Annotated in this window: 190 protein-coding genes and 1 tRNA gene (2 of these 191 only partly in view); 97 read left to right on the top strand and 94 right to left on the bottom strand. The window is 45.3% G+C overall.

The window, feature by feature from the left end; translation table 11 throughout:
* Together K7R10_RS09980 and K7R10_RS09975 are read left to right on the top strand one after the other, a co-directional pair.
* A protein-coding gene (locus tag K7R10_RS09980; RefSeq protein ID WP_224484564.1) for a glycosyltransferase family 4 protein crosses the window boundary here: on the top strand, positions 1 to 717 show its 3' portion. 372 nt of this gene lie to the left of the window's left edge; only the last 717 of its 1,089 coding nucleotides appear in the window; its start codon lies beyond the left edge, outside the window; its stop codon occupies positions 715 to 717.
* 127 nt (positions 718 to 844) lie between these two features.
* A complete protein-coding gene (locus K7R10_RS09975; protein ID WP_255610491.1) occupies positions 845 to 1,648 on the top strand; it encodes a glycosyltransferase family 2 protein in 804 nt (267 codons plus the stop codon).
* Here K7R10_RS09975 and K7R10_RS09970 read toward each other — a convergent pair.
* Together K7R10_RS09970 and K7R10_RS09965 are read right to left on the bottom strand one after the other, a co-directional pair.
* Positions 1,645 to 2,727, bottom strand: coding sequence for a glycosyltransferase family 4 protein (locus K7R10_RS09970; protein WP_224484563.1), 1,083 nt, complete (start codon positions 2,725 to 2,727; stop codon positions 1,645 to 1,647). The two genes, K7R10_RS09975 and K7R10_RS09970, sit on opposite strands and share 4 nt — an antisense overlap.
* An 11-nt stretch (positions 2,728 to 2,738) precedes the next feature.
* A complete protein-coding gene (locus K7R10_RS09965) occupies positions 2,739 to 3,803 on the bottom strand; it encodes a glycosyltransferase family 9 protein (protein WP_224484562.1) in 1,065 nt (354 codons plus the stop codon).
* A gap of 98 nt (positions 3,804 to 3,901) precedes the next feature.
* Between K7R10_RS09965 and K7R10_RS09960 the strand changes: the two genes are divergently transcribed.
* Positions 3,902 to 4,843: an NAD-dependent epimerase/dehydratase family protein gene (locus K7R10_RS09960; protein ID WP_224484561.1), complete on the top strand. Its 942-nt coding sequence runs from the start codon at positions 3,902 to 3,904 to the stop codon at positions 4,841 to 4,843.
* 9 nt (positions 4,844 to 4,852) lie between these two features.
* On the opposite strand, the gene K7R10_RS09955 is transcribed toward K7R10_RS09960, so the two are convergent.
* Together K7R10_RS09955 and K7R10_RS09950 are read right to left on the bottom strand one after the other, a co-directional pair.
* The gene (locus tag K7R10_RS09955) at positions 4,853 to 5,617 is read right to left on the bottom strand and encodes a glycosyltransferase family 2 protein (RefSeq protein ID WP_224484560.1); all 765 of its coding nucleotides are present in this window, start codon (positions 5,615 to 5,617) and stop codon (positions 4,853 to 4,855) included.
* Positions 5,618 to 5,672: 55 nt separating this feature from the next.
* On the bottom strand, positions 5,673 to 6,488 hold the full coding sequence (locus K7R10_RS09950; protein ID WP_224484559.1) for a 2,3,4,5-tetrahydropyridine-2,6-dicarboxylate N-succinyltransferase: 816 nt from the start codon (positions 6,486 to 6,488) through the stop codon (positions 5,673 to 5,675).
* A gap of 100 nt (positions 6,489 to 6,588) precedes the next feature.
* On the opposite strand from K7R10_RS09950, the gene ruvX reads away from it, so the two are divergent.
* From ruvX to K7R10_RS09895, 11 genes are all read left to right on the top strand, one after another.
* Positions 6,589 to 7,002 carry a Holliday junction resolvase RuvX gene (gene ruvX, locus K7R10_RS09945; protein ID WP_224484558.1) on the top strand — a complete coding sequence of 138 codons (414 nt, stop codon included), beginning with the start codon at positions 6,589 to 6,591 and terminating at the stop codon, positions 7,000 to 7,002.
* 274 nt (positions 7,003 to 7,276) lie between these two features.
* Positions 7,277 to 7,558 carry a T9SS type A sorting domain-containing protein gene (locus K7R10_RS09940; RefSeq protein ID WP_224484557.1) on the top strand — a complete coding sequence of 94 codons (282 nt, stop codon included), beginning with the start codon at positions 7,277 to 7,279 and terminating at the stop codon, positions 7,556 to 7,558.
* A gap of 90 nt (positions 7,559 to 7,648) precedes the next feature.
* Positions 7,649 to 8,239 carry a peptide deformylase gene (def, locus tag K7R10_RS09935; protein ID WP_224484556.1) on the top strand — a complete coding sequence of 197 codons (591 nt, stop codon included), beginning with the start codon at positions 7,649 to 7,651 and terminating at the stop codon, positions 8,237 to 8,239.
* A gap of 55 nt (positions 8,240 to 8,294) precedes the next feature.
* Positions 8,295 to 8,744, top strand: coding sequence for a DUF5606 family protein (locus tag K7R10_RS09930; protein WP_224484555.1), 450 nt, complete (start codon positions 8,295 to 8,297; stop codon positions 8,742 to 8,744).
* Positions 8,745 to 8,861: 117 nt separating this feature from the next.
* Complete coding sequence (locus K7R10_RS09925) at positions 8,862 to 9,368, top strand: DinB family protein (protein WP_224484554.1); 507 nt, start codon at positions 8,862 to 8,864, stop codon at positions 9,366 to 9,368.
* Positions 9,356 to 10,027: an NRDE family protein gene (locus K7R10_RS09920; protein WP_224484553.1), complete on the top strand. Its 672-nt coding sequence runs from the start codon at positions 9,356 to 9,358 to the stop codon at positions 10,025 to 10,027. Before K7R10_RS09925 ends, K7R10_RS09920 begins: the two co-directional genes overlap by 13 nt.
* 12 nt (positions 10,028 to 10,039) lie before the next feature.
* The gene (locus K7R10_RS09915) at positions 10,040 to 11,095 is read left to right on the top strand and encodes an ATP-grasp domain-containing protein (protein ID WP_224484552.1); all 1,056 of its coding nucleotides are present in this window, start codon (positions 10,040 to 10,042) and stop codon (positions 11,093 to 11,095) included.
* Between the two features lie 4 nt (positions 11,096 to 11,099).
* The gene (gene mazG, locus K7R10_RS09910; protein ID WP_224484551.1) at positions 11,100 to 11,876 is read left to right on the top strand and encodes a nucleoside triphosphate pyrophosphohydrolase; all 777 of its coding nucleotides are present in this window, start codon (positions 11,100 to 11,102) and stop codon (positions 11,874 to 11,876) included.
* 35 nt (positions 11,877 to 11,911) lie between these two features.
* Complete coding sequence (locus K7R10_RS09905; RefSeq protein ID WP_224484550.1) at positions 11,912 to 13,291, top strand: MATE family efflux transporter; 1,380 nt, start codon at positions 11,912 to 11,914, stop codon at positions 13,289 to 13,291.
* Positions 13,292 to 13,317: 26 nt separating this feature from the next.
* The gene (locus tag K7R10_RS09900) at positions 13,318 to 13,545 is read left to right on the top strand and encodes a DUF8828 family protein (RefSeq protein WP_224484549.1); all 228 of its coding nucleotides are present in this window, start codon (positions 13,318 to 13,320) and stop codon (positions 13,543 to 13,545) included.
* Positions 13,546 to 13,554: 9 nt separating this feature from the next.
* Positions 13,555 to 14,136: a phosphatase PAP2 family protein gene (locus K7R10_RS09895; protein ID WP_224484548.1), complete on the top strand. Its 582-nt coding sequence runs from the start codon at positions 13,555 to 13,557 to the stop codon at positions 14,134 to 14,136.
* On the opposite strand, the gene meaB is transcribed toward K7R10_RS09895, so the two are convergent.
* Complete coding sequence (meaB, locus tag K7R10_RS09890) at positions 14,112 to 15,218, bottom strand: methylmalonyl Co-A mutase-associated GTPase MeaB (RefSeq protein WP_224484547.1); 1,107 nt, start codon at positions 15,216 to 15,218, stop codon at positions 14,112 to 14,114. The two genes, K7R10_RS09895 and meaB, sit on opposite strands and share 25 nt — an antisense overlap.
* A gap of 89 nt (positions 15,219 to 15,307) precedes the next feature.
* Between meaB and K7R10_RS09885 the strand changes: the two genes are divergently transcribed.
* Positions 15,308 to 15,730 (top strand): organic hydroperoxide resistance protein, encoded by a 423-nt coding sequence (locus tag K7R10_RS09885; RefSeq protein WP_224484546.1) that lies wholly within the window; start codon positions 15,308 to 15,310, stop codon positions 15,728 to 15,730.
* A 56-nt stretch (positions 15,731 to 15,786) separates the two neighbouring features.
* Here the strand turns inward: K7R10_RS09885 and K7R10_RS09880 are convergent, their stop codons facing one another.
* Positions 15,787 to 16,731: an aldose epimerase family protein gene (locus K7R10_RS09880; RefSeq protein ID WP_224484545.1), complete on the bottom strand. Its 945-nt coding sequence runs from the start codon at positions 16,729 to 16,731 to the stop codon at positions 15,787 to 15,789.
* Between the two features lie 99 nt (positions 16,732 to 16,830).
* Between K7R10_RS09880 and K7R10_RS09875 the strand changes: the two genes are divergently transcribed.
* From K7R10_RS09875 to K7R10_RS09865, 3 genes are read left to right on the top strand one after another with little or no spacing between them, the layout of a single operon-like run.
* Positions 16,831 to 17,376 carry an RNA polymerase sigma factor gene (locus tag K7R10_RS09875; protein ID WP_224484544.1) on the top strand — a complete coding sequence of 182 codons (546 nt, stop codon included), beginning with the start codon at positions 16,831 to 16,833 and terminating at the stop codon, positions 17,374 to 17,376.
* A complete protein-coding gene (locus K7R10_RS09870) occupies positions 17,360 to 17,956 on the top strand; it encodes a hypothetical protein (RefSeq protein ID WP_224484543.1) in 597 nt (198 codons plus the stop codon). The genes K7R10_RS09875 and K7R10_RS09870 overlap by 17 nt, the downstream gene beginning before the upstream one ends.
* Positions 17,928 to 19,424, top strand: a complete 1,497-nt coding sequence (locus K7R10_RS09865) for a hypothetical protein (protein WP_224484542.1) — start codon at positions 17,928 to 17,930, stop codon at positions 19,422 to 19,424. Before K7R10_RS09870 ends, K7R10_RS09865 begins: the two co-directional genes overlap by 29 nt.
* A gap of 7 nt (positions 19,425 to 19,431) precedes the next feature.
* Here K7R10_RS09865 and msrA read toward each other — a convergent pair whose 3' ends face one another.
* A complete protein-coding gene (msrA, locus tag K7R10_RS09860) occupies positions 19,432 to 20,115 on the bottom strand; it encodes a peptide-methionine (S)-S-oxide reductase MsrA (RefSeq protein WP_224484541.1) in 684 nt (227 codons plus the stop codon).
* 151 nt (positions 20,116 to 20,266) lie between these two features.
* Entirely contained in the window at positions 20,267 to 20,608 is a 342-nt protein-coding gene (locus K7R10_RS09855; protein WP_224484540.1) for a DUF6249 domain-containing protein, read from the bottom strand.
* Between the two features lie 127 nt (positions 20,609 to 20,735).
* On the opposite strand from K7R10_RS09855, the gene K7R10_RS09850 reads away from it, so the two are divergent.
* Both K7R10_RS09850 and K7R10_RS09845 read left to right on the top strand, forming a co-directional pair.
* Positions 20,736 to 21,305: an RNA polymerase sigma factor gene (locus K7R10_RS09850; protein WP_224484539.1), complete on the top strand. Its 570-nt coding sequence runs from the start codon at positions 20,736 to 20,738 to the stop codon at positions 21,303 to 21,305.
* A 1-nt stretch (position 21,306) separates the two neighbouring features.
* Positions 21,307 to 21,693: a hypothetical protein gene (locus tag K7R10_RS09845; RefSeq protein ID WP_224484538.1), complete on the top strand. Its 387-nt coding sequence runs from the start codon at positions 21,307 to 21,309 to the stop codon at positions 21,691 to 21,693.
* Positions 21,694 to 21,747: 54 nt separating this feature from the next.
* On the opposite strand, the gene K7R10_RS09840 is transcribed toward K7R10_RS09845, so the two are convergent.
* From K7R10_RS09840 to lnt, 9 genes are all read right to left on the bottom strand, one after another.
* Entirely contained in the window at positions 21,748 to 24,267 is a 2,520-nt protein-coding gene (locus tag K7R10_RS09840; RefSeq protein WP_224484537.1) for a M14 family zinc carboxypeptidase, read from the bottom strand.
* Positions 24,268 to 24,343: 76 nt separating this feature from the next.
* A complete protein-coding gene (locus K7R10_RS09835) occupies positions 24,344 to 25,609 on the bottom strand; it encodes a sterol desaturase family protein (RefSeq protein ID WP_224484536.1) in 1,266 nt (421 codons plus the stop codon).
* A 50-nt stretch (positions 25,610 to 25,659) separates the two neighbouring features.
* Positions 25,660 to 26,865, bottom strand: a complete 1,206-nt coding sequence (locus K7R10_RS09830) for a sensor histidine kinase (RefSeq protein ID WP_224484535.1) — start codon at positions 26,863 to 26,865, stop codon at positions 25,660 to 25,662.
* Between the two features lie 221 nt (positions 26,866 to 27,086).
* Positions 27,087 to 30,452, bottom strand: coding sequence for a preprotein translocase subunit SecA (secA, locus tag K7R10_RS09825; protein ID WP_224484534.1), 3,366 nt, complete (start codon positions 30,450 to 30,452; stop codon positions 27,087 to 27,089).
* Positions 30,453 to 30,539: 87 nt separating this feature from the next.
* Entirely contained in the window at positions 30,540 to 30,761 is a 222-nt protein-coding gene (locus K7R10_RS09820) for a DUF2795 domain-containing protein (protein ID WP_008612884.1), read from the bottom strand.
* Between the two features lie 153 nt (positions 30,762 to 30,914).
* The gene (locus K7R10_RS09815) at positions 30,915 to 31,490 is read right to left on the bottom strand and encodes a cob(I)yrinic acid a,c-diamide adenosyltransferase (protein ID WP_224484533.1); all 576 of its coding nucleotides are present in this window, start codon (positions 31,488 to 31,490) and stop codon (positions 30,915 to 30,917) included.
* Positions 31,491 to 31,566: 76 nt separating this feature from the next.
* Positions 31,567 to 32,097 carry a hypothetical protein gene (locus K7R10_RS09810; RefSeq protein ID WP_224484532.1) on the bottom strand — a complete coding sequence of 177 codons (531 nt, stop codon included), beginning with the start codon at positions 32,095 to 32,097 and terminating at the stop codon, positions 31,567 to 31,569.
* A 2-nt stretch (positions 32,098 to 32,099) separates the two neighbouring features.
* Positions 32,100 to 33,962 (bottom strand): ABC-F family ATP-binding cassette domain-containing protein, encoded by a 1,863-nt coding sequence (locus tag K7R10_RS09805; protein WP_224484531.1) that lies wholly within the window; start codon positions 33,960 to 33,962, stop codon positions 32,100 to 32,102.
* Positions 33,963 to 34,010: 48 nt separating this feature from the next.
* Entirely contained in the window at positions 34,011 to 35,597 is a 1,587-nt protein-coding gene (gene lnt / locus K7R10_RS09800) for an apolipoprotein N-acyltransferase (protein WP_224484530.1), read from the bottom strand.
* A 140-nt stretch (positions 35,598 to 35,737) separates the two neighbouring features.
* Here lnt and K7R10_RS09795 point away from each other — a divergent pair, with 140 nt between their 5' ends.
* The gene (locus tag K7R10_RS09795; RefSeq protein ID WP_224484529.1) at positions 35,738 to 36,496 is read left to right on the top strand and encodes a CDP-alcohol phosphatidyltransferase family protein; all 759 of its coding nucleotides are present in this window, start codon (positions 35,738 to 35,740) and stop codon (positions 36,494 to 36,496) included.
* Here the strand turns inward: K7R10_RS09795 and lptB are convergent.
* The 4 genes from lptB to K7R10_RS09775 all read right to left on the bottom strand — a co-directional run bounded on the left by lptB (position 36,493) and on the right by K7R10_RS09775 (position 39,477).
* A complete protein-coding gene (gene lptB / locus K7R10_RS09790; protein ID WP_224484528.1) occupies positions 36,493 to 37,233 on the bottom strand; it encodes an LPS export ABC transporter ATP-binding protein in 741 nt (246 codons plus the stop codon). The two genes, K7R10_RS09795 and lptB, sit on opposite strands and share 4 nt — an antisense overlap.
* Before the next feature lie 99 nt (positions 37,234 to 37,332).
* Positions 37,333 to 37,689, bottom strand: a complete 357-nt coding sequence (locus K7R10_RS09785) for a carboxymuconolactone decarboxylase family protein (protein ID WP_224484527.1) — start codon at positions 37,687 to 37,689, stop codon at positions 37,333 to 37,335.
* Positions 37,682 to 38,512: a twin-arginine translocase subunit TatC gene (tatC, locus tag K7R10_RS09780; protein ID WP_224484526.1), complete on the bottom strand. Its 831-nt coding sequence runs from the start codon at positions 38,510 to 38,512 to the stop codon at positions 37,682 to 37,684. The genes K7R10_RS09785 and tatC overlap by 8 nt, the downstream gene beginning before the upstream one ends.
* The gene (locus K7R10_RS09775; RefSeq protein ID WP_224484525.1) at positions 38,512 to 39,477 is read right to left on the bottom strand and encodes a KpsF/GutQ family sugar-phosphate isomerase; all 966 of its coding nucleotides are present in this window, start codon (positions 39,475 to 39,477) and stop codon (positions 38,512 to 38,514) included. Before K7R10_RS09775 ends, tatC begins: the two co-directional genes overlap by 1 nt.
* 87 nt (positions 39,478 to 39,564) lie before the next feature.
* On the opposite strand from K7R10_RS09775, the gene recQ reads away from it, so the two are divergent.
* Positions 39,565 to 41,766, top strand: coding sequence for a DNA helicase RecQ (recQ, locus tag K7R10_RS09770; RefSeq protein WP_224484524.1), 2,202 nt, complete (start codon positions 39,565 to 39,567; stop codon positions 41,764 to 41,766).
* A gap of 50 nt (positions 41,767 to 41,816) precedes the next feature.
* On the opposite strand, the gene K7R10_RS09765 is transcribed toward recQ, so the two are convergent.
* The 5 genes from K7R10_RS09765 to K7R10_RS09745 all read right to left on the bottom strand — a co-directional run bounded on the left by K7R10_RS09765 (position 41,817) and on the right by K7R10_RS09745 (position 45,923).
* Positions 41,817 to 42,281: a GNAT family N-acetyltransferase gene (locus K7R10_RS09765; protein ID WP_224484523.1), complete on the bottom strand. Its 465-nt coding sequence runs from the start codon at positions 42,279 to 42,281 to the stop codon at positions 41,817 to 41,819.
* Positions 42,282 to 42,287: 6 nt separating this feature from the next.
* Entirely contained in the window at positions 42,288 to 43,406 is a 1,119-nt protein-coding gene (locus tag K7R10_RS09760; protein WP_224484522.1) for a pyridoxal phosphate-dependent aminotransferase, read from the bottom strand.
* A 66-nt stretch (positions 43,407 to 43,472) separates the two neighbouring features.
* Entirely contained in the window at positions 43,473 to 44,273 is an 801-nt protein-coding gene (locus tag K7R10_RS09755) for a Dabb family protein (protein ID WP_224484521.1), read from the bottom strand.
* A gap of 53 nt (positions 44,274 to 44,326) precedes the next feature.
* Positions 44,327 to 44,827: a GNAT family N-acetyltransferase gene (locus K7R10_RS09750; RefSeq protein ID WP_224484520.1), complete on the bottom strand. Its 501-nt coding sequence runs from the start codon at positions 44,825 to 44,827 to the stop codon at positions 44,327 to 44,329.
* 37 nt (positions 44,828 to 44,864) lie between these two features.
* On the bottom strand, positions 44,865 to 45,923 hold the full coding sequence (locus K7R10_RS09745) for a S66 peptidase family protein (protein ID WP_224484519.1): 1,059 nt from the start codon (positions 45,921 to 45,923) through the stop codon (positions 44,865 to 44,867).
* 271 nt (positions 45,924 to 46,194) lie between these two features.
* Here K7R10_RS09745 and K7R10_RS09740 point away from each other — a divergent pair, with 271 nt between their 5' ends.
* The 4 genes from K7R10_RS09740 to K7R10_RS09725 are packed head-to-tail and all read left to right on the top strand — an operon-like array spanning position 46,195 to position 49,020.
* The gene (locus tag K7R10_RS09740; protein WP_224484518.1) at positions 46,195 to 47,553 is read left to right on the top strand and encodes a 2TM domain-containing protein; all 1,359 of its coding nucleotides are present in this window, start codon (positions 46,195 to 46,197) and stop codon (positions 47,551 to 47,553) included.
* A 19-nt stretch (positions 47,554 to 47,572) separates the two neighbouring features.
* Positions 47,573 to 47,884 (top strand): 2TM domain-containing protein, encoded by a 312-nt coding sequence (locus K7R10_RS09735; RefSeq protein ID WP_224484517.1) that lies wholly within the window; start codon positions 47,573 to 47,575, stop codon positions 47,882 to 47,884.
* A 32-nt stretch (positions 47,885 to 47,916) separates the two neighbouring features.
* Positions 47,917 to 48,252 carry a 2TM domain-containing protein gene (locus K7R10_RS09730; RefSeq protein WP_224484516.1) on the top strand — a complete coding sequence of 112 codons (336 nt, stop codon included), beginning with the start codon at positions 47,917 to 47,919 and terminating at the stop codon, positions 48,250 to 48,252.
* Between the two features lie 12 nt (positions 48,253 to 48,264).
* Positions 48,265 to 49,020 carry a LytR/AlgR family response regulator transcription factor gene (locus K7R10_RS09725; protein WP_224484515.1) on the top strand — a complete coding sequence of 252 codons (756 nt, stop codon included), beginning with the start codon at positions 48,265 to 48,267 and terminating at the stop codon, positions 49,018 to 49,020.
* Here the strand turns inward: K7R10_RS09725 and K7R10_RS09720 are convergent, their stop codons facing one another.
* From K7R10_RS09720 to K7R10_RS09705, 4 genes are all read right to left on the bottom strand, one after another.
* Entirely contained in the window at positions 49,021 to 50,217 is a 1,197-nt protein-coding gene (locus K7R10_RS09720) for an LETM1-related biofilm-associated protein (protein WP_224484514.1), read from the bottom strand. It lies immediately after the preceding gene.
* A 137-nt stretch (positions 50,218 to 50,354) separates the two neighbouring features.
* Complete coding sequence (locus tag K7R10_RS09715) at positions 50,355 to 50,708, bottom strand: zinc ribbon domain-containing protein YjdM (RefSeq protein ID WP_224484513.1); 354 nt, start codon at positions 50,706 to 50,708, stop codon at positions 50,355 to 50,357.
* 234 nt (positions 50,709 to 50,942) lie between these two features.
* A complete protein-coding gene (locus tag K7R10_RS09710) occupies positions 50,943 to 52,610 on the bottom strand; it encodes a serine hydrolase domain-containing protein (RefSeq protein WP_224484512.1) in 1,668 nt (555 codons plus the stop codon).
* A gap of 81 nt (positions 52,611 to 52,691) precedes the next feature.
* Positions 52,692 to 54,368 (bottom strand): serine hydrolase domain-containing protein, encoded by a 1,677-nt coding sequence (locus K7R10_RS09705; protein WP_224484511.1) that lies wholly within the window; start codon positions 54,366 to 54,368, stop codon positions 52,692 to 52,694.
* Positions 54,369 to 54,714: 346 nt separating this feature from the next.
* On the opposite strand from K7R10_RS09705, the gene K7R10_RS09700 reads away from it, so the two are divergent.
* From K7R10_RS09700 to K7R10_RS09690, 3 genes are read left to right on the top strand one after another with little or no spacing between them, the layout of a single operon-like run.
* On the top strand, positions 54,715 to 59,430 hold the full coding sequence (locus K7R10_RS09700) for a hypothetical protein (RefSeq protein WP_224484510.1): 4,716 nt from the start codon (positions 54,715 to 54,717) through the stop codon (positions 59,428 to 59,430).
* Positions 59,430 to 61,475 (top strand): fibronectin type III domain-containing protein, encoded by a 2,046-nt coding sequence (locus K7R10_RS09695; protein WP_224484509.1) that lies wholly within the window; start codon positions 59,430 to 59,432, stop codon positions 61,473 to 61,475. Before K7R10_RS09700 ends, K7R10_RS09695 begins: the two co-directional genes overlap by 1 nt.
* Positions 61,476 to 61,478: 3 nt before the next feature.
* Positions 61,479 to 66,350: a T9SS type A sorting domain-containing protein gene (locus K7R10_RS09690; protein ID WP_224484508.1), complete on the top strand. Its 4,872-nt coding sequence runs from the start codon at positions 61,479 to 61,481 to the stop codon at positions 66,348 to 66,350.
* Between the two features lies 1 nt (position 66,351).
* Here K7R10_RS09690 and K7R10_RS09685 read toward each other — a convergent pair whose 3' ends face one another.
* From K7R10_RS09685 to K7R10_RS09610, 16 genes are all read right to left on the bottom strand, one after another.
* Complete coding sequence (locus K7R10_RS09685; RefSeq protein ID WP_224484507.1) at positions 66,352 to 68,427, bottom strand: tetratricopeptide repeat-containing sensor histidine kinase; 2,076 nt, start codon at positions 68,425 to 68,427, stop codon at positions 66,352 to 66,354.
* A 125-nt stretch (positions 68,428 to 68,552) separates the two neighbouring features.
* A complete protein-coding gene (locus K7R10_RS09680) occupies positions 68,553 to 70,568 on the bottom strand; it encodes a DUF349 domain-containing protein (protein WP_224484506.1) in 2,016 nt (671 codons plus the stop codon).
* 114 nt (positions 70,569 to 70,682) lie between these two features.
* A complete protein-coding gene (locus K7R10_RS09675; RefSeq protein ID WP_224484505.1) occupies positions 70,683 to 71,438 on the bottom strand; it encodes a shikimate dehydrogenase family protein in 756 nt (251 codons plus the stop codon).
* Entirely contained in the window at positions 71,410 to 72,432 is a 1,023-nt protein-coding gene (locus K7R10_RS09670; RefSeq protein WP_224484504.1) for a DUF368 domain-containing protein, read from the bottom strand. The genes K7R10_RS09675 and K7R10_RS09670 overlap by 29 nt, the downstream gene beginning before the upstream one ends.
* 1 nt (position 72,433) lies before the next feature.
* Positions 72,434 to 73,351: a polyprenyl-phosphate transporter gene (locus tag K7R10_RS09665; RefSeq protein WP_224484503.1), complete on the bottom strand. Its 918-nt coding sequence runs from the start codon at positions 73,349 to 73,351 to the stop codon at positions 72,434 to 72,436.
* Between the two features lie 37 nt (positions 73,352 to 73,388).
* Positions 73,389 to 74,786 (bottom strand): tetratricopeptide repeat protein, encoded by a 1,398-nt coding sequence (locus tag K7R10_RS09660; RefSeq protein ID WP_224484502.1) that lies wholly within the window; start codon positions 74,784 to 74,786, stop codon positions 73,389 to 73,391.
* A 99-nt stretch (positions 74,787 to 74,885) separates the two neighbouring features.
* Positions 74,886 to 76,067 carry an aspartate aminotransferase family protein gene (locus K7R10_RS09655; RefSeq protein WP_224484501.1) on the bottom strand — a complete coding sequence of 394 codons (1,182 nt, stop codon included), beginning with the start codon at positions 76,065 to 76,067 and terminating at the stop codon, positions 74,886 to 74,888.
* Positions 76,064 to 77,839: an OstA-like protein gene (locus K7R10_RS09650; protein WP_370631310.1), complete on the bottom strand. Its 1,776-nt coding sequence runs from the start codon at positions 77,837 to 77,839 to the stop codon at positions 76,064 to 76,066. The genes K7R10_RS09655 and K7R10_RS09650 overlap by 4 nt, the downstream gene beginning before the upstream one ends.
* 107 nt (positions 77,840 to 77,946) lie before the next feature.
* Complete coding sequence (locus K7R10_RS09645; RefSeq protein ID WP_224484499.1) at positions 77,947 to 79,218, bottom strand: adenylosuccinate synthase; 1,272 nt, start codon at positions 79,216 to 79,218, stop codon at positions 77,947 to 77,949.
* A gap of 15 nt (positions 79,219 to 79,233) precedes the next feature.
* Entirely contained in the window at positions 79,234 to 79,680 is a 447-nt protein-coding gene (locus tag K7R10_RS09640; RefSeq protein WP_224484498.1) for a Fur family transcriptional regulator, read from the bottom strand.
* A gap of 45 nt (positions 79,681 to 79,725) precedes the next feature.
* Positions 79,726 to 81,930, bottom strand: a complete 2,205-nt coding sequence (locus K7R10_RS09635; protein WP_224484497.1) for a RelA/SpoT family protein — start codon at positions 81,928 to 81,930, stop codon at positions 79,726 to 79,728.
* 41 nt (positions 81,931 to 81,971) lie between these two features.
* On the bottom strand, positions 81,972 to 83,204 hold the full coding sequence (locus K7R10_RS09630; protein WP_224484496.1) for a M48 family metallopeptidase: 1,233 nt from the start codon (positions 83,202 to 83,204) through the stop codon (positions 81,972 to 81,974).
* A 33-nt stretch (positions 83,205 to 83,237) separates the two neighbouring features.
* Entirely contained in the window at positions 83,238 to 84,038 is an 801-nt protein-coding gene (locus K7R10_RS09625) for a TrmH family RNA methyltransferase (protein WP_224484495.1), read from the bottom strand.
* Positions 84,039 to 84,131: 93 nt separating this feature from the next.
* Positions 84,132 to 85,439 carry an amidohydrolase family protein gene (locus K7R10_RS09620; RefSeq protein ID WP_224484494.1) on the bottom strand — a complete coding sequence of 436 codons (1,308 nt, stop codon included), beginning with the start codon at positions 85,437 to 85,439 and terminating at the stop codon, positions 84,132 to 84,134.
* A gap of 5 nt (positions 85,440 to 85,444) precedes the next feature.
* Complete coding sequence (locus K7R10_RS09615) at positions 85,445 to 88,447, bottom strand: amidohydrolase family protein (protein WP_441295793.1); 3,003 nt, start codon at positions 88,445 to 88,447, stop codon at positions 85,445 to 85,447.
* An 85-nt stretch (positions 88,448 to 88,532) separates the two neighbouring features.
* Positions 88,533 to 89,636, bottom strand: a complete 1,104-nt coding sequence (locus K7R10_RS09610; RefSeq protein ID WP_224484492.1) for a DUF3810 domain-containing protein — start codon at positions 89,634 to 89,636, stop codon at positions 88,533 to 88,535.
* Positions 89,637 to 89,670: 34 nt separating this feature from the next.
* On the opposite strand from K7R10_RS09610, the gene K7R10_RS09605 reads away from it, so the two are divergent.
* The gene (locus K7R10_RS09605; protein WP_224484491.1) at positions 89,671 to 91,137 is read left to right on the top strand and encodes an aminoacyl-histidine dipeptidase; all 1,467 of its coding nucleotides are present in this window, start codon (positions 89,671 to 89,673) and stop codon (positions 91,135 to 91,137) included.
* A 49-nt stretch (positions 91,138 to 91,186) separates the two neighbouring features.
* Here K7R10_RS09605 and K7R10_RS09600 read toward each other — a convergent pair whose 3' ends face one another.
* The 4 genes from K7R10_RS09600 to K7R10_RS09585 are packed head-to-tail and all read right to left on the bottom strand — an operon-like array spanning position 91,187 to position 95,145.
* The gene (locus K7R10_RS09600) at positions 91,187 to 92,338 is read right to left on the bottom strand and encodes an alpha/beta hydrolase (protein ID WP_224484490.1); all 1,152 of its coding nucleotides are present in this window, start codon (positions 92,336 to 92,338) and stop codon (positions 91,187 to 91,189) included.
* Positions 92,339 to 92,367: 29 nt separating this feature from the next.
* Complete coding sequence (locus tag K7R10_RS09595; RefSeq protein WP_224484489.1) at positions 92,368 to 93,543, bottom strand: peptidylprolyl isomerase; 1,176 nt, start codon at positions 93,541 to 93,543, stop codon at positions 92,368 to 92,370.
* A 19-nt stretch (positions 93,544 to 93,562) separates the two neighbouring features.
* Entirely contained in the window at positions 93,563 to 94,132 is a 570-nt protein-coding gene (gldI, locus tag K7R10_RS09590) for a gliding motility-associated peptidyl-prolyl isomerase GldI (RefSeq protein ID WP_224484488.1), read from the bottom strand.
* Positions 94,129 to 95,145 carry a DHH family phosphoesterase gene (locus K7R10_RS09585; protein WP_224484487.1) on the bottom strand — a complete coding sequence of 339 codons (1,017 nt, stop codon included), beginning with the start codon at positions 95,143 to 95,145 and terminating at the stop codon, positions 94,129 to 94,131. Before K7R10_RS09585 ends, gldI begins: the two co-directional genes overlap by 4 nt.
* Before the next feature lie 73 nt (positions 95,146 to 95,218).
* Between K7R10_RS09585 and K7R10_RS09580 the strand changes: the two genes are divergently transcribed.
* Both K7R10_RS09580 and K7R10_RS09575 read left to right on the top strand, forming a co-directional pair.
* Positions 95,219 to 96,250 (top strand): alkaline phosphatase D family protein, encoded by a 1,032-nt coding sequence (locus K7R10_RS09580; RefSeq protein ID WP_224484486.1) that lies wholly within the window; start codon positions 95,219 to 95,221, stop codon positions 96,248 to 96,250.
* Between the two features lie 55 nt (positions 96,251 to 96,305).
* Entirely contained in the window at positions 96,306 to 96,725 is a 420-nt protein-coding gene (locus tag K7R10_RS09575) for a nucleoside-diphosphate kinase (protein WP_224484485.1), read from the top strand.
* Between the two features lie 51 nt (positions 96,726 to 96,776).
* Here K7R10_RS09575 and K7R10_RS09570 read toward each other — a convergent pair whose 3' ends face one another.
* The 3 genes from K7R10_RS09570 to recF are packed head-to-tail and all read right to left on the bottom strand — an operon-like array spanning position 96,777 to position 98,592.
* Positions 96,777 to 97,073 (bottom strand): DciA family protein, encoded by a 297-nt coding sequence (locus K7R10_RS09570; RefSeq protein ID WP_224484484.1) that lies wholly within the window; start codon positions 97,071 to 97,073, stop codon positions 96,777 to 96,779.
* Complete coding sequence (locus K7R10_RS09565) at positions 97,074 to 97,490, bottom strand: lipocalin family protein (RefSeq protein WP_224484483.1); 417 nt, start codon at positions 97,488 to 97,490, stop codon at positions 97,074 to 97,076.
* A complete protein-coding gene (gene recF / locus K7R10_RS09560; RefSeq protein WP_224484482.1) occupies positions 97,483 to 98,592 on the bottom strand; it encodes a DNA replication/repair protein RecF in 1,110 nt (369 codons plus the stop codon). Before recF ends, K7R10_RS09565 begins: the two co-directional genes overlap by 8 nt.
* 125 nt (positions 98,593 to 98,717) lie before the next feature.
* Here recF and K7R10_RS09555 point away from each other — a divergent pair, with 125 nt between their 5' ends.
* From K7R10_RS09555 to K7R10_RS09525, 7 genes are all read left to right on the top strand, one after another.
* Positions 98,718 to 99,482 carry a tetratricopeptide repeat protein gene (locus tag K7R10_RS09555; RefSeq protein ID WP_224484481.1) on the top strand — a complete coding sequence of 255 codons (765 nt, stop codon included), beginning with the start codon at positions 98,718 to 98,720 and terminating at the stop codon, positions 99,480 to 99,482.
* A complete protein-coding gene (gene ribH, locus K7R10_RS09550) occupies positions 99,482 to 99,970 on the top strand; it encodes a 6,7-dimethyl-8-ribityllumazine synthase (protein ID WP_224484480.1) in 489 nt (162 codons plus the stop codon). Before K7R10_RS09555 ends, ribH begins: the two co-directional genes overlap by 1 nt.
* Positions 99,971 to 100,116: 146 nt before the next feature.
* Positions 100,117 to 100,410: a hypothetical protein gene (locus K7R10_RS09545; RefSeq protein WP_224484479.1), complete on the top strand. Its 294-nt coding sequence runs from the start codon at positions 100,117 to 100,119 to the stop codon at positions 100,408 to 100,410.
* Entirely contained in the window at positions 100,411 to 102,261 is a 1,851-nt protein-coding gene (mutL, locus tag K7R10_RS09540) for a DNA mismatch repair endonuclease MutL (RefSeq protein ID WP_224484478.1), read from the top strand.
* Entirely contained in the window at positions 102,262 to 103,005 is a 744-nt protein-coding gene (locus tag K7R10_RS09535; RefSeq protein WP_224484477.1) for a rhomboid family intramembrane serine protease, read from the top strand.
* A gap of 2 nt (positions 103,006 to 103,007) precedes the next feature.
* Positions 103,008 to 103,877: a rhomboid family protein gene (locus K7R10_RS09530; RefSeq protein WP_224484476.1), complete on the top strand. Its 870-nt coding sequence runs from the start codon at positions 103,008 to 103,010 to the stop codon at positions 103,875 to 103,877.
* A 5-nt stretch (positions 103,878 to 103,882) separates the two neighbouring features.
* Positions 103,883 to 104,905 carry an endonuclease/exonuclease/phosphatase family protein gene (locus K7R10_RS09525; protein ID WP_224484475.1) on the top strand — a complete coding sequence of 341 codons (1,023 nt, stop codon included), beginning with the start codon at positions 103,883 to 103,885 and terminating at the stop codon, positions 104,903 to 104,905.
* On the opposite strand, the gene K7R10_RS09520 is transcribed toward K7R10_RS09525, so the two are convergent.
* The 18 genes from K7R10_RS09520 to K7R10_RS09435 form a co-directional block, all read right to left on the bottom strand.
* Positions 104,885 to 105,208, bottom strand: coding sequence for a DUF6122 family protein (locus tag K7R10_RS09520; protein ID WP_224484474.1), 324 nt, complete (start codon positions 105,206 to 105,208; stop codon positions 104,885 to 104,887). The genes K7R10_RS09525 and K7R10_RS09520 overlap by 21 nt on opposite strands.
* Positions 105,205 to 105,840 (bottom strand): WbqC family protein, encoded by a 636-nt coding sequence (locus tag K7R10_RS09515; protein ID WP_224484473.1) that lies wholly within the window; start codon positions 105,838 to 105,840, stop codon positions 105,205 to 105,207. The genes K7R10_RS09520 and K7R10_RS09515 overlap by 4 nt, the downstream gene beginning before the upstream one ends.
* Positions 105,841 to 105,850: 10 nt before the next feature.
* Positions 105,851 to 107,554, bottom strand: a complete 1,704-nt coding sequence (gene lepB, locus K7R10_RS09510; RefSeq protein ID WP_224484472.1) for a signal peptidase I — start codon at positions 107,552 to 107,554, stop codon at positions 105,851 to 105,853.
* Between the two features lie 112 nt (positions 107,555 to 107,666).
* Positions 107,667 to 108,368: a 4-hydroxy-tetrahydrodipicolinate reductase gene (gene dapB, locus K7R10_RS09505; protein WP_224484471.1), complete on the bottom strand. Its 702-nt coding sequence runs from the start codon at positions 108,366 to 108,368 to the stop codon at positions 107,667 to 107,669.
* A 26-nt stretch (positions 108,369 to 108,394) separates the two neighbouring features.
* Positions 108,395 to 109,141, bottom strand: a complete 747-nt coding sequence (locus tag K7R10_RS09500) for a DUF5683 domain-containing protein (RefSeq protein WP_224484470.1) — start codon at positions 109,139 to 109,141, stop codon at positions 108,395 to 108,397.
* Positions 109,141 to 110,043 (bottom strand): ParB/RepB/Spo0J family partition protein, encoded by a 903-nt coding sequence (locus K7R10_RS09495; protein ID WP_224484469.1) that lies wholly within the window; start codon positions 110,041 to 110,043, stop codon positions 109,141 to 109,143. The genes K7R10_RS09500 and K7R10_RS09495 overlap by 1 nt, the downstream gene beginning before the upstream one ends.
* A 2-nt stretch (positions 110,044 to 110,045) precedes the next feature.
* Positions 110,046 to 110,819, bottom strand: a complete 774-nt coding sequence (locus K7R10_RS09490) for a ParA family protein (protein ID WP_224484468.1) — start codon at positions 110,817 to 110,819, stop codon at positions 110,046 to 110,048.
* A gap of 196 nt (positions 110,820 to 111,015) precedes the next feature.
* Positions 111,016 to 111,897 carry an SDR family oxidoreductase gene (locus tag K7R10_RS09485; RefSeq protein ID WP_224484467.1) on the bottom strand — a complete coding sequence of 294 codons (882 nt, stop codon included), beginning with the start codon at positions 111,895 to 111,897 and terminating at the stop codon, positions 111,016 to 111,018.
* An 18-nt stretch (positions 111,898 to 111,915) separates the two neighbouring features.
* Complete coding sequence (scpA, locus tag K7R10_RS09480) at positions 111,916 to 114,048, bottom strand: methylmalonyl-CoA mutase (RefSeq protein ID WP_224484466.1); 2,133 nt, start codon at positions 114,046 to 114,048, stop codon at positions 111,916 to 111,918.
* Between the two features lie 3 nt (positions 114,049 to 114,051).
* The gene (locus K7R10_RS09475; protein WP_224484465.1) at positions 114,052 to 115,449 is read right to left on the bottom strand and encodes a methylmalonyl-CoA mutase subunit beta; all 1,398 of its coding nucleotides are present in this window, start codon (positions 115,447 to 115,449) and stop codon (positions 114,052 to 114,054) included.
* 23 nt (positions 115,450 to 115,472) lie between these two features.
* Positions 115,473 to 115,799: an FtsB family cell division protein gene (locus K7R10_RS09470; protein WP_224484464.1), complete on the bottom strand. Its 327-nt coding sequence runs from the start codon at positions 115,797 to 115,799 to the stop codon at positions 115,473 to 115,475.
* A complete protein-coding gene (udk, locus tag K7R10_RS09465; protein WP_224484463.1) occupies positions 115,796 to 116,404 on the bottom strand; it encodes a uridine kinase in 609 nt (202 codons plus the stop codon). The genes K7R10_RS09470 and udk overlap by 4 nt, the downstream gene beginning before the upstream one ends.
* Before the next feature lie 235 nt (positions 116,405 to 116,639).
* The gene (locus K7R10_RS09460) at positions 116,640 to 118,253 is read right to left on the bottom strand and encodes a glycoside hydrolase family 3 protein (RefSeq protein ID WP_224484462.1); all 1,614 of its coding nucleotides are present in this window, start codon (positions 118,251 to 118,253) and stop codon (positions 116,640 to 116,642) included.
* Positions 118,219 to 119,535, bottom strand: coding sequence for an MFS transporter (locus tag K7R10_RS09455; RefSeq protein WP_224484461.1), 1,317 nt, complete (start codon positions 119,533 to 119,535; stop codon positions 118,219 to 118,221). Before K7R10_RS09455 ends, K7R10_RS09460 begins: the two co-directional genes overlap by 35 nt.
* Positions 119,480 to 119,992 (bottom strand): GNAT family N-acetyltransferase, encoded by a 513-nt coding sequence (locus K7R10_RS09450; protein WP_224484460.1) that lies wholly within the window; start codon positions 119,990 to 119,992, stop codon positions 119,480 to 119,482. Before K7R10_RS09450 ends, K7R10_RS09455 begins: the two co-directional genes overlap by 56 nt.
* A 17-nt stretch (positions 119,993 to 120,009) precedes the next feature.
* On the bottom strand, positions 120,010 to 121,518 hold the full coding sequence (locus tag K7R10_RS09445) for a glycoside hydrolase family 10-like protein (RefSeq protein ID WP_224484459.1): 1,509 nt from the start codon (positions 121,516 to 121,518) through the stop codon (positions 120,010 to 120,012).
* 70 nt (positions 121,519 to 121,588) lie between these two features.
* Positions 121,589 to 122,881, bottom strand: a complete 1,293-nt coding sequence (locus tag K7R10_RS09440) for a RagB/SusD family nutrient uptake outer membrane protein (protein ID WP_224484458.1) — start codon at positions 122,879 to 122,881, stop codon at positions 121,589 to 121,591.
* A gap of 11 nt (positions 122,882 to 122,892) precedes the next feature.
* A complete protein-coding gene (locus tag K7R10_RS09435; RefSeq protein ID WP_224484457.1) occupies positions 122,893 to 126,072 on the bottom strand; it encodes a SusC/RagA family TonB-linked outer membrane protein in 3,180 nt (1,059 codons plus the stop codon).
* Between the two features lie 349 nt (positions 126,073 to 126,421).
* Between K7R10_RS09435 and K7R10_RS09430 the strand changes: the two genes are divergently transcribed.
* Together K7R10_RS09430 and murQ are read left to right on the top strand one after the other, a co-directional pair.
* Complete coding sequence (locus tag K7R10_RS09430) at positions 126,422 to 127,171, top strand: DeoR/GlpR family DNA-binding transcription regulator (RefSeq protein ID WP_224484456.1); 750 nt, start codon at positions 126,422 to 126,424, stop codon at positions 127,169 to 127,171.
* 3 nt (positions 127,172 to 127,174) lie between these two features.
* On the top strand, positions 127,175 to 128,002 hold the full coding sequence (gene murQ / locus K7R10_RS09425) for an N-acetylmuramic acid 6-phosphate etherase (protein ID WP_224484455.1): 828 nt from the start codon (positions 127,175 to 127,177) through the stop codon (positions 128,000 to 128,002).
* Positions 128,003 to 128,081: 79 nt separating this feature from the next.
* Here murQ and K7R10_RS09420 read toward each other — a convergent pair whose 3' ends face one another.
* The 6 genes from K7R10_RS09420 to K7R10_RS09395 all read right to left on the bottom strand — a co-directional run bounded on the left by K7R10_RS09420 (position 128,082) and on the right by K7R10_RS09395 (position 133,208).
* Positions 128,082 to 129,251 carry a PQQ-dependent sugar dehydrogenase gene (locus K7R10_RS09420; RefSeq protein WP_370631309.1) on the bottom strand — a complete coding sequence of 390 codons (1,170 nt, stop codon included), beginning with the start codon at positions 129,249 to 129,251 and terminating at the stop codon, positions 128,082 to 128,084.
* A gap of 89 nt (positions 129,252 to 129,340) precedes the next feature.
* Entirely contained in the window at positions 129,341 to 131,035 is a 1,695-nt protein-coding gene (locus K7R10_RS09415; protein ID WP_224484454.1) for a tetratricopeptide repeat protein, read from the bottom strand.
* Positions 131,032 to 131,712, bottom strand: coding sequence for a GNAT family protein (locus K7R10_RS09410; protein WP_224484453.1), 681 nt, complete (start codon positions 131,710 to 131,712; stop codon positions 131,032 to 131,034). Before K7R10_RS09410 ends, K7R10_RS09415 begins: the two co-directional genes overlap by 4 nt.
* Positions 131,705 to 131,953 carry a HypC/HybG/HupF family hydrogenase formation chaperone gene (locus K7R10_RS09405; protein ID WP_224484452.1) on the bottom strand — a complete coding sequence of 83 codons (249 nt, stop codon included), beginning with the start codon at positions 131,951 to 131,953 and terminating at the stop codon, positions 131,705 to 131,707. The genes K7R10_RS09410 and K7R10_RS09405 overlap by 8 nt, the downstream gene beginning before the upstream one ends.
* A complete protein-coding gene (gene hypB / locus K7R10_RS09400) occupies positions 131,953 to 132,855 on the bottom strand; it encodes a hydrogenase nickel incorporation protein HypB (protein WP_224484451.1) in 903 nt (300 codons plus the stop codon). The genes K7R10_RS09405 and hypB overlap by 1 nt, the downstream gene beginning before the upstream one ends.
* Before the next feature lie 11 nt (positions 132,856 to 132,866).
* Positions 132,867 to 133,208: a hydrogenase maturation nickel metallochaperone HypA/HybF gene (locus K7R10_RS09395; RefSeq protein WP_224484450.1), complete on the bottom strand. Its 342-nt coding sequence runs from the start codon at positions 133,206 to 133,208 to the stop codon at positions 132,867 to 132,869.
* 159 nt (positions 133,209 to 133,367) lie between these two features.
* Between K7R10_RS09395 and K7R10_RS09390 the strand changes: the two genes are divergently transcribed.
* Genes K7R10_RS09390 through hypE form a run of 7 tightly spaced genes read left to right on the top strand, consistent with a single transcriptional unit; the run spans position 133,368 to position 141,950 of the window.
* Positions 133,368 to 134,489, top strand: coding sequence for a hydrogenase small subunit (locus K7R10_RS09390; RefSeq protein ID WP_224484449.1), 1,122 nt, complete (start codon positions 133,368 to 133,370; stop codon positions 134,487 to 134,489).
* Between the two features lie 12 nt (positions 134,490 to 134,501).
* Positions 134,502 to 136,235 carry a nickel-dependent hydrogenase large subunit gene (locus K7R10_RS09385; protein WP_224484448.1) on the top strand — a complete coding sequence of 578 codons (1,734 nt, stop codon included), beginning with the start codon at positions 134,502 to 134,504 and terminating at the stop codon, positions 136,233 to 136,235.
* 13 nt (positions 136,236 to 136,248) lie between these two features.
* Positions 136,249 to 137,025 carry a Ni/Fe-hydrogenase, b-type cytochrome subunit gene (gene cybH, locus K7R10_RS09380; protein WP_224484447.1) on the top strand — a complete coding sequence of 259 codons (777 nt, stop codon included), beginning with the start codon at positions 136,249 to 136,251 and terminating at the stop codon, positions 137,023 to 137,025.
* A gap of 2 nt (positions 137,026 to 137,027) precedes the next feature.
* On the top strand, positions 137,028 to 137,561 hold the full coding sequence (locus K7R10_RS09375; protein ID WP_224484446.1) for a hydrogenase maturation protease: 534 nt from the start codon (positions 137,028 to 137,030) through the stop codon (positions 137,559 to 137,561).
* 10 nt (positions 137,562 to 137,571) lie between these two features.
* A complete protein-coding gene (gene hypF, locus K7R10_RS09370) occupies positions 137,572 to 139,842 on the top strand; it encodes a carbamoyltransferase HypF (protein ID WP_224484445.1) in 2,271 nt (756 codons plus the stop codon).
* Complete coding sequence (hypD, locus tag K7R10_RS09365; RefSeq protein WP_224484444.1) at positions 139,839 to 140,933, top strand: hydrogenase formation protein HypD; 1,095 nt, start codon at positions 139,839 to 139,841, stop codon at positions 140,931 to 140,933. The genes hypF and hypD overlap by 4 nt, the downstream gene beginning before the upstream one ends.
* A gap of 3 nt (positions 140,934 to 140,936) precedes the next feature.
* Positions 140,937 to 141,950, top strand: a complete 1,014-nt coding sequence (gene hypE / locus K7R10_RS09360) for a hydrogenase expression/formation protein HypE (RefSeq protein WP_224484443.1) — start codon at positions 140,937 to 140,939, stop codon at positions 141,948 to 141,950.
* On the opposite strand, the gene K7R10_RS09355 is transcribed toward hypE, so the two are convergent.
* Positions 141,947 to 142,597, bottom strand: coding sequence for an urease accessory protein UreH domain-containing protein (locus K7R10_RS09355; RefSeq protein WP_224484442.1), 651 nt, complete (start codon positions 142,595 to 142,597; stop codon positions 141,947 to 141,949). The two genes, hypE and K7R10_RS09355, sit on opposite strands and share 4 nt — an antisense overlap.
* Positions 142,598 to 143,024: 427 nt before the next feature.
* On the opposite strand from K7R10_RS09355, the gene K7R10_RS09350 reads away from it, so the two are divergent.
* Entirely contained in the window at positions 143,025 to 143,696 is a 672-nt protein-coding gene (locus K7R10_RS09350) for a type 1 glutamine amidotransferase domain-containing protein (RefSeq protein ID WP_224484441.1), read from the top strand.
* A 62-nt stretch (positions 143,697 to 143,758) separates the two neighbouring features.
* Here K7R10_RS09350 and K7R10_RS09345 read toward each other — a convergent pair whose 3' ends face one another.
* A complete protein-coding gene (locus tag K7R10_RS09345) occupies positions 143,759 to 146,602 on the bottom strand; it encodes an immunoglobulin-like domain-containing protein (RefSeq protein WP_224484440.1) in 2,844 nt (947 codons plus the stop codon).
* 168 nt (positions 146,603 to 146,770) lie between these two features.
* Entirely contained in the window at positions 146,771 to 147,073 is a 303-nt protein-coding gene (locus tag K7R10_RS09340; RefSeq protein WP_224484439.1) for a hypothetical protein, read from the bottom strand.
* Positions 147,074 to 147,259: 186 nt separating this feature from the next.
* Between K7R10_RS09340 and K7R10_RS09335 the strand changes: the two genes are divergently transcribed.
* Entirely contained in the window at positions 147,260 to 148,933 is a 1,674-nt protein-coding gene (locus tag K7R10_RS09335) for a formate--tetrahydrofolate ligase (protein WP_224484438.1), read from the top strand.
* Between the two features lie 54 nt (positions 148,934 to 148,987).
* On the opposite strand, the gene K7R10_RS09330 is transcribed toward K7R10_RS09335, so the two are convergent.
* From K7R10_RS09330 to K7R10_RS09315, 4 genes are all read right to left on the bottom strand, one after another.
* The gene (locus K7R10_RS09330; RefSeq protein WP_224484437.1) at positions 148,988 to 149,458 is read right to left on the bottom strand and encodes a YybH family protein; all 471 of its coding nucleotides are present in this window, start codon (positions 149,456 to 149,458) and stop codon (positions 148,988 to 148,990) included.
* Positions 149,459 to 149,601: 143 nt separating this feature from the next.
* Entirely contained in the window at positions 149,602 to 150,783 is a 1,182-nt protein-coding gene (locus K7R10_RS09325) for an acyloxyacyl hydrolase (RefSeq protein ID WP_224484436.1), read from the bottom strand.
* 290 nt (positions 150,784 to 151,073) lie between these two features.
* Complete coding sequence (locus K7R10_RS09320; RefSeq protein WP_224484435.1) at positions 151,074 to 152,246, bottom strand: acyloxyacyl hydrolase; 1,173 nt, start codon at positions 152,244 to 152,246, stop codon at positions 151,074 to 151,076.
* A 591-nt stretch (positions 152,247 to 152,837) separates the two neighbouring features.
* Complete coding sequence (locus K7R10_RS09315) at positions 152,838 to 153,170, bottom strand: hypothetical protein (protein ID WP_224484434.1); 333 nt, start codon at positions 153,168 to 153,170, stop codon at positions 152,838 to 152,840.
* 551 nt (positions 153,171 to 153,721) lie between these two features.
* Here K7R10_RS09315 and K7R10_RS09310 point away from each other — a divergent pair.
* Together K7R10_RS09310 and ppsA are read left to right on the top strand one after the other, a co-directional pair.
* The gene (locus K7R10_RS09310; RefSeq protein ID WP_224484433.1) at positions 153,722 to 154,564 is read left to right on the top strand and encodes a hypothetical protein; all 843 of its coding nucleotides are present in this window, start codon (positions 153,722 to 153,724) and stop codon (positions 154,562 to 154,564) included.
* A gap of 260 nt (positions 154,565 to 154,824) precedes the next feature.
* Complete coding sequence (ppsA, locus tag K7R10_RS09305; protein ID WP_224484432.1) at positions 154,825 to 157,275, top strand: phosphoenolpyruvate synthase; 2,451 nt, start codon at positions 154,825 to 154,827, stop codon at positions 157,273 to 157,275.
* A gap of 121 nt (positions 157,276 to 157,396) precedes the next feature.
* Here ppsA and K7R10_RS09300 read toward each other — a convergent pair whose 3' ends face one another.
* Positions 157,397 to 158,209 (bottom strand): sugar phosphate isomerase/epimerase family protein, encoded by an 813-nt coding sequence (locus tag K7R10_RS09300; protein WP_224484431.1) that lies wholly within the window; start codon positions 158,207 to 158,209, stop codon positions 157,397 to 157,399.
* 375 nt (positions 158,210 to 158,584) lie between these two features.
* On the opposite strand from K7R10_RS09300, the gene K7R10_RS09295 reads away from it, so the two are divergent.
* The 18 genes from K7R10_RS09295 (at position 158,585) to K7R10_RS09210 (ending at position 182,885) form a co-directional block, all read left to right on the top strand.
* Positions 158,585 to 159,400 (top strand): hypothetical protein, encoded by an 816-nt coding sequence (locus K7R10_RS09295; protein ID WP_224484430.1) that lies wholly within the window; start codon positions 158,585 to 158,587, stop codon positions 159,398 to 159,400.
* Positions 159,401 to 159,836: 436 nt separating this feature from the next.
* Positions 159,837 to 160,709 (top strand): amidohydrolase family protein, encoded by an 873-nt coding sequence (locus K7R10_RS09290; RefSeq protein ID WP_224484429.1) that lies wholly within the window; start codon positions 159,837 to 159,839, stop codon positions 160,707 to 160,709.
* A 27-nt stretch (positions 160,710 to 160,736) separates the two neighbouring features.
* Positions 160,737 to 161,168 (top strand): amidohydrolase family protein, encoded by a 432-nt coding sequence (locus K7R10_RS09285; protein WP_224484428.1) that lies wholly within the window; start codon positions 160,737 to 160,739, stop codon positions 161,166 to 161,168.
* Positions 161,169 to 161,192: 24 nt separating this feature from the next.
* Positions 161,193 to 162,524 carry a metal-dependent hydrolase family protein gene (locus K7R10_RS09280; protein ID WP_224484427.1) on the top strand — a complete coding sequence of 444 codons (1,332 nt, stop codon included), beginning with the start codon at positions 161,193 to 161,195 and terminating at the stop codon, positions 162,522 to 162,524.
* A 26-nt stretch (positions 162,525 to 162,550) separates the two neighbouring features.
* Positions 162,551 to 163,891 carry a metal-dependent hydrolase family protein gene (locus K7R10_RS09275; protein WP_224484426.1) on the top strand — a complete coding sequence of 447 codons (1,341 nt, stop codon included), beginning with the start codon at positions 162,551 to 162,553 and terminating at the stop codon, positions 163,889 to 163,891.
* Between the two features lies 1 nt (position 163,892).
* On the top strand, positions 163,893 to 165,461 hold the full coding sequence (locus K7R10_RS09270; protein WP_224484425.1) for a M20 family peptidase: 1,569 nt from the start codon (positions 163,893 to 163,895) through the stop codon (positions 165,459 to 165,461).
* 21 nt (positions 165,462 to 165,482) lie between these two features.
* Positions 165,483 to 166,415 (top strand): 3-hydroxyacyl-CoA dehydrogenase NAD-binding domain-containing protein, encoded by a 933-nt coding sequence (locus K7R10_RS09265; protein WP_224484424.1) that lies wholly within the window; start codon positions 165,483 to 165,485, stop codon positions 166,413 to 166,415.
* A 28-nt stretch (positions 166,416 to 166,443) separates the two neighbouring features.
* Positions 166,444 to 166,833 (top strand): cupin domain-containing protein, encoded by a 390-nt coding sequence (locus K7R10_RS09260; RefSeq protein ID WP_224484423.1) that lies wholly within the window; start codon positions 166,444 to 166,446, stop codon positions 166,831 to 166,833.
* Between the two features lie 323 nt (positions 166,834 to 167,156).
* Positions 167,157 to 168,035: a class A beta-lactamase gene (bla, locus tag K7R10_RS09255; protein WP_224484422.1), complete on the top strand. Its 879-nt coding sequence runs from the start codon at positions 167,157 to 167,159 to the stop codon at positions 168,033 to 168,035.
* A gap of 46 nt (positions 168,036 to 168,081) precedes the next feature.
* The gene (locus K7R10_RS09250) at positions 168,082 to 169,710 is read left to right on the top strand and encodes an amidohydrolase family protein (RefSeq protein ID WP_224484421.1); all 1,629 of its coding nucleotides are present in this window, start codon (positions 168,082 to 168,084) and stop codon (positions 169,708 to 169,710) included.
* Between the two features lie 26 nt (positions 169,711 to 169,736).
* Positions 169,737 to 171,368: an amidohydrolase family protein gene (locus K7R10_RS09245; RefSeq protein WP_224484420.1), complete on the top strand. Its 1,632-nt coding sequence runs from the start codon at positions 169,737 to 169,739 to the stop codon at positions 171,366 to 171,368.
* Between the two features lie 87 nt (positions 171,369 to 171,455).
* Complete coding sequence (locus K7R10_RS09240; RefSeq protein ID WP_224484419.1) at positions 171,456 to 173,024, top strand: amidohydrolase family protein; 1,569 nt, start codon at positions 171,456 to 171,458, stop codon at positions 173,022 to 173,024.
* A gap of 387 nt (positions 173,025 to 173,411) precedes the next feature.
* Positions 173,412 to 174,677, top strand: coding sequence for a DcaP family trimeric outer membrane transporter (locus K7R10_RS09235; RefSeq protein WP_224484418.1), 1,266 nt, complete (start codon positions 173,412 to 173,414; stop codon positions 174,675 to 174,677).
* A gap of 44 nt (positions 174,678 to 174,721) precedes the next feature.
* Positions 174,722 to 175,657, top strand: a complete 936-nt coding sequence (locus tag K7R10_RS09230; protein WP_224484417.1) for a hypothetical protein — start codon at positions 174,722 to 174,724, stop codon at positions 175,655 to 175,657.
* A gap of 286 nt (positions 175,658 to 175,943) precedes the next feature.
* Positions 175,944 to 177,074 (top strand): DcaP family trimeric outer membrane transporter, encoded by a 1,131-nt coding sequence (locus K7R10_RS09225; protein ID WP_224484416.1) that lies wholly within the window; start codon positions 175,944 to 175,946, stop codon positions 177,072 to 177,074.
* A 236-nt stretch (positions 177,075 to 177,310) separates the two neighbouring features.
* Positions 177,311 to 178,585, top strand: coding sequence for a DcaP family trimeric outer membrane transporter (locus K7R10_RS09220; RefSeq protein WP_224484415.1), 1,275 nt, complete (start codon positions 177,311 to 177,313; stop codon positions 178,583 to 178,585).
* 1,198 nt (positions 178,586 to 179,783) lie between these two features.
* Entirely contained in the window at positions 179,784 to 181,019 is a 1,236-nt protein-coding gene (locus K7R10_RS09215; protein ID WP_224484414.1) for a BamA/TamA family outer membrane protein, read from the top strand.
* A gap of 1,407 nt (positions 181,020 to 182,426) precedes the next feature.
* Positions 182,427 to 182,885, top strand: coding sequence for a DoxX family membrane protein (locus K7R10_RS09210; protein ID WP_224484413.1), 459 nt, complete (start codon positions 182,427 to 182,429; stop codon positions 182,883 to 182,885).
* Between the two features lie 249 nt (positions 182,886 to 183,134).
* Here K7R10_RS09210 and K7R10_RS09205 read toward each other — a convergent pair whose 3' ends face one another.
* The 4 genes from K7R10_RS09205 to K7R10_RS09190 all read right to left on the bottom strand — a co-directional run bounded on the left by K7R10_RS09205 (position 183,135) and on the right by K7R10_RS09190 (position 188,003).
* Positions 183,135 to 183,851: a hypothetical protein gene (locus K7R10_RS09205; RefSeq protein ID WP_224484412.1), complete on the bottom strand. Its 717-nt coding sequence runs from the start codon at positions 183,849 to 183,851 to the stop codon at positions 183,135 to 183,137.
* A gap of 161 nt (positions 183,852 to 184,012) precedes the next feature.
* The gene (locus K7R10_RS09200) at positions 184,013 to 186,424 is read right to left on the bottom strand and encodes a TonB-dependent receptor (protein ID WP_224484411.1); all 2,412 of its coding nucleotides are present in this window, start codon (positions 186,422 to 186,424) and stop codon (positions 184,013 to 184,015) included.
* A gap of 94 nt (positions 186,425 to 186,518) precedes the next feature.
* Positions 186,519 to 187,433, bottom strand: a complete 915-nt coding sequence (locus K7R10_RS09195) for a FecR family protein (RefSeq protein WP_224484410.1) — start codon at positions 187,431 to 187,433, stop codon at positions 186,519 to 186,521.
* Between the two features lie 72 nt (positions 187,434 to 187,505).
* On the bottom strand, positions 187,506 to 188,003 hold the full coding sequence (locus K7R10_RS09190; RefSeq protein WP_224484409.1) for an RNA polymerase sigma factor: 498 nt from the start codon (positions 188,001 to 188,003) through the stop codon (positions 187,506 to 187,508).
* A 229-nt stretch (positions 188,004 to 188,232) separates the two neighbouring features.
* Here K7R10_RS09190 and K7R10_RS09185 point away from each other — a divergent pair, with 229 nt between their 5' ends.
* The 3 genes from K7R10_RS09185 (at position 188,233) to K7R10_RS09175 (ending at position 190,183) form a co-directional block, all read left to right on the top strand.
* Positions 188,233 to 188,865, top strand: coding sequence for a porin family protein (locus K7R10_RS09185; protein ID WP_224484408.1), 633 nt, complete (start codon positions 188,233 to 188,235; stop codon positions 188,863 to 188,865).
* Positions 188,866 to 188,949: 84 nt separating this feature from the next.
* Positions 188,950 to 189,735, top strand: a complete 786-nt coding sequence (locus K7R10_RS09180) for a hypothetical protein (protein WP_224484407.1) — start codon at positions 188,950 to 188,952, stop codon at positions 189,733 to 189,735.
* A gap of 37 nt (positions 189,736 to 189,772) precedes the next feature.
* Entirely contained in the window at positions 189,773 to 190,183 is a 411-nt protein-coding gene (locus tag K7R10_RS09175; protein ID WP_224484406.1) for a hypothetical protein, read from the top strand.
* A 931-nt stretch (positions 190,184 to 191,114) separates the two neighbouring features.
* On the opposite strand, the gene K7R10_RS09170 is transcribed toward K7R10_RS09175, so the two are convergent.
* Positions 191,115 to 191,191: transfer RNA gene (locus tag K7R10_RS09170), tRNA-Pro, on the bottom strand.
* 184 nt (positions 191,192 to 191,375) lie between these two features.
* Positions 191,376 to 192,227 (bottom strand): hypothetical protein, encoded by an 852-nt coding sequence (locus K7R10_RS09165; RefSeq protein WP_224484405.1) that lies wholly within the window; start codon positions 192,225 to 192,227, stop codon positions 191,376 to 191,378.
* 225 nt (positions 192,228 to 192,452) lie between these two features.
* On the opposite strand from K7R10_RS09165, the gene K7R10_RS09160 reads away from it, so the two are divergent.
* The 3 genes from K7R10_RS09160 to K7R10_RS09150 all read left to right on the top strand — a co-directional run bounded on the left by K7R10_RS09160 (position 192,453) and on the right by K7R10_RS09150 (position 194,016).
* Positions 192,453 to 192,893: an alkyl hydroperoxide reductase gene (locus tag K7R10_RS09160; RefSeq protein ID WP_224484404.1), complete on the top strand. Its 441-nt coding sequence runs from the start codon at positions 192,453 to 192,455 to the stop codon at positions 192,891 to 192,893.
* Entirely contained in the window at positions 192,890 to 193,324 is a 435-nt protein-coding gene (locus K7R10_RS09155) for a hypothetical protein (RefSeq protein WP_224484403.1), read from the top strand. Before K7R10_RS09160 ends, K7R10_RS09155 begins: the two co-directional genes overlap by 4 nt.
* 128 nt (positions 193,325 to 193,452) lie before the next feature.
* Positions 193,453 to 194,016, top strand: coding sequence for a M48 family metalloprotease (locus K7R10_RS09150; protein ID WP_224484402.1), 564 nt, complete (start codon positions 193,453 to 193,455; stop codon positions 194,014 to 194,016).
* Here the strand turns inward: K7R10_RS09150 and K7R10_RS09145 are convergent, their stop codons facing one another.
* On the bottom strand, positions 194,017 to 195,540 hold the full coding sequence (locus K7R10_RS09145; RefSeq protein WP_224484401.1) for a GH3 family acyl-acid amido synthetase: 1,524 nt from the start codon (positions 195,538 to 195,540) through the stop codon (positions 194,017 to 194,019).
* A gap of 151 nt (positions 195,541 to 195,691) precedes the next feature.
* Here K7R10_RS09145 and K7R10_RS09140 point away from each other — a divergent pair, with 151 nt between their 5' ends.
* The 19 genes from K7R10_RS09140 to K7R10_RS09050 all read left to right on the top strand — a co-directional run bounded on the left by K7R10_RS09140 (position 195,692) and on the right by K7R10_RS09050 (position 228,467).
* Positions 195,692 to 196,105, top strand: a complete 414-nt coding sequence (locus tag K7R10_RS09140) for an HYC_CC_PP family protein (RefSeq protein ID WP_224484400.1) — start codon at positions 195,692 to 195,694, stop codon at positions 196,103 to 196,105.
* Between the two features lie 88 nt (positions 196,106 to 196,193).
* A complete protein-coding gene (locus K7R10_RS09135; protein ID WP_224484399.1) occupies positions 196,194 to 199,979 on the top strand; it encodes an efflux RND transporter permease subunit in 3,786 nt (1,261 codons plus the stop codon).
* Positions 199,966 to 201,216 carry a TolC family protein gene (locus K7R10_RS09130; protein WP_224484398.1) on the top strand — a complete coding sequence of 417 codons (1,251 nt, stop codon included), beginning with the start codon at positions 199,966 to 199,968 and terminating at the stop codon, positions 201,214 to 201,216. The genes K7R10_RS09135 and K7R10_RS09130 overlap by 14 nt, the downstream gene beginning before the upstream one ends.
* A 19-nt stretch (positions 201,217 to 201,235) precedes the next feature.
* Positions 201,236 to 201,868 (top strand): DUF3347 domain-containing protein, encoded by a 633-nt coding sequence (locus K7R10_RS09125; RefSeq protein WP_224484397.1) that lies wholly within the window; start codon positions 201,236 to 201,238, stop codon positions 201,866 to 201,868.
* Between the two features lie 6 nt (positions 201,869 to 201,874).
* Positions 201,875 to 203,098 carry a permease gene (locus tag K7R10_RS09120; protein ID WP_224484396.1) on the top strand — a complete coding sequence of 408 codons (1,224 nt, stop codon included), beginning with the start codon at positions 201,875 to 201,877 and terminating at the stop codon, positions 203,096 to 203,098.
* A 12-nt stretch (positions 203,099 to 203,110) separates the two neighbouring features.
* Positions 203,111 to 205,609 (top strand): heavy metal translocating P-type ATPase, encoded by a 2,499-nt coding sequence (locus K7R10_RS09115; RefSeq protein ID WP_224484395.1) that lies wholly within the window; start codon positions 203,111 to 203,113, stop codon positions 205,607 to 205,609.
* A 6-nt stretch (positions 205,610 to 205,615) separates the two neighbouring features.
* On the top strand, positions 205,616 to 206,320 hold the full coding sequence (locus tag K7R10_RS09110; RefSeq protein WP_224484394.1) for a PepSY domain-containing protein: 705 nt from the start codon (positions 205,616 to 205,618) through the stop codon (positions 206,318 to 206,320).
* Complete coding sequence (locus tag K7R10_RS09105; RefSeq protein ID WP_224484393.1) at positions 206,317 to 208,056, top strand: efflux RND transporter periplasmic adaptor subunit; 1,740 nt, start codon at positions 206,317 to 206,319, stop codon at positions 208,054 to 208,056. The genes K7R10_RS09110 and K7R10_RS09105 overlap by 4 nt, the downstream gene beginning before the upstream one ends.
* A 284-nt stretch (positions 208,057 to 208,340) precedes the next feature.
* The gene (locus tag K7R10_RS09100) at positions 208,341 to 219,575 is read left to right on the top strand and encodes a PKD domain-containing protein (protein ID WP_224484392.1); all 11,235 of its coding nucleotides are present in this window, start codon (positions 208,341 to 208,343) and stop codon (positions 219,573 to 219,575) included.
* A gap of 106 nt (positions 219,576 to 219,681) precedes the next feature.
* A complete protein-coding gene (locus tag K7R10_RS09095; RefSeq protein WP_224484391.1) occupies positions 219,682 to 220,314 on the top strand; it encodes a Crp/Fnr family transcriptional regulator in 633 nt (210 codons plus the stop codon).
* 68 nt (positions 220,315 to 220,382) lie between these two features.
* Entirely contained in the window at positions 220,383 to 221,183 is an 801-nt protein-coding gene (locus K7R10_RS09090; RefSeq protein ID WP_224484390.1) for a sulfite exporter TauE/SafE family protein, read from the top strand.
* Between the two features lie 146 nt (positions 221,184 to 221,329).
* On the top strand, positions 221,330 to 222,745 hold the full coding sequence (locus K7R10_RS09085) for an MBL fold metallo-hydrolase (protein WP_224484389.1): 1,416 nt from the start codon (positions 221,330 to 221,332) through the stop codon (positions 222,743 to 222,745).
* Positions 222,746 to 222,879: 134 nt separating this feature from the next.
* Positions 222,880 to 224,289: an MBL fold metallo-hydrolase gene (locus K7R10_RS09080; protein WP_224484388.1), complete on the top strand. Its 1,410-nt coding sequence runs from the start codon at positions 222,880 to 222,882 to the stop codon at positions 224,287 to 224,289.
* Between the two features lie 185 nt (positions 224,290 to 224,474).
* Entirely contained in the window at positions 224,475 to 224,813 is a 339-nt protein-coding gene (locus K7R10_RS09075; protein WP_224484387.1) for a rhodanese-like domain-containing protein, read from the top strand.
* Positions 224,814 to 224,822: 9 nt separating this feature from the next.
* Positions 224,823 to 225,065 (top strand): heavy-metal-associated domain-containing protein, encoded by a 243-nt coding sequence (locus K7R10_RS09070; RefSeq protein WP_224484386.1) that lies wholly within the window; start codon positions 224,823 to 224,825, stop codon positions 225,063 to 225,065.
* 141 nt (positions 225,066 to 225,206) lie between these two features.
* Positions 225,207 to 226,469 carry an NAD(P)/FAD-dependent oxidoreductase gene (locus K7R10_RS09065; protein WP_224484385.1) on the top strand — a complete coding sequence of 421 codons (1,263 nt, stop codon included), beginning with the start codon at positions 225,207 to 225,209 and terminating at the stop codon, positions 226,467 to 226,469.
* A 67-nt stretch (positions 226,470 to 226,536) separates the two neighbouring features.
* Positions 226,537 to 226,992, top strand: a complete 456-nt coding sequence (locus K7R10_RS09060) for a methyltransferase family protein (protein WP_224484384.1) — start codon at positions 226,537 to 226,539, stop codon at positions 226,990 to 226,992.
* A gap of 101 nt (positions 226,993 to 227,093) precedes the next feature.
* Positions 227,094 to 227,507, top strand: coding sequence for a hypothetical protein (locus K7R10_RS09055; RefSeq protein ID WP_224484383.1), 414 nt, complete (start codon positions 227,094 to 227,096; stop codon positions 227,505 to 227,507).
* A 33-nt stretch (positions 227,508 to 227,540) separates the two neighbouring features.
* Positions 227,541 to 228,467: a hypothetical protein gene (locus K7R10_RS09050; RefSeq protein WP_224484382.1), complete on the top strand. Its 927-nt coding sequence runs from the start codon at positions 227,541 to 227,543 to the stop codon at positions 228,465 to 228,467.
* A 44-nt stretch (positions 228,468 to 228,511) separates the two neighbouring features.
* Here K7R10_RS09050 and K7R10_RS09045 read toward each other — a convergent pair whose 3' ends face one another.
* Positions 228,512 to 228,961: a hypothetical protein gene (locus K7R10_RS09045; protein WP_224484381.1), complete on the bottom strand. Its 450-nt coding sequence runs from the start codon at positions 228,959 to 228,961 to the stop codon at positions 228,512 to 228,514.
* A gap of 215 nt (positions 228,962 to 229,176) precedes the next feature.
* Between K7R10_RS09045 and trxB the strand changes: the two genes are divergently transcribed.
* Together trxB and K7R10_RS09035 are read left to right on the top strand one after the other, a co-directional pair.
* On the top strand, positions 229,177 to 230,145 hold the full coding sequence (gene trxB, locus K7R10_RS09040; protein WP_224484380.1) for a thioredoxin-disulfide reductase: 969 nt from the start codon (positions 229,177 to 229,179) through the stop codon (positions 230,143 to 230,145).
* Between the two features lie 124 nt (positions 230,146 to 230,269).
* Positions 230,270 to 230,569 (top strand): hypothetical protein, encoded by a 300-nt coding sequence (locus K7R10_RS09035; RefSeq protein ID WP_224484379.1) that lies wholly within the window; start codon positions 230,270 to 230,272, stop codon positions 230,567 to 230,569.
* A gap of 58 nt (positions 230,570 to 230,627) precedes the next feature.
* On the opposite strand, the gene K7R10_RS09030 is transcribed toward K7R10_RS09035, so the two are convergent.
* On the bottom strand, positions 230,628 to 230,686 hold the 3' portion of the coding sequence (locus K7R10_RS09030) for a head GIN domain-containing protein (RefSeq protein WP_224484378.1). 670 nt of this gene lie beyond the right edge of the window; 59 of the gene's 729 nt are visible here — the last part of the coding sequence; its start codon lies off the right edge, out of view; its stop codon occupies positions 230,628 to 230,630.

Here is a 230,686-nt window from a genome sequence, read left to right as displayed (position 1 = left end):
AAATATAATTACAAAGGGGTCGCTGCTTATATCTGTGTTTCAGAGGCTGTGCGTAAATCTTTTCAGCCTGGACTTAATTCAATTCGCAAAAAGCTGGTGTCGGTGATCTATGACGGCATTCCTGTTTCAATCGGAAATAACGCCAATGAGAAACCTGTGAAGAAAGAGTCATCAGTAAAAATTATCGGGTCGGTGGCAAATCACACCGATGCCAAAGACCTTCCTACACTGATTCGAAGTATCGGTTATTTGGTGCACCAACTTGGCAGAACAGATGTTGAGCTGCATCAGTACGGACTGGAGAGTGGCCTGACACCCCAACTGCGACAAATGGTGAGCGATTTGAAACTGGAGAATCATGTTAAATTCATGGGATACAGGGAAGAGATAGCTTCAGCCTTTGACTCTTTTGATATTTCGCTGATCAGCTCGCAAAGAGAAGGAGGTCCGGTATTTCTGTTGGAATCCTTTAAGTTCAGGATTCCCGTGGTAACCACTTCCGTGGGTATCGTACCCGAATTGCTGGAGGCTGATCATCATGCCATCATAGCCGAAACCGGAGATTATGAGGCGTTGGCCAGAGGTGTTCAATACCTTTTGAATAACCCTCAAAAGGCTGGGAATATGGCAACTGCTGCCAGATCGCTACTGGAAAGGAAGTTGACGATAGAGCATACCATTTCACAAACCCTCGACCTTTATAAGGGGTTGTTTTAGCAGTGGCGAAATTTGATTCCCGGGTCTGAGATCGTTTCTTCAGTTCCGCATGCTTTTCGTTTTCGTGAATTATATTATATTTGCACCGCCCAACCGGCTGAAACATAATGTTTTAGATAGCCTGCTTATGAAACGAATTACTGTTGCCCTGGTTATTTCAACCTATAACTGGTCAGAAGCACTTGAACTGGTGCTTCGCAGTGTGCTCAAACAATCCGTGCTTCCCGATGAGATACTTATAGCCGATGACGGTTCTGACTGCAAGACAAGGGAGCTTATAGCTTCTTACCAGGGGAAATTCGAAACCGGGATTCAACATATATGGCATGAAGATAAAGGGTTTAGAAAGTCCATTATACTGAACAGGGCCATTGCTTCAGCCGAATCTGACTATATCATTCAGGTCGATGGTGACTGTTTTTTACATTCCAGATTTATTGAAGATCATCTCGACAGTGCCAAAGAGCGTATGTATCTTTATGGTACCAGAGTGCGTATAAAAGAAGAAAAGGTTCCGGAAATCATCGGAAAAAAGGAGCTGAATATTCATTTCTTTAAATCCGGACTTAAAAAACGACCCCGTAATATCAGGGTGCCGGTCATATCTGAACTATTCAGGCCTCAGGAAACCATTTCACCTAAATTTCGCGGATGTAATACTTCCTTCTGGAGGAAAGACTTTCTTGCAGTTAATGGCTATAACGAAGATCTTGAGGGCTGGGGAAGAGAAGATTCCGAGCTGATGATACGCATGCATAACCGGGGTGTTTTAGGAAAGCGCCTGAAGTTTAATGGTATCGTTTACCATCTCGACCACCGTGAAGAGTCAAAGGAGCGCTTTGACATCAATGATTCCATTCAGCGTGAGACCCTGGAAAATAAAAAAGACTACTGTGAGAACGGGGTTAATAAATACCTGAAGGTGGATTAAGATTTTGGATATTTAAAGCTTTGCAAGTAATCACGATAGAGCTGCAGGTACTCACCGGTCATTTTTTCGGCGCTGAATCCCAGTGCTTTTTTCTTTAAAGAGTCTGCTGAAATGGTATATTTTCCATCGATCACCTCCAGAACCTTATCGGCAAGATCACGGCTGTTCTTATTTTTAAACAGCAACCCGTCTTTTCCGTGTTCTATTAGCTCTGCATTGTTCACCAGATCGCTCGCAATGACTATCTTTCCGCAAGCCATGGCCTCCTTGATCACCCCATTGGAGCCTTCGCCCCAGACCGATGGCACGATCACTATATCACTTTCAAAGAGGTAAGGAGCAGGCTCGTCGGTTCTCGGATAGAAGCGAATATGGTCATGCAGGGACCTTTCTTCAGACAGATTACGAAACCCCTGAAGCAGCACTCCATCTCCCACCATATGAAGCATGAGATTGCTTTCTTTCCTGAGTACCATGGGTAAGGCTTCGAAAAGTATATCGATACCTTTCATTTCAGTGAACGATCCGGCATACAGCAGGTTGACCTTTTTTTTATCCTGCAGCACTTCTGGCCCTTGAACCTTCTGAAACCTCGACAGGTCTATACTGCTTCTTATCAGATGAACCCTTTCAAGTCCGCATGATCTCAGGTAGTCACAAATGCTTTGACTCACAGCAGTATGAACATGGATCTTTGAGTATTTGAGGCTGATGCTGGAGGGCTTAATGGGGAATGAAACCCTTCTGGTCTCAAAGGTTAAAAAGTGATTGAGGTGAATACCATAGAGCATGGATGCGGGTTCGTGAAAATGAAGAATATCAGGTCTGATCTTTTTAACCAGGTTTTTGATCTTCGGATAAGCGAGTAACCTTGAGAAAAATTCGGGCTTAAGGGTTGGCAGTTCCAGGCCGTATACATTTTTCACTTCCAGCTCCTTGCAGTACTGGTATAACAACCCCTTGCTGTCTGTGACGAGAAAACTATCTGTATGCTGTTTTAAGAGGTTTTTGTGTAGTAATAAGGCCTGCCGCTGTCCTCCTCTGAATATGCGGGCCAGATCAAAATGCAGGATCCTCATTTTTATGTGTCTTACAAGCTTTCCAGGTAGGTCTTTAAACGAGGCCAGATAAGGTCAGGGCTGAATCTTCTGTATAAATCTATACTTTTTTTGCGTAAATGCCTCACCGTCTGATGAGAAAAGAACTGTTCATGGAAATCTTTCAAATGCACACTCTGATGTTTTTCTCCCTCGAAAAGGCCCCAGCCTTCCCGTGGTATCCAGGGTGAAAAAATAGCAAATGTGGGAATGTCCAGAGCCTTTGCCATGTTGACGGCTCCCCCTTCGTTACCAATCAGGGCATCGCACTCTGACAGAATACCCATAAAGCCTCTCAGGGAAGGGGCAAAAGCATCCAGCCTGATATGGTTTCTGGTTTCCGGGAGACATAATTCATAAATGGCCTGCACTTCTGTTTGCTGCGAGGGAATATAGTTGAAGAGCAGGGTGGGAGATTGATGGCTGACCAATTTATCCAGCAGCCGGGCCATATAGGCATATGGATAGGTCTTATTCGAACCACTGCCCAGTACCGATATCATGAAGATCTTATTCTGCCGGTCGATGTTGTGTTTCTTTAAGAAGTCAGCTGCTTCCTTTTTTTCTTCATCAGACAGATAGATACGAGGTTGATGGCGCAGATCATCCGGTGAGATCTCAGGGAGGACCGGTTGAAGCAGTCGCAGCCGGTCTTCGATCGCCAGGGGTAGCCCGTGTTGTGAACTCCCGCTTCTTTTAACCGGGTGAGTATACAGAAAATTGCTGTACCACTTGTAATACCCGATCTTTTGAGAAGCCGACATTCTGGCAACTATCAGATTGGTTTCCAATTTACCGTATACATCGATGATGACATCAAAATCATTCTTGTCGATTGTACGTATAAATTGGAATAAACTTTTATAATTCTCGCGATATTCAGCTCGGAAAGGGATGATCTCATCTATATAAGGGTTGTTTAAAAGCACCGGAAGCGTGCCTTCATGAGCCATGAAGTATACCGAAGCGTCTTCGGCGAAGCGTTTGATGTTTTCACAGAGAATCGTACTGGTGAGTACATCACCGATCATTTTTTGTTGAATGATGAGGATTTTCAAGAGGCCGGGTTTTTCGGGATGCAATTTATTAAAGTCCTGAAATTACCCATTAATAATTTAAATCCTATTTTTACCATAGGATAAAACAAAAGCAGTATATGAAAATCCTCATCACAGGGGCGGCCGGATTCATCGGTTCGCATACGGCAGAATATTTTGCGCAACAGGGCCATGAAGTATATGGCCTTGATAATTTTTCAGGATATTACAGTCCGGAACTGAAGAAACTCAACCGCGATGACATTCAGGCATCAGGGGTTCAGTTCATCGAATGCGACCTGTTGGATGATCTTGGTTCAAGAACCCCTGCAGAATTCGATTATATCTATCATTTCGCTGCCCAGCCGGGTATTTCGGCCACGACTTCTCTGGAGCAATATGTGAGGAACAATATTTACGCCACCCAGAACCTGCTCAGCTGGGCAAGGGATTTTAATCCCAAGCTGAAAATGTTTGTCAATATTGCAACATCATCTATTTACGGGAAAGAGGCCACTCTGCCTGAAACCGCGGTTCCCACACCCATTTCGTTTTACGGGACTACCAAACTGGCGGCTGAACAGCTCGCTCTGGGAGAGCAGCGGGTGGGTAAGCTGCCGGTTTGCTCTTTGCGTCTGTATTCGGTATATGGCCCCCGTGAAAGACCGGAAAAACTTTATACCAAACTGATAGAAGCGATCTACAAGGATGAGGAATTTCCCCTTTTCAAGGGAAGTGAAAAGCACAGCAGGAGCTTCACCTATGTAGGAGATATAGTCAAAGGAATGGCTGCCATCCCCGGTCGTGAAGGCCAGGTCAATGGTGAGATCATCAACATAGGTTCAGATGAGGAATTTACTACCGGAGAAGGAATCGCCATGATCGAAAAGATCATAGGTAAGAAAGCAAAAATCAAGGAAACCACACCGAGACCGGGCGACCAGCTGCGAACAACCGCTGTGATCGATAAAGCCAGGAAACTACTGGATTATGAGCCTGAAACAGACTTTGAGGAAGGTCTTCGTAATCAGGTCGAGTGGTACCGACAGAAGTTCCTGTGAACCGGTTCCTTACTGACGTTTCTTTAGCTTCTTCAATTCCCGGTATCTTTCAAAAACACCAAGTGCATTCAGGTAAGAGATGGTAGCGCCTTTGCTGCCATCCAGAAATCCCATTCGCAAAAAGAAATGATTGAAAAATTTCCAGGTGGGTCTCAGATACTGGTGAAATATGGTCCATGACTTACCCTGCCTGTGAGCCTCAACCGCCTTCAGTCTTCCGTAATGCAGCATTTTAGACCTGTAGTCATCGAAATCCTTGTAAGAGTAATGGATCAATTTTTCTTTCAGGTAGCCCTCTGTACCGTTCACTTCGAGAGTCTCATGCACGATGCGTTTGTCGGTAAAACGACATTTTTCCCTTTTGAACAAACGATAGACTTTATCGGTCTGCCAACCGCTGAAGTACAGTCTCTTGTTTTGAAACATAAAACTACGGTAATTCCAGTAGGCATCATGGCTATCGGTGAGAGCGATGACCTCAGAGATCTCTTCTTTTAAGGCAGGGGTCACTCTTTCATCGGCATCGAGAAAATAAACCCATTTTCCTGTAGCTTGGGCGAGAGCAAAATTCTTTTGTTCGGTAAAATTTCGAAAGGGGTGTTGTACGGCGGTAATTTGGGGGTGGCTCTTCAGCCACTCCCAGGTACCGTCTGAACTGTATGAATCTACTGCGATGATCTCGTCAGCAAAATCGATACTTGCTATGCATTCCTTGATGTGATCGATCTCATTGAAGGTGATGATCACTGCGCTAAGGACAGGATTTGTGTTCAAAAGGTCAGGATTTAGGTTTGCAAATATAATGAAAGCCGTTCACCTGACCATCTGTTTATACCGCTACATCGTATTCTCTGAGCGCCTCATTAAGCGATGTTTTTTTGTTGGTGCTCTCTTTGCGTTTGCCTATGATCAGGGCACAAGGCACCTGATATTCACCGGCGGGAAATCGCTTGGTGTAACTACCGGGGATGACAACCGACCGGGCGGGGACCCTGCCCTTGTACTCAGTTGCTTCGCTACCGGTGACATCTATGATTTTGGTAGAAGCGGTCAGCACCACATTGGCACCCAGTACAGCTTCTTTTTCAACTTTAACTCCTTCAACTACTATAGAACGTGACCCGAGAAAAGCATTGTCTTCGATAATGACGGGTGCAGCCTGCAGTGGTTCCAGAACCCCACCTATACCCACGCCTCCGCTCAGGTGAACGTTCTTGCCGATCTGGGCGCAACTTCCAACGGTAGCCCAGGTGTCGACCATGGTACCTTCATCCACATATGCACCTATATTGACATAACTGGGCATAAGAATGGTGCCCTTGGAAATGAAGGCTCCGTGCCTTGCCACCGCATGGGGTACTACCCTGATACCTTTTTCTGCGTATCCTCTTTTCAGAGGTATCTTGTCATGAAATTCCAGCGGGCCTGCCTCAAGGGTTTCCATCTTTTGAATAGGAAAATAAAGCACTACCGCCTTCTTTACCCATTCGTTTACCTGCCAACCGTTACCGGTAGGGGTGGCAACCCGTAATTCACCTGTGTCAAGCAGGTCGATTACCTTTCTGATCGTATCTATAGTGGTTTTGCTTTTTAACAGCTCCCGGTTGTCCCAGGCATTCTCAATGATATTTCGAATTTCTTCCATCAGTGTTGATTTTCCCGCAAAGATACATGCTAAAGAATAACCTGCAGAGTGGTTTTACAGCTGTAACAGAATAAGCCGTATTTTTGTTAAAATTTATCATATGGCACGATTGATGGGTATTGATTATGGGGAAAAACGAACCGGAATCGCGGTGACCGATGAAATGCAGCTGATCGCCTCAGCTCTGACGACGAAGCCTACCGCTGAATTACTGGATTTTCTGGAAGGATATTTGTTGAAGGAAAAAGTAGACACCGTGGTTGTGGGAGCGCCCAAACGAATGAATAACCAGGAATCAGAGGTGGAGGAGAAGATCAGGAAATTCCTGGACAAACTGAAAGCTCGCTTTCCTGACCTGAAAGTGGTCAGGTACGATGAGCGATTCACCTCAAAAATGGCCTTTCAATCGATGATCGACGGAGGAGTGAAAAAAAAGAAAAGGAGAGACAAAGCCTTGTTGGATCAGGTGAGCGCTACTCTTATTTTACAGTCATATATGGAAGCAAATCCATAAAGATATCGTGAAAATTGTATTAATTTTCAGTAAAAATCACGCCGGTATTGAAAAATTTTTAACTTTGTATATTGACTATTAGTCATTTAATGATTTACCCCAAATCAAATGTTTAACCTTTTAATGCCAATGAATGAATCAAAAAACTACTCTTTTTTTATGTTTTATCTTCTTTCAGCTAAGCTTCTCTTTTAACGGAGATCCTGTAAGGTTATTGCCTGGCGAAGGGGATAAAAATCATGTTATTGATTCAGCGAACCTACCGCTGTGGTCTATGGAATACCGCCTGTTGCTTCAAAACCCGACTCAGGGTAGCAGCGACCTTGTAAAGGTTTATCCCAATCCTGTTAACCGTAAAGACAACTTAAACATCGCACTTTCGGGAACGGGTAAAAAGGAAATCGCTTTTTATGACATCACAGGAAAAATGGTCAAACGCCTTTCCACAGAGAAAAACAGTATGACCATGAACGTCTCTGACCTGGGTGCCGGTGTCTACATTCTGAATGTCAAATCAGACAGTATTCAGATCACCAAAAAGGTTATAATTCGCTAAGAAATCAGCCTGATATTCACAAAGAAATCTTGATCCTATTAGGATTAAGTTCGTATTTTTGCGCCTTTGTGGAATAAATGTGTTGAGTTCATGATTTTACCTATTGTTGCCTACGGCGATCCTGTTTTAAGAGTCAAAGGAGAAGAGATAGAAGCGTCTTACAAAGACCTGCAAACCCTGATCGACAATATGTTCGATACCATGTATAATGCTTATGGTGTAGGACTGGCAGCTCCGCAGATCGGTTTACCGATACGACTCTTCATCGTTGATGCCTCTCCTTTTTCTGAAGACGAAGACCTCGATGAGAAAGATCGTGAGCAATTGTCAGAATTCAAACAGGTTTTTATCAACCCGAAGATCACAAAGGAAGAGGGTGATGAATGGTCTTTTAACGAAGGCTGCCTGAGTATTCCTGATATTCGGGAAGATGTGCGTCGTAAGCCAAAGATCACCATCTCGTATTACGACCGGGAATTCAATCATCATGAAGAGACCTACGAAGGGCTCGCGGCCAGGGTCATTCAACACGAATACGATCATATTGAAGGGGTGCTTTTCACCGACAAGCTTTCGAGCCTGAAAAAGAGATTGCTTAAAGGCAAGCTTGCCAATATCTCGAAAGGTAAGATCAAAGTGGATTACAAAATGCGCTTTCCCCTTGCCAAAAAAGGAAGGTAATCCTTTTGATAATCGCATCAAAGCATAGATATTTGTCGACCTAAAAAAGAAGCATATGGAGTTTGATAAAATTTTGGCTATTTCAGGAAAGCCCGGCTTATATAACCTGGTAGCCCAAACCAGAACGGGATTTGTAGCTGAATCCCTTGCAGACGGGAAACGAATGACTGTTGGGCTCAGGAATAATGTGAGCCTTCTTTCAGAGATTGCGATCTACACGCTTACCGAAGAGGTTCCCCTGAAGGAGGTCTTTGCAAAGATCAAGGAGAAGGAAAATGGTGAGAAAACGTCTGTTTCACATAAGGAGTCCAAGATCAAACTGGAGGAGTATTTTTTTGAAGTACTGCCCGATTATGATGAAGACAGGGTTTATGCCAGTGATATCAAGAAAGTAATTCAGTGGTATAATATTCTTGTAGATAAGGGTATAACCGATTTCGAAGATACTTCAGAAGAAAAGGCTTCGGAGGAAAAAGCTTCTCAAGAAGAGGAAAAAGAGTCTTAAATATTATTTACCGATAATTTTATCAAAAGCCTTCCCGGAAACGGGGAAGGCTTTTTTGTTTATCTTTAATCGGTATGAGTGGAGTTGGTCGGCGAACACCTAAGAATAATCTCTCTAATGATAAAACAAACCACCATCGCTAAGCTTGAACAACTCATTGGGTTGTTGGAAACGATCAAAGCTGAAGACTTTAAACAGAGACACGAGGTGCTAAGCAATGCCAGCATAGGGATGCACTTGAGACACGTGATCGAGTTCTACCAATGTCTTATAAAGGGTATCGGAAACGGCTCGGTAAATTACGACAGTCGAAGCCGGGAACCTGAGCTGGAGCTGAACCCTGCTCTGTGCCGGGATCGTATCAGGCAATTGATAGGGGAGCTGAAAGCAACCGATTTTTCAGGACCATTGATGCTCTCGATGAATCTGTCAAATGGTGATGATAACACCGAGACTGTATCGACTACCTTTAACAGAGAGTTACTCTATAATCTGGAACACCTGGTGCATCATGAGGCACTTATCAGAATAGGGATTCGGGAAATGACAAACGGGTTCACGCTTCCAGAAGAATTTGGGGTGGCGGTATCAACTATCAGAAACAGAAATTCATGTGCACAGTAAGTTATATTCCTGTAGGGAACGGTTATATCTTTACCTCCAACCGAGATGAAGCGCCAGGGCGGAAAACGCTCGAACCCCGATACAGAAAATTAGACAACGGTCATTCCTTCTATGGTCCGGTTGACGGTGAAAAGATGGGTAGCTGGATCGCCAAAGACGACCGGGGTCGCCTGGTTTGTCTGCTCAACGGAGGCTTTGAGTTCCATAAACACGATCCGCCTTACCGGCGAAGTCGCGGGTTGATACTGACCGATGCTCTTTCTCATGAAGATTTTGTAAGCTTTATACAAGAGGTGGAACTTCAGGGCGTTGAGCCCTTTACGCTGATTCTCCTTGATGAACTCTTACAGGTATTGGTTTGGGATGGGGAAAACCGGCATCACATTTTTCTGGATAAGAACAGGCCTCATTTGTGGTCGTCAGCTACGCTTTATTCCTCTGCCGAACACCAGAAGAAACTGAGTCGTTTTGAGCGGTTCCTTGAATCTGAAGATATCACTGCAGAAACTGTTCTCGATCTGCATGGTCTGAACCAGGTCAATAACTTCATTCTTGATCTGGGTTTTGTGAAAACCGTGAGTATCACACAGGTTATTCATGACGGAAGGGAACTGTCTTTACATTACTACCAAAACATTCCGGAACGAATGAGCCTTTAACAGAAAGAAATCTTGTACAGTACAGATCTGAAATCATGGTATATAAAGGCTACCTCAAGAGAACACTGGCCTTCCTGGGTACTGTATCTCCCCGTGATAGTGCAACACTTCTGGTTATCGATCCGGGCAGGGAGTCTTTTCTGGTTCCTGCAGGTCAACCCGGGCTTTGAGCGCGGTTTTCTCCTCAGTGACTCTAAGTTAAAGATATACGGCAGACTTCCCTCTCACCAGGTACCCGAAACCATCCTGATCAGAAAAGGAGAAGCTTGTTCGAATGTACTGCAGGAAATAAAGCGCAGAGGACTTGCTTTTCCGCTTATTCTCAAACCTGATATCGGGTTTAGGGGGCTGGGCGTACATTTTGTGAGAACGGAACCCCAACTGGAAGATCTGTTGAAAGATCAGAAGATCGACCTGTTGTTGCAGGAATTCGTAAACCATAAGCTAGAGGTAGGGGTATTCTATGCTCGTATCCCGGGGCATCGAAACGGGAATATACTATCGCTGACTCTGAAAGAATTTCTGACTGTCACCGGGAATGGAAAAGATACCCTGTCTTTCATTATAAGAAATGATCCCCGAGCCTGTTTGCAATGGAGAAGATTAAAAGATGAGCTGGGAGACCGATGGCAGCAGGTCCCTCAAAAGGGGGAGCGTATTCTCCTGGAGACTATCGGTAACCATAACAGAGGCTGTAAGTTCGTAAATGGTCATGACCTGATCGATGATAAGTTGTGTGCCCGATTCGACCAGATCAGCGATCAGATAGAGGGCTTCTGGTATGGTCGCTTTGATATCAAGGTGCCATCGATCGATCACCTGCGTTCAGGCGATAATATCAAGATATTAGAGCTCAACGGTATCGGCGCGGAGCCCACCCATGTTTATGACCCCGAAACCGGAGTTTTTCAGGCATGGAAAGATATGCTTTTCACCTGGAGAAAAGCCTTCGAAATTGCGATGGCTCATCGGGAGAAAGGGGTTCGTTTTCCTGTATATTCTGAAGCAAAAGACCGTTATTTGCAATACCGTAAGTATAAAAGCATCGCTTTCAACCATAAATCATAAAGCTATGAACAGCAGAGAAGCACAATTGAAATCACTTGACCGCTTACTGACCATTATGGAAGAGCTGAGGGAGCAATGTCCGTGGGACAGAAAGCAGACCCTGCAATCACTCAGGCATCTCACCATAGAGGAGGTGTATGAACTGGGAGACGCCATACTGGACAATGACCTGGATGAGATCAAAAAGGAATTGGGAGATGTGCTGTTGCATATCGTATTCTATTCCAGGATCGGAAGTGAAAAGGGTGCTTTTGATATAGGAGATGTAGCCGAAGCTATTTGCGATAAGCTGGTCGACAGACACCCTCATATATATGGCGACGTAACGGTGAAAGATGAAGAAGAGGTAAAGAGGAACTGGGAAAACCTGAAGCTCAAAGAAGGGAAGAAAAGCGTTCTGGAAGGAGTTCCTAAAAGTCTTCCTGCCCTGGTGAAGGCCAGCCGTATTCAGGATAAAGTCGCGGGTGTGGGTTTTGACTGGGAAGAACCATCACAGGTTTGGGATAAACTGAATGAAGAATTGAATGAGTTTCGGGAAGAAGTTGAAAAAGGCGATCCCGATAAGATAGAGGCAGAGTTCGGCGATGTATTATTCTCTATGATCAATTATGCCCGTTTTCTGAATATCAATCCTGAAAATGCGTTGGAACGCACCAATAAGAAATTCATCAAGCGTTTTCTCTACCTGGAGCAAAAGGCGGCTGAACAGGGAAAATCATTAAAGGAGATGAGCCTTAAAGAAATGGATGTTTTTTGGGAGGAAGCAAAGCTAATCCCATAGCATGGCTTATCTTTGCCAGCCTTTAAAGAAAACCCATGTATCTCAGACAGTACACCCGCGAATTCGCTTATAACTTTAAACTGGCCTACCCTGTTATTTTAGGTATGCTTGGCCATACCTTCGTCGCATTTGCAGATAATGTGATGGTTGGTCAGCTGGGTACGGCAGAGCTCGCAGCGGTATCGCTTGGGAATAGCTTTGTTTTTATCGCTATGTCGCTCGGAATAGGTTTTTCGACAGCCATCACCCCGCTGGTGGCGGAAGCAGAAGGAGCTGGTAATATTGCCGACGGGCGCTCGGCCCTTAAACACGGGATGGTGCTCAGTACTATTCTTGCCGTCTTGCTTTTTCTGGTCATTCTGCTGGCAAAACCCCTGATGTATGCCATGGATCAGCCCGAAGAGGTGGTCACCCTGGCATTGCCATATCTTGATATTGTCGCTTTCTCGCTGATACCTCTTGTAATGTTTCAGGCTTTAAAGCAGTTCTCAGACGGGCTTTCACAAACAAAGTACCCTATGTACGCCACGGTATTGGCCAATGTGATCAATATCTTACTCAATTATGTGCTCATATTCGGGAAATGGGGGTTCCCTGAAATGGGGATCATCGGTGCTGCCATAGGAACTTTCGTTTCCAGGGCCATTATGGTTCTTTTTCTCTGGTTATTGCTGAAGAAGCGGAGGGGAACACAGGATTATCTCTTTGGCATCAGGTTTCACCTGATAGAAAAAAAGGAGGTCAGAAAGATGCTGAAACTCGGCTTTCCCTCGGCTTTGCAAATGTTCTTCGAGGTAGCTATTTTCACCGCGGCGGTATGGTTGAGCGGAGTACTAGGTAAAAATCCGCAGGCGGCCAATCAGATAGCCCTGAACCTTTCCAGCATGACCTATATGGTCGGGGTCGGTCTTAGTGTGGCCGCCATGGTCAGGGTAGGTAATCAAAAGGGATTGCAGAATTTTACCGAATTGCGGCGTATCGCTATATCGGTTTTTATGCTGACATTTCTCCTGGAAGTGCTTTTTGCCGTTTTATTCGTTGTATTCAGGCACTGGCTGCCAACATTGTATCTCGATCAGCACGATCTGCTCAACATGGCCGATAATACCGAGGTGATCACCATAGCCAGCCAGCTGTTACTGGTGGCTGCCTTTTTCCAAATATCCGATGGGTTCCAGGTAGTTTTTCTGGGGGCGCTCAGAGGGTTGCAGGACGTGAAGGTACCAACCCTCATTACATTCGTCGCCTACTGGATTATTGGTTTTCCTGTTTCCTGGTACCTGGGACTACATACCGAATTAAGTAATATGGGCATCTGGATCGGACTTTTACTGGGCCTGACAACTGCCGCTTTGTTTTTGTATTTTAGATTTAATTTATTAACCAAACGTATGATCACGGCCACGAAGGCATAACAGGCCGAATCAGAAAACAGTACAAAATGGAATTACCTAAGTTTTTACTAGGCGATAATACCGACTTCCCGGACGCCGTATATATCGTTCATACCGAATACCCCCGTTTTATTATCGACCTTTCGACCGATGAGGTCGAATGGCTGGAAGATTTCAGTCCTGAAGACGAAAGAGAGCTTAGTTCTGAAGCAGAATCACTGATCGAAGCCGCCACATCGTTCTACGACAGGGAAGTCGATCGTTACCAGGAATAATACCGGGCTATGGAACAGCTTATCGAACTTGACCGCGAACTATTTATCTTTTTGAACTCCATGGGCAATGAGACCTGGGATGGTTTCTGGCTGTTTATGACCAATAAGTGGAGTTCAATCCCTCTTTATGCGCTTTTACTGCTGCTTTCGGTAAAAGAACTTGGGAAAAAGCGTCTGCTGGTGATGCTTATTCTGGTGGCATTGCTGATCACAGCCACCGACCAGCTGGCCAATCTGTTTAAATATGGCGTGGAGCGCCTGCGGCCTTGTCATGATATTGCCCTGGAAGCTCAGATGAGATTGGTCAAGTCCTATTGCGGAGGCATGTACGGATATTTTTCGGCCCATGCCGCCAATTCATTTGCTGTTGCAACCTTCTTTTCACTGCTTTTGAGAAGATCGGCAGCCTGGTTACCGGGTTTATTGCTGGTGTGGGCATTGATCGTGGCTTACAGTCGCATCTATATAGGTGTTCACTTTCCCCTGGATGTAATTACCGGGATGAGTATAGGAATGTTACTGGGGTGGCTGTTTTACCGACTATTTAGGTTGATTTCAGTTCGTTTTCAGATATCTGAAGAGGTATCCTGATGTTTCCGGTACTTATCTAAAAGTTCCCTGGCAGCCATAAACGGACTGGTTTCGTTGTTTTCGACCGCTTCCAGTTTCTCCTTAAGATCTTCCTTTATGTTCGGATGTTCATAAAACGAACTCTTTAATTGTTCATCTATGGTTTGCAGTAACCATTGCCTGTTCTGTGATTTGCGATTGGCTGTGAAGTACCCGTTCCCTTGAACCAGTTCCAGGTATCTTGAGATCATTTCCCAAATATCCGCGATCCCTTCATTATTTAAGGCTGAAGCGGTGCGTACTTCCGGTGCCCAGTTACTGGCCTTAGGCGGATAGAGATGCAGTGCCCGCTGGAATTCTGTTTTGGCCTGAGCCGCCTTTTTTTTGTTGTCACCATCTGCCTTATTGATCACGATTCCGTCTGCCATCTCCATAATGCCTCTTTTGATCCCCTGAAGCTCGTCACCAGCGCCTGAGAGTTTTAACAGGAGAAAGAAATCAACCATTCCATGAACCGCGGTTTCACTTTGACCAACCCCGACCGTTTCCACGATCACGGTGTCAAAACCACATGCTTCGCAAAGAATGATGGTCTCACGTGTCTTTCGGGCTACTCCCCCCAGCGAACTTCCAGCCGGTGAGGGCCTGATGAAAGCATTGGGATCTTTGACCAGTTCTTCCATGCGGGTCTTATCTCCCAAAATACTTCCGTGTGATACGCTGCTGCTGGGATCTACCGCAAGTACGGCTACCTTCCTGTCTTTTCCGGTCAGAAAACTTCCAAAAGATTCGATAAAGGTACTTTTTCCCACACCGGGCACCCCTGTGATCCCCAGGCGTACCGACCTGTTGGCATATGGCAGGCATGAGGAGACAATCCTGGCTGCGATTTCCCGGTGTTGTTGCCGGGTACTTTCGATCAGAGTAATGGCCTGGCTCAGCGCAATGGTGTCACCCTCCGTGATCTTTCGGGTGAGTTCTTCGGCAGAGGGTATTCTTTTCCTCAATTCGCGTATGCGTTTAACCGCACCGGGATTCTGATGCTCACCTTTGGCCTGCTGTCCCTTTTTATTCTCCGCGCTGTTGCTGTTTTCAGATCGCAATAGTGTGAATTTTAAAACAAATTTAATAATTCAATCATTGTTATCACCCCGATATAAGCTATCTTACTGTAAACTCTAAATAATAAATTATGAAGACACTCTATAAGGCAGTCGCAACCACAACCGGTGGACGTGGCGGACATGTGAAAAGCGAAGACGGATTATTGGACTTCAACCTCGAATTACCCAAGGCACTTGGCGGTAAAGGAGGTGAACATACCAACCCGGAACAGCTTTTTGCAGCGGGTTATTCAGCCTGTTTCGGCAGTGCAGTCGAAGCTGTGGCTAAAAAGAAAAAGGTTGATATCGGTGATTTTGAGGTGAAAGCAACTATCGGCATAGGCGAACACCCTGATGCAGATGGATTTCTGCTCAATGCAGTTCTCGATGTCTACCTGCCCGGAGTTGATACTGAAACCGGAGAGGAGATCGTAAACGCTGCTCACGAGCTTTGCCCGTATTCGCGAGCTACCCGTGACAATATAGATGTCACTTTAAATCTTCTGGTATAAATAAACCATAAAATTTAAAAAAGCCCGGAGTTACTGCTCCGGGCTTTTTTTATGTCTTAATGGCTGAACCTGAACCGGGTTGCCTGCCGGTAAACCTGTCCGGGTTGCAAGCTGATATCGGGAAAGTGGTCATAAGCAGGAGCGTTGGGGTGAACCTGGGTTTCAAAACAGATAGCCGGCATGTTTGCCAGGTTAGGGTTTTCAAAATCATACCCCTGCATGTTTTGAGGGGTGAAAATAACTATTCCGGGCTGGTCTGTGTGTACCTCCATCCTGATCCCGGTTCTTTGAGATTTTAATACAGCGGCGGCCTGCCGGTCTGGCACCAGCAACAGAAAATCATCGATACCATTAAAATCTTCCTTCGTTCTGATAACCCTGTTTTTGCTGAAATCAAAGGGTGTATCAGCCACGGGTACTAATTCACCTGTGGCCAGCATTGACTTATCTTTTTCCAGGAAGTGGGAAGCGTGAAGCTGCAGTTCATGATCCAGGATACTGCCCCCACCATTCAGGTTGAAATAGCTATGGTTGGTGAGGTTGACAAGGGTAGGGCGGTCGGTTTGTGCCTCGTAAGTGATGACCAGGTCTGAACCCTGTAGTTCGTAGGTAACCGTTGTTTCCAGTCTTCCCGGAAAACCTTCATCCATATGCTCGCTGATCAGGGCATAGGTCACGCGGGTCTTTGACCGATCAATGATTTCCCAGGTTTTAAAGGAAAATCCTTCTTTTCCTCCATGAAGCACCGCTGAGGCTTTGGTATCAAAGGTGAACCTTTCGTTATTCAGATTAAAACCTTTGGCGTCCAGTCGGCCGGCAACCCTTCCGCAGGTGGCACCGGTGTAATAGATATTTCTGCGGTATCCTTCCGGATATTTCATTCCGATAACCACATTGACCCTTTTGCCATCTGAATCAGGCACCCATAGCCTGGTAAGGGTGGCGCCATAGTCGAGTGTTTCTATCGCAAGCTGCTCGTTTTCTAGGTATATTGTGTTCAATAAAGAAGTTTTTCTGAAATTATAAATAATTTTTGCAACGCTGTCAAAAAGCAGACGTCTTTATAATGAATAACAATTGTAATCACCAAAAGAACCGGCATGTTTCAGGTTGATCTGATCGAAAAATGCAAAGATAACGATCGCAGGGCGCAGATGCAGCTTTATGATCAGTACTGCGATGGTATGTTCTGCGTGGCCATGCGATTCATGGAAAACGCAGATGATGCCAAAGATGCCACCCAGGAAGCTTTTATAAAGGCTTTCCAGAAGATCCATCAGTACCGGGCTGAGGTGACTTTCGGGGCGTGGCTTAAACGGATCGTGATCAATAAATGCATCGATCATCTGAAAAGCAGGAAACAATATCTGATATCGCTTGATGAGGGCTATCTGCAGGTAGCTGACGAAACCGACGATTGGAATGTCGAAAGCGATATCAGTCTGGAAGAGGTGAAACAGGCTATAGCCGATTTACCTGAAAAATACCGGTATGTGGTTATGCTATACCTGATCGAAGGCTATGACCACGACGAGATCTCAGAGATATTGAACATTACCAATGTCTCATCAAGAACGCAGTTAATGCGTGGACGCATGAAGCTTAAAGAACTTTTAAAGAATAAACGTAATGGCACAAGACCTTAGAGACCTGTTTAAAGACGAAGATCACAAAGAGCGTTTTACCATGCCCGAAGGGCACAGGGAAGAATTTGAATCCAGATTGGAACAGGCGTTTCCTGATCGCAACCGCTCCTCCTTGTTCATGTTTTTAAAAGTGGCTGCCATTCTTGTGGTCATATTTGGAGCTGGTTTTCTGATCTACCAGGCGGGATATCGTTCATCAGGAGGGCAGCAGCAGGTGGTCGGTAATGACCAGGAAGCAGCACCTTTGAAAGAAACGCGTATCACCCTGGGTGATCTGTCACCCGATCTGAATAAGATCGAAAACTATTATGTTGCCAGCATCAATATGGAACTGTCTCAGATCGAAGTGAACGCAGACACCAGGAAGCTTCTTGATGGGTATATGAACCGGCTCACCGAACTCAATGATGAGTATGAGCGACTTACTCAGGAATTGAATGATATCGGTCCGAATGACCAGACCATCAATGCTCTGATCGAAAATCTGCAGATGCGGTTACAATTGTTATATCGATTAAAAGAAAAAATGAACGAATTCAAAACATCAAAAAATGAACAGTTTAGTCAACAAACGATCTAAAATCGCTGTATTTCTTTTACTGGCGGTTGTATTTTACGGTATGGCCCAGGAAAAGAAGAGCAAGAATTATTCTGAGCGGTTTAAGGTGAATGAAGATGTCAGTATAGATATCAATACAGCCTATACCGATATAGTGCTCGAAACATGGAACCGGGATGAGGTGGTGGTGGAAGCTACCATCACGGTGGAGAATGTTTCTGAGGAAAAGGCAAAAGATGTATTCGAGAAATGGAACTTTTCTGCCACGGGTAACAGCGGAAAGGTGACCATCAATGCAAATAGTCCTATGAGCTGGTATGGTGCTCCCAATGTCTATATACACGGGGAAAAGAATGGAGATTACAATTTCGTATTTGAAGACATGGATATGGAGATCGCAATTCCGGAGCTGCCACCCATGCCACCCATGCCTGAGATCGCAGTCATGCCGGCGCCACCCATGCCTCCCATCGCCTTCGACTTCGGAGAGCTTACCTTCGATTATGAAGCCTATAAAAAAGACGGAGAAGCGTACATGAAAGAATGGAAGGAGAAGTTCAAAGAAAATTTTGACGAAGATTTCCAGAAGAATATGGAAGAATGGAAAAAGCGCTATGAAGAGCAGATGAAGGCGCAGGAAGAATTGTTTAAGCTGCATGAAGAAGATCGGGAAAGAATGCAGGAAGAGCGTGAGATCATTATTGAGGAGCAACAAAAATTACGTGAAGAACAACAAAAAATGCGTGAAGAGCAGCGTAAAGCCATGGAAGAGGCCAGGGCAGAAGTGCAGAAGCTCAGAACCAAATATATTGTAAAGCGTGACAGCACAGACGGGAACACCCGGATATTCTTTATCAAGGGTGAAAAAGGGAAAGAGAACCTCAGGATCAAGAGAACCATAAGGATCAAAGCGCCTAAGGGAGCTAAGCTCAATATGAATGTTCGCCACGGTGAGGTCAAGCTGGCCGAACAATTTGAACAGATCGATGCTGACCTTTCCTATACGAGTCTCATTGCTTCCCGTATAGACGGGGAGGGCTCTGTAATAAGGGCAAACTATTCACCGGTTACTGTCGGATCCTGGAACAAGGGGAGACTGATGGTTAACTACGGGAAGAAGATCAATCTTACCGAGGTGCAAAGTGTGAAACTCACATCAAAATCTTCAAATGTCATCATCGGTACTATTACCGGTGATGCCATTATCGAAGGTAGTTTTGGTGACCTGGTCATCAACGACCTGGGAAAGAACTTCCGGTCGGTAGATATCTCTCTTGACAATTCAGATGCACGTATCGACCTGCCTGATGATGTGGCCTTTGATTTTTACTGTACGGCTTCCGATTCTGAAGTGAAGCTGCCGTCTTACCTGGTACTCGATGTGTCAGACCGGTATAACAGCAAACTGGCCAAAGGTTATAACAAGCAAAAAAACAGTACCCGCTCCATCAACCTGATGGCTGAACTAAGCGAGGTCAATGTGCAGTGATACCCGATCAGTGGGCGTCTTCCTTCAGTAGTTCCGGATACAATTCCTTAAACCGGTTCAAACGGGGTACAGACACATTTCTTATATAACTGTTATTCGGATTTCGCCGTTCATAATCCTGGTGATAGTCTTCAGCTTTCCAAAATTTTTGCAGTGGTTTTACTTCGGTGACGATTGGATCTGAGAAGATATTCTTCTCCTCCAGTTGTTCCATATAATCAAGAATAATGTCCCGCTCCTGCTCGTTCTGATAAAAGGCGATAGACCGGTACTGGGCTCCTTTATCAGGACCTTGGCGGTTCAGGGTTGTAGGGTCATGAGAACCAAAGAACACCCTGACAAGGGTAGCGAACGACACCTCCTGAGGGTCGTAGTACACTTTAACGGCTTCAGCATGAGAGGTGCGACCATAGCTTACTTCTTCATAGGTGGGATTCTTTTCCTTGCCTCCCGCATAGCCTGAAACAGCTTCTTTCACACCTTTAACACTTTCAAAGATAGCTTCCACACACCAGAAGCATCCGCTGGCGAAGTAAGCCGTCTCATACTCTGACAAATCCTGAGTGTTCGGTGTCCAGGCTTCAGCCGTTTCCTTTGGAGCCGGCTCATTTTGTTTCTTATCGGTCTTAGACTTGCAGGAAGAAAAGCTTAACAGACCTACCGTCAAAAGTATCAGTGATATATTTTTCATAGGATGGATTTTTTCTTTCTGTCTGAAGGAATTTACTTTCCTTACAAACACCTATGAAGATAAGGAATCTGTACCTCAGAAAGACTTAAAGAAAACAAAAAAAACCTGCCTTGATGAGGGGCAGGTTTTTTTAGTACGTTTCGTTTTTTGATCAATCGAGCTTCTGCGACATCTTGAATCCTGCGAACAGGCCGATTCCCGCAAGGGTAAAGATCGTACCCGGATAAGCGATCTCGTCGTTGACACCCAGGGTATAGTGCAGAATTCCTGCTATAAATATTCCCAGTCCGATACCTACGAGTATCATGGAAAGATTCAATACCAGAACCTTCCATACCGGAGAGGTCTTGCGATCGTTGCTGTAAAAAATAGATGCGTCGGTACCTTTTTCGATCAGTGCCAGGCGTTCTTTATGCCGTGAAGAGATGAACAGGTAGAATACTCCGAAGATAACTCCGAAAATTACTGGAAGAATGATTACTTCAGATCCCATAAGAAAGTGTTTTATTGATTAATTTCACAAGTATGACGGCAGGGATCGAATGACGGTTACAAAAAAACTGATTTTTTTTCTGAGGAAGCTTGTAACCAGATACCTGATAGGGTCGTCATACCAGGGAATGACTAACCAAAACGAACAGCTATTGATATCGAAGGTGCTGGCGGGTGATACCCGCGCCTTCGGGGAGTTGGTGGAGAAATACCAGCAAATGGCCTATACCCTGGCCGTTCGTATTATGAAAGATCCGGCCGATGCCGAAGATGTGGTACAGGAAGCGTTTATAAAGAGTTATGAGGTACTGAACACCTTCAGGGGTGATTCCAAGTTCTCAACCTGGCTGTATCGCATCGTTTATCATAAGGCCCTTGATCGTATAAAAAGTCAAAAACGCAGGTATGCTGAGAGTTTTGACGACGTTAAGGAATCACAGATACGGGCGGATAAAGTGGAAGATGCCTATGATCTTCTGACCAAAAAAGAACAAAAGCAGTTGGTACTTGAGGCTATATCAAAACTTCCGGAAGAAGAACAAACCTTACTGATGCTATACTATTTTGAAGAGGAGTCTATTAAGGAGATCGCCCTGATACTTGATATCAGTATGGACAATGTGAAAGTAAAACTTTTTCGTTGCCGGAAGAAGTTATATGAATTATTAAAGGGACAGTCCCATAATTTAGCGGTGTAATATGAATAATCAGGAAGAAAAGAAACTGGATAGTTTCATCAGGAAAGCAGTTAAGGATACAGGCCTTGAAACGCCTTCACCGGCTTTGAAAATGAATATAATGGCTGCGATTCAGCGCCAGGCTGCCAGTATAAAATATCGTGCCCTGATCCCGAAGTGGGCATGGCTTACGACGGCGCTTATCCTGCTTTTTTTAGGGGTGCTTGCGATCGCGAACCCCATGGGGCTCACCGGTCTTCCGGTTGATCTCTTTCCATGGGAATTATCCTGGAGCTGGGGCGAGTTTTCACCGTTGGCGGTATATGGTACTGCTGTTTTTGTCGTAATGGCTGTGATACAGATCGTCTTTCTGAAAAGGAAGATCGATCAAAGATTCTATAATAACTGATCAAAAAAAAAAGGCCCTGCAAAGGGCCTTTTTTTGTATAATGTGTATTCAAAATCAGTCCGGGATTCTTACCTGGGAACCAAAGAATAAAGCATTGAAGAACATTTTATTGGTGCCGTACCACGCCCCTCTGAAATTCGGGTTGTCTGCAAATAATAGTACCCGGCCGCTGCCGAGTTTACTGGCTACCACAGAAGCGGCAGGCTTCAGGTAGTTGTTCAGATTCTTTTCTGTAATATATCCGTCGATATGCGGGTCATCGGTATACTTAGCGATGGTTGAAAAGGCATTCTTACTGGGGGCTAACCATACTGAGTTGTTCTTGTATACCGGCAGTTCCGGCTCTGTATATCCAAATGCAACAGGATGGGTGAGGTCGAGGTTCACTTCGAAAATAGCTCCTCCGACTTCCTCACGGCCCAGATACTCCGGAGCATCGATATACGGCTTTCTTACGGGTATAACCGTATCTTTTTCCTCTTCGATAAGTTCTTCTTTGATCATATCATTTTCGATAAGCCAGGATACCGCATCGCCGATGGCAATGAGCGTATTCCCTTCAGATACCCAGTTTTTTATCCGGTTGCGATCCGTGCTGTCAAGGTTGTTATAACGTCCGGATACCATGACCATGGTATTATATTTTTCGATTTCCGACCGGGAGAAATCTCTCATCGGGATTTTGGTGATCGGCATGTGCACCCTTTGGTCGAGCAGGTGCCAGACCTCACCGGCCTCATACGACCTCACACCTTCACCTACCAGCATAAAAGGTTTGGGTGGTTTGATGGTTTCAACGTAACGGCTACCCAGGTCGATGCCTGCGCCCTGGTGATACCCGGTGCCAACTGATGAAACCGGGACTCCGAAACGTTCCACCCCCGACTTGATAACATCATAAAGCGCATCTTCGCTCATATCCTGTTTGCTAACGGGAACCACCAGGGTGCCGGCCGGAAAAGTGGTGGTTTCACCATTTACTGCGGTGGTGAACGGTTTGAAAGCCGCCTGAACACGCACCTTTTTTTCCTGCAGATAATGCAGAAAAGCAGCCCCGTTGTAGTCCCGCCAGTCACCCAGATAAGCATAGGAGGCAGGTTGTACCTGCGGGCTTTCGATCATAATATCTTCTTCGGTGATTTTGTTTTCAGGTCTGATGCGACCGCTTACCGGTTTATAATTCACATTATAGAAGTTGGCTAAAGACCAGGCAGAAGCATCGTAATATACACTATCACGGTATTCATCGTAGGTTTCGAAAACTGTCTGTACCATGCGGTACTGTTCCTGAGCTGTGGGAACGAGGTATGAACCATCATCTTCCCGATATACATCAATGCGATGAATCAGCAGCTTATCGAGAAACGCCTTGAGTCTGTTTCGGTCGTTATCAACGGTAAAGCGGTAGGCATTAATGTCGCTTTTCCGGGCATTTTCGATGGCAGAATCGAAGAACCTCCTCAGGTAATCCTGGAGGTATTCCCGGTTTTCAACTGAGGCTTTCACTGTTGTCATGCTCGATACAAACTGGTTTCTGATCGTAAAAGGAAAACTGATCTCACCCATTTCGGTTTTTTGAAGATGACCCCGTGAGCTGGCCTGTTCAAAAAGCAGTCCTAAACCACCCTGAAGGTCAGGATACGAAGAACCATACCCCGGGTAGGTGCCATCGAATACCTCTCCGGTAAAATACAGCGAACCGATCGAATCGAGGGAAGAGGCAAAATAAGTGCCGAATAATTCGTTCAGGTCTTCATAATTTTCAGCCGGCATAATCGGGTCTTTCGAACCGATGGCTTTCATGGGCTCGAAGAAATAGGTGCTTTCTGTTCCCATCTCATGGAAATCTGTCACCACGTTGGGATACCAGTGGTGGTACCAATTGAGTTTTCCACGGCTTTCGGGGTGAACTGCCAGTAACCAGTCACGGTTCAGGTCAAACCAATAGTGATTGGTGCGTCCACCTGGCCAGGCTTCGTTATGTTCGATATCCTGAGGGTCATCTACCAGCGGATCTCCTTTGAAACTGTTTGCCCAGTGGGTGTGTCTGTCTCTTCCGTCGGGATTGATGGTCGGATCGATGAATACGACCGCATGCTCCCTGTAATTAGCCACAGAACTGTTTTCCGAGGCTACCAGGGTGTAGGCGGCCAGAAGCGCTGCCTCTGAACTCGATGGTTCATTCCCGTGTACGTTGTATCCAAGATTGATAAATACCGGTTGTTCAGCGGAAGGGGATGCTTCTCCATTTTTGATTTGCAAATGGGTGTCCCTAAGTGCATCAATTCGATTCAGGTTCTGTGGGCTGCTTACCCGTAAGATCAACAGGGGACGGCCCTCATAGGTTTTACCGTATTCTTCGATCTCAGCGCGGTCTGATCGTTCAGCCAACAGCCTGAGATAGGCCACGATCATATCATGGCGGGTGTGCTGTTCACCAATACCATATCCCAGGAAAGCTTCCGGTGATGGAATATTTTCATCAAAGGGTTGGTATTTTTCAAGAAAGTAATCCTGTGCCATGCCGGTCTCGCCAAGGAAACACAGCAGGAATGCAATAATTATTTTTTTCATATAGTTGAGCAGGTATGTTTTGTCTTACAAGATAACCAAAACGCAGGGAGAGAAAAAATTCTGATCAAAAGTGAATTCAGGCCAGGGTGCCAAATCGATCCTTTTGTTCAAGGAATCCGAAATATACCGTGCCAAGCATGGTGATAACAAAATACATGACTACGATCGTATTTCCTGCAGGAAGGTGGTTTTCAATACCGAACCAACTTCCCGTGTAGCCCAGGTAAAGCAGGGCTGCGACCGATCGTATCATCTCGATATAAGGAGCGAATCGTTTCCCGTCCATCAGACTTGAATATCCGAAAATACCGGTGAAAACAAACAGGCCGAAAAGCAATAAGCCTTCGAAGCCGATCCCGGTATAGTTGTAGAACATGAACAGCATCAGGGCGGTGTTGCTCAGTAACTGAAAGATAGCATAGCTTTTTAGGCCATTACTGACTTCCGGATCGTATTTGTCAAAACGGTATACATCGCTGATGGTGGTGAGAGGGTATTTTTCTTTGACGTCTTCAGGTCTCCACCCTGTGGGCATGAACCAGATACGCAATTTATCGAACCAATTGCGGGTACGCCATGCATCCTGTGTAAGTCTCCAGAAGTGCTGGAAATTTATGATAACGGGATTCCAGGTGGCCGCCGGTTTTAATACCCCGTAAACAGGGGGAACTTCCTCCAGTTCCTCCTGAAAGGTGCCGAACATTCGGTCCCATACACAAAAGATCTGCCCCAGGTTCTTGTCGATATATTCCGGGTTGATGGCGTGGTGCACCCGGTGCTGTGATGGGGTTACGATGATATACTCCAGCCAACCCATTTTACCGATATGCCGGGTATGGTACCAGAACTGTAAAAACAGCTGTATCGGTGCCAGGATGGCGATCACTTTTGCGGGCACGCCTAAAATCGCTGCCGGCAGCAGTAACAGGGGAAAGTAACCGATCACATTCGAGATGGATTGACGCAGGGCACAAGCAAGATTGAATTCTTCACTGCTGTGATGTATCACATGCTGGTTCCAGAAAATATTGACCTTATGGCTTAAGCGGTGATTCCAGTATCCGGCGAAATCGATCGCAACAAAACCTATGGCATAGACCGCCCAGGTCGATGGGATATCGAAAACAGCCAGGTGGTCGACCATGAAAGGATAGGATATCAACACCACTGCCAGTCCGAGGGAATCCTTAATAATATTGGTAAGGCCTGAACTCAGACTCGACACAGTATCCATAACGGTGTGGGTCTGATTCTTTACAAAATGCCCGTACAGGATCTCCAGTAATACCAAGCCTATAAAAAAAGGAATGGCATATAATAAAGCGGTCGCATAGGTTTCCATTTCTGTTTTGTTGGATTGATGCCTCTCAAATGTACTACATCATCGGCTAATTAGAAAGTCTCTCCTGCCTGCTTTGTTTGAGATCTGGTTTCGGTAAAAACAATCTGGTAGGTGACCCCTCGTTCCTTTTCTGGGTAAGAGATCTTCCCGTTCAGCTGCCGCACCAGGCTGTCGATAAGTTTCAGCCCGAGCGATCTGCGTGACACATTCAGATTTTCGCGATCAAAACCTTTACCGTCATCTGTCAGTTCAAGGAGATATGCCCCGTTATCCAGTTTGTCCAGGCAAATACAGATCTCCCCGGCTTGTTCTTCTTCAAACCCATGTTTGAGGGTGTTTGTTATAAACTCGTTGATCAGCAGTCCGAGGGGAATGGCAGTATCGATGTTCAGCCGTACATCGGGGATCTCGATCCTGAGGTTGATGTTGTGCTGATAGCCTTTGTAGGATCGCACCAGGTATTCGGCCAGCTGGGTGACATAATCACCGTAATGTATCCTGGAAATATCGTCATAAGCATACAGCATTTCATGGATCATGGCCATAGATATGACCCGGTTTTTCGAATTTTGAAGAATGTTACGGGCATCGCCGTGCTCAGTACCTCTTGATTGCAGGCTGAGCAGGCTTGAAACGGTCTGTAGGTTGTTTTTTACCCTGTGGTGTATCTCTTTCAGCAGTACTTCTTTCTGAAGGCTTTGTTTTTCCAGCTCTTTCTTGGATTCGTACAGGTTATGATAGCTGCCCAGCATAACCTTCCCGAAAATTCCGCCTAAAATGTATACTGAGAACAGTATGCTGATCAGGCTGAAAATGCTTCGGTATCTTTCGGGTACCGCATTTTCAAAATGTATGTCAAAAAAGGTGAGCAGGTATGTCAGGATGATAAGAAGCGTGATAAGGTAAAAATGAATGACCCCATAGGCTCTTGTGGCCATATAGCCGGCGAAAACGATCAGGGCCAGTACAAATATGAACGGACTGTTGATACCGCCGCTGTAAAGGGTAACCACCAGCGAGCCGATCAATGCACTCACGGTTGTGATTATATATGTCATTGTCAGGTTCCGGTGACGGTAGAAGAACAGGGTATTGACCAGTATCACAATGCCGTAAAGAGAAAAACAAACGGGTATTACAGCCTGAAAATCAAGAAGGTAATAGCATACAGGTGCGAGGATCAGCATTAAAATGGCAGAAAAGTAATTAGCCCTGAGAATCAGGGTAGTCTTACTGTTCCTCGAATTCATTTCCATAGGTTCGCTTTGGTCGTTTAGGGATCGTTTATCTTCGAATCATGTTTTCCTATGGCTAAGTTCGGATGCCTGCGATCAGGATGGGGCTCCCTGTTTTGCGTTGTTCACGTGGCCGGCATCTGGTGATAAATATATTTATTTTAAACTAAAAAAGCGATAACAATGGGAAATTGCTACCGCTTTTTTTAATGGCTTTCTATAAAGGTCTAAGCCCCTGACAGTTATTGCTCGTCTTCGATCAATACCCAGTCTCCCTTATCTATTAAAGGCTCGGCCTGTTTATATTTGAGGGTCTTATTTTCACCTGTCATAACGTTCTTGATGGTAACCCTTTCGTTTCTTCCGATTTTGGGTTTTTCACGAACGATGGTTTCTGTTACCTGTGGTCTCTGACCTCCGGTCTGCTGACCTGCAGCCCTGTTCTGAGCCGCCAGCTCATCGCTGTTAGGAATTTCTTCCTTACTGGTGCGGTAGTCCTCTTTTTTCTTTACCTCACGGGCCTCCTGGATGTTGTTGGTATCCTGGGTAGGCAGTTCACCTTTGAAGAGGAAGGAAATCACGTCCCTGTTTACCTTGTCGATCATCTCTTTAAAAAGTTCAAAAGCTTCGAACTTATAGATCAGTAACGGGTCTTTCTGTTCGTGAACGGCCAGCTGAACGGATTGTTTCAGCTCGTCCATCTTTCTAAGGTGATTCTTCCAGGCTTCATCGATGATGGCCAGGGTGATATTCTTTTCAAAGTCGCTGATGAGTTTTTCACCCTCAGATTCGTAAGCATCTTTCAGGTTGGTCACCACTTTCAGGGTTTTAACCCCATCGGTGAACGGTACCACGATACGTTCGAACTTGTCTCCCTGGTTCTCGTATACATTCTTGATCACAGGGTATGCCGTCAAGGCACTTCGCTTCATCTTCTGCTGGTAGTGAGCGTAGACCTCCTTATAAACCTTTGAGGCGATCTCGAGTTCATTCATCTTTTTGAACTCTTCTTCTGTAACCGGAGAGGTGATGGCAAAGTACTTGATCAGCTCGAACTCGAAGTTCTTGTAGTCATTGGCCGATTTATTGGTCTCAGCAATGGCTTCACAGGTGTCGAAGATCATATTGGCGATATCGACCTTCAGCCTTTCCCCTTGCAGGGCGTGACGGCGTCTCTTGTAGACCACCTCACGCTGGGCGTTCATCACATCATCGTATTCGAGCAGTCGCTTACGAATACCAAAGTTGTTTTCCTCTACCTTTTTCTGGGCTCTTTCAATAGACTTGGTCATCATCGAATGCTGAATGACCTCACCTTCTTCCAGTCCCATTTTATCCATCATTTTGGCTACCCGGTCAGAACCGAACAGTCGCATCAGGTTATCTTCAAGAGATACGTAGAACTGTGAAGATCCCGGATCTCCCTGACGTCCTGAACGTCCGCGAAGCTGTCTGTCGACCCTTCTGGAATCGTGTCTTTCTGTACCGATAATCGCTAAACCACCTGCATCTTTCACTTCTTTCGAGAGCTTGATATCGGTACCCCTACCTGCCATATTGGTAGCGATGGTAACGATTCCTGCCTTTCCGGCCTCAGCAACGATATCGGCCTCTTTTTTATGCAGTTTCGCGTTCAGTACATTATGGTTGATCTTTCTTATCGATAACATTTTTGAAAGCAGCTCAGAGATCTCAACCGAGGTGGTACCGACCAGAACAGGTCTTCCCTGGTTAACGAGCTTAACGATATCTTCGATCACCGCGTTGTATTTCTCGCGCTTGGTCTTATAGATAAGATCTTCTTTGTCATCCCTGGCGATCGGCCTGTTGGTAGGGATCTCCATCACATCGAGTTCATAGATCTCCCAGAACTCACCCGCTTCGGTAATGGCCGTACCGGTCATACCCGAAAGCTTGCGGTACATTCTGAAATAATTCTGGAGGGTGATGGTGGCAAAGGTTTGGGTGGCCGCCTCGATCTTCACGTTCTCCTTGGCTTCGATGGCCTGATGGAGACCGTCTGAATAACGACGCCCTTCCATGATACGTCCGGTCTGTTCATCTACGATCATGACCTTATTTTCCATTACCACGTACTCGGTGTCTTTCTCAAATAGGGTATAGGCCTTGAGAAGCTGGTTCATGGTGTGGATGCGTTCGCTCTTTACGGCGAAATCTTTGAATAGTTCTTCCTTTAGTGCAGCTTCTTCTTCAACCGGCAGTTCTTTATTTTCGATAGAGGCGATCTCAGTACCGATATCAGGCATCACAAAGAAATCAGGATCACCGTCTCCTGAAAGGTGTTCGATCCCTTTATCTGTGAGCTCAATGGAATTGCTTTTTTCATCGATGACAAACCAGAGGGCTTCATCAACTTTGGGCATTTCCCGGTTGTTATCCTGCATATAGAAGTTTTCTGTCTTCTGCAGCAGTTGTTTCACTCCTTCTTCACTCAGGAATTTGATAAGAGCTTTATTTTTGGGAAGTCCGCGATGAACGCGTAATAACTGGAATCCACCTTCTTTGGTGTCGCCCGCGGCGATCAGTTTTTTTGCTTCCGCCAGTACCCCGGTCAGGTATTGACGCTGCAGCTTGACCAAATCGGCCACTTTTGGCTTCAGTTCATTGAATTCATGACGATCTCCCTGAGGTACAGGTCCTGAAATGATCAGGGGTGTTCTGGCGTCATCGATCAGAACCGAGTCAACCTCATCGACGATGGCATAATTATGCGGTCGTTGTACCAGGTCATTCGGACTGTGAGCCATATTATCTCTCAGGTAATCGAAACCGAATTCATTATTGGTTCCGTAAGTGATATCAGATGCATAGGCCTTTCTTCTTCCGGCCGAGTTAGGCGGGTGATTGTCGATACAGTCGACTGTAAGTCCGTGGAATTCGAAAATGGGTGCCATCCACGCACTGTCCCTTCGTGCCAGGTAATCGTTCACGGTAACCAGGTGCACTCCTTTCCCGGTAAGAGCATTGAGATATACAGGAAGGGTGGCCACAAGGGTTTTACCTTCTCCTGTCTGCATCTCTGCGATCTTACCCTGGTGCATGGCGATACCACCGATGAGCTGAACATCGTAGTGAATCATATCCCAGGTCACTTCTTTTCCGGCGGCATCCCATGAATTCTGCCAGATGGCCTTATCGTCTTCAAGGCTCACATAGTCTTTCTCTCCTGAAAGTTCACGATCGAAAGCGGAGGCTGTAACCCTGAGGGTCTCATTCTCGGTGAAGCGGCGTGCGGTTTCCTTAACCACAGCGAAAGCCTCAGGAAGAATTTCGCTCAGCGTGTTCTCGGTCGCCTCATAAGCCTGATCTTCCAGACCGTCGATCTCGGTATAAATGGCTTCCTTTCGGTCGATATCAGTATCTTCAGCCTCTTTTTTAAGGGCTTCGATCTGCTTGTCGAAATCAGCCCGGGCTTGTTGTATCTGTTCTTTGAATTGTGCTGTTTTAGCTCGAAGTTCATCGTTGGAAAGCGAAGCGATCGATTTTTCGAAAGATTTTATCTTATCGACGATCGGCTGCAGTTCTTTTACGTCTTTTTTCGCTTTATCACCAACGAATATCTTGATTACTGAATTTAAAAAACTCATGCTTAGGTCTAAAAATTAAAAGTCAAAATTAAGCAAAAAAAAAGCCTCTTAAGAGACTTTTCCGCTTTTATAATGTTAATGTCGTTGTTAATATTCGTCCTCGTTCCAGAGGTAATCTTCCTCTGTAGGATAATCAGGCCAGATCTCTTCGATCGATTCATACATATCTCCCTCGTCTTCCATAGCCTGCAGGTTTTCTACAACCTCTAATGGGGCGCCTGTTCTAATAGCATAGTCGATCAACTCGTCTTTTGTGGCTGGCCAGGGCGCATCATCCAGATAAGATGCTAATTCTAAAGTCCAATACATCTGCTATTTGATTTTTAAGTTTGTGCAAAAATAAATTTTAATTGGAAAAAGTCAAGTAAATTCTATATTAAATGCAAATTATTTGTAAGAACGTCATTTTCAGCGAAATAAAACAGAATTTATGAACTTCCAGTCCTCATAACTTACGAAAAATTATCTTGACTTTTTAGGAATCCACCGTATTTCTTCCGCCTTTAAATCGTAGGTCAATTTTCGTGCCAGTACAAAAAGGTAGTCAGATAAGCGATTGAGATAGGTGATCAGGATCTCTTCAACCGGTTCATTTTCATTGAGATGCGTTACCCGTCGCTCGGCTCTTCGGCATACGGTTCTTGCTATGTGACAATATGACACGGTTTGATGTCCTCCGGGTAATACGAAATGTGTCATTTCGGGTAACTCACTGTCCATCTTATCGATCGCCTCTTCAAGCATTTCGATATGATGCTCTTCTATTCGTTGAATGTCCAGCCGCTTCTTGCCGCTCTTCAGTTCTTCCTTAGAAGGAGGTGTTGCCAGTATGGCTCCCATTACAAAGAGGTGATCCTGAATATCGGTAAGAAAGGTGCTGAGTTCCCCGTCGATATCCTGGTCTCTTAAAAGCCCTACCCAGGAGTTCAGCTCATCGACGGTACCGTAACTTTCGATCCTTATGTGATGTTTGGGAACGCGCTCGCCTCCGAACAGTGCGGTTTGTCCTTTATCTCCGGTCTTAGTGTATATCTTCATAGCTATTCTTTAGGTCTGAATTTTAGTGTATTATAGACAAATTCTTCTTTTCTTCAAAAATCTGCTCGTTATTACTTCAAAAGCGAACGGCAAAATACTCATCTGCCTGCCTTTCTCTTTTAAAGAAAACCGCTGCATGCCAGGTGTCAAGTATAACACCTTTTGGTAAGCTGTCACAGAACTTCTTCCAGTTTTTGGCAGATGAGGGGTTCTCATAAGGCGATCCGAATACCAGGCTGCTGTTCAGTCCCAGGTTCTTCTTGAGGAAATAAAGTTCATCGGTCTTCAATTCTGACAGTAGTGCAGGGGAGAGGTAGAAAACACGATTGATCTCTGTGATCGTCTCCAGGTTTTCCTTCGAGAGGCAGAGCAGGGGTATGGCTGGATCCAGGTGGGTTATTACAGCATTGATGGCCAGGCGCCTGTGAAGAGGCCACTGTGAGGCTGTTTGGGTTAAAGCAGGGTGCAGGGGAAGCTCTGAGGCCTTGTTCAAATGATTATCGACCAGCTCAAACATGAATGGGGAGTGCACCCCGTGTTCATCTCCGGCTTTTAAGAGAAATCGCAGGCGACTGCCTAAACGGTAGCAGCGGGTACTGATGGTCATTTTCAGGATTCCATTTTTAAGGAGAGCTCGAACCAACGTTCTGTTTTCTGATCGATCTGGTCGATGATCTCCTGCAGGCTGATGGCGGTTTCATCGATATCGCCTCCTTCCAGTTCTCCGGTGGCAAAACGGGCTTCGACCGATTTCTTCTCCTCTTCCAGCTTTTTGATCTCCCGCTCCAGTTTTTTGAACTCCCTTTGTTCCTGGTAATTCAGGGCAGAATTGGCATCTTTTTTCCAGTTCTTCTTTTCCTTGCTTTCAGCCGTTGAAGTACTTTCCTCTTCTTTACTGCTGTCATAGATGCGGTAGTCGGAATAATTTCCGGGGAAATCTTCGATCTTACCCTCGCCTCTGAATACAAAGAGGTGATCTACGATCTTGTCCATAAAGTACCGGTCGTGCGAAACCACCACCAGGCATCCCGGGTAGTCGAGCAAAAAGTTTTCCAGTACGTTCAGGGTAACGATGTCAAGGTCGTTGGTAGGCTCATCAAGTATGAGAAAGTTCGGGTTCTGAATCAGCACCGTGCACAGATAAAGCCGTTTAAGCTCACCACCACTAAGTTTTTCAACAAAATCGTATTGTTTTTTACGGTCGAACAGAAAGCGTTCCAGCAACTGTGAGGCGGAGATCTGCCGCCCTTTGGTCAGGGGGATGTATTCTCCGAATTCCTTGATGACCTCGATCACTTTCTGCTCCTTTTTGATCGGCAGTCCTTTTTGGGTATAATAGCCGAACTTGACAGTGTCACCGGTCACCACTTTTCCTCCATCGGGCTCCAGGCTTCCGGTAAGGATGTTCAGGAAGGTGGATTTTCCGGTACCGTTCTTCCCGATGATCCCGACTCTTTCCCCTTTTTTAAAGGTATAATCGAAGTGGTCAAGCATGGTCTTGTCACCGAACGATTTTGAAACATTGTGAAACTCGACGATCTTGCTTCCCAGGCGCTCCATATTGATCTCCAGTTGTACCCGGTGTTCTTTTCGCCTCTGATGCGCCTTTTCCTTGATGGTGTAGAAGTCATCGATGCGGGATTTGGATTTGGTCGTTCGGGCCTTTGGCTGGCGTCGCATCCATTCCAGTTCCTTGTTGTAAAGGTTCTTTGCCTTTTCGGTCGAAGCCTGCTCGGCTGCCACCCGGGCATCTTTCTTTTCGAGGTAATACGAATAGTTTCCCTTGTACTGGTAGATCTGCTTGTTCTCCAGTTCGATGATCTCGTTACAGACCCGTTCGAGAAAATAGCGGTCGTGGGTGACCATGAAAAGTGTCAGGTTCTCGCGTGCAAAGAAATCTTCCAGCCATTCGATCATTTCCAGATCGAGGTGGTTGGTAGGTTCATCCAGTATGAGCAGGTCAGGATTGTTGAGCAGCGTGGCGGCCAGGGCCAGTCGCTTTTTCTGTCCTCCTGAAAGTTTTGATACCTTCTGGTCGAGTTGTTCCAGTTTCAGCTGAAACAGGATCTGTTTATAGCGGGTTTCAAAATCCCAGGCATTGGTGGCCTCCATTTTCTCAAAGGCTTTCTGGTAGTTCTCTGTGTCTTCCGGGTGAAGCAAGGCCTGTTCGTATTCCCTGATGATCTTCAGCACCTCGTTGTCAGAGGCGAAAATGGTCTGTTCCACGGTAAGGGTCGGGTCCAGGTCCGGTTCCTGCGGAAGATAGGCAAGGTTGATGCCCTTACGGGTCACCACTTGTCCCTCGTCAGGCATATCCCTGCCGGTGAGGATGTCGAGCATCGAAGTTTTTCCGGTACCGTTCTTGGCAATAAAGGCTACTTTTTGCCCCTGGTTGATACCGAATGAGATGTCGCTGAACAACACTCGTTCGCCATACGATTTGGCAATATTTTCAACAGATAATAGGTTCAAGGCGTCTTTTTTGCAAAATAACGCATAATCTCAGAGATACGCGTGACCCTACTGCTTTTTTCTGGCGATGGCAAAAAGCAGCACCATGCCTGCGATCAGAACGGATAAGCGGGCGATATAATCACCATATCTTACATAGAAGGTCCGGTCGTTGTTGATGGTGATATCTCCCTTCAGAATACCTTGTTTTTCATAGCCCAGGGTTTTGATGAGCTGCCCTCTTTCGTCGATCAGGGCAGAGATCCCTGTATTGGCAGACCGTACCACGCTACGGCGATTCTCTATGGCTCGAAGCCGGGCATAGCTGAGGTGTTGCTGGTGCCCCTGGGTGTCAGACCACCAGGCGTCATTGGTGATGATAGCCAGGAAGTTTGCTCCCTTACTCACGTATTCAGTGACATATTCTCCATAGACCGATTCGTAACAGATAATGGGGGCTGCGGCATAGTTTTGGTCTTTTGATTGAAACACCGAGCGTTCAGGCTGTACCGCCCTGCTGGCTACCGTTCCTCCCAGGTTCAGCATAATATCTCCCAGTAGTGGTTCGAGTGCAGATTTAAAGGGGAAGTTCTCTACGCCGACCACCAGTTTTGATTTGATGTATTTCGGGCTCACCGTTGATCCGTCGATCTGAACGGCTGCATTGTATACATCGTACCACCGGCCATCTTGAAAGGCATTGGCGGTAGAAGTGGGTTTGTTGATGGAATTATAGAAACGGTGAAAATCGGCACCCAGTATGAGGTGCAGCCCGGGGTAGGGTGCGATGACCGACTGCAGGATCTTTTTCTCCCTGCTCGAATCAAAGAGGTCGATCGAACTGTTTTGGGCGAGTACGGTTTCAGGAGCCACGATATAATCGGTTTCTTCGTCGATGGCATCACGGGTCATTTCATCGATCAGCCGTGCGTATTCGACATTGGAGCGGTCGTATTTTTCGGTGTAAGGATCGATATTGGGTTGAACCACGATCACCTCGGCTTTTTCTTCGGAAGGCTGATAATTATAGAAAAGAAACATCGATAATATGATGGGAATGGCGATGCCCATGACATTTCGCGCCACGCCTATGGTCAAGACTCTTCTGTTCTTATTTTCACGTGCCTTGACCACGGTTCGGAAGATCCCGATGTTGATGATCCAAATCCAGAGAGCCCCCCCGAAGGTTCCCGTGTACTCGTACCACTGTATCCAGCTGATATACTCTGAAAATACATTGCCCAGGTTGAGCCAGGGCCAGGAAAAATCCCAGTTCAGGTGAAATTTCTCAAAAGCGATCCAGATCGCAGGTAAGAATACCAGGTGTATCTTCTGCGGAAGCCTGCGCGCCACAAAGTGATATAACATGAAGATGAAGGTCATCAGCAAGGTGTTGACCAGCAGGGCGAAGAACATCCCGAAGGGGGTGGAATACCAGATCCACCAGGTGGTCACACTGTTCCAGATCAGGAGTCCGAGATAGGTGCTAAGAAAGACCTTGAAGCCTCTGCGATGCAGGTTTGATGTTCTGATTCGACGTTCTGCCAGTAGCAGGGGAACGAACCCGATAAATGCGAATAAAGGGATGCCGTAGGTAGGCCATGAAACGGCCAGCAGGCAGCCTGAAAGCAACGCCAGCAAATAATTGTTCTTCATGAGACAAAAATAACGGCTAATATTAATAATCCTCAATATTGTGCATGTTTTCGTCGAAATGAGGTGTGTTATTTCGGAATTTAATGGGCAATAATGCGGGAAATGTAGGGAAGTGTTTATTTTTACGTAAAGTTTATTTCATGAGAAAGCATATACCCAATTTTGTAACCCTGCTAAATCTTTTCAGTGGCTCGGTGGCAGTTGTTCTGGCGGTACAGGATGAACTGGAACTGGCAGCGATCTTTGTTTTTCTCGGTATCATCTTCGATTTTTTTGACGGTTTCGCAGCACGAATTCTACGGGTTCCAAGCGAGATGGGCTTGCAGCTTGATTCGCTGGCCGATATGGTAACAAGCGGACTGGTGCCCGGTATCGTGATGTTTCAGCTATTCAACAGGGCCTTGGGTACTCAGACCTTTACCTGGGCACTGGAAGGTTCAGCTGAACAGTCGGCCATTGACAGCGGCGCTTCCCTTTTACCTTTCGTGGGCTTTGCCATTACGATGGGCTCGGCCTGGAGACTTGCGCGCTTTAACATCGACGAAGACCAGGTAGACTCTTTTGTGGGCTTACCCACTCCGGCCAATGCCTTGTTTATCTTGTCACTTCCTCTGATTCTGACCTATCAGCCCAGTGTGTGGGCCGAAAACCTGATACTCAATAAATGGTTCCTGATTGCGATAACCATAGCCAGCACGTGGATGCTGAATGCCCCGGTACGGCTTTTTGCTTTGAAGTTCAAGCATTTTCAACTGAAAGGGAACCGGTTGCGCATATTTTTTCTCCTGCTGAGCCTGGTATTGCTGCTGGGTCTGCGTTTTACGGCTATCCCGTTAATTATAGTATTGTATGTGATATTGTCACTGGCAGGAAATACCCGTGAAGGGCAGGTGGTTTAGAATTCCAGCTTCCTTTTTCGCAATTCGAAGTTCTGACCCAGATAGACCTTACGTACCATCTCATCGGCAGCCAGGTCTTCGGGGATACCTGATTTCAGGATGCTGCCCTCGAACATAAGGTACGAACGTTCTGTAATGGCCAGGGTCTCCTGTACATTGTGATCGGTGATAAGAATCCCGATGTCTTTCTTTTTAAGCTGAGCCACGATACGCTGAATGTCTTCGACCGCTACGGGGTCTACACCTGCGAAGGGTTCGTCAAGCAGAATGAAACTGGGGTCGGTGGCCAGGGCACGGGCGATCTCGGTTCGGCGGCGTTCCCCTCCTGAGAGCAGGTCTCCGCGGTTCTTCCTGATATGACCGATGTTGAACTCGTCCAGTAGGGATTCCAGCTTCTCCTGCTGCTCCTCCTTGCTGAGGTCGGTGAGCTGTAAAACGCTCAGAATATTGTCTTCCACACTGAGTTTTCGAAATACCGATGCCTCCTGGGCCAGGTAGCCAATCCCGTTCTGAGCCCTTTTATACATGGGGTAGGAGGTGATTTCTTTCTGATCGAGGAAGATCTTTCCCCCGTTGGGTTTGATCAGTCCCACGATCATGTAGAAAGAGGTGGTCTTACCGGCCCCATTGGGTCCGAGCAGTCCCACGATCTCTCCCTTGTTCACTTCCAGGGAAATACCTTTCACTACTTTTCGTCCTTTATAGGACTTCATGATGTTTTCAGCGCGTAGTTTCAAAAGCGTTCGTTTTTACCGGTAAGAATCTGACCGGGACAGGTTCAAAAGTAACCAATTCCCGGCGATTAGCTAAGATTTTATAAAAACATTAGAAGTCGCCTATTTGGCCGAACCTCTTTCTTCAAGGGTTTCCCAATATTCGTAAGCCCTTCTCAGATGAGGGATCACGATGGTGCCACCGATAAGCTGTGCGATACTCAGCGCCTCAACCACCTGTTCCTTGGTGAGACCTGATTCATAACAGCTTCCCAGGTGATAGCGCACGCAGTCGTCACATCTGAGCACCATTGAGGCGGTGAGCCCGAGGAGTTCCTTGGTCTTTTTGTCCAGCGCCCCCTCTGCGAAGGCATTGGTGTCAAGGTTGAAGATACGCTTGATGACCTTGTTGTTATCTTTGAGTATCTTATCGTTCATCCTGGAACGATATTCGTTGAATTCAGTTACCTGATCAGCCATTTTTCATCTTTTTAAGTTGTCTTTCTTCTTTTTTCAATACGGCTTTCGAAATAAATATGCTTATTTCATAAAGTATCAGTACCGGTATGGCCACCACGATCTGGCTGGCCACGTCGGGCGGAGTGATGATCGCCGAAAGTATCAGCACCAAAACGAGGGCGATCTTTCTGTATTTACGCAATATTTCGGGTGTTACCAGGCCTACCTTGGTCAGGAAATAAATAATGATGGGCAGCTCGAAGATCAGTCCGCAGGCGATCACCGAAGCCCTGACCGTTCCGATGTAGGAGGCCAGGTCAATATCGTTGAATACCTCTTCACTCACCTGGTAATTGGCCAGGAAGTTGATCGAAAGTGGTGATATGATATAATACCCGAACAATACCCCGGAAAAGAACAACAGGGAAGCGATAAAGATGAACCCGCGCGCATTCTTTCGTTCGTTCTCATAAAGCCCGGGACTTATGAACTTCCACATTTCGTAGAGCACATAGGGGAAGGCCAGGATAAAACCGGCCCAGATCGAAGTCCAGATGTGTGCACTGAACTGACCGGCCATTTGTCGTGACTGAATTCGAAACTGGGGTCCTTCACAGAAAGACTCGTCCAGCCCCAGGGTTTGTGATACCGAACAGAAGAAGCGGTAGGTGGGGAACTCAGCCCTTTTAGGACCAAACAGTATGGTGTCGAAAATGAAATCTTTGGCTATAAAGGCCAAAATACCGATGATGACCACCGCAAGCGTGGCGCGTATCAGGTGCCACCGCAATTCTTCGAGGTGGTCCAGAAATGACATTTCCTGGGTAGTCGATTGATCTGCCATTAAATAATACCTTCTTTGATTAAGTCATGAATGTGAATGACCCCGTCATATGCTCCTTTGCGATCGACCAGCAGCTGAGAGATATTGTTGGCTTCCATCAGGTCAAGTGCATCGACGGCCAGCATATTATGCGGGGCGGTCTTAGGGCCGGTAGTCATAATGTCCCTGGCGGTAAGGCCGGAAATGTTATCGTGTTTTTTAAGCATGCGCCTGATATCTCCATCGGTGATGATCCCGATTAGAGAGCCGTTCTCAACCACTGCGGTAACCCCCAGCATCTTTTCAGAGATCTCGACGATCACATCTTTAATATCTGAGTCAGGGTTCACCTGTGGCTTCATATTAACCGAAGAGATATCTTCAACTCTCAGGTAGAGCTTTTTACCCAGGGAGCCTCCCGGGTGGTACTTGGCAAAATCTTTTGAACTGAAGCCCCTGAGATTTAACAGGCAAACCGCCAGCGCGTCACCGATGACCAGCTGTGCGGTGGTACTGGTGGTTGGCGCCAGGTTATTCGGGCAGGCTTCTTTTTCGATAAAGGAATTCAATACAAAGTGGGCCTGTTTCCCCAGGAAGGAATCCCTGTTCCCCGTAATGGCGATCAGCTTGTTCGGACCGCTTTTGATCAGAGGTACCAATACCTTGATCTCGGGGGTGTTCCCGCTTTTGGAGATACAGATCACTACATCATCGTGAAGTATGGTTCCCAGGTCTCCATGAATGGCATCTGCGGCATGCATGAAAATCGCAGGGGTACCCGTAGAGTTCAGCGTGGCTACAATCTTGGTGGCAATGATGGCGCTTTTTCCGATACCGGTAATAATGACCCGGCCCTTCGATCGGTAGATGCAATCGACGGCTTCGGCAAATTCGTCATCGATCAGGCTCGCCAGGTGATTAATGGCTTCTCCTTCATTTTTTATCGTAGCGATGGCATCGTTTAAGATCGCATGTTTTTTGGTCAATTTTAAAAATTTAAGAAGTTTGTATTACCAAAAGGTTTGTTTTATCTTTAAATAGTGCAAATGTATATAAAATTGTAAAACGATAGGATGAGTACGGCTGAAATTGACCTGCACGCTGCGCTGAAGAAGTATTTCGGATTCAGTCAGTTTAAAGGGCTGCAAGAGGGAGTTATCAGGAATGTTATTGAAGATCAAAATACATTTGTTATCATGCCCACAGGCGGGGGTAAATCGTTATGTTACCAGCTGCCCGCCCTGGTAAAAGATGGGACCGCCATCGTAATCTCACCACTGATCGCCCTGATGAAAAATCAGGTAGACGCTATCAGGGGTATTTCAGATAATCAGGGTATCGCCCATGTTTTGAATTCTTCGCTGACCAAAGCCGAAGTGAACCAGGTAATGAGTGACATTAAAAGCGGTGTTACCAAACTGCTGTACGTGGCGCCGGAATCCCTGACCAAAGAAGAATACGTAGATTTTCTGCGAACGATCAGGATCTCGTTCGTTGCCGTAGACGAGGCTCACTGTATCTCTGAGTGGGGGCATGACTTCAGACCTGAATACCGAAACATCAGAACCATCATAGAACGCCTGGGAGATGATATTCCCATCGTGGCACTTACAGCCACCGCAACGCCCAAGGTACAGGAAGATATACTCAAGAACCTGGGGATGAGCGGAGCCGAGGTGTTTAAGGCGTCGTTCAACCGGCCTAACCTTTATTACGAGGTACGGCCCAAGACCAAGAACGTGGAAGCCGATATTATCCGGTTCGTGAAACAGAACCAGGGAAAATCGGGTATTATCTACTGTCTGAGCCGGAAAAAGGTGGAAGAGCTCGCACAAACCCTGCAGGTAAACGGGATCAATGCGTTGCCTTATCATGCCGGACTGGACGCTAAAACCCGTGCCAGGCACCAGGATATGTTCCTGATGGAAGAGGTCGATGTGATCGTGGCGACCATTGCCTTCGGTATGGGAATCGATAAGCCCGATGTACGCTTTGTGATCCACCACGATATTCCCAAGAGTATTGAAAGCTATTACCAGGAAACCGGTCGTGCGGGTCGCGACGGGGGCGAAGGTCATTGCCTGGCCTTCTATTCATATAAGGATATAGAGAAGCTGGAAAAATTTATGAGTGGAAAACCGGTAGCCGAACAGGAGATCGGTCACGCTTTGCTGCAGGATATGGTAGCCTATGCTGAGACATCCATGTCACGCAGAAAGTTCATCCTGCATTACTTCGGTGAAGAATTCGATGAGGAGTTCGGGGAGGGTGCAGAACTGGATGACAACGTTCGTCACCCCAAAAAGAAGCATGAGGCAAAAGACGATGTGCAGAAGATCCTGCAGGTGATCAAAAAGACCAAAGAAAAATTCAAGGCCAAAGAGATCGTCAATACCCTGATCGGAAAGTCGAACGCCCTGATCAATGCCCATAGGGTCGAAGAGACCGGGGTTTTCGGGATAGGGGAGGAAAAGAGCAACAAATACTGGATGGCGCTCTTGCGGCAGATCATGGTTGCCGGATTGGTTCGAAAGGAAATAGAGAAGTACGGGGTGATGCATATTACGGCAGCGGGTAAGGAGTACCTGAAAAATCCGCAGTCTTTTATGATGACCGAAGATCACAGCTACGAGGCCGAAAACGATGATAAGGTGATCACGGCACAAAAGGGAGGCGGCAATGTGGCCGATGAAGCACTTCTTAAAATGCTGAAAGACCTGCGTAAGTCAGAGGCTAAGAAACTCGAAGTACCCCCCTTTGTGATCTTTCAGGACCCTTCCCTGGAAGATATGGCACTGAAATATCCTGTCGATATTGAAGAGCTGAAGAATATTCACGGAGTGGGAGAAGGTAAGGCCCGTAAATACGGGAAACCCTTCCTGGACCTGATCGCCAAATACGTTGAAGAAAACAATATCGAACGGCCTGATGACCTGGTCGTGAAATCAACAGGGGCGAATTCGGCCCTGAAACTCTACGTTATTCAAAACATCGACCGGAAATTACCTCTTGATGACATCGCTTCCTCCAAGGGTCTCACCATGGAAGACCTTATCAAGGAGATGGAGCAGATCGTCTATATGGGTACCAAACTGAATATCGATTACTGGATCGATGAAGTTTTCGATGAAGACCAGCAGGAAGAACTGCACGATTATTTCCTTGAGGCCGATACCGATAAGATCTCAGATGCCATGGAAGAGTTCGACGGTGATTACGAAGATGAAGAGTTGCGGTTGTACCGCATCAAGTTTATCAGTGATGTGGCCAATTAAATCGTTCTTTCCTGTTAGAGTTGGGTACCATTATCTTCACCTTCGAAGAATCAGGCAGACCGGTGTTTTTGCCTGCGTTTGATGTTCTTCCAGATCAGCCATTGATCGTTCAGGACCTTGGCTCCAAAGCTGCTGTAAAGATCACGTATTCGGTAATTGTCGGGTTCCACATTCACACAGACCGATTTGACGCCCTGGTTAACAAACCAGTTTCTCATTAAAGTGAACAGTTTTTCGGTAGTGAAAGTTCGGTTCAACGCTGAGTGGCAAAAGAACCATTGCAATTCTCCGTCGCATTCCCATCGCGAGGTCAGGTGTCCTGCTATAAATCCAACAGGTTTTCCTTTTTCAACCGCTACATACACGATGCGCTTGTTCCTGGCGAATTGTGTATTTCCTTCGAGGTTCAGATAGCCGTCAAGGCGCTGGATCCAGTAATGGTAGTTGCCAAGCTCAGAGGCACAGATCCGGGCCAGGTCTTCCAGGTGTTCAGGGTGGCAGGTGGTAAAGTGCATCGGGTCCTAACTGTAAACTTCCATCATGGCATTGTTAAACAGGGCAACCTCTTCCAGGGTGCCGGTACTTATTCGGCACCATTCGAAGAAGGGAGGAAAGGGTCTTCCGACCCGTACGCCCTTATCGAGCATGGCCTGGTGTAATTTCGATATGTGTTGTCCTGACTTAAAGAAAATGAAGTTCGTATGTGAGGGAACATAAGGCAGTTCCAGACTGTCAAGGGTATCACAGATCATTTTTTTAGCTTCCCTGTTCTTTTGTAAACTGAATTCATAGAACTCATTATCTTCAAGGGCTGCCTTAGCCGCCTGAACAGCGGGTACATTAGTGAACGCCACCACATTCTTCCTGATCTTCTCGGCGATCTCGGGTTTGGCGATAAGGTAGCCTATGCGGAGTCCGGCCATTCCGTAGACCTTAGAAAAGGTTCGGGAAACAATAACGTTCTTATCTTTTTTAACCAGCTCGACCATCGAAGGGTAATCGGGCAGTTCGATATAATCGTAATAGGCTTCATCGCTGAACAGCATGGTCTCATCACTGATCGCTTCGGCATATTTCATCAGGTCTCCCTTGGGAAGCACCGTAGAGGTGGGATTGTTCGGATTACACAGGAAAACCAGTTTGGTCTTAGGATTGATCGCTTCGTAGACACCTTTCAGGTCGTAACTCATATCTTCCTTTACGGGCACCCATTTTACGTTTCCACCCCACTGTTTGGCATAACTCATCATGGCCAGGAAAGTGGGCTGCCCGGCAATGATCTCACCCCCGTTTGCAGCATAGGTGATACCGGTGATCTTCAGTCCTTCGGTAGATCCGCCGGTGATGATGATATGGTCGGGAGTAACGCCTTCTTTCTCGGCCAGAATAACGGCCAGCTCATCCATATAAGCATAGGGATAACGGCAGGCTTCATTAAAAGAATCTGTGATGGCTTTTCTCACCTTTTCCGAAGGTCCGTACGGATTCTCGTTAGAACTCAGTCTTATCGGTCCTTCAAAAGGACGTGGATGATATTTACGAATTTCTTCCTTGGTTAGTGCCAGGGCAGGGTTTAAGCCGCCCATAAGGGCAAAACCACCGCTGAGGGCTGCCGATCGGAGCCAGTCACGTCTTTCCATGATGCTAGTTTTTTGGTTGTGGTCCTTAAATGTACAAATTATTATTAATCAGACGCTAAGCTTTTTTCAGGGTCTTATCGCATCATAGATCTGAATGCGATCGATCATATTTTTGGTCGTTTCTCTGAAGTGGTCATGCGCTTCCTCTTCCTGGTATTGCTGATGGGCCTCTTCAGACTCGAAGGTTACGATCAAGGCGTAGTCGTAAGAGTTGTCGACCACCTCGCGTTCCGTACCGGCAGGGGTTCCTATGAAGACGGAAGAGATATATTGAGACTGACCGATAAAATCATCCAGAGCTTTTTTGAATTCTGTTCTCAGGGCTTCATCATCGTCTGTTAACCAGATATAGACAGAATGGCTGAAGTTGCCGTCTATCATGGCTGTTCCCTCCATTCCTTCAGGAGCATTGCTGTTGTAGGTATACCTGAAGATTTTCAGGTCACCCTCCTGGTTCTTTTTCAGGATCATCTGTCCTTTAACATTAAATTCACCTGACGCTCCCGATTCAGGATCGCTCCAGGAACCGATGTTATCGGTTTCCACGATGAGGTATTCTCCCGATTTGATGATCTCCTGAACCTTGAAATCTTCGTTGAAATCGAGGTCTTCGATCTGTCTGAAATGCTCGATGATCGCTTCCCGCCCTCTGATGGGGTTGGTTCCCTCAGCGAGCAGCACGGCATCGTCATGAAAAATATCGGCCACGTTCTCGGCCGATTTACTGCCCAGGGCTTCCCGGTATTCATTGAGCAGGTTTACAGTGTCGAGTTCGGCATCCTGTTCCGGCTGGCAACCGGTCAGGGTGAACAGCAGAAGTGCCGGTACAGCGAATAATAACTTCAGAAGTGAGTTGGGTGATAACATGTGTCGGGTTGTTTTTAAGGGTTTATGGTTAGACTGACATCTGATGCTTTGAATTAGTTGGATAATTTGTAATAGCGATCGATGCAGTTGTCTTCTTCGTTATAGAATTCCTTGATGAATTTGAAGGTAGAGTCCAGTATTCTTACAGAAGAGACATTTTCCTTATCGACATAGGCGACGATCTCCCTGATCTTCATAACCTCGAAGGCATATTTGATCAGCCCGTTGGTCACTTCCTTTCCGTACCCCTTACCCCAGTATTGTTTCAGCAGGCGGTATCCTATCTCTTCTTCTTTTTTCTTGTTGCTTACGATGGCACAGGTACCGACAAAGTCATCGGTTTCTTTTTCAACCACGGCCCAGACCCAGAAATCGTTTTTGGGTTTGTTATAGAATCCGATAAGATTTTCAAGGTCTTTAATGTTCTCTTCCAGAGAGAAGGTCTTACCTCCCACATATTTCATTACCTGCTGGTCATTTTGCATGCGATGATAGCGCGCCAGGTCACTCTTGAGCAGTTTACGGGTATATAGCCTTTCGGTACTGAAAATCATACATTAAAGGTACACAAAATATGGCAACGCAGTGTCTCTAATTCGTTGACACGCAGCTTTCTTCCAGTACGATGTTCCAGCTGCCGGTATCGATCGTGGCACGACATCCCACCGGAAGGGTCAGGTTATCATCGATATGACCGATCGAGTACCCATAGGCCGCCGGAACATTGAGTTGCCCGAGGCGGTCGGTGAGCACATCTTTTAAGGAAAATGATAACGGATTGTCGGGTGTGTCACAGCCTGCGAAGATACCCAGGGCCAGCCCGGCACACTTGCTGAAGGTAGGCGATTGCAGGAGTTGTGTGAGCATACGGTCGATGCGATAGGGATCTTCTTCGATCTCTTCGATGAATACGATCTTACCGGTATAATCGGGTTCGTAGGGTGTTCCGGTCATGGCAGCCAGCAGCGAGAGATTCCCCCCGCAGAGTGCTCCCGATGCCTTTCCTTCAGAGATCACATATCGTTCATAGGCGGGATCTTCTTCTTTATTTTCCGCGGAAAGCAATGCGGGAAGCAATTCCTGTCGTGTTTCGGGCGTGCCCAGTACCTGTTCGAAATATTGCCGGCTGTAGGCACTCTCAAGGGTGGTTCCCACCGGGCCGTGAAAGGTGATAAGCCCTGTTCTGTCGGTGATCGCATTGGTCAGGGCGGTGATGTCGCTGAAGCCTGTGAATACTTTCGGATGCTGACGTATGAGCTCGTAATCGATCATATCGAGTATACGGGTCGATCCGTAACCTCCCCGCGCGCAGAGGATCCCGTCGATGTTGGGGTCTTCGAACATCTGGTGAATATCGGCTACCCTGGCCTCATCTGTATTGCTGAGGTATCCGTGCTGCCCTCTGATGCGATCGGTATAGACCGGTTCAAAGCCGAGGGCTTTCAGGTTGTCAAGGGTCTTTTGGAATTGCTGGTCTGAAAGCGCATATCCCGGGGCGACCAGTCCGATCCGGTCTCCCAATGAAAGAGCAGGTGGGAGTATCTTTTCGGGGGTATGACTTTGGTGACGGCGGGCAGCCATTAATGAAGGTGCTGCCACGGCAGAAAGACCGGTAATGGCTGAAAGGCGAATGAAATTTCTTCTGATCATGATCGGGTTAAATTGATATTTTCCGGGGGTTCAGAGGTGAAAATACTAAACTTCCTACAATTCATCCCCCTGAAATGACAATTCGGTAGATCAGATTTCGCCCCGGGGCTTTTACCTGCCATCTTTGTTCCTGTAAATCAATAATTATGGCAGCTTTAGCATTACAATTAGCAGAATTCATACAGTACCTGGTCACGGTCTTGCTGTAAGTGATACGGAAAGCCTCGAAGGCTGTGCTGAAAATTAATACCTTTAATTTAAGTTTTAAGACATGAACATATATATCAAACATTTTATAAGAGCCTTTCTGATCGGGTTCGCGATCTTTATCCTTTTTACCGGGATCGAGTTTTACATAAACGGATCGTTAGATGCAGCACATATCCTGCGTTCCTTTATCGTAGATGAGATCTTTTCGATCACCCTGTATTTTGCCAACTGGGCCGCTATACGAAGGGTGATGCCTGAAGAGGAGAGTGCCCAATACAGCTGGCGCACATGGTTACGGGCTGTTGGTGTCTCTTCGGTGGTAACCCTTAGTTGTATTTTCGTGCTTCGCGGTATCTATTCGCTTACACTGAAGAGCAAAAGCCTGGATGAATTTCTCAGCTCAGAACACCCTATCAATTATTGGATGCCTTTCCTGGTATCTGTGGTGATCGTGAGCCTTTTCTTTCTCTTCTACTATTACAAGCATAAAAAAGATTCACAGGTAGAACAGCAGAAAATGATCGCCGGAACCGCTACGGCCCAGTTCGACGCACTGAAGAACCAGCTGGATCCGCATTTTCTCTTTAACAGCCTGAACGTACTGAGCAGCCTGATCGAAGAGAATCCCGATGCCGCCCAGGATTTCACCACCGGACTCTCTAAGGTCTACCGCTATGTTTTGGAACAGAAGAACAAAGAGCTGGTACCCCTTGACGAAGAACTGCGTTTTGCGCGTTCCTATATGGCACTGGTAAAAATGCGCTTTGAAAAGGGAGTCAGTTGTGAGATCCCTGTCCGTGCCAGCGATCCTGATCTCAAAGTGGTGCCGCTCAGCCTGCAATTGCTGCTGGAGAATGCAGTGAAACATAACCGGGTTTCCCCGGCTCTGCCACTGCATATAAAGATCGAGGAAAAAGATGACTATCTCATGGTTTCCAATAACCTGCAAACCAGGGAGGTCATAGGCGGGGGCAACGGGATCGGGTTGCAGAATATCAAACAACGTTACCAGCTGCTCACCCGAAGGAAGGTACAGGTTGAAAAAGACCGTCAGGAGTTCAGAGTGTATCTTCCACTGCTTTCAAAACAGGTCAAGGCCAGCGATGTACAGCGAATAAGTATTGATCAGAAGCGCTTTGAACGGGCGAAGAAGAGGGTAGAAACTCTGAAGAAGTTCTACAGTAATCTTGCTTCTTACCTGGTCATCATACCTTTTCTTGCCTGGTTGAACTACAAAACTTCTAATTTCCCCTGGGTCATCTTTCCCGTCCTGGGATGGGGTTTTGGGGTGATCACACACGGGCTCGAGGCATACGGCTACAACCCGCTCTGGGGCAAGCGATGGGAAGAACGAAAGATAAGGCAACTGATGGAGGAGTCTTATAGCGGAAAAGAGACGGGAATAAACAAAAACAAATAACCAAAAAATAATTAAAATCATGGAAAAATTCAGCGAAGAAGACCGGTATTTAAGAGCCAAGCAAAAGGTGGAACAGATCAAAGGTTTTTATGGGAATCTTACTTCCTATATCGTAGTGATCACCTTTCTGGCGATTTTGAACTATTATACCAACGAATGGCGCTACCCCTGGTTCCTGTGGGCCGCCGGAGGGTGGGGCTTGGGCGTGTTCTTTCACGCCGCACGAACCTTTAACTGGAATCCTTTCTTTAATAAGGACTGGGAGCAGCGAAAGATTCAGGAATTCATGAACGAAGAAGAAAAAGGAGCAGAAGGCACCCGTTGGGAATAAAATGACAAACCTGTAAAAAAGAGACTTCAATTATGGATAAACATGATACATACTCTGAAAACCTTCGCTATGAACAGGCGAAAAAACGTGTGGAAGAGTTAAAGGGATATTACTGGCACCTGGGTGTCTTTATCGTAGTGCAAAGTTTCCTGTTCGTCAATACTTTTATTCTGGAACTTTACGAAATGCACGTGGGTAACTGGATCTTTTTCGGTTCCTTCTTCGGCTGGGGAGTAGCTATCCTGATCCACACCTGGCAAATTTTCGGGCTGCAGCTCCTGTTCGGAAAAGACTGGGAAGAACGCAAAATCAAGGAGATCATGAAGCGTGAGGAAGAACAGGGTTTCGCAAATTCAGGAACAGAATAATAAACTTTTACTATGAACGTAATAATTATCGAAGATGAGGCGCCTGCTGCCCGCCGGCTGAAGCGCCTGCTCGAAGGTTTCGAAGTCCAGGTGTCTGCCGAACTGCATTCGGTGGCAGAAGCCCTGGAATGGTTTAACAATCATCAAGATCCAGACCTGATCTTCCTCGATATTCAACTCAGCGACGGCCTCTCGTTCGAGATCTTTGAACAGGTAGATGTCAAAAGTTCGATCATCTTTACCACGGCCTACGACGAGTATGCCTTAAAGGCCTTTAAGCTCAATAGTATCGATTACCTGCTGAAGCCCATCGACAAGGAAGAGCTGGAGGCGGCTGTGGAAAAGTACCGCGGACTGGCCGGAAAACAGCAGCAGCTCACCCTGGAGTTCGAAGACATCAAAAAACTGCTGGTGAACCCGGTGGTGCGGGATTACAAAAAGCGCTTCACCGTGAAGATCGGGCAACACATCAAGCTGATCGGTACCGATGAGATCGAGTGTTTTTACAGCCAGGATAAGGGTACCTATGCCTATACCGAAGAGTCGCGCAACTACCTGCTGGAAGATACGCTCGAAACCCTCGAAGATGAACTGCCGCCAGACCGGTTCTTCAGGGTAAGTCGCAAGCATATCGTCAATGTAGATGCCATCAAGGATATCGTCGCCTATACGAATTCAAGGCTGGAGCTGAAATTGCGAAATTTCGACGAGCACCAGGTGATTGTGAGTCGTGATAGGGTCAGGGACTTCAAGGAATGGCTCAGCTGATCAGAGCTCTTTTTCGATGCGATTGTCGTCAAAAGCAGATGGGAGCAAACTCGGTATCAGTTTGACAAAGATCGGCAGCAGGATGGCCCCGCCGGGAAGCGCGAAGATCGCGAGCGAAGGAATGGTCTTAAAGATATCGAGTAACTGGTTTTTCATGCGTTTTTTCTCTTCCGGGCTCAGTTCCTGCTGGGCAGACTTACTGATCAGGTAAAGCAATTCACGGCTGTTCGAGATCTCCTTGATCAGCCTTTTTTTATTGCGGTTGATCAGTTTGCGAACCAGCTGGGTCGAATTGTCATAGAACTGCTGAATTGGATGGGCGTTGTTAAAGATCAGGGCACGATCGCGGTAGCGCGAGTAGAAGGTCTCCATATTCTCAAGTGAATCATGGGCAGCATTGAGGTCAAGCCGCATCAGGGAGGCGACTTTTGAAACAAATCGCCGGGTCTCCTCGGGAGAAACCGTATCGGTCCATGAGGCCATGGCGGCCAGGTCGAGCAGGTATTTCTTTTCAAGGGTATTGAATCCCGAATTCAGGTCCCGCAGGTATTGTGCCGTATCGGTAGGCTGAAAGTCGACCTGATAATACACAGAGGCTTCGAAGAGTCTCAGCAGTTTTGCATCATAGGCGGTCTGATGCTTCTTTCTTCTCAGGGTACGGTAGGTCAGGGTCATAATGACCCGCTCCATTCGGGCGGTATTCTCTGTAGGGCTGCCATTGCCTCTCAGGTAGCGGTCAAAGCCCAGCACATCGATAAAAAGCAACGAGTTGGTCAGGGCAGGGTTAAAGCTGCGGGTGAAAAGATTGTCATCGATCTCTACCCTGCGGTGTATGAGGCGCTCCAGCTTATGGGAGATCTTCTTTTCGGGTATCAGCCGGTCGAAGAAGGTCTGGTGGCTGGTGTTCACCTCGTTGTAAAAATCGAGAAGTGCCTCTAAAAATCGAGAAGTATCGGCTGAATTCTGGTGGTACCTGAAGCTCACGAACAGGGCCGTTACCAGGTTGATCTTGGCCAGCTCATCGGCTGTCAGGTCTGCCGGGGTATCGATCAGGGAAGGGGCCGCTATATTACTTCCGTAGATAAAGCCCAGGGACCGGAGTTCCGGGTAGAAACCCTCCAGGTCAATATTCTCGATGGGCTTATCGGTTAGGGTGCGCCCCAGTTTGTCGATCCAGCCTTGTGCTGATGGATTCATGATATGAGCAAAAAAAGGATTGTAATATACAATAAATCCGGGAAGGGAAAATACCTGTTAAGAAAAGCCCGGTGTTTTATCCGCAGGGAAGGGGCTGTACGGGCAGCAAAGATGAAATAGACCGATGGTTTGGGCGGTCAGGCCTTCCTGACGAACTCAGATTTCAGACCCATGGCACCGAAACCTTCGATCCTGCAGCTGATATCGTGGTCGCCTTCGACCAGGCGAATGTTCTTTACCTTGGTACCCGCCTTGACGGGATTGGGGGCTCCTTTCACGGGCAGGTCTTTGATCACGATAACCGAATCGCCATCCTGCAAAGGGTTTCCGTTTACATCGGTTACCTGTAACTGTTCTTCCTGAGCCTGTTTCTCGGCTTCGGCTTCGGGATCCCATTCATGGCCGCATTCAGGACAGGCATAGAGATTCATGGTCTTGAAGTAACCATAGGGTGACTCGCACTGCGGACAAGCTTTCATTTCATCAGACATGACGGGATCGTTTTAAGAGGCCGGAGTATTTGATGGTACCGGCAGGATTAGGCTGCGAAAGTAGTGAAAAATACCGCATGCTACAGTTGTTCAGTAGTGCTGATTTCTTAGCGTGCTTAGATGTTATGGCGAGGGAGGGGCTTAGTGCAGACTGCAGAAAGCCAAATCAACTTTGAGAAGCTCCGTGTATTTATCAAATTCTTTTCGATACGTTAAGGTCAGCGTACGCTTTGTCTATCGGCTTTTCTCAAATTTCAGATTCTTAACCCTGCCGGTATCGAACTTAAATCCTTTTATCTTACCCCTTCTCCTGTAAAATTGTATCGTGCCCAAATTACCTTTTATCACGAATAAATCAGTATCGGTAGCAATCAGACCTCTGGGCTGATCTTTCAGCGCCTGAATTTTCAGGCCATCATTATCGTGGGTGATGCTGAAAGTACTTTGTATTTCATCATTATAAAAGTTGCCGGGGTAATCGTCGGGATCGAATTCGACCGCTTTGATTTCTGTTTTTCTGGGGTATTCGTAAAACTTTCCACCGGCCTCAATGGTAAGTAATTGTGTCTTGTCGTTTTGCAGATCTGAAAACTCAAAGAATCGGTTGAAATCCTTCAGGCTATGGTAAATATTATCTCTGATATTTTTAAGATGGTATCTTTTCTTATCCCAGGGCTGATAAACCTCCAGCTTCCCGTCACTGATCCCGATCTCAACAGAGCTGCCCGGCCCAACGGAATAATTCCCTTTGATCTGTTCAAGGGAGAAAATGACCGGTACATCTTCATTTGTTTCGGTTATGATCTTTTCCTCTAATCTGTCATGTAGCATGAAATCTGCCACCTGGTAGGCCTTACGGGAGGGATCTGAATCAGATCGATTAGAGAGAATGATAACAGAAAACCGTTCCTCCGGGAACCGGAGCAAATTAGCGCGATAACCGGCCAAAGAGCCGCTGTGACTAACGGTTTTTAAACCTTTATGATCACCATTCACCAATCCGAAAGCATAACCACTGCTCTTACCGTTATTTAACAGGCCTTCCTCGTGCATTCTCTCAATGATTGCCTGTGTGCCCTTACCAAGTTTGTTTTGATAAAAATTCTGCTCCCAGAGGAAAAGGTCTTCGACAGTGGAGTACACTCCTCCTGACCCAACAAGGTCAAATCGCATGATCGTATTCGCATATCCCTTTCCAGGACCCTGGAACCGGTAACTGAAAACCCGGTTCTTTATCAGCTTTGTATTGTCGTCATAAAATTGGGTGTTCTTCATTCCCAGAGGTTTGAAGACATGTTTGTCGGCAAACTCTCTTATCGGTTCCCCTGAGACCTTTTCCACTACCATCGCCAGCATAAAATAGCAGGAATTGCTGTACAGGTATTTTTCTCCGGGAGTGAAGTTCAGTTCTTTTTGGCGTTTGATCAATTCATACACCTCCTCTTCATCGACTTCATCGAGGTAACTTTTGCCTTGCAGATTCATTAAGGTCAGGTAGTCCCGCACCCCGCTGGTGTGGTGGATAAAATGGCGTAAGGTCAACTCAGCATCGTATTCAGGAAAATCGGGAAGGTAACGCTGAATGGGCACATCGAGATCCAGTTTGCCCTGCTCTTCCAGGAGGAGAATACAAAATGTCACAAATTGTTTGGAAACCGAACCGATATAAAAAACAGAGGAGGACGTTATTTTCACATCATGCTCCAGGTCTGCCATACCATAACCTTTGGCAAAGATCAGCTCACCGTTCTGAACGATACCTACAGCTCCTCCCGGGGTATCTGTATGGTTCCATTCGTCGAATATGGGATCGATGGCTGAGAGTTTTCCTGATTGACCGGCGGCAGTCGCAAAAGTGAGTAAGAGACTAATGATTATGAAAATGTTGAATGATGGTTTCATGATATGATTCAATGGGATGGTTACTTTCTTTTTTGGATTTATGACCGTTCTAAAGGTAGTTCATAATACCGTTTTTACGACCTACATACCATTCTGAGGTCGATCACTGTTTACCCTGGTGAATCTGAAATTCTTGGCCCTGGGATAGCTAAGGAAAAAGGTGTCCGGCTTTTTAGGATCAGAGGAAAAATCAAGGTTCAGTCCGGCAAAACCGAATTGATGAGGTTTTGTGGGAATCAGCATCAGCGCTTCTTTATTCGGTCGTTGAAGGTAGAGTGTCCCGTTTTTTACAAACAGACGAACCTTCGACTCTAGTTCCTCGCTGTAAAAATAGCCCTCGAACCTTTTCAATTCCTGGCCTGTTAGGGTGACCGGAGCTATGCGGGTTAAAGTTATTTTCCATCCACCCTGATTATAGTACACTTTTTGGGCTTCACCCTCTTCCGGCGAGGAGAAGCTATAGGAGATGGGTGTTTCATTTTCAATAGAAAAGGATTTATCCTCTTCTGCCTTCATCGTGTAATTCTCTCCTGTCCACAGGTCTTTTGCCGTTAAGAGGTCATCTTGCAGGAAAACCGACAGGATAACGCCTGGCAAAGCTTCATAGTACCCGGTGATCTGGCTGGGATCTGTTATGAAGTCGGAAGGGGTTAAGCCGGCCGACGGATCTTTCTTTGCTACATCGATTTTGAATTGATCACTCAACAGGATATCGGCCACCTGATAGGCTTTAGTGGTTGGATCTGCATCCCTTCGGTTGGAAAAAATGGCAATACCTGTTTCTTGTTCAGGGAATCGCAGGAACTCAGCCCTGTACCCTACAAAAGCACCCCCGTGACTGATGGTTTTTAACCCCCGGTATTCGTCAATGAAAAGACCGCCGGCATAATCGAGGGTATCACCATTGGTCAGTATGCCTCGTTGGGTCATTTTCTCCCAGAAGGAGGAGGTGAGCACATCAGAATCGTAATAGGCATTGTTCCATTTTGTAAAATCCTGCACGGTAGAATAGATTCCGCCATCACCGATCATATCGAGCGTGGTCATGTCGATCTTAAAAGAATCTGCAGTGACGGGAGCATAGCCATCGGCGCGGTTTTTGACGATATGCGTATGGTCATTATGGAAATGGGTGTTCTTCATTCCCAAAGGGTCAAAGATCTTTTCTTTGGCATATTCGGCCATATTCTTTCCGCTGACCTTTTCCACGATCATGCCCAAAAGCCAGTAACCGGAATTGCTGTATTCAAATTTTGTTCCGGGTTCAAAGCCCAGCCCCTGCTGCCGTATAAGCCATTGCATGATGTGATCATCGGTATAATGATCGAATGAAGATTTGCCCATTAAATCGGCAAGCGTCAGGTAATCCCTGATCCCGCTGGTATGATGCAACAGGTTTTTAAGGGTAATCTGGTCGGCATATGCGGGAAAGTCCGGGAAGTATTTGGAAAGAGGATCATCAAGATTCAGTTTTCCTTCTTCCGACAGCAGGATGATACAGGCAGCCGTGAACTGTTTGGAGGTAGACCCGATTCGAAAGACGGTGTTCCTGTCGATGGGGATATCGTATTCCAGGTTCGCCATTCCATAACCTTTGGCATAGATCAGTTCTCCGTTCTGATAAATTCCGAGGGCGGCGCCCGGGGTATGGGAATGGGCCCATTCGGCAAAGACCGAGTCAATGGCTTGATTTTGTGAATGGATTATTTGAGTGAATAATAAAACAAGTAGCGTAAAACAGGCTGTACGGTTTATCATAGGTGTTTCAGGTTGTTGCTGATCAGTAAAAAAGGGGATCAGCGATGGTTAAAGAATATGAAGTAGGAGAGGAAGGAGCGTATTATAAATACAAAATAAGAAAATTCTTGAATATCATAAAACAACGAATAATCTACTATTAAAGAAATTCGACTGAATAAGTGCGGTTGGTAGCTATTTTACTTTCGGAAAAGCTCAGATGTTCAGGTGAATATGAAACACATTTTAAAAATAATTTGAAGAAAATAATTCTTTAATATAGAATATTTACTATATTAGAATCCCTCATTCCCTGAGAGAGTTAAAACTAACAGGAGGCTGTAATCAAACAAAGTTTAGATTTGTTATGCGTAGATGTGTGTTTTATTTGTTACTGTTTATCCAGGTATATGTCTACGGATCTACTGTTAGTCATGTCAGGTCTTCCGGCAATGATCCTTATCGTTCGAATTTTGTTAAAGATGTAAATTTTAAGGTAAACAATAACATTAAGACCGGTAAAAGTTTTGAAATCGACTATGGAACAGAACCTGAATTTTCGCATGATTATATCAGTGAATTTTTTAAAACCTCCCCTCAAACTGATAGCCTTTTAAAGCTGGCTGACGAATTATTCAGGGAAATTGAGAGGCATCGAAGATTTATTGACAAGTTGACCGGGAATGAGTTGGTAGAATTTCCTGTAGGGATTAGAAAGGAGCTGACACCTAATTCCCGTCTCACCCTTGGAGTTTTAAATGCTCGTATGTATCCCGAATATGCCGAGGTCGATATTTTTGCAAAGCTGGATTTAGGAGAATTGGGCACTGATCTTCTTTTCGGGGCAAGCGGGATTCATTTGTCTCATAAAGGTGGCCTGGTCGGGGAAATTAGGCTATATCTACTTCAGGATGTACCTCTGATTCAGAATGGCGGACAATGGTTGCTTACTTTTTTGGGAGGTATTCGCCGAAATGGATTACCAGATCAACAGACTTATATCACCCTCGATTGTGAAGGAAAAATACAAGAAATATCTCTGGCTACTGATATCAGAATTTCCCGGAATATAGCTCTTCCATTAAATCAAAAGGGCGAGCTGAAGTTTCCTGGAAAAACCCAGCCCCGGTCGGGAGAATCTCCTTTGGGAAACAATGCTTACGTGGGGCTGCAAAGCCGTATTCAGGCAAGTTCTTTCTCTGATCTGATTTTAGAAGTGGATCTCCCGCATTTTGAACTCACTGCATTACCAGGTTGGGGGATTCTGGTGAAAGAGGCGGTTATCGATTTGAGTGACAAACGCAACTCAGAGAATATCCGGTTTCCCGATTTGTACCGGGAATTGAATTTACTCCCGGAAAATAATGAATTGTGGCGGGGCTTTTTTGTCAGAAAACTTCAGGTAATGCTTCCTCCCGAATTCAAATTGAAGAAGACCGATCAGAGGGTTTTAATAGGCGCAGAGAATCTCATCTTAGACGAATTCGGTGTTTCAGGTTCTTTCTTTGCTGAACAGGTGATTAGCCTGCAGGAAGGTATTGCATCAGGATGGCAATTTTCGGTAGATCGCCTATCAGCTCAACTTGCTGCAAATCGTTTTCTGGGAGCCTCTTTTGCCGGCAGGATCATATTGCCTGTAAGCGCCGAAAGCCAGAAGGAAAACCCAGGCATGAATTATGAGGGGATCATCGGAATTGATAAAAATTATTCCATGCGTATTGCAGTGAATAATGATATTGATTTTGATGTTTTCAAGGCCCGGGCGCGTCTGTATCCGGAATCATATATCACTCTCGCTGTTGAAGATGGCAACTTTGTGCCCGAAGCCAACCTGAGTGGTGTAATGAGCCTTAATACCTCAATAGGCAATAAAATCAATAATGAAGTTGCTAAAGATAACGATCTCCCTGATGAAGAAAATTTGGAGATTTCAGGTATTGCCTTTCAGGAACTCCGGATCAAGACTGTTCCTGAGACCGTTTTAAGTGTTGGTTACCTGGGGTTCAAAGATTCAGTTCAGACTCCGCAGTTATATGGTTTTAAGGCAGGTATTTATGATATCGATTTTTCCAGTGCCGGGGATAGGATCTCATTGGGGTTCAATTCTTATATAATGCTCGATGAAACCGGTATAAAAGGTGATTGTCGCTTCGAGGTACTGGGGAAGCTTAGAGAAGATGAATACGTACGCTGGACTTACGACCAGTTTAAAATCAATCAGGTTCTTTTAGATGTGACAAGGAATAATTTTTCCTTCAAGGGTCAATTGTCATTTTTCGAAAGTGATCCGGATTATGGAAAGGGTATTGCAGGGGATTTAGAGCTGTATTCCGAAAGTTTGGGAATGAGGTTACAGGGTCGTGGTCTATTCGGACGTATGGATGATTTCAATTACTGGTATGTCGATGCAGCAGGTCAACCCATTGAAAATGATAATAGCAATTTTACATTCAATGACTTTGGAGGAGGGGTTTATCATCACATGCGAAAGGCGTCTTATAAGCCCGGAACGAATGCGCCTTCCGGAATCCTTTATGAGCCCGATCAGCGGGTATCTTTAGGATTCAAGGCACTGGCAGCATTTGAGGTGAAACAATCAGCTGTCTTTAACGGACTTCTCGGAATAGAAATGAGTTTTAACAATAAAGAGCATGGCGGCGGTGTCAGCAGGGTAGGGTTTTACGGAGCTGCTGCTTTGATGGCTTCTGAAACAAAAACAGCATTCTCAGTTTCCCCCTTCGGCAGCCCGGCCGAACTTCAGCAGGAAATATTGAATAAGGAAGAGGCTCTGTCAGCGTTCGGTCAGATTTCCATTGACAGGATGGGGGTGAAGTATTTTGCTAACAATGTATTTCCTGACGTTCTTTCGGGAAAGGAGATTTTTGCCGCTCAGGTCGCCTTTGATCTGGATTTTACCAACCAGATATATTGGGGTATGTTCGATACTTTTCTCAACCTCGGACAGATAAAAGGAGATGGTGAAAAGAATCGGTTAGGCTATCTTGAATTTTACAGTGCTCCGGATGATTGGTATATCCATGTCGGAACTCCTGATAGAAGGTTTGGAGTAAGAGATATTCCGTTTGGTCCCCTGATGGCCAGAATGAATATCTATTTTATGACAGGAACGATTCTTCCATCTCCTTCTTCCCCTCCCGCCATCGTCAGAGAAACACTTGATTTCGGAGATCGGGAGCTTTTGATGAACAGAGGGTTTTCTTCTGATCTGGCAGCTGGGAGAGGCTATGCTTTTGGTGCCGAATTCGGATTGGGTGTTGGATTTGATTGGGGTGTCATGTATGCTTCAGTTCAGGCAGGTATAGGTTTTGACCTGATGATGCGGGACTTTGGAGACACCAGCTGTCGAAATTACGACCAACCCCTCGGAATGAATGGTTGGTATGCGAATGGTCAGTTATATGCCTTTTTGCAAGGCGATTTTGGTGCCCGTATAAATGTATTCGGCATGAACACTGATATTCCTATACTTACTGCCGGGGTAGCATTACTGGCTCGAGGCGAATTGCCAAATCCATGGTATGTGGAAGGATATGCAGGGATCAATGTCAGGCTTCTCGGCACTGTAAAGATCAAGACCCGCTTAAAGGTAGTGCTGGGTGAACCCTGCGAAATGATCGATCGAAAAGGCTTGGAAGACCTTCGTGTGATAGCCGATTTCAACCCCGGAGATAACCTGAAAGAAGTTGATGTATTTACCTCTGTACAGGTAGCTTTCAATTTTCCTGTGGATAAACCGATTAAAGTTCCTAAGGCTGAAGGCTCGGTTATTTATAAAATTTCTCTTGAGGAGGCAGAATTGTTTCACGGAAAAAAGAAAGTCAGATCTGAATTATCCTGGAATGAACAAAAGGACCTTTTAACCCTTAGCCCAGAAGATCTATTGCCATCTGAGAGTGAATTGCTGATGAAAGTAAAAGTCAGTTTTCAACGTTATAATTCGGGCGAATGGGAAATTGTGACCAGGGAGGGTGTACCAATTACTGAGGAAGAACGAATCAGCTTTTCGACCGGAAAGGCTCCTCAGGTCATACCTTTCCATAACATTTCTGAGATGTATCCTGTGATCTCTCAGAGGTATTTATTGAAAGACGAATCTGATGACGGTTTTATTCAATTAAAAAAGGGACAGGACTACCTTTTTGGAGGAAATTACATCGATGAGGTCGAAATTGTAGATGCTTTAACTGGCGAACGTCAGATTTCCGAACTGCGCTATGATAAAACCAATAACAGGATTCGTTTTGATCTGCCCGATTTTAATCTTTCTTCAGAATATTTTTTGCTCATTACCACCAGAATAACCGACAGTGATAAGAAATCAGAACCAATAGAAAGCTGGGAAGAAGTTGGTAATGGTCTCAGTATTTCCTCTCAAAAAATCGGGTCTGATTTATATACCGATAACCGGTTGATCAGAATCGAATTTCCCTTTAGGACCAGTCGGTACGCAACCTTTCGCGAAAAACTTAAGTCAATAAGGGTTTTACAGTTTTACAATTTTATAGACGGGGCTTCAGATGTAGCAGCCTTAGGCATCGGTATCTCAGATGGGGAGCCTTTCGATTTACATGAAACAGAAGGTACTCAGTTTACAGGTTTTAAGCCTCTTATATTTGGAGAAGCCCTTGGAAGAGATGAATACTATGAATCAGACATCCATCCGCTCATTTATGAGGAGTACCCTCTGAACGGGTCTATAACTCTCAAAAGAGATCTCACTGTGTTTGGGAATCCCCCATTAAAGGCTTTAGAGGTATCCGGCAGCTATAGGTTTTATCTGAAGTATGCACCTGACCATATTTTTCTGAATCAGAACTTCCCTTTTGTGTGGAGATTACCACGGTATTTCAAACAGGATTTTCTCGATCTTCAGTCACAATTGGCAGCCAGAATATTCAGCTTTAATAGTATTGACCAAAGGTTACTCAACCGATATAAATATTTGATCAATGGAGTCTTCCCCTATATCCGTCAGGAAACCTATCGTGTGGACTTCAACTATGTTTTACCCGGTAAGAGCTCCGGTAAAAGAGTTCGTTTTAATTTCGAAAATACATTCTGATGAGACGTCTCTTCCCTTCGCTATATTTTTTGATTCTCCTATTTTCTCCTATTTCGGCACAGACTTCCGATGACCCCTCATCAGACGCTCCTTCTCTATATCTGAAGATTCGTAATTATGGGGATTCCATAGCACTCCGATGGGTCCCCCGTGATTACACAACCTGGCAGGAAGGGAATAGGCTTGGGTATATTGTCGAAAGGATTTCTATAGACAGCTCAGGAAATAATAATACTGCAGAAGATGTAAAGAAAACAGAAAGGCTAATACGACCCAGAATTAAGGAAGAATGGAAGGAGCTTGCTGGCAGGAACCCAATGGGTGCAATTGTAGCTCAGGCATTATATGGTGAAAATTTCGTCACCGGACAAATGCAAGCCGCTAACATCTCCAATCTCATGGAATCTTTTGAGGAAGCACAAAGGAGGTTTGCCTTTGCAGCATATGCGTCAGACAGAGATTACCAGGTTGCAATGTATGCCGGACTTGGCTTTATCGACCATGATGTTCATTCGGAAGGGAGTTATATTTTTTCCGTACGGTTGGCCAACAGTGAAAACCGACATCTCGTGTCTGCCGGACGTTCTCAAAATTACCCCCGCCCTCCTAAGCCGGCATTAGTGGTGCATCGGGGTCTTTTCCTGTTGAATTGGAATTATGAGGATTACTTACCCTTCTATTTTGGGTATGATATAGAAATAAGCTATGACGGCAGTCATTTTAGCAAGCTTAATAAGGTGCCCGTAACACGCCTTGATTCCACAAAGGAAGAAAGTATAACCTATTCAACTCCCATAGAAAAATTTGGAATACCCGTGTGGTTCAGAATAAGGGGTATGGGATATTTTGGTGAATACAGCCAGCCTTCTCAAGAGATCATGATTACTCCTGAATTACCTCTTGAAGCCAACCCGGTGATAACTGAAACAAAGTTAGACGTACAAAATTCGCTTACGGTCAGCTGGGAATTTCCTGATTCGCTGAATATCAGGGTTCAGGAATTTCGACTTATGCGTGCCAACTCTCCGGTTGAAGAATTCAAACAATTCGGTCTCAGTATGACAACAAGCCAAAGGACGGCCAGTTTCAGGGATCTGGAACCTGTAAACTATTTTAAAATACAAGCTGTTTCTAGCACTGGAAATTTTACAGAATCAGAAAAATTTATGATTCAGCTGAAAGATACCATCCCCCCGGATATCCCCAGAGGGTTGAAAGGTGAAGTCGATTCTCTGGGTAATGTCTTGATAAGCTGGGAAAGAAATACCGAGAATGACCTCAAAGGGTACCATTTGTTAAGATCTGAAGATAGTATCACTTATATGAGGATTAACCGGAGTATACTAACCGATGAAAAAGCTTCTGATCATGTAAGCATGAAATCTTTCAAACCTGAGGTTTACTATAAGCTGGTAGCCGTTGATCAACGTTATAATGAGTCTGTTGCTTCTCCTCCCCTGATCTTGAGGGTGCCTGATAAAATACCGCCTTCTTCCGCGGCAATTATTTCATACAGGCAAATTGGTGAGAAGGGCATAGAGCTGAATATTCAGGGAAGTAGTTCAGGTGATGCTGTTCAGGTGTTGATCCATCGAAATACAGGAAAGAACTGGGAGGTGATCGGAAAATCCGGTTTAAAAGGAGCTTTTCGATTTATTGATTCGCTGGTCCCGCCTGATACCGATCTGGAATATTCTCTCACGGTTGCAGACGAAAGCGGAAATATCAGTACCCGCTCCCCGATATTACGACTTCGTTCACTTCCGAAATTTCGCAGTGAGGGGAATGAAGAATTTTATGCTGAAACAGACCGGGATGTCCGTCTGATTAAACTGAAATGGAAGCTCGTAAAGACACCGGCAGAAATAAGGCTTTATCGGAAGGTCAATGCTCAAGACTTATCGTTATACAGGAAATGGAATCAATGGGTGGAACTTTTTGAAGATGAACTTATATATCCGAATTCAGAACTTACTTATCGACTTGATATTCTATATGCAGATGGCTCCAAAAACACACCGCAAAGTATCACCTTAAAATATTAATAGATGAAAGCTGTATTATCTCTATTCGCCTGGCTTTTATGTCTTCAGCTCTGTTTGTCTCAGGATAATGTACTTGTCGATCTTACCATTAACTATCAATACAATGTATTCGATACTTTTTTGGATGGTACAGGTACCTGTCACAGCTGTTACACCAAAGCAAACAGGTATGCATATTACGGCTTGGAACAGGGAAATGATGTTTCGGTGATAGACAACGCTTTAATAACCTCAGCAAATTCGTTAAATATTTACTTCTACGAGACTCGTGATAAGCTGATTAATAACGGAAGAGAACAGGAAAATTTTTGTCATCAACAGGTAACACTGAGAGATGAATTCAGCAGGAAACAGGTAAACTATTGCGAGGCAAGAACCAATAAAAAATCTGCAACTCTTAATTTGTGGCAGTCATACGAATATGGAAATGACAGATCAATAAAACTAGATGACCCTGAGTACAGGAATCCATTGAGTTACTCCCGTGTATGGTTGCTTCCAAATCCTACTTCTCTGGAGTATAGTGCAACTCCCGGTTATTGTGATCAATTATTCAGAGGAACCCCGGGTCAGGTAGAGGGAGGGCACTGGGAGTATTTGACCGGTGAGAATTCCAGCTGGAAAACGATTCCCGATGCCTCCTATGCAACTTCTTACCCTTTAAATATTACAGTTGAAGAATTAGATCAGATAATAGAGGAAGACCTGAAAAAGGAAGAATATTTGAAATTACGATTCATTTTAAATGCAAACGGATCGGGTTCCTATAACGGTTGGAATAGCAAGGAAGGCATTTCCGGGCAATCCAATAAAGGGGAATCACGTAAAGTATTACATACATGGCTTTTTCGGCTTATTCCCTGTTCCATAGAACTGGACTATGCCTTAGCACCTAACCCGATGCCTGTAAATACAAGTTGTTATAATACCTTCGACGGTGGCTTTAAAGTAGTTTTTGAACGGGAACTAAAGGATACCGAGAAGATCAATCTTAATGTAGTGGGAGAAAATGAGGAAAGATATGCTGAAGAAATTACAGCAGCCGACCTTGTTAACAAAGAATATGAGTGGAAAGGAACCCTTATGCCAGGGAATTATTACCTCGAATGGATAACGCTTGACAGAGAGTTTGCCAATATTCCTGATGCTCCCAGAAGAAGCCCGGTTTTTACTGTGACCTCGCCCGATATAATTTCGTTGAATACAATAGTCACACCAGTAACCTGTGAGATAAACGGAAGTGTAAAGTTCGAGCCGACCGGAGGTACTCCTCCTTTCAGGTTCAGTATTGACGGCGGACTGAGTTTTCACGATCGATCAGAATTTACAATAGAGGAGGCAAAGAGTTTGGATATTATCATTATCGACAGTCAGGGCTGCCAGATTTCAGATAAAGCAGTTGTTAATGATCTTAGGGAGAATCCTGTCGTTACTCCTGTGATAATTCTCGAGCCAACTACATACGATGGAGAAGATGGCAGTATTTCAGTATATATTTCAGGAGGCACCGAACCATATCAGTACCACTGGAGTAAGAATGGACAATATTATGATGATGGTTCAGGTCTTATTGATATAGGTGCCGGAACTTATGAGCTTCTGGTAACCGATGCGAAAGGCTGTGTAAGTGAAGTCTTTTCAACTTTTATCGCTCAACCCGACCCATTGTCCGTAGCCTTCAGTACTTATCCTGAAGAGTTAAAATGCAGCTATCAATTATCAAATATAACTGCCATTGCGAGCGGAGGTGTAACTGATTCAGGTAATGGCTATATATACAGATGGGATAACGGACAGACAGGACCTAATCTTTATAATATGGGAACCGGTAACTATGGTGTCACCGTGTATGATAAAAATGGGAACAGTCACTATGAAGTGATCGAAATAAGATCTCCTTCTAACATCGAGGTGGTGTTCGACAGTAAGGCTCCTACCTGTTATGATGAGCGTGATGGTGAAATATATTTAGAAATCACGGGAGGCACGTCGCCATATAGCATTGAATGGTATTCAAAGAATATGGAGGTAATTAATGGTATTGGAAATTGGATTGATCAACTTGGTGCGGGCAGCTATCATTACCGGATCACGGATGCAAATGGATGCATACTCGAAAATTTCTCCGACCCTATTATCCTGGAAGCCCCTGAGCCTTTAGTCATTCAGGAGAAACACGATAAACATATTGAAAACAGCTATTTCGGAGCAGAAGAAGGATCCTTTGAAATTCAAATTAACAAAGAGGTCGATGAGATTGTATGGTATAAGGACGATGAGATATTTTCTGCCGGATATGGTAAAACGGCTTTGAACATGTTGGCAGCAGGAAAATATGTTGCCAAGGTAATAGAAATTACCGGCTGTAAGGAAGTGTTCTCTGATCCGATACATATTACCGAGCCTGCTGAATTTATCATCAATCAGTTCAGGGTTTCAGATATATTGTGTCCCGGAAGTGATACAGGAGCGGTTGAGGCCATGGTTTCGGGAGGGGTAAAGCCTTATAATTATAAATGGTTCAGCAGTTCGGGAGATCTTTTAGGTGATGCTTCAATCATCGATGGCCTTTACGCAGGCAGCTACCGTTTTGTTGTGACAGACAACTCCGGTTCCGGGATTAGGGTCGAGAAGAATTTTGAAATTAGTGAAGGAGAGCCACTTCAGGTATCTTCTATCGTTGTTAATAACTTTTGTTACGGAGCCCGGAATGGTGAAATAACACTGAAAACAGATGGTAGAGAGGCGGCAGTCAATTTTATCTGGGAAGACGGTTTTACCGGAAGTTATCGCAATAATTTGGCATCAGGCTGGTATGAAATCACAGCAGTAGATGGTAATGGTTGTGATCTTCAGCTTTCAGTTGAGGTGAAACAGCCTGAAACAGCCTTAAGTATTGTTCAAATAGAAACAACAGATGTTTCAACTTTCGGTGGAAATGACGGAAAAATTCAAATTGGTATTGATGGTGGTAACCAACCCTATGAAGTTGAATGGAGACATGAGGGAGTTACGATCGGTACCGGAGAAAGTATAGAAGGACTAACTGCGGGTGTCTATCAATTGTTGGTGACCGATTCGCCCCTGGATTTGGGCGCACACTCTTGCCTGGTCAGCGAGCAGATCGAAATAAATGAACCTTTACCTTTATCGGTAAAGGTCACGCAGTGGGATGATATTTTATGTCATGGAGATCAAAGCGCAGAATTGATAGCTGAAGTCACCGGCGGGGTAGAGCCCTATTACTACAAATGGTTTTCCTTCGATGGTGTCAAAAAGGAACTCATTCATGAAGGTTCTGAATATTATATGGGTCAATTAGCCCCCGGAATATATGTTTCGGAAGTTTCTGATATTAATGGTAACACCGTTTTGTCACCTGAAATAGCTATCACTCAACCGGAACTATTGAGAGTTGATGTTATCCATTTAAAGCATAATTCTTGTTTTTTGAAAAATGAAGGTGAACTTCTTGTGGAAATCGTTGGAGGAGTTCCACCCTATACCTGGTTCTGGAACAGCGGAGATGACGCTTTAAATTTGAAAAACCTTAAGTCAGGGGAATACGTACTGGAGGTTTTTGATGCGAACAACTGTTATACCAGATTCCAATCTAAGATTTCAAATCTTCATGAAGAATTGGTTGTAACCAAGCTTGAAGTGGCAGATGTTTCCCGGTGGAACGGGAAAGACGGAAGAATTGAAATCGAAGTTGGAGGAGGAGCCTGGCCTTATTCCGTCAATTGGTTCGATCATGAAGGGAACAGGGTTGGTAACGGCTTTATGATCGATCAGATAGAGGCTGGCAGATATCAGTATGAAATAACAGACAACAGTGGTTGTGTTTTGGTTGACATGGTTGAGGTACGTCAACCAGATCTGATAACCTACGATATTACACATCCGACCTGCCTGAACATATGTGATGGAAGTATTTCTGTTACTGTAAACTCAGACAGGGGTGTTGACTCCATTCTATGGAGTAACGGCTCGAATGGCAATGTTATTTACAACCTATGCAGCGGCGTTTACAAGGTTACCATACAAGATTTTGATGGGGTGGTCATTCAGGAAGAATTTACGCTGGAGAGCCCCGAAGCTATGGAGGGGAGCCTGGAGCCTGAGTATTATTTATGTAAAGGCGAATCCCTGCTCCTGGATTCCGGGTTAAATGATACGGATCATGAATTAGAATGGATTCTAAATGGAGAGATTTTATCAAAAGAGCAGACTTTTCTACTTGCTGAAGCTGGGAATTATACGCTCAGAATCTATAATTCGAACAGCTGTTACCAGGAAACTTCTTTTAAAGTTGTCGAAATTAATTCTGATGTTGACACTGAGTTTCTAATGACCAGTCAGGCTGGAGCTAATGAAATAATAAACCTTGTAGATGTCAGCCTGCCGGCACCGGGTAACATTAGCTGGGAGTTTCCGGAGGAATCAGTTGTAATCTACAAGGATAATGATTTTGCAGAGATTTACTTCCAACAGGAGGGGTTTTACGAAATAGGAATGACGGCCGACTATGGTCATTGTCAAAATACTGTATATAAGAAAGTGCAAATATTGGAAAAGGCGGGGGATGGAGGCAAAGCCATGGCTACATCGCCGGGAACCGGAGTGAAAAAGTTCAGTGTTTATCCCAACCCTACCGACGGGATTTTTAATATTGAGGTAGTCCTGGAGAAATCAGAAAACATATCGGTAAAGATTTTTCAATTAGCCAATAACGCGCTGATATATGAAAATTTTGCTGAAGGTTCTGAAACCTACAATTTCAAGCCAGACGCTAGTGGTGTAAATCCGGGAATGTACGCTGTCGTTTTACAGACAGAATCGGCATATTCCGTACAGAAGCTGATAATGCGATAAATTATCCCGCCTTTGCGATATCATCGCTGAACTTCGGCAGGCTGAAGAAGAAGCTGCTGCCTTTGCCGGGAGTGGAAGTGACCCAGAATTTTCCTTTGTTCGCCCGCACCATTTCTTTACAGACATTTACCCCGATACCGGTACCCTTTTCATTCTCGGTACCATAGGTAGAGTCGATAAAGCTTTCTTTCGACATGATGCGATCGACCTTTTCCTTCGGCATACCCACCCCGGTATCTTTGACCTCTACCTGCCAGCCGCCGTCTTTTTCGATGGCGTTCAGCACGATCTTACCACCCTTAGGGGTGAACTTGATGGCATTGCTCAAAAGGTTTCTGAACAGAATGGTGATCTGCTGGGTGTCGCCGTTGATGAAGGCATCGTCAGGAATGTTGTTGATGATCTGCAGATCTTTTTTGGCCGCATAGTCACGCAGCAGGTCAGTACTTTCGTTAGAGAGCACAAAGAGATTGTTCTTGCTGGGTTTGGTACGGGTGCCGTTGAATTGCTGCTGAGACCACTTCAAAAGATTGTTGAGGGTAAAGTTCACATTCTTTACCTGTTCGCTCAACTGAGGGGCATGCTCCAGAAATTCCTGGGTGTCGATCTGCTTGTCCTTAAAGAGGTCGATCATCCCGTTCAGGGAGGCGATAGGGGCTCTCAGGTCATGACTGATGATCGAAAAGAGCTTGTCTTTGGTCTGGTTCGAGCGCTGCAACTGCATTTCCCGCAACTGTAATACGCTGTTCTTCTTTGCCAGCAGGCTGTTGAGCTTTCGCTCCAGTTTCCGGTTACGCTGGGTAAGAAAGAGAATGGTCAGTAAGATCAAAACCCCTCCCGAGGAAAGGTAGATGAGCATATTCTTTTCGTTGATCTCCTGCTCGTTCTCGAATTTTATTTCTTTCTGCTTCTCCTGGAATTCCATTTCAGCCTGCATGGCTGCCAGGCTTTTGCTGTTTTCATGGTTGAAGATGCTGTCTGTGTACTGCTTATGGATCTCCAGGTACTCCAGCGCCTTTTCATCATTTCCCAGTTCCTTGTGAAGGTCGTAGAGGGTTTCAGAAGCATTCTTGATGCCTTCAGCCGATGAAATGCCATAGGCGGTCGAAAGGGAGGTGTTAGCCAGATCGAGAGAACTCTCGAGATTGCCGGCCTTTTTTTCTGCCTTCGACATCCCGTTATAAAGAAACATGAGTTCCCTGAGATCTCTCACCTTGGATTCATGCAGGTTTCTGGCTTTGGCATAGGCCGCTTTGGACGAATCGATCATTTTCTGTTCCAGGAAAAGGTCTCCCTTGATGCGCCAGGCGAAGGCCAGCCAGTCATTATGGTATGCGCTTGATCTGAAGAATTCGATCGCTTCATCCAGCTTTTGGGCTGAAGACCTGTATTCGCCCAGGTATAAAAGAGTTTCGGCGGCATTGCTCTGTGACATGGCCATTCCCGTTTGATCAGAGATCTGCTCATGCAGGCTTATCGCTTTCTCGTATTCTTCAAGAGCGCGCTTGTATTGTTTTAAGATAAAGAAATTGGCAGCGAGGTTATCATGGCTTATAGCCAGAAGCCCCCTGATGTCGTCATCGGGGTTTTCAAAATTCTCGGCCATCCTGATCGCCTGGAGGCAATGTGTGACCGCCGATTTGATGTCTCCTGATTCACTGTAAATACGGGCCAGCTCATAATTGGCGCAAATGATGTACTCATCGTCACCCTGCCGCTCAGCCTTGGTAAGGGCCTTTTTTAACAGCCTCACGGCTTCCCCTATATTTCCGCTTTCCTGGTAATAGGTAGATAATCCCATCAAACCATAAAGGCTTCCCCTGAAGTACCCCGTGATCTCACTGGTACTGATCATCTTCTCGGCATACTTCTTCACCGTGTCTTTGTCGACATAGATATGAAGCGCCATGTATTTCCCCAGAAGGTTGATGTAGTTGGTGTCTCGAATAACGCGGCTGCTGGACTTTCTTTGATACTGTTCTATCTCGTATAGCAGGCTGTCGCGCACTTCGGCCTGCCCATAGGCAACCGGTGTCAGGGAAAGAAGTAGTGCGATATAGATGTAGAAAAGCTTCATTCGGGATTCAAGGCCTGCTCAAATTTAACAAAAAATTAAATCTTTCCTAATTCTCAAGGGTATTTTTCGACTATGGGTGTCGAAAAATCTTACTTTTTGTATTTTAAGGCTTAAATTCCTTACTGTCAGTCTGTTTTGTTCATGTTTTTCAGCTTTTTCAGCTTGGCTTTCCATATCTCGAGGTCTTCCCGGTATTTGTCGATGTTGGCCTTGACATCTTTAACGATCGGGTTACTATCGTCTGCGTTTATGAATTGCAGGTTATTCTCAAGCTGACGGATCTCTGCCTTCACTTCATCGATCTTTCTTCTTATGAAAACACGTTCGTTCCTGATCAGGTTTTCATTGTCGGCATCGGCCAATTCCTGCAGCTTATTACCGTACTTGATCATTTCGGCCTTTTCCTTGTCAAGATCCATCTTCCTGAACAGTGCATCGAGTATCTTATTGAATTTCCCTTCAATATTCCGTTTGTTGAAAGGAACCTTCCCGATCTCTTTCCATTGAGCGATATAGGTTTTCAGCTCTTTCAGGTCTTTTTCCTTGTCACCGCTGAGTTCGAATTCCTTCAGTGAGTCCAGTAGCTTCTTTTTCTCATCAAAGGCTTCCATCTCGACCTTAAAGTCTTTATTGCGCCGTGCGTGCAGCCTGTCGAAGTAGTAATTACAGGCGGCCTTGAATTCTTTCCAAACCCGGTCAGAATGTTTGCGGGGTACATGCCCGATCTTTTTCCAGTCAGACTGTATCTTTTTCATGACCGGGGTGGTGTTCTCCCAGTCTTCACTGTCTTTCAGCGACTCGGCCAGTTCAACCAGCTCTGTCTTTTTCTCCAGGTTCGCCTGCTGTTCCTTTTTCAGGTTCTTGTAGTAGGCGTTCTTGTTGCGGTTGAAGCTTCGTACTGCCTCCTTGAAGGCCGCCCATGTGGCTTCGTTGACCTTATAGGGCACGCGACCGGCCTTAAAGAACGCTTCCCTGAGGGCTTCGATCTCTTTTATCTGTTTCTGCCAGAGGTTATGTGAGTTCACTGGATTTCGGGCGATCTCAGCGATCTTGGCGATGATCTCCTGTTTCACCTTCAGGTTGGCCTCATGTATCTTATCCTGGTTCTTGAAATATTCCTGTCTTTTGCGGTGTATCACACGGGTCGCCGCGCTGAACCTGTTCCAGATGTCTTCCCTGTGTTCGCGGTCAACGGGACCGATGTCTTCTTTCCAGATCTTATGCAGTACCTGTAGCTCACGAAAGGCCTTCATCACATCGCCTTCTTCTGCGAGGGCTTCTGCTTTTACGATGATCTTTTGCTTTTCTTCAAGGTTATGCTTGAAGTCCAGGTCCCTGAGGTCACGGTTCAGGTCCAGGAAATCATAGAAGATCTCTACATGGTGGTGGTACGTACGCCATACGTCGTTATAGCTTACCCGCGGTACCGGCCCGGCATTACGCCAGCGGTCCTGCAGGTCTTTGAAGTGCTTATAGGTCTCATTGATATTTTCCTCCACGTTTATCAGGCCCTTGAGCTCTTCGATGATCTCCAGCCTTTTTTCAAGATTGGTCTTTAAGCGGTCTTCGAGGTTGCGGTAATAGGTGTTACGTTTTTCCTTGTAAGCTGAATAGATATCGTTAAATCGCTTTTTGACCGGAGACGAGAAATGGAAATCGATCTCGTTGCCCCCTTCATTGAGGTAGTCTTCCTTCTTTTGCTCGAGCAACTCTGAGAACTTCATGTCGAATTCAGATTTGATCTGATCGACATGCTGCTTGATGGCCTGTACCTTTTCGTTCTTTACGAGCTTTTCCAGTTCATCGGCCAGCTCTTCCATGCTCATCGCATGGTAATCTTTCATGGGGATATTATGGCGGTCCTGATGCCCCTCATCTTCGGCATCTTCGGCATTTGATTCGTCGATCTCGCTCTGCGGATCATCATCGTCATCGCTGTCTGCCTGTGCTTCCGGTTGGGAGGCAGGTTTTTCATTTTCCGGTGACTCCTTCGCTACTTCGGCAGAAGCGGCACTTTCCTGTTCCTTAGATTCATCGGTGGCGGTTTCTGCCGCCGGTTTGTCGTTGTTCGGTGATACCTCTGCGGGCTGTTGCTTTCCGTCTGCATCTTCATGCAGGTTATCCTTTTGTTGCTCTGACATTTCAGAAAATGTTTAAGTTCATCATTGCTTTCAAAGTTGAAAGATACTAACAAGTATGATAACGAACAAGTCCGGGTTTTGTTGGCCGGCAGGCCTTTTGCAAGGGGTTTATTTTCAGGAGTTCCAGATCTCCCAGGCCTTTTCTGCCTGGGCCACCAGCATTTCATAGCCGTTGATGGCTTTGGCGTTACGCCTGAGACCTTCTTTCATAAAGGCGGTCTCTTCGGGATTGTAGATCAGGTCGAAAAGAAGATGCTCTCTGCCAATGCCCTGGTAGGGGATCAGAGGCTTGTTTTCAATGTCGGGATGAGTGCCCAGGGGGGTGGTGTTGATGATCAGTTTATAACGTTCTGTTATTTGCGAAGTCAGCTCCTCGTAGGTAAGATGGTCTCCTGTCGCTGTTCGGGAAACGAACCGGTAGGGAATGCTTCTTTTTTCAAGGGCGTAGGCCACCGCTTTGGAAGCTCCTCCTGTACCCAGGATCAGGGCCTCTTTATGGGCAGGGGTAAGATGTGGCTGCAGCGCCTTGTCGAAACCATAGTGGTCGGTATTGTGCCCGACCCAACTGTCTCCTTCCGGTTTTAGGGTGTTTACGGCTCCGATTGCCAGGGCTTCGTGATCGATTTCATCCAGTAGGGGCATGATGCTCTGCTTATAGGGAATGGTCACATTAAGCCCTTGTATGTCTTCTTTGCTGTTCAGGACCTGAGAAGCTTCTCCGATCTCCTGCAGATCGAAATTCTCATAGCTGTGGTCATCCAGCCCCAGTTCCCTGAACTTTTTGCTGAAGTAGCTGCGTGAAAAGGAATAATCGATGTTCTTGCCTATAAGTCCGTAACGCTTACCCATTTTTGTTGTTTCTTTTTCCATACCAGTCAAGCCAAAGCAGGATGCTGATCCCGAGCAATATATACAGTACGGCGACCCAGGTCTCGGTCGCCTGCAGATCGGGCAGGTATCGCTGGTAATTGATGATGATCCGGTCACCGGCAGAATCCCTGATGAACTCACCGTTTTCGCCGGTGCGGTAGATCGTTTTTTTCCAGGGCCAGACCACCCCCAGCGAACCGGTTATGAACCCGAGCAGGATGGCGGTGGTGATATTCTTGAAATGTTTCAGAACATAGCTAAGCAGGTGCGACAGGGTAACCAGTCCCGTTGCAGATCCCAGGGTGAAGACCGAGAGGATCAAAAGCATGTGCTTCCGCTCCTGGTTGTGAATAAAGCTGAAATCTCCCCTGATCATTTCCGTCATGGTATCGTACAACGCATTCACCGAATCGACCAGCAAAAGAACATAATTGCCCATCAAAATCAGTATAAAGGATCCTGAGAGACCGGGCAGGGTCATACCCGATACGCTGATGATCCCGCAAAAGAAAACGAACCACAGGTTGTCGTTCTCACGTGCCGGATCGAGGAAGCTGAGCGATAGGCCGACCGACATCCCGATCACGAAGGCGATCACGGTAGTGCGGTTCCAGTGCTTAAAGCCTTTTCCGATGTAGATGATCGAGCCGATGATCATGCCGAAAAAGGCAGCCCAGACATATAATTCCTTCTTTTCGATAAAAAAGTCGAGGATCTTCGAGACGCTGAAATAGCTTACAAGCATTCCAAGCACCAGCAGGGAAAGGAATCTTCCGTTCACATAACGATAAAAACTGGCAAACCTGCCGTTGATCAGCAACATGAATGCTTTCCCGTTGATCTTCTGGAGGGAATAGATGAATTCTTCGTAAAAACCGGCTACAAAGGCGACCACGCCGCCTGATACCCCGGGTACTTTATTTGCAGCGCCCATAGCCAGTCCTTTGATAAAAAGGAAAAACCGGTCTAATATGGTACGCGTGGGTTGTGGCATCTTAATTTTTTTGGGTTGCCAGACGTTCGAGTCCGATAATCAGGGCAAAACCGACAACTGCCATCAACAGGGCCATCAGGGTTTGCGGGTCTTCTGAAAAGCTGCCGGGCCAAACGCTTTGCTCACTGATGGTGATCACTTTTTCTCCTATCACCCGCGTTTCGGTCACCTCTTTCCAGGGCCAGATCTTGTTAAGGGATCCGAAAATGAATCCGGTCAGCAGGGCAAGGGTCAGGTTCTTAAAGTTGTTGAACAGGTATTTCAGCAGCCTGGCAAAGCTCAGAAGTCCGAATACGGCTCCCGCGCCCACAATAGCGATCACCTGAATGTTTCTTTCGTTTACGGCCCCCAGGATGGTCTCATAGGCTCCGAGCAAAACAAGAATGAAGGCCCCGGAAATTCCGGGTAGTATCATCGCACAGATCGCAAGGGCTCCGGCCAGGAAAAGAAAGGCAGTGCTCCCGGTATTCTGCATAGGGGGCAGGGTCGTGATATAATAGGCCAGGGCAGCGCCTGCTATAAATGTCAGTACCACGGCGGCATCCCACCTTTTGATCTCCTTGCCCACGAAAAGGATACTGGCCAGTACCAGTCCGAAAAAGAAAGACCATAAAAGTACCGGCTCGTTGAGCAACAGCCATTTGATCAGTTTGGCCAGGCTCACTACGCTAATGGCGATACCCGTAAAAAGGGCCAGCAGGAAATTCCCGTTAATGGCCTTCCATGTCGCTGCAAATCCATTCTTTGGAAAACCTTTCAGGGTCTGAAGGTTCACCGCGTTGATCGAATGAATAAGTTCTTCATAGATTCCCGAAATAAACGCTATGGTACCTCCGGAGACCCCGGGAACCACGTCGGCTGCCCCCATCGCCATGCCTTTAAGCGCGATGATGAGGTAGTCTAATAGGTTTCGCTGCATATTTTGTTCTTAACGCGAACAAAAATATAGAATTTTATCAGGAAGCCTTTTTAAAATCAGCGATTATATTTTTTACCGTTTTCATCTGGTAGACCCCCGGGAAAAGAAGTTCGAAGGTAATGTGATCTTCGTAATTGTGTCTCAGGGCGTTTTTGAGATGGTAGCGTCCTTTTAGGCCGTCTGACAACAGGTAATACGTACCCGCGAGGCGGTATTCCAGTTCGGGATGTTCGGGATAGAACTCCAGGGCCTGCAGCAGGGTATGTACCATACTCTCATATTCTCCCAGTTTCAGCAAGATATCGATCCACGACAACCAGGTCTGAAGCTCATAATTACCGAGTTCCACGGTCTTCTGGTAAGCCAGGTCTGCCTCTTCATAAAAGTGCAGCTGTTCATTGATGCGTGCGCAGCGTTTCCAGTACCGAACGTTCTCACTGTCGATATTGATCGCCTTGTTCACATAATACAGGGCTTTCTGGTAATTACGCTGTTTAAAGTAAAAGTCTGTGATGGCAAGCCATCCCTTATCAAGCAGCGGGTCTTCATGTACGGTCTGATAGTAGAACTTCTTGGCCAGGTCAAGATTGCCCAGTCGCTCATGACATTTCCCGATTCGCAGGTAGGCAAAAGAGGTCGGGTCATCGAGACTGAGAGTGATCTCGTAGTTCTCGATCGCTTCGTTGTACCGGTTCATTTTTTCCAGAACCCGTCCCTTTTCGAGATAGGCACCTATAAAGGTGTCGTCTGAATAGATGGCGAAATCGAAGCTCGAGAGGGCCTCACGATACATTTTCTTGCTCATGAACTGTTTTCCCAGCTGATGCCAGGCCACCTCACAGTATGGGTTCTTATCAAGGTACATGTTCAGGAAATCGATTGCCCCGTCAAAATCTTCTAGGTAATCGAAGCAATAGATCACATTGTACAGGGCCGCATAGTCTTCCATGTCGGCCTCCAGGCATTGCAGAAAGGCCTCACGTGCCTTTTCGTAATTGTCAAGAAACAGGTACTCCATACCCAGCAGCGAATAGATGTCTGCATTCTCATCGGTCAGGGCAATAGCCTTCTTGAGCAGGTCGATGGCCTCACCATGACGATCCTGCTTCGAAAAAATATTGGCCTTTTGAATGTACACCTCTTCGTTGAAGGTCTCGAAGGCTTCGATCTGGTTGAGCAGCACCTCTGCTTCATGAAACCTGTTTTCGAATACCAGCACTTCAACCTGCAGTAATTTTAAATCACTGGAGGAGGGGTGTTGTTCCAGGCCGATCTTGATGGCCTTCTTGGCCAAAGCTACTTTCCCGGAATCCAGATAATGATGAATGATCTCCTGAAAATCTTCTGAATCGAAGAAATACACGTCATTGGTCTTTAACATGGATTCGAACTTGAGTAAAGGTAGGTTGTGATCTTCGTGAGAACTAAATGGCATAGGCGATGCTTTTTTAGATTTCTACGTTAATAAATTTAGGGTTTGAGGCTCTTGATATGAAGCAGGCACCTTATTCTTATTAACAATTATATTAACATCTTAGTCGTTCAGCCGGTCTAATACTTTCAGAATCAGCCTGCAACCAAGTTCTATTTCCTCCTTCGAAATGGTTAGCGGAGGAGTGATCCTTACCGCTCTTTTTTCGAATAGTAACCAAAAGAGTATCAGCTTTTCCTTTTGTGCTTCCAGCACCAGGAAATTAGCTGCCTCTTCACTTTCCAGGATCAGGGCCAGCATAAGTCCCTTACCTCTTATTTCTTTGATCAAAGGATGTACCAAAAGCGTCCTGATCAGCTTTTCTTTTTCAAGGGCCTGACGCATCAGGTCCTCCTCCAGTATGGTATCGAGGGTGGCATTGGCTGCTGCGGCGATCAGCGGGTTGCCGCCAAAGGTGGTTATATGCCCGAGTTTAGGGTTTTCCTGCAGCGTGGCCATATGCTCTGCCGAGGCGGTAAAGGCGCCTACGGGAAGGCCTCCTGCCATTCCCTTGCCCATGACCAATATGTCAGGTGTCACCCCGTAATTCATGAACCCGAACAGGGCTCCTGTGCGACCGAATCCCGGTTGTATCTCGTCGAGTATGAGCAGGGCACCGACCTCCTCACAGCGGGTTTTAACCTTCTGCAGGTAGTTGTTCTGCGGTTCGATAAAGCCGGCTCCTCCCTGTATGGTTTCCAGGATCACAGCTGCCGTATCGTCATCGATTAGTTGGAGGTCTTCTTCCTTGTTGAATTTCAGAAAACTCACTCCGGGTAAGAGCGGCCGGAACGCTGCCTTTCGCTCTTCATACCCCATGAGGCTCAGCGCGCCATGAGTATTTCCGTGGTAGGCGTTATGGGCAGCGACGAATTTGCTTTTCCCGGTGACCCTTTTGGCCAGCTTCATGGCACCCTCTATCGCTTCGGCGCCGGAGTTTACCAGGTAAGTGGTTTCCAGGGGTGGCGGTAATAGCGATGATAATTTTTTGGTGAAGCTTACAGCGGGTTCCAGGACATATTCACCATATACCATGACATGCAGGTACTTTTCAGCCTGCTCTCTGATCGCTTTTACCACAGCGGGATGGCTGTGACCTACGCTGTTGGCAGATACCCCTGCCACAAAGTCGAGCCAGGCATTGCCGTGGGAATCATAGATATGACTTCCACGGGCTTCAGCGACCTCCATTCCCAAGGGGTGAGGAGTGGTCTGAGCCTGGTATTTAAGGAAGTCTTCTTTCACTGTTGTTTCTGTACTTTGGGTTGCCGGGTACGGGTGGTTTTCAACGAGGCACGGCTGCTGTCTTTCTCCTGTTCCTCACGTTGCTGCCCAGGAATGAACTCGCGCGATTCCGGGTCGGGATCATCGAGGTCTATCGGGTTGGTGATCCCCCTGATGGGAACCAGTTGTATGGTGTCGTCTTCTTTGCTGAAAAGATCGGCTTCGCCCTCTATCATTTCATCTCCCCGCCAGTGAAAGCCTCTGAACCTGCGTCCGTTCACCGGTATATCTTTATCGGGATAAATACCTCCGTCAATGTTGTTATAAGAGGTGACCTGGTCGATCTCGTTCTCGCGCAGCGTGAATTCGATACGACCGCATACTCTTTTATCGATCCCCATGAAGGCCCCTTCCTCATTCCAGAGGTAGTAGATCAGTTCGGCATTTTTAACCACGTTGATATTGTCTAACTGATTCTCTACGAACTGCCCGTAAAGATCCTTACCCTTGATCTGGTTGAAGCCGTATTTCAGGGTATCTGTAAAGGTCACGTGGCTGGTCGAGTCCTTTTGAATGATAAAGGCATTGTTGAGTACCTTGAGCGAGTCGAGCTTCTCGGTCTTTACATCGCTCAGAAGCAGTATGCTGTCGCCCGTCATCTGGCTGTCGCCACTCCACAGAACCGGTCGGTAATACCCCAAACGGTTCTCGGGTATCCCTTCGGGTATTTTGGCGATGAACCTTGTGATCCCTGTCTGCTGGTTTGAATGAATGGAGTCGCATTTTCCGCTTAGATCTGATTTGTAGAATCTTGCGTCGCGGAAGGCGCGTACGATCCGTTGATCTTCAGGACCGGTCACCATGAGGGTATCGCCATGAATGTACATGGAGTCTTTCTCAAAAACGGTGATGGCCACGGCACGCCTGGTGACAAATACCGAATCTTTAGCTTTAAAGACTTCGGCGTAATGACCTTTGACCAGGCCTTTGTTGATCGTGTCTATGACCCTGATGTTATTGGTGGCCGATGCAAATTCCCGGGTCTTGTCAAAATAGACACTGTCTCCGTAGATAATGCGGTCATTGTAATCTATGCGCGTATTCTTAACCCCATAACCTTTTTCAGTTACGGTGCTGTAAAAGCCTCTCTCGCAATACATCTTATAGTCGGTACCTACTATGGTCGAGGGGCCGTACATATACACGTTCTTCGAATTGGTATAGTAATCCAGCCGGGCCGAAGTTATGTTGTAATCGGGGTTGTTGATCACCACATCATCGCGAAATTCGTATTTCTTTTTCTCCAGGTAATACCGGCCTCTTTTACTGGTAAGGGTGTTGGCCGTATCTCTGATGGTTCCTATGGAATCATAGGAGGCTATCTGTGTATTGCGGTCAAAGTTCACCTTATCGGTGAACAGCGTGGTGTTATTATTGCGAAGCCGCACGTCTTCACGGGCAACGGCGGTACGGGTGGCAGCATCATACTCGGCATATTCACTGTTCATCCTGATCGAATCTCCCTGTTGAAAGAATACGTTACCATAGGCCTGAACACGGTTCTGCTCCCGGTAGAAGACAGCCACATCACACCACAGATCGACCCCGTCATGCTCGAACTGAACCTGCCTGTTATCCTTGCTCATGATATCGGCTCCGGGATACTTTTCTTCATCCTTGGTAAAGTCGCCCGCATGCTTGATGATAATGCGCTGCTGCTCCTGTGACCAACCTGAGTGAATCAGGGCCACGACCAATATCATGAACAGGTGTAAGTGCTTTTTCAACCTCATGGAGTTTGTTCAAAATTAAGCCTTAAATCGTTAAGCCCTGAAGGTTCTTCAGAAAAACTAAAGGTGTAAGGCCTGTAAATAGTAGTGCTTACGGTGAAAGCTGTCAACTATCGCATGATGGTTTGGGTACGGTCAGGACCTACTGAAACGATCTTCACAGGTACATCCAGCTCTTTCTCAAGAAAGGCGATGTACTTGCTCAGCGCTTCAGGGAACTCTGCCTCTGAATCGATTCCGGTCAGGTCTTCCTTCCATCCGGGCATTTCGGTATATACCGGCTCCAGCACATCACTTTCGATCGAATAGGGCAGGTGGTCGATAAGCTCCCCGCGATATTTATAAGCGGTACATACTTTCAGGGTCTCGAACCCGCTCAGTACATCTGCTTTCATCATCATCAGCTGTGTAACCCCGTTGATCTGTACGGCATATTTCAGGGCTACCAGGTCCAGCCATCCGCAACGACGCTTTCTACCGGTGGTGGCACCGAATTCATTTCCTACGCGACCAAGGGTCTCACCGTCTTCGTCAAAAAGCTCTGTAGGGAAGGGGCCACTACCCACACGGGTGGTGTAAGCCTTAAAGATTCCCAGCACTTCCCCGATACTGTTGGGGGCCACGCCAAGTCCGGTACATGCACCGGCAGCAGTGGTATTCGAAGAGGTTACGAACGGATAGGTTCCGAAGTCGATATCGAGCAGGGAACCCTGGGCTCCTTCTGCAAGTATCGAACGACCTTCTTTCTGTGCACGGAAAATGTATTCCTCACTGTCGATGAAGGTCAGTTGCTTTAATCGTTCAATGGCATCGAAAAACTCCTTTTCCAGTTCTTCCAGGTCGTACTGTACGTCGACATCGTAGAACTTGATAATGGCCTCGTGCTTGTTGGCGAGGGAGCGATATTTCTCTTCCCAGTCAGGAAGCTCCAGGTCACCGATTCTGATCCCGTTCCTTCCGGTCTTGTCCATATAAGTGGGCCCGATACCTTTCAGGGTAGATCCGATCTTTGCCTTTCCCTTGGCGGCTTCTGAAGCGGCATCCAGCAGTCGGTGGGTGGGTAGTATGAGGTGGGCTTTCCGTGAGATCAGGAGCTTGGCCTGTATGTCCAGGTCGAATTGCTCCAGATTATCCAGTTCCTTTTTGAAGATGACCGGGTCAATAACCACCCCATTACCTACGATGTTCACCGCATTCTTGTGGAAAATACCCGAAGGAATGGTGTGTAAAACGTGTTTGATGCCATCGAACTCCAGCGTATGCCCTGCATTGGGACCTCCCTGGAATCTGGCGATTATATCATAATTCTTGGTGAGGACATCAACGATCTTTCCTTTTCCTTCATCTCCCCATTGTAATCCGAGTAGTAAATCTACTGCCATTGTCTGTAATGTAATTTATGAGTTGTCTTCGTTCTTGGTGGCGTAAAAATACAGCGAGTGATTGTGAATTTTTATACCAAAGACTTCTTCGATTGTTTTTTTGATGCTCTGAATACGGGGGTCGCAGAATTCCATAACCTCCCCGGTATCGGTCAGGATCACATGATCATGTTGTTTGTCGAAATACGACTTTTCATAGTGTGCCTGGTTCTTTCCAAACTGGTGTTTGCGCACCAGGTTGCACTCAAGGAGCAGTTCTATGGTGTTGTAAAGGGTGGCCCGGCTCACGCGATAGTTCTTGTTCTTCATTTTGATATAAAGTGATTCTATATCAAAATGTTCATCGCTTTCATAGATCTCCTGCAAAATGGCGTAACGCTCGGGCGTTTTCCGATGTCCGTGGTCTTCGAGAAACGTGGTGAAAACGTTCTTTACAATTTCCTGGTTCTTTTCCTTGGCCATTTTAAGCTGTCCTAATTTTTCAGGCTACAAATGTAGTGTTTAAAATTAAATTCTGGTCACCTTGTCAATTCCGTGAATCTTTTTAAGATTTTCGATGAGTTTGTTCAGAATGGTCTTGTTCTTGACCTCTACCGTGATCTTACCGAGAAAGATACCGCCTTCGGTATCGAAGTTGATATTCTTCATATTCACGTGCATATTGTTGGAGATCACCTTGGTCACATTGCTTACCAGCCCGAGGTTGTCGATACCCTCCAGGCTAAGGGAAGCGGTAAACTCCTTTTGTGTGGAATCGATCCATTTAGCCGGAATGATACGATAGGCGTAATTCGACTGAAGACTTATGGCGTTCGGGCAGTTCTTCTTATGCACCTTGATCCCTTCGTTCACGGTGATGAAACCAAAAACGTCATCTCCGGGAATCGGGTTGCAGCAATTCGAGAATTTATAATCGAGTTTTTCCTCTTCTTTTCCAAAAACCAGCAGGTCGAACTTGTTGGTGATCTCTTCCTTGTTGATTTCTGACTCGGGCACCGGTTTGCGCATCTTCTTCTTGAAGAAGTTGATAAAGGCATTGTGCTGCTGAGCGGCAAAATCCTTCAGCATCTGGTTGTCGATAGTGCCCACACCGACCCTGAAGAACAGGTCGAGGCTGGTCTTCAATTTAAAATAGACGACCAGGTCATTGACGGCTTTCTCGTTCAGAGTGATCTTTAGCTGCTTGAGCTTTCTTCTCAGTATTTCCTTTCCTTCCGCAGCGATCTGCTTTTTCTCTTCTTTAAGCGATGAGCGTATCTTGGAGCGGGCCCTTGCGGTGGTGGCGTAATCGAGCCAGTTCGAATTGGGCTTGATGCTTTCTGAGGTGATGATCTCCACCTGGTCACCGCTTTTGAGCTCTTTGCTCAAGGGTACCAGCTTCCCGTTCACCTTGGCACCACGGGTTTTAAGCCCGACTTCTGTGTGTATGCTGAAGGCAAAATCCAGCGGGGTGGCTCCTTTTGGCAACGACTTAAGTTCACCCTTGGGAGTGAAGACGAAGATCTCCTGAGAGTACAGGTTAAGCTTGAACTCCTCTACAAAGTCCACGGCGTTTCCGTCTGCGCTTTCGAGGGCTTCCTGAAGCCTGTTGAGCCAGACCTCTATACCCTGTTCCCGCTGAGCGCCGTGTTTGTATTTAAAGTGGGCCGCATATCCCTTTTCAGCGATCTCATGCATACGCTCACTTCTGATCTGTACCTCCACCCAGCGCCCTTTAGGACCCATAACAGTAATGTGAAGGGCCTCATAGCCGGTAGTTTTTGGCGACGATATCCAGTCTCTCAAACGGGTGGGATTGGGCCTGAAGTGATCGGTTACGATCGAATAGATCTTCCAGGCCAGGAATTTTTCGTTCGGGGCATCGCTCTTGTAGATGATGCGAATCGCAAACTTATCGTAAACCTCATCGAAGCTTACGTTCTGTGTTTTCATTTTTCGCCTGATCGAAAAGATGGATTTCGGTCTACCCTTGATGGTGTAATTCAAGCCTTCCTGTTGCAGGGTCTCGTCGATCACAGAGCTGAATGCCTGTATATAGGCTTCCTGTTCTTCACGGCTCTCCTCGATCTTACTCAGAATATCGTAATAGATGTCGGGTTCTGTGTATTTAAGTCCGAGATCTTCAAGTTCGGTTTTGATGTTGTACAACCCGATACGGTGGGCCAGGGGAGCGTAAATGTACAGGGTCTCTGAGGCGATCTTCACCTGCTTGTGGTCGGCCATGGAATCCATGGTCTGCATATTGTGTAGCCTGTCTGCGATCTTTATCAGGATCACCCTGACATCATCATTCAGGGTAAGCAGCATTTTACGGAAATTCTCTGCCTGCAGGGAAATGTCCTGGTCAGAACTCAACTGTGAGATCTTAGTGAGACCATCGACGATACGTGCCACGGTTTCCCCGAAAATCCTTTCGATGTCTTCCAGGGTGTAATCGGTGTCTTCCACCACATCATGCAACAGGGCTGCCGCGATGGCCGTGGCATCGAGTCCGATTTGCTGGGCAACGATCTTGGCGACGGCTATCGGGTGAAAGATATATGCCTCCCCGCTTTTACGTCGTTGATTCTTATGGGCGTCGACAGCTATGTTGAACGCCTTGCGAATCAGTTTTTTATCTTCTTCAGAGAGGGTCTGGTAGCTGATACGAAGCAATTCTTTGTATTGCTTGGCAATCTCCTTGTTCTCCTTGTCTACATCAATAACTGCCATATACTAAAAGTAAGATAATCCGTTTGATAATACAACAAATACTATGCCTTAAGATTTTTAATTCGCTGCAGCAGGGTAGGGTGTGAATAATGCACGAAAACATAGGCCGGGTGCGGGGTGAGATTGGTCAGGCTGTTCTTTGATAGCTTTTTCAGGGAGCTGATCATCGGTCCGCTGTTGTAGGTTTTTGCCGCAAAGCGATCTGCCTGGTACTCGAACCTGCGGGATACATAGTTCATCATCAGGCCTGTGAGTTGTGATATGGGGCTGTACAATATACCGAAGGCGATCAGTCCGGCATGAAAGCTGGGCACAGCCACCCCTATCGCCAGGGAGAGCTCCGGAACGGTGATGAACAGAGAAAGCAGGAAGAGCGTCAGGCCGGTAAGCAACGTTGACATCAATAAGTTGAATATAATATGGTTCTTTTTGTAATGCCCGACTTCATGGGCCAGTACCGCGACGATTTCCTCTTCTTCCAGATCATTAATCAGGGTGTCGAAAAGTGTCACCCGCTTTTCAGCTCCAAATCCTGAGAAATAGGCATTGGCCTTGGTCGAACGTTTTGAGCCGTCGATCACAAATATCTTATCCAGGCTGAAACCTTCCTTTTCGGCATAGGCTTCTATCTTTTTTCTCAGGCTTCCTTCTTCCAAAGGCGTTTGTTTATTAAAAAGGGGTACGATCAATTTGCTGTAAAACATATTCATGACAACGGTAAAGGCCGTAGCCAGGATCCATGCATAGATCCAGAAGTCGGGGCCGGCCCAGTTGAAGAAACCGATAATGGCTGCGAGCAATCCACCGCCGATCAGGGCACCCACGAGCCAGCCTTTTATTTTGTCGAGCACAAAGGTTTTCGGGCTGGTTCGGTTAAACCCGAAACGCTCTTCGATCACAAAGGTGCGGTACCAGGAGAAGGGAATGCTGATCAGGTCGCTGGCGAGCAGGATGACCCCAAAGAAGATCAGGGCGATCACGATCTCATGATTGCTGAAGTGCCTGGCCAGGTTGTCTGCATATTCAAACCCGTCGAGCAGGAAGAAAGCGATGGTGACCAGGAAGGAAACCGAGGAGCTAAGGAGCCCGAAACGATAATTGGTCTTCTTGTAACGCTGTGATTTTTTGTATTCCTCTTCGTCGTAAACGTCTTTCAGTTCTGTCGGTACAGGGGCATCAAATCTTTTGGCGTTCAGGTGATCCAGCCATTTGTCTGCGATAAAGTCAATGGTCAGTAAGGCCAGGATGATAAAAAATAGGGTGCTTGGTTCCATAGTAAGTCGTTTCCCTGCACAAAGGCTACAGGGCTATTGAAAATTTCTTTGTCTTTTGGCTTCAAAAATAATGATAGCGGCAGAAACCGACACGTTCATCGAGTCGATCTCTCCCAGCATCGGGATGATGATGTTTTGGTTGGAAGCTTCGAGCCAGGTATCTGTGAGCCCGGTTGCTTCGGTACCGACCACTATGGCGGTGGGCTGTTTGTAGTCAATATAGTGGTAAGAAGTAGAGGCGTTGAGCGAAGCGCAGAAGATCTTGATATTATTCTTTCTCAGGAAATCGATCACCTCTGCAGAGCTTCCTGTATACACCCGATTGGTAAAAAGACACCCCACACTGGAACGAATTATGTTCGGATTGTAAAGGTCGGTCTTCGGATCAGCGATGATCACGGCATCTACATTTGCGGCATCGGCCGTTCTCAACAGGGCTCCGATATTCCCCGGTTTTTCTATGGATTCTGCTACCAGAACCAGTGGATTCTCGTTCTGAAACCTGAGTTCGCTGAGCTTTCCGGGTTCCTGATGAGCAATAGCCAGTACCCCTTCGGTACCCGAACGGTAAGCGATTTTGGAATAAACCTCGGGAGTGACAGAAATATATTCAGGCTTGCTGTCGACCAGGGCAAGCAGTTCTTCAGGGAATCCCCCGGCCAGGTCGGGTACGGTAATGAGTTGTTTTAAGCTGTAGCCGCCTTTTATTGCCAGTTCTATCTCCCGCTGGCCTTCGATAACAAAAAGACCGGTCTTTCTCCTGTGTCTGGATTTATCCTGGAGCTGAAGAATCTCTTTGACAAGGGCGTTCTGTGTGCTGGTGATCTGCTTCAATCTTTTTTTTATAAAAATAATCAGAATTAGCTGAAAAAAGAAGGCACCCCGCAGGGGATGCCTTTCTAATAACAGATTTATCGAGGAATAGAACTATTCCTGGTTGTCGTATTTGTTCGAATAACGCTTATAAAGCTCGGTTTGGTGCGTTTCCAGGCTGATGTCGCGACCCTGTATAAAGGCTTCGCTCACTTTGTTGGTACGCATATCCAGCGCATCTCCTTCAGACAGGAAAAGCGTGGCGTCTTTACCCACCGCGATGGTGCCTGCGAACTCCTCGATACCCAGAATTTTGGCAGCGTCTCCGGTGATCATTTTTACGGCGTCTTCCTTGTCCATACCATAGGCAGCAACGGTGCCGGCGTAAAAGGGCAGGTTACGGGTGTTCATCCGTTCCATCTGTCCGCTCACGTCAACGGTTACCATCACTCCTTTATCGGCCAGCATCGATGCGAGTTTGAAAGGATGCTTTACGTTCTGGTAGCTGTTTTCAGGAATACGGTGTGGTCGTTTTACCACCACGGGGATGTTCTTCTCAGCAAGGGTTTCAGCAACAAGGTGGGCATTGTCTCCTCCAATGATCACGATCTTCCCGATCCCCGCGGCTTCAGTTCTTTCTATCGCCTCAAGAATGGATTTGCTGTCGTCTACATTGATGTATAATTTCTGACTCCCGTCAAAAAGTCCCTTTACAGCCTGGTATGGCAGGTTGATCTCTTGCTGCGGACCGGCCAGGTAAGCCTTGGCCTCTTTCATAAAGGTGAATACCTCATCTACTTGCTCTCTGTACTTATCATTGGGTTTCAGGCCAGGATCTTCACCTAACCACCAGCGTCCCCTGGTATAGCGGCTCGGCCAGTCCATATGAATAGCATCGTCGACTTTCAGGGCTGCGTCTTCCCAGTTCCAGGCGTCCAGCTGAACGACCGATGAGGTTCCCGGAACACGGCCACCACGTGGCGCGATCTGGGCCATGAGCACCCCGTTGGGTCTCATGCTTTCAACCACTTTCGATTCGGCGTTATAAGCGATAAGGCTTCGAACGTGAGGAATGATTCCGCCCACTTCTTCGATATCATCGGTTGCCCTGACGGCATCGATCTCAACCAGACCGAGGGTGGAGTTCACGGCGATAAAACCGGGATACAGGTGACGCCCGTTTCCTTCGATCACCTTCCCGTATGATCCGCTCTCGGCTTCCGAAGCCGGTCCGACGAAATTGATCTTGCCTTCAGCAAAGCCAACCGCGCTGTTTTCTATAACCTCTCCGTTACCGATATGGGTGGTCACCCCGGTGATTAGAACGGCTTCCTGCTGGGCGGGAGCCGGAGTTTGCTGTGCACTCAGGGTAAGTGCCAGCAGCAGCGTTAATGATGTTATGATAGATCGTATACTTTTCATGGATCTTATTTTTGATAGATTAAGGTGTTGCAATGAAATTCTTCTTCTTCTTTGATCTCAGGTGCCTGGGTTTTCATACCCTTGTTCTTGGCACTGATCATCATGTTGACCAGTTCATTGCGTTCTTTTTCAACCTCCTCATGGCGTTGCTGCATTTCTTCATAATCGTAATAGACGGTTCCTTCGATCATGGTTTTTTCAGCTACGGCATAAATTGAAAGCGGGTGATCGCTCCATAATACCAGGTCGGCATCTTTACCTTCCTTGATACTTCCTACACGATCGTCGATATGTAAAAGTTTCGCCGGATTGATGGTCACGAACTTCCATGCTTCCTCTTCGCTCATATCTCCGTACTTAACCGTTTTGGCGGCTTCCTGGTTGAGACGTCGCGACATTTCTGCATCGTCTGAGTTGATGGCTACGGTAACTCCCTGGTTATGCATGATGGCTGCATTGTAGGGAATGGCATCTTTTACTTCGTACTTGTAAGCCCACCAGTCTGAGAAGGTAGAACCTCCCACCCCGTGTTCGGCCATTTTATCGGCAACCTTGTACCCTTCGAGTATGTGGGTAAAGGTGTTTACGTTGAAATCGAATGATTCGGCAACCTTCATCAGCATATTGATCTCGCTCTGTACGTAAGAGTGACATGAGATGAATCGCTCTTTGTTTAAAATCTCAGCGAGGGTTTCCATTTCAAGATCATAACGGGGTTTGCTGTTACGCTCCTTCTCTCTGCGAGACATGTTATTCCAGGTTTCCCACTCATCGTGATAAGCGCGGGCACGGCTGAAATAATCCTTGAATACCTGCTCCACACCCATTCGGGTCTGTGGGAACCTGATCGTGGCAAAGCTTCCCCAGTTCGATTGTTTTACATTTTCACCCAGGGCGAATTTGATGAACTTCGGACTGTTCTCATAGATCAGTTCTTCCGGAGATTCACCCCACTTGAGTTTGATGATCGCTGAACGTCCGCCGATAGGGTTGGCAGAACCATGAAGTATCTGAATACTGGTCACTCCGCCTGAAAGATTGCGATAGATATCTGAGTCTTCTGAATCTACTACGTCTTCTATGGTTACTTCAGCAGAACTGTTGTGTCCGGCTTCGTTGATCGCTGCAGCAGCGATATGTGAGTGTTCGTCTATGATACCGGCGGTAAGGTGTTTTCCTGTAGCATCGATCACGATCGCTCCGCTGTCGCTGAGGTCGGTTCCGATAGCGCTGATCTTACCGTTTTTAACCAGTACATCTGTATTTTCAAGTATCCCTGCATCTTCGCTGGTCCATACCGTGGCATTCTTAAAGAGGTAGCTTTGCTGCTTAGGCAGCTCCTTGTTACCATACGCCCTGTTGGGGTAGGTAACCGGCATTACCGGCATGGTTTCCATGGCTTTTTCGCTGGCCTTGTCTTCAAAGGCTGCCGTTCTGCTGGCACTCCAGTTCAGGGACTTTCCTGAAGCTGAAACCCCGTTCCCGCTGATGCCCAATGGGTCGGTGATCCGGGCGGAAAGCCTGGTGAAGGCAGCTGTATCGTCAGCCTCAGGATCGAAAAACAGGTTGATCCAGTCGTTTTTATAATCCAGCTTTGAGGCATAAGTGGTTTCACCCTTGGTGATCTCAGCCTTCGGACTTTCTATTTTTCCGGTTATCTTAAGGGTATAAGTGCTGCCGTTGACCTTCAGGTCGTAATCTCCTCTGATGTCGACCACGTCCATGCTGTTGATCACGTGTTTTTTACCCTGAACCCAGTTTTCGAAAAGGGTGGTGTTCTCTGAAAACACGTCACCGGAGGAAATGATGAAGTTGGCATAATAACCCGGCTTGAGCATTCCGATCTGATCACCCATACCCACCAGTTCAGCAGGTCGCGTGGTCAGAGCTCTCAGGGCTTCTGTTTCATCGAGTCCGTAGGCGATGGCTTTTCTCAGGTTCGAATGAAAGTCATCGATGTTTTTAAGTCCTGAGGTGGTCAGGGTGAAGGGTACCCCGTTGCCGGCCAGAACGGCTGGGTTGGTAGGGGCCTGGTTCCACATGCGCATATCAGAAAGACTGATCTTTTCGGCCATGGCCGGATCGGTTACATCGTAAGCATCGGGAAAAGCGATCGGAATAATATAAGCAGCTCCTGTGGCGGCAACTTCCTCAATTCTCTCGAATTCATTCCCTTCTCCTTTCAGAATATAGTTGATACCGAATTCATCGGCGATCTTATGTGCTCTGAGCGTATTGAGTTTATCACCTGCATCAAAGATCTGCGGCAGGTTTCTGTTGGCGTTCACAGCCTCCAGAGAAAGATCTCTCACCTCTGCGTTTCCACCGGCATACCAGGCAGCATCATGATAGACCTGGCGTAAAAGTGCCATGGCTCCCATCAGTGAAGTAGGGTATGATTGATTAGAGGCAACGCTTTTCTCGAAAGACAGGAATTGTGAAGATTCCTGGTTCAATATGCGTTCGTTATTGGTAGCCTCATCGTTAAGGGAAACCACCAATCCTGTTCCTCTCATGATCCCGTCAGGCACATGGGTGTTTAAGACCCCAAAGCCTGATTTCAGGTAACTTTTAGCTTTTTTCGCATCATAGCTGAAGTGGTCAACGCCGTTCTTTTCAGGCATGATGTGGTCATTCCAGTAGTAGCCTTCTCTGGAGGCATCATACTGAGGTTGGTTGCTTCTCTCGGCCCTTTTGGGTTTGTCAATACCGAAATCGGTAAAGATGTCTACAAAAGATGGGTAAACCGATTTTCCTGTAAGATCGATGGTCATGCTGTTTTCGGGTACTTCAACATTGGTACCGGCAGCCACCACTTTTCCGTTCTGGATCAGCAGCGTACCATTTTCGATAACTTCATCAGGAGTTAAATAGATCTTTGCGTTGGTGAAAGCGGTGTAGTTGTTGTTACGGCTTTTCACTCCGTCGTTCTTAGGAAAGTATTCCTGGGCAAATAAAAACTGACCGCAGCATATAATAAGTGCGGACAGCCACATTTTCATTCTCATAGATTTTGAGCTTAGTAGATGTTAGTTTGGTTTAAAAATATAACAACTGGCTAAATCAAATATCGTATTTGGATTATTTTAACTTTTACAGGGGGCGGTCTTCATAATAGTTGACCAGGAGGGCGACCACATAGCTGTAGCTCCTCAACCCTTCGGTCTGGTTGTTGGCTTTCAGGTAGGTGTTGAAGGTGTTCTTGAACAGGGGCTCAGCTTTGTTTTCATGCTGTTTCCAGAAGCGGGCCACCTCAAGATAATTTTTGATGATACCCGGGTTGATCGATTCGTTCAAGCCGATAAAGGCTTCAGGGTCGCGGCGCTTGATCTCGCCAAGACAATAGCGCAGTACATAGATGTAGCCTGAGTAGCGAAAGTAAATATCGTCATTTCTTACCGCCGACAGAAAGGCGACGAAATTCGCTTCGTTCTCAGCTGAATACCCGATCTGGTGTGCCTCTTCATGGCAGCTTACCAATGGATATTTGAAATCGACCTGTAAGCCGTTGACCTGGGCCTCATTAGTAAATGGGTTCAGATAGCCACTGTAACCCATATAGGTCAGGGGTTTGCTGTACAGGGAGGTTTTGATGCTTCGGGGTTCGTAGCTGAGGTCAGGTATGTCTTCACCCAATTTTTCATAACCGTTCATGGTCATGCGATACATTTCTCTTCTGCTGTAGGGAATATTCACCTTTACGGTGTCATTTCCTGTTATGGTCTCATGAATATTATTGGATTTTTCGATGAGCCGTTGGGTAAAGCTCATCAGCTCTTCGGTGGTGTAATCATTTTCAAGGCCCAGCTTTTCATGCAGTGGCAGGCGGTAATAATTCATTCCCCAGAAAAGATGAAAGACAAAATAGGCCATCGAAAGCGTGATAAATACCTCCTTGAAAAAATTCCTGGTATTGTAAAAGAACCATCTTCCTTTAAGTATCAGGAAGCGCAATATAAGTATGAACAGGATGGTGTAGAAAATGTCACCCACTGAAAAAGGGATCCACCCGAAAACGAACCGGAAGGATTTTGAGAGATAGGGGTAGATACCATTGCTGTACCAACGTTCGATCTCTGCAGGGTAATTCGCCAGCCACTTCACAATAGCGATCTGGGGGAAGATCGAAAGGGCTAAGATCGTTTTCAGCTTTTCTGACATAGGGTCAAAAATAACAAATGGGATTCTAATCGGCATTACTTAATTTTGCAGGTATATAAAATGATAACAAATGAGTAACGCTATACGAGAATTAGAGCCAAAGGCTGTTTGGAATAAGTTTGCAGATCTGAATGCCGTGCCGCGCCCCTCGAAGAAAGAGGAGCGCGTAATTGAATTTATGATGCAATTCGGCCAGGAGCTCGGCCTGGAGACTGAGAAAGATGAAGTGGGAAATGTGATCATACGCAAGCCTGCGACCCCCGGAATGGAAGACCGGAAAACAGTGGTGCTGCAGTCACACCTCGATATGGTGCACCAAAAGAACAATGATACCACCTTCGATTTCAATACCCAGGGAATAGAGATGGAAGTAAAAGACGGTTGGGTGAAGGCTAAAGGAACCACCCTGGGGGCAGACAATGGCCTGGGTGTAGCTGCGATCATGGCCCTGCTGGAAAGTGACGATATCGCGCACCCTGAAATCGAAGCGCTCTTTACCATAGATGAAGAAACAGGTATGACAGGAGCAACGGGTCTGAAGGGCGGTGTGCTTACCGGGGAGATCCTGCTGAATCTTGATACCGAGGAAGACGACGAGATCGATATAGGCTGTGCCGGGGGCGTAGATGTCAGTGCACATCGGTCATATCAGGAAGAAGAGGTGCCAGAGGCTTCGGTGGCCTTTGCCCTAGAGGTTAAAGGTCTGCAGGGAGGGCATAGCGGAATGGATATTCACCGTGGATTCGGGAATGCCAATAAGATCATGAACCGTATGCTGTTCGATGGGTTTACGAATTTCGGATTGAGAATCGCTCAGATAGACGGTGGCGGACTTCGCAATGCGATCCCGAGGGAGAGTAAGGCGCTGGTGACCGTTGATGAGATTCACCGGGAAGCTTTTCTACTGGAGTTTAACCAGCTCGCCGTTACTATCAAGGAAGAGTATAAGCGAACCGAGCCTAACCTGGTTATCGTTGCAACTCCTGCAGAGATGCCGGAAAAGGTGATGGAGATCGGAGTGCAGGAAGGGATTACCAAGGCTATCTATGCCGCCCATAATGGGGTGTATATGATGAGTGCCGAGATGGAGGGGCTTGTTCAGACCTCGAACAATATTGCCCGTGTATCGGTAGGCGAGGGAAAGGTGTCGGTAAAATGTCTGACCCGTTCGTCTGTTGAATCTTCAAAGTGGGACCTGGCCAACAGCCTTCGCTCTGTTTTTGAGCTGGCCGGTTGTGCCGTTAGCTTTAGCGGGGAATACCCGGGATGGACTCCTGATGCAGACAGTGATATCTTAAAAGTGCTTACCCAAAAGTACCGGGAGCTGTTCGATGACGAACCCAGGGTGGTTGCCTGTCATGCCGGACTGGAATGCGGGATACTCGGGCAAAATTATCCGGATATGGATATGATCAGTTACGGTCCGAACATCAAAGGAGCGCATTCGCCGGATGAGAGAGCTGAGATCGCATCGGTTCAGAAATTCTGGGAATTCACCAAAGAAATTCTGAAGCATATTCCTGAAAGATCAAATTAATAAATCAAAAAAAAGTCCGGTTCGAACCGGGCTTTTTTATTGGTATATGCTATTGCCAAACATGCCTTTCTTTTTCTGATAGGATGAATTTTTTAACTTCATCATACTCATTCAATCCGATGTCCAGTTGGTCAAGGTATTTTTCTGCCAGCAACAGGTGGTTTTTAGCTGAAGATATTGACTTTTCCTTCTCAATTTGGTAGAGGGAAATATGAAATCCCCAGAATTTCGGATAGTATTCTAATCCCAAATTGTATACCCTGGTAGCATGCTCCTCAAAATCACTATTTAAAAATCGAGAGGCAATCCCGTTCAAAGCTGCAATATCGGGAGCAATGAAGTCTTCATCGATTTTGGATAATGTTTTTATATCCTGTACGATGCTTTCTGGTGATTCCGGAGATTTTTTGAGTTGATAATTTTGATCGACTTCCGCTATCCGGTCATATCTTGTTTTATAATTTGAATAAATTTTATTCAGTATATAAGGATTTGAAACGATAGGGACTGCATTATGTGTTGCATGATCAGCTTCAAAGGTTATGATCTCATCAAACAAATCGGGGTATTTTGACTTTAACTCATCGTATCTTTTTCTATGATAAAGATCCTTTCCATTTTCTGGTCCTCCTATTGAAATAGCTATGTGATTTCTCAGTGCTGGTGAAGTATTTTTCAAAGCTATTACCAGCTCTTCCAGTCCGTGAAGAGGTGTGTTCGCGATAACTGCATCATAGAAATCAGGCTCCTTTAGAAATGAATAAAGAGCGAAAGAGGCTGTGAATGAATGCCCGATGATCATTCTGTGATCACCTATGTTGTAATTTTTGATCTGCTGTTCCAGGTCTTTCGTAATGAAATCATGCAGGGCAAGATTCTGGTCCAATTCTTTGAAGGCAGCTTCAGATCTTCTATTCTCATGAGGAATGATAACCAGCAAAGCCTGGGGTACTTCATGTGTGTATTGAAGATAATTAACCGTGTTTGTAACTGGGTTAACAAACCACTCGTGCTGACCGTCTAGTACATAGATGACGGGAAAACGAACAGAATCGGATGCATACTTTAATGAATTAGGGGTTTGTATGTAAACGTTTCTCACTTCCTGAAAAGCAGGAGAAAAGAATGTGAGAGTGTCTGTTTTTTGGCAAAAAGATGTCATGCAACACAGGAAGAAGATCCCGATGCATATATTCTTCATAATGATTGATTTAGAGCGTTTACTTGCTTTTATTGGCCTTGATTTTGCTGAATTTCTACGATCTTCAGGTCAAATACCAGGTCGGTGTTCGGTGGAATAGGGCCGTAACCCGCTTCACCGTAACCCAGGTGTGATGGGATGAAAAGTCTTAGTTTTTCGCCTTCTTCCATCATGTTAAGGCCTTCCTTAAAACCGGGGATTAACGTCATGTCGGGATGAATTCTCATCGGAACCGGCCGATACATTCCCTGGCTCATTCTTTGCTGATCGAGCTTCCCGAATTTTTCGGCTACTTCTTTCCAGCTGGTATCGAAAAGTTCTCCGTTCTCGTAGAAACCGGCATAATTTACCATCACGGTTTGGCCGAGTGAAGGTTTGTTGCCGTTACCTTCTTCCATCACCAGGTAACCAAGGCCCGAAGGAGTTCTTTCGGCTTTTTCCTTTTGTTCTTTAAAGGTTGCAGCTATTTCAGCCTTTGCCTCTTCCACCGCTTTTCCTTTGGATTCCTCTTCCTCGAAATAATCGGTCATCACCTGTACGGCATCAAAATTCTTAGCTTCCTTACCTTTTCTGACGATCTGGATGTTATTGATCACCACATCTTCTTTCGGTCGGTCTTTGTTCATGCGATCCTGAGAGGTTTCTACAGTGGCGATGGTGTCAACGACCTCCATGCCTTCGACCACTTCTCCGAAAACACTATGACAACTCACATTTCTGAATTCACAAGGCTTTGGGTTGCCCTCTGCATCATATGCGTCCAGGAAGGGGGTGGCCGCATGTGTGATGAAGAACTGGCTTCCGTTGGTTCCGAAACCGGCGTTGGCCATGGAGAGAATTCCCTTCTTGTCATGACGAAGATCTTCAGCAAATTCATCTTTGAAACGATAGCCGGGGCCTCCGCGACCGGTACCGGTAGGGTCGCCTGCCTGTATCATAAAGCTGTCGATCACCCGGTGAAAGGTGACACCTTCGTAATATTTCTTGTCTTTGTATTCTTCCTTTACAAATGGATTGGTGCCTTCTGCCAGGGAAACAAAATTAGCTACGGTTACCGGTGTCTTATCGTAAAAAAGCTTTACGATCATGTCACCTTTGTTGGTTTGTATATCAGCGTATAGGCCATCTCCAAGATCTCCGTATTTTCCGCTTGAACAGGCAGAAACAGCAAAGGCGGTCAGGCATAGCAATAATAGTTTCTTCATTGAGGTTCTATTTTAAAAATTAAGGTGTTTTACTCGGAGTGGTATCTTCGGTCTTTTCGATAATGTCGATAAGCGAAATAGTGCTCACCAGGGGAATGTTGGTTCCGATACGGTCATCGTCACCGTGATAGCCATAGGCGAGGGACGACGGAAAGTAAAAGGTGGCTTTTTCGCCTTTTCTCAATAGTTTAACCGCAGTTCTGAGTCCGGGAAAATACTCTTCCTTATCTATTCTGAAATCGATGGTTCCGATCTCTTTACTGCTATAGATCGTATCTTCCTCCAGGGTGCGCAGGTCATAGGTGATACGAACCAGGTCGCCTTCACGGGGAAGGTAACCTTCTGTGGTGTCTTTCTGAACATAATAGAATGAGTACCCGTTCGCTGAGGTGATATAGGTGTTCAGGGAGTCTTTTTGGGTGATCTCTGCAATTTGTTTTTCTTCGAATTCCAGCAGTTCTTTATTCCGCTCGATCGAATTTTTCATGAAGGTGCCTGATTTGGCACTTACCGGCCTTCTGGCTTCGGGACCCTTGCAGCCTATGGCCAGGACCATTAACATGAGCAAAATCGGGGTTATTTTCTTCATGGTTGTAATTCGTTTTTATAACGTGGTAAAAGGTCCCTGAATTTTTCAATGGTTTTTTCAAGGTTCAATTCACTTCTTCCGCCGGCGGCATTGATATGGCCACCTCCGTTGAAATGACTCCGGGCAAAATCGTTGACCGAGAAATCTCCTTTTGACCGAAAGGAAATCTTAATGATCCCCTCCTGTTTGTTTTCGATAAATATAACTGCAAATTTAATACCCGTCAAAGAAAGTCCGTAATTAACAAAACCTTCAGTGTCGCCTTTTTTGAAATTATGCTGGTCCAGTTCTTCCTGTGAAAGACTGATATAGGCCGTATGATACTCTTCCAGGGTTACCAGGTTTTTCAGGGCACAGCCCAAAAGGTGCAATTTATCAAGAGAATTTGAATCGAAAACAGCGCCGTGTATCTGGTCGTTGCGGGCTCCCCGGTCGATCAGGTCTGCTATGACCCGGTGGGTGCGACTGGTGGTCGAAGGGAACCTGAAAGAGCCGGTATCGGTCATGATGCCGGTATACAGACAGGTTGCTGTCTGTTCATCGATCTCAGATGATAGCTCCATTTTTTCCAGAAAGTCGTATACCATTTCACAGGTACTGCTCATGTTCGGGTCTGAATAGGTGAACCGGGCGTAATCGTCAGGTTGCTGGTGATGGTCGATCATCACGTAATCACCTTCGTAGTTTTCGAGCTCCTGCGACAGGTCTCCGATGCGTCCCAGTGAATTGAAATCAAGGGTAAATACCAGGGAAGCCTTTTTAATTTCTTCCGCAGCTCTGTTCCTGTCCTGTTCATAAACCATGACCTTTTCAGTGCCGGGCAGCCACTTCAGGAATTCGGGGTAATCATTGGGTGCCAGAACAAAAGCTTCATGGCCTCTCTTTTCCAGTGCCCTCATCAGTCCGAGGCAGGAGCCCATTGCGTCTCCGTCAGGATTTTTGTGAGGAATGATAAGTATGTGCTGTGGGCTGGAAAGTGTGTCTTTAAGGTGGTTTAGCTCTTCCTTTTTCATAGCCCGCTAATATACGATTTAATAACATATTAGTTTAAAAACTAATGTTACATTTGTAGGTAAATACTATACTATGAATCGACTTTTCCTGCTCTTTCTGGCTCTGCCTTTATTGTCCGGTTGCGGAGCTTCAAAAACCGAGAATCTTTACCCCACCGAGAACGGGAAGTTCATAATGGCATTCGGGTCTTGTAATGTTCAGGACAAACCCAATTACCTTTGGGATGATGTATTGAAGAACGATCCGCAGGTTTGGGTCTGGGGTGGTGATAACATATACGCAGACACCTATGATATGCGGGAAATGCGGAAGATGTATGAAGAGCAGCGCTATCAGAAAGGCTACAGGGAAGTGAAAGATCAGATGCTGGTAACCGGTACCTGGGATGATCATGATTACGGCCTGAATGATGGAGGAGAAGATTATGAGAAAAAGGAAGAATCACAGGATCTCTTCCTGGACTTCATGGATGTGCCGAAGAAACATATAAGAAGGGCGAGGAAAGGGGTTTACAGCTCTCATGTATTTCCCACCAGGGAAGGTAAGGTGAGGCTGATCAATCTGGACACCCGATACTTCAGAAGTCCGCTTACCAAGAACCTCGGAGAGGAAAACAAACGATATATGCCGGCCAAAGACGGCAGGGGAACCATACTCGGGGAGGAACAATGGGAGTGGCTGGAGAAAGAGCTTATGAAATCAGATGCCACATTTAATGTGATCATGAGTAGTATACAAGTGCTTTCAGACGAACATGGGTATGAAACCTGGGGGAATTTTCCGCATGAAAGAAAGCGGCTTTTCGATTTGATAGAGAAGAGCGGTGCCAGGGGGGTGATCATTGTTTCGGGCGACCGGCACATTTCAGAGTTCTCACAGATCAATCTCGAAGGATTGCCTTATCCGTTGATCGATTTCACCTCCAGCGGTTTGAACAGGGCCTGGAGTGATTTCCCGGGGGAAGAGAACCCGTATCGGGTAGGGGAGGTTATCAATATGGAGAGTTTTGGCTTGCTGGAGCTGGATCTCATACAGAAGTCTGCCACCATGAAGATGAAAAGTAACGGTAATTTAACCTTACAGGAGCTGAAGCAGGCCTATTAAAGGCTTGCAGAATGAATTAAAAGCCTTACTTTTGCGCCCATATTAAAAAATGACAATGGCAACGAACAGAACTTTTACAATGATCAAGCCTGATGCCGTGGAAAACGGGCACATAGGCGCTATACTTGAAAAGATCACTTCCGCAGGCTTTAAGATCGTAGCGATGAAGTTTACGCAACTTAGCAAGCGTGATGCTGAAGAATTCTACGCTATCCACAAAGAACGTCCGTTCTTCGGAGAATTGGTAGAATTCATGACAAGAGGCCCTATCGTGGCTGCTGTACTTGAAAAGAGCAACGCGGTTGAAGATTTCAGAACCCTGATCGGGGCTACAAACCCTGAAGAGGCTGCTGAAGGAACGATCAGAAAGCTATATGCAACCTCTATCGGTGAAAATGCCGTTCACGGTTCAGATAGTGATGAAAACGCTGAAATAGAAGCGGCCTTCCATTTTGCCGGAAGAGAGATTTTCTAAGATATCAACTTATATCCAATAAAAAAGCCGGTGTTTTCACCGGCTTTTTTATTATCTCAGCACTACTTTTTTTACCACTTCGCTGCCGAGTTCTTCGTTGATCATTTCGATGATCTTCTGTTTTCCGAAGCTCAGCTCGTTCCTGAGCACCGAAGATGACAGGGATACGTAGAGGGTGTCGCCTTTCAGTTCGACGGCTGTTGTGTATGAGTTGACCCCGTTACCCATCAGATTCTTCCAGGCGTCTCTGGCCGAAATCTTTTCGAGGCCTTTCTCCAGTTTATTCTCGCTGACGAACTCCTTCAGGGCATCCTGAAGTGAACGGTATTCGTTGTGTCTTTTTGCCATTTATTTCAGGTCAATGGGTTCAAATCTTTTGTAGATATAGGTCAGGTCTTCGTCGTTTCTGAGAACCAGCCGGTTCATCTCCAGCTCCATGATCTCTTCCTGATGGGTTGCTAAACGGTGGGTGAAATGCAGTTCGGGAACGCCTTCATTGCTTAACAGGGTGAAATTTTCAGTGTCATCGCTGGTGACAAAGGTACCATCAAGCCGGGGTTGCATCTTTTTGCGAAATCCTGTTGAATCTGCGTGCAGCTCGAAATAATCGACCGTGGTGCTGCCCCGGTATTCTTTTGTTTCTCCGTCGGGAAGTTTCACTTCGGAGATCTCCCAGTATCCACTCAGTTTTTCGGGGGTTACTTCGGGTGGTTTTGAACAGGCGGTTGCACAAACAACCATTAGCAGAGCGAGCTTTTTATACATCTTTTGTGTTTTTTAGTTCCTGCCTTAACGGGATCATCTTGTAGCTCTGATGGGTTGAGCGCACCACGGCTTCGGTTCTGTCACCATGAGTGTCGCTGATGAAGAGCTGTCCGAAATCATCATCCTCCACCAAAGATACGATCTGTGAAACCCTGTTTTCATCGAGCTTGTCAAAAATATCATCCAGAAGCAATATCGGGCTGTCGCCGGCCAGTTCCTTGATGAAATCAAACTGTGCGAGTTTCAGGGCAATCAGGAACGACTTCTGCTGTCCCTGGCTTCCGAACTTTTTGATGGGATAACCGCCTATTTCGAAATTCAGATCGTCTTTATGCGGACCTACGGTGGTATACTGCATGCTGCGGTCTCTGTCAAGATTCTTCTTTAACAAATCTTCAAGCTGCTGCTCGTGAAGTTTACTTTTGTAGCTCAGCCCGATCTCCTCCTGTTTCCTGGCGATGGTCTCATAGCGACTTTTAAATATAGGGATGAATGCTTTCAAAAAGGCCTTACGGGATTCGAAGATCGGTACACCGTACTGAATCATTTGTGCATTGTATACCGATAGCGTTTCGGGTTCAAAGGTATGGTTCGCGGCAAAATACTTGAGAAGGGAATTGCGTTGCGCCACCACCTTGTTATAACGAATCAGGTTATGCAGATAGGTTTTGTCGCTTTGGGCGATCACACCGTCCATAAACTTCCGCCTGGTGTCACTTCCCTCTATAATGAGGTCGCGGTCTGAGGGGGAGATGATCACAAGGGGAACAAAGCCTACATGATCTGAGAGCTTTTCGTATTCCTTTCCGTTTTTCTTAATGGTCTTTTTCTGTCCTTTCTTCAGGCTGCAGACCACCTTTTCTTTTTTACCGTTCTTCTCAAAACGGCCATCGATCATGTAGAAGTCTTCACCGTGGCGAATATTCTGTGAAGCGATAGGGTTGAAATAGCTCTTCCCGAATGCCAGGTGATATATGGCATCCAGGGCATTGGTCTTTCCTATCCCGTTGTCACCCACGAAACAATTGATCTTCGGATCGAATTCGAAGGTGACCGAGTCGAAATTCTTGTAGTTTATAAGGGAGAGTTCTTCTAAAACCATAGCATCATTCAACTTACGAAAAGTCGGCCTTCCTGCAGCGCAAATTATCGAAAATATTCAAATAAATACCCTTTCCTATTTCAATAAAAATTATATTTTTGCGGGGCTTATCAAAACATGAATTAATGGCTACGTACAAGAAAAGAGGCTACAAATCAAAGACGAATAAGGAAGAGCGAGTTGCAGATGAACACAGTGCAACCGAAGAGGTTTTCAGTACTTTAGATGAAAGCGCCAGTAAGACCGAAGAGTGGGTTTCAAGAAACCAGCAATACATTCTTACCGGTATCGGGGTGATCGTAGTCGTGGTGTTAGGCTATCTCGGTTATCAGCAGTTCGTTCAAAACCCGAAAGAGGCCGAGGCATCGAACGAAATGTTCTTTGCGCAGCAGTATTTCGATGAGGCGGTGAACAGTACTGCCAAGGATTCGCTTTACGGACTTGCCCTTAACGGAGCTGAAGGGAAATATGGTTTGCTTGATATCATTGAAAATTACAGTGGAACCAAGGCGGCTAACCTCGCGCATTACAGTGCAGGTATGGCATATCTGAACACCCAGCAATATCAGGAGGCTATTCAGTATCTTGAAGAGTTCGAGTCTGAAGATCCTATTCTGGGGGCTCTTGCCAAGGGAGGTATCGGAGACGCTTTTGTACAACTGGGGCAGGAAGCTGATGCCATTGCCTGGTATGACAAGGCTATCGCTCATAACGATAATAACTTTACGGCTCCCAAATTCCTTTTCAAGGCCGGAACCGTTTCTATGGAACTCGGAGAGTACGGCAAAGCCGTGGAGTATTTTAACAGAATCAAAGAAGAATACCCTTCTTCTGAAGAAGCAAGAACTATAGATATCTTTATCGGAAGGGCAGAAACGCTAAGTAAATAATGGCCACCGAGAATAAAAATTTATCTTCTTACGATAAAACAACGATCCCAAACGCGAAAAACCTTCGGTTTGGGATCGTCGTTTCTGAATGGAACGAAGAGATTACCGAGGCCCTGTTTCAAGGGGCTCATGAGGCATTACTCGATTGTGGTGCCCAGAAAAAGAACCTTATTCGCTGGAACGTACCCGGCAGTTTCGAACTGACGTTTGGATGCAAACAAATGATCAAGTGGCACGATCCCGATGCTATTATAGCCATCGGAAGCGTGATTCAGGGTGAAACCCGTCATTTTGACTTTGTATGCCAGGCCACGGCCAACGGAATCAAAGATCTTAACGTGCAGCATGATGTGCCCGTGATCTTTTGTGTTCTTACCGATGACAACATGGAGCAGGCTCGTGCAAGAAGCGGGGGCAAACACGGAAACAAGGGCACAGAAGCGGCCATTGCAGCCATTAAGATGGCGGTTTTAGGCCAAATGGACTGATCTTTTTTCTCCCGGCAAAGCTTCACGGTATTACTGGCACTTTTTTTGTACTTTACTTTCCAGGCCCTTTTGAGCATGGAGATATCTTAACAAATTTTAGGAGGTCACCATCTGCCATCTAGGGCATTTTAAGTAAATTTGAAACTATGAAGCTTCCATCACTTTTCAAACAACGCGGAAATAAATCCTACAGCTATACCCCCAGGTATTATGATGAGCGTAAGGAACGCCTTGAAAATCTGAAAAAAAGCAAGGAAGCCAGGTCTGATGAAGATTATTTCAAGGGGTATCGCCGGAAGAGTTTCCGCGATGACTGGAAAACTTCACGAAAATCTTCCTCTGATATGAATTCAAGGATTCGCTTCCTGGTCATTCTGGCTTTTTTATTTATGTTCGCCATAGCCGCCCTGAAGTATATTAACCTAGATTCCATATTTTAAATGGCAGATATCATTCAGCTATTACCCGACCATGTTGCTAACCAGATCGCAGCAGGAGAGGTGGTGCAAAGGCCCGCTTCTGTGGTAAAGGAACTACTTGAAAATGCCATCGATGCTGCGGCAGACCATATACAATTAATCATTAAGGATGCGGGAAAAACCCTGGTACAGGTTGTCGACAACGGTACCGGGATGAGCACTACCGATGCCCGTATATCCTTTGAAAGACATGCCACCTCCAAGATACGGGTGGCAGAAGATCTGTTTCATTTACATACCAAAGGTTTCAGGGGAGAGGCGCTGGCGTCTATAGCAGCTATTGCCCAGGTCGAAATGACCACCCGAAGGGAAGAAGACGAAGTAGCTACGCGTATAAAGATCGAAGGAAGTGATTTCATCGACCAGGATGTAGTGGCCGCTCCGGTGGGTACATCTGTGTTGGTCAAAAACCTTTTTTATAATATACCGGCCCGGAGAAACTTCCTGAAATCTGACAATGTTGAGCTTCGGCATATCATAGATGAGTTTCACAGGGTGGCCCTGGCGCATCCTGCTATCAGGTTCGATCTTTTCTCTAATGGTAGTGAGCTCTTCAAGCTTCCTTCCTCCAATATCAGGCAGCGTATTGTCAATATACTGGGTGGGAAAACCAACGAAAAGCTGGTGCCTGTTGAAGAAGAAACAGAAGTCGTTCATGTGAAGGGTTTTGTGGGGAAACCTGAATTCGCACGAAAGACCCGTGGAGAGCAATTCTTTTTTGTGAACGACCGTTTCGTGAAGAATTCATATCTCCATCACGCCGTAACCGCTGCTTTCGAAGGGTTGCTGAAAGATAAGACCCATCCCTCTTATTTCCTGTTTCTGGAAATAGATCCTGAAAGTATCGATATCAATATTCACCCTACCAAGACCGAGGTGAAATTCGACGATGAACACAGTCTGTATGCCATTCTCCGTTCGGCCATCAAGCATAGTCTCGGGCAGTTCAATGTGGCTCCTGTGCTTGATTTTGACCGTGATGCCAATTTAGATACACCCTACGATTACCGATCGCAACAGGCCAATATGCCCGCCATTGAGGTCGATGCCGATTTTAACCCGTTCAGGGAAGAATCGGCTCAGTCGGGAAGCAGGGCAGGAAGGGAAAGCTACAGGAGTACCTCAAAATCTTCTGGTTCCTGGGAAAGCCTCTATGTCGGCGCTAAAAATCCTGATGATTTTGCCACCATCGAACTGGAGTCTGAAGAGGTTTCAGGGCAGCTGTTTGATGAAAAGGAGATTTCCTCACAAAACACGGTGACCTATCAGCTCAACAGAAAATATATCGTAAGCACCATCAAATCAGGAATGGTGATCATAGATCAGCACAGGGCACATCAGCGAATACTCTATGAAGAGTTTCTGAAGAATATGACGCTTAAGAAGGGAATCAGCCAGCAGTTGTTATTTCCGCTTGAACTGAACCTTTCGAGCACAGAACTCTCTTTGCTGAACGAACTCAAGGAGAGCCTTGAAAATACCGGTTTCGCCTTTTCGGCTTCCGGGAGTGATCGCCTGCAGGTTACAGGAATACCCGCCAACGTTGGAGAAAGTGAAGCGGGAATGGTACTGGAGCAGTTGCTTTCAGATTTTCAGAACGAAATACCTGATGCCGCCTATTCACAAGCCGATAAACTGGCAAAGACGCTTTGCAAAACCCTGGCGGTACGAAGCGGGGAGCCTATGAACGATGCCGAACAGCAATCGCTGGTCAATAACCTTTTCGCAACGAAGGAGCCAAGTGTAACACCATTCAACCGACCCACTTTTATCACGATGACGGTTGAGGAGATCGATAAAAAATTCATTTAAATGGGAAGAATAACCGAAGCCGTTAAGCATATACTGATTATTAATGTACTGTTCTTTATTGCCACCACCCTGTTGGGAGAACAGATGTATACCTGGTTTTCACTTTGGTTCCCTAAAAACGACAATTTCGTCTGGTGGCAGGTGGTGAGTCATATGTTCATGCATGGGGGCTTTATGCATATACTGTTCAATATGTATGCCCTATGGGCCTTTGGATCCCCTCTTGAACAGATCTGGGGAAAAGGAAAGTTTCTGTTCTTCTATTTTTCTGCGGGTTTGGGCGCCGCCTTGATACATACTCTGGTAAATTATTATTATTTTAACGATAGCTTTCAAATGCTTCTGGCTGAAGGGTTTAACGGTGGTGAGATTTTAGACACCCTGGCCCGGGGTCAGTATAATACCGGCTGGTACGAGGTTGTGCCTAAAGATAAACTGGATAATTTCTTAACGTCTTATATGACACCTGCCGTGGGAGCTTCCGGGGCAATATATGGTATTTTGGTAGCGTTTGGTATGATGTTTCCAAATGCTGAGCTGATGCTGATATTTCTTCCGGTACCCATCAAGGCCAAATATTTTATTCCGGTACTGATCGGTCTGGATCTGTTCTCAGGAGTAACGGGCTATTCTATTTTTGGAAGTGGAATTGCGCATTTCGCTCATATCGGAGGAGCCCTGTTCGGATTTATTATGATGTGGTATTGGAAGAAGAATCAATTCAAAGATAATCGCTGGGATTAATTATGAGTATTACGAATGATATACGATATAAGTTCAAAACCCTGAACATAGCCGAAAAGCTGATCGTGATCAATGTCGCGGTCTTTATTTTAAATGCACTCTCGGTATTCCTGTTCAATCTGAAGGGTGATTTTTTTATGGAGTGGTTCGAGCTTCCCAAGGCTTTCGGAGACTTCATTCTCCAGCCCTGGTCCCTGATCACCTATTCCTTCTTTCACGGAGGCTTTATGCATATCTTCTGGAACATGCTGCTGTTATATTTTTCAGCAAGGATCTTTCTGAATTATTTCGGCCCTAAGGTATTCCTGAACGTGTATTTTATGGGAGCGGTAGCCGGAGGAGCCTTCTTTCTTCTCAGCTATAATATCTTCCCTGTATTCTCGGGGATCAACTCATCGCTGATCGGTGCTTCAGCCGCGGTTATGGCCATTCTTCTGTTCGTATGTACCTATTTCCCTAACCAGGAAGTACGACTGATCTTCTTTAACGTGAAATTATGGTATATCGGAGTGTTCGTGGTGCTCTTAGACCTTATTCAGCTTCCCATGGGGAATCCAGGGGGGCATATCGCACATCTTGGCGGACAATTGCTCGGGTTTGTTTATGCCAGAAAACTGATGGAGGGCAAGGATATCGGCTCAGGAATCAACAGGTCATTGTCAGGATTGGAAGGCTGGTTCAGCGGGAAAAGGAAGTCGCCGCTTAAAACGGTGCACCGACGAAATAAAGGCAGTTACGCAGACAGCAAACCTACCAAAAAGGAATACCAGAAACAGATCGACGAGATTCTGGATAAGATCAGCAAAAGCGGTTACGAAAGCCTCTCAAAAGAAGAAAAAGACTTTCTTTTCAAAGCCGGTAAAGAAGACTAAGCCCCATGAAAAAATTGAATTGGTTTCAAAAGGGGATCTTCCTCATGAACGTGGTATTTGCCGTTCTCCTGGTGCTGGGACTTCTCATGCCGTACTTCTCGATCAAACTCTTTCCGAAATTATCGGTCTTCAGTCTTATCGTTCCCGTACTTCTGGTGGGTAATCTGCTGTTTTTCTTCTATTGGATCATCAATCTAAAAAGACAGATGTGGCTATCGTTTGTTGTGCTTCTTTGCGGTTTTGGAGCCTTGACTTCCCTTTACCGGTTTTCGGGTACCGAGGAGGTCATCACAAACAGTGCTGTCAAAGTGATGTCATATAACGTAAGAATCTTCGATCACTACGAATGGATCAAAGACCAGCAGACCGAAGAAAAGATCATTGAGCTGATCAGGGAAGAAGACCCTGATATTCTGTGTATACAGGAATATCACGAAAATAAAAACGGTAACGATCTCTATCGAATGTATCCGCACAGGTATATAGAGATGAAGCATAAGGGACTGGGGCAGGCCATATTTTCAAAGTATCCCATCACCGGTAAAGGATCTCTTGATTTCCCGAACTCCGGTAACAATGCCATATATGCAGACCTGGTTCTTGATTATGATACCCTAAGGGTGTACAACCTGCATCTGCAGTCTTTCCAGATAAACCCGGAAAAGGAAGAGTTCACTCAGGAAAACAGTAACCGATTGCTCAACCGAATGGGCAAGGCGTTCAGTATGCAGCAGTTCCAGACAGACATTTTTGTAAAACACCGTGATCAGAGCCCTTATAAGACCATCAGTTGCGGTGACCTCAATAATAATCAGTTCTCAGCGATCTATCACCAGGTAAAGGGTTCGGGGAAAGATACTTTTGAAGAGGAGGGAACCGGTACGGGAAAAACATACTACTTCAGGTATTTCCCCCTGCGAATCGATTTTATTTTTACGGGGGAAGAGATCGAAGTCATCTCTCATAAAAACCGTTATGAATTTCTTTCTGACCATTACCCGGTCATTTCACAGATCAAGGTACATTAAGTAACAGTCTGTGCTGTCTGCAATTATGTGCAGGCAAAGTGCTAAAGCCGGAATGCGTGTCGACCTTGGTAACAATAACAGCAGGTAAACGGTGATGGCGATATATGAATGAAGAAAATGGTATCCGATACTGCAGCGGTCAGGGTTAAAAACCGGATCTGCCAAGAGATGGTCGATATCGATAATAATCCCGGCCCATAATATCAGCAGAACCTTTACCCGGTTGTTTCCCTTGAAAAAGAGAAAGGCTATGAATACGGGCAGCAGAAAGTGAATCCCGTAATGAATACTTTCCCTAATCATTGGAAACTGAGGGGCTGATTTTCCAGGTAAGAAGCGGCATTAGGGCCTTCGTTGAAAAGAAGGTCAAGTGAGCTCAGATTTGAAAGGAAGCCGTATTTCTCATCAAAGACCTGGGTGTAAGGCTCGAATGGTGTCATAAGCCTGTCTTTGGCATTGACTAATAACCGTAGATCCTCGTATTTGTCTGGTTCCGGTTCATAATTTTCAGAAAAGATCACTTCCATATCGAGCTGCATATTTTCAGAGAGCAAGGCCATACTTTCCATGTTCAGATCGATCAGGTATCTGTGTTTCTTTTCAAAGAAAGGCGCGAAGTCGTCTTCGTAGAATTCAAAGAAAGGTGACGTTCTGTAGGCGGTCTGCAATGATTTCCAATGCTGTTTCTTCCAGTCGAAGTTGTCTTCTATAACCACTTCCTTTGTTTTCTGATGTCCCGGTTTGCCTGTGTGCTTTATGGGTACAGACAGCCTTTGCAGACCGTTAGGACTGTAAATATGACAACGGGTACGATAGGTTTGCTTTTGATAGTTGTCATGCTTTTCAAGCACCGTATCGTGTTGGCTGATTGCCGTGAAATGTGCCACATTCGGAAAATATGTCGGGTGGATCAATATTTTACGGGCATCGTTCATCTAGTGCAGATTATGCGCTTTTCTTCTTTCTCTTTCTGTACTGGTTATATGCGAACCAAATACCCAGCGCTATCAGAAAATAGACCAGGTAAGAGCGTGGTTGTCCGCTTCCTCCCACTGTGGTGAAAATACGGTCCCAACGGGGTTTCCAGTTGGTGATACCATCATTGATACCTTCAATGCTCATCCAGATGAACACCGGCTTCCCCACGATATGGTCTTCAGGTACAAAGCCCCAGTAGCGGCTGTCTTCTGAACGATGACGGTTATCTCCCATCATCCAGTAATAATCCTGCTTGAATGTATAAGTGTCTGCCGGCTGCCCGTTGATCAGAATCTCTCTGCCATTTACGCTGAGTTCATTCTTTTCATATTCACGAATGATCTTTTTGTAAACCGGAAGATTTTCCAGGGTCAGCTCAATGGTAGCCCCTTGTTCAGGAATATAAATGGGACCCATATTGTCCAGGTTCCAGCTGTACTTTATGTCGTTGGGAAAGAAGGAGGCACTTTGAATATCTTCGGGCATCACGTAGCGAATAACGCTGTCGATCGAGGCGTTTTCACGTAATTTGGCTGCTCCCTCTTCTGTAAGCGTTACTTCTCTCTGGAAGTTGGCAATTTCTTTTACGTTAATGCGGTTTTGCCTGACCACCTTAACAGGAATACCGTTCTTTCCGGTTTCAAAAACCAGTCCGTTCTGATCCTGGTTGACCACCCTTCTTATGTAGGGAGATAAGGCGTTAAGCTGGCTCTGGTTCAGGTTCTGAGCGACATAGGCTCGTGACAGCTCTCTGGATCCCGCGTCGATCAAAGGCTGCGATGGCACCCCTTTTTCAGAAGTAACCAAATATGAATACTGTACCTTGGCCCGGTCAGGAAGCGCTGTTCTTTCACCATCTATAAAAACATAACCATCTTCGATAGAAAGTGTGTCTCCGGGAATGGCCACCGCTCTTTTAACGTAATTCGATTTCTTGTCTATGGGCTTTCTGATCTTGCGATCAGTGATCTTAAAGAACTGTTCCACAGTGTCGGCAGGCCAGCTGAAGACCACGATATCGTTTCTTTCGACATCTTCAAATCCCGGAAGGCGAAAATAGGGTAATTGCGGTTTTTTGAGATACGACCGTGTTTTTACAACCGGCAGGGTGTCGTGAACCATGGGGAAGGCCACCGTGGTCATAGGAGTTCGGGCGCCATAATGGAACTTGCTTACAAAAAGGAAGTCTCCTACAAGCAGGGTCTGCTCCAAAGAGGAGGTAGGGATCACGTAGGGTTGCATGAAATACGTGTGAACCAGCGTCGCTGCAACCACCGCGAACAAAATGCTGTTGATCCATTCTCCGGTGGCGGTTCGCGGTTTCAGGCTTCTGTCTTCAATATAGGTGACGTCCAGGCTGTAATTCACGTAAAAGATGTAGAGACCCAGGGTCAGGACTACCAGCCAGGTGTCAAGGGTACTGTTTCTTCCGAAACTCCTGATCGTTTCCACCCATACAACGGGGAACATGATCAGGTTGATGATCGGTATAAAGAGCAGGATCACCCACCACCAGGGGCGGTTGATGATCTTCATTAAAATTACGGCGTTATATACGGGTACAAGAGCCTCCCAGGGTTTTCTTCCGGCTTTTTTATATAGTTTCCAGGTACCCAGGAAGTGGATAACCTGTACCAGGAGAAAGAATAAGAACCACTGTGTGATCGTCATGCTGTAAGCTTTTAGTTATTAGTTCAGGTAGCTGATAATTTTGGTAAAAATATATTTTTTTTGCCAGCTTTTGGGGCTTGTTCGTCCTTTGAGAAAAGCAAGGAGGTTTACTTTAACCCAGGTTTAACACATCTTTCATGGTGAAAACCCCTTTCTTGTCATGCAACCACTCTGCTGCCACCACTGCCCCCAGAGCGAAGCCCTTACGGTTAAGAGCCTCATGCCTGATGGAAATCTTGTCGACCTCGCTTGTATAGGTGACCGTGTGCGTGCCCGGAACTTCGCCTTCCCTGAGAGAGGTTACAGGCAGTTGGTCATCAGACCCGGGTTGGAGTGACCAGTCTTTCAGGCCCAGGTTGTCGATCATGTCTTCAGCCAGGGTGATAGCTGTGCCGCTGGGTGCATCAAGCTTGTGTACATGGTGAATTTCTTCGATAGCTGCGGTGTAAGATTTTTGGTCTTTCATCAACCTGCTCAGATGTCTGTTGAGTTCGAAGAAAATATTGACTCCCAGGCTGAAGTTCGAGGCGTAGATGAATGCTCCGTTCTGTTCCTGGCATTTTTCGATCACCTGCCCGTAGTTGTCGAGCCATCCGGTGGTGCCTGAAACGACGGGTACACCTTGTTCAAAGCAGCTGGTGATATTTTCAATGGCTGCATCGGGAACGCTGAAATCGATGGCGACCTCGGCACCGTTAAAATGAAAATCGTCTTTTGCATCTTTTTTAACGGCCACTATGTCATGGCCGCGTTCACGGGCAATGGTTTCGATCATCCGGCCCATTTTGCCATATCCGAGTATCGCAATTTTCATGCTGTTCTTTTTAAATTTTTGAAAGCTCAGAAGCTGTAATTCAGGCTGAGCCCGAAATTATGCCGCATATCTGCAGGATTCTGTTCCATGTAAGGTTTAAAGCTCAGCTCCTCGTTGACGTTGTATTGTTTCAGGTGAGCATCAACGTTGGCGTCAATAATATTTAGTACGTACAGTCCGACGGTGATCACCAGTGAAAGGTCTCTGTTTCTCTGGTAGAATTCCTGTGCATCCCTCAGTGCCTGGTCGCTCACATCAGGATTTCCTGGAACGATACCGCTGTTGTTGATGTCGTAAAACTCATCGTCCTGAAAGCCTGCCAGCCTTCTTTTGAAGGCATCCCTGTATCGATTGTATTCGTTGGTGTTGTTGATGTAAAAGTATACGCCTGTTCCTATGGCTCCGTATACCAGGGGAACTTTCCAGTAGCTTCGGTTATAGATCTGTCCCAATCCCGGTAAGATGGCTGAATAGAAGGCTGCTTTTGCGGGAGTATTCGGGTCCATGATCCGTTCCAGGCGTCGCAAATCCTTTTGCTGTCGCTTTTCAGCACGCTCCAGTTGTCTGAGCTGTTTATTGGTGAGTCCTTGCGGCAAGCTGGCGGTTTCCCATAGTTGTACTTCTCCCTCAGCGGTAGGATCTACCGGTGCAGGGACCACTTTAGAGGGTACGCTGTCTTTTTTTACACGGGTGGAATCCTGTTGCTTTTCCTGGGCATATATACCTGAACTGAAAAGCAACAGCAGTAACGCGCTAAGATAATGCCTGAACACTATTTTAATAGTTTAGCGAGACGCAGAAAGTCTTCCTTTGAATGGAATGGAATGATCAGTCTTCCTTTTCCGTTCTTGGCGACCTTAACATCTACTTTAGAAGAGAGGTATTCGGTGAGGTGATCAAGATTTTCTGAGATGTACTCAGGTACCTCTTCCTTGGGTTTAGCAGGCTTATCGTCACCGACCTCGTTTTTTAACTGGTATTCACGAACCAATCGTTCTGTTTCACGCACCGAAAGAGAGTTCGAGATCACTTTTTCATAGATCTGTATCTGATCTTTCTTGCTTTCGATGTTGATCAGGGCACGTCCATGGCCCATGCTTACGAACCCGTCGCGCATTCCGGTCTGGATGATCGGGTCCAGTTTGAGCAATCGCAGGTAATTGGTAATAGTGGATCTCTTTTTACCCACCCGGTCACTGAGTTGTTCCTGGGTGATGCTGATCTCTTCGATGAGACGCTGGTAAGATAAAGCCACTTCGATGGGATCAAGGTCTTGTCGCTGTATGTTCTCGACCAGTGCCATTTCCAGTGATTCCTGGTCGTTGGCGATCCTGATATAGGCCGGGATGGTTTCAAGCCCGGCAATTTTCGAAGCTCTTAAACGGCGTTCTCCTGAAACAAGCTGAAATTTGTTGAAATCAACCTTACGAACCGTGATGGGCTGAATTACGCCCAATTCTCTGATCGATACGGCTAATTCCTGAAGGGTTTCCTCATTGAAATTAGTACGAGGCTGAAACGGGTTGACCTCGATCGAATTGATATCCAGCTCAACTATGTTTCCTACAACCTTATCAGCATTTTTGTCAGACGCCGACTGAATATCGTTTTCCGGGTCTTTCAATAAGGCCGATAATCCTCTTCCTAATGCTTGTTTCTTTGTCGCTTTTGCCATTCTTAAACCGCCTGCTTATTCTTTTTGATTATTTCATGTGCCAAATTTAGGTAATTTGTGGCACCTTTACTGGTTGCGTCATAATTAATTATGGTTTCCCCGTAGCTCGGAGCCTCGCTCAATCGCACGTTTCTCTGAATGATGGTGTCGAAAACCATGTCGCTGAAATGTTTCTGAACCTCTTCAACCACCTGGTTAGAAAGTCTCAGCCTGGAGTCATACATGGTAAGCAGCAATCCTTCGATATCGAGATTCGGATTGTGTATTTTCTGTACGCTTTTGATGGTGTTCAACAGTTTGCCAAGACCTTCCAGGGCGAAGTATTCGCACTGTATAGGAATGATCACAGAATCTGAGGCTGTAAGTGCGTTCAGGGTCAGTAATCCGAGGGAAGGAGCACAGTCGATCAGAATGTAGTCGTAATTATCTCTGATGCTTTCGATGGCATTCTGGAGCATGTATTCCCTGTTATCTTTATCGACCAGTTCGATCTCGATGGCCACAAGGTCAATATGTGCCGGGATCAGGTCTACATTTGGGGAGTCGGTTTTTATGATGGTTTCGGATGCGACAACAGAATGTTCCAGCAATTGGTAGGTACCGTACTCCACAGACTCAACGTCGATACCAAGACCTGAGGTAGCATTGGCCTGAGGGTCTGCATCGATCAGCAACACCTTCTTTTCCAATACCCCCAGCGATGCAGCCAGGTTGACCGAAGTGGTCGTTTTGCCTACACCACCTTTCTGGTTTGCCACAGCAATGATTTTACCCATAAGAATAAATAGATTTACCTCGTAAAAATACGATTATTTGTGAGTTTTGAAAACGAATTTTGTTAACAATGAAATGCCTGCGCAGGCCTCTGAGAGAAGGGGCTGTGCTAAGCTCCTGACCCATAACGCCCTTGGTTCGGGTATGAACAGTATCCGGTTAAAAGGCCGAATTATTCACCCATAACAATCGTTGATCTCAGCCTTTTTTATTTGAGCGGATCATGGCTTCAAGCATGTCCCACATTTGTTCGGGCACCTGTTCGAGCAGGTTGAACTGACCGGCTCCCTTAAGCCATTCGCCTCCATCGATGGTGATCACTTCTCCGTTCATGTAGGCGCTGAAATCTGACACCAGATATGCTGCCAGATTAGCAAGTTCCTGATGATCGCCCACGCGTTTGAGGGGGACTTTTTTAGCGAGATCGAATTTTTCTTTCAGTTCTCCCGGTAACAGCCTGTCCCAGGCACCTTTGGTCGGGAACGGTCCCGGAGCAATCGCATTGAACCGCATACCGTACTTGGCCCATTCTACGGCCAGGCTTCGGGTCATGGCCAGCACACCTGCCTTGGCTGTAGCAGAAGGTACCACATAGGCAGAACCTGTCCAGGCATAGGTGGTCACTATATTTAAAACGTTCGTATTGGTCTGTTCGGTTTCGATCCAATGCTTACCGAATGCAAGGGTACAGTTTTTGGTTCCTTTCAGAACGATGTCGATAATGGTGTCGAAGGCATTGGCAGAGAGTCGCTCGGTAGGAGAGATAAAATTTCCCGCGGCGTTATTGAGCAGTACGTCAACCTTTCCGAAGGCATCGACCACAGTATCCCGCATTTTCTCCACTTGTTCATAATCACGCACATCACATTGAACAGGAAGGCAAGTACCTCCGGTTTCGGCCTCCAGTTCTTCGGCAGTTTTTTTAAGTTTATCCAGGTTGCGGGAAGTGATGGCCACTTTAGCACCCAGTTCAAGAAAGTATTTTGACATGGATTTGCCAAGCCCGCTTCCTCCTCCGGTAACTACGATTCGTTTGTCTTCGAGGGCATTGTCCCGTAACATTTTTTTACTGTAATCCATTGGTGTTGTTTTAAGTTGTTAGTTGACTTCGTCTATAAGAATTTCAAGTATGCTGATCGCGGCATCGGGAATACGGGTACCGGGGCCGAAAACGGCTGCGGCTCCCGCATCGAAAAGAAAATCATAGTCTTTTCGAGGTATCACACCGCCAACGATAACCATGATATCTTCCCTTCCGTATTCACGCAGCGCCTGTATGACCTGGGGTACAAGGGTCTTATGGCCTCCGGCCAGGGAAGAAACGCCCAGGATATGCACATCATTTTCAACCGCTTGTTTGGCTGCCTCAGCGGGGGTTTGAAAAAGCGGACCGATATCCACGTCAAAACCGACATCTGCGTAGCCTGTGGCGACCACCTTTGCTCCGCGGTCGTGGCCATCCTGTCCCATTTTGGCGATCATGATACGGGGGCGCCTTCCTTCCGAATCAGCAAATTTATCGGCCATTTTCCTGGCCTTTTCGAAACTTTCGTCTTTGTTAACTTCTTTTGAATACACGCCGCTAAAGGTTTGAATTTTTGCTTTGTACCGGCCATAGGCCTTTTCAAGTGCTGAAGAGATCTCTCCTAAGGTAGCTCTTTCTCTGGCGGCTTCTACCGAAAGGGCCAATAAATTACCCTCTCCGCTTTCTGCAGCCTGCGTAAGGCGCTTAAGAGACTCGGTTACATTTTTATCATCCCGCTTGCTTTTCACCTCTGCGATACGGGCAAGTTGTTTTTGTCGTACGCTTTGGTTGTCTACCTCCAATATCTCCAGGGGGTCTTCTTCGGTGAGGGCAAAGCGATTCACCCCTACGATCACATCCCTGCCACTGTCGATACGAGCTTGTTTACGGGCTGCTGCCTGTTCAATACGCATTTTTGGAATGCCCGCCTCGATGGCTTTTGTCATTCCTCCCAGGTTCTCGATTTCCTGTATGTGTTCCCACGCTTTATCTGCGATCTCTTTCGTTAGCGATTCAACGTAATAACTTCCTGCCCACGGATCGACCGTGTCGTTGATACCTGTTTCCTTTTGCAGAAAGATCTGGGTATTCCTCGCGATCCTTGCTGAAAAATCTGTTGGCAGGGCAATAGCTTCATCAAGAGCATTGGTGTGCAATGACTGGGTGCCTCCAAAGGCCGCTGCTGCGGCTTCTATACAGGTTCGGGCTACATTGTTAAAAGGATCCTGCTCGGTAAGACTCCATCCACTGGTCTGGCTGTGGGTACGAAGCATCAGCGATTTTTCATTCTTAGGTTCGAACTCCCGGATCATTTTTGCCCACAACATTCGACCGGCCCTCATTTTGGCTATTTCCATAAAATGATTCATACCGATGGCCCAGAAGAACGACAGACGGGGCGCAAAACTATCGATATCCATTCCTGCCTTAAGCCCCGTGCGAATATATTCAAGGCCGTCTGATAAAGTATATGCCAGTTCGATATCGGCGGTAGCCCCGGCCTCCTGCATATGGTAACCCGATATGCTTATGCTGTTAAACCGTGGCATGTTCTTGCTGGTATAGGCAAAGATGTCGGCAATGATCTTCATGGAAGGGGTAGGGGGGTAAATGTAGGTGTTCCGCACCATGAACTCCTTCAGTATATCATTCTGAATCGTTCCTGACAAGGCTTCAGGGGATACGCCCTGCTCCTCGGCGGTCACGATGTAAAAAGCCATGATCGGGAGCACAGCCCCGTTCATGGTCATCGATACAGACATCTTGTCAAGAGGAATCTGGTCGAAAAGGATTTTCATGTCTTCAACCGAGTCGATGGCCACCCCGGCCTTTCCCACATCACCGACCACACGCTCATGATCAGAATCATAACCGCGGTGGGTCGGCAGGTCGAAGGCTACCGAAAGACCTTTCTGGCCTGCGGCCAGGTTTCGCCTGTAAAAGGCATTGCTTTCTTCAGCCGTTGAAAATCCGGCATATTGTCTGATGGTCCAGGGTCGTCTAACGTACATGGTCGAATAAGGACCTCTGAGAAAAGGCGGTATCCCTGCCGCAAAATCGAGATGGTGCAGCTCCCCGATATCCTCACGACTGTATTGCGGTTTGACATCGATACCTTCCGGAGTCTCGAAAATCTCTGATCCGGTATTATTTATCTGATCTGAAGAGGGTTTCAGCGTTATATGTTGAAGATCTTTTCTTTTCATGGACTATTCTTCTTCTTTCAGTCTTTGAAGTTCTGATTTTTCACTTAGTCTTTTGGCTATGATGGGCTCGATAATGGTTTTGCGGCTTCTTTTTTGCGGAGTGACCGGTTTCTTCACCGCCTCTTTCATTCGCTCTTCCTTATTGAGGTAGAGGTTTGAACCTACCAGGGTCAGTTCCCCTTTATCATATTGTTCCTGTTCCTGAAGATGCGATTCCCTGATCTTCTTCTGAATTTTATGTTCCTTTAGTTGCTGAAGGAAACCGCCGCCAGCTTCGATGTCTTTGAAAAGTTTCAATCCTTTTTGTGCGAGTTCAGCCGTGAGTTTTTCGATATAATACGCTCCGTCGGCAGGATTAAGCACCTTGTCGAAGTAACTCTCGTGTTTTAGAATAAGTAACTGGTTACGTGCAATGCGGTCTCCGAAACCGGTAGGCTCTTCAAAAACGGTGTTATAGGGAAGGTTTCCGACAAAGTCTGCTCCACCCAATATATTGCTCATCGATTCTGTTGTGGTTCGCAAGAGGTTCACATTGTAGTCATAGATCGTTTTATTCCTCAGGGTGGGATAACTTATAATACGACAGGGTTTGCCGGTTTGGTATTCTGCAGACAAGGTTTCCCACAAAAGGCGCAGAGCTTTGAGTTTGGCGATCTCCATAAAATAATTACTTCCCGCTGCATTGAGAAACATGAAGCACAAAACAGGTTTTTTCTCCCCGTATTTCTCGTTTAAGAAATTCAGGTATTCATTCATATGAGACATCGCATAGGCCAGTTGCTGTGCACTATCAGCTCCGGCGTTCTGATAGACAGAAAGATCTGCTGAGATTGCCAGATCTATGGAATTCTGATTCGTCATCTCAGAAAAAGTATCAATCAGATTCGCCAGACGTTGGAAATCTTTCTCAAGGTTTTCGATCCAGTTTCCGGTAGTGGCAAGCCTCTGAATGATATCAGTAATGATGGTAAGCTTACCGGCGAAGTCTTTTCCGCTCCAGCTTTCAAGGTCTTGCCGGGAAATATGACTGGCCGATAAAAGAACGTGCTGCCCTTGTTCCAGTATCGTATTTAGTTGCTTGTTCGCAGAAATATTCTCTTCCTCTGAAACCAAATGCAGGGTCTGTGCACCCCCTTCAATGGCCTTTTGAGCTGTTTCTGCCCATGATCCGTCTTCAGTAATAACGATCTTTTCTGTAACAGACCAGGGGTTTGCTTTGAGCGAAAGGGTTTGCAGATCACCAAGGTCTTCACGGTGATAGAAAGGTTTGATATCTATGCCTTCCCTGGTGTGGGTAACCACGGTCTCATTATAATCAGCTCCTTTGAGGTCATACTGAATTTTTTGTTTCCATTGTTTGGCCGGGACCGGCTCAAATTCATCAAAAAGCGATTCGCTCATAACAGATTCTTGACTGATTTATATTAGTTGTTTTTCAGACTGTCTTCATATTGTATAATGAAGATCTCTTCATTATCTTTCTTTAAATAATACTCTTCGCGCGCAAACTTCTCCAATTCGACCTGATCCTGCAATTTGCGAAGAATGGCCTTGTCTTTATCGATCTCTTTCTTCAGGTGTTCTTTCTGTTTGCGTAATTTTTCGATCTCATTGTCTAATTCCCTGTGGGTGAACCACCAGGAGTTGGTGTCAAAAAAGAGCATCCAGACAACAAAGACCGTGGTGATCAGAACATAGATGTTCCCAAGGTATTTGAACCACTTTGATTTTCGCAGGGATTTCAAGTTCATATGAGACGTTCGTTTATAATGGTTCGTACGATATCAACGGCCACCGTATTGTATTTGTTGTTAGGTATGATGATATCTGCGTATTCTTTCGTTGGTTCGATAAACTGCTGATGCATGGGTTTCAGAGTCGACTGGTAGCGCAGCAGTACTTCGTCTATGTCGCGACCTCTTTCATTGATATCTCTTCTGATACGTCTGATAAGTCTTTCATCAGAATCTGCATGGACATAGATCTTTATATCAAAAAGATCCCTGAGTTCTTTGTTGGTCAGTATCAGGATGCCCTCAACGATCATCACTTTCCTCGGATGGGTGAGTATGGTATCGCTGGTGCGATTGTGCTTGACAAACGAATAAACCGGCTGTTCGATAGGTTTGCCTGACTTCAGTTCAAGAAGATGCTGTCTGAGCAGATCGAAATCAATGGCACGAGGGTGATCGAAGTTCAGTTTGGTGCGTTCCTGGTAACTCAGGTGGGAGGTATCGCTGTAATAGGAGTCCTGTGAAATAATACCGACCTCATTTTCGGGTAATTCGTGAATGATCTGATTCACCACCGTTGTTTTCCCACACCCGGTTCCTCCCGCAATTCCTATAATAAGCATGGACTTTTTTTACAAATGTAGTCATTTGCAGAATAAATAAGCCTTCCATGCCATGCTGAAAGACTCAGGTGTCACGGGTATAACGATGCGATCAGGGAAAGAAAATGTAAAAAGTCCCGGCAACCACTATCGGTCGATAACAGACTCAGGTATTTAAACATCTGAGACTATGGCTGTAATTGGCTTAGGGCGAAAAAGCGCGATGGTTGTCCGGGACCCTAACAGAATTTTTGGTTTAAAGTTTAAGTTCCACCGGCAGTTTACCCGATGCCTTCAGCTCTCCTGTAACGACACGGGCTGCTTCTTCCTGATATTCTTCAAAAAGCTGCCCGCTTATGACAACAGATGCGGCAGACCTGCTGTTGGGTATCAGCTCAAGGGCATACGGGTTGCCAAAAAGACACAGGGCAGGGTTCCAGCGCTCGATCAGGTCTTTGATCAGATCGATGTTCTCCTTGCTGAGTCCGAAATTATTCAAAGGTTTCACCGAGGGAGGCACCACGGCCAAAAGGGTAGTGATATCTCCCTGTAAATTCAGAAGGCGCGTATGTGATTCGGGATGAATGACATTGAGATGACGATCGCGGGATAATGTTTTAACGAACGAATCGATCTCATCGTTGCCAATAATGATCAAACGACAAGCTTCTTTCTTCGTCAAAATTGGGGAATCTGCATTTGGGCTGAGGTTGATGATCGATTTGGTTGCCAACAGACTGTTAAGGTCACTGGCAACTTGTTTTCGGTTCTCTCTGCTTTGATCCCCCTTGTATGAAGTATTTCCATCGAAAAGCCCTGCTTTCGACTTCATCTTCATGAGTCTTTCAAAACTGTTATGTATTTCTTCCGGGTCACATTTCTGACTGATCTGATTGATTCCTTCGATGGTATTTTCTGAGAAGCAGAGTACATCATTTCCGGCTTCAAATGCCAATCGTTCCAGTTTTCCTTTTTCTGTGTATAGTTTGCTTACACTGTGCATGTTCAGGGCGTCAGAAATGACGACTCCTTCGAATTCGAATTCTTTTCTCAGAATCCCTTTGATGATCTTTGCAGAAAGGGTTGCCGGCAATTGTTTGTCACCGCTGAGGGCAGGCACGGCCAGATGCCCTGCCATAATACTGTCAATTCCGCTTTTGGCTAGTTCCCTGAAGGGGTAAAGCTCATTTTTATAAAGGGCGTCTTTGTCTTTTTCGATAACCGGCAGGCCCAGATGCGAGTCTACACGGGTATTGCCATGTCCCGGAAAATGTTTCACGCAATTCAGTATTCCGGCTTCCTCCAGCCCTTCGCAGTAATAGCGACATGCCTGCAGCACGATCTCCTTATCTTGTCCGAATGACCGGTATCCGATCACCGGGTTTTCAGGATTGTCATTGATGTCTGCCAGGGGTGCCAGGTTATAATGAATGCCGGCCCGTTTCAGATCTTTACCTATTTCGTAGCCCACCTGCCTGATTAATTCCCTGTCTTCCGCAGGAAGGCTCCCCAGGGTAAGGGCATATGGGAACTGAGGGGTGTTTTCAATACGCATGGCAAGCCCCCACTCAGCATCGATACTGATCAGCAGGGGAATGGACGATAACTTCTGGTACCGCTCGATCATTTCAATAAGTCTCTCGTAACTGTCTTCATAGCGCTTCACTTCCTTTTTCTCATAATTGGTCGCGGCGCTTGCCCTGCTGTGAAAGAAGGTGAGTCCGCCAATACCGTGATCGGTGATCAGTTTTTCGATCTGAGCGATCCCTTCAGGGGTGTCGTTAATAAAGGCGGCAGGAAAGAACAGCTGAGCTGTTTTTTCTTCCAGGGTGAGGTTATGCGGTTTGGTCATGGCTGTCTTTTTTTCCATAGTCATAAGGGTATTTTAGATAACGTACTACCAGGATCCCCGGAATAGCGGCTGCCACTACCCAGATAAAGAAACCGGTATAGCCCAGGAATTCCTGTATATAGCCACTGATCATTCCCGGGAGCATCATGCCCAGCGCCATAAAGCCGGTAGCTATGGCATAATGAGAGGTTTTAGAGATTCCTTCGGCGATATAGATCAGGTACATGAGATAGGCGGCAAAGCCGAATCCGTAACCAAATTGCTCGATAATTACCACCCCGGTGGCCCAATAGATCGATTGGGTTTCAAACAGGCTGAGTAACACATAAAAGAGGTTAGGCAGGTTCAGGGCCAGGATCATCGGCATCATCCATTTCCCGAGGCCGTCGCGTGAGATGGCCACTCCTCCGAGAATACCTCCTATCGAAAGCGCTATAATTCCGAAGGTTCCATAGATGGTTCCTACCTCGGTGGTGCTCAAAGCCATACCTCCGGCATCTGAATCGTCAAGTAGAAAGGGAGAAGCCATTTTTACCAGTTGGGATTCACCCAGACGGTACAGGAGAATAAAAGCCAGGGCCAGGCCGATCTGTTTTTTTTGAAAAAAGGATTTAAATACCGAAACAAAATCAAGATTCTTTTTGTCAGCCGGGGGGCGTTCATCTTCCACCTTCGGGGTGGAGAAAAAGTTGACGATGGTCAAAACAGCCATCAGCAGCCCCGTAAAGATCATGGTGTATGACCATGCTTTAGCATTGTCTCCCAGGCGCGTTTCCAACATACCGGCAACCACAACCACCAATCCTTGCCCGGTGATCATAGCCAGACGGTAGAAAGTACTTCTGACCCCCAGGAAAAATGACTGTTTCTTTTCGCTGAGTGCGATCATATAATATCCGTCTGATGCGATATCATTGGTGGCTGAAGCAAAGGCAGCCATCCAGAAACAAGCCAATGAGATAAGAAAAAATGAAGAGCTGCCCAGAGAAAAGCCGGTAATGGTAAAGGCCAGTGCGACCAATAGCTGCATGGCCAGGAACCATTTTCGCTTTGTTCCCTTCAGGTCGACTATAGGGCTCCATAAGGGTTTGATCACCCAGGGGAGATACAGCAGGCTGGTATAGAGGCCGATATCTGAATTGCTGATCCCGAGTTTTTTATACATGATCACCGAAACGGTGATGACGATCACATAGGGTAAACCTTCTGTATAGTATAACGAGGGAACCCAGTACCAGGCATTCTTATCCTTTTTCGTTTCCTTTTTCGTTTCTGTCATTTCTGCGGAGTAGGTTTTCATAGATGTTCTTTTCAGAGCCGTCGATGGTGACAGCATTCACGGTTTTCTTATAATATTCTTCAGGGCCGACACCTCCGATGATGCCGTAGACATATCCCATTTCTCTAAGGGCCTCCAGGCTTTTTACCAAAAGCACCTTGCCCAGCCCCAGTTTCCTGTATTCGGGCAGCACACCTGTCGGACCGAAAAACGAACGGGCCGTGGTCTCGTAGCAGGCAAAGCCGATGATCTCGTTTCCTTTTTGAGCGATAAAACAACTAGGTGGTTGTTGGAAAAATGCAGCCTGAACCTCATTGGCCCAAAACTCGCTGAAATGCTCTTCTGTCCATTCGATCAGTTGACTCATCTCAGGTGAAATAGGTCTTCTGATCAGTATCGATTCTTCTTTTCTCAGGCTGGCTTCCTTTTCTTTCATATCAGGAAGGTCTAACAGCCGAACCAGCATGTCTTTCATCATTATAAATATTTCAAGGGTCAGAGCCCCAGGGTTCTCAATTCACTTTCGTTTCCAAAGCGGTCAATGATCGAATAGATCATCACTTTTTGAGAGGGTAGGTCACTTTTATCGATCCTAAAGAAATCGATTCCCTCTTGCTGTGATACGGGTATTACTGCTTTGATTCTGCTTGCTTTTTCTGCCTGCTGGGCGCGTGCTTTTTTAAGGTCATAAATCACCAGGTTTTTTAAAGGGTGTTGCTGCCCCTTCATGTAAACAAAGAGTTGTTCTTCATCCTGGTTGAACCGGCTTATCTGTACCCCGGTGAGAGAGGTATTTTTCTCTCCCGGAAGAGCAGGGGGCAGGGCCTTAAATTGGTAGGCCTTCCTGAGTAATTCTGCTACCGGTTCACGGTCTGCCATAAGTGACTTGGCACTGAAATAGGCATTACCATTCACCCGGTCGGCTGATCTGGCCAGTTGAAGCTGGTCGACCAGTTCTTTTTCGTTATGCCAGGCTTCGTCTTTGTCGGTAAGGGCGCGATAGGCTCCGTTACCGATATAGAGGTTTACGTTTTCTGTATTTTCGTTCCACCAATTGAGCAATTTCCGGTGTGATGCCAATGGATGGTCCAGTGTCCAGTATAATTGGGGAGCGAGATAATCGATCCACCCGTTACGTAGCCAGCTCATGGGGTCGGCATACAGGTCGTCGTAATTCGTTTGACCTGCCTTTGAGTCTGACCCTTTAGGATCTTTGTCATTGTTGCGCCATACCCCGAAAGGACTAATGCCGAATTGCACCCAGGGTTTCCGGGCTTTGATGACCTGGTGGGTTTTTTTGATAAGGCTGTCTACGTTGGCTCTGCGCCAGTCTTCCACAGACTGGTCTTCATAGCTGTATTTTTTAAAGGATTTGGTGTCGTTGAAGGTTTCTCCGGCAATTTTATAGGGGTAAAAATAATCGTCAAAGTGAATGGCGTCCAGATCGTAACGTTCGACCAGTTCTGCCGTGATATCAGTAAGGTGCTGCTGAACTTCGGGCAGGCCGGGGTTATAGTAATACTTAGTACCGTATTTGATCATCCATTCCGGATGTTTATTAAGGTCGTGATTCTTTGCCAGGCTTGCAGTGTCAAGATTAAAAGTCGCACGATACGGATTCAGCCAGGCGTGAAACTCCATTCCTCTGTCATGGGTTTCTTCGATCATCCATTCGAGCAGTACATCGTAGTCTGCGCTCGCTTCACCTTCCTTGCCGGTCAGATACCGGGACCAAGGTGCTTTTTGAGTGGGGTAAAAGGCATCACCGGCTGTTCTGATCTGCACGATGGCCGTATTAAAATTCATTTCTTCATAGAAATCGAGGATCTCGATGAAGTCTTTTTTCTTTTTTGATATGGGGTCGCCGCCTTCTTTGGGCCAGTCGATATTAACGACCGTGGCGATCCATACAGCGCGCATTTCGCGTTTGGGTGATTTTTCAGAGAGGCTGCCACAAGAGGTGCACAGCGCAACAAGGGTACTAATAAAAAGTAAGTGCTTCATAACGTTAAAAAAAAGGCCCGCCTAAAGATATTAAGCAGGCCTTACATTTAGCTAACTATAATAACTAAAATCAAATTGCTGGATCAGTTGGCGTGTTCGGGTTGTTATCACGCTCAAGGTTCGGATAAGGATACCAGTTGCGGTTTCTTTCTGAATTGGCATCATTAGGTCCGGGACGACCGAAACGACGGCTGTCTTCGAACTTCATTCCCGACATGTACAATTCAATGCAACGGTTCTTATAGATCTCTGTCAACAGTGACGCCTGGTCGGTTGCACCTGAATAAGCAGGGAGTCCGGCACCCAAACCGAAGAGTGATGCTTCAGGGGTTTTGGTCAGTACTGCGTTCAGAGCATCAACTGCCTGTTGAGTCTGGTCTTGTCGGGCATAGGCCTCGGCAAGTATCAGATCGATCTCCCCAGGAAGATATACCGGAATAGAGGCTGCATCGCCTGTAAAGAATCCTTTACCGTTATCGGCATTAGCCTCCAGGTAGAAAGGAATTCTCTGGTCTGCAGGGTCTGCTGCCAGTTCTCCATCAAGACCGAAAGCCGGTGCTGCTATCACGTCGAACACGTTATTCGTATTCAGGGAAGAGCGAAATACCGGGTTAGGTGATACCGCATCAAAGATGAATACAGAAGTAGACGACTTGTCAACGGCTTGTGCTGCGGCGATGGCTGCAGCATTATCACCGGCCATAAGGGAATACCTTGCAATCAATGCCTGGGCGGCATTATTCAGGTCGATCTGAGAGCCAACAGCATTGGTGACTTCTGCTGGAACTCCTGAGTTAGAAAGTGAAGCAGCTTGTTCCAGGCTGGCAATCGCAGCTGCAAGAGCAGCATCTCTGCTTACAAACGGAGCATCTTCGGCGGTTTCGATCACACCTTGCTCCCAGAACTGAGCCATGGTACCAATCGCCAGTCCTTTGTAAAAGTGTCCGTAAGCTTTAATACCGTTAGCCTGGGCTTCGGTTCCTGCGTTCACAGAATTATCGATCACCGTCTGGGCGTTTTCACGAACCAGTTGCAGATTCGTCCACAAGTTGGTAACCACTGAATTTCCCGGGGTAAGGGTGGTACCTCCATCGAGAAGGTTTGCCAGGGGGGCATTACCTGCATTGAGCAGTTCCAGCTCTCCGGCGGTAAACCCGCTTCCGGTAATGGCGTTATATAAACCACTGGCACCACCTATGGTGTACTGGTATTCCAGTCCGACCACCAGGCCGAGTAATGACTCGGTTGATTCGCTTACAGCTTCAACACGCGGTGCATTCGGGTTTTCAAAATCGGTTTCACACGATGGAAACAGGGTAACCATTCCCAGTGATAACATTGTTGTATATATGATCTTCTTCATTGTTCTTTATTTTAGAATGACGCAGATAATCTCAGTTGCAGCGAGGCAGGAATCGGTACGTTACCGAAGTCATCACCACGTACAAGGTTACTTTGACCGGCTGAGTTGGTTTCAGGATCGAAACCTGAATAGTCATCAAAAGAAACCAGGTTACGACCGATTAGGCTTACGTTCAGGTTCTCAGCAAATCCGGTGTCACCGAAATCATATGATAACTGCAATTCACGCAATTTCACGAATGAACCGTCTTCAACGTGGAATTCCTGGATACGAGGACCGATGAAACCACCGATAGCGGCAACCCATCCACGTGGTACTTCTCCGCGAAGCTCAGCTTCGGCAAGAGGTCCTGCACCTACGTTGTTTCCGGTAATCGAGTTCCAGTTGTATACGTCATAACCTCCAACGGCGTCAAACTGCATTCTGAAGCTCCAGCGCTTCCAGTTCAGTTCGTTGATGAAAGATGCGGTATACTCAGGATTCGGATTACCGAGGATCTTTCTCAGAGGAGTTCCGGTTGGCTGTCCGTTGGCATCGCGCTGAATTTCACCGGTGGTGTCATCTCCGCGCTCAACCTGAGGCAGTCCTTCAGGGCTTAAAAGCAGGCTTCCGTCTTCATTTCGGGCAAAAAAGGTACCAACGAATACACCAAGTGGTTCACCATCGATCAAAGACTGGGTACCTCCACCACCTCTGATAGGAGCACCAAGGCGACCGGTGTTTGCATTGTTCACCTCATTGTTAAAGGTATTGAAAGAGAAGGTTGCATCCCAGCTGAAATCTGCTGTTTTTACAGGAGAACCGCTTACAAGGAATTCAACCCCGTGATTTTTCATGGTTCCGACATTGGTCAGGATCGAAGTACCACCTTGTGAAGGAGCGATACCGATATTCAGAATCAGGTCTTCGATATCCTGGGTATAATATGTACCCTGAATAGCCAGTCTTCCGTTAAAGAACGACAGGTCTGCTCCCGCTTCGAACTCTTTCATTCGCTCAGGGCTGATCCCCTCGTCACCGAGGCTTGACTGAGGCACGAAACCTCCAAGGCCTGCAAGTATAACCGGGCTGGCATTGGTAAATCGGCTGTAAGGTCCAATAGCGGTAAGGTTACCGGCTTCACCATAAGAAGCACGAAGCTTCAGGGTGTTCCAGAAAGAATCTTCGTTCCAGAAATCAAAGTCAGAAAGTATAATCGAGGTACTGGCTTTCGGATAGAACTGGTTACGCTCATCTTCACCGAATGAAGAGGCACCATCCACACGGGCAGACAGGGTAAGATATACCTTATTGTCCCAGCTCAGGTTTTCCTGAATGAATCCACCCCATAGAGCGAACTCTGAACGTGACTCAGACGGAGGGTTGAAAAGGTTCTGTGCTCCGTTGATGGTTTGAACTCCGCTTTGCAGGTCTCTTCCTTCAGCACGGGTAGATTCTGTTCTTCTGTACAGGTACTGTCCACCTACAGTAGAGGTCAATGTAAATGCCTCAGTCAGGTCGACCTTGTAATCTGCCAGGAAGTCACTGGTACGGCTAAGGAAGCTCGAGGTAGCCACAGCCGCATATCCGTCAGGGAAGAAAGCTGAACTAACCCCTGCATACGGTACTCTTGGCTGAAAGGTATTTCCTTTCAGGGAATAGGTGTCCTGACCTATAGTGTATCTAAGGTTCAGGTTTTCCAGAGGTGAATAGTTAATGGTTCCGTTAGCGATGATACGGTTGGTCTCCTGGGTGATATCATAGGTCTGTATGATGGTGGCAGGATTCAGACGTACCGGCTCTACGGGTAACAGGTTGCCTAATTCGTCTCTTTCTTCAGCATTCCATACGTTGTCGGTGATAAAGATAGAAGAGATCGGGCTAAAGAAGTTGTTACCGTTCGGTTTGTCTTCTGAAGTTGAATTGGCATAGTTCAGACCGGCTGAAACGCTCAGATTGTCTGTTAGCTCATGTGAAATGTTCAAACGGGCTCCGTAATTCTGGAAATACGTATCGTCGATGATACCCTGGTTACGGTTGTAATTAGTAGAGAAGTAGTATTGAGACTTCTCATTTCCTCCGGTAATAGAGAAATTGTTGTCAGTTCCAAAGGCCAGATCTCTGAAGATCACATCCTGGTAATCGTAACGTGTAACCCCATAGGTGTTTTCTACTAGCGGTCTTCCAGCCAATGCAGCTGGTCCTGTTCCAGGCAATGCGGCACGGTCGTCGGCCGAACGCAGGTCGGCAATGGTGGTAAGTCTGTCTCCTGTAGTGGTCAAACGCTCATCTCCCGGGTATCCGAAACGCTCAGGGAAGTCGTTGAAATCAAGACGCTTTCTTACCCAGCTGGTAGAAGTACCGGTAGAAAAACTTACGCGGGCATCTCCAGCCTTCCCTTTTTTGGTGATGATCTGCACAACTCCGTTAGAAGCCAGTGAACCATAGATAGCTGCCGCAGCAGCACCGTTCAGGATCTCGATGCTTTCGATGTCATCAGGGTTGATATCAACCAGACGGTTCTGACCGGCCTGGAAGTTGGTTCCCATAGCATCGGCATTCAGGTTGATCACGTTTTGTGAACTGTTATCAACGATCACACCATCGATCACATATAAAGGTTCAGAAGAACCGTTAATGGTGCTGATACCACGAAGACGTACCGAGAAACCACCGGCAGGATCACCGGAGTTCTGGGTCACGATTGCTCCGGCTACTTTACCCGAAATAGCAGATAAAGGGTTTGATGAACCGGTGTTGGCGATAGATTCTGCCTTAATGGTTCCGACCGCGTTACCCAGCTGTCGTCGGCTCACGTTACCTGCAGTACCTGTTACCACGACTTCGTCAAGACTCAAAAGGTCTTCTTTTAACTGAAAGTCAGCGGTTACCGTACTTACAGAAGAGCTTACATCAACGGTTTGTGATTTACTGCTGTACCCGAGGTATTGAGCTTTTAAAGTGTAGCTTCCTGACTCAAGGGTGGCAGAGAAGGTGTAGGTACCATCAAAATCTGTGGTAGCTCCATAGGTCGTTCCTTCGACCATAACAGAAACACCCACCAGAGGGATGCCGCTGTTTGCGTCGGTCACTTTTCCTGAAAAGGAAGTGATGTTGTTCTGGGCGCTCATAGCAAACGGCATTAGCAGTAACCCTAAAAAGAAGAGTGTCTGCAAAGCCGAAAAGCTGTCACACAAGAATTTTCTTTTCATAATTTGAATTAGTTAATAAATAGTTAATAGCTTCAGCTGAATATCTCCTACCGGATGCTTTTGCCGGCTAATACTCCGAAATCGTTTTCGTTTCTTATGATTGATTTTGCCCTTTTTTGCAATTTTAAGCCCAATGAATTCAAGGACTTATGCAGTATTTTGAAGCAAAAACAGCCAATAATTGACATTATTCAGCATTTCAAATAAAGACATTTCTTATTAATTCTGCAATTTTTTGCGGTTTATTTTTTCGATTCGATGGTTTTGTTTCGAAAAATTTTAAATAAAAACTGCAAAAAACTGCAAATAGGAATAATTTTATATATTTGAGAAATATAATCAGCAAAAGATGTTAAAGGCAGAACGGCAACAATATATACTGAATGAGGTAAGTGTTCACAGTCGTATACAATTATCAGATATCGCAGATTCTTTAGGCGTCTCTATAGATACTGTTCGCCGCGACGTGAAGGAACTCGATGACAATAAAAAGTTGAAAAAGGTTCACGGAGGTGCTATCTCTTTAGGGTACAATACCTTTCCGTTCAACCATTCTGATATTTTCAACCGGGAGAAGAAATCGTTTATTGCCCAAAAGGCGATACCCCTGATCAAGGAGAACTCTGTAGTTTTGATGAGCGGCGGTACAACGAATCTTGAACTTGCCCGCTTATTGCCTCCTAAGCTTCATGTTACCGTATTTACTCCGAGTCTTCCCATAGCCCTGCAGCTATTGGCTCATCCCAATGCAGAGGTTATTTTTATAGGGGGGAAGATATCGAAAGATGCACAGTTGTCTGTAGGTGCAAGTACCGTACAGGAACTGTCTCAGATACGGGCAGATATCTGCTTTTTAGGAACCGGATACCTCGATGTTAATCACGGATTGACCGAGTTCGATTATGAGGTCGTTCAGATCAAGAAAGCCATGATCAAGAGTTCAAGAAAGAACGTTCTATTGTGTATTTCTGATAAACTGAATTCGGCACAGCGATTCAAGACTTGTGATATCGACGCCATCGACTGTCTGATCACGGAGCTCGATCCGGAAGATCAGATACTAAAGCCTTTTAGCAATTTTGACGTTCTTTTAAAATAAAGCATGAGTAAAACCAACTTTAAGAAAATTACAGAATCACCTTCCTTATATAATGATCTGGAAAAAATGGATACCACAACCATCTTATCCAGTATCAACAGGGAGGATCAAAAAGTAGCAGACGCGGTCGCAGAAAAGATTCCTGAGATCTCACAACTGGTAGACGAAATAACCTCTCGCTTTTTAGATGGAGGCCGCTTGTTCTATATAGGTGCGGGAACCAGTGGAAGGCTGGGTATACTCGATGCCTCAGAGATACCTCCGACCTTCGGAATGCCTTTTGACAGGGTTCTTGGGCTGATAGCCGGAGGAGACGGTGCCATCAGGAAGGCGGTCGAATTCGCTGAAGATGATACCACCCAGGCATGGAAAGACCTGCAGGAATATGAAATCAATAAAAATGATGTGGTAATCGGGATCGCTGCTTCAGGTACCACCCCTTACGTGATCGGCGGTGTTACAGAAGCGCGGAAGCAGGGTATACTTACCGGATGCATTACCAATAACCCGGGATCACCCCTGGCAGAAGCCGTAGATATACCTGTAGAGGTGGCTGTCGGACCTGAATTCGTGACCGGGAGTACCCGTATGAAAAGCGGAACCTCTCAAAAGCTCGTTCTTAACATGATCAGCACAGCTCTTATGATCAAAATCGGAAGGGTAGAGGGGAATAAGATGGTCAATATGCAACTTACCAATAAGAAACTCGTCGATCGGGGTATCCGGTTTTTAATGGACGAACTCGATATCGACCGGCCTACGGCTGCGGCCCTGCTCGAAAAGCATGGCTCGGTAAAGAAGGCCTTGCAGGAAGTGAGGAAAGGGGAATAAATTCCTCATTAATAGAATGGTTTAATAAAAAAATCCCGGAGGCATCCGGGATTTTTTTATTGTAAGATTTTCGTTCTGATCAGGACTGCTCTTCAGGAACAATTTTGACAATTCCTTTTCCTTCAACCCCCATATAGATATAGCCGTCAGGCCCGATACGTACATTTCTCAGACGGCCTAAGCCCTCAGCGATCTTTTCTCTTTTAACAACCTTTCGGTCTTCGATCTCCAGGCGTTCCAGATACTGAAATTTAAGGGAGCCTACCAGCAGGTCTCCTTTCCAGTCGGGATATACGTCTGAGGTTACAAAAGCCATTCCGCTTGGCGCTATTGAAGGTACCCAATAATAAAGCGGTTGTTCCATGCCTTCCTTTTCAGTGAGCTCGGTAAAAGGGGTTCCATCATAATTTACACCATAACTGATCACGGGCCAGCCATAGTTGGCTCCTTTTCTGACTACATTTATCTCATCCCCTCCCTGAGGACCATGTTCATGAACCCAGATCTCTCCGGTGTCGGGATGTACCAGCATTCCCTGCGGATTTCGATGTCCGTAGCTCCAGATAGCTTTTACCGCATCTTCACGGTCTGTGAAAGGGTTGTCTTCCGGTACGCGTCCGTCATCGTATAAACGGTATACCTTACCGCCATCGCGTGTAATATCCTGCGGATTGACATCTCTGTTACCCCGTTCTCCTATCGTAAAGAAAAGGTATCCCTGGTTATCAAAATCTATGCGGGAACCAAAGTGTCTTCCACTGGTTGAATTGGGTGTTGCCTTATACAGGACTTCCTGTTGCACGAGTTGATCCCCATCGAGCTTTGCGCGCATAATAGCGGTATGCCCGCCTTCCCCCTCGCCTTCAGGTGAGGCATAGCTGATATAGATCCATCCGTTATTTTCGTAATCGGGATGCAATTCCAGGTCCATGAGCCCCCCTTGTCCGCGTACATAAATCTCGGGTAAACCCTGTATTTGGGTTTTTTCCCCGTCTTTGAAATGGATAAGTTCTCCGCTCTTATCAGTGATCAGCATACTTCCGTCAGGAAGAAATTCCATACCCCAGGGAATGCTGATACCTTCAACCACTGTTTCAAGGGTGTAGGAGGTTTCCTCAGGAGTGGTGATCTCTACATCGGCCGGATCCTGCTCCTGGTTCATGACCGTATTTTCGTTGTTCTTATCTTCCTGGCAGGAAGAAAGCAGCAGTGCCACTGCGGCAATATTGAGAAATAGTCTTTTGTACATGGTTATTTATTTTAACCTCTAATTTGGTGATAATGCTGCGCTCCGGGCATTAAAAAAAAGTTAAAATATCTTTTGGCGTACCCTGCCGCTTATGATGATGAGTTCTGAAAGGGAGATGGAAATTCTGCCGGAATGACTCCTTCTTCCCTTAGTTTTTTAAGGTCTTTGTTGATCATTTCTGTGGCTTCCGGGTTTCGGCCATTTTCTGCCAACCTTCGGTATGCTTGCAGTGCTTCGGTTGTTTGTTGATTCAGCAATGCAAGATGGGCTTCATTGCAGCGAACTTCGGGAAAGTCGCTTCCTCCGTTTTCTTTCGCTTTTGAGAGGAAAGCAGCTGCATCCTTCAGCTTTCCGGTACGCATAAGATACCAGCTCAGGTCGTTATAGGCATGGATCAATTCTGTTTGTCCGCGGGTATTATCAGGATACTGCCGGTGAAAAACTTCTAGCAGATCGACGATAGTCTGCTGGAAAGGTATTTTATCTTCGGCAACAAGAGTCGAATGTATCTCAGTCTGCAGGGGTTGAATTTTCTTTTGCCGGGAGCTGAATGCCAGTTCACCTGTGTCTGCCTGCTGAAACCTATCGGCGTAATAATCACAATCGTTCTGCATGTTCTTCACAGCGGGATGTTCCTGTGAAAGCTTCGCTAATCTCAACCTGGCCTCTTCCAGCAGTTCTTGTGATTCTGTGATCAAAGCAGGCTCCAGACTGTCTTCCCATAGTATCTGAAGGCCTTCCAGTTTATTCAGCAGGGTGGAAACCGTATCGGGGGTGAATTCGACCGGGGCATGTGAACAAAGCGGTCTGCGGAGCTCCAGTGCCTTTCCGAAGAATTTGACAGCTTTCGAAGCTGCTTTGAGCTCAAGAGCATATACTCCGCAGTTATGCCAGGCCGTTGCCAGGTAGTGTGTAAACTTTTCAGGTTTCTCCTGGAATAAATTTTCATACTCAGAGCAAAGTTGTAAACCCTTTTCCAGGGCATTATGGTAGTCACCCCTTTTAGCATATGCAACCGCAAGACTGTTCAGATTATTCAGTGTGAAAGACAGATAAGACCTGTCATGCCGGCTTAAATATTGGTAGAGATCTCCGGCTTCGGTCAATGCATTGACAGCCTTCTCATAAGACGGGATGCCCAGAAAGACGCTGGCGAGATTGTTCAGGGCTGCGGCGAGAAACGGACTGTATTTGAAGCTGTCTGATTCGGCCAAAGCCCGCAAAATTTCAATGGCTTTGGTGAAATGAAGCCTGGCGTCGAATAGCAGATGTTCCTGATAATAGATCATCCCCAGCTGATAGTGGGATCTCGCCATCGAAGCCCTAAATGCTTCCTTTTTATGCCGGCTGTATTCTTCAATCGCCTTTTTATAATGCTTTTTAGCCCGGTAATGATCATGTTTCTCAAAATACAGTTCTGCCAGGTTGTAATTCAGGTGAGCCAGACGAAGGCTTTGATCAGGGTGTTGGGCTGTTTCATTTTCGATAATTTTCAGGGAGGCCTTAAAATGTTTCAAACTTTTATCAGGTTCATCTGCACGGTAGATCAAGGCAAGGTTGTTGTGCACCCCTGCTATGCTATCGGTAACAGGGCTTTCCGATTTTTCCGACAGATCGAGAGCCAGCAGCAAGCAATGGATGGCAGCTTCTCTGTTTCCTTTCTCTTTTAATCGCTTTGCTTCCAGTTGCAACAATCCTATTTTTTCCACAGGGGTTCCGGCATCGGCAAGTGTTCTCTCCATGTCTTTTAATTGACCGGAATCATCGGTTTTATAGTGTCTCATGGCTTTGCTGTATTTTGACGTTTACAAAGGCTGGTGAATTCCAGTCGTGACATTTCCTCGCAGCAAAGCCGGTCACAATAAAAACCTGGCTTGTGCATATCGATAAGGGTAAAACCTTGTTTCGCAAGTAATTCAGTGACCACTGTAAGTCCTGAAAGCCGCTCATTGACCGAAGTTGCCCAGAGATACTCGCCCATAAAAACTTCGCCATTCGCATAACCGAAAAGACCACCTCTCAGCTCATTTTCCCGGTAAAATCCATAGGCATAAACCTGTTGCTCCTTAAATAAGGCGCTGAATATTCTTCTCATCCTGGCCGGCAGCCAGTTCCAATCAACGGCAGCGGTTTTGTGATTCAGTGATTCGTAATGATCAAGAACTGAATCAAATTTCTCAGTTGTTAGTAATTGTTCCACCCTGATCGAACTGCCGTTCTTTTTCTGCTGAACCGGCAGGCGAAGGATGATTCGTGGATCAGGTGACCACCATTTCACATATTTCATGGGGTGATGCCAGTAGTAGATGCCCTGGGCGTATGCTTTGAGCAGTAATTCTTTGCTCATATTTCCTCCGACAGCAAGCATTCCTTCGTGATCTGCAAAATGTGCAGGAGGAAAATTTTGGTCTGTTTTCGATAGTTCAAAATATGGCATCACACTGCGGGTATAATCACTCATTCAGTTCATCTAATTCACCCAATTGTTTCAGCACCTCAAAGGTCTTTCTCGCCTCTGTCTCATCTACGATACTTATAGCTGCACCCACATGTATCATCAGGTAATCACCGACCCTGGCATCAGGTACCAGAGCCAGGCTTACATTTTTAATCACACCATCGAAAGATACATTTCCCATTCTGAAGGTACCATCCAGTTGGTCGGTTACGGCGATCAGTTTTCCGGGTATGGCGAGACACATCAGCTTTGGGTTTGAGGTTGTTTGATCTTTTCTTTCAGCCAGCTGAACCATTGCTCCATTCCTGTTCCTTTTGTGGCAGACACCTCAATAAAACTGAGATTCGGGTTGATCTTCAGTGCGTTTTCCTTCAGCTCGGCAAGATCGATATCCAAATAAGATAACAAGTCTGTTTTGTTGATCAGGCAAAGCTGGGAGCTCAGGAACATATCCGGGTATTTCAAGGGCTTGTCTACGCCCTCGGTTGTGCTGATGATCACTACCCTGTCGGTTTCGCCCAGGTTGAACATGGCAGGGCAGACCAGGTTTCCGACGTTTTCAATGAAAAGCACCGAACCGGTTTTGATCTGCAATTGTTGAACCGCCTCATAGATCATATCGCTTTCAAGGTGACAACCTTTCCCGGTGTTGATCTGCACTACCGAAGTACCTGTAGCCGCGATGCGGTTGGCATCGTTGTCTGTTTGCTGGTCTCCTTCTATGACGTAAAATGCTATTTCTTCTTTTAAAGCATTGAGAGTGTGTTCCAGAATGGCCGTTTTTCCTGAGCCGGGTGAGCTAACCAGGTTCAGAGCTGCTACCTGTAATGCTTCAAAGTAACCACGGTTTCTTGCTGCCATGAGTTCATTATGATGCAATACATCCTGTTCGACTTCGATCACCTTTTTTTTGTGATCATGATCATGATGATGTGAATGCCCATGGTGGTCATGATGATGATCATGATGATGACCGTCGTGCACATGATCATGGTGGTGAGCGTGATGGTGGTGCTCATGACCATTGATTTGATCATTAGCCCTGCCTTTGGCGGGCATTTGATCTGATTTCAGATCCTTACTTTGTTTCGGGGTGACCAGGTGCATATGATTCCCGTCTCCTCCGCAGCCGCATGTTCCGCACATATCGATATTATTTAAGTTACTTCGAGGGCCTTTACCCTTAATTCCCGCCCCCTGATGATCCCCCTGAGGTTACTCCGGCAGAGCGGACAAGGATCGTATAATTTTTGCATTTCGTATTCGTGATCACACTCCAGGCATTTTCCGCAGGCAGTAATGATCTCGAGTTCTCTTTCGGCACCTTCCAGCACTGTATTTCTCACGGCCATCGGCCAGACAAAATCCAATGCCTCGAATTCAATACCAGCCAGGGTACCTATCTGCAGTTCGATCTTATCGATCTTCCCTGCACCTGAATTCCTGAGTTCAGCTTCTGCGATCCTGACGATCCCCATGGCTACCGATAATTCATGCATAATTACAGATCTGTTAATAAAAATTTCCTGTTATTCAATTTTACTCACTATTCGCGGTTAATAACATGATAATTATCAGCATTTTAACGATTTTGATTTGATAGTTTTAGGTTGTTTTAGTGCATACTGTATTTACCAAAGAAGAAAAAATCAATCATCATGGCAACAAAGACCGACACCCGTGAGACCTATTATGAGAGTATCATAAAACAAGGTTACAGCAGACGGGACTTTATGAAGTTCGCCACCTATATCGCGGCATATATGGGCGTAGAGACATCGATGATCGGCCAGGTGGTCAAGTCATTGGAAACGACCTATCGGGTACCCGTGATCTGGGAACACTTTCAGGAATGCACCTGTTGCAGCGAATCGTTCATTCGTTCAGATCACCCTATCGTATCTGATATTATACTCAACAAGATTTCCCTTGATTATACCTTGACCCTGATGGCTGCTTCGGGCCACCAGGCAGAAGCCGCAAAACACGAGACCATGGAAAAATACCATGGTGATTATATTTTATGTGTCGAGGGTTCAGTACCCATGGCCAATGACGGTTATTGTTGTATAGCCGGCAGATCGGCCAGGGAACTGCTGTTAGAGTCGGCCAAAGGAGCCAAGGCGATCATAGCCTGGGGAAGCTGCGCCTCCAACGGTTGTGTACAGGCAGCTTATCCGAATCCTACTGAAGCTACACCGATTCATAAAATCATCAAAGACAAACCCATCATCAGAGTACCGGGATGCCCTCCCATAGGGGAAGTAATGGCCGGGATCATTGTTCATATGATCACCTTTGACCGATTACCCGAGTTAGATGGCCTGGGCAGGCCTAAGGCTTTTTATGCCAAGAGGGTACACGATTCCTGCTATCGCCGTCCTTACTATGATGCCGGATTGTTCGCAGAGAGCTTTGACGATGAGAACGCAAAAGAGGGTTACTGCCTCTATAAAGTGGGCTGTCGCGGCCCCATGACCTATAATGCCTGCGGAACCATCAGGTGGAATAACGGGGTCAGCTTTCCCATTCAGTCGGGTCATGGTTGTATAGGTTGCAGCGAAGAGGATTTCTGGGATAACGGACCATTTTACGAGAGGCTTACAAGCCTCGGAGGTTTTGGGATCGAAAGCAGTGCAGATACTATAGGAAAGGTTGCAGCCGGTGTTCTGGCAGGAGGAATTGCCGCTCATGCCATCGCAGCCAATGTTTCCAAAAGGAAAGAACTCAAAGACCGAAACAGCAGGGGCCGGGATAACGAAAAACAACTTGACGATTAAAAACATACCATCATGTCTAAAAGAATAGTAGTAGATCCGGTTACGAGAATTGAAGGCCACCTGCGTATCGAGGTTTCGGTCAAAGATGGAAAAATCACCGATGCCTACAGCTCCAGCCCTATGGTCAGAGGTCTTGAAAATATCGTAAGAGGAAGAGATCCCAGAGACGTTTGGGCTTTTGTACAGCGGGCCTGCGGAGTGTGTACCACCATACATGCACTGGCTTCGGTACGTTCGGTCGAAGATGCGATAGGAGTGGCTGTTCCCCCCAATGCAGAAATGGTGCGTAATATCATGCAGGGGGCGCTGTACATGCATGACCATACGGTACACTTCTATCATCTGCACGCTCTTGACTGGGTTGATGTGGTCAATGCCATAAAAGCAGATCCCAAAGCCACATCTGAACTGGCTCAGTCTATTTCTGACTGGCCCAAGAGCTCCCCGGGATACTTCAATGATGTGAAGAAAAAGATCACCCGATTTGTTGAAAGCGGACAACTGGGAATTTTTGCCAATGGCTACTGGGGTCACCCCCAGATGAAGTTACCGCCTGAGGTAAACCTCCTGGCTGTTGCACATTATCTTGAAGCGCTGGAATGGCAGAAGGAGATCGTGAAGGTGCATACCATCTTCGGCGGAAAGAACCCCCACCCGAACTACCTGGTAGGCGGAATGGCCTGCGCCATCAATACTGAAAGTCCCGGTGGTCTGAACGCAGAGCGACTGGCCTATGTAGGCCGTCTGCTGGAGGAAGGTAAAGAATTCATCGAAAAAGTATACATACCCGACCTTATGGCCATAGCTTCCTTTTACAAAGACTGGGGCGCTATTGGTAAGGGTTTTGGGAACTATATGGCATATGGGGATCTGCCGGTAAACGGTTATAACGATCCTACGAGTTTTAAATTCCCCCAGGGAGTAATACTCGACCGCGACCTGAGCAAGGTGTATGATGTGAATCATCGGAATGATGATATAAGCGAATTCGTGAATAATTCCTGGTATGACCAGTATGCTGAGGGTAAAGACAGCAGCCGGCACCCATGGGAAGGCGAAACAAAGATCAACTATACCGGACCCGAACCGCCTTATGAAGAACTGGACGTTTCAACCCGATACAGTTTTATCAAAACGCCAAGATGGCGCGGAAAACCGATGGAGGTAGGGCCTTTGTCACGACTGCTGGTGGGATATGCCAGAGATAACAAAGAGATCAAGGAAATAGTCGATGCCTCATTAAAGCAACTCGATGTGCCGGTAGACGCTTTGTTCTCAACATTGGGAAGAACGGCTGCCAGAGGAATAGAAACACAACTGGTGGCCAACTGGACGATGGAGTTCTATGACACTTTACTCAGGAATATCAAGAACGGCGATACCCGCATGGCTAATACCGACAAATGGGAGCCCGAATCCTGGGATGCAGAATGTAAGGGAGTGGGATTTTGTGAAGCACCACGGGGAGCACTGGGGCACTGGATCAAGATCAAAGACGGAAAGACGGAGAACTACCAACTGGTGGTTCCTTCGACCTGGAATGCCTCTCCGCGCGATCCGAAGGGGCAGATGTCGGCTTATGAATCAACGCTCATCGGAACCCCGGTTGCCGATCCTGAATTGCCGCTGGAGATCATAAGGACCATACATTCCTTCGACCCCTGTATAGCTTGTGCGGTTCACCTTTATGATGAACATGGCAAACACCTTTCAAGGGTTAGTAACCTTTCCAGCTGTGACATCTGATAAATAAAAAGATATGGAAAGCAGGAATTTTAAAAGAGTATATGTCTGGGAGCTGCCCGTGCGCATCTTTCACTGGATCAATGCCCTGTGTATCCTGGTGCTGGCGATCACCGGTTTTATTATCGCCGATCCGGTAGCCATCCTGTCAAATGCCGAAGCCAGTGAATCATATTGGTTCGGAACGGTTCGATTCATTCATTTTGCGACCGCCTATGTTTTCTTCTTTAATATGTTACTGCGTATCTACTGGGCCTTTGCGGGTAATAAATATGCAAGCTGGAAAGCATTCCTGCCTTTTAGCAAAAAGCGATGGAATAATATTCTGCATGTATTGCGCATCGATATTTTATTGCAGAATGAAAAGGTTCACGATATACGAAACATAAGCGTTGGCCATAATATGGTGGCATCACTGTCTTACATCGCGCTGTTTGTTTTGGCGCTGGTACAGGTATTTACCGGTTTTGCCCTGTATGCAGATAATTCAGACTGGTTTCTACCCGATCTGTTCGCCTGGGTGGTTCCCTTGCTGGGTGGAGATTTTGCGGTAAGAAAAGTTCATCATATAGCGACCTGGTTCTTCATTTTCTTTACTATCGTGCATGTTTACCTGGTATTCTATCACGACTGGCTCGAAGGAAGAGGTGAGGTTTCATCGATGTTCGGCGGCTACAAGTTCATTCGTGAAGACAGGCTTAAAAAGACACCCGGGAATACAAAGGAAAAATCAGAGCAACCTTCAGAATCAAAGCCGGAAGATAACCCTAAGGAAGACGAAATAATCGTGTGATCATGATACCCGAAAGATCTCAAAAACCAACCGCTACCAGTAATGACGCGTTCTTTTTCGAAAAGGACAAGGCAGGTCAGATTCTTATTCTCGGGATCGGAAACTATCTAATGGGTGATGAGGGGGTAGGTCCGCAACTCATACAGGAAATGGCCAGGGGTACCTTGCCCTCTTACCTCGATATACTCGATGGAGGTACGGGAGGTTTTCTTTTGCTGAATTACTTTGAAGCCTATCGCCATATCATCTTTGTCGATGCCACCCTTGACGGAAAACCCTCGGGTACGGTTAGCCAGCTCAGGCCGAGGTTTGCTTCAGATTTTCCTTCTGCCCTGAGTGTTCATGACCTGGGACTGAAAGACATGGTCGAAGCGGTATATCTGATGGAAAAAGTGCCTGATATTCATCTCTTCACCATAAGCATTGAAAAGGTGGTACCCATGTCTGTTGCGTTAAGTGATGCAGTACAGGAAGCCATACCGGGAACCATTGAAAAAATATTACAGCTGGCAAATCAAATAAAAACAACTTCGTAATCACCTGCTTATGCGTACCAAAAAGATCTCTATTACCGGCCTGGTTCAGGGTGTGGGGTTTCGACCTTTCATCTGTGCTCAGGCTCGGCGCTTTAACCTTAAGGGTACGGTCACCAATAATGAGAAAGGAGTGGAGGTGGTCGTAAGCGGACCCGAAGAAACCATAGACGAATTTTATCGTTTCATTTTGCATTATCCCTACAGGATCGCCAGGATTAACCGCTTTACTATTAAGGAAACAAAAGAGGAAGCCTTTGCCGATTTCAGTATAATTCCTTCCCGGAAGAACGGAACGCTTAATCTGCCGCTTACACCTGATTTTGCTCTTTGTGATGAGTGCAGGGAAGAAATCGATGATCCTGAAAACCGCAGGGCTGATTATGCATTTACAAGTTGCGTTCATTGCGGCTTTCGCTGGTCGGTTGTTACCGATTTTCCATTTGAAAGAGAGCATACCACCATGAATAAATACGACATGTGTGATACCTGCCGTGAAGAGTATGAAGATGTCTCAGATCGTCGGTTTCATTCTCAGACCAACAGTTGCAGGGATTGTGGCATCTCTTTAAAGGTTGTTGTACGCGGGGAAGAAAGGCCTATGGAAGACAACGATGTATTTCCCTTCATCGCAGAATCGATCGGAGAGGGATGTATCGTCGCAGTGAAAAACACAGCGGGTTATCTGCTGCTCTGCGATGCTACCCGCCCTGCTTTGGTCAAATTGCTGAGGTATCGTAAAAGGCGATTAAGAAAACCCTTTGCCGTGCTTTATCCCTCTTTACAGGAAGTGGAAAAGGATTTTGATGTCACTGAAAACCATAAGCAGGCCTGGGCTTCCAGTGAAAGCCCGATCGTAATTCTCGATGGCCCTGATAAAAGGGGGAACCTGGCCCTGGAGCAACTGGCTCCGGGAATGAAGACCATCGGTGTGATGCTGCCGTATTCAGGGGTTTTACACCTTTTGGCAAGATACCTCAGTCAGCCTGTAGTAGCTACCAGCGGAAACATTCACGGGTATCCGGTTCTGAGCAGTGAAGAAGAAGCTTCCGCCTGTCTTTCAGAAGTGGCAGATGTATTCGTTCATCATGATCTGGAGGTTTATCACCCCCAGGATGATAGTGTCGTACGCTTTACCAGGGGTGAAGAACAAATGATATTATACAGACGTTCGAGGGGCTATGCACCCAATCTGTTCGATGTTCCGGTGCATAGCTCAAAGACAATAATGGCCATGGGAGCCCACCTGAAAAGTACCATCGCCTACGTTCCCAATGATTTCCTGTACCTGACTCAGTACCTCGGCAATCTTGATCATTTTGAGGTGCATCAGAGGTATACCGGTGCGGTAAGAGATCTGCTGCGAATTTTTGAAAGGCCGCCTGAGATTGTGCTTACCGATGCACATCCCTCTTATGCGAGTACCCTCGAGGGAATAACCATTGCCGCCGAATACAAGGCTCCAGTTTATAAAGTTCAGCATCACAAGGCGCATTTCGCAGCCCTGCTCGGGGAGCATCAACTTACCGAACATCGTGAGAAGGTATTGGGAGTGATCTGGGATGGCACCGGATATGGCGATGATGCCCAGATCTGGGGGGGAGAATTCTTTAGCTGGGAGGATCACAAGATGACACGAATAACGCATTTTGATTATTTTCCATGGCTTGCCAGGAATAAGATGGCCCGGGAACCCAGGCTCTCTTTGCTGGCTCTGGGGGTGCCTGGGTTCGATGAAGCATTTCGTAAAAAGTTCAGCGAGGAAGAGTGGAAGGTTTACCTTCTTCTGAGGGATAAAAATCAGTTAAGCACCTCTTCTGTGGGTAGAATATTCGATGCGGCTGCTTCCCTGCTGGGCTTGTGTGATAAAAACAATTACGAGGGAGAGGCGGCTATGAAACTGGAAGCCATGGCCGCAGATTATGATCTTTTAAAATGCAAGAGCTATTTGCCGGCGTACGACGGGAAAACGGTAGAGGTGAAAACGATGTTCGCCCGAATGCTTGAAGAGGTGAAGCAGGGCCGGGACGTTAGAGATATCGCTGCCGACTTTCACTATTCCCTGGCAGCGCTGATTCCCCAGGTAGCCGATCATTTTGGCATTCGGGAGATAGCCTGCGGGGGAGGAGTGTTTCAAAACGGGGTACTGATCGATATGCTCGGGCAAATTACCGGGGAGCGATACGTCCTGTTTTTTAATGAACGGGTCAGCCCGAATGATGAAAACATTGCCTTTGGGCAGGTGATTTATTACCTTAACAGCACTGAATTCCGGAGCTCATGAAATATTTGTCTGAATATCGAAACAAGGAGGCGACCCTGAGCTACCTGGAAGCTATCGCCGGAAAGGCTACTTCTACCTGGCGTATTATGGAAGTTTGCGGCGGACAAACCCACGGACTGGTCAAGAATGGGATTATCGATCTGCTTCCCGATACAGTGCAGATGATTCACGGACCGGGATGCCCTGTTTGTGTGACACCGACATCTCTCATAGATAAAGCTGTCGAATTACTGGAAGGGGGAGTGATCGTCTGTTCCTTTGGAGATATGGTAAGAGTACCGGGATCGGAGAAAAGTCTGCTTGAAGCCAAATCTTCAGGGGGTGATCTCAGAATTCTGTATTCACCTATGGAGGCGGTTACTATTGCCAGAGAAAATCCGGAAAAAGAGGTTGTTTTTTTTGCTGTAGGATTTGAAACAACAGCTCCGGCAAACGCATTATCGGTGCTTCATGCTGAGAAGGCCGGGATTTATAATTATTCCTTACTGGTTTCGCATGTTCTCGTACCTCCCGCTATGGAAGCCATACTCGATGATGAACATTGTATGGTAGATGCTTTTCTGGGAGCAGGCCATGTTTGTGCTATCATGGGAACTCATCAGTATCACCCGATCGCACAACGCTATAAGGTGCCTGTGGTGATCACAGGCTTTGAACCCCTGGATCTGGCAGAAGGGATCTATCGGGCGGTATCCCAACTGGAAGAGGGCCGGTACGAGGTTGAGAATCAATATGCCAGGGTGGTCAGAGAGGAAGGGAATCTGCAGGCTCAGGCTGTAATAGAACAGATATTTGAGACAGGCGAAAGAGAGTGGCGTGGTATCGGGAGTATTCCCGGCAGTGGTTACAGGATGAAGGGGTCTTACGATCGGTTCAATGCGGAAAAGAAGTTCGGTATTCAGCAAAGAAAGGTCGTGACAGAGACGCGCTGTATTGCCGGTGATATACTGAAAGGAATAAAAAAACCGTCGGAGTGTGAACACTTCAGGCGGGAATGTTCCCCTTTAAACCCGCTCGGAGCACCGATGGTGTCTTCAGAAGGAGCCTGTGCAGCGTATTATCACTATAAGAGTGAATCAAATCAAGCCTGATCTATGAAGAATAAAGATCATATCACCATTGCCCACGGAAGCGGAGGGGTACTCAGCCGGGAACTGCTCGATGAATATGTGTTTGCTGCTTTTTCTAATCCTTATATCGACCAGAAGCATGATGGGGCCGTGGTTCCTGTCGACGGACAACTTGTGATCAGTACAGACAGTTTCGTGATCGACCCTATCTTTTTTAAAGGGGGAGATATCGGAGAGCTTTCGGTAAATGGCACTGTTAATGACGTAGCCATGTGCGGTGGTATTCCTGCTTACCTTTCCCTTTCGTTCATAATCGAAGAAGGTCTGGCACTGGCAGACCTGAAGAAGATCATCTGCAGCATCAGAAAAGCTGCCGAGAGGGCAGGAGTACAGATCGTTACGGGAGACACTAAGGTGGTAGAGAAGGGAAAAGGTGACAAGATCTTTATAAATACCACAGGGGTGGGTACACTGCATTTAAAAGCAGATATCAGATTGCAGCGTGTAAGGCCGGGAGACCGCATTGTGATCAATGCCCCTGTCGCCGCACACGGCATGGCCATAATGTCGCAAAGGGAAGGTCTCACCTTTGAGTCTGATATTGTAAGTGACACCCAAAATCTCAATAAAATGGTAGAAGTCATGCTTGATCGTTTCGGAGAAGAGATTCATCTGCTTCGGGATGCGACTAGGGGTGGGCTCGCAGGAGTTCTGAACGAGGTGGCCGAAGATCGCAATATAGGGATTCATATCAATGAAGAAGCCGTACCGATCGATTCGCAGGTTGCGGCTGCTTGTGAATTATTAGGAATCGATCCGCTGTATGTGGCCAATGAAGGGGTTTTTATGGCGGTGGTCTCTGAATCTGTTGCCAAGGAGGTGGTTGAATTGTTACGTAAGGAATTTCATCAGACGGAATCAGGGGTGATAGGTGAATGTACCGAATCTCATACAGGAAAAGTGGTGTTAAACAGCCACCTGGGCGGTAAACGATTTATTTATCCTCAGATAGGGGAGCAACTTCCGCGCATATGCTAATTCTGAAAAATCCAAAAACACCCAACTATTACTGCAATTAATCCAGTGAGCAGCCGCAAATGATTTAATGAGTTTGCAGAAGCCCATCTCATATTTTCATAACGTTTGCTAAAATGACCGAGGATCTGGGAGAATAAGGTCATCGCTATAATCGTTCCGATGGCGAAACCAATGATATAGGTAACAGACTGAAACCGGTTTTCAAACCCGAGAACAGGAAGAAACATGATAAAATGCGCTACTCCTGCCAGTCCGTGTAAAGACCCGATTGAAAATGAGGCCATCATTTTACCTTTTTGATCATGCCGGTGTTTAAATATATGAAAATGAGGTTGGCGGAGATGGTATTTTTCAGCCAACATCTTATACATCACCCACATCCCGACACCGATCAAAACGTATCCTACCAGTAATTCACTGTGCGTGGAGATCGAGGTAAGTGGCAGCAAATCTTTGAAGAGAGACATGAGTAATCCAATGGCAAGCATACCCGACAGGTGGCCGAGTCCCCAGGTGATCCCGATTTTCCATGCCCTGGACTTCGATTCAACGGCGAAGGGAGCTACCGCCGCCAAATGGTCAGGCCCTGAAACCACATGAGCCATGGCAGCAATGATACCGGCGATTATAGGAAATGTTTCTGTCATTTGGTCACCTTGTTAAAAGAGGGCAAATTCCCGATCACTGAAAAATTTCAGTACCGATACGTTACTGAAAATCGTTCTAATTTACCTTATTATCAGCATATTATAACTGATAATTGTCAGGAGGATAATCGGGATGATACCAGGAAAAAACGCCTTTGATTTATTGTCAAAGGCGTTTCCCCGGATTTAAAATGTAATTGCATAAAATGTTTACATAAGGTCAGATTGGATTATAATGCTGATGTAAAGATATTGCGTTTCGTCATTTAAATTGCTGATAAATATCAGTTTACAAATATTTTTTAAGGTACTGAACTGTGACTAAGAATGTCAGTATAGCCTGGAAAGATTTTAAGATTTATTTACATGGAATTCCCTTTTTAAAATCTTATATTAATGATAATCAACTAATTAAATAAGATCAAAGATGAAAAGAATATTAATGGTATTAAGCAGTCACGAAGAATTAGGTAATACCGGTAAAAAAACCGGTTTTTATCTGAGTGAGGCAACTCATGCGTATAACGTATTTACCAACAATGGTTTTCCGGTAGACATGGTGAGCACAGAAGGTGGTGCGGCACCGGTAGATGGAAAAGATCTTAACGACGAAGTTAACAGAAGGTACTGGGATGATGAAACCTTCAGGCATAAGATAGCGAATACCTTCAAGGCTGAAGATATAGATGCATCGAAGTATGACGTTATTTATTTCGCGGGTGGACATGGAACCATGTGGGACTTCCCTGATAATCCTTACCTGAATTCATTAGCCGCAAATATCTACGAAAACGGAGGAGTGGTTTCGGCTGTTTGTCATGGTCCGGCTGCTCTCGTGAATGTAACACTCACAGATGGAAGTTATCTGGTTGAAGATAAAACCGTAAGCGCCTTTACGAACGAGGAAGAAGAAGCGGCAGGATTAACCGATGTGGTTCCCTTTTTGCTGGAAGACCGTCTTAAAGACCGCGGCGCCAATATCGATAAAGCATCTACCATGCAGGAAAAAGTATCGGTAGACGGAAGGTTGGTCACCGGACAAAACCCGGCATCAGCGACCAAGGTGGCACTTAAAGTGGTTGATCTCATCATGGACTAATAGCAGAGAATGGCTGCTGTTTAGATTGCTGTAGTAAACGTGGGGCCGTGAAAGGTTAGCTGTCAATTCTTGATCAGTCTTTTAACATATTCACCGTCTTCGGTAATGAATTGTACGAAGTACAGGCCGTTCTGCAATGAGCTGATATCAATCATGTGATGATAGGCAGATAATACTCTTTCGCCGTAAGTGTTAAAAATGACTGCCTTAACGAAGGGGCGGCTGAATCTGATGGTTTGTGTAGCCGGGTTAGGATAAATACGCAGCGTTCCTTCATCTGAATCGATGTCCCTGATGTTGAGTGTAAAACCTGCAAAAGCATTATTTCCGCTCTTATCGGTTACCTGAAACCGTATCTCATGATCCCCCTCCTCAAGCTTCGATCCGGGAGCCGGAATTTGAATAAGAACCGGAGCAGGATCACAATTATCTGCATAATCGATCATTGATGTCAGATCGGGAAGCACATAATGCTCTTTTTCTAAAAGTATGATCTCCTTTCTCATGGTGCTTTCAGAATCGACCTCCACCCTTGGATCCTGGGTTTCGAACACCCGGAAAGTCATTTCGCATTCGTATGCTCGGCCAAATGAATCTTCGATATGAATAGTGACCTGGTTTTCTCCTATCTGATCGCATGAGAATTCAATATTTTCAGGCGTTATCGAAGTAGCAATGCTGAGGTCGGTATCCCTGCCGATAACCTCCCCAACATTCACTAATACTTTTTGATTGTCAGACAGATCAACGGTGTAAGGAGTACAGGAGAGTTTGATGCTTTCAGGAATGACTTCAACCAGTCGTATTTCAGGTTCAGCCTCATTGCCATAATCATCTACCGCAGTATAGATGATTTCGTAAACTCCGGTTTGCTCTGTTTGCAAACCGGAGGTATTTATATTTACCTCCGATCCATCGTCTGTTATTGCTCCGGGATCGTTAAAAGAAGTGCCTTCCTCCATTATGAAGGGATTATCACCCAGCAGGGTGATGACAGGAGGAGTCGTATCAACAATTATTACGGTTCTCGTTACCGGTTCAGCCTGATTTCCGTAGCTATCTGAAGCGTTGTAAATGACCTGGTAAGTTCCGGGCAAATCGCCCAGCTCTGAGATGTCTGCAGTCACCGGCGATCCATCATCGGTTTCGGCCCCGGGGTCGGTAAATTCGCTTCCTGCTTCCAGAGTCATCGGATTATCACCAATAAGTTTGATGACAGGAGGAATGGTATCATGATATTCATAAAAACCGATATCCTGGGTTCCATCAAAAATATAGTCCTGTTTGAAAAAATCCTGTCCCCCTGTATCTGTATCCAGATTGATACCTGCATTGAAGGCCGGAGAAGTTGCTGTAAACTGATAACCCGTTAGGTTCCCGAATTGAGCGGCACCTCCTGCTATGGGTTCTTCCCCTGGATTTTTGAGCAGGGGATCAGCCTGTATTCCCAGTTGTTGTTGTGCATTGATTTCATTTCCGCTTTCTCTGAAACTGTTCAGGTCATTATAGATCCTGCCGTTGTAATCAATACGGAATTCTTGTGTGGAATAATAGAGGTTGGCAAAAAATCCGGCCTTGTAGTTTTCAGGCACTGAAACCATTAGGGCATCATTGGCGGCAAACAGCAAATTATTGTTGAAGATAATATTCTCACCTACGGGAAGCCAGTCCAGCATCTTGACCACTGCCTGTTCGTTGTTGGTCTTATTTTTTTCGAGGTAAACGGTGTTGTTATAGATGAAGGCATCAATCACCGGGTAATCAGGGTTGCCGTTAAAAAGATATATCCCCCCGCCGTTGGTTTGTGCGTCATTTACGCTCAGATTGTAGCGTACCGTAATATTTTTCATGGGCCGGGAATCGACGAACTGACCTACCAGGAATCCGGCTCCGTCGTTATTATGTGAGTAGTTGTATTGCATGATACCGTTTACCACCCCACCGTCGAGATCGAACCCCGCTCCGTCACAACCGGAGCCGGAACTTATATTATATATCTCATTGTATTGTATGAGCACGTCTTTGGCGTCGAAATACCAGGCACCCACCGGCCCGCCGCACTGGGTGTTACCCATTCCGCAATCGTGTACCACGCAATTTTCGATCACCGAATTTTCGACATCAGACAATACGATCCCGTTGCCCGAATGAATTTCTTTATCGTAACCGGGAATGTTATATACCAGGCTGTTGCGCACAAAAATGTTTTGATGGGCATAGCCTGTCTTATTCTGGTCATAGCTTCCAATAGCGCCGATACCGGCATCCAGACAATTATAGACACGTGCATTCTCAATGTAGACATCTTTAAATCCTGAAGTGTCACTCAGGGCATAAATCACGATTCCTGCCACACCGAATCCTGTGATCTCTATATCAGAAAGTTTGAAGCTGCTCAATTTGAAGTTGCCGGTATTCTCGTTTAATAGGACCACACCTGACCCTGTGTTCTGATTCATTCCGGCACCTTTGATTTTCAGGCCGGAAAGTTCGAATCCCTGGGTGTTTTGGAAGATGATACCATTGGTATCGGCCGCGTCGATAACCGCAGCCTCATTCCCGTATGAGCCTATTACTACCGGTTGATCAGGATCGTTACCGTCATTGTTATCGAAAACCAGATTTCCGGGAAAAAGCGTACCCCCTTCAAGCAAAAGCGTGTCGCCCGGGAGCAGATTCATTTCACCTACACGTGCCAACGAACGCCAGGCAGTCTCCTTGCTGAGTCCGTCATTGGTGTCATCACCAGCCTGATTCAGGTAATATGTCTGGGCGTAGCCGGATAAAGCAGAGAAGAGGAATAGAAGAAGGGGAAGAATTTTGAGAGGAGATAACCCGGTAATCCTCAAAATAACTGCAAGATCTGTTTTAAAACAGTGATATCGTCTTTTCTGAGAAGTAGCCATTAGCCTGATTTAACCATAGCTAAAGTTCTGATAATGTTGATGCTATGACAGCAAAAAATACGAAATGAACTACTAAAGAATAGATAAGGAGGATAAAAGGGTGGTTTTAATGGATAAACAGCAACGACGGGGAATTATTATGCTCTGTATTATATAAGTAATTTATAATCAGTTGTTTCTGTAATTTACCAATAGTACGGTTAGTTTACGAATATGTTTTTCTATACAGATATAAAGGTAGGCGGCGTGGAGACTTTCCACCTGAAAATTACCGGCATAGTGGAGTTGCCTGTAACGTTCCAGCATGGAAGATATCTTTTCTGAAAGCATATGAATCTGTTCTTCACTTGAAACATCCTTCATGCTCCCGGAACGGGAGGAGGCTCGGGGAACTGAGGAGATGTTTCTTCTTCTGCCCGGACCGTAACCTAAAGAATTGGTTTTTCTTTTTCCTGCGCCCTGTTTTTTCATAAACTAAAGGAAATCACTTAAATATAGCATTAATAATCATGATATCAGTAAAAAATTGAGGATGAGGTATTAAATAAAAATCACTTTGCCGGTGTCAGGCTTAAAAGGGTAATACTGACAGATATCATATGAATCGTACTTCAAATGGTGGTACTTTGAAAAAGCAAAACCCTAAACAGCAGAATTATGATTCCATCAGACATCGAAATAGCACAGAAGGCGTCCATCAGGCCTGTCATGAAAATAGCCGAATCTCTTGGGTTAAAAGAAGATGACCTGGAGCAATATGGAAGGTATAAAGCCAAGCTTCCTCTTGAGCTGATCGATGACAAAAAGGTCGGTAATAGCAACCTGATATTGGTAACAGCGATCACCCCGACCCCTGCGGGGGAAGGTAAAACGACCACTTCCATCGGGTTGGCCGACGGTCTTCAGAAATTGGGTAAGAAAACTTCAGTGGTATTGAGAGAACCATCACTCGGACCCGTATTCGGTATTAAGGGAGGAGCAGCCGGGGGAGGGTATGCGCAGGTGATCCCTATGGAAGATATCAATCTTCATTTTACAGGAGATTTTGCGGCTATTGAGAAGGCCAATAACCTCCTGGCAGCTCTTATCGATAACAATATTCAGAGCAAGACCCGAAGTTTGGGAATAGACCCGCGTACGGTTCTTTGGAAAAGAGCCATAGATATGAACGACCGGGCACTTAGAAAAATGGTCACAGCCCTGGGAGGTAAATCGGGAGGGATCCCTATGGAAACCGGGTTCAATATTACGGCAGCCTCTGAGATCATGGCCATCTTATGTATCAGTAAAGACCTTGAAGACCTTAAGGAACGATTTGGAAGGATCTATATCGGAGATACCTTTGATGGTAAGGCAGTCTATGCCAAAGACCTCAAGGCAGAAGGGGCGATGGCTGCCTTGATGAAAGATGCCATAAAACCCAACCTGGTGCAGACGCTTGAAGGAACACCGGCCCTTGTTCATGGCGGGCCCTTTGCCAATATTGCCCAGGGAACCAACAGTGTGATCGCCACGAAAATGGGCATGTCCCTATCTGACTATGTGGTCACTGAAGCCGGTTTCGGTGCTGACCTGGGAGCAGAAAAGTTTTTCAATATAAAATGCCGTAATGCCGGGATATCACCCAAAGCAGTGGTGCTGGTCGCCACTATCAGGGCTCTGAAATACCATGGAGGAAAAGACCTGAAATCATTGAGCGAGGAGGATACAGAGGCCGTGGTTCGCGGAAAGGAAAATTTACGGAAGCATGTGGAAACCCTCGCCAGTTTTGGTTTACCTGCCATAGTTTGTATTAACCGTTTTACCTCTGATACTGATGCCGAAATAGAGATCCTGAAAAAGGCATGTCATGATTGCGATGTTCCTTTTGTGGTTTCAGAAGGTTTTGCCAAAGGAAGTGAAGGTACAACTGATCTTGCAATGGAAGTTATAAAGGCAGCAGACCGGTTCAAAGAGCCGTTCAGACCTACCTATGAGCTAAACGACCCGGTAAGAACCAAGATCGAGAAAGTATGCCAGACGGTCTATGGGGCTAAATTCGTATTGCTGTCGAATAAAGCAAAAAGGCAATTACACCGGTTTGAAGAACTTGGATATGGGAACTTACCCATCTGTATCGCTAAAACACAAAAGTCGCTTTCTGATGATGAAAAGCTGTTGAACCGCCCCAGGAATTTCGATATCAATATCCGGGAGTTTGAAATCGCAGCAGGAGCGGGTTTTCTTATTCCAATAGCCGGGAATATTCTGAGAATGCCCGGTTTACCGGGAACCCCGGCAGCTGAAAACATGGATATAAACTCAGATGGAGTGATAACCGGTCTTTCGTAACAGAACATAAAAAACCCGGGAAGTCCCCGGGTTTTTTTATGTTCGTCTATAAGATCATTTACCATCTTCTCCGGCATTCTTGGGAGCCTGGGAGGAACTTATAACATCCCTGTATATCAACCAGGTATCTCCACTTCTTTTCCACAGGGTCGAATAGGTGCCATGATCTACGACTGTACCACCGGGAATCATGATCTTGTAATTTCCAATTTCAGTGGCAAAATCACCGCTGACCACGATCTCATCGGTCTCGGCCTCGATCTGTATGCCTTGTTCCATCATGGGGGTATGTGCCATTTCTATGGCCTCTTTCCCCTGCAGTCCCGGTTTTCCGGGGAATTTTAATAAAGCATCATCGGTCCAGACAGTGACCAGGGTGGCCATGTCTTTCTCTTTCAATGCGTCGGTAAGCTTGTTGAGTTGTTCAAGGATCTCATTTTTATCATCTTCCACTGTCTGAGCAAAGCTTATACTCAGGGTCATGATTAATACGACGGAAGTGATCCATGTTTTCGTAATATTCATATTATCATTGGTTTATGGTTATTTCCTTAAACTATGAATTAATAATTTGTTTGAAGAATTTGTACTGTAAAAAGGGGGAATTTCCGGGTGAGAACTGCACTCTTCCCCAATGCCAGCCATCTTGATTAAAAGATAGGGTTAAATCACCATTTAAAGGGTTTCCAACCGAAACCGACCTCGATCCAGTCTGCGCCTGCTCCGTTCCTGGTCTTGAGTCCGAACTGAGCAAAAAGACTCTTGCTGATCTCATATTGCAAGGCAGGACGAATAAATAGCGTTCCTTTCTCACGATTGTCGGTAAGATAGGTGCCCACCTGTACCCTGATATCGAATTTCCAGAACATAAAGTCATAACCACCATGAACGCCTATCAGATAATGATCTGCACTGTCTGGAAAGCTTTCAACGAGAGAGGCATCGTAAAAGAGGTCCACACCCAGTGTCAGACCATGCATACGGTTGAAGTATCTGCGATAATCGATCACCCCTGAAAAAGTACCATAACGCAGATCTGTGCCCTGGTCGATATAATTCTGTACAGTACCTGCTGCCGCATAGATATCTACGGAATGATCAAAATCGTAAGGGAGAGAGGCCGGTCTTTCAGGTCTTTGAAAACGAGATGGTACCACATTGGTCGTATAGGGATCCCGGTCCAGATCACGCTGTTCCTGGTTAAAATGATATCGCATACCCAGGTTCAGACCAAAGAGATTCAAACCGTAGTTTGGCGTATAGGTTCTCCCGTTGCTGTAATGGGTGAAATCGATACCGTACAACAGGTCGATTTCTCTGTTTAACTTATAAGCGGCACCGAAACTCACATTGAAGTATACAGCCATACGGGCTCCTATTGCATCGTTCAGCGGGTTCGATTGTTCATCAAAAGGTTCCAGATTATAGGTTAGACCGAGAGCCGGACTGATCTCAAGTACGTTCCTTCTGTAGGGTTTGCTTAAGAAAAAATTGGCGAAGGCATATAACGCATGTGGATTTCCAAAGACCTGCGGATCTCCGATAGTGGAGGTGTAATAACCAAAACCATAGGATGCATAGCCTGTATCGCGTGTCCATTGGTTGTCTTTATGTGGGTGCCATGCAAATCGAATGTCCAGGGCGCCATAACCATAGTTGATCTTTTCCAGCAGGTCCTGTCCCGTATACAAATGAGCTCCTGAAAGCCCCTTTATGGAAATGCTTTTATACCTACCGGTTTCAGATTCAGATTGGGCATAGATATCTGATAATTGGAAACCTGCTAAGAGGAAGATCAAAAAAAGCACTGAGCTTCTGAAATGGAATTCGATTATAGCTTTAGGAGTCATAAGAAGTTTACTGACCAACTAACCTATGAAATTAATTGAATAAAGAGATGATAACCTTTTTGTTTTGGTTTAATGTGATTGTTTTCCGGTTAAATTGTCATAGACCGGGCAATATTTTAATGATCAGGAATGAAGCTGCTATAACAAGTGCAAAATTGTAATGCCCCAATAAAATAAGTAAAGTTCTGAAGTCTTGAGAAAAAAGCGATCATAATAGTTTTATCTTGCAGAGCAGTGCTCCTAATGTCTTTTATAAACGGAGCACCCTTAAAGCCTTTATTCATTTAAGATTACCATTTAAAGGGTTTCCACCCTATCCCGAATTCCACCCAGTCTGCAGGAAATCCTTTCCTCGTTTTTAAACCCACCTGAGCAAAAAGACTCTTGCTGATCGCATATTGTAGTGCAGGACGGAAAAAAATGGAACCTTTACCCCGGTCATCGGTCAGGTATGTACCGGCCTGTATCCTGATATCAAAGTTCCAGAACATAAAATCATAGCCTCCGTGTACTGCGATCAGGTTATGATCTGAGCTATCAGGATAGTTCTCGACAAGAGAGCCATCATGAAAAAAGTCTACGCCAAGTGAAAGACCATGCATTCTGTTAAAATACCTTCGGTAATCGATCACTCCTGAAAATGTTCCGTATCGGTTTTCAGTTCCTCTGTCTGCATCGTTCTGTACAGTTCCTATGGCCGCATAAATATCTACAGAATGTTTAAAGTCGGAGGGCAGGGCTTTGGGTTTTTCAGGCCTTAAAAACCGCGAACGTACCACCTTGGTTGTATATGGATCGTTATCGAGAGCTTTTTGATCCTGATTAAAATGATAGCGCATACCCAGATTGAGACCAAACAGGTTTAGTCCATAATTCGGGGTATAAGACCTACCGTTACTGTAATGGGTAAAATCAATACCATATAGAAGATCGACCTCCCTGTTTAGGGTGTAAGCGCCCCCGAAATTAACATTGAAATATACCGCCATTCGAGCCCCAATAGCATCGTTCAGCGGATTGGTCTCTTCATTAAAGGGCTCGAGGTTATAGGTCAGGCCGAGCGCGGGGCTGAGCTCCAATACATTTCTTCTGTCTGGTTTACTTAAAAAGAAATTAGCGAAACCATACAGGGCATGGGGATTTCCAAACACCTGCGGATCCCCGATATTGGCCGTATAATAACCGATACCATAGGAGGCATAGCCGGTATCTTCGCTCCAGCGGTTCAATTTACTGGGATGCCATGCAAATCTCACGTCTAAAGCCCCATAGCCGTAACTCACCTTATCAACCAGCCCCTGACCGGAATAAATATGAGCCCCCGATAGTGCACGAATAGAGATGCTTTTATATCGCCCGTTCGTATCATCAGACTGAGCTTGCAGGGTTGAAGGGCGAATGAGAAAGATGATGGAAAGCAATAATAGAAGTTTGCAGAGAGAACGGATCGAATTGTAGATCATCAGGCACATAGTAATTAAGCTTAGAATATTACTAACCTATAATTTTTTTATTTATAATAGTAAGTAAGAATGGCTTATACTTTAAAATACGTTTTTTACAGGTTAAATGCCTGCTTGCTTAATATAATTGGAATGCTGTATTACGGTTTATCTTTGAAAATTGAAAACCTCTGTAAATCAAACAAAATAGCCAGGGAAATGGCGGAAGACATAAAACGACCGGTTATATATGTTCTGAATATAGTCTGCCCTGTTTGATATAAACCTAATCAAGCCCCTGCCATGCTCATATTTCAAGTCTTCCTGCAAGAAAATACGATATTTCGCCATCCCTCTTTGCATAGGGAAACCAAGGTGGTAGCCCTTTTCCCTGAAATACGGTTGCAGTCTTCGGAATCCTGATGCGTCGAAAGGTTCGTTATCTTTATTTTCTTGCCTACCTAGGCTTTAGGGATGAGTTGTTCTTTAAATCAGCAGGCATCTGGTTTTTAGGGCTTATTTAAAAAAATACGAAGACCTGGAAAGTAAAATGATTACTTCCCGGGCCTTCGCCTGTAAATTGAATATTTCCAGAGTAGCCGTACCCTCAGGTCAGCTGATCATATCCAGAGCTTTATCGTAATGATCTAGTGCCTTTTGATAATGCTTTTCAGCACGGTCATCATTGTCATCGTCAAAAGAATCAATACTTTTTTGAAGTTCATCGTTACCTTTTCCAACTTCCTTTGAAGCATTGTTGTAGACATCTTCAGTGCCCTGTACCAAATGATCTGCTACCTTTTTAAGCAGTTCCAGCCCTCTTTCCAAATGCTTTTCAGCCGAACCATCTTTGTCTTTCCAAAAGGCTTTGTCTGCTTTTTGAAATTGTCGGAAAGCCTTGGCCATATCGACATTTGCCTCGAAAAATTGAACTCTTTCTCCCATTTTTTACCTTATTTATATGTTAAACTCTATTAATTCAGAATGTATGTTGATTTAAAACCTGCGAGCACGGATTCAGTTTTTAAACTATGCAAATGATGATACCAGGCCATACCTGCATCAAGGTTTTTCAGGTTTTAAAATCATCTTTAGTTGTGGTGAACCAGAGTCGAACGAAAAAGTCAGGATTTAATATCGTACATAACGATTATAATGGACTCTCTTAGTTTTTGGGATTTACAGATATTAAAATTATCGGTGATTATTTATGGTTTAAAATTACGCTCTTGACAGATAGGTCATTGTTAAATACGGCATAAATGCTTTTAAATCAGACGTATATCACTTTTAAAGCATAAATGCTTTTAAATCAGACGTATATCACTTTTAAAGGGTGTGTAGAGAGATAGCTTTTAATTTTAAGTTACAGTGTAAGAACAAATTGAAATTATCAGCCTTGGAGCTGTTAAGACAATACATTTCAGAAGGGAAGAAAACCATTATTTTTCTATCTTTAATAAATCTTTAAGAGAAAATTCTTAAAATAAAATGCTATGAATCAAAGACCTATACTAGATTGGCTTTTCTGTCTTTTTACTTTCTTCCTGATTTCCATGGCGTCCGCACAAAATGAAGACAGGATTATTGAAGATAGTCTGATCGATCTGGGGCAACGGAAAGATTTTACGTGGGATATGTCTTTTGAACTAAAGACCATGAATGTCTTCAGAGGGCTGATACCCTCAAACGCTCCAGCCTTTTCCACTCAGGCGGGAGCTCGGTATAAGAATTTTATCGGTGGCTTCTACGGAGGGGCATCTTTCAACGGTGTATACACCGAAACCGATCTGATACTCATTTATTACCGGCCAAAATACAATGTACGCCTTGATTGGTATTACAATTTCACCGAAGGGATCACCAATATCCCCTCACCAAGTGGATTTTTTGATTTCACCCCTGAGAAAACCAGGGGACTCCTTGATTTTATGATCACGTATCAAATCAACAAGAACCTGAGTATACATTCTTCCACTTTATTGTACGGCAGAGATCGCGGTGTACTTCCTGAAGATCTTATAAACGATGTGCCTCTGCGCCGCGGGTCCCAGCGATACTCCCAGTATTTGAAATTAACCTATTCATGGTACATGGAGAAATCAAAATTCTCGGCCCATCTGGGTGGATCCTTCAGCTGGGATGATCTGGACGGAGCCACCTTTTACGGTGACCGGCCTGGTTTTAATGATATCGGAGTTTCATTCAGCAGCATACTTATAGATACCCCGCATGTGACCATCCCGGTAAAGGTGGCTACCTACGTCAATACCCTTTCAAATAATGTATATCTGGTGGGGGTTCTGCAGCTAAAAGGAATCTCCCGGTTGATCGATTGAGCAATTCAATTCTCCACTAATACAATGGGATCAGGTTTTTGGAATTCTGCTTCCGAGGTCTACTCAGTGACCCGATCTTCCGATTACGATATTTCCCGTTAATTTTTAAACCGGCCTTCCATTTTTAAATCTCTGAATTCCAGGATGCAAAATGGTATTTTAACGAAAGTGAAGGTTGTTCAGGCAATTATTTTCAAAATATAGAAGAGTTTCAAATACATTTACGCAAACGTTTTCGTAAAACCTAAGCCGATCAATTTATGACCAATAAACAACCAAAGCCGTATGTTATTTTCCTGGATAAATTATCGATCGATGACTTGCCTAAAGTCGGGGGTAAAAATGCCTCTCTGGGTGAAATGATCAGAAACCTGGAAAGGCAGGGTATTCAGGTACCTAACGGGTTTGCCGTAACTGTTGAAGCCTTCGATACTTTTTTAGAAGAGAACCAGTTAAAGGATAGGATACAGGCGATACTGACCGACCTGGATGCAGAAGACATTATTAGCCTAAGAAAGGCAGGATCACAGATTCGCAAACTCATTTCTAACGGAAAGTTCCCCGTATCGGTAGAGAAGGAAATTCTGAACTCATATTATGAACTTTCTGAGGCCTACGAGCAGGAAGCCACAGATATAGCGGTACGATCTTCGGCAACGGCCGAAGATCTGCCTGGTGCTTCCTTTGCCGGGCAGCAATCGACCTATCTCAATATCAGAGGGGGAGAGATGTTGCTTACGGCCATTCGAAGCTGTTTCGCTTCCCTGTATACCGACAGGGCTATTTCTTATCGTGCCTCAAGGGGATTTGACCATTTTTCGGTAAAACTTTCGGTTTGCGTTCAAAAGATGGTCCGTTCCGATCTTGCAACTTCCGGTGTTGCTTTTTCCCTTGATACCGAAAGTGGGTTTAAAGATGTGGTTCTGATTAACGCTGCCTATGGGTTGGGAGAATTGATTGTAGGGGGAGAGATTTTGCCTGATGAGTTCCTGGTTTTCAAACCCGGAATGAAAAAGGGCTATCCCTCGATTATTGAGAAAAAGATGGGGGAGAAGAGCCACAAGATGATCTACAGTCATAAACCATTTGAATCGGTAAAAAAAGTTCCTGTGGAAATGGCTCAAAGACAATCCTTCAGCCTGAATGATCAACAGATCATGAAGCTTGCACAATGGGTGCAAAAGATCGAAGATTACTATTCCGAAATCAGGGGGCAGTGGTGCCCTATGGATGTTGAGTGGGCCATAGACGGACTAAGCGGAGAATTATTTATCGTTCAGGCCAGGCCGGAGACCATTCATTCTCAGAATCGCGATAACACGATTAAAGACTTTATGATCATTGAAGACGACCTGGAGGAAAAGCTGATACTGGAAGGAATAGCCGTCGGGGAAAAGGTTGGAACCGGAAAGGCCCGATGTATTGTAAGTCTTGATGGAAGGGACGGAAGCGCAGATGAGACAGAATTTAAAGCCGGAGAGATTTTGGTAACCGAAATGACAGATCCAGACTGGGAGCCGCTTATGAAGAAAGCCTCCGCAATCATTACCGAAAAGGGAGGGAGAACCTGCCATGCAGCTATCGTGGCCCGTGAGATCGGAGTGCCGGCTATCGTAGGGGCATCGGGAGCCGGTCAGATCATCGAAAATGACCAGGAACTCACCGTCTCCTGTGCGCAGGGAAGCACCGGAAGGGTATACAGAGGAAGCATACAGTTCGAATTGAAGGAAACTCCCTATTCAGATTTTCCCGAGACTCAAACGCCTATCATGATGAACATCGGGGCGCCTGAACTGGCTTTTCAATACTGTAAGATACCCAATGCCGGCGTGGGTCTGGCCAGGGAAGAGTTTATCATCAACAACCACATTAAGGTACACCCCCTAGCTCTTTTAAATCACCATGAACTTAATGATACAGAGCTATCTGAGAAAATAGCAGAAATTATAAGAGGTTACCCCTCTGAGGCAAGTTTCTTTATCGATAAACTCGCCCAGGGCGTTGCTCGTATAGCCGCCGCCTTTTATCCGAAAAGGGTCATTACCCGTTTATCAGATTTCAAATCAAATGAATACCACAACCTTTTGGGAGGGAATTATTTTGAACCACATGAAGAAAATCCGATGATGGGATGGAGGGGTGCCTCTCGCTATTATGCGCCTGATTTCAGAAAAGCTTTCGAGTTGGAATGCAAGGCTTTAAAAAAGGTTAGAGATGAATTCGGACTTGACAATCTGACCGTGATGATTCCGTTTTGCAGAACTCCAGGAGAATTGAAAAAAGTATTGGCTATTATGGAAGAGAACGGCCTGAAGCGCGGAGAACGAAACCTTGAGATCTATCTTATGGCCGAGATCCCTTCCAATATTATTCTTGCAGAAGAGTTCATGCCGATGATCGACGGATTTTCAATTGGATCTAACGACCTGACTCAATTGGTACTTGGCCTTGACCGCGACTCCAGCCTGGTGGCACATCTGTATGACGAAAGAAATGAAGCCGTGAAGGCCATGATCAGAACGCTGTTGAAAAAAGTAAGAGTCCATAAAACAAAGGTGGGTATCTGTGGTCAGGCACCATCTGACTTTCCTGAATTTTCAAAGTTTTTGGTGGAAGAGGGAATAGACACCATATCGGTAACCCCTGATTCCATGTTGAAAACGTTGAAAATCATCGCGCAAGCTGAAGCTCAAACCAGGGTACAGGTTTGATTATTAAATCGTTACCCGGTCTCGGAAAGCTTCAAAAGGGGATGTCAATGCATCCCCTTAAACATAATGGCTGGTTTAAAACATACATACCGATTGGTTGTGTCAAGGCACTTGGTAAAGTTTATTCAAAACCTATTTCTTTAAGGCCGTCATGACTTATTTCTATTGCTCTTAAAGGCTTAAGATCACCAAAGGTCATGTCCTGTTCCACAAAGTAGTATTTCATGCCTGAACGTTCCTTTGCCTCAAGGATCTTGTTAAAATCGATGGTCCCTTCACCAACGGGGGCAAAGCGACCTTGCTCATCCATATCCTTCACATGCCAGGCCTTAAATCTGCCCGGGTATTTTTCAAAATAATCGAGGGGATCGGCACCGGCCTTGGTTACCCAGTACAAATCCATCTGAAAGTTAACCAGTTCAGGATCAGTATGCTCCAGCAGGAAGTCGATAGGAACTACCCCTTCGTGGTTTTCTAAAAATTCAAAATCGTGATTGTGATACAATAACTCAAGACCAGCATCGTGGCATTTTTTACCAAGAATCGTGAGGATCTCTGCCAGATCTTCTACAGATCCCTTCATGCCCATCTTACGGGCTTGAGGGTCGAAGGTGAACATTCCCATAGGCGGTACGGGAATAACGAAATATTTGAAACCGGCCTCTTTTACATGTGCGATCATTTCATCGGCATTATCAAGAGTAACGGTTCCCTGATGTGTACTTACAGGGCTCAGGTTGTTTTCCTGTAGCAGGTTTCTGAAAGCCTGGGGAGACATGCCATAAAATTTTCCTTTTTCATACCCCGCCGCTTCAATATAGGCGTAACCGGCTTCATGTACCTTTTTAAGAGTTGCTTCGGTGTTTTGCTTCATATTATTACGAAGGGTGTAAAGCGCCAGGCCTCCAAAAGTCTCTTGGGCTTTTATATTCATTAATAATCCTGTTATAAACAGCAAACTGAGTAAAACGGATTTGAAATTTAAACGGCATCGAATCATATATGGAAATGTTAGGTGATACTGATTATTAAGAGGGATGAAAATAATCAAAAGTTTTAATTCCGCCCAACCGTATTTCTTTTGACTTATTATACACAATCGAAAAGCTTGATCTTGTTGAAACTTGTGATTTTAGAATATGTTCAGAACCTCCATTTTTTTTTCTGTTAAGGGGAAGGGTATATCTCCGGCTGTTTCCATTTTAACTCCTGAATTACTGAGTATGTCGATAATTGGGCGTTAACTATTGCATTTGATTCTATATTTGATTCATGCCCTGGTTGAACCTGGGTATTTACTTATAATAAAATGATTAGGAGGTTTACATGGTGGCCGGAGCTCAATTGCAAAAAGTTTCTGTTCAAAGAAATTCGACTGAGCAGGTATTTTCTCCCGGTTTTTTCAGTTTTATGTGTCATCGTATTTCTTATTCCTTCAAAAGTATGGGCACAACAATTCGTAGGAGACAATCAATGGGTGGCTCCAAAGGGTGTTTTTACGATAGTAGGGACCGCCGGGCAGCGATATTCACAATTTTACCTGGTAGGGGCCTTAATTCAGGAATGGGAGTTCAATGCACAATTCACGCATTATTACGATGACCCCAGGCAGCAATCCTCCTCTTACACAGCTACCTGGTTTTATCTGAAACGCAGATTTTGGCAAAATTCGAGGGAAACTGCCGGTTATGCTGTCATGGGAGGTACTGGCTTAAATCCACAGCATTTGGACAAGGGGGTGGTCACCCAAAGTTTTGATTCATGGTTTATCAATGGAGTAGCTACGTATTCTTTTTTTAAAGATCAGCTCTTATGGGACTTTCTTCCGGGCGCACAGGTAAACCTGAACTATGATGATTCAGATAAAACGGCCTGGGGGTTCACTTACAGTTCCAGGGCGGCATTGTACAATATCATACCTCAGTCAGCTATTGTTGCTGAAGTATTCGGTACCTCCGGAGCAGCATTTTCACCCGTGAGTTACAGAGCGGGAATTCGGTATGAAAGTCCTAAGTGGATTTTCACCCTGACCTATTCCAGTGCTTTTGACAATTCGGTAAAAGCAGGTCTGGAATTCGGCTTTATGTATTTCACTCCGGCTCTGTTCGGTAAAAATTCAAAATAGCATAGGTTTTTAAAGTGCTTCAAATCAACCCTTAAAGAAATCTGTTATTTTGTTTAATATCGGGTACCTTTCATCTATTTTTTCATACACTTCATAGTTATGTAGTTGAGAGACAAAAGGTAAACCTGTTTTAATGATTACATTTATTATAAAAATTGTGTTAAAACTCATCAATGATAAAATAGACGAGTCCTTTAGTTTCTTCGATGCTCAGCAGGAATGTGGGATAGTGTGATTATCTCTTACCAGAGTTTCTATCGCAAATTTATCAGGACATAGTTACCTGAAAGTAATTTGATAAATACAAATCTTGACAATTGAATAGCTTTCCCTTATATCCTCGCTGCTTTCTAGGTTTAAAATATCGTACGGATAGAGTCGTAATCCATAATTGCGCTATGGCTATGTTTTTATGACGTTTAAAAATAAAATTATAATGAAAATTCTCAGAATTTATGTTGTACTGTTTATGACCTCGGTCACACTAACTGCTTTTGGTCAGGAAAAGCAGTCCTCTGTTTTAATAAAGAATGCTAATGTTTTTGATGGGGTAAATGAGAAATTACAGCAAGGAGTATATGTGCTCATTGAAGGAAATTTGGTCAAGGAGATCGGAAAGGATTTATCAGCGGGGAATGATGCTGTGGTGATTGATGCCGGGGGTAAGGCGCTGATTCCCGGTTTGATCGATGCCCACTGGCATACTACCTATGCCTATATTCCGGCAGCTGTTTTACTGGCAAACCAGGGTGATATGCCAGAGGTCGCGATTCGCAGTATGACCGGTGCAAAGGAGACTTTATTACGTGGATTCACCACCGTGCGTGATCCTGGCGGAAACCCCTTTGCTATCAAGAAACTGATCGATGCAGGAGAATATCCGGGTCACCGTATTTTGCCTTCCGGCCCGTTTATGAGTCCGACCACCGGCCATGCCGACCATTACGGGATCCTGGAAACCCCAAGGGATAAACGCACCATGAACTATTGGGAAAGGAATATGATGTCTATGACCTCTGATGGGGTAGACGAAGTTCGATTACGAACACGGGATATTCTTAAATATGGAGCGACCCAAATCAAGATTACTACCGGTGGTGGTGTTTCTTCAGAATTTGATTCCCTGGATGTAAGCGAATATTCGGTTGATGAGATCAAGGCCGTTGTAGAAGAAGCTAACAATTACAACACCTATGTGTTGTCGCATGTAATGACCGACAAAGGTGTTCGCACCTCAGTAGAAGCAGGGGTGATGTGTATTGAACACGGCTTTTTTGCTTCTGATGAAACCTTGGAACTTATGAAATAAAAGGGGGTCTGGCTTAGCCCGCAACCCATGAAAGAGGAAGATATGAACTGGTCGAATCCGGTGAGCGCTGCTAAATACAAGCAGGTGGTCGATGCCGTAGACCAGTTATATCCAAAGGCCAAGAAGATAGGAGTGAATCTTGCCTTTGGAACCGACCAGCTAATGGATGCCTCAAAAGCGAAACAGCAAAGTGAATATCTGGTTCGCCTCGGAGAATGGTTTTCACCTTATGAGGTACTGAAGATAGCGACTTCTGAAAATGCCCGTTTACTGGAAATGAGTGGTCCTCGTCACCCCTACCAGGATGGCCCTCTTGGGGTGGTGAAAGAAGGAGCTTATGCAGATCTGGTCATTGTGGACGGTAATCCATTGGAAGATTTGGACCTGGTGGCCGATCCGGAAAAGAATTTTGTGGTAATAATGAAAGATGGAAAAATTTATAAAAATACCTTGGAATAATATAAACTTAAAAATCAATTAGAAATGAAAGTAATCAAAGTGTTAATGGTTCTTGCGCTGCTCCTGCTTGTTCAAACCGGGTTTAGCCAGGAAGAGCAATCCTCTGTTTTAATAAAGAATGCCAATGTTTTTGATGGCGTGAATGAAAAACTGCAGCAAGGTGTAGATGTGCTTATTGAAGGAAATCTGGTCAAGGAGATCGGAAAGAATTTGTCAGCGGGGAATGATGTTATGGTGATTGATGCCGGGGGAAAAACCCTTATTCCTGGACTTATCGATATGCATTGGCACATGGCCCTGGCAGAACTACCGATGACTTTTGTACTCTCGGGAGATGCCTTTGAAGTTGGTATCAGAAGTACACTGGCCTCACCAAAAACCCTCATGAGAGGTTTTACTTCCGTTCGGGATATGGGAGGTAACGTATTTAGTCTGAAAAGACTTATTGATGAGGGTTTGGTGGTTGGTCCCCGTATATTGCCCTCCGGGCCCATGATCAGTCAGACAGGGGGGCATTTTGACTACCGCCTTATCAATCAAATACCTGATAGAGAAGGCAATATGAATTATTGGGGGGAAGTTGGCATGACTGCTATAGCCGATGGGGTTTCAGAAGTTCGAAAGCGAACCCGCGAAGCGTTTATGCTGGGCGCTACCCAGATCAAAATTGCCGGTGGTGGTGGGGTTGCTTCCAGCTATGACCCGATCGATGTACGCCAGTATTCTTTGGAGGAAATGCAGGCTATTGTAGACGTTGCCAACAGTTACAACAGCTATGTAGCGGCGCATATCTTTACGGATGATGCCATACAAACTGCTGTAAAGGCTGGCGTTAAGAGTATAGAACACGGGATGCTTATGGGCCGGGAAACCCTGCAGATGATGAAAGATAACGATGTGTGGTTAAGTACCCAGCCCGTATTGAACGATGAGGATGCGGATGAATTCCCCAACCCGGAGTCCAACAGGAAATTTGCCGAGGTCACAAAAGGAACCGATAATGTTTACACCCTGGCTAAAGAAGTTGGAGTAAAGATGGCCTTTGGAACAGATTTGTTTATGGGGGCTGAAAATGCGGCTAAGCAAGGGAAACTACTCGCCAAGCTAACACGGTGGTTCACCCCCTATGAGGCCTTAAGGATGGCTACCTCAGAAAATGCTAAACTGTTGGAGTTGTCTGGCCCACGCCATCCCTATCAGGAAGGCGCCCTGGGTGTGGTCATGGAGGGTGCTTATGCCGATATGATCCTGGTAGACGGGAATCCACTGGAAAATCTGGACCTGGTGGCTGATCCGGAAAAGAACTTTGTGGTGATCATGAAAGATGGAAAAATTTATAAGAATACCCTTAAATAATGTTTTATTATAAAAATCAAGTACAAATGAAAGCAATTAAAGTTATAGCAGTTCTGGCACTTTTTGTGTTTGCCCAAACCGGGTTCAGCCAGGAAGAAAAGTCATCAACCCTGATCAGGAACGTCAATGTTTTTGATGGGGTGAATGAGAAATTACAGCAAGGAGTAGATGTACTCATCGAAGGCAATTTGGTCAAGGAAATCGGAAAGAATCTGTCAGCCGGGAGTGATGCCGTTGTAATTGACGGGGGTGGAAAGACCGTTATTCCTGGACTGATCGATGCCCATTGGCACACGACTTACGCCTATACTCCGGCACCGGTTCTTTTTCTGAATCAGGGCGATATGGCCGAGGTAGCCATACGCAGTATGACCGGGGCCGAACAAACCTTATTGCGCGGATTTACTACCGTTCGAGATCCAGGGGGAAATCCATTTGCTATCAAAAAACTAATTGATGCCGGAGAATACCCAGGGCATCGTATACTTCCCTCCGGCCCATTTATGAGTCCAACCGCGGGGCATGCCGATTATTACGGAAGAAGCGAGGTGCCCAGGGATAAATCCTATACGAATTATTGGGAGCGAAATATGATGGCCATGACCTCAGACGGTGTAGACGAAGTGAGGTTGAGAACCCGAGACATTTTAAAAATGGGAGCTACCCAGATTAAAATTACCACAGGAGGTGGCGTGGCATCTGAATTTGATCCTCTGGACGTTAGTGAATATTCAGTAGACGAAATTAAAGCGGCCGTAGAAGAAGCCGAAAATTATAACACTTATGTAACCTCACATGTTTATACAGACCGTGGCGTACGTACCTCTATTGAAGCCGGTGTGAAATGCATCGAACATGGTTTTTTTGTGACTGAGGAAACCCTGGAATTAATGAAAGAAAAAGGCGCCTGGCTTTCTCTTCAGCCCGTTTTTGTAGAAGACATGACATGGGATAACCCTGTAAGTCAGGCCAAATTCGAAGGAATTGTAGAGGCAATTGATAAAGTGTTTCCCCTGGCAAAAAAAGTAGGAGTAAATCTTGCCGTTGGTAAAGACCACCTATTTGGACCCACCACTGCGATACAGCAAAATGAATATGTTGCAAGGTTAGGAAAATGGTTCACGCCCTATGAAGCGCTTAAAATTTATACTTCTGAAAATGCCCGCTTATTGGAAATGAGTGGTCCTCGTCACCCCTACCAGGATGGCCCTCTTGGGGTGGTGAAAGAAGGAGCTTATGCAGATCTGGTTATTGTGGACGGTAATCCATTGGAAGATCTGGACCTGGTGGCCGATCCGGAAAAGAATTTTGTGGTGATCATGAAGGATGGTAAAATTTATAAAAATACCCTGACCAAAACTGAATAAAATGAAAGCAATAAGGGAAATTATAGCACTTCTTGGGGTATGCACCGTGGCTGTGTTCCTGAGTTGCAATCAAAAACAGGATTCCCAGGCCCGGGAAGAGCAAACTACCGATTCGGTTAACCTGGACGACTTTACCTCTAAACAGATGACCGGGGTGGAGCAGGTCTCTATTGATGTGGATTTAGATGGTGCTGTAGACCGTTTATCCAAAGGCGTTCAGTTTAAAACGATTTCGAACCAGGATCGAAATGACTTTGATACCAAGGCTTTTGAAGATTATCATAGTTTTCTGGAAAAAGCCTATCCTAATGTACATAAAACCCTTAAAAAAGAGCTTATAGGAGATCCTCGTCCGTACAGCCTACTATACACCTGGGAAGGAAAAGATTCAAGTCTTGAACCGGCCCTTTTTTACGCCCACCAGGATGTGGTTCCGGTACCGGAAGATTCCAGGGACCAGTGGAAGCAAGATCCTTTTTCGGGAGCAGTGGTTGATGGTTATATATGGGGTCGTGGGGTATTGGATGATAAGAACCAGATCCATGCAATTTTGGAAGCTGCTGAAATGAAAATAAAGCAAGGGTGGCAGCCATCACGTACCATTTATTTTGTGTTCGGTCAAGACGAAGAGGTGGGAGGCGCTGAGGGAGCCAAAAAGGTTGCCGATGTTTTGGAAGAACGCGGTATCGAAAGATTTGCTTTCGTTATGGATGAATCGGCACCTTTGACACCGGGCATTTTTCCGGGGATTGAAGAAAATACAGCTCTCATAGGAATAGCACAAAAAGGATTTATCAGTTTGGAACTTGTTATAAACGGCGTAGGTGGCCATTCATCTATGCCTCCCGAAGAATCAAACATAGGTATTTTGGCGCAAGCCATCACAAAACTGGAAGCTGCACAATTTCCTTATAAAATTCATCCGGCTGTCCGCTCGCAATATCGTTATATGGGCCCTGAATTGGATCAGGAAAACCAACCTCTGTATGCCGCAGTAGCTTTCGGTAAAGACGGGGAAATGAGTTCATTGGAAAAAGAGTTTATCGAACTCATGTCAACCAATGAAACTACCAGGGCCATGCTTCATACCACCATGGCAGTGACGATGTTCAATGCAGGTATCAAAGATAATGTTTTGCCACCTACAGCTACCGCCGTAGTCAATTTCAGACCGATGCCGGGTGATACCCCCGAAGTGATCATCGATCACGTTAATAAAGCTATCGATGATGATCGAATCAAGGTGCGGGATATTTCTGCTTCAACTCCGGCAACGAATATAGCGGATCCTGACGGAGATGGTTACAAAATGCTCGAGAAAACCATTCGTCAGATCTGGGGTAATGACCTGATCGTGTCGCCATTTTTTGTGGTAGGAGGATCAGACTCCAAACATTTTCAAGCAAGGAATTTTGCACCTGACGTATATACCATTACCGCAATTCAATTGGAGAATACAGAAGAGTTTAAGGGATTTCACGGGGTCAACGAGCGCATTTTGGTTGATGAGTACGGGAAATCGATAAGTTTCTTTTATCAGGTATTTGATAATCTTGAAGAGCTGGAATAAGTAAGATTAAGAAATAAAGCGATGAATAAAAAAGAAAGTAAAGTGGCCGTGGTAGGTGCAGGAGTAATTGGGTGCAGTTGGGCGGCATACTATGCTGTACACGGGCTTCAGGTGAATGTTTGTGATATACAGGAGGGCTACCAGGAACATGCACGAGAGCGAATCAGCGTTTTGGCAGCAGAGATCCCCAATGCAGATGTAAAAATGGCCGTGAAGCAATTGTCTTTTTTCACCTCCGTTGAAGAGGCAGTCGCAGGGGTTGATCTCATCCAGGAGAACGGCCCGGAAAGAAAAGCTATTAAACAACAAATGTTTGCTGACTTTGAGCGATATGCTCCGGAAGATGCCTTACTCGTCTCCTCCAGCTCGGGTATCGTACCGGAAGATCTTTCCGTTAGGATGAAAACCCCTGAAAGGGCCCTTATCGGTCACCCGGTAAATCCGGCCCATTTATTGCCTGTGGTCGAAATCTGTGGAGGTAAAGATTCGCCCAAAGCTTTAGTAGAGCAACTGGAGAACTTTTACCGTGACTGTGGTCGGGTTACAGCAACCCTTAATAAACCTATTGAGGGGTTTGTGACCAACCGGTTACAGACGGCCTTAGTAAGAGAGGCCATTCATCTGGTTGGGAAAGGGGTGGTCAATGTGCATGATCTGGATCAACTGTTTATGGCTTCCCTGGGCGTACGCTGGGCTTCTATTGGTCCGTTCCTGACCGGGCAACTAGGTGGGGGTACAGGAGGATTTCGAGGAATCGCTGAAAAAATTCTTACTCCTCTTTTCACCTCAATGGGCTATGAACCGGTATCCGGGGAAACCTTGGACATGCTGGAGCAACAAACTACAGAATATTATCCCATGGATAAAATGAAGGAGTTTGCTAAAGTTCGCGATGAACGACAGAAAGCCGTTCTGGACATTCAAAAAAATCATCCACTGCCCAATAAAACATGATTCATTTAACCGTAAAAATGATAGCGTGATGAACGATGTATTTAAGTTAAAGTATGTAAAACTTTATGCTGATGAAGATGGGGAGACGCATCTGAAAGAGGAAGAATTTGTAATGAATAGTACCGATTATTCGCCTCCGGCTCCTCCGGTATGGGTGGCACCCCGAACAAGGGCTACCGGTTCTACGGTAGTAGCCTTTCCGGTGGGGTGGTACGGTGATTATCACCCGGCACCCAAACCTCAATGGATGATGATCCTGAAAGGAACCATGGAGGTAGAAGTAAGTGATGGCGAAAAGCAAACCTATCCTGCGGGCACCATCGCATTTTTAGACGATAAGGGTAGCAAAGGTCACATAAGTCGTAATGTTGGGGATGAAATTGTGGTGATCATGGTAACTGAAGTTGAAGAGCTATAGCGGGGGTATAGATCCTTGATTATGAGTATGCTGACAGGAAGGTGTCTTGTAATCCGAAAGAGATATCAATAAGGAGCGAGCGATGGCGAATTTACTTTTTTGTAGATGGGAATCTCCTGTAAAATTTGGATTTGATGACTGATCCAGAGAAGAACTTTGTTATGGTCTTGAAAGATGGTGAGATTTATAAAAACAATTTGAGCTAATAATTATTGAAAAAGTAAAATATCATGGGGTCAAGAGTTCGTAACATAATCATACCAATTGCATGCTTATTAAGCTTGGCAGCCTTTGGTCAGGGAACAGAAAAGGTAACTAATGCTTTGAAAGCTGTTTCCGAAGGCCTGGTAGGTTATATTGGGGTTGCAGCACAGGATTTAAATACCGGAAAGCAGGTTTTTCTCAATGGAGACGACTCCTTTCCTATGGCCAGCACCTACAAGATAGCCATTGCAGTTACTTTACTTGATAAAGTGGAATCAGGAGAACTCGACCTTACCGATATGATCGAGGTCCAAGATGATGAGTGGGTCTTGTCCGACATCATTGCATCCAATTTTATTCACCAGGGGGTATCCTTGTCGCTGGCCAACATTCTGGAGGTGATGATAACACATAGTGATAATACGGCCACTAATGTTGCCCTGAGACTGGCGGGAGGCCCTGCTGCCGTCAACGAACATATGGAGCGTAAGGGGATTGAAGGTATGCATATCGACCGAACTACCAGTGACTATTCCCGTGATTTTTACGGTCAGGAACCGGGTCGTGAGAATATGGCTGAGGCGATTAAAAATCTGAGTGCTAACCCCGGCCTGTCCAATGATCCTCAACCGGAGTTTGAAGCAGATGCCAAAGATAAGTCTACACCCAGGGCCATGTTAAATCTTTTAAGTCTTATTTATAAAGGAGAAGCCATGAATGATGAAAACACGGCTTTTTTGCTTGGCATCATGTCCCGGACAGTTACCGGGGCGAAACGCCTGCGTGGCTTACTCCCTGCCCATACCCCGGTAGCACATAAAACGGGCACACTGGGCGGTATTTCCAACGATGTAGGATTCATAACCCTCCCAGAAGGCCACAGCTTTGCTATTGTGGTGTTTACCCGTGGCAGTGACACGCCTCTGGCTGATCGGGATCGTGCCATAGCTGAAGTATCGCGAACCCTGTATGACTATTTTCTACTGATGCCGGAATAGACGTGATTAAATTGTGAATAATTGAATACAAATTACATCATTAATTATGAAAACACTCAGAAAGTTTTATCAAATAGAAAACCTCCCAAGGTTTTTTCTTCTTTGCCTTTTCTGTATGGCATTGTTGACAAGCTGCGGCGAGAAAACAGATAACAAAGTAACAGAATCAGAACTTTCTTCCGATACAGAGTTTGATTTAGTTATTCTGAACGGCCGGGTTATGGATCCGGAAACCAATTTAGATACCATTCAAAATGTAGGCGTTCTCGACGGGAAAATAGCCTTGATTACAGAGGAGTCTATTTCCGGGAAAGAAACTATAGATGCCACGGGACATGTGGTGACTCCCGGGTTTATTGATATTCACTCACACATTTCCGATTTTCCATTTGGACAAAAATTAAGCTTACGAGATGGGGTGACCACTCCACTTGATATGGAAGCTGGTGCTTATCCTGTAGATGCGTGGTATGCCAAATTGGAGGGGAGGTCTCAAACGAATTATGGTGCCGCCGTATCGGCTGCGGCAGTGAGAGAAATTCTGGCAAACCCCAATTATAAATCAAATACGGCTTCCATACTTCTGGATGCATTTGACCCCCATAACGAAAGCGGTTTCAATATGTCGCTAACAAATTTCCTACCTACTTCGGAGCAGATTGATGAAATGGAAGTAATGCTTGAAGAAGGTATTAAGCAGGGTGCGCTGGGTCTGGGGGCAGTGCCCGGTTATATGACCAGGGGTACCACCAGCCGGGAAACCATTATGTGGCAAAGATTAATGGGAGAGCATGGTCTTAGTACCGTGCTTCATGGTAGATTTTCCAGTCAAATGCCACCAACCACAGGTATCCTGGGAACCCAGGAAATGCTGGCAAGTGTTGCTGCCTATGGTGGAGGATTATACGTAAGTCACATTCATCAGCAAGCATTGAATTATACCCCTACGGCACTTGATCTTGTAAAAGCCAGCAAAAATAATGGACTAAATACCGTTGCAGCCATTTATCCTTATTGGCAAGGTGCGACCGTGGTGGGTGCAGACTACTTAGCTCCGGATAATTATCAAAAAAATATGGGACGTAGCTATGAAGACATTATCGAAGTAGCTACCATGAAGCCTCTTACTAAAGAGCGCTATGATGAGTTGTTGAAATCACAACCCGGTGCGTCTGTCATCTTTGGAGGGGTAAAAGAAGAAATTATGCTTCAGGCATTAGCCGACACCAGCACTTTAATAGAATCGGATGCTGCCCCTTTATCTATTACCGAAACCGGTGAATTGGCTCTTGATTGGTCGACACCTTATGAAGCTACACAAGGGCATCCGCGTGGGGCAGGGTCCCATGCCAAAGCTTTGCGTTTGGTTCGCGAAAAGAACCTGATGCCCCTCATGTTAGCCATTTCAAAAATGAGCTATATGCAGGCCAAATTTTTACAAGATAACGGGGTGGAACAAATGACAGGAAAAGGTCGGCTTCAAGAAGGTGCTGATGCTGACATTACTATTTTCAATCCGGAAACAGTCACAGATAATGCTACCATGGCAAAAGGCGGTTTACCCTCAACCGGAATTCCCTTTGTTATAGTGAATGGAACAGTAGTCGTTAAGGATTCTAAGGTATTGGAAGGAGTTTTCCCGGGGAAACCAGTTCGTAACCAGGTTTTGAAATAATAAACTGATTATAAAATTAAAATTATATGATTACGAAAAAACATCAACAATTAAAAAATACAAAAAGCCTTGTCTGGCATACCTTACTTTGTCTTTTCTGTATGGCAATGTTGACAAGCTGCGGCGAGAAAACTAATAACAAAGTAACAGAATCAGAACTTTCTTCCGATACAGAATTTGACCTGGTGATACTGAATGGCCGTGTAATGGATCCGGAAACAAATTTAGATGCCGTTCGAAATGTCGGTGTTCTCCACGGGAAAATAGCCTTGATTACAGAGGAGTCTATATCGGGAAAAGAAACCATTGATGCCACTGGACATGTGGTGGCTCCGGGATTTATTGATACCCATGGCCATAATGTGATAACCCCCTTTGGGCAGAAACTTCATCTGCGAAATGGGGTTACCACACCCCTTGAACTTGAGATGGGAGTGCTTCCTGTTGATTCATGGTATGACAGCTGGGAAGGTAAAGCTCAGACGAATTTCGGTGCTGCATCGGGCTTGCAAGGGGCCCGCGAAATGGTGCTGAATCCAGATTACAAAACCATTAACGGGGCTACCCTTAATGATTTTCAATTTGCTGGAGACACGCATTTTTCAAAGGCGGTTGTGCAAGAAGTGGCAACCGACGACCAGGTGAAAAAAATTCTGGATTTGGTCGAGGAAGGTCTTAAGCAAGGGGGGCTTGGGGTAGGATACACCCCCGGCTATATGGAATTTTCAGCAAGATCTGAAGAAGGTATTGGTGCGCAGAAACTCGCAGGCAAGTACGGGAGATTTGTCGCGATGCACGGGCGCTTTTCCGGGCAGCAACCCCCAAAAGACGGATTACTTGGAACGTTACAGCAGCTCGGTGCCGCTTCGGCTTATGGTGGAGGTCTTATTGTACAGCACCTGACCGCGCAAACACTGGGAGAAACAAAGGAAGCCTTAGACCTCATAGATGCAGCCCGCGAAAAAGGTATTCCGGTCGTTGCCGAGATCTATGCCTATACTTTTGGTCAGACCCTGGTAGCCGCCGATTATCTGAAGCCTGATAACTATCAGTACAGCATGGGACGTGACTATGGCGACATCGTGGAGATCGCTACGCAGAAACCGCTTACTAAGGAACGGTATGAGGAGTTGGTGAAAAACAAGCCTTTTCAACTGGTGACATTTGAGAATGCAACCCAGGAAGACCTATACATGGCACTGACACATCCTTCGACCATTATCGCTTCCGACTCCGCTCCCTATACGGTCATGTCTGATAAATCTACAGCTTATGATTGGGATACTCCCTACGAAGCCGTGGCTGGCCATCCCAGAGGCGCCGGTACCAACGCACGTATTTTGAGACTGGTGCGCGAAGAAAATCTCATGCCACTGATGCTGGCGATATCTAAAATGACCTATATGCCAGCGAAATATCTCGAAGAGAATGGTGTTGGGCAAATGGCCAATAAGGGCCGTATACAGGTCGGTATGGACGCAGACATTGCCATCTTTAATCCGGAAACGGTAGAAGACAACGCCACCCCGGAAGCCAGTGCCCTGCCCTCAACAGGAATCCCTTATGTTATAGTTAACGGAATTATTGTAGTAAAAGACTCGAAAGTATTGGAAGGTGTATATCCCGGTCAGGCTATACGTAACCGAGTCATTAATTAATAATATAACAAATTTATTATGAAAACACTCACACAATTTATTGATACGAAAATCCTCCCGGGGTTTTTCCTACTTTGTCTATTCATTATGGTATTGCTAACAAGCTGTGGAGATGGAGATAAGTCAAATAATTCAACCACCGCCGCGGAGTTTTCTCCCGATACAGCATTTGACCTTGTGATACTGAATGGCCGTGTAATGGACCCGGAAACAAATATGGATACCATTCGAAACGTAGGTGTTCTGGACGGGAAAATCGCCTTGATTACAGCGGAATCTATTTCCGGGAAAGAAATCATTGATGCCACCGGACACGTGGTGGCTCCCGGATTTATTGATTTCCATAATCATATAGCAAATACCCCTTTTGGTCAGCGACTGGCCTTACGCGACGGTGTGACCACTCCTTTGGATATGGAAGGTGGGGGATACCCGATCGATATGTGGTACAATGCCCTGGAAGGGCGATCTCAAACCAACTATGGTGCCACAGTTTCTACCGCTGGAATACGGGAAAAGATCGCAAACCCTGATTACAATACCAATTCCGGTTCCTTTATCAAAGATGTTACAAATCCGGACACCAAAAGTAATCCCGATCTTCAGTTTGCAACCATTTTACCTACTGCCGAGCAGTTGGAACAAATGAGACAAATGTTTACTGAAGGTGTAGAACAGGGAGGTCTGGGAATTGGATGCCTGCCAGGATATATGACCAATGGAACTACAAGTCAGGAAACGATCATGTGGCAGGAGGTGGCTGGAAAGCATGGCCTGGCTACCTACATTCATGGTCGGTTCTCCAGCCAAATGCCACCGACGACCGGTATTCTTGGAACGCAGGAGTTTTTGGCCAATGTGGCTGTTTACGGGGGTGGTTTATTTGTTCATCATGTGCATCAGCAAACCCTGGATCTCACCCCAGATGTTTTAGATTTTATCGAAGATGCCCAGGAGCAAGGGTTAAAGGTACTTGCAGAGATCTACCCGTATTATCAGGGACAAACAATCGTTTCAGCTGATTTTCTAAAGCCGGAAAACTATAATCGCAACATGGGTCGGGATTATGGTGACCTGATCGAAATCTCGAATATGAAACCGTTGACAAAAGAACGATACGAGGAAATGTTAAAAACAAGCCCCCAAGACCAGGTTATTATGGCTGGAATCACCGAAGAGGGGATGCTTAGCGCATTAGCCGACCCAAGAACGGTAGTGGGAAGTGATGCGCCGCCGATGGTCATTCCCGCAACTGGGAAGTCAGCCATGGATTTTGATGTGCCCTTCGAATCGGTATCGGGGCACCCCCGGGCTGCCGGTACCCATGGTAAGGTATTGAAGCTAGTACGCGAAAAAGATCTGATGCCCTTGATGCGGGCCATTTCAAAAATGACCATCATGCAGGCAAAGTGGCTGGAAGAAAATGGTGTGAAAATGATGTCACAAAAAGGCAGGCTTCAGGTCGGGAAAGATGCAGATATAACGGTCTTTAATCCGGAAACGGTGACGGATAATTCCACATTTGAGCAGGGTGCATTGCCGTCAACAGGCATACCCTATGTAGTGGTCAATGGTGTCGTAGTGGTCAAAGATTCAAAGGTACTTAAGGATGTCTATCCCGGAAAAGCCATAAAAAATGATATGGTAAAGCAATAAGCATAATGACCGTAAATTTAAAATACGGCTTTCTTAAAATTCATTTGTCTTTAAACGAAATTTGATTCGGTGAGACAAATTTTTAAATAATGCGATTGTTATGGAAAACTCTGAAATCTGAGAGACGTTTCTCAGTTCTCGCTTGCGATCAGAGATTACGAATCAGAATATACCATTGAAGGACATTTATTACGGATTTTGGGGGTGATTTAAAGGATACTCTCAGAAGGCATTAAGAGAGAATGGGTAATAGAGATCAAAACTAATTTTTAGTCTTTTTATAAACCTGTTTGTTTGTTCCAGAACAGAAATGTACGTAATACAGCTCAGTTATTTGATTAGCAATATAGGCTGGAAATAAAATAATTGAATTAAAAACTCATCAACATGAATATAAAAAGAACGACTCTTTTATTAATGTCTGTTTTAAATTTTATTGGTGTAGAGGCTCAGGTACAGGATCAGGACACAGTTTCAGTACAAGGCGATCGTATCGATGACTTTAGAAATAATATGATCGATTATACGGGTCAGGATTTGATCGATGCCAGTTTTCCCAATTCCTGGCCCATATTCGGCGCAAAGGCACGTATGTCATTTGGCGGATATGTGAAGATCGATTATTTACAAGATTTCAATGGATTATATGACCGATTTCAGTTAACCTTATCAAATGTTCAGGTGCCCGGAGACGGGAGGCCTGAACAAAGTGGTTACATGAACTTATTTGCAAGAGAATCAAGGTTTAATGTTGATTTCAGGGGGGAAACCAACAAAAATGTGCCTTACCGTATTTTCGTGGAAATAGACTTTTACAATCTCGACAGGGCTCCTTTTAATCAGACCCCACGTCTGAGACATGCTTATGGTGTTTTGGGGCGTCTGCTGATTGGCCGAACCTGGGGTACCAATACCGATGTATTCGCTGTTCCGGTTACTATAGATTTCGGAGTTGGTGATGCGGTGACCGGGACCCGAAGGGCTCAGATACGTTGGGAAGACGAAATCAATGATCAGGTAAAATACGCTGTGGGTATTGAAATGCTGGAATACCAGGGTATAGATCCCGAGTCACAGTTGGGACAGCCTAGTGCTAACCTGCCTTTACTTGCTACCCGGATTACAAAGATGACCAAAAAGGGAGGTCGGCTCTTACTGGGGGCGCAGCTGTTTCAACTTCGTTGGGACCCTGAGGGTCCTGAAGAGCCCACAACCGCATTGGGTTGGGGCTTTAATTTCAGCGGCAGGGAATATTTTGGAAAGAAAAAGCATTTTATGTACTGGCTGGCTTCTTTCGGTAATGGCTACGGCAGCAACATACTCACATTATTAAATGATGGTTCTGCTGTGGTGACACCTGATAACAACCTGGATACGATGGATGTCATTAATTTAGGTCTTGGATATAACTATAATATTTCAGAGGTGTTAAAAGCAAATATCAATGGAGGTTATGCGACCCTCGACCCCTCCGAATTTCGCGGTGATAATAAAATGAAGAGTGGTACGGTGGCGCACATAAATCTTATTTGGTCACCTATGAACAAAATCAATACAGGCATAGAATACATGTATGGCAGGCGTACCAATGTAGATGATAATTATGGAGAAGCACATCGGGTTCAGGCCATGATCAAATATATAATTAATTAATACTATAAACTCTAATAATGTATCCAATTTAAAATTAATGTATTATGAAGCGACTTTATTTTATACTAATATCAATGATCCTTCTGTCTGTACCGAATAATTTGGTTTACAGTCAGCAGGAAGAAGAAGAAACAGAAAGTATGGATGAGGTGGCCAGACGCATGGCTAATCCGAATGCATCAATAGGTTTCCTGGCCTTTCCGATCGACTACATTCATTACGGGGGTGACCTGGAGGGAGCGAATTCACAGAATGCCTTTAAGCTTAATTTTCAACCGAGTCTTCCCTATGTGATCAAACCCGGTCATAATATCTTCTTCAGGCCCCTGATTCCGGTAATTTTCACTCAACCGGTTATAGGAGAGGGCGGGCAGTTTGAAAGTGAAGGTGTCGATTTGGGTGATATAGGTTTTGACCTGGCATACGGGATAACCTGGGAGAGTGGTTGGATCACTGTGGCAGGCATCGTAGGAAGTACTCCGACGGCGACCAATAAACGATTGGGTACCGGAAGATGGATGCTTGGCCCTGAATTCTTCGTTGGAAAAAACACCTCCTGGGGTATGGTAGGGATTTTGGCTACGCATTCCTGGAGTTTGAACAAAAATTCGGTCGATGCCCACGATCTGATCACTACACCCAGCGACTTCGCCTTTATTAATGACGTTTATTTAGCCGACAACCAACCTATGGTAAATAATACACTTAGTGTGACCTCAGGACAGTATTTCTATACCATAAACCTGCAAAATGCCTGGCAAATCCAGGCACAACCGTTGTTTACTTATAATCACAGGGCTGAGTCGGGTAACCGATTGACATTACCCCTGGGTACTGGTATATCAAAAACCTTGAAAGTCGGAAAAAACCCTTTGAAGTTGTCGCTGCAGTATTGGTATTACGTGGTAAGTCCTGAGAATTTCGGACCCAAGCACCAAATTCGCTTCCAGGTAGCAAGAGTCGTTCCTTTGCCCTGGTAGGGCAATCGTAATGCCTCTGTTTTCGGAAAAGAAAATATCTATTGTTTCTTTCTGAATTCGGTGATGGGAAAAAAGTATTTCAAGAAAAAAAGCTAAATTAGTCTTTAACTGGATCAGATTTGGCTGTATTTTATTGAGTATGATCTACCTGACTCTGACTTAATCTAACCTCCATATTTCACAAATGCTTAATCATAAAACGCTTCGAGACATCATAAAGAGTTGCTTTTGGATTATTTGTCTACTGGGTTTTTCAGTAGTATACCCACAAGAACAATATTCAAAATTGAGAACTTCTCCGGAAGACAGTTTGGGTATTACAGATTTTCCGGGAGCCCTTCAGATTCCCAATACAGGATTATATATAAAATTTGGCGGGTATTTTCGAATGGATGCGATCTATGACTTTAACGGATCCGGAAGCCGGAATCAATTACTGATGAGCCAGATCGCATTCGATGGTACCCCGGAGGCGGCAAAGGGCCCCTTCTTTAACTTCCACGTCAGGGAGACCCGTTTTAACCTGGATCTGCGACGGAAAACACAGTCGGGAAGACCCTTAAAAGTGTTTATTGAATTCGACTTCTTTGACGAATCCCTTCCAGCGGGGGTGCCCCGCCTCAGGCATGCTTTTATCAAATACGGGAAGTGGACCCTGGGGCAAACCTGGACCAACCTTTCTGATCTCAGGATTTTTCCCTTTATAATGGATTTTTCGTCAGGAGATGCCCTTTTCGGGGGGCGGGCTGTACAGATCCGTTTTGAAGATGAACTGTCACCGCACTTTAATTTCGGACTTGCCCTAGAGATGCCGGGATTAAGTGGTATTGCCGATCTCTACCAGCTGGGAGGGGAAACGATGCCGGTGCTTCCCATTTTTTCAGCCCGGATCACTAACGAGCGTGAGGATGGGATGATCATCGCAGGTGGACAGATCCAGCAGTTGCGATGGGATGGTCTGGACCAGGGGCCGGATGCCCGGGCAATAGGTTGGGGAGTGGTGTTTAACGGACGACAGAAAATTACAGATCGTCTCTTTGCAACCTGGCATAGTTCGTATAACTACGGACTGGTTAATCAAATTCTCATCTTTGGAGGTACCGACGAAAATGCCGTCTTGCTGCCTTCAGGAGAACTGGATATTCAGGATGCCATCACCTCGGCTGTTGGAGCGGGGTACCAGATCAATTCCTGGTTAAGTACCAATATTGCTTATGCCTATTTGAGGAGAGGGAATTTGGATTTCAGGCCGGAAGAAACACTAAAAACCGGCGGTATGGGACATTTTAATTTTATCTGGAAAATAGATAAGAATGCCCTGGGGGGCATTGAGTATGCCTGGGGTAAGATTCGAAATGTGAGCCTGGCTTCTGGTAATGCAGCAAGACTTCAGGCCATGGTCAAGTACAGTTTTTAACGTAAAACCAATGCCCAATTACTTTCAACAGTTTTACAGACAAAGACCAAATAAGATTCAGCATTTTTTAATTGAGATCCATATAAATACTGTGTTTTGTTCTGTTAAACATTTGAAAAAACAACTCTAATGGTATAAAAAATGGCTTTTATCGGAGTTTTTAGTTTGAAATGATAACATGCCTTAATTTCCTATTTTCATTTTTACTGTTCTTTTATCATCTCATTTTTAAGTTTATGAGAATTTCACTCGCCCACTTTCGACTCTCTGCATTTCTCATTGTTCTTTTAACAATCATGCATGGTTCCGCTCAGGAAAAACCGGTTGCCATCGAGGATTCACTCAACCTGAATGAGAAAATCGTACCCCATGGTGATATCCGGGAAAAGACAAGGTTGTCTACCGGGGAGCAGTTAACGAATTCAGAATTTCCCGGTTCCTGGCCTATGTTTGGAACAGATTTCAGGATGAAGATTGGCGGTTATGTGAAAGCAGATCTGCTTTATGATTTCGACGGTACCACCGACAACTTCCAATTTCTCATGGCCACTATACCGGTCCAGGGCGAACCCGAATTCAATGATGAAGGGTATATCAACCTGTTTGCAAGAGAGACACGATTTAACTTTGATATCAGAAATAATAAGACAAGTAAACTTCCACTGCAGTTGTTTATCGAGGCAGACTTTTGGAACGACCAGAATCGTTTACGATTACGTCATGCTTATTTTGTTGTGGGTGATTTTATCATCGGACAAACCTGGACAACCCTTTCTTTCCTTGAGTCCCTGCCATTCTTGATAGATTTTGCTGCGGGAGATGCTCTTTTCGGTGGAAGGACCACTCAAATTCGTTACCAAAAGCAATTAAACGATAACGTGAAACTGGCATTAGGTCTGGAGAAACTGGATTTTCTGGGCATCGAAAATGCTGATGATTTACCCGGAAAAGCTTCTGCAAAATTACCGCTGTTGGTGGCGCGGGCAGATTTTAGCTGGGGAGATGGTATATTGTTCCTGGGATCCAGCATCGGGCAATTACGCTGGGATGGGGGAGCTGAAGGGCCGCGGGCGCAAGCCGGGCAATGGTCAGCTGTGGTAGCCGGGCGCCAGTATCTTGGTAAAAGAACATATTTCACCTGGAATCTGAGCGTGAGCAAAGGAGCGGGAGAAAATATCATGGCTTTTGCCGGAAGTAGTGCAAACGCTGTACTTAATTCAGAGGGTAATCTTGAAACCATACCGGCTGCTTCCATTCTTTTGGGAGGTATGCATAAATGGAGCGAAAAGTGGTCTTCCAATTTCTCCTATGCTTACGGGTGGCTGGATGTGCCGGATTCCAGAGAGCCATTCTCATTGCAGGATGGTGGAATTGCTCATGCTAACCTGATTTACAGGTACTCAAAAAATATCTCAGGAGGCGTAGAATTTATCTATGGCGAACAGCGTACCTCTAACGATGCATACGGCAATGCCCGAAGAATACAAACCATGATGAAATTTGAGTTTTAAAATCTTCTCACAGCTATGAGGTGGATTTAATTTTTCCTTTTCAACCCTTGTTTCATCTAAGATGTTCCAACAATAAAGGCTTTATCTGTTACCTGAAGATCAGTGATCTTACCGGACAGATGGCTTCTGAGTAACTAGATATCTACCGATATTCACCTGAACCAGATAGTCATTATGAAAATCACGAGTAAATGAATTAATAATACCAGAAGGGCTTTATGTTGAGTTATGAGTAATAAGAAGGACATCCTGAATAAAATAGCTGATCGAAGAATAAGGTTTTCGAGACTGGTATTCAGACTGTTAATTCTTTTTTATTCATGTATCATTTTATATGATTCCTTCGTGTATTCCATTCCTTTACATTATATTCTTTTTGTGCCCCTTGGTCGCACTGTGGGAAATCTGTATAAATATAGTTTTCGAGTGTATTTCGATCCCGAGCAATATTCTTTTAAATTAAGATCAAACATTTTTGGCATCCTTATCTACATGCTTCTTCTGTTGATTCGTTTGCTTCTGGGACCCTATATTCTTAAATCATTTCACCTGGTTCATATATCAGACGCTATATCCTTATTTTTTATAGGAATATATATGTCTAAATGGAAGGTGATCATGAAACAAATGGAAGAATTGATATATCGATTGGTACCAGGAATCGTTTCGGGAATTAATAAATCTGACAAGGAGGAGGATTAAAAATCTCTTCTTAGTGCATCCCTGAATAGTCTACAATATAGTATTTAGGGAGTTACTATTCATCGTGTCAGGTTAACGCATCACAGAATTAAAAGGAGTTTAGGTAACTTATTACTACTTTCATTAAAAAAGGAAACGACTGATCAGGAGTAGAAACAGGTGCGGCTTTATTTTTTGGTATATAGCTGTTTGGCTCCCGGTTGTATTCACAGATATTCATGATATCACTTTATCATACCCCTTAGAGCATAGTAAGTGGAAGAACCAATATTGGCAAAGGAACTGAGACATCATGGTTTGTTGTTTACAGCTATGATCAGGAGTAATTACTACCGGGGTATTGAATCAGATATAGAAAGGTATAGTAAGCACCCTGGTGCTTCCGCAACTTTCTCTATAACCGCCAGGCTGGAAGAATTATGTAACTCGACGCATGAGATTAATACATGTTCAATATAGACTAAAGAGATCAAATAGTACAAGACGCTATTTGCTTATGGTGTTATGTGTTATATTGCCTGCCTTTCTATGGTCCCAGTCATCTTATACCCTGGGAGATAATGCTTTAAAATCTGATAAGCTCTATTTAATTCCGTTACCGGTTATTAGTTATGACCCGGCCTATGGTTTTGTTTTCGGGGCTTCCGGTACAGGAAACATGCTTCTTGGCAATAAAGAGGACACCCGGCTTTCTTCGGGCATAGTGTCGGTCACTTACTCGTCCTTTAAGCAATTGGTGATCAATTTGCGCAGTAACATCTATACCAGACACGATAAATGGGTACTGATGGGTGACTGGCGCTATATGCTCTCTTCCCAGCCTACCTATGGCCTGGGTACCGGACCTCAGTCTGATATTCTTCTCAATGAAGAAAGAGATGGTTTTGAGCTTGGAGACTATAGAGATGGGGTGAACCAGGCTGAACTTATGGAATTCCGTTTGCTGCGTATTCACGAGACCTTTTTGCGACAGATTGGAGGCGGTTTTTATTTCGGGATAGGTTACCACCTGGATAAGTATCGCAAAATAGAAGACGATTTGCTCGATCTTTCAGAAGAACCGCCTGTTATTACGAATCACTTTGCTTACAGCCGATTACATGATTTTAACCCTAAAGATTATGTGGTCTCCGGTCTAAGTGTAAATGCATTGTTTGACACAAGAGATAATATCAACAACCCGGTTCAGGGCCGGTATGCTTTTCTGCAATTCAGGGTATTGCCTACCTGGCTTGGAAGCAGTCGTAATGCCACCTCTCTTTGGCTGGAATACCGGGATTATTTCTCGGTCAATAAAGAGGTGCCCCGCAATATTATTGCCCTCTGGTTCTATTCAAGTTTCATGACCAGTGGTCGCCTGCCTTATATGGGGCTTCCTGCGATAGGATGGGATCAGTTCAGCCGATCAGGCAGAGCTTATCCACAGGGCAGGTTTCGTGGAGAGAACCTGTTTTATTCAGAAGTCGAATACCGGTTCAGACTGCCGCTAAAGGTTAAAATCCCCTTCCTGAATAAGCAGCCAAACCATATGGGAGGGGTGTTGTTTGCCAATATGACCTCTGCCTCAGCTTCCGACCTTAATACCCGTCTTTTGGAATATTTAAAACCGGGTCTTGGTTTTGGTTTACGTTTTATGATGAATAAGGAGACACGCTCTAATATTACCTGTGATTATGGAATAGGAACCGATGGTAAAGGAGCATTTTATTTCGGCTTGAACGAGTATTTTTAGCTTGAAAAAAGCATATATATAATCTGAAAGATGAATGACCAGGGATATTCACTGATTTCTCTCTTTTTCTCTTGAGATGTATCTGTTATCCAGTCGTTGAAAAAGGATTGACCATGTTTCCGCAGGGCGAGGAATCTTTTTGTTTCACCTCACTTCGACAATCTGTGATAAATGCCAGGGTACGGAGGGCACTTACAGGCCGCGCTTAATAAAATCGACAGATATATCTTTTTAACGAACCTGCCTTTTAGCAGACAAGGGGGCGGCTGGCCGGGTGGGAACCCACCCTTCTGTTTGATTTTATATGAATATATTCCGAGGGTTATTACTAGTCACGAAAAATAGAAATAAATATCGGTCTCCTTCCCCCAATCGGGGGAAGGTGGCAGCGCTAAAGCACTGACGGAAAGGGGGGGATTTACCTTGAGCAGGTGATTGCATTACATGGCCTTTTCATGGGCCGAGCTGGCGCTTGCTGTCGGATTTTCATTATTACCATTCCATATAGCTTTTAATACCAAACTCGATGTAGTCTAACATAAAAGTGGCCAATAACAAATAACCAATTTTATTGCTTTGGTATTCACCCCGCTCATGATCCAAATGGGGTGTGCGTTATTTAATTAATCGCATAGCTTAGATCAGTCCCTTTCACCCTGTAATCTTCCAGGATCTTCTCCCTCAGGCAGGGTTCCGGTTGCGGCCTCTACCTTTCTTCCAGGGAATATGAATCTTCACTTAGATTATGTGTTTGAGTAAGAACCATTGCCTTCATAGAATCTTATTTTACCCTAATTACGAATTGGATCGGAGACGGGAAAATGGGTACGTGGGTAAGTGGGTAAGTAGGTAAGTAGGTAAGTAGGTAAGTAGGTAAATAGGTAAGTAGGTAAATAGGTAAGTGGGTGTTATGTTATACTTAAATTAAGTGTATTGAAAAATCTTGGCAGAAGGGGATTTTATCGAAAAGATACACGATGTTTTAGAGCGGGATAATTCCTTTTAGCGATCCAATTCAGGATACCTGAAGTCAAAAGTCCGATGAATATGAAGAAAAGGTCATGATGCTTCCTGCTTTTATTTTTTGCTTTATTAAGAAGAGACTGTTTAATAAAATGTGTGATACTATTAACTCATTATTAATCGAATTAATCTTTCATTAATTGCCGTTTACTCTTAATTAATCTCCCCGCACTTTAATACTACTACTTTTAATCCGACTCTTAAACGGCAATTACTTTTACCGGATGGTAAGCTGTGATCATCAGCAAATCGAGTTAGCGATATCGATAATAAAGATACATACCATCTGAACCTTTTTAATCAGGTTGAGAACTGACTAAAGGGGCTGAATTAGATGCCAACAAGAGCTGGTTGAAGTCTGTATTTGAAACTTAATTTTTATTGATGCTTATAACAGAATTAAGAAAGAAACAAAGAAATGAAGTCTCTTCTGAATTGGATAATTCATCAAACTGTCTTTTTTATCTCCGAGTTTCTTTAGGTATTATCTTCATTTGGTTTGGAGTTCTGAAGTTTTTTCCTGCTTTGAGTTCTGCCGAGGATATAGCAGGTAAAACAATCTTAAAACTGACCTTCGGATATATTGAACCATTTTTATCAATCCCATTATTAGCCTTTGTGGAATGTCTGATCGGTATTGGACTCCTTATAAACAGACTGATGAGGTTTGTTTTGATCTTATTGTATATTCAGCTTCTGGGAACCATGTCACCCCTTTTTCTCTTTCCCGAACTGACTTTTTCTGAATCTGTCCTGGTGCCCACCTTGTTAGGTCAGTACATCATTAAAAATTTGGTTCTTTTATCAGCAGCCATTGTAATTGGAGCAACGAATAAAAAATAGCGTTTCAGTATTGTAAAAAAACCGACAGGAAACTGTCGGTTTTTTGGTCGGGATGACTGTATGTCGAACCTAGTCTTATTTGGGGGTTATTAATTTTGAATATTTCCTTTTCTTGACTTCGGGTATCTCTATCGCGGGGACCTCAGTATCAGTATGTGAAATAAAATCAAAATATAGATATCAGTCTCATATTTCTATTAGTTCACGTCACCAATCGGAGCGTTTGGAAACAAATTTATATCAGATCATTTAGTTGATAAACTCAGACTCTGTACTTTCATCCAATCCATCTGCGACAAGATCATAGATATCTTCATTGAATTCTTCTGTAATGAGAAGAACTCCGTTGGCGTTGACAGCAGCATTGTCCATCAATTCCACAGATACGGTATCGAACCAGGTATATGGATCGATGATGATCTTACCGATCACCGTAGAATCCTCAGCCAGGTTAATTGTTTGTTCGGTTTCTGCCTCAAATGTTTCTCCTGAATTAAACTCAAACCGAACGGGTACGGTACTGCCGTCTGTTCGGGTATAAGATCCCTCCATAACTATGGCCGGTTGCGTATCTTCATCTCTCAGCTCGGCTTCGATGTTGACATATGAGTAGGATCCTGCAGGAATGATGACATCATCTATAGGGGGAACGCCCTCTCCTGTAACAAAGTCGATCTTTGAAAACCGCTCGACCCTCCTGTTTATAGATGAACCTCTTTCAAGGGTTCCGTCAAATTCCACTGCACTCACCCAAATATAGCCGGAAGAAAAAGTGAGGTTTCCGGAAAACTTATTCTCAACATTTAAATTTTTAGCCTGAGTCGCTGTCACAATGGAGGCCGATACTTCAAGCGTTGCGGTACCCGACCCAACGTCTTCCAGGTCGCTGGAACAACTGGCCAGTACAAGGGAGAAAATGGCCATGGCATATAAGTAGATCCAATTTATGGGAATACATTTTTTCATGATTTTTTATCTTCGATTTATTGTGTATTTAAATATATAGTTAAGGTAAACCCTCTGTAATTCTTAAACAACCCGGAAGGAGAATTTTACCCCATGCTCACTAACTTTTTCTTCACACTTCCGGAATTTTTCATTGTGGTAAATAAGTACTTTATATAGCTCTAAAATTTAAATTTTGCGAACAGATTTATGGTACGTTCCAACCCAAACCTTGATACGCGTTGGGGAAAATTGATATCTGTAAACCGGTAATACCTGAGAATTTCATTTTCCTGGTCGAATAGGTTCCAGGCGGCAGCTCCTAGCCTTAGATCACCTTTCCTGCCTAACTTAACAACATAATTGACAGAAGCATCGATTCTATGGTAATAAGGGAGTGTCCTGCTATTAGGAGCCTCATAATTAATTTCTCCGTCTGTTACTTCGTTACCCTGGACAGGCAGAGTCGTGGGTAAGCCCGAACGCCAATTCATTCCCAGCGATGCTGATAATCGGTTCCAGGTGTAACCTAAGCCTGAGGTAAAAGCGTGGGTGATATTGAAATTACCGGGAAACGGCTCAGGGTACAGGGAAGGGAAATCATATTGGGTATCAGAGAGAGAGTAGCTCAACCAGCCATTAACAATATTGGATTGATAGTTCAGGATCATGTCAATACCTTCGGAATAATAATTTCCCTGGGTATTGACCCCTTCAAAATCATTGGTAAACCCCTGGCTACGGGCATTAATACCATCTACTTTTTTCAGGTACGCCTCGGCATGAAATTTCCAGGGGCCATTTTTGTACCTGTATCCCAGGGAAAGCTGCCTGCTTCTCAGTACCGGTCTGAATGGCTCATCAGCGAGAAACCAACGCCTGTTCTCCACCCCCAGGAAATCGGTCTGAAGGTCAATCTCCTGTGTTATCACCTGATTTTTTATTTCCGCTAAAAGATTTATGGAACCGAAATCTCCTAAAGTTTGAATGACATTCATACGGGGTTCCACCAGAAAAAGCTCAGGTTGTTTCAGATAATTAAGACGTATTCCCGGACTTAGCGAACCTCCCCTCCAGAGATCCCGGTATACTTCAGTATAAATCGCATGTCTTGTAATCTCCTGGTCGACTTCAGTTGAGATACTACCTCCCTGAAGGGTATCGGTATTTTGTACGCGGGTATGATTCAGCTCGTAACCGATCTTTAAAAGGAACTCAGACCCTGCTTTCAATTCACCTTCCAGCTTTATCCCGGTATCTGAGATATCGTTTTTTTGAATGAGCAACTGATCCTGCAGAATATCAGCGTTTCGCCCTTCTAATGTATATTGAACATGGTAAGTGCTCAAGTTGGTTGAAAGATTTTGGTTCCAGGATCTTTGATAGTTGAGAAAACCGCCGGTATTTCGCTGGGAGCTGTTGCTCCTTCGGGATTGCTCCACATTATTCACGAAGGCATTTTCTAAAAATGAAAAATTATTATCCATAATCATGAAGCCGGTCTTTAGGTGATCCTTGCTTCCGGGAGTAAAATTCAGTACTCCCCCCAGGTCAAAGAAACGGAAGGAATCACTGGCCTCAATAATATTGTCACTATTGGTAACGACTTCTGTATTCTGGAAGGCCTGGTTGAAATAATTCTGGTAGGCCCGGGATCGGAACAGGTCATTAAATGACCTTCGTCCTGCAATTTTTAAGGAAGCCTTTTTTCCAAGGGGAATATTCAAAGCAGCATTAGCGCTGATGAGATTCAAGCCCGCACTACCTGATAACAAGCTGTCTGTTTCTGTACCTGTATCCATAAAGATACTCCCTGAAACACCTCCCGTGTAGGCAGCAGAAGTGCCATTCTTTACCAGGGTAGTCTGCTTAACAAGGTCTGGGTTAAAAGCCGAGATATAGCTGAAAAAATGTCCTGATTGATACATGGGTATTCCATTCCAGGTGATATAATTCTGGTCGTGACTGCCTCCGCGAATATTAATATTGGTAACGGTTTCATCGGTGCTGTTAATTCCTGGTAAGGTTTGCACGGTCTGTAAGGGGTCGGCCTCGGTTAAGCCGGGCAAGATGCCAAATTGTGATGCGTCAACCTGAAGGCTTCCATTGCCTTTTAAGGTGATACCTCTGGTAAGAAAATTGTATAAGATGATCTCCTGTAAGGGCTCAGTCGTCATCTCCATTACGTACTCCTTGCATTCAGGGGTGGAAATAGAAATTACAGGATGTTTCAGGGGCCTGTACCCCAAATAGGTGATGGTCAGGGTATCTTTCGGGTTTAGTTGAGAAATCCTGAATTCGCCTTCAGCACCAGTAAAGATCCTTTGATTACGAGTTCTGACCTCAGCACCCTGCAGGGGTTGACCTTCATGATTGAGAATTGTTCCGCATATATCTTCAGGGCGATTATCAGAAGGGGAAATAGTGATGATTTGGCTATCAAGCATCTGAAATTTCAGACCGGTCTGCTCAACGAGATCGTCAATAGCTTTCTCCAGGGAAAGGGTAGACGATGGTGTGACAGCCAGAAAATCCTTAATCTGCTCATCAGCATAAGAAAAACGGCATTCATAGCGGGACTCCAGGGTCTTCAAAACTGACCTAAGAGGTTCTCTTTCCTGAGCAAACCCTTGATGGATGAGGACGAAAAACAGCAGGATTACAGATAGAAACGTCGGGAAACTGCTATTAGTCAATGGCAAAGATCTTTATGTTTTTACCATTTTCACTTATTTTATAGCTCATGCCAAAAGGCTGGCAAACCGATCGCAAAGCCTGATCCAGATCGTTATGAGGAAATACTCCGGTGTATAAGCGGGAAAGATATTTTTTGTCGGAGTCGATAGTAACTCCGTATTGCCTTTCGATCTCATTTAAGGCGTATTCCAGAGGCATACTTTCAAAATCAGACCTGCCCTTGATCCAGGAAGGATGATCTGAATCGATCATATATTCGGTTAAATCTCCATTAGTGAACCGGATCTCTTGTCCGGGATAAAGAATTATCTCCTGGCCTTGAACACCCACCATGACAGCTCCTTCATAACAACTTGCTTTGAAAAGGCCTTCCCGGTTGTAAACATTGAACTCGGTTCCCAGTACCTGAACCCAGCCAATTTTGGTCTGTACCTGGAATGCAGACCCTTTTTCAACTTTGAAATAAGCCTCTCCATCTAATTTTAAACTTCGCTTTTCAGGCCATGCCTTTTTGTCGAAGGTGATTTCAGATTGGGCGTTAAGTGCAACTTGAGAATTGTCTGGGAGGATTATGGATGTCTTTTCGGCAAGGTCTGCTGAATAATTGACTTGTGATTGCTGTTGGTAAAGTAGGTATCCGCAGATCAAAACAGCAATGGTTGCGGCGATGCCGCTGATATACTTTATGCGGTCTTTTAAGGAAATGACCTTCGACTTGCGATTCAATCTGTGCTGCAGATTATTATAACCTTTAACGGCATCAACTTTTTCCGGGTTGTCAAACATCGGGGCGTGGTCAACGATCTTCCTATAGGATTCAAAACCTTCCATAGCTTCCAGCTCCCTGAGTTCTTCAGGTGTCAGATTATTGTCGAGCCACTTTATGATAAGGTCCTCTTTATTCATCCTATTATCCTTTTAAATACTAAAACAACTTATTCATTTCATTTTACCCCTGGCAGGTTTAATCTTTAAAAATCAGATACCATCAATATGTTTTCGCAGGTTCTCAACGGCCATGTATAATCGTTTCCGAACTGCCCTGATGGAAAGCTCTAATATGTCGGCAATTTCCTGATGACTCTTTCCTTCTATTCGGTTTAATAAAAAAACCACTCTTTGATTTTCGCTGAGACCGGCAAGTGCCTTTTCGTATTTTTTCAGAAATTGTTGCTCTTCGAGTATGAACTGGGGGTCTTCCTGATCATAATTTTTAGCGGGTGCCTTTTGGTGCTTTAACACCACCTTTTGATGTTTTAATGCGTTCAGCATAGTATTGTTTGCAACCGTATACAGATAACTCTTCGCTTTTTCAGGTGGCACCTTTTTACAATTCTGCCATAGTTTTACAAAAGCTTCCTGAGCGATATCAAAATGATCGTGAGCTGCACCGTATTTGTAATACAGGAAGTCACTGATTTTCTGGATATATTCCTTATATATTTTCTCGAATACTTTTTTATCACAAACGTTCATGATGAATGGGGTGCGTATATAAAAGTCGGTTGTGAAGATACTGGAATTATTTTTTTCTGATTATCTGTGCAATAGAAAGTGGCGCAGAACAATATATACTGTTTTTCTTAATAAGTAACTATCCCTGGTTCAAGCCCGGTGGAATCCGTACTTCAAAAAAAAAATCTGAGTAAGGAGGGTAAACTTACAGACCGTGATTGTTCTATAGAAAACCATCAACCCAACTTGTATGATAAAACTCAAAAACCTATGTGTATTGGCAGCCGTACTATTTTGCTCCGGCGTATTATCAGCCCAGTCTTTTAAACTTGGAGTCAGAGGCGGAGTTAGTTTCAGTAGTCTGAATGTTGACCCTTCCCTTGATTATTCAAATCCTGATTCAAGATTCGGGATACATCTGGGTGTATTCGGCCAGACTAAATTTTCAGATCAGTTCATATTTCAACCTGAACTTTTCTTCCAGCAGGAAGGGGCAAAATTCGAAGACAGAGAAGAAATAGAAAGAGCCAAGCTTAGCTACATGACTTTTGGAGCGGGCTTAAAATACGAGTTCCTGCAAAGAATGAATGTTATGTTGATGCCACAGATCGGTTTTCTTAGCGGAGGGGAATTTGAAGAGGAAGACAAGATCGAAAATGTATCGGAGGCTATAGGCTCGGGTGAGGTTGTTAAAGGCACGAATATAGCCCTCGGATTTGGAGGTGGGTATACCTTCGATTCCGGTCTTGAATTGAGTGCCCGTTATAATTTCGGACTTTCTGACATTAATGATGATCCATTGGAGGAAGGATTTTTTGATCCGGGCCAAACTGTGAAAACCAGAAGCTTTACGCTTTCCGTGGCCTATGTTCTTGATCTGTGATCAGACAGAAATCATTAAAAAAAAGGAATAAATCACCAATTGAACTGTTATATAAAAATGAAAAACCCTTTAATTTTTAAAACCATGAAAAGCAATTTCTTATTTAAGTCAGCTTGCGTACTGTCCTCCGGACTGTTATTGCTGTCCTGCTCCAACAATGACGATCCCGTAACCCACGGACAATTGAGAATCAACATCGACAATTCTCTGGTTACTGCAAGTGCCAAGTCGGCCACTTCAGCTAAAGAGATCGATGAAAACCTTATACTTTCAGAATTCTGGATCAACATTGAAGAGTTTGAACTGGAGATAGAGTATGAGGGTGAGGAAAACGAAATGGAGTACGAAAGTGAATCTGAAGGGGAAAACGAAGAAGAATGGGATGATGACGGATATTTTGATTTTGAAGATGAATTTGAACTGGAAGGTCCGTTTGAGGTGGATCTTTTAGCGGGTTCGGTAGAATTGATGAATATCAGTGTGCCTGTGGGAGAATTCGAGGAGCTGGAATTTGAATTTGACAAAAGCGCGAACCAGGAAAGTGAGCTGTTCGGAAAGTCTATTTTAGTAAAAGGGACCTATGAGGGAGTGCCTTTTGTTTTCTGGCACGATTTCAATGAAGAGGTGGAGGTTGATTTTGAGGATGTTGAACAAAATGTCATCATCACCGAAGGTACTGAAAGCATCACCATCAATTTTGATATCAGTATGATCTTTAGCCATGATTTTGGAGTAGACTTGTCTGTGGCCGCTGATGGGAATGGCGACGGTACTATTGAGATTAGTCCGATGGATGAGGATGGAAATAACGGCCTTGCTGATGCCATTAAGGAAGCCATCAAGAAGCATATCGAATTATTAGAAGACTAACCAAAATATTTAACTAATTAACTTTACTACCTATACTATGAAATTTGTTTTGAAAACTATAATGGTAATCATTATCAGTTTAGCTACCATTAGTTGCAGCGATGATGACGGGCCGATGGCCCAGGTAAATATTACCGCACAAAATACCGATTTTGACGGCGATGTTACCGGTACCGGTGGAAGCTTAAGAAACAGCTATCCATGGAATAATCCGTTAAATACGGTGGACTATAATATGGACATTACCGCAGCCTCGGGAGGTTCTTTTCAATTGATTATGGTGGATGCTGATGGTACAGAAGTATTGAATCAAACGCTTATTAAAGGACAGGGAGACGATTCCAGATCGGGCGTATCACAATCGGGTACTCCCGGTGAATGGACCGTGCAGATCGTTTTAAATAATTTCAATGGAGATGGATCTTTTTCCATATCTCCCGGAAATTAACCTACATATTTTGATTGTTGCTAAAAGAGGCTGTCCTGAAAAAGGCGGCCTTTTTTCTTTGCCTGATGATAATCTCAAGTTAAAAATGATACGAGGTTTTTTTTCTACCGTTCAAATACTGTTATCCCTCTGAATCCTGCATCTTCTTTTTTTTGACTTTTTAGCAGAAGTTTTACTTCTGATTTATCATTTTTTAGTAAAAACGTAAAAAGTAACGGGTTCCTTCCCCAGACTGGAGGAAAGTGTCAGCACTACAAGCGCTGAAGGAAGGGGGGTGATTGTTCTCCCTCCGGTCGGTGATCCAAAACGGGTGTGCTGCTCAAAGGACCGAGCGTATGAAAAAGGTCTTGCAGACCTTTTTAGCGATGGGCCGGATGGCGTGGAGGATAATCAAGGCCTATGCCTGGATTGGTTGTAAATTAGTCCGGTTATATCACTAATTACTAAAACGTAACAAACAACGGGTTCCTTCCCCTGGTCGGGGGAAGGTGGCAGCGCCATAAGCGCTGACGGAAGGGGGTTGATTATTCTCCCTCCGGTCGGTGATCCAGAGTGGGGGTGTTGCTCAAAGGACCGAGCGTATGAAAAAGGTCTTGCAGACCTTTTTAGCGTCGGAGCCAGATGGCGTGGAGGAAAAACAAGGCCTGTGCCTGGATTGGTTGTACATTAGTCCGGTTATATCACTAATTGCTAAAACTTAACAAACAACGGGTTCCTTCCCCTGGTCGGGGGAAGGTGGCAGCGCCATAAGCGCTGACGGAAGGGGGTTGATTACCTCCCTTCGGTCGGTGATCCAGAGAGGTGTGTTGCTCAAAAAAAGCTCAGCACACGCTATCGCGTGATGCACTTTTTTATTTTCACTTCACCAGGAAAGCGCGCTTTCCGGTTCGTTCAAATAAAAAAGCTCAGCAGTTTCCTGCTGAGCTTTTTTTGGTCGGGATGACTGGATTCGAACCAGCGACCACACGCACCCCATGCGTGTACGCTACCAGACTGCGCCACATCCCGGTTGTGTGCAGATCTGAGTGATCTGCGAGGAGTGCAAAAATATAAAGTTCCTGAAAATTACCATACATTTTTTATAGAGATTTTCACCCTTTTTATTCTGTCGGCTGCATTGTGGTTCTAATTGCCTGTAAAAAAGAAAATCAGGAGAAGTTCTCCTGATTTTAAAAATTGAAATTTCAGATATCTATTGTTTCATGCTGGCCATACCCATGCTTTCATAATCGGCCTTTGCAATAGTGATGGGTTGCTTTTCGAGTTTTACGCACTTCATGGAAACATCATCTTCCTTTCCGGTCTTATCTTTCATATGCATTTCCATCATTAGTCCGTAGTTGCCATCCTGTTGTAACCACTTCGGATCAAAATTATCGGGTAATTCCTTGTTGGCACCAAAAACGTTGACCAGGCTGACCTCGGCTTCAAAGGTATTATACACTGTAACCAGGTATTCGTCGGTTTCCACTTCGAAACCCTGGCAATCATATCCAAGTATTTCTTTGCCTTCGATCTCGCGCACGTCGAATTCAGGCTGTTCCTCCTCTTCATAGTTGATCATGTCTGAAGGATCGATCTTCATAGCCATGGCCATTTTCTGCCCTTTGTCTGCCATGAACATCACCATCAGCTCATTATCGACATCATGCACCATGGTGATATCACCAGCCTGGGGCATACTCATTCCCCAATAGGATGCATCGGGTTTAAGATGCATATTCATATCGACTTTCTCTCCCTTCGTATCGTCTGCCATCTGAAGCACGTATAGGTATTCGAAATCATAGGTGTCGGGTACCTCAGACATATCGGCCATTTCACCGGTATTGATCATGGGGTTACCTTTCATGAAGTCGCCATTGAGCATTTTATCCATGGATTTGCTGGCGGCATCTTCGACCTTGTCATCGATCTTTTCAATAGCAGTTTGCTCGAGGGTTTTTTCTACCTTTTTTTTCAGCTTCTTCAGAAACTGGGCCTGGGTATCAGGAGCTGCCAGCAATAAGCATATTACTACTGTAATCAGTTTGAACGTTTTCATTTTGTGTTGTTTTAAAGTTTACGAGCAGGTTATTGAAGTTGAAGTAGTGGGACTATTTCAGGGCAGTGATTCCTATTCTAATATAAGTAATAGAAGGGTCAAATTCAAATAAAATACTGATATACAGTTAATTATGTCGATATTCACTTTTGAGGGCTTCAGGTTTTATTAGCTGATAATAACATCTTATATTTGTTTAATGAATATTGGAAATAATTAAACAAAATGAATGTCAATAAATATATACTGCGCCTGGCTGCAATTTATAACCTGCTTTGGGGTGCATGGGTAGTGATCTTTCCTACTTCATTTTTTGATCTAACCGGTATGGAGCAGATCAATCATGTCATGATCTGGCAGGGAATGGGGATGGTGATAGGTGTATACGGTCTCGGGTATTGGTGGGCTTCTTTTGACGCTTTGCGACACTGGCCAATAGTTGCGGTGGGTTTTCTGGGAAAGATCTTTGGTCCTATAGGATTTCTTTTCGGATATCTGAAAGGAGATGTGCCCTTTGAGTTCTTCTACACCCTGATAACCAACGATTTTATCTGGTGGATTCCCTTCGTATACATTCTTTATCAGGTGCACATCCAAACTCAATGGAAACTCAGTGATAATACACCTTACAAGTTTGAGGAGAAATCTTATAAAGCTGCGGGATGATGGAAGATCTTTTGCCGGTTTTAAATCTGATTTTCGATTTCGGTTGCCTTGTGCTTATCGCGCTGGTTCAGGGCGTGATCTATCCCTCATTCACCTTTTATAACAAAGAGGCTCTCTTTAGGTGGCACAGGAAATATGTTGAACGTGTCAGTGCAGTGGTGATCCCGCTTATGGGCGGACAGCTGCTTTTAAGCCTCTCTATATACTATTTCAGGTATCAACCTTTTTACCTCGTTAAGCTTTTATTGGTATTACTGGTGTGGCTACTGACCTTTACCATTTTCGTTCCCCTTCATAACAGGATCAGCAAAGAAAACCATTCAGAGAAAGTATCCATGATCACAGAAGACCTGGTGAAAAAGAATTGGTACAGAACGGTTTTGTGGATACTGATCTTTATTTTGCAAGTTTCACTTTTTTTCTTCGGTTGATGACAGAGCTGTCATACTAAATGATCAGTTCACATTTTAGGGTATACTTAAGACTTTCAAAGGAATAGCGTTTGATTTATTCAACATAATTTCCTTTATTAAGGTTGGACCATAAAAGAACTTACTGCATGCAGAACCACATATACCCTGAACGAATCGCCCGAGAGGCAGAGAAGGCACTGTCATATTACCCAAACCTGGCAGAATCGACCATTGTTTTCAGATTTAAAAAGAAGATCAAGAAATCGGTAATGCAGGCCCAGCCCGATTTCAAAAGTTTTTTTAAAAGGCGAAAGAACCGCAAGTATTACATTTTTATCAGTGAGCGTTTCCAGATCGATGATGAAGTGTTCGAAACAGATTCAATTCCTGAACCCATTATGACAGGTTGGTTGGGTCATGAACTGGGACACATCATGGATTATGAAAATCGCAGTAAATGGAACCTTATTGCTTTCGGGATACGATACAGTCTTTCTTCAACCTATCTGAAAGAGGCTGAACGCATGGCCGATTACTATGCTGTAAGACAGGGTATGGAAGAGTATATCATTCAAACTAAAAACTTCATACTGGACCACGCTGACCTTTCAGACCAATACAAGGAACGTATTAAAAAATACTACCTATCTCCCGAGGAGATCATGCATATGGTTTCTCAAAGAGACGATACAGCAACTGTGAACGATTGATCATAATTGGGCAGCGACGAATTCTTCCCACTCGCTGAATTTTTCCTCTCCCATCACGCGAGGCATTTTTACCTGTCCGCCCTTCTTCTTTTTTTGGGCATTCCATTCGTAAAAAATCTCAGGCGGGATCACCTTTACCTTAACTCCCTTTAGCGCCTTTCCCCGGGCCACTTCATAGTTCTTATTTGCCGACTTCAGGTATTCATCAAGCACCTCAGCGGCTTGTTCAGGATCAACATCTGCTTCTGTGCCCAGGTACCAGCTGTGATAGAACTCCTCATCGTATCGTTTGGCAGCCATGGTAAATTCTTTGATCTCGATGTCAAAGGCATTTTCGAGTTCTTTTATACCATCATTAAGTTTGTTAACAGACAGCTGCGAACCCACCACGTTCAGGAAGAATTTGGTGCGACCGGTTATTTTGATCTCCTTGCGCTCCAGGTCGGTAAAGGTAATGGTGTCACCGATTTCGTAGCGCCAAAGGCCTGATACGGTACTTATAAGAAGTACATAGTCTTTTTCTGTTTTTACCTCCTCCAGTGGAATTACAGGAGCATCTTTCTTAAGAGAACCATCTTCGTTGATGTATTCGGGCTCGAAGGGCACAAACTCAAAATAAATTCCGTTATCGGTTAACAGACGCATTGCACTGGTTTCGGGGCGTTGTTGGAATGCGATAAAACCTTCTGAAGCCAGGTAGGTGTCGATGACCGTTACCGGTTTCCCCATCAGGGCGTTAAAACTTTTTTCATAGGGATCAAAGGCCACCCCTCCGGAGGTGTAGACCTGGAGATTCGGCCATATCTGGTGTATATGTTCCAGCTTGTGGTGCTCGATAACTTCTTCCAGCATGAGCTCGATCCAGGAAGGGATACCACTAATGGCTCCGATATCCCATTCGGCAGCATTTTCAGCTATCATTTTTACCCGGTCATCCCAGTTTTCAATACGTGCGATATCTTCACCCGGTTTATAATATCCTTTAAACCAGTTTGGAATATTACTGGCACTGATCCCGCTTATCTCTCCCTCCTGGTGATCCCCTTTTCTCTTCAGATCAGTAGAACTGCCCAACATGAGAATTTCCTTTTCAAAAAAATCGGGAGGCATGTCAAAGTTTGTTATGGCATAGACTTGTTTTCGTCCTGCCAGGGTGATGCATTCGATCATTTCTTCGGTTACCGGAATGCGTTTACTTTCTTTGCCGGTAGTACCTGAGCTCAGGGCATAATAGGAAGGTTTTCCGGGCCAGGTGATGTCACTTTCTCCCTGGTGCAGACGATACCACCATTCGCTGTTTATTTTGTCATAATTGAACAGGGGGACTTTAGCCGCAAAGGCTTCCTTGATATTTTCTGCTTCCAGGAGATCTGAAAAATCGTAAAATTTCCCAAAGGCAGTATCTTTTGCCTGCTCGAGTAATTCTGATAATACTTTTTTCTGGTCTTCTATCGGATCTGATTCCGGAACCAGCTTTTCCCGCATTTCGAGTAATCCCTTGATCATGTAACCGTATATCGCCATATTTACTTTTTTCTAAAGGTAAGTTGAATTTACAGATTGTGGGTGGTAAATCAAGGCCTCTGACTTGATTTTAAACTACCTTTTACTGTGAATGTTAAGCTATTCACAACAAATTATTCATTATTAAAGAAAATCTTCTAATTTTGTTTCCGTGAAGAACTTTCTTCTTAAAATAGGATCCTCGGTCATGGCGGTACTCGTTTTAGTATCCGCTTTGTCATTTTCTGTAGATAAGCATTTCTGCGGAGAGATCCTGGTTGATTATTCCCTGACCGGAAAAGCTGATAGCTGTGGTATGGAAACCATGCTTGCAGAAAACGGTCTCTCTGACATGCTTTCGGCAGATCACTGTTGCAGTGAGGAAACCGATCTGTTCGAAGGGCAGGATCAGATGAAGGAGCTGGAAAAGAAGGAACAGGCAGCCAGAAACTTTCTGGCTATTTTCACCTATTCATTAAAGCTGCAATTCTCGGAAGAGGCGAAACCGCAAACGCCCTTTCAGGGATATCCGCCGCCCTTGATCACCGAAGATATTCAGCTTCTCAACGAGACTTTTCTTATTTGATTGAAACATGATCTTGTAAATTTCGTCGCCTGCTTATTAAAGCTGTGACGAGGTATATTCTTTTTAATCATGTTTTAATTCAATTCATATGCTTAATAAAAGCATTCGGTTTTTAATAGAAAATAAGTTAGTAGCCATACTGCTATTGGTATTGGTTGTAGGTTGGGGAGTTATAAGTGCTCCTTTCAACTGGCAGATTGACTGGTTGCCCAGCAAACCTGTGGCTGTCGATGCCATTCCTGATATCGGAGAGAATCAGCAAATCGTTTTTACCAGATGGGACGGGCGTTCACCCCAGGATGTCGAAGATCAGATCACCTATCCTTTAACCACGACCCTGTTGGGTATTCCGGGTGTTAAAACCATCAGGAGTTCATCCATGTTCGGGCTTTCCAGTATCTATATCATTTTTGAAGAAGATGTGGAATTCTACTGGAGCAGGAGTCGTATTCTTGAAAAGCTGAATTCCCTGCCATCAGGCTTATTGCCACAGGGCGTTAGTCCTGCTTTGGGACCTGATGCCACCGGACTCGGACAGATTTTCTGGTATACTCTTGAGGGCAGGGATGAAGACGGAAATGTAACCGGTGGCTGGGACCTGCATGAATTGCGAAGTGTGCAGGACTATTATGTGAAATACGGGCTGTCTTCAGCTTCAGGTGTTTCAGAAGTAGCTTCTATCGGAGGCTATGTACAGGAATATCAGATCGATGTTGATCCTGACCTTATGCGGGAATACGGTATCACCCTGGAACAGGTTGTTAAAGCCGTGAAGCAGAGTAACCAGGAGATCGGTGCACAGACCTTCGAGATCAATAAGGTTGAATATCTTATACGCGGTTTAGGATACATAAAAAGCCTGGAGGATATCAGAAAGGCCGTTGTTACTTCTCAGAACTACACGGCCATAAAAGTAGGTGATATTGCAAAGGTTAGTCTTGGGCCTGCTCCCCGAAGAGGAATTCTGGATAAAGAAGGAGCAGAGGTGGTCGGTGGAGTTGTAGTGGCTCGCTATGGGGCCAACCCCATGGAGGTCATTCAGAATGTCAAAAAGCAGATCCGGGAGATCAGTTCCGGTTTACCCTCGAAAACCCTTGAAAACGGTAAGGTGTCAAAGCTTACGATCGTCCCTTTTTACGATCGTACCGAACTGATACAAGAAACCCTCGACACCCTTAATGAAGCCCTAACCATGGAAATTCTGATCACCATCCTGGTCATCGTGATCATGGTGTTCAACCTGCGGGCTTCTGTTTTGATCTCCGGACTTTTACCTGTCGCTGTATTGATGGTTTTCATTTCGATGAAGTATTTCGGTGTCGATGCCAATATTGTTGCCTTATCAGGTATCGCTATTGCTATAGGAACCATGGTCGATCTCGGGGTGATCTTATCAGAGAACATTATCAGGCATCTGGAAGAGGGAAAAGATAAGCCCATAAATCAGGTGGTTTACAATGCTACGGAAGAGGTTTCGGGAGCCATCCTGACAGCTGTACTCACAACGGTGATCAGTTTTTTACCGGTTTTCACCATGGTGGGTGCTGAAGGGAAACTCTTTCGTCCGCTTGCATTCACCAAGACCATGGCTTTGATCGCCGCGGTTCTGGTGGCCCTGTTCTTTATTCCGCCACTGGCAGCCATTCTATTTAAGAAACGGCAAACCGGGTTCGTACAGAAAATGATCTTTCAGGGAGTAATACTCGTTACGGGGCTGGTGGTAATCATTATGGGTTATTGGCTCGGTCTGGTATTGGTGGCTTTTGCGATCACCAATATTTTAGCTCAGGATGAAGTGGCGAAGAGCCTGCCGGAAAAGATCCGGGATTTCTTCAAGAAGAAGAGCCTGATTCATACAGGGATCACCATAGTAACGATCATATTTTTACTGGCTGTTTATTGGCGACCGCTCGGTTTTGACCGTTCTGTATTGATCAACCTTATTTTTGTTTCTCTTGTCTGTTTCGGTATCTTAGGTGGATTTCTGCTGTTCAGGAAGTATTATACCCCTGTTCTCAGGTGGGCCCTCAATAATAAGCTCTTATTTCTTTCACTGCCCGTGATACTTATCGCTATCGGGATACAGATACTGAGAAACACGGGGGAAGAATTCATGCCATCACTAAATGAGGGTTCATTTCTGCTCATGCCTACCTCATTGCCTCATGCCGGGGTTGAAGAGAACAGGAGGGTATTGCAGCAGCTCGACATGGCTGTGGCGGGTATTCCCGAGATAGAAACCGTGGTTGGAAAAGCCGGACGTGCTGAATCAGCTCTTGATCCCGCTCCGCTTTCCATGTACGAGAACGTGATACAATATAAGCCCGAATACCTGCAGAATGAGGAAGGAGAACCGGAATCGTTTAAAACTGACGACAGCGGGTTATTTTTGCTGAAGGACGGAAGAAAAGTGCTCAATCCGAATCATACTCCCGGGGAAGACGGGGAGATGGAAACAGGCGATGTGAATCCCTGGACTATAAGAACAGAGCAATTAGTGGCAGACCCTTCAGGAGAATTCTACCGAAGCTGGAGGCCTGAGATAAAAACCCCCGATGATATCTGGAATGAGATCGTGAGGGTAACCCGTATTCCAGGGGTTACTTCGGCTCCCAAATTACAACCCATTGAAACCCGTTTGGTCATGTTGCAAACGGGAATGAGAGCTCCGATGGGGATCAAGGTCAAAGGCCAGGACCTGCGGGAGATCGAGCGTTTCGGTTTTCAACTGGAGAATCTTTTGAAGGAGGTTGAGGGAGTAAAAGACGAGGCTGTCTTTGCCGACAGGATCGTAGGAAAACCATACCTGTTGATCGATATCGGCCGGGAACAGCTCGCCCGCTACGGAGTGAGTGTTGAGGAGGTACAGCGTATCATTCAGGTCGCCGTTGGGGGGATGCCTTTAACACAAACGGTTGAAGGGAGAGAGCGCTATGCGGTCAGAGTGCGTTATCCGAGGGAACTGAGAAGTGAACCCGATGAATTGAAGAAGATATATGTGCCGGTGGAAAAGGGTAACCCTGTTCCCTTGGGTGACCTGGTAACCATCAGGTATGAAAGAGGGCCACAGATGATCAAGAGTGAAGATACTTTCCTGGTAGGTTACGTTCTTTTCGATAAACTTGATGGTTATGCTGAAGTGCCTGTTGTGGAAAATGCTCAGAAACTGATACAGGAGCGAATCGATCAGGGAGTTCTGACCGTTCCTCAGGGAATCAGTTACGAGTTCACCGGTACCTATGAAAATCAGATCAGGGCAGAACGAACCCTTTCATTCGTAGTGCCGCTCGCATTGGTGATCATCTTTTTAATACTGTATTTCCAGTTTCGTTCTACCACCACCGCATTCATGGTGTTCTCCGGTATTGCAGTGGCCTTCTCAGGCGGATTCATTCTTATATGGCTCTATGGTCAACCATGGTTTTTGGATTTTAACTTTTTCGGAGAGAATGTCAGAGACTTGTTTCAGATCAGAACGGTGAATCTGAGCGTTGCCGTATGGGTCGGGTTCATCGCCTTGTTCGGGATCGCTACAGATGACGGAGTCGTTATGGCTACCTATCTCAAACAGACGTTTGATAAGATACGCCCTGATGATCTTAAGGAAGTAAGAGCGGCGGTTATCGAAGCGGGGAATATGCGTATCAGACCTTGTTTAATGACCACGGCAACGACCATGCTCGCCCTTTTACCGGTTCTCACCTCAAGCGGAAGAGGAAGTGATATCATGATTCCTATGGCCATTCCCGCCTTTGGAGGAATGCTCATCGCACTGATCACCTTGTTCGTTGTACCTGTACTTTACGGGTGGAGAGAAGAGATACGGGTTAAAAAAGAAATGGAGATTAAAAAAAGTACAAATGAAATCAAATAAACCCTCAGGAATCTCGCTTTTTTGCGGTGCAGTCATCATAGCTTTGATCCTTTCACCGGGATTAAAGGCTCAGACCCTCGATGATTTCATAAATCTGACCGAAGGAGCGAATCCAAGGATACAGGCCTATGAACTTCGGTATGATATCGCCTCTGAAAAGGTGAACGAAGCCCAGGTGCTGGGGCCCACCGAGTTGGGCGCAGCTTATTTTGTAAGTGAGCCTGAAACGCGTACTGGTGCACAGAAGTTCAGGCTTTCTGCACGACAGATGTTTCCCTGGTTCGGAACCATTACATCCCGTGAGAATTATGCAGAAGCCATGGCCGAGGCAGAGTATGAAGAATTGGTCATCATCAGGCGTAAGCTCGCCCTGGAAGTGACACAGGTGTATTATACCATTCAGCAGCTGCAGGCCAAGAGAGCCGTCCTGGAAGAGCATATTTCCCTGCTTCAGCAGTACGAAGCACTGGCGATACAGGCGGTCGAAGTCGACAAGGCTGGTGCTGCCGACGTACTGAGATTACAAATCAGAGAGAATGATCTGGTGCGGGAATTGGAAATTCTCAAGGAGAAATTAAAAGCTGAAAAGGCAATGCTGAATTCCCTGGCCGATCGTTCTACGGGAACCGAGGTCCGGATTGAGGCCTATGAGGTGATGATACCGGAAATCGAGCGTGATGCATCCTTTGATCTCGAGCTTCATCCGGAGCTGGTCAAATATGATAAACTGTACAACAGTGTCGAGCAGGCCGAAATGTTAAATCAGAAGCAGAATACTCCGAATTTTGGGATCGGTCTCGATTACATAAACGTACAGGAAAGACCTGATATGACTTTCGATGATAACGGGAAAGATATTCTGATGCCTATGGTTTCATTTTCCATTCCCATATTCAACGAGAAATTTTCTTCGGTAAGCCGTCAGAATGAATTGAAGAAGCGGGAAATAGAAGCGCAGCGATCAGAAAGGCTCAATGAATTAAACGCCCGCCTTTTTAAGGCAATTGCCGAACAGAATGCTGCCAGGATCACTTTCGAAAGCCTGGAGGCGAATATCGGGAAGGCAGAGGATACCAAAAAAATACTATTGACAAAATATGAAACAGGAGAGCTCGATTTTACAGAATTACTGGAGATCGAGAGCCTTCAGTTACGACTTGAAATAGCTCAGGTTGAGGCAGTACTGAGCTTTTATTTACAAACTGCCTTTATTCAATATTTAAGTTATAATTCGTAAATTTTAAAAAAGACAAATCATGAAAAAAGTGGTATTGAGTTTTGCAGTGTTGGCGATGCTGGCAACCGTCTCATGCAAACAGGAAGAAAACAAAAATCAAAATGACACCATGCACGAAGGTGAAAGCACCGAAATGCATGACGGGCATATGGAAGGTGAACATATGGATGATGAACACATGCATGAACAAAGGGAAATGGATGGTGACCATATGGACGGAGATCATATGAATGAGCAGGGTATGGACCAGGCTAAAAACACAGTTACCTTTTCAGAGGATGCCTTAGCCCAAACCTTTAACGCTTACCTGACTCTGAAAGATGCTTTGGTGGCGACAAATGCAGACCAGGCTTCAGAAGCAGCCTCTGAGTTGGCATCGGTGAGTGCTAATGAAGAGATCAAGAACAAGGCTTCAGAGCTGGCCTCGAAAAAGGATGTGGAAGAACAACGCGCATTGTTTGCAGAACTCGGGAAGCTTGTTGAGGCTGAGATAAGTGGGAAGATCGAGAGTGGAGAGATTTACAAACAGTATTGCCCGATGGCTTTTAATAACCAGGGAGGCTACTGGCTTTCAAATGAGAAAGCAATTATGAATCCGTATTTCGGTGATAAGATGCTGAAATGCGGAGCCGTAAAGGAAACTATAAAATAATCAATAATGGCACCTTTTTTTAAACAATGGAGTGAAGCGGCAATGACCACCCTTGGATTTTTCTGGATGGCCCTGTGGGCATTCATACTTGGTTATCTTATCAGCAGTATGATACAGGTTTTCGTCACCGAGAAACGCATGCAGGAAACCATGGGAAAGGCAAAGGGCAAGGATATACTGTTAGGAACATTTTTCGGTTTCATAAGCAGTTCCTGCAGTTTTGCGGCTCTGGCCACGACCAAGTCATTGTTTAAGAAAGGTGCCAGTTTTATAGCTTCAGTCGCTTTTTTACTGGCATCGACCAATTTGGTGATCGAGCTGGGTATCATTATTTCCATCTTTCTCGGATGGCAGTTCGTGGTAGGTGAATATGTGGGAGGAATCATCCTGATTCTTACCAGCTACATACTGGTTAAACTGATCAACCCGAAAGACCTGATCGAAAAGGCCCGAAAGAAGCTGGATGAAAGCGGGCAGGAAGATCCTGCCGATCCCGATAAGGCCATTTCAAAAAAACTGAAATCGGGTGAAAGCTGGGCAAAGGTCTCCCGGCAATATGTGATGGAATGGAAAATGGTCTGGAAAGATGTTACGGTAGGCTTTACCATAGCCGGTTTGGTGGCAGTATTTATTCCGGACAGCTTTTTCAGAACGCTTTTTATCAACAGCGGTCCGGAGGTAACAAACTTTGGTTTTTTAACCATACTCGAGCATGTTATCGTAGGTCCGGTGGCAGCCTTTATCACATTTATAGGCTCTATGGGAAACATCCCGCTGGCGGCCTTACTTTTTGGGAAAGGAGTGAGTTTTGCCGGAGTGATGGCCTTTATTTTCAGCGATCTAGTCGTGTTCCCTGTATTGCGTATCAACGCAAAGTACTATGGTTGGAAGATGGCCTTCTTTATACTTTTCCTTCTTTTCGCTTCCCTGATAGCTGCTTCCCTGATCATGCATTACGGATTCTCCTGGGCCGGGATGTTACCCGACCCTTCACAGGTGAAGATATCTGAAGCAGAACATTTCCAGATCGATTATACATTCTTTTTAAATATCGGGTTTTTACTCGTTTCTGCCTTTCTGGTATACCATGGTTTCTATAAGTATAAGTCGATGTCTTATATGAAGGAAATGGCGCCAAAAAGCGAGTTGCTGGAAAAGACGCTTAAGTACGCCTCTTTTGTATGCTATGCCTGGTTGGCTGCAGGACTTGTTCTGAATTTTATTTTATAAAGACAGATTACCATGAAAACCGAATATCAAATCACCGGAATGACCTGCCAGGGTTGCAGAAAGCATGTAGAAGAAATGCTCTCGGAGATTGAAGGCGTAACCAAAGCTACCGTTTCTCTCGAAGAAGGATCGGCGATGGTTGAAACCAAGGAAGATCTTTCATTTAATACTTTGAGAAGAAAATTTGAGGAAAAGACCGGCCATTATAAAATAGCCAGACCTGGAGAAAAGGTTGATTCTTCTGAACCAGTACACCCGCCTAAAGGCAAGGGTTCAGGGAAGTTTTACTGCCCCATGCAATGCGAAGGTGATAAAACCTATGATGAACCCGGTGATTGTCCGGTGTGTGGGATGGACCTTGTCGAACAGGTGGATCTTCAGTCTACAGCTAAAACCATCTACACCTGCCCTATGCACCCTGAGGTGGAAAGGGATCAACCCGGAGATTGTCCGATATGCGGAATGGACCTGGTGAAAAAGGAACCGGAGCTGTCAGGAGAGGAGAAGCAATATCACAAACTGCTGAATAAACTGAAGGTAGCTGTGGTTTTTACGGTCCCCGTTTTTCTGATCGCGATGTCAGACATGCTTGATGAGAATCCCTTGTACGATCTGCTCTCTCCTGTGTATTGGAACTGGATACAGCTCCTTTTGTCGATTCCGGTAGTGTTTTATGCGACCTGGATGTTCTTTGAAAGAGCGTACCGTTCACTAAAGACCATGAATCTCAATATGTTCACACTTATTGGGATAGGAGCAGGGGTGGCCTGGGTATTTAGTGTGGCTGCCCTGGTGTTTCCCGACTTTTTCCCGGATCAGTTTAAAACAGAGAGTGGGAATGTACATGTCTATTTTGAAGCAGCCACTGTGATCCTAACCCTGGTATTGATGGGGCAGGTTCTGGAGGCAAGAGCACACGGGAAAACCAATCAGGCAATCAAGGAGCTGCTTAAACTGGCTCCGGCAACAGCTATCAGGGTCAAAGATGGTAAAGAAGAAGAAATACCGCTTGAACAGGTTCAACAGGAAGATGTTTTGCGGGTAAGACCCGGAGAAAAGATTCCTGTTGATGGAGTGGTTGTTGATGGCAGGACTTCGGTTGATGAGTCAATGATCACCGGTGAACCCATCCCGGTAGAGAAGGCCGTGGGCGATACCGTTAAAAGCGGTACCCTGAACAAGAACGGGACCTTGTTGATCAAAGCCGAAAAGGTGGGTGCAGATACGCTGCTGTCGCAGATAATCAAAATGGTCAATGAAGCCAGCAGAAGCAGGGCACCCATACAGAACCTGGCCGACAGGATCTCAGCATGGTTCGTGCCCATCGTGGTATTGGTTTCGGTAGTGACCTTTATTATCTGGTCTGTGTTCGGGCCTGAACCTGCCTATGTTTATGCCTTGGTCAACGCTATAGCCGTACTGATCATCGCCTGTCCGTGTGCACTGGGGCTCGCCACCCCCATGTCGGTCATGGTTGGGGTAGGAAAGGGAGCGCAGAACGGGATTCTTGTGAAAAATGCAGAAGCGCTGGAAAAATTCAGTAAGGTCGATACTTTACTGGTCGACAAAACAGGTACCCTTACAGAAGGAAAGCCTTCCGTAGAAAGTGTGATCCCGGCAGAAGCAACAGAGAAGGCAGTCTTACTTCAGACCATTGTAAACCTGAGCAGTGCTAGTGAACACCCCCTTTCACGTGCCATCATTTCTTATGGCAGGCAAGAGGATATTACCCCAGAGCAGGTGCAAGATTTTGAATCGGTTACCGGAAGAGGAGTAAAAGCCATTGATAAGGGAAACGAGATAGTATTGGGTAATGATGCTTTCATGCAGGAGAACGGGATTGACATTCAGAAAGAACTGATGAATAAGGCAGATGACTTTCGCGCTGAGGGAAAGACGGTATCATTTGCCGGGTCTGCCGGAATACTTCTGGGATTGGTGGTCATTGCCGATCAGATAAAGGAGAGCAGTAAGGCAGCCGTTCAAAAGTTAAGAGCAGACGGACTAAAAATAATAATGTTAACGGGAGATAACGAGCTTACGGCCGGATCGGTTGCTGCTAGGCTCGGGATCGATTCATTCGAAGCCCGAATGTTACCTGAAGATAAACTCAAAGTAGTCACCGAGCATCAGGAACGCGGAGCTATGTTAGCTATGGCAGGAGATGGAATTAATGACGCACCGGCCCTGGCGAAAAGCGATGTGGGGATTGCCATGGGTACCGGAACCGATGTGGCCATAGAAAGTGCCGGTATCACTTTGGTGGAAGGAGATCTTGACGATATTTTCAAGGCCAGGTCCCTGAGTCGTAACGTGATGAAGAATATCAGGCAGAACCTTTTCTTTGCCCTTATTTACAATGTACTGGGAGTACCGGTAGCGGCTGGTATTTTGTATCCGTTCTTCGGGATCCTGTTATCACCCATGATCGCGGCTCTGGCGATGAGCTTTTCTTCAGTTTCGGTTATTTCGAATGCCCTGAGATTACGAATGATAAAACTTGACCAATAAATAACTATGGTAAAAAGAAAAACAGCAATGAAAATCCGGAAAGCCCACCGGTATTTGGGGATATTTCTGGGAATACAATTTCTGATGTGGACTATAAGCGGAATATATTTCAGTTGGACAGACATCGATGAGATTCATGGAGACCATTTCAGAAACCAGAATAAGCAAGTCGCAGGTTTCAATGATCTTCTGGCTCCTGAAAGGGCAGGCTTTTCTGAGAAGATACATTCGATGGAATTAAAGGAAATATCAGGAGAACCTTATTTCTGGGTGAACAACAAGGTACTTGTTCATGGCAGAACAGGAGAAACCAAAGAGAGTATAACGGCTGAAGAGGCACTGGCAGTGGCAGAGAAAGAAATGAAGCCCGGTCTGGAGGTGATTTCGGTCGAAAAGATAACCCATACCGGAGATCACCACGAATACAGGGGTAAACCCCTTCCGGCCTGGGTGATTAGTTATAAGGGAGACGAGAACATACGATCCTATGTTTCGGTAAGTAACGGGCAGTTTGAAACGCTTCGTTACCGGGACTGGCGGTGGTTTGATTTTCTTTGGATGACACATACCATGGATTACCAGACGAGAGATGATTTTAATACTACCGTATTGCGGGCATTTTCATTACTGGGGCTGATCACGGTACTCAGTGGCTTTGTTTTATGGTTTATAAGTTCCCCAACGGTTAGAAAATTTAAATTAAAACGATGAAAAAAAATCTTTTATATGGCCTTATAGCCCTGATCATAGGGCTGATGGCCGGCTATTTCATCTTCGGAAGTTCAGAAAAGACAATTCCTGAAGAAGCAGCCGAAACCGAAACCGCCCAGATGTGGACCTGTTCCATGCATCCGCAGATCATGCAGCCTGAACCGGGTGACTGTCCGATATGCGGCATGGATCTCATTCCGGCGGAACAGGGCGAAGAAGGACTCTCTGCTGAGCAGTTCACACTTACAGAAACCGCTATGGCACTGGCAGATATCCGTACGCTGAAGCTGGATGCCGGAAGCGCAGGAGAGCGATCTGTTGAGCTAACCGGAAAAATCAGGGAGAATGAGGAAATGAATAAGATACAGGCGAGTTACTTTGCCGGAAGAATAGAAGATCTGCGCGTGAATTCAACCGGTGAAACTGTTCGGAAAGGTCAGTTGCTGGCTACGATATATTCACCCGAACTGGTGGCAGCTCAACAGGAACTTATCACCTCAGCCTCCATGCGCAATTCTCAGCCTGAATTATACAGGGCTGTTCGTAAAAAACTCAAACTGTGGAAATTAACCGAGTTGCAAATCGCTGAGATCGAAGAGTCTGGTAAGGTGAAAGAATATTTCCCCATTTATGCCACGGTATCAGGAACTATTACAGAAAAGCTGGTTCAGGAAGGAGATTATGTGAAAGAAGGACAACCCTTGTTCCGTATTGCTGATCTCTCATCGGTTTGGGCAGTTTTTGATGCCTATGAAAATCAAAGCTCCCTTTTAGAGGAGGGACAGCCAATTACATTGGCCACTAAAGCATTCCCCAATGACAGTATTATTGCGACTATAGATTTCATCGACCCTTTGATGAATACAGCTACCCGAACCATTTCGGTAAGGGTCGAACTCAAGAACGATCAGAAGCGACTGAAGCCCGGAATGTTTGTTAGTGGAGAAGTGGAACTTCAGCATGCATCTGATGAGTCAGGGTTATATATTCCTTCCAGTGCCATTCTTTGGACCGGGGAAAGATCGGTTGTGTATGTAAAAACCGATCCCGAAAAAGCTGTCTTCGAGATGCGGGAAGTACGTCTGGGCCCTTCGGCCGGGGAACGCGAGCTGGTGTTGTCAGGTTTGAACAGCGGAGATGAAATCGTAGTGAATGGCACTTTTACCGTAGATGCTGCAGCCCAGTTACAGGGAAAACCCTCTATGATGAATCAGACAGAAAACGGAAGTGAAGGTGACGATTTTCAGGTTAGAACAGACTTACCTGAGATTAATGCCGAGAATGTACCTGAAGCTTTCAGAAATGATTTCGAAAAGCTCCTGAGCAAGTATATGGATCTGACAAAAGCCTTGTCGTCAGACAAAGCGAACGAGGCCGGAGATGCCGCAGAAACGCTCAATGCTATACTTGAAAGAATGAACGATAAGACCGGGGTTAAAGAAGCAGAGGAATTTTGGAAGAAAACACGCTCCGATCTGTCACTCCACCTAAAGAATCTGCAACAGGCTGAAAGTATAGAAGCTCAGCGAAGGGAATTTCAAAGCGTTTCTTCATTGATGATAGAGGCGGCCAAAACTTTTGGAGTGAAGAATATGGTCTATCAGCAATATTGTCCCATGGCGAACAACAACCAGGGAGCCTATTGGTTAAGCTTTTCAAAAGAGATCGAGAACCCGTATTTCGGTGCTTCCATGCATAAATGTGGTGAAACCAGTGAAATGATCGAACCTTATTAAAAGAACCCTTAAATGAATTGTCTGAGGCCTGCTGAATTTTCTGTAGGCCTTTTTCATTTTCTTACCGAAAAAAAGCAGTCTTTTCTCAATTCAAACAGCTATCTTTCTCACTGATTTTCAGTTATTTACGAACTGCTGTTCGATGACCGACAAACATTCATATTTATCGATAAAAACATTGAATTTTAAGAATATTTTAGACTTTTAGCGTGACATAAATCCCCCGGACTGCCCCATCTGATATTTGCTCAAATCGTTTATTAATTACATAAATATCCAGGGGTATGGCCGGACAGCTACTCAAATTATCGTTACACATATTTGCTATCACATCGGGAAAACTGAAAAACCTGTTACTTCCTGTCTTCCTGCTGTGCCTTTCTTTAATTTCTGCACAAACCATCAGCTTTGGTTCGGCAGATGTTATAAACGAAACCGTTACCAACCCCACTTCTCTGGATTTCGGACCCAATGGAAAGTTATACGTGTCTGAGGTAAAGGGATCAATTCTTGAGTATGTCATCGAAAGAGATAACTCCGTACCCGGTTCAGGAGTTTACACCATTACTTCAGAGAATGAAATTTTTGTCATAAAGAATCAGATTCCCAATCATGATGATAACGGCGCTTTAAATACCACGAAACAAAGACAGATAACCGGTATTCTGCTGGATGGTACGGCGGCAAACCCCGTGATCTATGTATCCTCATCAGACTGGCGTATCGGGGGAAAGAACGAGCCCGGTAATGACCTGAACCTCGATACCAATTCCGGAGTGATCTCCAGGCTTACCTGGAATGGAAGCAGCTGGGATAAGCTGGACCTGGTAAGGGGCCTGCCGAGATGTGAAGAAAACCATTCTACCAACGGAATGGATATGTTCACAAGAAACGGCCGGAAATATCTCTTAGTGCAGCAGGGAGGTAATACCAACCAGGGCGCTCCCAGTAATAATTTTGCAGGTTCCTCAGAATACTTTCTCGCCGGTGCGATCCTGATAGTCGATCTTACCCAGCTGGAAGAGATGGAGATAGCCAGTGGTGGGGGGTATATCGATCAAAGAGACGGAGTGACAAAGTTTTTATATGATCTTCCAACCTTAAACGACCCTGAACGGACTGATATTAATAACACGCATCCTGATTTTCCGTATACAGCCAATCACCCGCTTTACAATGCCACCATCGACCTGGGTGATCCCTTCGGAGGGAATAACGGACTGAACCAGTCATTTCCCGAGGCAGGAGGACCTGTTCAGATCTTTTCGCCAGGCTACAGAAATGCATATGATGTCGTGGTTACCCAGAACGGGAACATCTACACCTATGACAATGGTCCGAATTCCGGCTGGGGTGGTCCGCCTCCTATTTATGACAGCTCTGGGAACCTGAAAGGAGATCATTATTCTTCTTCTTATAACCCATCTTCAGGAGATTATATCACCAATGAGTTTAACCTGGAAGGAGGGAAAACACATGGTGATCAGTTACATTATGTAGGTACTATAAATGACGCTAATAACACTTATTATGCAGGGCACCCGGTTCCGATCAGGGCTTTTCCCTCCAAGGCAGGGGTTATCGAGTACGAATACAACGGTTCTCAATGGGTTGAGAGCGGTAATTATCAATGGAGTGCCCTGCTGGCAGGCGTTTCAGGATATTTCAAGAGTTCTTTTACAATGGCAGACTTTCCTGATGATCCACGACAAGGTGCGTATACTACTGATGACCTTGGTAATCCGGACCTGAACATGCTTGATATTGTCAGTTCATCGACCAACGGTATCTGTGAATACACAGCATCTAACTTTGAAGGAGCCATGCAGGGAGATATATTGGCTGCCTCTTTTAACGGCAATATTAACCGGTACGTTCTCAACTCATCCGGTAGCGGGCTGGTTCTGAAAAACAATGGCTTTTTAAGCGGATTTGGCAGCACACCTCTTGATGTGATCGCACAGGGTGACAATGAAATATTTCCCGGCACTATATGGGCTGCAACTTACGGCGCTGACAAGCTTACAGTATTCGAACCTGCCGACTATGGTGTTTGTCCAGGGCCGGAAGACCCTGATTATGATCCCCTGGCTGATTATGATAAAGATGGCTTTACCAATGCTGATGAAGAAGCCAACGGGACGGATATATGTTCAGCAGGAAGCAAGCCTAAGGATAATGACGGCGATTTTATATCTGACCTGATTGATCCTGATGATGATAATGATGGTATTGCAGATATCAATGATGTTTTCGCAATAGATCCGCTTAATGGTACCGGATTGAATCTCCCTGTGCAGCATCCTTTCTGGAATAATGATCCGGGTACCGGATATTTCGGACTTGGTTTCATGGGACTGATGCTCGATCCATCAGGAAATACCGATTATCTGGATCAGTTCGATGAAACTAATATGTCATTCGGGGGAGCCGGAGGAAAAGCCACCATCGATTTCACCACATCAGGAACTGCAGACGGTTCAGTTAACAGTCAGGAGTACGGCTTTCAATTTGGCGTGAATGTCGATGTCAATTCGGCGCCTTTCACCATTCGCTCCAAGATCGAACTTCCGTTTAACGGTGTACTTCCCGTAAGCGGACAGTCGTATGGAATTTTTATCGGAACCGGTGATCAGGACAATTATCTTAAGATGGTACTGATGAACGGACTCACCGCCGGTGATAATGTCGCAGGAATCGAAGTTTATCTGGAAGAGAACGGAACAGGAAGTTCACAGGTTTTTGATGTGCCTGGTCTGATAGATGTGATCGGGGTGGATCTGTATTTCAGTGTTGATCCCGCATCCCAAACGGTTAACCTCTCTTATTCACTTGATAATGGTCAAACCATCAACCCGCTGGTGAATGGGCTTTCGATACCTGCCTCTTTCCTTGATCCGAATGACAATAAAGGGATGGCTGTGGGACTTATCAGTACCGCCGGAGGTTCAGGACAGGGTTATACCGCTACCTGGGATTTTATTGACATTACAGAAGATATTCCCAATACCTTAACAGCTACACCGGCAGCTCTTGATTTTGGCACCCTCAATAAAGATTCCAGTCCGGCAGAGCTCAGTCTCGAATTAAAGAATGATGGTGGGGTTTCAGACCCTGATATTACAGTGAGTGATCTTGCTATTACCGGAAGTCATGCGGCTCTTTACAGTGCCAATGTCTCTCTTCCAATAACCATTAGCCCGGGGTCTACCGCGATTATTCCTGTAGGGTTTTCTCCTGATGGATCAGCGGGCATTAAATCGGCAGAAATACCTCTTAGTCATGACGGGCAGAATTCTCCTTTGAGTGTCCCTGTAACTGCTGAACTTACAGACACCCCGGTTCAAAACCCCATAGTTCGTATAAATGCTGGTGGAGCCACCGATTTCACGGCGACCGATGGAGGTCCGGTCTGGGAATCGAATCCTGTCAATGGCAGTTATACAGGATCTCTCTACCAGGTAAATACGGGTAATAACTATCAGGCAAATTTTTCATACGCTAAACGGCATAGTTCCATTCCCGGCTATATCGATCAGGCAACCTTTGACGCTATCTATGACCTGGAAAGGTATGACCCGGCTTCCGGGCCGGAAATGGTTTTCAGTATACCGGTGGAAAACGGAGATTATGTTGTTAATCTGTATTTAGGATCAAGCTTCAGCGGAACGAATATCGAGGGAAGTCGAATATTTGAAATATATCTCGAGAATCAACTGGTTAATGCAGGCTTTGATCCTGTGGCGGTTTTCGGTTTTGAGGTGGCTGGAATGTTGAGTTATCCTGTTTCGGTAACAGATGGCGTATTGAATGTTTCCTTTGGCCATCTGGTGGAAAACCCCCAGGTAAACGCCATAGAAATAATCAGTGGATCAGCAGGCAATTATCCTGCTCTGACCCTGGCTGCTATTGAAGACCGACGGGATTTGCCAGGCGAAATCATCGATTTTACCGTGAGTGCTTCCGGTGGAGATCCGAATGAGAATACATCCTACAGTATTTCAGGACAACCGGCCGGTATAGATATAGAGCCTACCAATGGTCAGATCTTTGGAACCATTTCTGAAGCGGCACTAACAGGAGGACCTGCCGGAGATGGAGTTCACCAGGTTACGGTCACGGTTGATAAACCCAGTTCTTCTCCTTACAGCACTCAATTTCAATGGACTGTAACAGATGACTCACAGATATGGTTTGATAAGAATGAAAGTGAAAATTACACAGCCAGAAGTGAATGTGCCTTTGTTCAGGCAGGTAACAAGTTTTACCTATTCGGGGGCAGACAACTACCTAAGAATATTGATATATATGATTATGTCACGAATACCTGGACTACCCTTCAATCTTCTGCCCCTCAGGATTTCAATCACGTTCAGGCTGTGGAATATGGCGGTTTAATATGGATCCTCGGAGCTTTCAAAGACAATAATTACCCTGACGAACTGGCCACTGAATTCGTTTGGGCATTTGATCCGGTGTCGATGAAATGGTTTCAGGGTCCTCCCATACCGGTGTCAAGACAAAGGGGCGCTGCCGGAGTAGCGATTTACCAGGATAAATTTTATATAGTCGGAGGTAATACGACAGGGCATAACGGAGGCTATGTTTCCTATTTCGATGAATTCGATCCCTATACAGGTGAGTGGAAGCAGCTTCCTGATGCGCCGCATGGGAGAGATCATTTTCAGGCGCAAGTCATTCAAGGGAAATTATATGCGGTTTCCGGAAGACTTACCGGTGGAGATGGAGGCGTTTTTGCGCCTTTGGTACCTGAAGTAGATGTATACGATTTTAACTCAGGAAGTTGGTCAACCTTAGCAGCTGATAAAAATCTGCCGACACCCAGGGCGGGAACTTCAGTCGTGAATTATAAAGATCAACTGGTTGTGATCGGTGGAGAGGCCTCTACGCAGAGTTCAGCCTTTTTTGAAACAGAAATATATGACCCAGTTTCTGCATCCTGGTCTGCCGCCGGAGACCTCATTTCACCGCGTCACGGTACCCAGGGAATAGTATCAGGTGACGGGATCTTTATAACCGGAGGCTCACCGAGCAAAGGAGGAGGAAGCCAGAAGAACATGGAATATTTTAATTCAGACAATCCTTCTGGAACATCTCTTACCGCAAGTGTGCTGGGATATCCCGAAACCGTTTCATTCAATGGAGCCGTAACTGTCAATGTTCCACTCGAGGTTACCGGAGGGAATACTGCGGTTTTCGTCAATAATGTGAGCATCAGCGGTTCAGATGCAGAATTCTTCAATGTGACCTCCGGGAATTTAAGTGCTAACATTCTCAATCCTGATAGTTCGCATAATATTACGGTAGAGTATTCCGGTACAGCCAGCAATGCCTTGGCTTTTCTTACAATCACCTACAACAATGACCAGGATGCCATTATACAACTCGAGGTGGGAGAAACCTCGGCCACCACACTTTTTAGTATTAATGCCGGTGGTCCCCAGGTAGATTTCAACAGTACAACCTTTACTGCAGACCAGTATTTTTCAGACGGGAAGACCTATACCAATAACAGCGCTTTAGTGCCTGAGCTCTATCAAACGGAAAGAAGTGCTTCACCACCTTTTTTCAGCTATAACATCCCGTTGGATAATGGAAATTATGAAATCCGGTTGCATTTTGCAGAGATTTTCTTTGGAGCTACCGGAGGAGGTGTCGGAGGAGTCGGTTCCCGTGTTTTTGATGTGTTGATGGAGGGTAATACTATATTGGATAATTACGACATCTTTGCAGAAGCAGGTCCGGAGACTCCGGTGGTAAAATCTTTTCCAATCGAAATAACAGACGGTGAATTAAATCTCTACTTTACAGCGGAGGCTGCATATGGCGGAGTCAATCAACCAAAGCTTTCAGCACTTGAGGTGATAGCCATCGATAAGGCCTCAGGATCTCCGGTTGCTTCCTTCACTGCCGTTCCGACTTCAGGCGCTGTTCCTCTGGAAGTAAGCTTTGATGCATCTGCTTCCACTGACGACGGTTCAATAGTCAACTACGCCTGGGATTTCGGCGATGGCAATACAGCAAACGGGATAACCACCAGCCATACCTATCAATCTGCAGGTACTTTCACGGCAACACTTACCGTAACCGACGATCAGGGGAATTCTACCGCCGAAGCTGTAACGATCACCGCCACCGATTTCAGCTCGTCTCCTCCCACCGCCTCGTTCACAGCGAACCCGGTCAATGGCCCTGCCCCCCTGAATGTGGATTTCGATGCCTCTGCCTCAACCGATGACGGATCAATAGTCAGTTATGCATGGGATTTTGGTGATGGTAACACTTCTTCAGGAACAACAAGTGTACATACTTATCAAACTGCTGGTACGTATGAGGCTCTGTTAACGGTGACCGATGACGAAGGACAAAGCAGCCAGTCCTCAGTGACCATAACGGTCGCTTCTCCGGATGGTGATGCGGTTACGAGTTTGACGCTGGTAGATGCCGACTCAGATACTGACATATTGGTATTGCAAGACGGTCAGGTGCTTGATGTCGCGGTGTACGGCGGCAAAAACCTTAATGTCAGGGCTAATACCTCGCCGGAAACGGTGGGAAGTGTTGTATTCCAGCTCACAGGTAGTCTGAATCAAACCAAAACAGAGTCTAAAGCTCCATACGCATTGTTCGGCGATTCAGGAGGTAACTATAAAGGAGAGCTGTTTCCTGAAGGATCTTATTCGCTGACCGCAATACCCTATAGTAGTTCAGGAGGTAATGGTACTGCCGGAACAGCATTGACAATAAACTTCTCTATTGAGACGGTTACAGGTAATACACCACCATCTGTGGCTTTTTCAGCAGATCCCACAAGTGGAACCATACCTCTGGAGGTGACCTTTGACGCTTCGGCCTCTACAGATGACAGCAGTATTGTTAGTTACCAATGGGATTTCGGTGATGGAAATACAGGAAGTGGCATAACAGCCACTCACACCTACCAATCAGCAGGAGTCTATACTGCTGTACTAACGGTTACCGATGATGCGGGAGCTTCGGCTTCTGATTCGATTGAAATTACCGCGACCGATACCGGTACCGGAGATGCGACCGTTTTTTATATAAGCCCGAACGGGAATGATGCCAATAACGGAACGGATCCGGCCACCCCCTGGCAAACTATCGACAAGGTGAATACTCATGCCTTCTCTGCCGGGGATCAGATACTCTTCGAGGCAGGTGGTAGTTTTCCCGGTTCCCTTATTATTGATAAACAGGATGCATATGACCCGTCAAACCCCATTTTGGTCTCTACCTATGGTGGTACCTCTAAGGCCATGATCATGGCTGGTGCCGGACATGGTATTCAAATTACCGACAGGGGAGGGGTGCATTTTGAAAATCTTATCGTTCAGGGAGATGGACTTAACCAAAACCTGGGTGTCGGATTTTTACTGATCAATCAATTGACAGGCGGACAAAAGGTGTCTAATGTCTCCGTCAAAAATTCTGAAGTGCTTGGCTTTGGAGAGTCTGGAATTGCGATTGTTTCGCTGAATGATACCTCCGGGTTTAGTGATGTGTTACTGGAAAACCTTAATGTACATGCTTGCAGAGACAGGGGAATAACCTCTTTGGGAGCATTTTCACAATCTAAACAGGGGTATGCTCACCAAAATATAACCGTGCGTTCATGTGAAGTGTTCGATATACCCGGATACGATAAGGGAGAGCATTCAGGAAACGGAATCGTTTTGTCTGATGTACAGAATTCTGTGATAGAATATTCAACGGTATACAATTCCGGAAGTGGGAATACCAATTGTGGAGGGCCGGTTGGAATTTGGTATTACGATGCTGACCAGGTTACCATTCAATTCAACGAGGTTTACAATATGAGCAGCGGTACAGGATGTGATGGTGGCGGATTCGACCTTGACGGAGGAGTTACCAACGGTGTGATTCAGTACAATTACTCTCACGATAACGAAGGTCCTGGATACCTGGTGGGACAATTCACCGGTTCCAGAGCTATGAATAATATTACCCTTCGATATAATATCAGTGAAAACGATGCCCGAACCAATCTGGGAAGCATAACGCTCTTCAATGATAATACTGATTTCGCAGTTAATAATGTCAGCATCTACAATAATACGGTATACCTGAACGAAACCGGAGGGCATGCTAACTCCTCAGCAATAGCCATAGTGGATACAGGGAACTCGCTGGGAAGTAATATTGATTTTTACAACAATATTCTGATGGTGGAAAACGGGGCTGCACTTATTGATATTTCTGCGCAGCATGACGCAGGTTTTTATGGTAATTTATACCATTCGACCGGAGAATTTTTGATTTCCTACAAAGGATCAGACTATACCTCCTTAGATGCTTTCAGAGCGTCTGGAAATGAGTTCCTGAATTCTGAAAATACTGGGGTGGAAGGTGATCCGCTATTTAATGCACCCGGATCCGGGGGTACCATAGGTTTTGGAAATCCACTGTCTGCCCTGACAGCATACAAGTTCTCAGAAAATTCGCCTGCAATCAATGCAGGGATAAATCTTTCCAGTGATATTGCAGATATTTCAGACATCGGAACGGTTGATTTTTACGGAAACTCAAATCAGGTGGGAAGTTCCCAGGATATCGGGTCATATGAATATGAAACGATCACAGGAGGTGGTACCCCTCCAACCGTTTCCTTTACAGCTGATCCGATCAACGGAACGATACCTCTTACAGTGAACTTTGATGCATCGGGTACCACCGATGACGGAACTATCGTGAGTTATATATGGGACTTCGGGGATGGTAATACAGGTAATGGAGTCACAACAACTTATACATTTCAAACAGCCGGAGTTTTTACCGTGACCTTAACGGTGACAGATGATCAGGGAAACAGTAGCTCTGATACCGTCGAAATAACAGCAACAGATAACAGTTCAACTGCCCCGGTAGCCTCTTTTTCAGCCGATCCGGTTAATGGTACAGCACCTCTGCTGGTTAATTTTGATGCTTCAGCTTCCTCTGATAACGGTGCCATAACGGGCTACGACTGGGATTTTGGTGACGGGAATACAGCCAGCGGAATTACAACCAACCATACCTTTCAGACGGCCGGTTCTTATGAAGTAGTTTTGACAGTCACAGATGATGATGGTCAAACCGGACAGACTTCAGCCACTATTACCGTTTCTTCTCCCGATGGGGATGCGGTTGTTAGTTTCACCCTGATCGACGCTGATACAAATACCGACCTGTTGGAACTACAGGAAGGTCAGATTCTTGACGTTCTGGAATACGGGAACAGAAATCTTAATATAAGGGCAAATACTTTTCCCGAGATTGTTGGAAGTGTAGTCCTGGAGCTTGTTGGTCCGCTTTCAAATACCCGAAAGGAAAGTGTGAGTCCTTATGCCCTCTTTGGAGATTCCGGGGGGAATTATAAAGGAGAACAATTACCGCAGGGAACTTATACTTTAACAGCGATCCCTTACAGCAGTTCGGGAGGCAATGGTACAGCCGGCACCTCTCTTACCGTCAATTTTACGATTGGTACGATCGCAGGAGATACTCCTCCATCTGCTGCTTTTACAGCCGATCCTTTAAGCGGTACCGCACCACTTGAGGTAAGCTTCGATGCTTCCGCCTCGAGTGACGATGGTAGTATTGTGAGTTATGAATGGGATTTCGGAGACGGAAATACCGGCAGTGGTATAACGGCTCTTCATACGTATCAAACGACCGGAAGCTTTACCGCAACCCTCACTGTAACCGATGATCAAAGTAACAGCAGTACAGAAACTGCCACCATTACGGTGAATGAAAATACGGCCTCGCCTCCTGTAGCTTCTTTTACAGCCGATCCGCTCAGTGGAACAGTACCACTTGAGGTAAGCTTCGATGCTTCCGCCTCGAGTGACGATGGTAGTATTGTGAGTTATGAATGGGATTTCGGAGACGGAAATACCGGCAGTGGTATAACAGCTATTCATACGTATCAAACGACAGGAAGCTTTACCGCAACCCTCACTGTAACCGATGATCAAAGCAACAGCAGTACAGAAACTGCCACCATTACGGTGAATGAAAATACGGCCTCGCCTCCTGTAGCTTCCTTTACAGCCGATCCGCTCAGTGGAACAGTACCACTTGAGGTAAGCTTCGATGCTTCCGCCTCGAGTGACGATGGTAGTATTGTGAGTTATGAATGGGATTTCGGAGACGGAAATACCGGCAGTGGTGTAACGGCTATTCATACGTATCAAACGACAGGAAGCTTTACCGCGACCCTCACTGTAACCGATGATCAAAGTAACAGCAGTACAGAAACTGCCACCATTATGGTGATTGAAAATACGGCCTCTCCTCCTGTAGCCTCTTTTACAGCCGATCCGCTCAGTGGAACAGTACCACTTGAGGTAAGCTTCGATGCTTCCGCCTCGAGTGACGATGGTAGTATAGTGAGTTATGAGTGGGATTTCGGAGACGGAAATACCGGCAGTGGTGTAACGACGCTTCATACGTATCAAACAGCAGGAAGCTTTACCGCGACCCTTACCGTAACAGATGACCAGGGGAACCCCGATTCTGAAACGGCTACCATTGTTGTAAATGAGACGCTTACCGGACCGGTTGCTATCATAACAGCTGATCCGCTTTCAGGTACCAGTCCGTTAACTGTACAGTTCAGCGGTAGCGGTTCTGTCCCCGGAGACAGTCCGATATCCTCATATGAATGGAGTTTTGGTGATGGTAATACTTCCTTCGCTGCTGAGCCTCAGCACATTTACCAGAATGCCGGTAGTTATATCACTACTTTGGTTGTGACAGACGGGAACGGACTCACCGATCAGGAATCTGTGACCATCAATGTCAGTGAACCGGGTGATGCTGTAACATCTTTTACCCTGGTAAATGCAGAAACCAATGCTGATTTGTATGAGATTCAGGATGGAGCTGTACTTGACGCCAATGAGTTAGGTGCTATTTTTATCAACATAAGGGCCAATACCTCGCCTTCTGTGGTTGGTAGCGTGGTAATGAACCTGAGTGGAGCTGCAACTGTATCCAGGACCGAATCGGTTGCTCCCTACGCTTTATTCGGAGATTCAGGCGGAGATTACTATGGCTCAAAGCTGCCTGAAGGCAACTATGTGCTTAGTGCAACACCTTACAGCAGTTCCGGAGGAAATGGTACAGCAGGAGCATCTCTGACTGTCTCATTCAGCATAAGCCCGGCCACGGCCACCAAGTTTCCTGATGAGGTTACAGAAGGAGAAATCTACAACGGCAGTTCTGAAGAACCATTGCTCTATCCCAATCCGGGAAGCGACTATATCCGCCTGGCAACAGGAGATCAGTCACCGTCTAAAAGTTTGTTCAGGATCTTTGATATCAACGGCCGACTTGTGAAGGAGGTGAATCCTGAATTTCAGTCAGGTGTCTATACGATCAGCACATCAGATCTGCAAAATGGTAATTATATCCTATCATCAGAAAGTACAGACGGAGTCAGTTCTTCTTACCGGTTTTCGATAGTCAAATAAGAAGGGATCACCTTTCGTCTGTGGTATTAAATGAATTCTAAAGGCTTTTTCTATCTTTGAAGGTGATTACCGGAGACATTCCAGATTTCTCTGTAAAGCCAACCTCATGCTGAAAGAACTGAAAGATAATTACGGGTATATTTTTGAAGACGAGCTCATTGCTGAGATTAATCAGGTCGGAACTTTCAAGGAGGTTCCCGAAGGGTTTAAATTCATAGAGATCGGCGACTATGTCAAATCGATGCCTTTACTGGTGTCGGGAGCCATTAAAATACTTCGCGAAGATGAGAACGGCGATGAATTGCTGCTCTACTTCCTTGAGAGAGGAGACACTTGTGCCATGACCATGGCGTGCTGTATCGGTCATAAAAAAAGTGAAATCAGGGCTGTGGCAGAAACCCCAACCAAGCTGGTTATGATCCCGATACGCAAAATGGAAGAATGGATGGCGAAATATCCTTCCTGGAGAAGTTTTGTGCTGGAAAGCTACCAGAGCAGAATGAACGAAATGCTGGAAACCATTGACAGCATCGCCTTTATGAAAATGGATCAGCGTCTTTTGCGTTACCTGCGTGATAAGGCTAAGGTGACCGGTGATGATACCATTCACGCAACTCATCAACAAATCGCCTACGACCTGCATACTTCGCGTGTGGTGGTTTCAAGGTTACTGAAGGCTCTTGAAAAAGAAGGGAAAATAGAGTTGCATCGCAATCACCTGAAGATTATTGACTTATAGCTCTTTGTAACCCAGGTTACTGCCGTCGGTAAAATGCCGGCTTATTTTTGCTCCGAAAAATCTTTTAAATGGATATAATTCAGATTTTAGGATATGTAGGAGCTCTTATCATAGGAGTGGTACTGGGCTTGATCGGTGGCGGTGGCTCCATATTGACCGTTCCGGTTTTGGTATACCTCCTGGCTATAAACCCTGTTACCGCAACAGCTTACTCCCTTTTTATTGTAGGAACCACTTCCCTGATCGGTGCTTTAAAGAACATCAAAAAAGGGTTGGTTGATTTCAGAACCGCCATTGTGTTTGCGATTCCGGCTTTTGCAGCGGTATATTCGACACGTAAGTACCTCGTTCAGGCGATCCCCGAACACATTACAACCATTGGTGATTTTGAACTGACCAGGGATATTGCTATCATGGTGTTCTTCGCGCTGATTATGCTTCTGGCTTCATATTCGATGATCAGGGGACGAAAAGTCGATGATGATGCGGAAAAGAAACCGATCAGTTTTAACTACCCGTTGATAGTTCTTGAAGGAATAGTTGTGGGGGTCCTGACCGGTATAGTGGGTGCAGGAGGAGGTTTCCTGATCATCCCTGCCCTGGTGGTACTGGCCAAATTACCGATGAAGAAGGCCGTGGCAACCTCGTTGTTGATCATCGCCATAAAATCGTTGATCGGTTTTATCGGCGACGTTCAGAATCTGGAAATTGACTGGTTCTTCCTGATCAGTTTTTCCCTGGTCTCAATTGCAGGAATATTCCTTGGAGTGTGGCTTAATAAGTTCATTCCTGGTGATAAGCTTAAAAAATCTTTTGGTTGGTTCGTACTTATAATGGGAGTATATATCATCTTTAAAGAATTGATGTGATCATAATGGGTTTAAGATCATTCATTCCTGGGGCTGACATTTGTCAGCCTTTTTTTATGTATCCATGCTGACCTTTGTAACAATTGTGACTGTGGCCCCTGCAGGGTCATGGTACCTTTAACCTGATAATCAAAAAAAAGCAAATCATGAAAGTTGAACAGATTTATACAGGATGTCTGGCCCATGCTGCATATTATCTCGAAAGTAATGGAGAGGCTGCAGTATTTGACCCCTTAAGGGAAGTGCAACCCTATATCAATCGTGCTAAAGAGTCAGGAGCAAAGATCAAATATGTATTTGAAACCCATTTTCATGCAGATTTTGTTAGCGGGCACCTGGATCTCAAGAAAAAAACAGGAGCAGAAATAGTTTTTGGACCTACAGCCAAACCGGGCTATGAAGCTACCATAGCCGAAGATGGGCAGGTCTTTAAAGTAGGGGACTACCGGGTCAAAGTGATTCACACCCCGGGGCATACCATGGAGAGTACCACCTATTTGCTCATAGATGAGAACGGAAGAGAGCACGGTATCATAACCGGCGATACGCTGTTTATAGGTGATGTGGGAAGGCCTGATCTGGCCCAGCACGTGATCGAAGACCTTACCGAAGAGAAGCTTGCAGCCCATTTATATGATTCGCTCAGAAATAAGATTATGCCCTTGAGTGATGACCTGATCGTATACCCGAATCATGGTGCAGGCTCAGCCTGCGGAAAAATGATGAGTAAAGAAACCACCGATACCCTGGGGCATCAGAAGGAGGTCAATTATGCCCTGCGTGCCGACATGAGTAAGGAAGAATTTATCGAAGAACTGCTCACCGGGCTTACCACCCCTCCGGGATATTTTCCAAAGAATGTGCTGATGAACATTCAGGGTTACGAAAGCTTTGATAAGGTGCTGGAACAGGGAGATCAGCCACTGGAGCCTGAGGCCTTCGAACTTGCCGCCAATGAAAGCGGGGCTTTGATACTGGATACCAGGGAAGCCGGAGACTTTGCAAAAGGCTTTATTCCTAACAGTATCAATATCGGGTTAGACGGAAATTTTGCACCATGGGTAGGAGAGATGATCCCCGATATCAAACAGGAGATTCTATTGGTAACTTACCCCGGCAAGGAGGAGGAAGCCATTACCCGTTTGTCGAGAGTGGGTTACGATCATACCATCGGCTACCTGAAAGGAGGTTTTGAAACATGGATCAATGCAGGTAAGGAGATCGATACGGTAAATCGCCTTGATGCTGAAAAATTTGAAAAGCTTTATAAGGAGGAACAACCGCTTGTTATCGATGTAAGAAAGAAAAGCGAGTACGATTCAGAACATATCTTGAATGCCGTCAATATTCCTTTGAACGAGATCAATAAGCATCTGGCAGAGATCCCTAAAGATGAATTCTTTGTACTTCACTGTGAAGGGGGATACCGAAGCATGCTGGCAGCATCTATCCTGAAACAGCGGGGCTGGGAAAACTTCAAGGATGTCGATGGCGGTTTTAAGGAGATATCTCAAACCAGCGTGCCAAAAACAGACTATGTCTGTCCATCAACCTTATTGTAGTTGTTTGATTGAATGAGAAGTAAACCCTGTCTTCCGGCAGGGTTTTTTTATTGCATGTGTGCTTGTAACATAGGTTACTGTCATGGATTTTATCCCATAGTATTTTTGCCTCGTATTATTAGAATATTATAAAAATGAAGATCGAACAAATATACACGGGATGCCTGGCTCAGGGAGCCTATTATATCGAAAGCAAGGGTGAAGTCGCTATCATTGATCCATTGAGAGAGGTGAAACCATATATCGAAAAGGCAGCCGGCAATAAGGCCCGTATTAAATATATTTTTGAAACCCACTTTCATGCTGATTTTGTGAGTGGTCACCTGACCCTGTCAAGGGAAACAGGAGCGACCATTATTTACGGACCCAATGCGAATCCCGATTTCGAGGTGCAGATAGCCAAGGATGGACAGGAATTCAAACTTGGAGATCTGACAATCAGAACGCTTCATACTCCTGGTCACACCATGGAAAGTACGACTTACCTGCTGATCGATGATAAAGGTAATGAACATGCTATTTTTAGTGGAGACACCTTGTTCCTTGGCGATGTAGGCAGACCTGACCTCGCCCAGAAAGCTGCAGATATGACACAAGAGCAACTGGCCGGGACCTTGTATGACAGCTTAAGAAATAAGATCATGCCATTGCCTGATGAAGTACTGGTTTATCCTGCGCATGGTGCGGGTTCTGCCTGCGGAAAAAACATGATGAAAGAAACCGTGGATACCCTGGGGAATCAAAAGAAAATGAATTACGCCCTGAGGGCTGATATGAGCCGGGAAGAATTTATCGAAGAGGTCACAGCGGGTTTATTACCACCTCCAAAATATTTCCCTCTCAACGTTAAAATGAATAAGGAGGGGTACGATGATATTGATCTGGTACTTAAAAAAGGCAGTCAGGAACTTGAACCGGAAGATTTTGAAAGAGCTGCAAATGAAACAGGTGCCGTGGTTCTCGATGTTCGTGAAGCACAACAGTTTGGCAGAGGTCATATACCGCGGTCTGTATTTATCGGACTGGACGGAACCTTCGCTCCCTGGGTGGGAGCTTTAATAGCCGATGTTCAGCAACCTATTCTGCTGGTCGTGGAAGAAGAGAATCTTGAAGAGGCCCTTACAAGGCTGTCCAGAGTTGGTTTTGACAATACCATAGGTTTTCTGAAAGGAGGTTTTCAGGCATGGAAAAAGGCAGGTATGGAATACGATACGGTCACCTCTGTTTCGGCTGAAATTTTTAAAGAGATCCTGGAAGAGCAGGTTCCGGTTTTTGATGTGAGACGCAACGGGGAATACCTGGCTGAGAGATTGGAGGCTGCTGAGAATACACCCTTGGATTTTCTTAATGATTATTTGAAAGATTTCCCTGCAGACAAGCCATTCTATTTACATTGCGCAGGAGGATACCGCAGTATGATTGCGGCTTCGGTTCTAAAGAGCCGGGGTATTCATAACCTGATTGATGTAAAAGGTGGTTTTAAGGCGATCAAAGAAGCAGGTATACCAGTGACCGAAGCAATTTGTCCTTCTCAACTGGTATGATGAGTAGTGGAACTGTTCTGTGTAACCTGTGTTACTGTATGCAGTTTTTAATAAGATTACTTTTATCAGGCTGACGAACGCGAGCATAATAATCATATGCTTGAAATCAAGGGATTTGTTGGTTAGTCATAGTTGGTTGTAAAGGAAGCAGTAGATACTGCTTCCTTTTTTTAAAAAAGATGAAGATGAATTTTTTGAAAAGCTTATTCAAGAGAAAGCCTGTTAACAACAACTTTAAGGTGCTTTCAAAATCGGAGTTCCTTAATAGAACAGGGAACAAAAGTGTCACTATAATAGATGTCAGAACTCCAGCTGAATTCAGATCGGGACATTTAGATAAGGCGATTAATATCGATTATTTGCAGGGAGCTGAATTTATCAGGAAAATCAACGGATTACCCAGAGATCTCCCGGTTTATATTTACTGCCGTTCAGGTAATCGCAGCAGGAAAGCGGGCGCTAAGATGCTTAATATGGGGTTTAAAGAAATTTACGATCTCAGGGGAGGTATCATGAATATATAAAATCAGGATATGATGAATTACGAAATAAGTATACAGAATCTCAAGTGTGGTGGATGTGCAAAAACCATCATAAGAGAATTAGAGAAAATAAACGGGATACTATCGGTAAAGATAAATCTTGAAGATCATATGGTGAAACTTGAAGTGACTGAGACTCCCGTGGTGCTAAGGGCTTATGAAGCATTGAAGGATATGGGTTACCCTCCTGAGGGGAAAAGAATAACCTGGGTGCAAAAGCAAAGTCTGTTCTGAGTTGTGCCGGCGGCAGACTGGGGTGATATCGGTCATGTTTTGAGCGATATAGAAGTGGTAAATTAGGGGGAGCTATTGTAACATGAGTTACGGTAGCCCCCCTTTTCATTTCGTAATTTTATAGTATAAATTAAACAAACTATGAGTACGCACTATCAAATCCTTATCATCGGTGGTGGAACCGCCGGAATAATGACCGCAGCCCAGTTTCTGGAAAAAGACAAGTCACTGCAGGTAGCTATTGTTGAACCTGCAGACACCCATTATTACCAGCCGGCCTGGACTTTGGTAGGAGCCGGAACCTACGAATACGAAAAGACGGCTAAACCCATGAAAGAGGTGATCCCTGAGGGAGCAACCTGGATCAGGGATTATGCTACAGCTTTTGATCCTGATAACAATAAAATAAGTACAGAGAAAAACGGTGATCTTTCATATGATTACCTGGTGGTTGCACCGGGTCTGGTGATGGATTATGATAAGATAGAAGGTCTGCGGGAAGCGATCGATAAGGGAGTGGTCTGTAGTAATTATACCGATCCCGAACACACCTGGGAGGTTCTTAAGAACTTTAAAGGAGGAAATGCTGTTTTTACGCAGCCTGCAACACCCATAAAATGTGGGGGAGCTCCTCAGAAAATAGCTTATTTAGCAGCTGACTATCTGAGAAAAAACAATCTGCTTGATAAAAGCGAGGTGATTTTCGCAACTCCGGGCTCAGTGATCTTCGGTATTAAACCGGTCAGGGAAACGCTCGAAAAGGTCATGGCACGGTATGATATGAAATTTAAGCCATTTTATAGCCCGGTTAAGATCGATGCAGATCGAAATATTGTCTATTTCGATTACGTGGCACCGGAAGACAAAAAGGAAAAAGATCCAACAGGGGGAATCAAGGGCGAAAAACTCACTGATGACGGGCTTATAGCGATGCCATTTGATATGTTACACCTGGCCCCGCCTCAGAAAGCACCTGATTTTGTGAGAAACTCGCCCTTGGTTAATAAAGACGGTTGGCTGGATGTTGATATTCATTCCCTACAGCATAATACATATGATAATATCTTCGGTTTAGGAGATGTGGCCGGCTTACCCACCGCCAAAACAGGCGCAGCTGTTAGGAAACAAGCCCCGGTAGTCATCGACAATATCTTAAAGATGATCGCCGAAAAACGTGCTGACAACAAGGGGTATAATGGGTATTCGTCTTGTCCGCTTGTAACGGCTTACGGCAGAATGGTCCTGGCTGAATTTGATTACGAGGGCAATTTCACCCCTGATCCCAAACTAAAACAGATGCTCATATCTGACTCTTCAAAGGAGCATTGGAGGTTATGGATATTGAAGAAATACATGCTGCCTTACCTGTATTGGAACAAAATGCTTAAAGGTAAGAACGTGTAAATTGGTTTAATTGATTGATTTAAAGCAGGAGGATAATACCTCCTGCTTTTATGTTTATATGAAAACAATGAAAGACTATATCTGGGTATGTTCGCAATTTATATTGTTTGGGGTGTATCTGATACCCGTCAGCATGGTTACATGGCAGGGCCATTATCTGTGGGCAACAGCCGGGGTTATTCTCATGGCCTCCGGTCTTATTATGGTTATACTTGCTTTGCTTCGGCTTAATACCAATCTTTCGCCTTTTCCTTCACCCGGAAGAAACTCTGAACTGATCACCAACGGAATTTTTAAGTGGGTAAGACACCCTATTTACGGTGGTATTATTCTTGTGGCCACGGGGTATGCCATCTTTGATACTTCTTTCTACAAACTCCTGATCGCTGGAGTGCTCTACATTTTCTTTTATTATAAATCGAACTTTGAAGAGAAGCTTCTGAAAGAACGATACAGTTCGTACGAAGCATATTCGAGGCAGACTTCACGGTTTTTTCCTGACGTAACCAAGGTTACTGACTGAGACGGCTTTTCAGGTTTACTTTGTTCAATGGATTTTATGATTAATGGTTTTTTCTGATGTTCTGCGTCAGACATGGAATTCACTGATGGATAATGTAATTTATGAAAGGGAAAAGATTTTTGATGTTGCCGGTACTGCTGTTGTTAGGGGCAAATGTCGTCAAGGGGCAGCAGCACGGAATTGAAACGGAAGACAAGAAATTGTCTGATATTTTCGGAAAGGCCCATTTTCACGGCCATATAAGAAACTACTTCATGAGTACCCTGAATGAAGGAGAACTGACGGATTATTATACGAATGCCACCGGGGGTGCAATTGCCATTCGCACCTCAAACTGGAAGGGATTCGAAGCAGGAGTTAAAGGTATATTTACCTATCGCACGTTCTCTTCAGATCTCAACAGGGCAGATCCCACTGTGGGTGAAATGGCCAGATGGGAATTCGAGCTTTATGATATTACCGATCCTCATAATTTTAATGATCTTGATCGTCTCGAAGAATTATACATCACCTAACGGTTTCACAGTGGCTATATCACTTACGGGAAGATGGAGATTCAGAACACACCCTTGCTGAATGAAAGTGACGAACGTATGAAGCCTTTTGCTTTTAATGGCAGCTGGCTGTATTGGCAACCGGCTGTTGAACATCGTCTTAATGCTGCCTGGATCAACCGGGTTTCTCCAAGATCAACGGTAGAGTGGTATGACTTCAACGAAGCAATCGGCCTGGAGAATAATGGTTATCTTCCCAATGGTGACCCGGCTGAATATAATGAAAAGACCGGGTCAAATGGAATCGCCCTTCTCAATTACAGCTATTCGATTGACGCATTTTCACTGGAGTTTCACGAATGGTACCTGGACAGGATCATGAACACTGTTTGGCTGCAGGCTGTATTTGAGAAGAATAACTGGTTCGGCGGGTTACAGTATCTCTACCAGTGGCCTTTGGAGCAACAGCGGGATCTGCCGGAGCCTGATCGATATGTTCAACCGGGGGAAAACGGGCAGGTTATAAGCGTGAACGCAGGCATGTCTGACCGAGGCTACGCTGTAAGCCTGTCTTTTTCTCATGCGTTTGATTCAGGTCGTTTTTTATTTCCCCGGGAGTTGGGCAGAGACAGGGTTTTTACTTCGGTACCCCGATCCAGGCTGGAGGGATTTGGTGATGTGGATGTTCTTACCCTAAGGGGGGATATTTACCCGGGTAGAGTTAGAAACCTGAATCTTGGTTTAGACTTTACAAGAGTGTTTGGTGCTGAGGCAGATAATTTTGTATTCAACAAATATGGAAAGGATGAATATTACCAGGTAAATTCAAGACTGCACTATGATTTTCAGGGATTCCTTAAAAATCTTGAATTAGACCTGTTATATGTTTATAAGTGGAACGTCAATGAAGTATCACCTGATGTTATTTTTAACCGTAGTAATTTTCACCAGGTGAATCTGGTTACCAATTTTAATTTTTAGCGGCTAATATCAACTTTGCTGGTCAGGTTTATACGGGCATGCTGTTATTTCGGACCGATTCTTTTATAATTTTCAGAGAATATGGGATCACCGTCGCTATCAAGGGTGATCTGACTGTAATAATCATCTTTCAGATCCAGTTTAAAGGTAAAGACCCTCATCGTATCGATGATTTGCATCATTGAGGCAGAACCGTACTCAAGTGTTTCGATCAGGCTGCTGTCGGTAACGATATAGGAACCGTAACCGAACCATTCCACTGAATCCTGAGGAACAAAACGGGTCCACATGACCTTTCCGTCTGTATACATTTTGATCTGACGGTAGCCTTCACTGGTTTCAATGGTATCGACCACGTTTTCGCCATCATAGGTATATTGATCGACGAGTTCCCAGATACCCTCAATGGTATGTTTATCGGTAGTTTCAGTCGTTTTAAAGGAAATTAGTATCAAAGCAAAAATACAGCCGATGGTGAAAAGAATTGATTTCATGTTTTTATGTATTAAAAAGTTGAAATTCAGCGAATTGTCACTATTAAATTACAAAAAATCATTGAAAATCATTCAACTGTAATCAAAGATATTTGCGTGCGTCTAAGTAAATGATCATTTTATATGGTCTCGAACCTTTCAAGATTTTGCTTGCACTCACGAGGGCATTTTAGTAAAATAAAGTACATTTGTTAATCGATAATAAATCAAGAAATATGGCTGAAAAAGCAGAAAATGTAAAGTGTCTGATCATCGGGTCAGGACCTGCAGGGTATACTGCAGCGATCTATGCTTCACGTGCTGATCTGAAACCTGTTATGTATACCGGGCTGGAACCGGGCGGACAGTTAACTACAACCACTGAGGTAGATAACTTTCCCGGTTATCCGGAAGGTATAGACGGTCCGGCGCTTATGATGGACCTGCAGAAGCAGGCTGAGCGTTTTGGTACCCAGGTTCGCATGGGAATGGTGACCAAGGTCGAACTTTCAAAAGAACATGGAGGAGTACATAAAGCTATAGTTGATGACAAACACGAGATTCATGCCGAATCGATCATCATCGCCACAGGAGCCACCGCAAAATACCTGGGCCTTCCCAGTGAACAGCGTCTGCGAGGCGGGGGTGTGTCTGCCTGTGCGGTTTGTGACGGCTTTTTCTACAAAGGTCAGGATGTTGCCATCGTAGGGGGTGGTGATACCGCGGCTGAGGAAGCAACCTATCTTGCGAATATTTGCAGCAAGGTGACCATGCTGGTCAGAAAAGGGGAGATGCGTGCCTCTAAAGCGATGCAGCACCGTGTAAATAGCACCAAGAATCTCGAAGTTCGTTACTATACTGAGATCGAAGAGGTTTTAGGTGATCAGGTGGTAGAAGGAATCAGGGTTTTCAATAATGAGACAGGCGAAAAAGAGGTGATTCCGGTAACGGGACTTTTTATAGCCATAGGCCACAAACCGAATACAGAGATCTTCAAAGGTCAGTTGACCATGGATGAGACCGGTTATATACAAACCGACGGTAAATCTACCAAGACCAATGTTCCAGGAGTCTTTGCCAGTGGAGATGTGCAGGACAAGGTTTACAGGCAGGCGATTACCGCAGCCGGAACAGGATGTATGGCAGCACTTGATGCTGAACGATATCTTGCAGCCGTAGAAAGTAAAGAAGAGGTGGAAGCCTGAGAATTATAGTGATATAGAATTAAAAAGCTCGTGGAAATCCCACGGGCTTTTTATTTCCACAAGGATGAAAACGGGGAATATTCCTTTTGAATGAACCAGCAGGTAAGCCTATCTTACTGAGGTTATGAAATGGTTGAAAAACATCTGTTTTTTAGTTTTTATCGCACTACCCGTATGGTTGAATGCTCAGGAATATCCGGTAATCTCACCCCAAACCGAGCTGCCGGAGTTGTTCCCTGAAATGCTGGTGCCTTACGAAGTGTATTTAATCGATTCCAGAGATACACCTAAAGATAAATTGAACCAGCTGAAGTTCTTTTATATCCCTTTCTCTGATGACCTGAATGAAAAGAACCGGTTCAGGTTCAGAAAGGAGACTCGAACGAAGGACTCTGTCTATTCAAATAACCAAAGGAGTATATAAAAAAAGAACCTGTCGTAATAGAACAGGTTCCTTTTAATTCATTCTGAAGTTATAATAGTTATTTTGCTTTACTCACGTCACCTGATCCCATTGATCGGCTTTCTTCTTTGGTAGGAT

It is taken from the genome of Robertkochia aurantiaca (genome assembly GCF_020166495.1).
GTDB classification, from domain to species: Bacteria; Bacteroidota; Bacteroidia; order Flavobacteriales; family Flavobacteriaceae; genus Robertkochia; species Robertkochia aurantiaca.
Note: the sequence above shows the minus strand (reverse complement) of the source record. Positions and strands in the feature narration are given on the sequence as shown.

Excerpts from the sequence above, each read along its gene's own strand:
- K7R10_RS09725 (WP_224484515.1), top strand. The coding sequence starts at position 48,265 with ATGAACGTAATAATTATCGAAGATGAGGCGCCTGCTGCCCGCCGGCTG.
- K7R10_RS09845 (WP_224484538.1), top strand. The coding sequence starts at position 21,307 with ATGAATAATCAGGAAGAAAAGAAACTGGATAGTTTCATCAGGAAAGCA.
- K7R10_RS09970 (WP_224484563.1), bottom strand. The coding sequence starts at position 2,727 with ATGAGGATCCTGCATTTTGATCTGGCCCGCATATTCAGAGGAGGACAG.
- def (WP_224484556.1), top strand. The coding sequence starts at position 7,649 with ATGATTTTACCTATTGTTGCCTACGGCGATCCTGTTTTAAGAGTCAAA.
- K7R10_RS09435 (WP_224484457.1), bottom strand. The coding sequence starts at position 126,072 with ATGAAAAGAAAATTCTTGTGTGACAGCTTTTCGGCTTTGCAGACACTC.
- K7R10_RS09675 (WP_224484505.1), bottom strand. The coding sequence starts at position 71,438 with ATGGAAAAAGAAACAACAAAAATGGGTAAGCGTTACGGACTTATAGGC.
- K7R10_RS09260 (WP_224484423.1), top strand. The coding sequence starts at position 166,444 with ATGAACGATGTATTTAAGTTAAAGTATGTAAAACTTTATGCTGATGAA.
- K7R10_RS09115 (WP_224484395.1), top strand. The coding sequence starts at position 203,111 with ATGAAAACCGAATATCAAATCACCGGAATGACCTGCCAGGGTTGCAGA.
- udk (WP_224484463.1), bottom strand. The coding sequence starts at position 116,404 with ATGCTTATTATAGGAATTGCGGGAGGAACCGGGTGTGGGAAAACAACG.
- recF (WP_224484482.1), bottom strand. The coding sequence starts at position 98,592 with ATGGTTTTAGAAGAACTCTCCCTTATAAACTACAAGAATTTCGACTCG.
- msrA (WP_224484541.1), bottom strand. The coding sequence starts at position 20,115 with ATGAAAAATATATCACTGATACTTTTGACGGTAGGTCTGTTAAGCTTT.
- K7R10_RS09275 (WP_224484426.1), top strand. The coding sequence starts at position 162,551 with ATGAAAGCAATTAAAGTTATAGCAGTTCTGGCACTTTTTGTGTTTGCC.
- K7R10_RS09515 (WP_224484473.1), bottom strand. The coding sequence starts at position 105,840 with ATGAACGATGCCCGTAAAATATTGATCCACCCGACATATTTTCCGAAT.
- K7R10_RS09535 (WP_224484477.1), top strand. The coding sequence starts at position 102,262 with ATGGGAAGAATAACCGAAGCCGTTAAGCATATACTGATTATTAATGTA.
- K7R10_RS09455 (WP_224484461.1), bottom strand. The coding sequence starts at position 119,535 with ATGAAAACCTACTCCGCAGAAATGACAGAAACGAAAAAGGAAACGAAA.
- K7R10_RS09215 (WP_224484414.1), top strand. The coding sequence starts at position 179,784 with ATGGTGTTATGTGTTATATTGCCTGCCTTTCTATGGTCCCAGTCATCT.
- K7R10_RS09820 (WP_008612884.1), bottom strand. The coding sequence starts at position 30,761 with ATGTATTGGACTTTAGAATTAGCATCTTATCTGGATGATGCGCCCTGG.
- K7R10_RS09150 (WP_224484402.1), top strand. The coding sequence starts at position 193,453 with ATGCAGAACCACATATACCCTGAACGAATCGCCCGAGAGGCAGAGAAG.
- hypE (WP_224484443.1), top strand. The coding sequence starts at position 140,937 with ATGAAGAATAAAGATCATATCACCATTGCCCACGGAAGCGGAGGGGTA.
- lnt (WP_224484530.1), bottom strand. The coding sequence starts at position 35,597 with ATGAAGAACAATTATTTGCTGGCGTTGCTTTCAGGCTGCCTGCTGGCC.
- K7R10_RS09105 (WP_224484393.1), top strand. The coding sequence starts at position 206,317 with ATGAAAAAAAATCTTTTATATGGCCTTATAGCCCTGATCATAGGGCTG.
- K7R10_RS09580 (WP_224484486.1), top strand. The coding sequence starts at position 95,219 with ATGAATCGACTTTTCCTGCTCTTTCTGGCTCTGCCTTTATTGTCCGGT.
- K7R10_RS09595 (WP_224484489.1), bottom strand. The coding sequence starts at position 93,543 with ATGAAGAAACTATTATTGCTATGCCTGACCGCCTTTGCTGTTTCTGCC.
- K7R10_RS09430 (WP_224484456.1), top strand. The coding sequence starts at position 126,422 with ATGTTAAAGGCAGAACGGCAACAATATATACTGAATGAGGTAAGTGTT.
- K7R10_RS09195 (WP_224484410.1), bottom strand. The coding sequence starts at position 187,433 with ATGAATAAAGAGGACCTTATCATAAAGTGGCTCGACAATAATCTGACA.
- K7R10_RS09450 (WP_224484460.1), bottom strand. The coding sequence starts at position 119,992 with ATGATGAAAGACATGCTGGTTCGGCTGTTAGACCTTCCTGATATGAAA.
- K7R10_RS09350 (WP_224484441.1), top strand. The coding sequence starts at position 143,025 with ATGAAAAGAATATTAATGGTATTAAGCAGTCACGAAGAATTAGGTAAT.
- K7R10_RS09610 (WP_224484492.1), bottom strand. The coding sequence starts at position 89,636 with ATGCCGATTAGAATCCCATTTGTTATTTTTGACCCTATGTCAGAAAAG.
- recQ (WP_224484524.1), top strand. The coding sequence starts at position 39,565 with ATGAGTACGGCTGAAATTGACCTGCACGCTGCGCTGAAGAAGTATTTC.
- K7R10_RS09385 (WP_224484448.1), top strand. The coding sequence starts at position 134,502 with ATGTCTAAAAGAATAGTAGTAGATCCGGTTACGAGAATTGAAGGCCAC.
- K7R10_RS09520 (WP_224484474.1), bottom strand. The coding sequence starts at position 105,208 with ATGATTAGGGAAAGTATTCATTACGGGATTCACTTTCTGCTGCCCGTA.
- K7R10_RS09530 (WP_224484476.1), top strand. The coding sequence starts at position 103,008 with ATGAGTATTACGAATGATATACGATATAAGTTCAAAACCCTGAACATA.
- K7R10_RS09830 (WP_224484535.1), bottom strand. The coding sequence starts at position 26,865 with ATGGAAATGAATTCGAGGAACAGTAAGACTACCCTGATTCTCAGGGCT.
- K7R10_RS09755 (WP_224484521.1), bottom strand. The coding sequence starts at position 44,273 with ATGTTATCACCCAACTCACTTCTGAAGTTATTATTCGCTGTACCGGCA.
- ppsA (WP_224484432.1), top strand. The coding sequence starts at position 154,825 with ATGACCAATAAACAACCAAAGCCGTATGTTATTTTCCTGGATAAATTA.
- K7R10_RS09205 (WP_224484412.1), bottom strand. The coding sequence starts at position 183,851 with ATGAAAAAATGTATTCCCATAAATTGGATCTACTTATATGCCATGGCC.
- K7R10_RS09555 (WP_224484481.1), top strand. The coding sequence starts at position 98,718 with ATGGCTACGTACAAGAAAAGAGGCTACAAATCAAAGACGAATAAGGAA.
- K7R10_RS09620 (WP_224484494.1), bottom strand. The coding sequence starts at position 85,439 with ATGAAAAGTATACGATCTATCATAACATCATTAACGCTGCTGCTGGCA.
- K7R10_RS09230 (WP_224484417.1), top strand. The coding sequence starts at position 174,722 with ATGAAGCGACTTTATTTTATACTAATATCAATGATCCTTCTGTCTGTA.
- K7R10_RS09810 (WP_224484532.1), bottom strand. The coding sequence starts at position 32,097 with ATGACCATCAGTACCCGCTGCTACCGTTTAGGCAGTCGCCTGCGATTT.
- K7R10_RS09665 (WP_224484503.1), bottom strand. The coding sequence starts at position 73,351 with ATGCAGCGAAACCTATTAGACTACCTCATCATCGCGCTTAAAGGCATG.
- K7R10_RS09615 (WP_441295793.1), bottom strand. The coding sequence starts at position 88,447 with ATGAGAATGAAAATGTGGCTGTCCGCACTTATTATATGCTGCGGTCAG.
- K7R10_RS09185 (WP_224484408.1), top strand. The coding sequence starts at position 188,233 with ATGATAAAACTCAAAAACCTATGTGTATTGGCAGCCGTACTATTTTGC.
- K7R10_RS09900 (WP_224484549.1), top strand. The coding sequence starts at position 13,318 with ATGGAATTACCTAAGTTTTTACTAGGCGATAATACCGACTTCCCGGAC.
- K7R10_RS09280 (WP_224484427.1), top strand. The coding sequence starts at position 161,193 with ATGAAAGTAATCAAAGTGTTAATGGTTCTTGCGCTGCTCCTGCTTGTT.
- K7R10_RS09690 (WP_224484508.1), top strand. The coding sequence starts at position 61,479 with ATGAAAGCTGTATTATCTCTATTCGCCTGGCTTTTATGTCTTCAGCTC.
- K7R10_RS09120 (WP_224484396.1), top strand. The coding sequence starts at position 201,875 with ATGGCACCTTTTTTTAAACAATGGAGTGAAGCGGCAATGACCACCCTT.
- K7R10_RS09050 (WP_224484382.1), top strand. The coding sequence starts at position 227,541 with ATGGAGATTCAGAACACACCCTTGCTGAATGAAAGTGACGAACGTATG.
- K7R10_RS09870 (WP_224484543.1), top strand. The coding sequence starts at position 17,360 with ATGGCACAAGACCTTAGAGACCTGTTTAAAGACGAAGATCACAAAGAG.
- K7R10_RS09345 (WP_224484440.1), bottom strand. The coding sequence starts at position 146,602 with ATGGCTACTTCTCAGAAAAGACGATATCACTGTTTTAAAACAGATCTT.
- murQ (WP_224484455.1), top strand. The coding sequence starts at position 127,175 with ATGAGTAAAACCAACTTTAAGAAAATTACAGAATCACCTTCCTTATAT.
- gldI (WP_224484488.1), bottom strand. The coding sequence starts at position 94,132 with ATGAAGAAAATAACCCCGATTTTGCTCATGTTAATGGTCCTGGCCATA.
- K7R10_RS09390 (WP_224484449.1), top strand. The coding sequence starts at position 133,368 with ATGGCAACAAAGACCGACACCCGTGAGACCTATTATGAGAGTATCATA.
- mutL (WP_224484478.1), top strand. The coding sequence starts at position 100,411 with ATGGCAGATATCATTCAGCTATTACCCGACCATGTTGCTAACCAGATC.
- K7R10_RS09570 (WP_224484484.1), bottom strand. The coding sequence starts at position 97,073 with ATGGCAAAAAGACACAACGAATACCGTTCACTTCAGGATGCCCTGAAG.
- K7R10_RS09490 (WP_224484468.1), bottom strand. The coding sequence starts at position 110,819 with ATGGGTAAAATCATTGCTGTGGCAAACCAGAAAGGTGGTGTAGGCAAA.
- hypF (WP_224484445.1), top strand. The coding sequence starts at position 137,572 with ATGCGTACCAAAAAGATCTCTATTACCGGCCTGGTTCAGGGTGTGGGG.
- K7R10_RS09795 (WP_224484529.1), top strand. The coding sequence starts at position 35,738 with ATGAGAAAGCATATACCCAATTTTGTAACCCTGCTAAATCTTTTCAGT.
- K7R10_RS09840 (WP_224484537.1), bottom strand. The coding sequence starts at position 24,267 with ATGAAAAAAATAATTATTGCATTCCTGCTGTGTTTCCTTGGCGAGACC.
- K7R10_RS09080 (WP_224484388.1), top strand. The coding sequence starts at position 222,880 with ATGAAGATCGAACAAATATACACGGGATGCCTGGCTCAGGGAGCCTAT.
- K7R10_RS09130 (WP_224484398.1), top strand. The coding sequence starts at position 199,966 with ATGAAATCAAATAAACCCTCAGGAATCTCGCTTTTTTGCGGTGCAGTC.
- K7R10_RS09905 (WP_224484550.1), top strand. The coding sequence starts at position 11,912 with ATGTATCTCAGACAGTACACCCGCGAATTCGCTTATAACTTTAAACTG.
- K7R10_RS09085 (WP_224484389.1), top strand. The coding sequence starts at position 221,330 with ATGAAAGTTGAACAGATTTATACAGGATGTCTGGCCCATGCTGCATAT.
- K7R10_RS09975 (WP_255610491.1), top strand. The coding sequence starts at position 845 with ATGAAACGAATTACTGTTGCCCTGGTTATTTCAACCTATAACTGGTCA.
- K7R10_RS09920 (WP_224484553.1), top strand. The coding sequence starts at position 9,356 with ATGTGCACAGTAAGTTATATTCCTGTAGGGAACGGTTATATCTTTACC.
- K7R10_RS09395 (WP_224484450.1), bottom strand. The coding sequence starts at position 133,208 with ATGCATGAATTATCGGTAGCCATGGGGATCGTCAGGATCGCAGAAGCT.
- K7R10_RS09660 (WP_224484502.1), bottom strand. The coding sequence starts at position 74,786 with ATGCCATTTAGTTCTCACGAAGATCACAACCTACCTTTACTCAAGTTC.
- K7R10_RS09355 (WP_224484442.1), bottom strand. The coding sequence starts at position 142,597 with ATGACAGAAACATTTCCTATAATCGCCGGTATCATTGCTGCCATGGCT.
- K7R10_RS09895 (WP_224484548.1), top strand. The coding sequence starts at position 13,555 with ATGGAACAGCTTATCGAACTTGACCGCGAACTATTTATCTTTTTGAAC.
- K7R10_RS09750 (WP_224484520.1), bottom strand. The coding sequence starts at position 44,827 with ATGATTTTCAGTACCGAAAGGCTATATACCCGTAAACTGCTCAAGAGT.
- K7R10_RS09165 (WP_224484405.1), bottom strand. The coding sequence starts at position 192,227 with ATGAAAACGTTCAAACTGATTACAGTAGTAATATGCTTATTGCTGGCA.
- K7R10_RS09670 (WP_224484504.1), bottom strand. The coding sequence starts at position 72,432 with ATGCCACAACCCACGCGTACCATATTAGACCGGTTTTTCCTTTTTATC.
- K7R10_RS09125 (WP_224484397.1), top strand. The coding sequence starts at position 201,236 with ATGAAAAAAGTGGTATTGAGTTTTGCAGTGTTGGCGATGCTGGCAACC.
- K7R10_RS09635 (WP_224484497.1), bottom strand. The coding sequence starts at position 81,930 with ATGGCAGTTATTGATGTAGACAAGGAGAACAAGGAGATTGCCAAGCAA.
- K7R10_RS09220 (WP_224484415.1), top strand. The coding sequence starts at position 177,311 with ATGAGAATTTCACTCGCCCACTTTCGACTCTCTGCATTTCTCATTGTT.
- K7R10_RS09650 (WP_370631310.1), bottom strand. The coding sequence starts at position 77,839 with ATGAGGTTGAAAAAGCACTTACACCTGTTCATGATATTGGTCGTGGCC.
- K7R10_RS09070 (WP_224484386.1), top strand. The coding sequence starts at position 224,823 with ATGATGAATTACGAAATAAGTATACAGAATCTCAAGTGTGGTGGATGT.
- K7R10_RS09310 (WP_224484433.1), top strand. The coding sequence starts at position 153,722 with ATGAATCAAAGACCTATACTAGATTGGCTTTTCTGTCTTTTTACTTTC.
- K7R10_RS09730 (WP_224484516.1), top strand. The coding sequence starts at position 47,917 with ATGGATAAACATGATACATACTCTGAAAACCTTCGCTATGAACAGGCG.
- K7R10_RS09875 (WP_224484544.1), top strand. The coding sequence starts at position 16,831 with ATGTTTCAGGTTGATCTGATCGAAAAATGCAAAGATAACGATCGCAGG.
- K7R10_RS09940 (WP_224484557.1), top strand. The coding sequence starts at position 7,277 with ATGGAATACCGCCTGTTGCTTCAAAACCCGACTCAGGGTAGCAGCGAC.
- K7R10_RS09250 (WP_224484421.1), top strand. The coding sequence starts at position 168,082 with ATGAAAACACTCAGAAAGTTTTATCAAATAGAAAACCTCCCAAGGTTT.
- K7R10_RS09320 (WP_224484435.1), bottom strand. The coding sequence starts at position 152,246 with ATGATCTACAATTCGATCCGTTCTCTCTGCAAACTTCTATTATTGCTT.
- K7R10_RS09295 (WP_224484430.1), top strand. The coding sequence starts at position 158,585 with ATGATTAGGAGGTTTACATGGTGGCCGGAGCTCAATTGCAAAAAGTTT.
- K7R10_RS09175 (WP_224484406.1), top strand. The coding sequence starts at position 189,773 with ATGAAATTTGTTTTGAAAACTATAATGGTAATCATTATCAGTTTAGCT.
- K7R10_RS09285 (WP_224484428.1), top strand. The coding sequence starts at position 160,737 with ATGAAAGAGGAAGATATGAACTGGTCGAATCCGGTGAGCGCTGCTAAA.
- K7R10_RS09440 (WP_224484458.1), bottom strand. The coding sequence starts at position 122,881 with ATGAAGAAGATCATATATACAACAATGTTATCACTGGGAATGGTTACC.
- K7R10_RS09600 (WP_224484490.1), bottom strand. The coding sequence starts at position 92,338 with ATGAAGAATATATGCATCGGGATCTTCTTCCTGTGTTGCATGACATCT.
- K7R10_RS09765 (WP_224484523.1), bottom strand. The coding sequence starts at position 42,281 with ATGCACTTTACCACCTGCCACCCTGAACACCTGGAAGACCTGGCCCGG.
- K7R10_RS09745 (WP_224484519.1), bottom strand. The coding sequence starts at position 45,923 with ATGATCAGAAGAAATTTCATTCGCCTTTCAGCCATTACCGGTCTTTCT.
- K7R10_RS09470 (WP_224484464.1), bottom strand. The coding sequence starts at position 115,799 with ATGAACTTGAAATCCCTGCGAAAATCAAAGTGGTTCAAATACCTTGGG.
- cybH (WP_224484447.1), top strand. The coding sequence starts at position 136,249 with ATGGAAAGCAGGAATTTTAAAAGAGTATATGTCTGGGAGCTGCCCGTG.
- K7R10_RS09035 (WP_224484379.1), top strand. The coding sequence starts at position 230,270 with ATGAAATGGTTGAAAAACATCTGTTTTTTAGTTTTTATCGCACTACCC.
- ruvX (WP_224484558.1), top strand. The coding sequence starts at position 6,589 with ATGGCACGATTGATGGGTATTGATTATGGGGAAAAACGAACCGGAATC.
- K7R10_RS09325 (WP_224484436.1), bottom strand. The coding sequence starts at position 150,783 with ATGACTCCTAAAGCTATAATCGAATTCCATTTCAGAAGCTCAGTGCTT.
- K7R10_RS09785 (WP_224484527.1), bottom strand. The coding sequence starts at position 37,689 with ATGGCTGATCAGGTAACTGAATTCAACGAATATCGTTCCAGGATGAAC.
- K7R10_RS09705 (WP_224484511.1), bottom strand. The coding sequence starts at position 54,368 with ATGATAAACCGTACAGCCTGTTTTACGCTACTTGTTTTATTATTCACT.
- K7R10_RS09315 (WP_224484434.1), bottom strand. The coding sequence starts at position 153,170 with ATGGGAGAAAGAGTTCAATTTTTCGAGGCAAATGTCGATATGGCCAAG.
- K7R10_RS09680 (WP_224484506.1), bottom strand. The coding sequence starts at position 70,568 with ATGTCAGAGCAACAAAAGGATAACCTGCATGAAGATGCAGACGGAAAG.
- K7R10_RS09495 (WP_224484469.1), bottom strand. The coding sequence starts at position 110,043 with ATGGCAAAAGCGACAAAGAAACAAGCATTAGGAAGAGGATTATCGGCC.
- K7R10_RS09135 (WP_224484399.1), top strand. The coding sequence starts at position 196,194 with ATGCTTAATAAAAGCATTCGGTTTTTAATAGAAAATAAGTTAGTAGCC.
- K7R10_RS09760 (WP_224484522.1), bottom strand. The coding sequence starts at position 43,406 with ATGGAAAGACGTGACTGGCTCCGATCGGCAGCCCTCAGCGGTGGTTTT.
- K7R10_RS09335 (WP_224484438.1), top strand. The coding sequence starts at position 147,260 with ATGATTCCATCAGACATCGAAATAGCACAGAAGGCGTCCATCAGGCCT.
- K7R10_RS09045 (WP_224484381.1), bottom strand. The coding sequence starts at position 228,961 with ATGAAATCAATTCTTTTCACCATCGGCTGTATTTTTGCTTTGATACTA.
- K7R10_RS09210 (WP_224484413.1), top strand. The coding sequence starts at position 182,427 with ATGCTTATAACAGAATTAAGAAAGAAACAAAGAAATGAAGTCTCTTCT.
- K7R10_RS09565 (WP_224484483.1), bottom strand. The coding sequence starts at position 97,490 with ATGTATAAAAAGCTCGCTCTGCTAATGGTTGTTTGTGCAACCGCCTGT.
- K7R10_RS09375 (WP_224484446.1), top strand. The coding sequence starts at position 137,028 with ATGATACCCGAAAGATCTCAAAAACCAACCGCTACCAGTAATGACGCG.
- K7R10_RS09925 (WP_224484554.1), top strand. The coding sequence starts at position 8,862 with ATGATAAAACAAACCACCATCGCTAAGCTTGAACAACTCATTGGGTTG.
- K7R10_RS09075 (WP_224484387.1), top strand. The coding sequence starts at position 224,475 with ATGAATTTTTTGAAAAGCTTATTCAAGAGAAAGCCTGTTAACAACAAC.
- K7R10_RS09265 (WP_224484424.1), top strand. The coding sequence starts at position 165,483 with ATGAATAAAAAAGAAAGTAAAGTGGCCGTGGTAGGTGCAGGAGTAATT.
- K7R10_RS09850 (WP_224484539.1), top strand. The coding sequence starts at position 20,736 with ATGACTAACCAAAACGAACAGCTATTGATATCGAAGGTGCTGGCGGGT.
- trxB (WP_224484380.1), top strand. The coding sequence starts at position 229,177 with ATGGCTGAAAAAGCAGAAAATGTAAAGTGTCTGATCATCGGGTCAGGA.
- K7R10_RS09950 (WP_224484559.1), bottom strand. The coding sequence starts at position 6,488 with ATGGAAGAAATTCGAAATATCATTGAGAATGCCTGGGACAACCGGGAG.
- K7R10_RS09235 (WP_224484418.1), top strand. The coding sequence starts at position 173,412 with ATGAATATAAAAAGAACGACTCTTTTATTAATGTCTGTTTTAAATTTT.
- K7R10_RS09180 (WP_224484407.1), top strand. The coding sequence starts at position 188,950 with ATGAAAAGCAATTTCTTATTTAAGTCAGCTTGCGTACTGTCCTCCGGA.
- K7R10_RS09340 (WP_224484439.1), bottom strand. The coding sequence starts at position 147,073 with ATGAAAAAACAGGGCGCAGGAAAAAGAAAAACCAATTCTTTAGGTTAC.
- lepB (WP_224484472.1), bottom strand. The coding sequence starts at position 107,554 with ATGACGATCACACAGTGGTTCTTATTCTTTCTCCTGGTACAGGTTATC.
- K7R10_RS09300 (WP_224484431.1), bottom strand. The coding sequence starts at position 158,209 with ATGAATATAAAAGCCCAAGAGACTTTTGGAGGCCTGGCGCTTTACACC.
- K7R10_RS09245 (WP_224484420.1), top strand. The coding sequence starts at position 169,737 with ATGATTACGAAAAAACATCAACAATTAAAAAATACAAAAAGCCTTGTC.
- K7R10_RS09645 (WP_224484499.1), bottom strand. The coding sequence starts at position 79,218 with ATGGCAGTAGATTTACTACTCGGATTACAATGGGGAGATGAAGGAAAA.
- K7R10_RS09415 (WP_224484454.1), bottom strand. The coding sequence starts at position 131,035 with ATGAGACACTATAAAACCGATGATTCCGGTCAATTAAAAGACATGGAG.
- K7R10_RS09460 (WP_224484462.1), bottom strand. The coding sequence starts at position 118,253 with ATGGAAAAAAAGACAGCCATGACCAAACCGCATAACCTCACCCTGGAA.
- K7R10_RS09695 (WP_224484509.1), top strand. The coding sequence starts at position 59,430 with ATGAGACGTCTCTTCCCTTCGCTATATTTTTTGATTCTCCTATTTTCT.
- K7R10_RS09405 (WP_224484452.1), bottom strand. The coding sequence starts at position 131,953 with ATGTGTCTCGCCATACCCGGAAAACTGATCGCCGTAACCGACCAACTG.
- mazG (WP_224484551.1), top strand. The coding sequence starts at position 11,100 with ATGAACAGCAGAGAAGCACAATTGAAATCACTTGACCGCTTACTGACC.
- K7R10_RS09605 (WP_224484491.1), top strand. The coding sequence starts at position 89,671 with ATGAGTAACGCTATACGAGAATTAGAGCCAAAGGCTGTTTGGAATAAG.
- K7R10_RS09525 (WP_224484475.1), top strand. The coding sequence starts at position 103,883 with ATGAAAAAATTGAATTGGTTTCAAAAGGGGATCTTCCTCATGAACGTG.
- K7R10_RS09445 (WP_224484459.1), bottom strand. The coding sequence starts at position 121,518 with ATGAAGCACTTACTTTTTATTAGTACCCTTGTTGCGCTGTGCACCTCT.
- K7R10_RS09885 (WP_224484546.1), top strand. The coding sequence starts at position 15,308 with ATGAAGACACTCTATAAGGCAGTCGCAACCACAACCGGTGGACGTGGC.
- K7R10_RS09065 (WP_224484385.1), top strand. The coding sequence starts at position 225,207 with ATGAGTACGCACTATCAAATCCTTATCATCGGTGGTGGAACCGCCGGA.
- K7R10_RS09930 (WP_224484555.1), top strand. The coding sequence starts at position 8,295 with ATGGAGTTTGATAAAATTTTGGCTATTTCAGGAAAGCCCGGCTTATAT.
- K7R10_RS09155 (WP_224484403.1), top strand. The coding sequence starts at position 192,890 with ATGATGGAAGATCTTTTGCCGGTTTTAAATCTGATTTTCGATTTCGGT.
- K7R10_RS09060 (WP_224484384.1), top strand. The coding sequence starts at position 226,537 with ATGAAAGACTATATCTGGGTATGTTCGCAATTTATATTGTTTGGGGTG.
- K7R10_RS09330 (WP_224484437.1), bottom strand. The coding sequence starts at position 149,458 with ATGAATATTACGAAAACATGGATCACTTCCGTCGTATTAATCATGACC.
- K7R10_RS09865 (WP_224484542.1), top strand. The coding sequence starts at position 17,928 with ATGAACAGTTTAGTCAACAAACGATCTAAAATCGCTGTATTTCTTTTA.
- scpA (WP_224484466.1), bottom strand. The coding sequence starts at position 114,048 with ATGAAAAGAAAAGATCTTCAACATATAACGCTGAAACCCTCTTCAGAT.
- K7R10_RS09960 (WP_224484561.1), top strand. The coding sequence starts at position 3,902 with ATGAAAATCCTCATCACAGGGGCGGCCGGATTCATCGGTTCGCATACG.
- K7R10_RS09290 (WP_224484429.1), top strand. The coding sequence starts at position 159,837 with ATGAAAATTCTCAGAATTTATGTTGTACTGTTTATGACCTCGGTCACA.
- ribH (WP_224484480.1), top strand. The coding sequence starts at position 99,482 with ATGGCCACCGAGAATAAAAATTTATCTTCTTACGATAAAACAACGATC.
- dapB (WP_224484471.1), bottom strand. The coding sequence starts at position 108,368 with ATGAAAATTGCGATACTCGGATATGGCAAAATGGGCCGGATGATCGAA.
- K7R10_RS09475 (WP_224484465.1), bottom strand. The coding sequence starts at position 115,449 with ATGAGCGAATCGCTTTTTGATGAATTTGAGCCGGTCCCGGCCAAACAA.
- hypD (WP_224484444.1), top strand. The coding sequence starts at position 139,839 with ATGAAATATTTGTCTGAATATCGAAACAAGGAGGCGACCCTGAGCTAC.
- secA (WP_224484534.1), bottom strand. The coding sequence starts at position 30,452 with ATGAGTTTTTTAAATTCAGTAATCAAGATATTCGTTGGTGATAAAGCG.
- hypB (WP_224484451.1), bottom strand. The coding sequence starts at position 132,855 with ATGTGCGGAACATGCGGCTGCGGAGGAGACGGGAATCATATGCACCTG.
- K7R10_RS09270 (WP_224484425.1), top strand. The coding sequence starts at position 163,893 with ATGAAAGCAATAAGGGAAATTATAGCACTTCTTGGGGTATGCACCGTG.
- K7R10_RS09855 (WP_224484540.1), bottom strand. The coding sequence starts at position 20,608 with ATGGGATCTGAAGTAATCATTCTTCCAGTAATTTTCGGAGTTATCTTC.
- K7R10_RS09700 (WP_224484510.1), top strand. The coding sequence starts at position 54,715 with ATGCGTAGATGTGTGTTTTATTTGTTACTGTTTATCCAGGTATATGTC.
- K7R10_RS09630 (WP_224484496.1), bottom strand. The coding sequence starts at position 83,204 with ATGGAACCAAGCACCCTATTTTTTATCATCCTGGCCTTACTGACCATT.
- K7R10_RS09420 (WP_370631309.1), bottom strand. The coding sequence starts at position 129,251 with ATGTACAAAAGACTATTTCTCAATATTGCCGCAGTGGCACTGCTGCTT.
- K7R10_RS09545 (WP_224484479.1), top strand. The coding sequence starts at position 100,117 with ATGAAGCTTCCATCACTTTTCAAACAACGCGGAAATAAATCCTACAGC.
- K7R10_RS09735 (WP_224484517.1), top strand. The coding sequence starts at position 47,573 with ATGGAAAAATTCAGCGAAGAAGACCGGTATTTAAGAGCCAAGCAAAAG.
- K7R10_RS09090 (WP_224484390.1), top strand. The coding sequence starts at position 220,383 with ATGGATATAATTCAGATTTTAGGATATGTAGGAGCTCTTATCATAGGA.
- K7R10_RS09110 (WP_224484394.1), top strand. The coding sequence starts at position 205,616 with ATGGTAAAAAGAAAAACAGCAATGAAAATCCGGAAAGCCCACCGGTAT.
- K7R10_RS09835 (WP_224484536.1), bottom strand. The coding sequence starts at position 25,609 with ATGGAAACCTATGCGACCGCTTTATTATATGCCATTCCTTTTTTTATA.
- K7R10_RS09740 (WP_224484518.1), top strand. The coding sequence starts at position 46,195 with ATGAACATATATATCAAACATTTTATAAGAGCCTTTCTGATCGGGTTC.
- K7R10_RS09640 (WP_224484498.1), bottom strand. The coding sequence starts at position 79,680 with ATGGCCAAGGAAAAGAACCAGGAAATTGTAAAGAACGTTTTCACCACG.
- K7R10_RS09095 (WP_224484391.1), top strand. The coding sequence starts at position 219,682 with ATGCTGAAAGAACTGAAAGATAATTACGGGTATATTTTTGAAGACGAG.
- tatC (WP_224484526.1), bottom strand. The coding sequence starts at position 38,512 with ATGGCAGATCAATCGACTACCCAGGAAATGTCATTTCTGGACCACCTC.
- K7R10_RS09240 (WP_224484419.1), top strand. The coding sequence starts at position 171,456 with ATGGTATTGCTAACAAGCTGTGGAGATGGAGATAAGTCAAATAATTCA.
- K7R10_RS09720 (WP_224484514.1), bottom strand. The coding sequence starts at position 50,217 with ATGAATCCATCAGCACAAGGCTGGATCGACAAACTGGGGCGCACCCTA.
- K7R10_RS09715 (WP_224484513.1), bottom strand. The coding sequence starts at position 50,708 with ATGTCTGATGAAATGAAAGCTTGTCCGCAGTGCGAGTCACCCTATGGT.
- K7R10_RS09160 (WP_224484404.1), top strand. The coding sequence starts at position 192,453 with ATGAATGTCAATAAATATATACTGCGCCTGGCTGCAATTTATAACCTG.
- K7R10_RS09485 (WP_224484467.1), bottom strand. The coding sequence starts at position 111,897 with ATGGATTACAGTAAAAAAATGTTACGGGACAATGCCCTCGAAGACAAA.
- K7R10_RS09710 (WP_224484512.1), bottom strand. The coding sequence starts at position 52,610 with ATGAAACCATCATTCAACATTTTCATAATCATTAGTCTCTTACTCACT.
- K7R10_RS09055 (WP_224484383.1), top strand. The coding sequence starts at position 227,094 with ATGAAAGGGAAAAGATTTTTGATGTTGCCGGTACTGCTGTTGTTAGGG.
- K7R10_RS09410 (WP_224484453.1), bottom strand. The coding sequence starts at position 131,712 with ATGAGTGATTATACCCGCAGTGTGATGCCATATTTTGAACTATCGAAA.
- K7R10_RS09190 (WP_224484409.1), bottom strand. The coding sequence starts at position 188,003 with ATGAACGTTTGTGATAAAAAAGTATTCGAGAAAATATATAAGGAATAT.
- K7R10_RS09685 (WP_224484507.1), bottom strand. The coding sequence starts at position 68,427 with ATGAAGCTTTTCTACATCTATATCGCACTACTTCTTTCCCTGACACCG.
- K7R10_RS09585 (WP_224484487.1), bottom strand. The coding sequence starts at position 95,145 with ATGAAAAAGGAAGAGCTAAACCACCTTAAAGACACACTTTCCAGCCCA.
- K7R10_RS09145 (WP_224484401.1), bottom strand. The coding sequence starts at position 195,540 with ATGGCGATATACGGTTACATGATCAAGGGATTACTCGAAATGCGGGAA.
- K7R10_RS09815 (WP_224484533.1), bottom strand. The coding sequence starts at position 31,490 with ATGAAGATATACACTAAGACCGGAGATAAAGGACAAACCGCACTGTTC.
- K7R10_RS09575 (WP_224484485.1), top strand. The coding sequence starts at position 96,306 with ATGGCAACGAACAGAACTTTTACAATGATCAAGCCTGATGCCGTGGAA.
- K7R10_RS09100 (WP_224484392.1), top strand. The coding sequence starts at position 208,341 with ATGGCCGGACAGCTACTCAAATTATCGTTACACATATTTGCTATCACA.